This window comes from Kiloniella sp. EL199 (genome assembly GCF_900313065.1).
Classification (GTDB): Bacteria; Pseudomonadota; Alphaproteobacteria; order Kiloniellales; family Kiloniellaceae; genus Kiloniella.
Window position 1 is genome coordinate 230,686 of the sequence record NZ_OMPU01000010.1, and the last position, 230,686, is coordinate 461,371.

General features: G+C 45.6%; 202 protein-coding genes (2 of these 202 running past the window's edge). 111 read left to right on the forward strand and 91 right to left on the reverse strand.

Annotation, left to right across the window (positions count from 1 at the left end; all coding sequences use genetic code 11):
* Window positions 1-494 carry the 3' portion of a sarcosine oxidase subunit gamma gene (locus D9A03_RS09570; protein ID WP_162938067.1) on the forward strand. It extends 103 nt beyond the left edge of the window, so the window shows 494 of its 597 coding nt (coding positions 104-597); the start codon falls outside the window, past its left edge; it ends in the stop codon at window positions 492-494.
* Between the two features lie 132 nt (window positions 495-626).
* Here D9A03_RS09570 and D9A03_RS09575 read toward each other — a convergent pair whose 3' ends face one another.
* Both D9A03_RS09575 and D9A03_RS09580 read right to left on the reverse strand, forming a co-directional pair.
* Window positions 627-3,833 (reverse strand): efflux RND transporter permease subunit, encoded by a 3,207-nt coding sequence (locus D9A03_RS09575; RefSeq protein ID WP_120496972.1) that lies wholly within the window; start codon window positions 3,831-3,833, stop codon window positions 627-629.
* A complete protein-coding gene (locus D9A03_RS09580) occupies window positions 3,833-5,020 on the reverse strand; it encodes an efflux RND transporter periplasmic adaptor subunit (RefSeq protein WP_120496973.1) in 1,188 nt (395 codons plus the stop codon). The genes D9A03_RS09575 and D9A03_RS09580 overlap by 1 nt, the downstream gene beginning before the upstream one ends.
* A 390-nt stretch (window positions 5,021-5,410) precedes the next feature.
* On the opposite strand from D9A03_RS09580, the gene D9A03_RS09585 reads away from it, so the two are divergent.
* The 7 genes from D9A03_RS09585 to D9A03_RS09615 all read left to right on the forward strand — a co-directional run bounded on the left by D9A03_RS09585 (window position 5,411) and on the right by D9A03_RS09615 (window position 13,966).
* Window positions 5,411-6,346: a histone deacetylase family protein gene (locus tag D9A03_RS09585; protein WP_120496974.1), complete on the forward strand. Its 936-nt coding sequence runs from the start codon at window positions 5,411-5,413 to the stop codon at window positions 6,344-6,346.
* Between the two features lie 122 nt (window positions 6,347-6,468).
* Window positions 6,469-6,744: an exodeoxyribonuclease VII small subunit gene (locus D9A03_RS09590; protein ID WP_254055014.1), complete on the forward strand. Its 276-nt coding sequence runs from the start codon at window positions 6,469-6,471 to the stop codon at window positions 6,742-6,744.
* A 51-nt stretch (window positions 6,745-6,795) separates the two neighbouring features.
* A complete protein-coding gene (locus D9A03_RS09595; RefSeq protein WP_120496975.1) occupies window positions 6,796-7,683 on the forward strand; it encodes a polyprenyl synthetase family protein in 888 nt (295 codons plus the stop codon).
* A 130-nt stretch (window positions 7,684-7,813) separates the two neighbouring features.
* Window positions 7,814-9,763, forward strand: coding sequence for a 1-deoxy-D-xylulose-5-phosphate synthase (gene dxs, locus D9A03_RS09600; RefSeq protein ID WP_120496976.1), 1,950 nt, complete (start codon window positions 7,814-7,816; stop codon window positions 9,761-9,763).
* Between the two features lie 188 nt (window positions 9,764-9,951).
* Entirely contained in the window at window positions 9,952-11,385 is a 1,434-nt protein-coding gene (locus D9A03_RS09605) for an MATE family efflux transporter (RefSeq protein WP_120496977.1), read from the forward strand.
* Entirely contained in the window at window positions 11,378-12,127 is a 750-nt protein-coding gene (locus D9A03_RS09610) for a TlyA family RNA methyltransferase (RefSeq protein ID WP_120496978.1), read from the forward strand. Before D9A03_RS09605 ends, D9A03_RS09610 begins: the two co-directional genes overlap by 8 nt.
* A 393-nt stretch (window positions 12,128-12,520) precedes the next feature.
* Complete coding sequence (locus D9A03_RS09615; protein ID WP_120496979.1) at window positions 12,521-13,966, forward strand: ATP-binding protein; 1,446 nt, start codon at window positions 12,521-12,523, stop codon at window positions 13,964-13,966.
* 2 nt (window positions 13,967-13,968) lie between these two features.
* On the opposite strand, the gene sppA is transcribed toward D9A03_RS09615, so the two are convergent.
* Window positions 13,969-15,777, reverse strand: a complete 1,809-nt coding sequence (sppA, locus tag D9A03_RS09620) for a signal peptide peptidase SppA (protein ID WP_162938068.1) — start codon at window positions 15,775-15,777, stop codon at window positions 13,969-13,971.
* A gap of 245 nt (window positions 15,778-16,022) precedes the next feature.
* Here sppA and D9A03_RS09625 point away from each other — a divergent pair, with 245 nt between their 5' ends.
* Both D9A03_RS09625 and hemH read left to right on the forward strand, forming a co-directional pair.
* A complete protein-coding gene (locus D9A03_RS09625) occupies window positions 16,023-17,354 on the forward strand; it encodes a class I SAM-dependent RNA methyltransferase (RefSeq protein ID WP_162938069.1) in 1,332 nt (443 codons plus the stop codon).
* Window positions 17,355-17,544: 190 nt separating this feature from the next.
* A complete protein-coding gene (gene hemH / locus D9A03_RS09630; RefSeq protein ID WP_120496982.1) occupies window positions 17,545-18,576 on the forward strand; it encodes a ferrochelatase in 1,032 nt (343 codons plus the stop codon).
* A gap of 9 nt (window positions 18,577-18,585) precedes the next feature.
* Here the strand turns inward: hemH and D9A03_RS09635 are convergent, their stop codons facing one another.
* The 3 genes from D9A03_RS09635 to fabI form a co-directional block, all read right to left on the reverse strand.
* A complete protein-coding gene (locus D9A03_RS09635; RefSeq protein ID WP_120496983.1) occupies window positions 18,586-20,877 on the reverse strand; it encodes a spermidine synthase in 2,292 nt (763 codons plus the stop codon).
* Between the two features lie 106 nt (window positions 20,878-20,983).
* Window positions 20,984-22,066 carry a chorismate synthase gene (aroC, locus tag D9A03_RS09640; RefSeq protein ID WP_120496984.1) on the reverse strand — a complete coding sequence of 361 codons (1,083 nt, stop codon included), beginning with the start codon at window positions 22,064-22,066 and terminating at the stop codon, window positions 20,984-20,986.
* 91 nt (window positions 22,067-22,157) lie between these two features.
* Window positions 22,158-22,997 (reverse strand): enoyl-ACP reductase FabI, encoded by an 840-nt coding sequence (gene fabI / locus D9A03_RS09645; protein ID WP_120496985.1) that lies wholly within the window; start codon window positions 22,995-22,997, stop codon window positions 22,158-22,160.
* A 184-nt stretch (window positions 22,998-23,181) separates the two neighbouring features.
* Between fabI and D9A03_RS09650 the strand changes: the two genes are divergently transcribed.
* Complete coding sequence (locus tag D9A03_RS09650; RefSeq protein ID WP_120496986.1) at window positions 23,182-24,501, forward strand: YihY family inner membrane protein; 1,320 nt, start codon at window positions 23,182-23,184, stop codon at window positions 24,499-24,501.
* A gap of 106 nt (window positions 24,502-24,607) precedes the next feature.
* On the opposite strand, the gene D9A03_RS09655 is transcribed toward D9A03_RS09650, so the two are convergent.
* The 3 genes from D9A03_RS09655 to D9A03_RS09665 form a co-directional block, all read right to left on the reverse strand.
* Entirely contained in the window at window positions 24,608-24,931 is a 324-nt protein-coding gene (locus D9A03_RS09655) for a hypothetical protein (protein ID WP_120496987.1), read from the reverse strand.
* 119 nt (window positions 24,932-25,050) lie between these two features.
* Window positions 25,051-26,007, reverse strand: coding sequence for a DnaJ C-terminal domain-containing protein (locus D9A03_RS09660; protein WP_120497654.1), 957 nt, complete (start codon window positions 26,005-26,007; stop codon window positions 25,051-25,053).
* Between the two features lie 245 nt (window positions 26,008-26,252).
* Window positions 26,253-26,720, reverse strand: a complete 468-nt coding sequence (locus tag D9A03_RS09665) for an RT0821/Lpp0805 family surface protein (RefSeq protein WP_120496988.1) — start codon at window positions 26,718-26,720, stop codon at window positions 26,253-26,255.
* 375 nt (window positions 26,721-27,095) lie between these two features.
* Between D9A03_RS09665 and pdxH the strand changes: the two genes are divergently transcribed.
* The 6 genes from pdxH (at window position 27,096) to modC (ending at window position 32,239) form a co-directional block, all read left to right on the forward strand.
* A complete protein-coding gene (gene pdxH, locus D9A03_RS09670) occupies window positions 27,096-27,701 on the forward strand; it encodes a pyridoxamine 5'-phosphate oxidase (RefSeq protein WP_120496989.1) in 606 nt (201 codons plus the stop codon).
* Between the two features lie 20 nt (window positions 27,702-27,721).
* Window positions 27,722-28,729, forward strand: coding sequence for a cation diffusion facilitator family transporter (locus tag D9A03_RS09675; RefSeq protein WP_254055015.1), 1,008 nt, complete (start codon window positions 27,722-27,724; stop codon window positions 28,727-28,729).
* A 75-nt stretch (window positions 28,730-28,804) separates the two neighbouring features.
* The gene (locus D9A03_RS09680; protein ID WP_120497656.1) at window positions 28,805-29,542 is read left to right on the forward strand and encodes an SDR family NAD(P)-dependent oxidoreductase; all 738 of its coding nucleotides are present in this window, start codon (window positions 28,805-28,807) and stop codon (window positions 29,540-29,542) included.
* A 55-nt stretch (window positions 29,543-29,597) separates the two neighbouring features.
* Complete coding sequence (modA, locus tag D9A03_RS09685; RefSeq protein ID WP_216825437.1) at window positions 29,598-30,413, forward strand: molybdate ABC transporter substrate-binding protein; 816 nt, start codon at window positions 29,598-29,600, stop codon at window positions 30,411-30,413.
* Between the two features lie 42 nt (window positions 30,414-30,455).
* Window positions 30,456-31,121 (forward strand): molybdate ABC transporter permease subunit, encoded by a 666-nt coding sequence (modB, locus tag D9A03_RS09690; protein ID WP_120496990.1) that lies wholly within the window; start codon window positions 30,456-30,458, stop codon window positions 31,119-31,121.
* Window positions 31,118-32,239, forward strand: coding sequence for a molybdenum ABC transporter ATP-binding protein (modC, locus tag D9A03_RS09695; RefSeq protein ID WP_120496991.1), 1,122 nt, complete (start codon window positions 31,118-31,120; stop codon window positions 32,237-32,239). The genes modB and modC overlap by 4 nt, the downstream gene beginning before the upstream one ends.
* 82 nt (window positions 32,240-32,321) lie before the next feature.
* Here the strand turns inward: modC and D9A03_RS09700 are convergent, their stop codons facing one another.
* Entirely contained in the window at window positions 32,322-33,365 is a 1,044-nt protein-coding gene (locus D9A03_RS09700; RefSeq protein ID WP_120496992.1) for a methyl-accepting chemotaxis protein, read from the reverse strand.
* Window positions 33,295-34,083, reverse strand: a complete 789-nt coding sequence (locus D9A03_RS09705) for a Tar ligand binding domain-containing protein (RefSeq protein WP_120496993.1) — start codon at window positions 34,081-34,083, stop codon at window positions 33,295-33,297. Before D9A03_RS09705 ends, D9A03_RS09700 begins: the two co-directional genes overlap by 71 nt.
* A 354-nt stretch (window positions 34,084-34,437) precedes the next feature.
* Here D9A03_RS09705 and D9A03_RS09710 point away from each other — a divergent pair, with 354 nt between their 5' ends.
* Window positions 34,438-36,609: a CHASE3 domain-containing protein gene (locus tag D9A03_RS09710; protein WP_120496994.1), complete on the forward strand. Its 2,172-nt coding sequence runs from the start codon at window positions 34,438-34,440 to the stop codon at window positions 36,607-36,609.
* A 208-nt stretch (window positions 36,610-36,817) separates the two neighbouring features.
* Here the strand turns inward: D9A03_RS09710 and D9A03_RS09715 are convergent, their stop codons facing one another.
* The 3 genes from D9A03_RS09715 to D9A03_RS09725 form a co-directional block, all read right to left on the reverse strand.
* Complete coding sequence (locus D9A03_RS09715; RefSeq protein ID WP_120496995.1) at window positions 36,818-37,366, reverse strand: hypothetical protein; 549 nt, start codon at window positions 37,364-37,366, stop codon at window positions 36,818-36,820.
* Window positions 37,367-37,483: 117 nt separating this feature from the next.
* Window positions 37,484-38,695 (reverse strand): 5-aminolevulinate synthase, encoded by a 1,212-nt coding sequence (gene hemA / locus D9A03_RS09720; RefSeq protein WP_120496996.1) that lies wholly within the window; start codon window positions 38,693-38,695, stop codon window positions 37,484-37,486.
* A 371-nt stretch (window positions 38,696-39,066) separates the two neighbouring features.
* Window positions 39,067-40,464: an aspartate aminotransferase family protein gene (locus D9A03_RS09725; RefSeq protein WP_120496997.1), complete on the reverse strand. Its 1,398-nt coding sequence runs from the start codon at window positions 40,462-40,464 to the stop codon at window positions 39,067-39,069.
* 237 nt (window positions 40,465-40,701) lie between these two features.
* On the opposite strand from D9A03_RS09725, the gene D9A03_RS09730 reads away from it, so the two are divergent.
* From D9A03_RS09730 to D9A03_RS09750, 5 genes are all read left to right on the forward strand, one after another.
* Entirely contained in the window at window positions 40,702-41,913 is a 1,212-nt protein-coding gene (locus D9A03_RS09730; protein WP_120496998.1) for a response regulator, read from the forward strand.
* A gap of 132 nt (window positions 41,914-42,045) precedes the next feature.
* On the forward strand, window positions 42,046-42,531 hold the full coding sequence (locus tag D9A03_RS09735; RefSeq protein WP_216825438.1) for a hypothetical protein: 486 nt from the start codon (window positions 42,046-42,048) through the stop codon (window positions 42,529-42,531).
* A gap of 4 nt (window positions 42,532-42,535) precedes the next feature.
* Complete coding sequence (locus D9A03_RS09740; RefSeq protein WP_120496999.1) at window positions 42,536-43,063, forward strand: hypothetical protein; 528 nt, start codon at window positions 42,536-42,538, stop codon at window positions 43,061-43,063.
* A gap of 3 nt (window positions 43,064-43,066) precedes the next feature.
* A complete protein-coding gene (locus D9A03_RS09745) occupies window positions 43,067-43,798 on the forward strand; it encodes an SCO family protein (protein WP_120497000.1) in 732 nt (243 codons plus the stop codon).
* Window positions 43,799-43,917: 119 nt separating this feature from the next.
* Entirely contained in the window at window positions 43,918-44,871 is a 954-nt protein-coding gene (locus tag D9A03_RS09750) for an AEC family transporter (RefSeq protein ID WP_120497001.1), read from the forward strand.
* Here D9A03_RS09750 and D9A03_RS20270 read toward each other — a convergent pair.
* The 3 genes from D9A03_RS20270 to D9A03_RS09760 form a co-directional block, all read right to left on the reverse strand.
* Window positions 44,853-45,080 (reverse strand): DUF2867 domain-containing protein, encoded by a 228-nt coding sequence (locus D9A03_RS20270; protein ID WP_216825471.1) that lies wholly within the window; start codon window positions 45,078-45,080, stop codon window positions 44,853-44,855. The genes D9A03_RS09750 and D9A03_RS20270 overlap by 19 nt on opposite strands.
* Complete coding sequence (locus tag D9A03_RS20275; RefSeq protein ID WP_216825472.1) at window positions 45,062-45,325, reverse strand: DUF2867 domain-containing protein; 264 nt, start codon at window positions 45,323-45,325, stop codon at window positions 45,062-45,064. Before D9A03_RS20275 ends, D9A03_RS20270 begins: the two co-directional genes overlap by 19 nt.
* A 192-nt stretch (window positions 45,326-45,517) precedes the next feature.
* Window positions 45,518-46,324: a helix-turn-helix domain-containing protein gene (locus tag D9A03_RS09760; RefSeq protein ID WP_120497002.1), complete on the reverse strand. Its 807-nt coding sequence runs from the start codon at window positions 46,322-46,324 to the stop codon at window positions 45,518-45,520.
* 107 nt (window positions 46,325-46,431) lie between these two features.
* Here D9A03_RS09760 and D9A03_RS09765 point away from each other — a divergent pair, with 107 nt between their 5' ends.
* Entirely contained in the window at window positions 46,432-46,845 is a 414-nt protein-coding gene (locus tag D9A03_RS09765) for a hypothetical protein (protein ID WP_120497003.1), read from the forward strand.
* 49 nt (window positions 46,846-46,894) lie between these two features.
* Here D9A03_RS09765 and D9A03_RS09770 read toward each other — a convergent pair whose 3' ends face one another.
* The 8 genes from D9A03_RS09770 to D9A03_RS09805 all read right to left on the reverse strand — a co-directional run bounded on the left by D9A03_RS09770 (window position 46,895) and on the right by D9A03_RS09805 (window position 53,560).
* Window positions 46,895-47,251 carry a nitrile hydratase accessory protein gene (locus D9A03_RS09770; RefSeq protein ID WP_120497004.1) on the reverse strand — a complete coding sequence of 119 codons (357 nt, stop codon included), beginning with the start codon at window positions 47,249-47,251 and terminating at the stop codon, window positions 46,895-46,897.
* Entirely contained in the window at window positions 47,248-47,910 is a 663-nt protein-coding gene (nthB, locus tag D9A03_RS09775) for a nitrile hydratase subunit beta (RefSeq protein ID WP_120497005.1), read from the reverse strand. Before nthB ends, D9A03_RS09770 begins: the two co-directional genes overlap by 4 nt.
* Window positions 47,911-47,974: 64 nt before the next feature.
* Complete coding sequence (gene nthA / locus D9A03_RS09780; RefSeq protein WP_120497006.1) at window positions 47,975-48,619, reverse strand: nitrile hydratase subunit alpha; 645 nt, start codon at window positions 48,617-48,619, stop codon at window positions 47,975-47,977.
* Window positions 48,620-48,852: 233 nt separating this feature from the next.
* Entirely contained in the window at window positions 48,853-50,202 is a 1,350-nt protein-coding gene (chrA, locus tag D9A03_RS09785) for a chromate efflux transporter (protein WP_254055016.1), read from the reverse strand.
* 3 nt (window positions 50,203-50,205) lie between these two features.
* Window positions 50,206-51,039, reverse strand: coding sequence for a sulfurtransferase/chromate resistance protein (locus D9A03_RS09790; protein ID WP_120497007.1), 834 nt, complete (start codon window positions 51,037-51,039; stop codon window positions 50,206-50,208).
* Window positions 51,040-51,235: 196 nt separating this feature from the next.
* Window positions 51,236-52,270: a permease gene (locus tag D9A03_RS09795; protein WP_120497008.1), complete on the reverse strand. Its 1,035-nt coding sequence runs from the start codon at window positions 52,268-52,270 to the stop codon at window positions 51,236-51,238.
* A gap of 109 nt (window positions 52,271-52,379) precedes the next feature.
* Complete coding sequence (locus D9A03_RS09800) at window positions 52,380-52,676, reverse strand: helix-turn-helix transcriptional regulator (protein WP_120497009.1); 297 nt, start codon at window positions 52,674-52,676, stop codon at window positions 52,380-52,382.
* A 167-nt stretch (window positions 52,677-52,843) separates the two neighbouring features.
* A complete protein-coding gene (locus tag D9A03_RS09805) occupies window positions 52,844-53,560 on the reverse strand; it encodes an orotate phosphoribosyltransferase (RefSeq protein WP_371682951.1) in 717 nt (238 codons plus the stop codon).
* 174 nt (window positions 53,561-53,734) lie between these two features.
* Between D9A03_RS09805 and D9A03_RS09810 the strand changes: the two genes are divergently transcribed.
* Both D9A03_RS09810 and D9A03_RS09815 read left to right on the forward strand, forming a co-directional pair.
* Window positions 53,735-54,550: an enoyl-CoA hydratase/isomerase family protein gene (locus tag D9A03_RS09810; RefSeq protein WP_120497011.1), complete on the forward strand. Its 816-nt coding sequence runs from the start codon at window positions 53,735-53,737 to the stop codon at window positions 54,548-54,550.
* A gap of 67 nt (window positions 54,551-54,617) precedes the next feature.
* Complete coding sequence (locus D9A03_RS09815; protein ID WP_120497012.1) at window positions 54,618-55,166, forward strand: hypothetical protein; 549 nt, start codon at window positions 54,618-54,620, stop codon at window positions 55,164-55,166.
* 39 nt (window positions 55,167-55,205) lie between these two features.
* Here D9A03_RS09815 and D9A03_RS09820 read toward each other — a convergent pair whose 3' ends face one another.
* Both D9A03_RS09820 and D9A03_RS09825 read right to left on the reverse strand, forming a co-directional pair.
* Entirely contained in the window at window positions 55,206-55,604 is a 399-nt protein-coding gene (locus D9A03_RS09820) for a PaaI family thioesterase (protein ID WP_120497013.1), read from the reverse strand.
* Window positions 55,605-55,647: 43 nt separating this feature from the next.
* Entirely contained in the window at window positions 55,648-56,127 is a 480-nt protein-coding gene (locus D9A03_RS09825) for an Lrp/AsnC ligand binding domain-containing protein (RefSeq protein WP_120497014.1), read from the reverse strand.
* A 151-nt stretch (window positions 56,128-56,278) separates the two neighbouring features.
* On the opposite strand from D9A03_RS09825, the gene putA reads away from it, so the two are divergent.
* Together putA and D9A03_RS09835 are read left to right on the forward strand one after the other, a co-directional pair.
* A complete protein-coding gene (gene putA / locus D9A03_RS09830; protein WP_120497015.1) occupies window positions 56,279-59,416 on the forward strand; it encodes a bifunctional proline dehydrogenase/L-glutamate gamma-semialdehyde dehydrogenase PutA in 3,138 nt (1,045 codons plus the stop codon).
* A 145-nt stretch (window positions 59,417-59,561) separates the two neighbouring features.
* Entirely contained in the window at window positions 59,562-60,068 is a 507-nt protein-coding gene (locus tag D9A03_RS09835) for a hypothetical protein (RefSeq protein ID WP_120497016.1), read from the forward strand.
* A gap of 59 nt (window positions 60,069-60,127) precedes the next feature.
* On the opposite strand, the gene D9A03_RS09840 is transcribed toward D9A03_RS09835, so the two are convergent.
* The 3 genes from D9A03_RS09840 to D9A03_RS09850 form a co-directional block, all read right to left on the reverse strand.
* The gene (locus D9A03_RS09840; protein ID WP_162938070.1) at window positions 60,128-60,457 is read right to left on the reverse strand and encodes a PH domain-containing protein; all 330 of its coding nucleotides are present in this window, start codon (window positions 60,455-60,457) and stop codon (window positions 60,128-60,130) included.
* A complete protein-coding gene (locus D9A03_RS09845; protein ID WP_162938071.1) occupies window positions 60,423-60,707 on the reverse strand; it encodes a hypothetical protein in 285 nt (94 codons plus the stop codon). Before D9A03_RS09845 ends, D9A03_RS09840 begins: the two co-directional genes overlap by 35 nt.
* Before the next feature lie 185 nt (window positions 60,708-60,892).
* Window positions 60,893-62,284, reverse strand: coding sequence for an aldehyde dehydrogenase family protein (locus tag D9A03_RS09850; protein ID WP_120497019.1), 1,392 nt, complete (start codon window positions 62,282-62,284; stop codon window positions 60,893-60,895).
* Window positions 62,285-62,736: 452 nt separating this feature from the next.
* Between D9A03_RS09850 and D9A03_RS09855 the strand changes: the two genes are divergently transcribed.
* Window positions 62,737-63,744 carry a hypothetical protein gene (locus D9A03_RS09855; protein ID WP_120497020.1) on the forward strand — a complete coding sequence of 336 codons (1,008 nt, stop codon included), beginning with the start codon at window positions 62,737-62,739 and terminating at the stop codon, window positions 63,742-63,744.
* A gap of 115 nt (window positions 63,745-63,859) precedes the next feature.
* On the opposite strand, the gene D9A03_RS09860 is transcribed toward D9A03_RS09855, so the two are convergent.
* The 4 genes from D9A03_RS09860 to nth form a co-directional block, all read right to left on the reverse strand.
* Complete coding sequence (locus tag D9A03_RS09860) at window positions 63,860-64,615, reverse strand: SDR family NAD(P)-dependent oxidoreductase (protein WP_120497021.1); 756 nt, start codon at window positions 64,613-64,615, stop codon at window positions 63,860-63,862.
* A 97-nt stretch (window positions 64,616-64,712) separates the two neighbouring features.
* Window positions 64,713-65,654 carry a M48 family metallopeptidase gene (locus D9A03_RS09865; RefSeq protein ID WP_120497022.1) on the reverse strand — a complete coding sequence of 314 codons (942 nt, stop codon included), beginning with the start codon at window positions 65,652-65,654 and terminating at the stop codon, window positions 64,713-64,715.
* Window positions 65,655-65,802: 148 nt separating this feature from the next.
* A complete protein-coding gene (locus tag D9A03_RS09870; RefSeq protein ID WP_120497023.1) occupies window positions 65,803-66,363 on the reverse strand; it encodes a LemA family protein in 561 nt (186 codons plus the stop codon).
* Window positions 66,364-66,510: 147 nt separating this feature from the next.
* Complete coding sequence (gene nth / locus D9A03_RS09875) at window positions 66,511-67,164, reverse strand: endonuclease III (RefSeq protein ID WP_120497024.1); 654 nt, start codon at window positions 67,162-67,164, stop codon at window positions 66,511-66,513.
* Window positions 67,165-67,311: 147 nt separating this feature from the next.
* On the opposite strand from nth, the gene D9A03_RS20085 reads away from it, so the two are divergent.
* Window positions 67,312-69,594 (forward strand): methyl-accepting chemotaxis protein, encoded by a 2,283-nt coding sequence (locus D9A03_RS20085; protein ID WP_120497025.1) that lies wholly within the window; start codon window positions 67,312-67,314, stop codon window positions 69,592-69,594.
* 73 nt (window positions 69,595-69,667) lie between these two features.
* Here the strand turns inward: D9A03_RS20085 and D9A03_RS09885 are convergent, their stop codons facing one another.
* A complete protein-coding gene (locus D9A03_RS09885) occupies window positions 69,668-70,570 on the reverse strand; it encodes a DMT family transporter (protein WP_120497026.1) in 903 nt (300 codons plus the stop codon).
* 209 nt (window positions 70,571-70,779) lie between these two features.
* Here D9A03_RS09885 and D9A03_RS09890 point away from each other — a divergent pair, with 209 nt between their 5' ends.
* The 6 genes from D9A03_RS09890 (at window position 70,780) to pgmG (ending at window position 76,937) form a co-directional block, all read left to right on the forward strand.
* A complete protein-coding gene (locus D9A03_RS09890) occupies window positions 70,780-71,616 on the forward strand; it encodes a division plane positioning ATPase MipZ (RefSeq protein WP_120497027.1) in 837 nt (278 codons plus the stop codon).
* Window positions 71,617-71,710: 94 nt separating this feature from the next.
* Complete coding sequence (locus D9A03_RS09895; protein WP_254055017.1) at window positions 71,711-72,439, forward strand: VWA domain-containing protein; 729 nt, start codon at window positions 71,711-71,713, stop codon at window positions 72,437-72,439.
* Between the two features lie 67 nt (window positions 72,440-72,506).
* Window positions 72,507-73,229 carry a molecular chaperone DnaJ gene (locus D9A03_RS09900; RefSeq protein ID WP_120497028.1) on the forward strand — a complete coding sequence of 241 codons (723 nt, stop codon included), beginning with the start codon at window positions 72,507-72,509 and terminating at the stop codon, window positions 73,227-73,229.
* A gap of 62 nt (window positions 73,230-73,291) precedes the next feature.
* A complete protein-coding gene (gene galU, locus D9A03_RS09905) occupies window positions 73,292-74,164 on the forward strand; it encodes a UTP--glucose-1-phosphate uridylyltransferase GalU (protein WP_120497029.1) in 873 nt (290 codons plus the stop codon).
* 43 nt (window positions 74,165-74,207) lie between these two features.
* Window positions 74,208-75,533 carry a UDP-glucose/GDP-mannose dehydrogenase family protein gene (locus D9A03_RS09910; protein WP_120497030.1) on the forward strand — a complete coding sequence of 442 codons (1,326 nt, stop codon included), beginning with the start codon at window positions 74,208-74,210 and terminating at the stop codon, window positions 75,531-75,533.
* A gap of 24 nt (window positions 75,534-75,557) precedes the next feature.
* Window positions 75,558-76,937: a phosphoglucomutase/phosphomannomutase PgmG gene (gene pgmG / locus D9A03_RS09915; protein ID WP_371682959.1), complete on the forward strand. Its 1,380-nt coding sequence runs from the start codon at window positions 75,558-75,560 to the stop codon at window positions 76,935-76,937.
* A gap of 128 nt (window positions 76,938-77,065) precedes the next feature.
* Here the strand turns inward: pgmG and D9A03_RS09920 are convergent, their stop codons facing one another.
* Entirely contained in the window at window positions 77,066-78,292 is a 1,227-nt protein-coding gene (locus D9A03_RS09920; RefSeq protein WP_120497032.1) for a D-alanyl-D-alanine carboxypeptidase, read from the reverse strand.
* Between the two features lie 235 nt (window positions 78,293-78,527).
* On the opposite strand from D9A03_RS09920, the gene D9A03_RS09925 reads away from it, so the two are divergent.
* On the forward strand, window positions 78,528-79,217 hold the full coding sequence (locus D9A03_RS09925) for a hypothetical protein (RefSeq protein WP_162938072.1): 690 nt from the start codon (window positions 78,528-78,530) through the stop codon (window positions 79,215-79,217).
* Window positions 79,218-79,337: 120 nt separating this feature from the next.
* On the opposite strand, the gene D9A03_RS09930 is transcribed toward D9A03_RS09925, so the two are convergent.
* Window positions 79,338-83,231: an Ig-like domain-containing protein gene (locus tag D9A03_RS09930; RefSeq protein WP_120497034.1), complete on the reverse strand. Its 3,894-nt coding sequence runs from the start codon at window positions 83,229-83,231 to the stop codon at window positions 79,338-79,340.
* Between the two features lie 510 nt (window positions 83,232-83,741).
* Between D9A03_RS09930 and D9A03_RS09935 the strand changes: the two genes are divergently transcribed.
* The 3 genes from D9A03_RS09935 (at window position 83,742) to clpA (ending at window position 87,656) form a co-directional block, all read left to right on the forward strand.
* Complete coding sequence (locus D9A03_RS09935) at window positions 83,742-84,305, forward strand: phasin family protein (RefSeq protein WP_120497035.1); 564 nt, start codon at window positions 83,742-83,744, stop codon at window positions 84,303-84,305.
* Window positions 84,306-84,623: 318 nt separating this feature from the next.
* Window positions 84,624-84,950: an ATP-dependent Clp protease adapter ClpS gene (clpS, locus tag D9A03_RS09940; protein ID WP_120497036.1), complete on the forward strand. Its 327-nt coding sequence runs from the start codon at window positions 84,624-84,626 to the stop codon at window positions 84,948-84,950.
* Window positions 84,951-85,355: 405 nt separating this feature from the next.
* A complete protein-coding gene (clpA, locus tag D9A03_RS09945) occupies window positions 85,356-87,656 on the forward strand; it encodes an ATP-dependent Clp protease ATP-binding subunit ClpA (RefSeq protein ID WP_120497661.1) in 2,301 nt (766 codons plus the stop codon).
* 561 nt (window positions 87,657-88,217) lie between these two features.
* On the opposite strand, the gene D9A03_RS09955 is transcribed toward clpA, so the two are convergent.
* Both D9A03_RS09955 and creD read right to left on the reverse strand, forming a co-directional pair.
* Window positions 88,218-90,737: a bifunctional diguanylate cyclase/phosphodiesterase gene (locus D9A03_RS09955; protein WP_120497038.1), complete on the reverse strand. Its 2,520-nt coding sequence runs from the start codon at window positions 90,735-90,737 to the stop codon at window positions 88,218-88,220.
* Window positions 90,738-90,951: 214 nt separating this feature from the next.
* Complete coding sequence (gene creD, locus D9A03_RS09960) at window positions 90,952-92,436, reverse strand: cell envelope integrity protein CreD (RefSeq protein WP_120497039.1); 1,485 nt, start codon at window positions 92,434-92,436, stop codon at window positions 90,952-90,954.
* A gap of 237 nt (window positions 92,437-92,673) precedes the next feature.
* Between creD and D9A03_RS09970 the strand changes: the two genes are divergently transcribed.
* Window positions 92,674-93,276 (forward strand): DUF1287 domain-containing protein, encoded by a 603-nt coding sequence (locus D9A03_RS09970; RefSeq protein WP_120497041.1) that lies wholly within the window; start codon window positions 92,674-92,676, stop codon window positions 93,274-93,276.
* A 5-nt stretch (window positions 93,277-93,281) separates the two neighbouring features.
* On the opposite strand, the gene D9A03_RS09975 is transcribed toward D9A03_RS09970, so the two are convergent.
* The 4 genes from D9A03_RS09975 to D9A03_RS09995 all read right to left on the reverse strand — a co-directional run bounded on the left by D9A03_RS09975 (window position 93,282) and on the right by D9A03_RS09995 (window position 101,160).
* The gene (locus tag D9A03_RS09975; RefSeq protein WP_120497042.1) at window positions 93,282-94,454 is read right to left on the reverse strand and encodes a GNAT family N-acetyltransferase; all 1,173 of its coding nucleotides are present in this window, start codon (window positions 94,452-94,454) and stop codon (window positions 93,282-93,284) included.
* 225 nt (window positions 94,455-94,679) lie between these two features.
* The gene (locus D9A03_RS09980; protein ID WP_120497043.1) at window positions 94,680-95,147 is read right to left on the reverse strand and encodes a RidA family protein; all 468 of its coding nucleotides are present in this window, start codon (window positions 95,145-95,147) and stop codon (window positions 94,680-94,682) included.
* 828 nt (window positions 95,148-95,975) lie between these two features.
* Window positions 95,976-99,638: a vitamin B12-dependent ribonucleotide reductase gene (locus tag D9A03_RS09990; RefSeq protein ID WP_120497045.1), complete on the reverse strand. Its 3,663-nt coding sequence runs from the start codon at window positions 99,636-99,638 to the stop codon at window positions 95,976-95,978.
* Window positions 99,639-100,254: 616 nt separating this feature from the next.
* Window positions 100,255-101,160, reverse strand: a complete 906-nt coding sequence (locus tag D9A03_RS09995) for a DMT family transporter (protein ID WP_120497046.1) — start codon at window positions 101,158-101,160, stop codon at window positions 100,255-100,257.
* Between the two features lie 348 nt (window positions 101,161-101,508).
* Between D9A03_RS09995 and D9A03_RS10000 the strand changes: the two genes are divergently transcribed.
* The 5 genes from D9A03_RS10000 (at window position 101,509) to D9A03_RS10020 (ending at window position 104,290) form a co-directional block, all read left to right on the forward strand.
* Window positions 101,509-102,363 (forward strand): hypothetical protein, encoded by an 855-nt coding sequence (locus D9A03_RS10000; protein WP_120497047.1) that lies wholly within the window; start codon window positions 101,509-101,511, stop codon window positions 102,361-102,363.
* 199 nt (window positions 102,364-102,562) lie between these two features.
* Complete coding sequence (locus tag D9A03_RS10005; RefSeq protein ID WP_120497048.1) at window positions 102,563-102,943, forward strand: NADH:ubiquinone oxidoreductase subunit NDUFA12; 381 nt, start codon at window positions 102,563-102,565, stop codon at window positions 102,941-102,943.
* 85 nt (window positions 102,944-103,028) lie between these two features.
* On the forward strand, window positions 103,029-103,478 hold the full coding sequence (gene mlaD, locus D9A03_RS10010; RefSeq protein ID WP_120497049.1) for an outer membrane lipid asymmetry maintenance protein MlaD: 450 nt from the start codon (window positions 103,029-103,031) through the stop codon (window positions 103,476-103,478).
* Between the two features lie 39 nt (window positions 103,479-103,517).
* Window positions 103,518-103,748, forward strand: coding sequence for a hypothetical protein (locus D9A03_RS10015; protein ID WP_120497050.1), 231 nt, complete (start codon window positions 103,518-103,520; stop codon window positions 103,746-103,748).
* Window positions 103,749-103,861: 113 nt separating this feature from the next.
* Window positions 103,862-104,290, forward strand: a complete 429-nt coding sequence (locus D9A03_RS10020) for a DUF2155 domain-containing protein (RefSeq protein ID WP_120497051.1) — start codon at window positions 103,862-103,864, stop codon at window positions 104,288-104,290.
* A gap of 63 nt (window positions 104,291-104,353) precedes the next feature.
* Here the strand turns inward: D9A03_RS10020 and aat are convergent, their stop codons facing one another.
* The 6 genes from aat to D9A03_RS10050 form a co-directional block, all read right to left on the reverse strand.
* Window positions 104,354-105,022 carry a leucyl/phenylalanyl-tRNA--protein transferase gene (gene aat, locus D9A03_RS10025; RefSeq protein WP_120497052.1) on the reverse strand — a complete coding sequence of 223 codons (669 nt, stop codon included), beginning with the start codon at window positions 105,020-105,022 and terminating at the stop codon, window positions 104,354-104,356.
* A 64-nt stretch (window positions 105,023-105,086) separates the two neighbouring features.
* Window positions 105,087-106,436 (reverse strand): acetyl-CoA carboxylase biotin carboxylase subunit, encoded by a 1,350-nt coding sequence (gene accC / locus D9A03_RS10030; protein ID WP_120497053.1) that lies wholly within the window; start codon window positions 106,434-106,436, stop codon window positions 105,087-105,089.
* A 21-nt stretch (window positions 106,437-106,457) separates the two neighbouring features.
* Window positions 106,458-106,904: an acetyl-CoA carboxylase biotin carboxyl carrier protein gene (gene accB, locus D9A03_RS10035; protein ID WP_120497054.1), complete on the reverse strand. Its 447-nt coding sequence runs from the start codon at window positions 106,902-106,904 to the stop codon at window positions 106,458-106,460.
* Window positions 106,904-107,359: a type II 3-dehydroquinate dehydratase gene (gene aroQ / locus D9A03_RS10040; RefSeq protein WP_120497055.1), complete on the reverse strand. Its 456-nt coding sequence runs from the start codon at window positions 107,357-107,359 to the stop codon at window positions 106,904-106,906. The genes accB and aroQ overlap by 1 nt, the downstream gene beginning before the upstream one ends.
* A 155-nt stretch (window positions 107,360-107,514) precedes the next feature.
* Entirely contained in the window at window positions 107,515-108,339 is an 825-nt protein-coding gene (locus D9A03_RS10045) for a DsbA family protein (RefSeq protein ID WP_120497056.1), read from the reverse strand.
* 124 nt (window positions 108,340-108,463) lie between these two features.
* On the reverse strand, window positions 108,464-109,828 hold the full coding sequence (locus tag D9A03_RS10050) for a M48 family metalloprotease (protein WP_120497057.1): 1,365 nt from the start codon (window positions 109,826-109,828) through the stop codon (window positions 108,464-108,466).
* A gap of 61 nt (window positions 109,829-109,889) precedes the next feature.
* Here D9A03_RS10050 and D9A03_RS10055 point away from each other — a divergent pair, with 61 nt between their 5' ends.
* Both D9A03_RS10055 and D9A03_RS10060 read left to right on the forward strand, forming a co-directional pair.
* A complete protein-coding gene (locus tag D9A03_RS10055) occupies window positions 109,890-111,497 on the forward strand; it encodes a gamma-glutamyltransferase (protein WP_120497058.1) in 1,608 nt (535 codons plus the stop codon).
* Between the two features lie 8 nt (window positions 111,498-111,505).
* Window positions 111,506-112,648 (forward strand): pyridoxal phosphate-dependent aminotransferase, encoded by a 1,143-nt coding sequence (locus tag D9A03_RS10060; RefSeq protein WP_120497059.1) that lies wholly within the window; start codon window positions 111,506-111,508, stop codon window positions 112,646-112,648.
* Window positions 112,649-112,719: 71 nt separating this feature from the next.
* Here the strand turns inward: D9A03_RS10060 and D9A03_RS10065 are convergent, their stop codons facing one another.
* Entirely contained in the window at window positions 112,720-115,593 is a 2,874-nt protein-coding gene (locus D9A03_RS10065; RefSeq protein WP_120497060.1) for an Rne/Rng family ribonuclease, read from the reverse strand.
* Window positions 115,594-116,150: 557 nt separating this feature from the next.
* Between D9A03_RS10065 and D9A03_RS10070 the strand changes: the two genes are divergently transcribed.
* The 3 genes from D9A03_RS10070 to prfB all read left to right on the forward strand — a co-directional run bounded on the left by D9A03_RS10070 (window position 116,151) and on the right by prfB (window position 121,212).
* Window positions 116,151-117,395: an N-acetylmuramoyl-L-alanine amidase gene (locus D9A03_RS10070; RefSeq protein WP_120497061.1), complete on the forward strand. Its 1,245-nt coding sequence runs from the start codon at window positions 116,151-116,153 to the stop codon at window positions 117,393-117,395.
* A gap of 169 nt (window positions 117,396-117,564) precedes the next feature.
* Window positions 117,565-120,003 (forward strand): penicillin-binding protein 1A, encoded by a 2,439-nt coding sequence (locus tag D9A03_RS10075; protein WP_120497062.1) that lies wholly within the window; start codon window positions 117,565-117,567, stop codon window positions 120,001-120,003.
* Between the two features lie 71 nt (window positions 120,004-120,074).
* Window positions 120,075-121,212 (forward strand): peptide chain release factor 2 gene (gene prfB / locus D9A03_RS10080; RefSeq protein ID WP_120497063.1). Its coding sequence is split into 2 segments (ribosomal slippage): window positions 120,075-120,143 and window positions 120,145-121,212, totalling 1,137 coding nucleotides; the frame shifts between segments, so codons are not numbered across the junction.
* A 190-nt stretch (window positions 121,213-121,402) separates the two neighbouring features.
* Here the strand turns inward: prfB and D9A03_RS10085 are convergent.
* The gene (locus D9A03_RS10085; RefSeq protein ID WP_162938073.1) at window positions 121,403-121,708 is read right to left on the reverse strand and encodes a DUF1127 domain-containing protein; all 306 of its coding nucleotides are present in this window, start codon (window positions 121,706-121,708) and stop codon (window positions 121,403-121,405) included.
* 165 nt (window positions 121,709-121,873) lie between these two features.
* Here D9A03_RS10085 and D9A03_RS10090 point away from each other — a divergent pair, with 165 nt between their 5' ends.
* The 3 genes from D9A03_RS10090 to D9A03_RS10100 all read left to right on the forward strand — a co-directional run bounded on the left by D9A03_RS10090 (window position 121,874) and on the right by D9A03_RS10100 (window position 124,627).
* On the forward strand, window positions 121,874-122,740 hold the full coding sequence (locus tag D9A03_RS10090; RefSeq protein WP_120497065.1) for a LysR family transcriptional regulator: 867 nt from the start codon (window positions 121,874-121,876) through the stop codon (window positions 122,738-122,740).
* Window positions 122,741-122,978: 238 nt separating this feature from the next.
* Entirely contained in the window at window positions 122,979-123,947 is a 969-nt protein-coding gene (locus D9A03_RS10095) for a PIN domain-containing protein (protein ID WP_120497066.1), read from the forward strand.
* Window positions 123,948-124,015: 68 nt separating this feature from the next.
* On the forward strand, window positions 124,016-124,627 hold the full coding sequence (locus D9A03_RS10100; RefSeq protein WP_120497067.1) for a GIY-YIG nuclease family protein: 612 nt from the start codon (window positions 124,016-124,018) through the stop codon (window positions 124,625-124,627).
* A gap of 183 nt (window positions 124,628-124,810) precedes the next feature.
* Here D9A03_RS10100 and D9A03_RS10105 read toward each other — a convergent pair whose 3' ends face one another.
* The 9 genes from D9A03_RS10105 to D9A03_RS10145 all read right to left on the reverse strand — a co-directional run bounded on the left by D9A03_RS10105 (window position 124,811) and on the right by D9A03_RS10145 (window position 140,237).
* Window positions 124,811-126,322 carry an MATE family efflux transporter gene (locus tag D9A03_RS10105; protein WP_120497068.1) on the reverse strand — a complete coding sequence of 504 codons (1,512 nt, stop codon included), beginning with the start codon at window positions 126,320-126,322 and terminating at the stop codon, window positions 124,811-124,813.
* Window positions 126,323-126,399: 77 nt separating this feature from the next.
* A complete protein-coding gene (locus tag D9A03_RS10110) occupies window positions 126,400-128,910 on the reverse strand; it encodes a cation:proton antiporter (protein WP_120497069.1) in 2,511 nt (836 codons plus the stop codon).
* A 128-nt stretch (window positions 128,911-129,038) separates the two neighbouring features.
* Complete coding sequence (locus tag D9A03_RS10115; RefSeq protein ID WP_162938075.1) at window positions 129,039-130,580, reverse strand: PAS domain-containing sensor histidine kinase; 1,542 nt, start codon at window positions 130,578-130,580, stop codon at window positions 129,039-129,041.
* Window positions 130,581-130,742: 162 nt separating this feature from the next.
* Window positions 130,743-132,164 carry an MATE family efflux transporter gene (locus D9A03_RS10120; RefSeq protein ID WP_254055018.1) on the reverse strand — a complete coding sequence of 474 codons (1,422 nt, stop codon included), beginning with the start codon at window positions 132,162-132,164 and terminating at the stop codon, window positions 130,743-130,745.
* Window positions 132,165-132,402: 238 nt separating this feature from the next.
* On the reverse strand, window positions 132,403-133,212 hold the full coding sequence (locus D9A03_RS10125) for a ferritin-like domain-containing protein (protein ID WP_120497663.1): 810 nt from the start codon (window positions 133,210-133,212) through the stop codon (window positions 132,403-132,405).
* A 49-nt stretch (window positions 133,213-133,261) separates the two neighbouring features.
* On the reverse strand, window positions 133,262-134,332 hold the full coding sequence (locus D9A03_RS10130) for a hypothetical protein (protein ID WP_120497071.1): 1,071 nt from the start codon (window positions 134,330-134,332) through the stop codon (window positions 133,262-133,264).
* A gap of 161 nt (window positions 134,333-134,493) precedes the next feature.
* Window positions 134,494-134,958 (reverse strand): thioredoxin-dependent thiol peroxidase, encoded by a 465-nt coding sequence (bcp, locus tag D9A03_RS10135; protein ID WP_120497072.1) that lies wholly within the window; start codon window positions 134,956-134,958, stop codon window positions 134,494-134,496.
* Between the two features lie 199 nt (window positions 134,959-135,157).
* Window positions 135,158-137,158: a methyl-accepting chemotaxis protein gene (locus tag D9A03_RS20090; RefSeq protein ID WP_120497073.1), complete on the reverse strand. Its 2,001-nt coding sequence runs from the start codon at window positions 137,156-137,158 to the stop codon at window positions 135,158-135,160.
* Between the two features lie 124 nt (window positions 137,159-137,282).
* A complete protein-coding gene (locus D9A03_RS10145) occupies window positions 137,283-140,237 on the reverse strand; it encodes a bifunctional [glutamine synthetase] adenylyltransferase/[glutamine synthetase]-adenylyl-L-tyrosine phosphorylase (RefSeq protein ID WP_120497074.1) in 2,955 nt (984 codons plus the stop codon).
* 129 nt (window positions 140,238-140,366) lie between these two features.
* On the opposite strand from D9A03_RS10145, the gene D9A03_RS10150 reads away from it, so the two are divergent.
* On the forward strand, window positions 140,367-143,678 hold the full coding sequence (locus tag D9A03_RS10150) for an AsmA-like C-terminal domain-containing protein (protein ID WP_120497075.1): 3,312 nt from the start codon (window positions 140,367-140,369) through the stop codon (window positions 143,676-143,678).
* 110 nt (window positions 143,679-143,788) lie between these two features.
* On the opposite strand, the gene tyrS is transcribed toward D9A03_RS10150, so the two are convergent.
* Window positions 143,789-145,057, reverse strand: a complete 1,269-nt coding sequence (tyrS, locus tag D9A03_RS10155) for a tyrosine--tRNA ligase (protein WP_120497076.1) — start codon at window positions 145,055-145,057, stop codon at window positions 143,789-143,791.
* A 200-nt stretch (window positions 145,058-145,257) separates the two neighbouring features.
* Here tyrS and D9A03_RS10160 point away from each other — a divergent pair, with 200 nt between their 5' ends.
* Window positions 145,258-146,328 carry an anhydro-N-acetylmuramic acid kinase gene (locus D9A03_RS10160; RefSeq protein ID WP_120497077.1) on the forward strand — a complete coding sequence of 357 codons (1,071 nt, stop codon included), beginning with the start codon at window positions 145,258-145,260 and terminating at the stop codon, window positions 146,326-146,328.
* A 101-nt stretch (window positions 146,329-146,429) separates the two neighbouring features.
* On the opposite strand, the gene D9A03_RS10165 is transcribed toward D9A03_RS10160, so the two are convergent.
* Window positions 146,430-147,083 (reverse strand): alpha/beta hydrolase, encoded by a 654-nt coding sequence (locus tag D9A03_RS10165; protein WP_046502762.1) that lies wholly within the window; start codon window positions 147,081-147,083, stop codon window positions 146,430-146,432.
* 245 nt (window positions 147,084-147,328) lie between these two features.
* Between D9A03_RS10165 and cysE the strand changes: the two genes are divergently transcribed.
* The 4 genes from cysE to D9A03_RS10185 all read left to right on the forward strand — a co-directional run bounded on the left by cysE (window position 147,329) and on the right by D9A03_RS10185 (window position 151,180).
* Entirely contained in the window at window positions 147,329-148,108 is a 780-nt protein-coding gene (gene cysE, locus D9A03_RS10170; protein ID WP_120497078.1) for a serine O-acetyltransferase, read from the forward strand.
* A 78-nt stretch (window positions 148,109-148,186) separates the two neighbouring features.
* Window positions 148,187-148,657: an Rrf2 family transcriptional regulator gene (locus tag D9A03_RS10175; RefSeq protein ID WP_120497079.1), complete on the forward strand. Its 471-nt coding sequence runs from the start codon at window positions 148,187-148,189 to the stop codon at window positions 148,655-148,657.
* 145 nt (window positions 148,658-148,802) lie between these two features.
* Window positions 148,803-149,915: a cysteine desulfurase family protein gene (locus D9A03_RS10180; protein WP_120497080.1), complete on the forward strand. Its 1,113-nt coding sequence runs from the start codon at window positions 148,803-148,805 to the stop codon at window positions 149,913-149,915.
* A gap of 71 nt (window positions 149,916-149,986) precedes the next feature.
* Window positions 149,987-151,180: an aminotransferase class V-fold PLP-dependent enzyme gene (locus D9A03_RS10185; protein WP_120497081.1), complete on the forward strand. Its 1,194-nt coding sequence runs from the start codon at window positions 149,987-149,989 to the stop codon at window positions 151,178-151,180.
* Window positions 151,181-151,213: 33 nt separating this feature from the next.
* On the opposite strand, the gene D9A03_RS10190 is transcribed toward D9A03_RS10185, so the two are convergent.
* Window positions 151,214-153,256, reverse strand: a complete 2,043-nt coding sequence (locus D9A03_RS10190; protein ID WP_120497082.1) for a TRAP transporter permease — start codon at window positions 153,254-153,256, stop codon at window positions 151,214-151,216.
* Window positions 153,257-153,420: 164 nt separating this feature from the next.
* A complete protein-coding gene (locus tag D9A03_RS10195; RefSeq protein ID WP_174233646.1) occupies window positions 153,421-154,434 on the reverse strand; it encodes a TAXI family TRAP transporter solute-binding subunit in 1,014 nt (337 codons plus the stop codon).
* A gap of 419 nt (window positions 154,435-154,853) precedes the next feature.
* On the opposite strand from D9A03_RS10195, the gene D9A03_RS10205 reads away from it, so the two are divergent.
* Entirely contained in the window at window positions 154,854-155,168 is a 315-nt protein-coding gene (locus D9A03_RS10205; RefSeq protein ID WP_120497084.1) for a ferredoxin family 2Fe-2S iron-sulfur cluster binding protein, read from the forward strand.
* Window positions 155,169-155,247: 79 nt separating this feature from the next.
* Window positions 155,248-155,928: a thiaminase II gene (gene tenA, locus D9A03_RS10210; RefSeq protein ID WP_120497085.1), complete on the forward strand. Its 681-nt coding sequence runs from the start codon at window positions 155,248-155,250 to the stop codon at window positions 155,926-155,928.
* A gap of 104 nt (window positions 155,929-156,032) precedes the next feature.
* Here tenA and D9A03_RS10215 read toward each other — a convergent pair whose 3' ends face one another.
* Complete coding sequence (locus D9A03_RS10215; RefSeq protein ID WP_120497086.1) at window positions 156,033-157,289, reverse strand: sodium:proton antiporter; 1,257 nt, start codon at window positions 157,287-157,289, stop codon at window positions 156,033-156,035.
* A 301-nt stretch (window positions 157,290-157,590) separates the two neighbouring features.
* Here D9A03_RS10215 and D9A03_RS10220 point away from each other — a divergent pair, with 301 nt between their 5' ends.
* The 3 genes from D9A03_RS10220 (at window position 157,591) to D9A03_RS10230 (ending at window position 160,235) form a co-directional block, all read left to right on the forward strand.
* Window positions 157,591-158,160, forward strand: coding sequence for a hypothetical protein (locus D9A03_RS10220; RefSeq protein WP_120497087.1), 570 nt, complete (start codon window positions 157,591-157,593; stop codon window positions 158,158-158,160).
* A gap of 259 nt (window positions 158,161-158,419) precedes the next feature.
* Window positions 158,420-159,322, forward strand: coding sequence for a LysR family transcriptional regulator (locus D9A03_RS10225; protein ID WP_120497088.1), 903 nt, complete (start codon window positions 158,420-158,422; stop codon window positions 159,320-159,322).
* Between the two features lie 130 nt (window positions 159,323-159,452).
* Window positions 159,453-160,235: an ABC transporter substrate-binding protein gene (locus D9A03_RS10230; RefSeq protein ID WP_254055019.1), complete on the forward strand. Its 783-nt coding sequence runs from the start codon at window positions 159,453-159,455 to the stop codon at window positions 160,233-160,235.
* A 50-nt stretch (window positions 160,236-160,285) separates the two neighbouring features.
* On the opposite strand, the gene D9A03_RS10235 is transcribed toward D9A03_RS10230, so the two are convergent.
* Window positions 160,286-161,155 (reverse strand): LysR family transcriptional regulator, encoded by an 870-nt coding sequence (locus tag D9A03_RS10235; RefSeq protein WP_120497089.1) that lies wholly within the window; start codon window positions 161,153-161,155, stop codon window positions 160,286-160,288.
* Between the two features lie 74 nt (window positions 161,156-161,229).
* Here D9A03_RS10235 and D9A03_RS10240 point away from each other — a divergent pair, with 74 nt between their 5' ends.
* The 4 genes from D9A03_RS10240 to D9A03_RS10255 all read left to right on the forward strand — a co-directional run bounded on the left by D9A03_RS10240 (window position 161,230) and on the right by D9A03_RS10255 (window position 165,075).
* Complete coding sequence (locus tag D9A03_RS10240; RefSeq protein WP_120497090.1) at window positions 161,230-162,306, forward strand: four-carbon acid sugar kinase family protein; 1,077 nt, start codon at window positions 161,230-161,232, stop codon at window positions 162,304-162,306.
* Window positions 162,306-163,310 (forward strand): 4-hydroxythreonine-4-phosphate dehydrogenase PdxA, encoded by a 1,005-nt coding sequence (gene pdxA / locus D9A03_RS10245; RefSeq protein WP_120497091.1) that lies wholly within the window; start codon window positions 162,306-162,308, stop codon window positions 163,308-163,310. The genes D9A03_RS10240 and pdxA overlap by 1 nt, the downstream gene beginning before the upstream one ends.
* Window positions 163,310-164,365, forward strand: a complete 1,056-nt coding sequence (locus tag D9A03_RS10250) for a cupin domain-containing protein (RefSeq protein ID WP_120497092.1) — start codon at window positions 163,310-163,312, stop codon at window positions 164,363-164,365. The genes pdxA and D9A03_RS10250 overlap by 1 nt, the downstream gene beginning before the upstream one ends.
* Window positions 164,366-164,493: 128 nt before the next feature.
* The gene (locus D9A03_RS10255) at window positions 164,494-165,075 is read left to right on the forward strand and encodes a GNAT family N-acetyltransferase (protein WP_254055020.1); all 582 of its coding nucleotides are present in this window, start codon (window positions 164,494-164,496) and stop codon (window positions 165,073-165,075) included.
* A gap of 30 nt (window positions 165,076-165,105) precedes the next feature.
* On the opposite strand, the gene D9A03_RS10260 is transcribed toward D9A03_RS10255, so the two are convergent.
* The 3 genes from D9A03_RS10260 to D9A03_RS10270 are packed head-to-tail and all read right to left on the reverse strand — an operon-like array spanning window position 165,106 to window position 166,017.
* The gene (locus D9A03_RS10260; RefSeq protein ID WP_120497094.1) at window positions 165,106-165,480 is read right to left on the reverse strand and encodes a RidA family protein; all 375 of its coding nucleotides are present in this window, start codon (window positions 165,478-165,480) and stop codon (window positions 165,106-165,108) included.
* Window positions 165,481-165,499: 19 nt separating this feature from the next.
* On the reverse strand, window positions 165,500-165,718 hold the full coding sequence (locus tag D9A03_RS10265) for a DUF2798 domain-containing protein (protein ID WP_120497095.1): 219 nt from the start codon (window positions 165,716-165,718) through the stop codon (window positions 165,500-165,502).
* Between the two features lie 5 nt (window positions 165,719-165,723).
* Complete coding sequence (locus D9A03_RS10270) at window positions 165,724-166,017, reverse strand: putative quinol monooxygenase (protein ID WP_120497096.1); 294 nt, start codon at window positions 166,015-166,017, stop codon at window positions 165,724-165,726.
* Window positions 166,018-166,122: 105 nt separating this feature from the next.
* Here D9A03_RS10270 and D9A03_RS10275 point away from each other — a divergent pair, with 105 nt between their 5' ends.
* The 5 genes from D9A03_RS10275 to D9A03_RS10295 all read left to right on the forward strand — a co-directional run bounded on the left by D9A03_RS10275 (window position 166,123) and on the right by D9A03_RS10295 (window position 169,847).
* Complete coding sequence (locus D9A03_RS10275; RefSeq protein ID WP_120497097.1) at window positions 166,123-167,046, forward strand: LysR family transcriptional regulator; 924 nt, start codon at window positions 166,123-166,125, stop codon at window positions 167,044-167,046.
* Window positions 167,047-167,258: 212 nt separating this feature from the next.
* Window positions 167,259-167,702, forward strand: coding sequence for an organic hydroperoxide resistance protein (locus tag D9A03_RS10280; protein ID WP_120497098.1), 444 nt, complete (start codon window positions 167,259-167,261; stop codon window positions 167,700-167,702).
* A gap of 230 nt (window positions 167,703-167,932) precedes the next feature.
* A complete protein-coding gene (locus tag D9A03_RS10285; RefSeq protein ID WP_254055021.1) occupies window positions 167,933-168,385 on the forward strand; it encodes a MarR family winged helix-turn-helix transcriptional regulator in 453 nt (150 codons plus the stop codon).
* Window positions 168,386-168,621: 236 nt separating this feature from the next.
* Window positions 168,622-169,092, forward strand: coding sequence for an RNA polymerase sigma factor (locus D9A03_RS10290; protein ID WP_371682960.1), 471 nt, complete (start codon window positions 168,622-168,624; stop codon window positions 169,090-169,092).
* Between the two features lie 5 nt (window positions 169,093-169,097).
* Window positions 169,098-169,847 (forward strand): anti-sigma factor, encoded by a 750-nt coding sequence (locus D9A03_RS10295; RefSeq protein ID WP_162938076.1) that lies wholly within the window; start codon window positions 169,098-169,100, stop codon window positions 169,845-169,847.
* Window positions 169,848-169,884: 37 nt separating this feature from the next.
* Here D9A03_RS10295 and D9A03_RS10300 read toward each other — a convergent pair whose 3' ends face one another.
* Window positions 169,885-170,421, reverse strand: a complete 537-nt coding sequence (locus D9A03_RS10300; protein ID WP_120497101.1) for a response regulator — start codon at window positions 170,419-170,421, stop codon at window positions 169,885-169,887.
* 340 nt (window positions 170,422-170,761) lie between these two features.
* Here D9A03_RS10300 and D9A03_RS19755 point away from each other — a divergent pair, with 340 nt between their 5' ends.
* On the forward strand, window positions 170,762-170,923 hold the full coding sequence (locus tag D9A03_RS19755; RefSeq protein WP_162938077.1) for a hypothetical protein: 162 nt from the start codon (window positions 170,762-170,764) through the stop codon (window positions 170,921-170,923).
* Between the two features lie 98 nt (window positions 170,924-171,021).
* On the opposite strand, the gene D9A03_RS10305 is transcribed toward D9A03_RS19755, so the two are convergent.
* Both D9A03_RS10305 and D9A03_RS10310 read right to left on the reverse strand, forming a co-directional pair.
* Window positions 171,022-171,744, reverse strand: a complete 723-nt coding sequence (locus D9A03_RS10305) for a DDE-type integrase/transposase/recombinase (protein WP_120497102.1) — start codon at window positions 171,742-171,744, stop codon at window positions 171,022-171,024.
* On the reverse strand, window positions 171,741-172,013 hold the full coding sequence (locus D9A03_RS10310; protein ID WP_120497103.1) for a transposase: 273 nt from the start codon (window positions 172,011-172,013) through the stop codon (window positions 171,741-171,743). Before D9A03_RS10310 ends, D9A03_RS10305 begins: the two co-directional genes overlap by 4 nt.
* A 183-nt stretch (window positions 172,014-172,196) precedes the next feature.
* Here D9A03_RS10310 and D9A03_RS10315 point away from each other — a divergent pair, with 183 nt between their 5' ends.
* The 5 genes from D9A03_RS10315 (at window position 172,197) to D9A03_RS20200 (ending at window position 174,268) form a co-directional block, all read left to right on the forward strand.
* Complete coding sequence (locus tag D9A03_RS10315) at window positions 172,197-172,910, forward strand: autoinducer binding domain-containing protein (protein WP_120497104.1); 714 nt, start codon at window positions 172,197-172,199, stop codon at window positions 172,908-172,910.
* A 168-nt stretch (window positions 172,911-173,078) separates the two neighbouring features.
* A complete protein-coding gene (locus tag D9A03_RS10320; protein WP_120497105.1) occupies window positions 173,079-173,279 on the forward strand; it encodes a hypothetical protein in 201 nt (66 codons plus the stop codon).
* A gap of 153 nt (window positions 173,280-173,432) precedes the next feature.
* Window positions 173,433-173,666, forward strand: coding sequence for a type II toxin-antitoxin system ParD family antitoxin (locus D9A03_RS10325; RefSeq protein ID WP_120497106.1), 234 nt, complete (start codon window positions 173,433-173,435; stop codon window positions 173,664-173,666).
* Between the two features lie 21 nt (window positions 173,667-173,687).
* Window positions 173,688-173,969: a type II toxin-antitoxin system RelE/ParE family toxin gene (locus D9A03_RS20280; protein WP_120497107.1), complete on the forward strand. Its 282-nt coding sequence runs from the start codon at window positions 173,688-173,690 to the stop codon at window positions 173,967-173,969.
* Between the two features lie 173 nt (window positions 173,970-174,142).
* Window positions 174,143-174,268, forward strand: a complete 126-nt coding sequence (locus tag D9A03_RS20200; protein WP_256386292.1) for a hypothetical protein — start codon at window positions 174,143-174,145, stop codon at window positions 174,266-174,268.
* Here D9A03_RS20200 and D9A03_RS10335 read toward each other — a convergent pair.
* The 6 genes from D9A03_RS10335 to D9A03_RS10360 form a co-directional block, all read right to left on the reverse strand.
* On the reverse strand, window positions 174,252-176,738 hold the full coding sequence (locus tag D9A03_RS10335) for an FAD-dependent oxidoreductase (protein ID WP_120497108.1): 2,487 nt from the start codon (window positions 176,736-176,738) through the stop codon (window positions 174,252-174,254). The genes D9A03_RS20200 and D9A03_RS10335 overlap by 17 nt on opposite strands.
* Before the next feature lie 117 nt (window positions 176,739-176,855).
* A complete protein-coding gene (locus tag D9A03_RS10340; RefSeq protein ID WP_120497109.1) occupies window positions 176,856-177,455 on the reverse strand; it encodes a helix-turn-helix domain-containing protein in 600 nt (199 codons plus the stop codon).
* Window positions 177,456-177,805: 350 nt separating this feature from the next.
* Window positions 177,806-178,603, reverse strand: a complete 798-nt coding sequence (locus D9A03_RS10345) for an aspartate/glutamate racemase family protein (RefSeq protein ID WP_120497110.1) — start codon at window positions 178,601-178,603, stop codon at window positions 177,806-177,808.
* A 45-nt stretch (window positions 178,604-178,648) separates the two neighbouring features.
* Complete coding sequence (locus D9A03_RS10350; RefSeq protein ID WP_120497111.1) at window positions 178,649-179,890, reverse strand: FAD-binding oxidoreductase; 1,242 nt, start codon at window positions 179,888-179,890, stop codon at window positions 178,649-178,651.
* Between the two features lie 52 nt (window positions 179,891-179,942).
* Window positions 179,943-182,165 carry a TRAP transporter permease gene (locus D9A03_RS10355; RefSeq protein ID WP_120497112.1) on the reverse strand — a complete coding sequence of 741 codons (2,223 nt, stop codon included), beginning with the start codon at window positions 182,163-182,165 and terminating at the stop codon, window positions 179,943-179,945.
* Between the two features lie 109 nt (window positions 182,166-182,274).
* Window positions 182,275-183,285, reverse strand: a complete 1,011-nt coding sequence (locus D9A03_RS10360; protein WP_047765878.1) for a TAXI family TRAP transporter solute-binding subunit — start codon at window positions 183,283-183,285, stop codon at window positions 182,275-182,277.
* 151 nt (window positions 183,286-183,436) lie between these two features.
* Between D9A03_RS10360 and D9A03_RS10365 the strand changes: the two genes are divergently transcribed.
* Window positions 183,437-184,069, forward strand: a complete 633-nt coding sequence (locus D9A03_RS10365) for a LysR family transcriptional regulator (protein WP_120497667.1) — start codon at window positions 183,437-183,439, stop codon at window positions 184,067-184,069.
* A 24-nt stretch (window positions 184,070-184,093) separates the two neighbouring features.
* Here D9A03_RS10365 and aqpZ read toward each other — a convergent pair whose 3' ends face one another.
* Window positions 184,094-184,780 (reverse strand): aquaporin Z, encoded by a 687-nt coding sequence (aqpZ, locus tag D9A03_RS10370; protein ID WP_162938078.1) that lies wholly within the window; start codon window positions 184,778-184,780, stop codon window positions 184,094-184,096.
* A gap of 296 nt (window positions 184,781-185,076) precedes the next feature.
* Here aqpZ and D9A03_RS10375 point away from each other — a divergent pair, with 296 nt between their 5' ends.
* Window positions 185,077-187,086, forward strand: a complete 2,010-nt coding sequence (locus tag D9A03_RS10375) for a bifunctional UDP-sugar hydrolase/5'-nucleotidase (protein WP_216825441.1) — start codon at window positions 185,077-185,079, stop codon at window positions 187,084-187,086.
* 231 nt (window positions 187,087-187,317) lie between these two features.
* On the opposite strand, the gene D9A03_RS10380 is transcribed toward D9A03_RS10375, so the two are convergent.
* Complete coding sequence (locus tag D9A03_RS10380; protein ID WP_120497114.1) at window positions 187,318-187,824, reverse strand: MarR family winged helix-turn-helix transcriptional regulator; 507 nt, start codon at window positions 187,822-187,824, stop codon at window positions 187,318-187,320.
* A gap of 38 nt (window positions 187,825-187,862) precedes the next feature.
* On the opposite strand from D9A03_RS10380, the gene D9A03_RS10385 reads away from it, so the two are divergent.
* The 4 genes from D9A03_RS10385 to D9A03_RS10405 all read left to right on the forward strand — a co-directional run bounded on the left by D9A03_RS10385 (window position 187,863) and on the right by D9A03_RS10405 (window position 192,450).
* Window positions 187,863-188,282, forward strand: coding sequence for a DoxX family protein (locus D9A03_RS10385; protein ID WP_120497115.1), 420 nt, complete (start codon window positions 187,863-187,865; stop codon window positions 188,280-188,282).
* A 464-nt stretch (window positions 188,283-188,746) separates the two neighbouring features.
* The gene (gene ada, locus D9A03_RS10395; RefSeq protein ID WP_120497117.1) at window positions 188,747-189,826 is read left to right on the forward strand and encodes a bifunctional DNA-binding transcriptional regulator/O6-methylguanine-DNA methyltransferase Ada; all 1,080 of its coding nucleotides are present in this window, start codon (window positions 188,747-188,749) and stop codon (window positions 189,824-189,826) included.
* Window positions 189,823-190,578 carry a 2OG-Fe(II) oxygenase gene (locus D9A03_RS10400; RefSeq protein ID WP_254055022.1) on the forward strand — a complete coding sequence of 252 codons (756 nt, stop codon included), beginning with the start codon at window positions 189,823-189,825 and terminating at the stop codon, window positions 190,576-190,578. Before ada ends, D9A03_RS10400 begins: the two co-directional genes overlap by 4 nt.
* A 162-nt stretch (window positions 190,579-190,740) precedes the next feature.
* Window positions 190,741-192,450 (forward strand): methyl-accepting chemotaxis protein, encoded by a 1,710-nt coding sequence (locus D9A03_RS10405; RefSeq protein ID WP_120497118.1) that lies wholly within the window; start codon window positions 190,741-190,743, stop codon window positions 192,448-192,450.
* Window positions 192,451-192,480: 30 nt separating this feature from the next.
* On the opposite strand, the gene murI is transcribed toward D9A03_RS10405, so the two are convergent.
* Both murI and D9A03_RS10415 read right to left on the reverse strand, forming a co-directional pair.
* Window positions 192,481-193,425, reverse strand: a complete 945-nt coding sequence (gene murI, locus D9A03_RS10410) for a glutamate racemase (RefSeq protein WP_120497119.1) — start codon at window positions 193,423-193,425, stop codon at window positions 192,481-192,483.
* Entirely contained in the window at window positions 193,412-193,813 is a 402-nt protein-coding gene (locus D9A03_RS10415) for a hypothetical protein (RefSeq protein ID WP_120497120.1), read from the reverse strand. Before D9A03_RS10415 ends, murI begins: the two co-directional genes overlap by 14 nt.
* A 211-nt stretch (window positions 193,814-194,024) precedes the next feature.
* Here D9A03_RS10415 and D9A03_RS10420 point away from each other — a divergent pair, with 211 nt between their 5' ends.
* The 3 genes from D9A03_RS10420 (at window position 194,025) to D9A03_RS10430 (ending at window position 196,740) form a co-directional block, all read left to right on the forward strand.
* Window positions 194,025-195,095 carry an ankyrin repeat domain-containing protein gene (locus D9A03_RS10420; RefSeq protein WP_162938079.1) on the forward strand — a complete coding sequence of 357 codons (1,071 nt, stop codon included), beginning with the start codon at window positions 194,025-194,027 and terminating at the stop codon, window positions 195,093-195,095.
* Between the two features lie 363 nt (window positions 195,096-195,458).
* Entirely contained in the window at window positions 195,459-196,166 is a 708-nt protein-coding gene (locus D9A03_RS10425; RefSeq protein ID WP_120497122.1) for a GcrA family cell cycle regulator, read from the forward strand.
* 238 nt (window positions 196,167-196,404) lie between these two features.
* Window positions 196,405-196,740, forward strand: coding sequence for a hypothetical protein (locus tag D9A03_RS10430; RefSeq protein WP_120497123.1), 336 nt, complete (start codon window positions 196,405-196,407; stop codon window positions 196,738-196,740).
* An 8-nt stretch (window positions 196,741-196,748) separates the two neighbouring features.
* Here the strand turns inward: D9A03_RS10430 and D9A03_RS10435 are convergent, their stop codons facing one another.
* A complete protein-coding gene (locus tag D9A03_RS10435; protein ID WP_120497124.1) occupies window positions 196,749-197,636 on the reverse strand; it encodes a LysR substrate-binding domain-containing protein in 888 nt (295 codons plus the stop codon).
* A 174-nt stretch (window positions 197,637-197,810) separates the two neighbouring features.
* Between D9A03_RS10435 and D9A03_RS10440 the strand changes: the two genes are divergently transcribed.
* From D9A03_RS10440 to D9A03_RS10450, 3 genes are all read left to right on the forward strand, one after another.
* Window positions 197,811-198,929, forward strand: a complete 1,119-nt coding sequence (locus D9A03_RS10440) for an S-(hydroxymethyl)glutathione dehydrogenase/class III alcohol dehydrogenase (RefSeq protein WP_371682961.1) — start codon at window positions 197,811-197,813, stop codon at window positions 198,927-198,929.
* A gap of 134 nt (window positions 198,930-199,063) precedes the next feature.
* Window positions 199,064-200,308: an amidase gene (locus D9A03_RS10445; RefSeq protein ID WP_162938080.1), complete on the forward strand. Its 1,245-nt coding sequence runs from the start codon at window positions 199,064-199,066 to the stop codon at window positions 200,306-200,308.
* A 54-nt stretch (window positions 200,309-200,362) separates the two neighbouring features.
* Window positions 200,363-200,914, forward strand: coding sequence for an MOSC domain-containing protein (locus D9A03_RS10450; protein WP_254055023.1), 552 nt, complete (start codon window positions 200,363-200,365; stop codon window positions 200,912-200,914).
* Between the two features lie 30 nt (window positions 200,915-200,944).
* Here D9A03_RS10450 and D9A03_RS10455 read toward each other — a convergent pair whose 3' ends face one another.
* Window positions 200,945-201,463, reverse strand: a complete 519-nt coding sequence (locus D9A03_RS10455; protein ID WP_120497671.1) for an adenine phosphoribosyltransferase — start codon at window positions 201,461-201,463, stop codon at window positions 200,945-200,947.
* A 391-nt stretch (window positions 201,464-201,854) separates the two neighbouring features.
* Here D9A03_RS10455 and D9A03_RS10460 point away from each other — a divergent pair, with 391 nt between their 5' ends.
* The 6 genes from D9A03_RS10460 (at window position 201,855) to D9A03_RS10485 (ending at window position 207,891) form a co-directional block, all read left to right on the forward strand.
* Window positions 201,855-202,376 carry a DUF302 domain-containing protein gene (locus tag D9A03_RS10460; protein WP_216825442.1) on the forward strand — a complete coding sequence of 174 codons (522 nt, stop codon included), beginning with the start codon at window positions 201,855-201,857 and terminating at the stop codon, window positions 202,374-202,376.
* A 203-nt stretch (window positions 202,377-202,579) separates the two neighbouring features.
* The gene (locus D9A03_RS10465) at window positions 202,580-203,224 is read left to right on the forward strand and encodes a class I SAM-dependent methyltransferase (RefSeq protein WP_120497127.1); all 645 of its coding nucleotides are present in this window, start codon (window positions 202,580-202,582) and stop codon (window positions 203,222-203,224) included.
* 278 nt (window positions 203,225-203,502) lie between these two features.
* Complete coding sequence (locus D9A03_RS10470; protein WP_120497128.1) at window positions 203,503-204,345, forward strand: ABC transporter substrate-binding protein; 843 nt, start codon at window positions 203,503-203,505, stop codon at window positions 204,343-204,345.
* A 225-nt stretch (window positions 204,346-204,570) separates the two neighbouring features.
* Window positions 204,571-206,127: a Na+/H+ antiporter NhaC gene (gene nhaC, locus D9A03_RS10475; protein ID WP_216825443.1), complete on the forward strand. Its 1,557-nt coding sequence runs from the start codon at window positions 204,571-204,573 to the stop codon at window positions 206,125-206,127.
* Between the two features lie 232 nt (window positions 206,128-206,359).
* The gene (locus tag D9A03_RS10480; RefSeq protein ID WP_162938081.1) at window positions 206,360-207,469 is read left to right on the forward strand and encodes a DUF2336 domain-containing protein; all 1,110 of its coding nucleotides are present in this window, start codon (window positions 206,360-206,362) and stop codon (window positions 207,467-207,469) included.
* Between the two features lie 179 nt (window positions 207,470-207,648).
* The gene (locus tag D9A03_RS10485) at window positions 207,649-207,891 is read left to right on the forward strand and encodes a hypothetical protein (protein ID WP_120497131.1); all 243 of its coding nucleotides are present in this window, start codon (window positions 207,649-207,651) and stop codon (window positions 207,889-207,891) included.
* A 96-nt stretch (window positions 207,892-207,987) separates the two neighbouring features.
* On the opposite strand, the gene D9A03_RS10490 is transcribed toward D9A03_RS10485, so the two are convergent.
* The 6 genes from D9A03_RS10490 to D9A03_RS10515 form a co-directional block, all read right to left on the reverse strand.
* Window positions 207,988-209,682 (reverse strand): methyl-accepting chemotaxis protein, encoded by a 1,695-nt coding sequence (locus tag D9A03_RS10490; RefSeq protein ID WP_216825444.1) that lies wholly within the window; start codon window positions 209,680-209,682, stop codon window positions 207,988-207,990.
* 118 nt (window positions 209,683-209,800) lie between these two features.
* Entirely contained in the window at window positions 209,801-210,694 is an 894-nt protein-coding gene (locus D9A03_RS10495) for a DMT family transporter (RefSeq protein ID WP_120497133.1), read from the reverse strand.
* Window positions 210,695-210,904: 210 nt separating this feature from the next.
* A complete protein-coding gene (locus tag D9A03_RS10500) occupies window positions 210,905-211,570 on the reverse strand; it encodes a hypothetical protein (protein WP_120497134.1) in 666 nt (221 codons plus the stop codon).
* 157 nt (window positions 211,571-211,727) lie between these two features.
* On the reverse strand, window positions 211,728-212,345 hold the full coding sequence (locus tag D9A03_RS10505; protein WP_120497135.1) for a LysE family translocator: 618 nt from the start codon (window positions 212,343-212,345) through the stop codon (window positions 211,728-211,730).
* Window positions 212,346-212,565: 220 nt separating this feature from the next.
* Window positions 212,566-213,549, reverse strand: coding sequence for a polyprenyl synthetase family protein (locus tag D9A03_RS10510; protein WP_254055044.1), 984 nt, complete (start codon window positions 213,547-213,549; stop codon window positions 212,566-212,568).
* A gap of 364 nt (window positions 213,550-213,913) precedes the next feature.
* Complete coding sequence (locus D9A03_RS10515; protein ID WP_120497136.1) at window positions 213,914-214,705, reverse strand: glutathione S-transferase family protein; 792 nt, start codon at window positions 214,703-214,705, stop codon at window positions 213,914-213,916.
* Window positions 214,706-214,833: 128 nt separating this feature from the next.
* Here D9A03_RS10515 and D9A03_RS10520 point away from each other — a divergent pair, with 128 nt between their 5' ends.
* The 11 genes from D9A03_RS10520 to D9A03_RS10575 all read left to right on the forward strand — a co-directional run bounded on the left by D9A03_RS10520 (window position 214,834) and on the right by D9A03_RS10575 (window position 227,889).
* Window positions 214,834-215,775, forward strand: a complete 942-nt coding sequence (locus D9A03_RS10520; RefSeq protein ID WP_120497137.1) for a LysR family transcriptional regulator — start codon at window positions 214,834-214,836, stop codon at window positions 215,773-215,775.
* An 82-nt stretch (window positions 215,776-215,857) separates the two neighbouring features.
* On the forward strand, window positions 215,858-216,148 hold the full coding sequence (locus tag D9A03_RS10525) for a DUF2007 domain-containing protein (protein ID WP_371682953.1): 291 nt from the start codon (window positions 215,858-215,860) through the stop codon (window positions 216,146-216,148).
* Complete coding sequence (locus tag D9A03_RS10530) at window positions 216,141-216,926, forward strand: tRNA1(Val) (adenine(37)-N6)-methyltransferase (RefSeq protein ID WP_120497138.1); 786 nt, start codon at window positions 216,141-216,143, stop codon at window positions 216,924-216,926. Before D9A03_RS10525 ends, D9A03_RS10530 begins: the two co-directional genes overlap by 8 nt.
* Window positions 216,927-217,034: 108 nt before the next feature.
* Window positions 217,035-217,931 carry a S49 family peptidase gene (locus D9A03_RS10535; protein WP_120497139.1) on the forward strand — a complete coding sequence of 299 codons (897 nt, stop codon included), beginning with the start codon at window positions 217,035-217,037 and terminating at the stop codon, window positions 217,929-217,931.
* Between the two features lie 108 nt (window positions 217,932-218,039).
* Window positions 218,040-218,303, forward strand: coding sequence for a hypothetical protein (locus D9A03_RS10540; RefSeq protein ID WP_162938082.1), 264 nt, complete (start codon window positions 218,040-218,042; stop codon window positions 218,301-218,303).
* Between the two features lie 164 nt (window positions 218,304-218,467).
* Entirely contained in the window at window positions 218,468-219,421 is a 954-nt protein-coding gene (locus D9A03_RS10545; protein ID WP_120497141.1) for a glycine--tRNA ligase subunit alpha, read from the forward strand.
* A 4-nt stretch (window positions 219,422-219,425) separates the two neighbouring features.
* The gene (gene glyS, locus D9A03_RS10550) at window positions 219,426-221,507 is read left to right on the forward strand and encodes a glycine--tRNA ligase subunit beta (protein ID WP_120497142.1); all 2,082 of its coding nucleotides are present in this window, start codon (window positions 219,426-219,428) and stop codon (window positions 221,505-221,507) included.
* A gap of 8 nt (window positions 221,508-221,515) precedes the next feature.
* The gene (gene ppdK, locus D9A03_RS10555) at window positions 221,516-224,176 is read left to right on the forward strand and encodes a pyruvate, phosphate dikinase (protein ID WP_120497143.1); all 2,661 of its coding nucleotides are present in this window, start codon (window positions 221,516-221,518) and stop codon (window positions 224,174-224,176) included.
* A 411-nt stretch (window positions 224,177-224,587) separates the two neighbouring features.
* Window positions 224,588-225,001 carry a rhodanese-like domain-containing protein gene (locus D9A03_RS10565; protein ID WP_120497145.1) on the forward strand — a complete coding sequence of 138 codons (414 nt, stop codon included), beginning with the start codon at window positions 224,588-224,590 and terminating at the stop codon, window positions 224,999-225,001.
* Between the two features lie 76 nt (window positions 225,002-225,077).
* Window positions 225,078-227,018 (forward strand): methyl-accepting chemotaxis protein, encoded by a 1,941-nt coding sequence (locus D9A03_RS10570; RefSeq protein ID WP_120497146.1) that lies wholly within the window; start codon window positions 225,078-225,080, stop codon window positions 227,016-227,018.
* 124 nt (window positions 227,019-227,142) lie between these two features.
* Window positions 227,143-227,889: an ABC transporter substrate-binding protein gene (locus tag D9A03_RS10575; RefSeq protein ID WP_120497147.1), complete on the forward strand. Its 747-nt coding sequence runs from the start codon at window positions 227,143-227,145 to the stop codon at window positions 227,887-227,889.
* Window positions 227,890-227,893: 4 nt separating this feature from the next.
* Here the strand turns inward: D9A03_RS10575 and D9A03_RS10580 are convergent, their stop codons facing one another.
* Window positions 227,894-228,778: a DMT family transporter gene (locus tag D9A03_RS10580; RefSeq protein WP_120497148.1), complete on the reverse strand. Its 885-nt coding sequence runs from the start codon at window positions 228,776-228,778 to the stop codon at window positions 227,894-227,896.
* 265 nt (window positions 228,779-229,043) lie between these two features.
* On the opposite strand from D9A03_RS10580, the gene D9A03_RS10585 reads away from it, so the two are divergent.
* Window positions 229,044-230,210 carry an ABC transporter substrate-binding protein gene (locus tag D9A03_RS10585; RefSeq protein WP_120497675.1) on the forward strand — a complete coding sequence of 389 codons (1,167 nt, stop codon included), beginning with the start codon at window positions 229,044-229,046 and terminating at the stop codon, window positions 230,208-230,210.
* Between the two features lie 161 nt (window positions 230,211-230,371).
* Window positions 230,372-230,686, forward strand: the 5' portion of a protein-coding gene (locus D9A03_RS10590; protein ID WP_120497149.1) for an iron ABC transporter permease. It continues 795 nt past the right edge of the window; only the first 315 of its 1,110 coding nucleotides appear in the window; the start codon lies at window positions 230,372-230,374; the stop codon falls past the right edge of the window.

The window sequence follows — 230,686 nt, forward strand, 5'->3', positions numbered from 1 at the left end:
TTTTGGCCCAAGTAAATATCCGTGGTAATGCCGAAGATAAAAAGTTCGTTTCTGCGGTGAAGAAGGTGGTTGGTGTTGCTGTGCCAACTGATCCAAACACATATGTCATCAAGGATGACTTTACTGTTTTCTGGCTTGGGCCGGACGAATGGCAGGTTGTTGGTCCGGTTGATGGGCAAGATGATCTTGTTAAAAAGCTTCGTGATGCTCTGGGTGAATTGCATGTTGCTGTTATCGATGTTTCCGGTAACCGTACAGCACTTGATTTGACAGGTGCTCAGGCACGTAACGTGATGAAGAAAAGCTGCCGTCTGGACATGGATGCTCAATCTTTTGCACCGGGACAGGCCGTTCAAACGCGTGTTGGGAAAGCACCGGTACTTTTGCAAATGCTGGATGATAAACCGACTTACAGAATGTTTGTTCGTCCGTCATTTGCTGAGTATCTGGTTGACTGGCTTTTGGATGCGATGGGTGAATATCATCATCTCTAATAGGATGATATTTAGCTTATCTAAATAAAAGTATCCTTTAAAAAAATCCAGCTGTAACTTTGTACAGCTGGATTTTTTTTACTTTGAGTAATGGATTTCTAGATATTCAGTTAATTATGGTAAATCCAAGTTTTATTCGGCTGCTTCTGCCAGTCCCGGGCGGGATTTCAGCTCCTGATTATGCAGGCGATCTTTTTCAAGAGTACGCTCCATCAAGGAGAGCATTGGCGGAATGATCAGCAGGGTTAAGACCGCTGATAGCGAGAGTCCACCGACCACAACAGATCCCAAGCCACGATAAAGTTCTGAGCCTGCGCCTGGGACCAGAACCAGAGGCAACATGCCGACAACCGAGGTCAGTGTTGACATGAAGATCGGGCGAATACGATTTCTGGTGGCCTCAAGAATAGCCTGTTGTGCGGGCATGTTCTCGACCCTTAAGTGATGAAGGGTTTGATGGACGACCAGAATAGCATTGTTCACGACGATCCCGACGAGAATAACAAAGCCGAGAAGCGTCAACATATCCAGAGGCTGGAAGACAAAACTGTTGAGGAATACCAATCCTGCGACACCACCGGCTGTGGCCAAAGGAACCGCCAGTAAGATAATCAGAGGATAGAAGAAGCTTTCAAAAAGAACTGCCATGACAAGATAGACGATGACGATAGCCAACAACAAGTTAACTACCATGGCATCCCAGGTTTGGGCCAGATTATCGGCTGTCCCACTCAGGCTCATCTTTACATCGTTTGGCAATCCGGCTTCTTCCATTGGTCCGATGACTTCTGCCTGTAAGGTTTCCAATGCAGCTTCAAGGGGCACACCTGCAGAGGGACGTAGTTCCAGTGTAATTGTCCGTAAACGTTCACGGTGACGAATTTCGGTCGGTCCTGCTGTTAGAATAATGTCAGCCAAGCTGGACGCTGGAACAATTGTGCCATCAGACGTCACAACAGGCAGGCTTGAGATGCCCTGAGTTTGAGTAACGCCTTTGTTGGGGCCCTTAAGGGTTAGATCAAGGCGCTTGTTCCCAACAGTTACTTCCTCCACTCTCAGGCCATCATTAAAGACGTCAATGGATGTGCCAAGATCGTTAACGGACAGCCCGTTATCTGCCAGACGTATTCTATCGGGTAAAACGCGAACTTCCGGCGCGCCAAGTTCAAGACCCGGTTTGGGACGGAACTGATTGCCTTCACTGGCTGGGAAACCCGCAAGCATCTTTCCTGTTGCCTGCCCGGCGATCGCCAGAATCTCGTTGAGATTAGATCCGGAGATGTCGAGGTCAATTTTACGCCCGCCACCGATACCACGCCCGAAAAGAGAAGGCTGGTAGATAAAGCCAAAGGTTCCGGGCTCTTTGAAAACAGGTTTTTGAAGGACGGGTATGAGTTCCGCGACACGTTGCCCATCAACAGAAATAGCCCCAAGGAAGGTGTTGGATCTTGTCGCGACAAAGAAAAACCGTTCCATCTTTGGCGGTTGATCTAGTTCAGAATCTGGCCCTGTTTCGCTTGCCCATAAGTGACGAATAGAGTTTTCTACTTCTACAGCAATGGATGTCATTGTATCAAGATTATAACCAGGGGGAGGAATAATAATTCCAAAGACCAGATTTTGGTTACCTTCTGGCAAATACTCAAGCTTAGGGAGGAATTTCCATGTGCCGAGGGATGCAACAGCGGTAATGGCGCTGACCAAAGCTATGGCAACGATTTTTCGCTGAACAACAATGGCCTGAAACCCCATGACAAATTTAACAAATCCAGAGCCAAATTGGTCGATACCGGGTAACGGGATACGTTTTACCGTGTCGCTGCCATCGGCGTCATGATCACGTAAAAAACGTCGGGATAGGGCAGGAATAACCGTGATGGAAACAACAAGTGACAGAGTAACTGATACAGATATAGCGACCGCAATATCCCGGAATAGCTGGCCGACTTCGAGTTCCATAATCATGATCGGAATAAAGACCATAACCGTGGTTAGGGCTGAAACAAGAATGGCTCCCCAAACTTGCTGCGCACCTTCATAAGCGGCGACAGCAGGTGATTTTCCTTCTTCCTTCAGGCGGAAGATATTTTCCAGAACAACAATGGCGGCATCAACCACCATCCCGACGGCAAAGGCCAATCCTGCCAGTGAAATCACATTGATCGATCTGCCGAGGGCGGCCATGGCAACAAAGGATCCGACCACAGAGACCGGGATAGCCATGGAAATAATAACGGTGGCACGAACAGACCTTAAAAAGGTCAAGAGAATAATCGCAGCGAGGATACCACCAAACCATATATTTTGTCGGACAAGGTCAATTGCAGAGTTGATATAAACAGTCTCGTCGTAAACCTGTTCCAGTTTCAGGCCCGCTTCGGGGATTGCCCGGGCATTAAGCTCTTCTACTGCTTCGTAGATACCATCCATCGTTTCGATGACATTGGCACCAGTTTCTCGCGTGGCATTAAAGGCGATCGCGGCATTGCCTAACACACGAATTTTTGCACCGGGGTCTTTATAGTTAAAGTTTACACGCGCAATATCGCCCACGGTCACGCGCGCTACACCACCAGTAAAGTCATCTCTTGTGCTCCGTAAGACAACTTTTTTAACTGCTTCAAGCGTGTTTAAATCACCTTCAGTTCTGACGATGTAACGCCTTTTTCCTTCTTCGACGTCACCTGCTGAAATAGATGAGCTCGCTGCTCTGAGAGTGTTGACTACGGAACTGGCGGTTAAGCCGTAGCGGGCGAGTAATCTGGGTTGGATAACGATTTCGATTTCGCGTTCGCTACCACCATAGATATTGACACCGCTTACCCCTTGAACGCGTTCAATTCTGTCTTTGACAATGTCCTCGACAAAATCCCCGTAGGTATGGATTGGGGCCGTGTTGCCATCTTCACGAGTGAGCACGAACCAGGCAATGGGGCTGTCTTCGGCACCTGCAGTATCAAGGGTTGGTTCATCGGCTTCGTCTGGGTAACCGCTGACACGGTCCAGTCGATTGGCGGTGAGTAGAAGGGCTTTGCCCATGTCCGTGCCGACGTTGAATTCCAGGGTAATCTGACCAGACCCATAGGATGAGTTACTGGTCATGCTATGAAGGTTCTCCAAGCCCTTAAGCTTTTCTTCCTGCTCGGTAATGATTTGTCGTTCGACTTCAGCGGGGGCTGCGCCACCCCAGTTGGTTCTTATAGTGATAACTGGTCGGTTCACATCAGGTGTTAACTGGATAGGGATGAGCTGTAAGGCCACGGCCCCGAACAGGACGACCATGATCACGGCTGAAATGATTGCGATTGGCCGTTCAATGGAAATTTTGATCAGATTCATTACGAGGCTCCCTCGCTTTTATCTGCATCTTCTTTAGTGGCTTTTTTCGCAGTATTGTCCTCTTTTTTGTCTGGTTCAGCTGGTGATGTTGCTCCATTGATCTGAAGGGGAACACCGGGGAACAGTCTTTCGTTGCCACGGATTACGACTTCATCATCTGCCTGCAGGCCGTATATGACTTCGATACGCTCACCAACCTGTTGCCCTAACTGAACAGGGCGCGGTTGCGCATGCCCTTCAGTATTGAGGAAAACCATTGGCCCATTGGGGCTTTGAATGATTGCATCCTTGTGGACTGTTGCCACTTCTCTTTTTGGTCCAGCAGGAACCAGAAGGGTAATGCTCTGGTTATTCGCCAGGGTGTCCTGATTGGGTAGTTTTGCGGTTAATCTGACGGGGCGTGTCCGCGTCAGAGGATTTTCGTGTGGTAAAATTGCTCTGATTTTTGCGACCAGTGGCGTATCATCTGCCAGACTTAGGGTGAATTCCATGCCTGCTTTTATGCCGGCAAGACGACGTGCTGGTACATCGACTTCAATCTCGAGACTTTCACGTGAAAGCAATGTAACTACGGCATCACCAGTAGCTACATAGGCACCTGTTTCTGTTTCTTTTGCCATAATGACACCGTCATAAGGTGCTTTGATTTCTGTGTAGGCAAGGTTTATCTCTGCCCGGCGGAGGCGGGCTTGGGCTGTGTTAATATCAGCACGCGCCTGAGAAACTTCGGCTTTGGCAATTGAGCTGTTCTGGACGGCATCTTCATAGCGCGACTTGTTGAATGCGGCTGACTTTTTCAGTTTTCCCATACGCTGAAGTTCTTGACTGGCGAGCTTCAATCTTGCCTGAAAGGTACCTTGTTTGCTTCTTGCTGCGGCAACTTCGCTGGCTGCGAGATCTCGCTCGGCTTTCAGGGTTGCTGCATTCAGACGTGCTATGACTTGTCCTTTACTGACCTTGTCCCCGACTTCAACCAGAATGTCATCGACCGGGCCAGCTATTCTGGCCGAGACACTTCCTGTTTGTCTGGCAACTAAACGGCCAATAACGGGAACTGTCTGGCTCATGGACTCGATGCGTACTTTGTCAACACCAACCAGTGAAGGCTGTTGCGCTGACGCAGCCAAGGGAACAATCATCAAGCTAGCGGCTATCAGAAGATAAGAAGTGACAAACAGCTGGCGCAAACCGGCCTCCTGACATGAAGTCAGACATAGGTGTCTGATCGATATTTAAAACGATTTAATCCTGTGGTTGCTATGAAGGTATTCAGCACCACTGGCGATGTTATAGGAAAGTAGGCAGTATTGCACTAAAATGTGCTACCGTTCTCTTTTTGTACTGTAGATGATTGTCTCTGGATCTGTAAAGGATTAGTCATGGTATTAAATCGTTCAATTACATTTTGTGTGTCTTAAGCGGATGATTACGTTCTGCTTGTTTAAACGAATGGAATGGATTTTCCCGTCGTTCTGACTCAAATAGTGTTATATAGATAAAAATAACGAGTTGATCCCCATTAAGTTTCTGTGATGCCCACTTATTCTTAATCATGCCATTTCTATGAGGAGACATTTATGACGACGGCGTTTTTTTATCATCCTGTCAGTCTTTTACATGATACGGGTATTCATCACCCGGAATCATCTCGTAGAATTGAAGACGTCTTGAACGTTTTGTCGGATGCTGACTTTGATATGCTGGATCGCTGCGAAGCACCTGTTGTTGATAATGCAAAGTTATTATGGGCACACACAGAAGAACATGTTGTCAGAGTTTTTGAAGCGATCCCGGATACAGGGTATGTCGCTGTAGACGGTGATACTGTTATCTGCAAGGATTCAGGTGAAGCAGCGTTACGGGCTGCGGGCGGTATTTGCGCTGCAGTTGATGCGGTTATAACAGGTGAGGCCGATAACGCTTTTTGCCTGAGCCGTCCCCCCGGACATCATGCAGAACGTGATCGAGCTATGGGGTTTTGTCTCTTTTGTAACCCGGCTATTGGCGCGTATCAGGCACGAAATAAACATGGGTTCAAAAAAATCGCAGTGATTGATTTTGACGTTCACCACGGTAATGGCACGCAGGATGTTTTTTGGAATGACCCGGACATGTTTTATGCCTCGACGCACGAATCACCTCTTTTTCCTGGTACAGGGAGTGAAGGGGAAATCGGTGTCGCAGGAAATATTATGAATTGTCCATTGCCCAGTGGTGCCGGGTCTTTTGAATTTCGTAAGGCTATGGAAGACAAAATCTTTCCGGCAGTTCAGGGTTTTGGACCGGAATTGATTATTGTGTCGGCTGGCTTTGATGCGCACCGTGAAGATCCCTTGGCATCCTTGAATTTGGAGGATGAAGATTTTGGGTGGGTAAGCAAACGTATAGTTGAGTTGTCCCAAGATCTATGTGATGGACGGTTGGTCTCGGTTCTGGAAGGTGGGTATAACACTGATGCTCTTGCGAGATCTGTCGCGTTACATGTAAAGGCATTGATGAATGCGACAGAATAGTCGAGGGTCATTTTTCACTGTAAAATATGCTTATAAAGTCATGACTTGTCCTTGTTTGGTTCTTGTTTGCGGGGGGATGAAGACGTAGAGTGCAGGAGAATATGTAATTTGAGGTTTCTCCTATGAATGATACACAATCCGGTGGTAGCTTGGCTGGTGACAGCATGGCCGATATCAACACCATGAGTTTCGAGGTTGCTCTTGCCGAATTGAAAACAATTGTTGAACGTCTTGAACAGGGCGAGGGCAAGCTTGATGAAGCAATTGATGCTTATGATCGTGGTGCCAAGCTGAAAGCACATTGTGAAACAAAACTTCGCGAAGCTCAGGAAAAGATTGAAAAGATTGCTATGGGGCCTGACGGGCAACCACGTGCAGAACCTTTTGATGTTTCGTGACATCGTTTGTTCCGAGTTAAACATTTTGGGCTATAACGGATAAACATCTATATGTCTGATATTTCCCTTGCTTTGGCCGACTGCGCGCAGGCAGTAGAAGAAAAGCTGGATGAGCTTTTACCGACAGTTCAAACGCCAGAGGGCGAAGTTGTTGAAGCCATGCGCTATAGCGCATTGGGCAGTGGTAAACGATTGCGTCCCTTTCTGGTTATGGAAACAGCCAAGCTTTTTGATGTTGATCAAACCAATGCCCTTCAGGTCGCAGCTGCCCTCGAAATGGTTCATTGCTATAGTCTGGTGCACGATGATCTGCCCGCGATGGACGATAGTGATCTTCGGCGTGGTCGGGTGTCGGTTCATAAAAAGTGGGATGATGCGACAGCAATCCTTGCGGGAGATGGGCTTTTAACCGAAGCTTTCGCCGTTTTGGCGGATCAGATGACGCATCCAGACATGGGAGTTCGGTTAAAACTCGTATCCGGATTGGCGGTTGCAGCTGGTGCCAAAGGGATGGTTGGAGGACAAATGATTGATCTGTCTCCATCTCGGGCAAGTTTGAATTTAGAAGGTATTACACGCTTACAAGCGCTTAAAACAGGGGCTTTAATTCGTTATGCCTGTGAAGCCGGGGCGATACTGGGGAATGCCAGATCAGAGGAATATCAGGCACTTAGCCTTTATGCGGAAGATATTGGACTGGCCTTTCAGATTGTAGATGACTTGCTTGATTATGAAGGCACACCCGAAGAAACCGGGAAGCCCACAGGCGTTGATAGTGATGCTGGTAAAGCGACATTTGTCGGTCAGCTTGGGCTGGAAAATGCCCGTCGAAAAGCTAATGAATTAATTGATTCTGCAAAATCTAGACTTGATATTTTCGCAGGAAAGGCGCAGTTACTTCGCGATACAGCCACATTTATTGTTGAACGTAGGTCTTGAAGTTAAAACATTAAGTCCTGATTTGTTCCTATGGAATTGTTAACCCAAAAAGAATTATACTTTAGGGCTGGCTGTCAAGGGATATGAAATTATCTCAAGCCTTTGTTGAAGGTTATTGAGAAAAGATGTGATGGAGATAAGGGTGAGTCAATTCGGGCACAATCGTCAGACCCCGTTGTTGGACACAATTCATAATCCGGCTGATTTACGCAAGCTGGATGAAAGCCAACTTCCACAGTTGGCAGAAGAAGTGCGTCTGGATATGGTCAACGCTGTCTCTCGTACCGGCGGACACTTGGGGGCTGGATTGGGTGTTGTCGAACTCACCGTTGCCATCCATCATGTTTTTAATACCCCGGATGATAAACTTATCTGGGATGTTGGACATCAGTGCTATCCACATAAAATTTTGACAGAGCGTCGCGACCAGTTGAGCACGATCAGGCAGGGTGGTGGACTATCCGGTTTCACGACACGCAAGGAATCAATATATGATCCTTTTGGCGCGGCGCATAGTTCAACTTCTATTTCTGCCGGACTTGGCTATGCCGTAGCTCGTGATCTCGCAGGAAAAACGAACAATGTTATATCGGTCATTGGCGACGGTTCCATGACCGCCGGCATGGCTTATGAAGCTATGAATAATGCAGGTGCGATGAATTCACGTTTAGTCGTAATCTTAAATGATAATGATATGTCGATTGCGCCACCTGTCGGTGCTTTGAGTGCATATCTGTCGCGTTTGATTTCTGCCAAACCCTATCAATCCATGCGCCATCTTGCGAAAGAAATTATTAGCAAATTTCCGCCACGCCTTGAAACGGCAGCTAAACGTGCGGAAGAGTATGCGCGTGGATTTTTTACTGGTGGGACCTTGTTCGAAGAACTTGGTTTTTTCTACATAGGCCCTGTTGACGGGCATGATTTTTCTCACCTTTTACCTGTTTTGAAAAATGTTCGTGATTGTGGCTTTGATGGCCCGGTCCTTATCCACGCTGTTACGCAAAAAGGTAAAGGTTATGAGCCTGCCGAACAGGCTGCGGATAAATATCATGGCGTTTCTAAATTTGATGTGGTGAGTGGCAAGCAGGAAAAAATGCCCCCTAAAGCTCCATTGTATCAGAATGTTTTTGCCAAGGCGCTGATTGCCGAAGCCAAACGTGATGACAAGATTGTTGCTATGACAGCAGCGATGCCGTCAGGTACGGGATTAAACGTGTTTCAGGAAGAATTTCCTGATCGTACCTTTGATGTTGGGATTGCCGAGCAGCACGGGGTAACTTTTTGCGCAGGGATGGCCTGTGATGGTTACAAACCTTACGCAACGATTTATTCAACCTTTTTACAGCGTGCTTATGATCAGGTGGTTCATGATGTGGCCATTCAAAGTCTGCCTGTTCGTTTCATTATTGATCGTGCAGGCATGGTTGGTGCTGATGGCGTTACGCACCAGGGAAGTTACGACCTTGCTTATCTTGGTTGTATTCCGGATATGATTATTATGGCGCCTTCAGATGAACTTGAACTGATGAATATGGTGGCAACTTCTGCCACCATTGATGATAAGCCAAGTGCCATTAGATTCCCCCGTGGCGAAGCAACGGGCAAAGTCTCATTGCCAGAACGAGGTTCTGTTATTGAAATTGGCAAAGGTCGGGTTATTCGCGAAGGAAAGCATGTTGCTATACTGGCTTTGGGGACACGTCTTGCTGATTGTCTGGAAGCGGCTGACAAGCTTGCTGCTCACGGGTTTAGTGCGACAGTCGCGGATGCGCGTTTTGTCAAACCACTGGATGCTGAGTTGGTGAAAAATCTGGCGTCCAATCATGAAGTCTTCCTGACGGTCGAAGAAGGATCTATTGGTGGTTTTTCCTCACTTGTATCCAATCTGTTGGCAAATGAGGGATTATTCGATAATGGACTGAAATTCCGCCCTGTCTGTATGCCAGATGCTTTTATTGACCATGACAGCCCTGCAAAACAGCTGGAACAGGCTGGTTTGGATGTGAATGGAATTTTTGCCAAGGCTATGAGCGCGTTGGGACAGGAAGTGGCTAAATCCTCTTCTTCGATAGCATAAAATAGTATCGGTAACGCCGGCGGCTTTAGATCGCGACTTTGAGTAACTCTACAAAAGCTCTATACAACTTGTTTGCAAGTCGCTAGGGTATTCTTCTTCGTATTAAGTTTGCCTCACCCAAAGGGACGACGAACAACCGTATAATCGGCTGCGTGCGTTGGCAAATTTCAGTTTTTGGGATCCGTATAATGTCAACCGGACTGTTTGCAGGCAGAGCCTCTGAGGCTTCTGGCCAGCCATTGCCGCCTTCTATCGGGTGGACTGATGAAGTCAAAGCAAGCTTTCACCTTGCTTGGCCGCTTGTGGTCGCGCAGGTGGCGCAAATGGCTCTCTTCACGACTGATGTTATTATGATGGGATGGTTGGGTCCCAAGTTTCTGGCGGCAGGGACGCTCGCGACCAGTTTGATGAGTCCTTTTCTTCTCTTTGGTATCGGTCTTATCACGGCAGTTGCGCCAATGATGGCGCAGGCGATTGGTGCGCGTGATTTTAAATCAGTTCGTCGAACTACGCGTCAGGGGTTTTGGGCCTCTGTTGTTGTTGCTGCTGTTCTTATTGCATTGATATGGAACGCTGAAGTGTTTTTCCTCTTGCTTGGTCAGACCGAGGAGAACGCAGCTTTGGCACAGGGATATATTCGCTTTGCTGTATGGAACTTCTTTCCATCGTTTTTGTTTCTTGTCTTACGTTGCTTGTTGTCTGCCCACGGAAAAACAACGGTGGTTTTGAACATTACGATTGTTGGCATTGTCGTAAATGCAATTTGTAACTACGCCCTGATGTTTGGTAACTGGGGCTTTCCAAGGCTGGAGTTGGCCGGGGCAGGGATCAGCACGACCTTTGTTAACTTGGTGATGTTCTTGCTGATACTTGGCTATATCATGACCCACAAGCGTTACAAGCGATACGCTGTGCTTGTGCGCTTATGGAAATCTGACTGGGCGCGCTTTAAAGAGATTTTTCGTATCGGATTGCCAATTGGGTGTACTCTAACGGCAGAAACGGGTCTGTTTGCTGCTGCTACCATTTTAATGGGATGGCTTGGGACAAATGAGCTTGCTGCGCATGCGATTGCCCTACAGTGTGCTTCAGTTGCGTTTATGGTGCCATTAGGGATCAGTCAGGCAGCGACAATCCGGGTTGGGCTTGCTTTGGGTAAAAATGATCCTGAAGGTATAAAGAAAGCAGGGTGGGTTTCTATCATCATGGGAACTGGTTTCATGATTACGACCTGTCTGGCTTTCTGGTTGATACCCAAATTCTTTATTGGGTTTTATCTGGATCTTGATGTGCCTGAAAATCAGATTTCTTTCGGACTTGCCGTTTCGTATCTGGCGGTTGCTGCACTTTTTCAGTTGGTTGATGGGTGTCAGGTCGTAGCGGCCGGGGCCTTGAGAGGGCTGAGTGACACGAAGGTTCCAATGATACTCGCTATTATGGGCTATTGGATATTTGGCTTACCAATCTCTTATTATGGTGGTTTTATTCTTGGTGGTGGCGGTACGGGCATCTGGTTAGGTCTTGCAGCTGGGCTTGCTTTTGTGGCAGTGGTGTTTGTAATACGCTTTGCATGGCGTGAACGCCTGGGATTAATGAATTACAAGAGCATGGAACGTGGCTAAAGTCGGGAAAAGAAGGGCTGATCAGTTACTGGTTGATCGGGGACTGGTTGAAAGCAAGACCAAGGCGCAGGCCCGGATTATGGCCGGGCAAGTCTATACAGAAACCAAGCGAGTTGATAAGCCAGGCCAACCTTTGGCAGAGGACGCGCCACTGACTGTAAAGGGTGAGGATCATCCCTGGGTTAGTCGAGGCGGTCTCAAGCTTGAAAAAGGACTCAAGGAATTTGATATTGATCCAACAGGCAAGATTTGTATCGACGTTGGAGCATCGACAGGTGGTTTTACTGACGTTCTGCTGACCAATGGTGCAGAAAAAGTCTATGCTGTTGATGTTGGTCATGGTCAGCTTGCCTGGAAGATTCGTAAAGACGAGCGCGTTGTTGTGATGGAGCGCACAAATGCTCGACATCTGACGTCGGAGCAGATTGCGGAAGCTCTTGATATGATTGTCTGTGACGCCAGCTTTATCGGGTTAGAGACTATTTTGCCAGCTGCAATGGCTTTGGCTGGACCCGGTGCACTTATGATTGCGTTAATAAAACCTCAGTTCGAAGTTGGTAAAGGGCGTGTTGGCAAGGGGGGAGTTGTGCGCGAGCCTGAACTGCATCTGGAAGTTTGTGATCGTATTGAAACCTGGTTGAACGAGGAAACCGATTGGGCTGTTCTGGGCTTAACACAAAGCCCTATAAAGGGGCCGGAAGGTAATATTGAGTTTTTGATTGCGGCCCGTAAGTTTATATAGTGGCTGTTCTTTAAAAAGATGGTTAATTGATCTCTTCTCATGATCGATTTAAATAAGCTCCTCCTGATGAATACTAATTCTTTTAAGGTTAACATCTTTATTCCCTGTTAACCGTCTCGGGGTATCCTGTTTGTATAACAAAGATAAAAGAATCGTCGGGTAGGTTGTGGTTTAGGGAGGTTTTGTCACCTGTCAGAATAAGGGGTGACAGAGTGTCTGAATTCTCCTGATACCGTTGCCGTTTGTTTGATGGCGTACCCGGCAAGCATTGGATGATTGCTTTGGGGGCAGCTTTTAATGGCAAACAGGGGCATGAATATAAAAAAGACAATAATTGCAGGCTTATGTCGATTCAATAGTCGTGAAACCGGGAACCGTAGGCGCTAGATCGATATGGCTTTTAAATCTGTCCGTACGAAACTGCTTGTGATTTGTACTCTGTGTGTTTTGGTCACAGGGCTAGTGCCATTCCTTTTCTTTGAAGTCCGTTTTTTCCGATTGGAAGAAGAACGTATCGCCCAACGTGCACGCGATGTGGCGACCAAGGTGTCAATTCCCTTAACCAGATCTCTGTGGGATTATGACGAAAGCACAGTAATACTCGTACTCGAAACGTTGATGAGAGATCCGGATCTTGTGCGGGTGAGGATTATTTTGCCTGATGGTGCCGGAGAATTTTATCCAGCCGAAGACCCAAATTTATCCGATGTTGAGCTTTCCGAAGTCGATTTTATTCGTATCCCGCTTGTTTATTCTGCCTTTGGTAATAAAGAAGTGTTGGGGCATCTGGAGGTGGGGTATACGACGAATCGTGCCTATGCGGACGTATGGACCCGTGTTTTTGTTGATGCCTTTATCTTTTTGTTGATCTTGACCACGCTTGGTGGCGGAGCTGCAATTGCGATCAATCGTGCTGTCGGTCGCCCTTTGAAGCTGTTATCTACATCTATCGATGAAATGGCCTATCAGAAAAAACCGGTATTGGTGCAATGGCGATCTGATGACGAGCTGGGGCAAACTGTAGAGGCTTATAACAATATGCTGATCACAATTGACCAGCATGACAGAGTTTTGACAGAAGCTAAGGAAACAGCAGAGATTGCGAACCGTGCGAAAACCTCTTTTCTGGCTAATATGAGCCACGAATTAAGAACTCCACTGAATGCAATTATTGGCTTCTCTGAGATTTTAATGAAAGAGGATGACTACAAGGTCGATCAGAAGCGCCGGGAAGAATATTTGGGATATATTTTTGAAGCTGGGTCAAGCCTGATGACGATGGTGACTGACATTCAACAAATATCAAGGCTGGAGTCAGCGGAGGCCGGGTTACAGGATGAAGAGCTTGACGTTAGTGATGAAGTTTTGAGCTGTGTTCGTGCCTTGGAGTTACGGGCATCAGATAAAGGTGTTCTTGTTGAGTGTTCCATTCAGGATGACTTGCCTTATTTGAGAACAAATGCTCAGAGTTTCAAACAAGTTGTTATTAATCTGTTGAGTAATGCTGTCCATTTTACCCCCCGTGATGGAAGAGTGGATATCTCAGCGCTTTATGACCCTTATTCGGGCCTTAGCGTTCGGTTTTCTGATACAGGTACGGGAATTCAAAAAGAAGACTTGCCTTTTGTTACAGATCCGTTCTGGAAGTCGGATGAAGAGGCCGAAGAAAGAAGTGGTTTGGGCTTGAGTATTGTGAAGGCCATCATTGAACGCAATCAAGGCTCACTCTCTATAGAGAGTGAGCCTGATAAAGGAACTTCAGTAACAATTAATTTCCCGCTTGATCGTTTGATTGATCGAGCATCTTTACTTCAACAAACAGCTTCGGGATCATCCTGATTTTATTGTTGTCCTATAGGCGTGACGTGAGAGTTCAGAACATCGGTTCTGGGGTCTTGAACAGTTTGCTCAAAGGTTCTTAAAACCGGTGAAGTTATTTTTACCAGTGTGCTTAATGATTTAACAACAGCAGGGTCCGTTAGAATCATTTGCCCGCCCATCGCATTTTCCAGAAGCTCTTCGAGTGGATCTTTGGGTTCAGGGAAATAAACGAGTTGATGATCAAACTCTTCGCTGATCATTGCTGCTTCGCGGGCTACTTGAATAGCTTCTCTAAAGCCGCCTAACTCATCAACCAATCCATTGTCTTTTGCCTGAGCACCACTCCAGATTTGTCCCTTGGCAATTGTATGGATTTCTTGCTGGCTTTTACCGCGGCCTTCGCCAACCTTAACTGTGAAGTCCTCGTAAATGCGGTCAAGGGACCCCTGCAAACGGGCCCAACCTTCATTGGTGAATGCTTTGTTTGCACTGTAAAGGTCGGCGTTTTCCCCGGCTTTTACACCATCCCATTTTACGCCGACTTTATTCCAGAGATCCGTGAGAACCATTTTGCCGCCAGCAACGCCGATTGACCCGGTGATTGTAACTGGATTGGCCAGGATTTTATGGGCAGGTGCAGATACAAAATAACCGCCAGATGCTGCAACATCGCCCATGGAAATAATCACAGGCTTATCAGCTTCCTTGGCTCGTACAACTTCACGCCACATGACGTCTGACGCGACATAAGATCCCCCGGGGCTATCTATTCGTAGAATAATTGCTTCGATTGAGTCATCATCAATGGCATCGGAAATTGCTTGTGCAATCGTATCTGACCCCATAGTCATTCCACCGCCAAAGAAGGGATCGCCCTGGCTCTGCCCAAGATGAATTTCGCCAATGCCATAGATCACAGCAATTCTGGATGCTCCTTCTGAAATCTCTGGCGTTGTGCTCATGGCATAATCAGCAAGGTGTATAAATTCACGATCGCCTGTGAGTGCTTCATCAGTAATTTCATCCCAATAGCCAACACGGTCAACGAGATCGGCATCAATAGCTTCAACAGCGCTGAGTGGTGAGTTGTTCATAAGTGTTCCGATTTCACCCGGCTTTTCTCTGCTGATGGAGATTTCTTTTTCAATAACATCAAAGATTGAGTTCAAAACACTTTGTGTGTTTTGCTTCACAGGGGTAGGCATATGGTCATCTGTGAACATATTCATCACGCCCTTGTATTCATACCGTTGGCTGAATTGAGGAAGAATTCCTAGTTCGTCCAATACTGGGCGTAGATAGGGGCTTTCCATGCTAAAGCCGGAAATATCCAGATCTCCAGAAGGTTGAACCCAAACAGCATCTGCTGCGCTGGCCAGATAGTAATGCAAGGTACCATGCCCAGCTTCACCGTAGGTTTCTGCGAATGAAGCAGTCCATTTACCTGTTTTGGTAAAGGCGCGGATTGCTTTCCTGAGTTCTTGCGCCTGAGCAAGTTGAATAGGTCCTTGACCTGCACGTATCAAAAGCCCTTTGACGCGATTGTCGTCTTGGGCGCGATACAGTGCGTCAATAGCATCATGCAAAGGCAATCCCGGTTGGAATGAGTTGCTGAAATAAGATGCTTTTGTTGGGCCTTCGAACAGGCCTTCCGACAGATCTATTGTCAGGATCATTTCTTGTGGCAGGTTTTGGTTATCCACTGCCTTGCCAATATCTTCAACATTGTTGAGGGAGACGCCAATTAATACGCCCAGGAGAATGACAAGGAGACCAAGGGCCGCAAAAAGCCCGACGACCCCCTTGAAGATAAATTTAAGAAAAGACATGAATTTAAGAACCTGAAATTTTAAGAGTGATATAGTTGTTGATAAAGATGATAGGCCAACAACATTTTTGCAAGCTTCGGATGCGGAGAGCTCAGGATTTAACCCCAGTGTCATCCAGATTTCTGCAAACTTGTTTGTAAAAGATTATGCTTGCGATTGCGGCTTGCAAAAAAACTGTTAGATTGGCGAAAAATGATCCTGCGGTTAGAGCAGTAAAAATCAATCAAAATCAGGTGTCAGGAAGAATGAGACGTAAAGCGCGCCGTGGCGGCGGAAAGCAGATAGAGATAACGATCGATACGCTCGGTGCGCGTGGGGATGGAGTTGCTGATCATGAGGGGCGGCCAGTTTATGTGCCAATGACAATGCCCGGTGATCAGCTTCGGGTAAAGCTTGTTGGTGAACGATCAGGTGGCTTTAAGGCCGAAATTCTGGAGCTTCAGGAGTTGGGTGCGAACCATGTCGACCCGCCGTGCGAACATTTTGGCCCCTGTGGTGGCTGTACGGTACAGCACGTTGCCTCTGATTTTTACAGAACATGGAAAAGAGATGCGGTTGTTCAAGCTCTAACCCGTAAAGGGTTTAGTGGTGGCGAAGTTGCAGACCTTATCCAAATTGAAGTAGGCACCAGACGTCGCGCTGTTTTTGCCGCAGCGGCACGGGGCAAGAAAATTGACCTTGGATTTCATGAACGTGAAAGCCATAAGGTTGTTAATGTTATTGACTGCAAATTACTTGCACCAGAATTAAGTCGGCTGGTTGATCCCTTGCGAGAGCTTTTGAAAGTTTTGCTGGGACCGGAACAGGCTAAAGCCGATATTACAATTATTGGATCTTCGGCAGGGCCGGATATTTTGATTGTGACTGATGCCAAACTGGTTTTGGAAGGTCGTGAAGCAATTACAGCTTTTGCTGAGAAGTATTCTGTTGCGCGCTTTGCCTGGGGGCGCCCAAAACAGGAGCCGGAACCTGTCGCGATCAGGGATAATCCTTATCAGAAATTTGGCGATATTCAGGTTTTGCCACCTGAAGGTGCCTTCTTGCAACCAAGTCAGGAAGGGCAGAATGCTCTGACCGATTTAGTGCTCGGCTATTTACCGGAAGAGCTGGAAACGGTCGCGGATCTGTTTTCCGGGTGCGGAACCTTCACTTTTCCACTATCAAAACGTGCACAGGTACACGCTGTTGAAGGGGATGAGCGGGCGATTACAGCACTTACGTCAACTGCGCGCCGCAATGATACACTGCACCGTATCACCTCTGACTGTCGTGACCTTGTGAAAGATCCTGTAACCGCTGATGAGCTTCAGGGGGGAGATTGTGTTGTCCTAGACCCACCAAGAACAGGTGCAAAAGAACAGTGTTATGAATTGGCACAGTCAGATATCAGAACAATTATCTATGTTTCATGTAATCCCAATACCTTTGCCCGTGATGCGAGGATATTGGTCGAAGGGGGGTATGCCCTTAAAGAAGTTACACCTGTCGATCAATTTATCTGGAGCGGTCATCTCGAAGTCGTGGGGTGTTTTGAACTGGACGATTTTGACGATGATGAACTTGAAATCGACGGATAAGGGCTTGTAGGATCAAGCCCCGTTCCTAAATTATGAATTAGTTTTTGCATGAGGCATTATGGCGCGATTGCTGAAAGCAATAAATCCGCGCTTTGCAGGTTTGTCATTTACTTATATGGTTTTGAAAACTGTTATTTAATTAGATGAGCTGCAGAGCTCCCTTCTAGAATTTTCAGGCCTTTGATATTTTATGACCATGCAAGTTATCCCCGAAAATCACCCACAAATACCATCTGAAAAAGTCGGTGTTCTTTTAATGAATTTGGGAACGCCAGACGGCACAGACTATTGGTCTATGCGCCGCTATCTTAGTGAGTTTTTGAGCGATCCCAGGGTGATTGAAGCGCCAAAATGGCTTTGGCAAATAATATTGCAGGGCATTATTCTGACGACCCGCCCGAATAAAAGTGGGGAGGCTTATAAAGAAATCTGGAATAAGGAAAAAGACGAATCTCCTCTGCGTACCATTACACGGGATCAGGCGGAAAAGTTACAGACCGCACTCTCAGAAGATCATCCCAATGTGATCGTTGATTGGGGATGGCGCTATGGAAATCCAGCGGTTAAAGAGCGGATAGAAGATTTTCAGAAGCAAGGATGCAACCGTATTCTTCTTTTTGCCCTCTATCCGCAGTATTCTGCAACGACGACAGCCACGGCCTATGACAAGTGTTTTGATGCGCTGAAAACCATGCGTTGGCAGCCGGCTGTTCGCTGTGTTCCGGCGTATCATGACACGCCTGTTTATATTAATGCTCTGGCGGAATCAGTTGAAGAGGGCATTGAGAAATTACCTTGGAAACCTGATATAACCATTGCTTCTTTTCATGGCCTTCCAGTGGAGTACCACGAAAAGGGAGATCCTTATTATTGTCATTGTGCCAAGACAGCGCGCCTGTTACGTGAAAGATTAGGTTGGTCGGAAGATGAGTTGAAACTGTGTTTTCAATCGTTGTTTGGACCCAAGGAATGGCTTAAACCCTATACGCAGCCAACTGTGGAAGAAATGGCCCGTAATGGTGTGAAAAATCTTGTTATCCTGACACCCGGCTTTTCTGTTGATTGTGTAGAAACTCTCGAAGAAATTGATATAGGTGTACGCGAAGCTTTCCTGGAGAATGGCGGTGAAAACTTTGCCTTTATCCCGTGCCTGAATGATAGTGTTGGTGGCATGGATGTCATTAAAGAAATCACCTTACGTGAACTTCAGGGCTGGATCTAGTCGTTCACCTTATCTGAAAGCTGAAAGTACGTTGGAATAGTCATCCGTCCAGGGTTGATCCGTCTTTTGATATACAAGCTCTCTCCAGACGTTGTGTTTTTCATCGCTGGGGTTTTTTGAAAGTGGTATGTGCCGGTCTAAGTGGTGAGGAGCCTTTGCGAGAGCAACCCAAGTTGATGCAAAGCGATTTGGATGTTTTTCGTTTTCCTTCTCATTTTTTGTATAGCTATATATTCTGGAATGAAGTCCGGATGCATTAGATGTTACAGCAATGATTGGTTCCAGATCAAAATAACGATTGGATATATGTAAGATTATGATGCCATTATCTTTTATTTTGTTCTTATAAATATCAAAGGCCTCTTTTGTTAAGAGGTGTGCAGGTATTGAATCTGATGAAAAAGCATCTGCGATTAAAAGATCATAAGATTGGTTTTGGATCTTTTTTAATGACAAGCGTGCATCGCCAATTATCACATCAGTCTCTTTTCCACATTCATTCATGTAGGTAAAAAGCTCAGGATCTCTTGCCATGACTTCGACGAGGGGATCAATCTCAAAGAAAACCCAGTTTTGCTCTGGACGGCTGTAACATATGGCAGTACCTGCGCCCAAACCTATTGCGGCTACTGTTTTAATTGCCTTGTTTTGTCGTTGATCGGCTTTTAAGAGCTGTCCCAGACCCGTATCATGATGGTAGTAGCTCAAAGGCTCAAGGGATCCCTTGTTTTGAATTCCATGTATTGTTGTTCCGTGGGTGGCAATATGAACAGTTTGGTCATTGTTATTAGCTTTCCGCACTGTATAGACGCCAAAGAAACTACGTTCTTGAAAAATGAGCTGACCTGACGAACCACTGATAAGGGGAACGACCAAGAGGCTAATGCCTATGCTTAAAGCTAGACGAAGGGGACGTCCTGTACCTTCTACCAACAAGAGCAGGATTAGAGTTAGCGGAATAATCTTCAGAAGTTTAAAAATTAAATCATCTGATTGTATTTGCTGTATTAATAAAATTAATCCGAGCAAGATGATAGAAAAGATAATATCTGCAAAATAGCTGTAGGCTTTCTGGCCTACTCTACGATTGATAATTGCTATGATTGTTTGGGTTTTAATGGGCATCAAAAGAGCCACAAGCATTAACAGTAAAACATATTCATATATGTTTGAGAAAATAACAGGCGCGATAATACCCACAAATATGCCACCTAAAACGCCACCAAAGGACATCGCAATATAAAAGTTCGTCAAATGGGTTGCTGGCGGCCGGGCTAAAGCCAAGCGTCCATGACAGTATAGTGCAAGGACAAAGAAACTGATTAAGCTGCCAATGACATAGGGAATAATTGTACCTGCGTGTGTCGTGGACATATTGAAAACAGCCGTTGCAATCAGGCAATAGGGAGCAATGATCGCTATAAATTTATGGGGAATAATCGGCCTCTGAGAAAAGACAATAACAAAGGTCAGTAAATAGAGACCTAGGGGAATGACCCATAACAGCGGAGTGGCAAGAAGATCAGTTGTGATTTTATTGGTAGTGCTTAGTAGTAATGCAGAAGGTACAAATGCAAGAAGAATCCAATTGAGATAAGCCTTTAAGTCTGGAGCATGTTCCGCAACATTATCTTCGTTATTTTTTGCCAAAGAAGAATTGTCAGGCATTTTGTTTCTAAGCAAAATCCCGCATAGAAAAATTAAAAAAAGTAAGAATAGAAAGCCATAAGACCAGAGAAAGGTCTGTGTTTTTAATCCAAATTGTATTTCAATGAATAGTGGGTAGGCCGCCAAAGCTGCAATACTGCCTATGTTGCTGGCTGCATAGAGAAAGTAAGGATCATGTGCGTCTTTGTCTTGGGAAGATCGAAACCAGTCTTGTAATAGTGGAGCATTAGCTGAAATGATGAAAAAAGGCAGGCCAATAGCAATTGTAAACAATCCCAGTAACCATATAGTTGGCCAACTTTCTGATGGTGCTTCATAGCCAGTGGGGATTGCGATTGGTAAAAATAGAATCGCCGCTGCCATAAGAACCAAATGAATAACAATCTGCTTTTTCAACGTGAATGCTGATGACAGAAAATGTGCGTAGAGATATCCGGCTAATAATATTGATTGAAAGAATATCATTGCCGTATTCCACACAGCTGGCGCGCCCCCAAGTAATGGAAGCACCAGCTTTGTGAACATTGGCTGGATCAGAAATAATAAAAATGCGCTAGAGCATAGGGTTAAAATAAAAAGATAGCGTACAAGCGTGTCCGATTTTGTATTTGTCGTTTTGGTATTGCTATTCATCGCGATCAAAACTACCCCTCTATGACAGAGTAGTGGATAGTATTGATGACACGTTAAAACAGATTTAATTCATTCGACCACAGTGCATTAAATCTGTTTTAACAAATTATCCGTTTTGTGCTTTGTGTCTTAGCCAGTGATCGGCAAGTGTCAGAGCCATCATTGCTTCCCCAACCGGCACGCCACGAATACCGACGCAGGGATCATGACGTCCTTTGGTAAAGATGTCGGTTTCTTCGCCGTCTGTCGTTACCGTTTTGCGTGGTGTCAGGATTGAGCTAGTTGGCTTGATAGCGAAACGAACAACCACATCCTGACCCGTGGAAATTCCACCTAATATGCCTCCAGCATGATTGGTGGTAAAATGTGGCTTGCCATCAACCATGCGAATTTCATCAGCATTTTCTTCGCCGCTGTAAGCCGCCGTTTCAAAGCCGTCTCCAATTTCAACGCCTTTGACGGCATTGATTGACATCATGGCTTTTGCCAGATCTGAATCCAGCTTATCGTAGACGGGGTCACCCAATCCGACAGGTACATTAGAGGCGACAACCTCAATGACTGCGCCTAGCGAAGAGCCTGCTTTTCTGGCTGAATCCAAATAGGTTTCCCATTCTTTTGCAGCAACAGGGTCGGGGCACCAGAAAGGATTATTGGAAACTTCATTCCAGTCCCACCGTGCACGATCAATCTTGTGAGGGCCCATTTGAACCAGTGCGCCACGGATTTGCACACCACCTTCAATCTGGGTGTTCAGTACTTTGCGAGCGATTGCGCCTGCGGCAACGCGCATGGCTGTTTCTCTGGCCGAAGATCGGCCCCCGCCGCGATAGTCACGGATGCCGTATTTTTCCCAATAGGTGAAGTCGGCATGGCCCGGGCGGAATTTTTTGGCGATGTCGCCATAATCCTTGGAGCGTTGATCTGTGTTTTCGATAATCAGGCCGATTGGCGTGCCTGTCGTTTTTCCTTCGAAAACACCGGAAACTATTTTAACACTATCCGGTTCTTTCCGCTGTGTTGTAAAACGATTTTGGCCGGGCTTTCGGGCATCCAGATACACCTGAATTTCTTCTTCGGATATATCAATGAGTGGCGGTGTTCCATCAACGACACAACCAATCGACGGACCGTGACTTTCGCCCCAGGTTGTAAAACGGAAAATTTCACCAAAAGTATTACCAGCCATGATGCTCTCGTAGCGTTAGATCGTTCGAATTAAAAAGGGAGCGGCAGCTCAGCCGCGCTCCCTTATAAATATATTACGTTTCAGCAGGGATTTAAGATTGCGGGTTAAAATTACCCAGCAATTCTGAAAGTTCCTGAGCTTTGTCCACATTCATCATACCGACGACGTGATAGCCAGAATCAACGTGGTGAATTTCACCTGTTACGCCACCTGACATATCGGACAGAAGGTAAAGACCTGCGCCACCGACTTGCTCAATGCTTACATTGCGTTGCATCGGTGAATTTAGCTCATTCCATTTCAGGATATGACGGAAATCACCAATACCGGAAGCCGCAAGCGTTTTGATTGGACCAGCAGAGATGGCGTTAACACGAATATTATCCGGGCCAAGGTCGTCAGCCAGATAACGCACAGATGCTTCAAGCGCAGCCTTGGCAACACCCATAACATTGTAATGTGGCATAACCTGCTCGGCACCATAATAGGTCAAGGTGACCATGCTGCCGCCTTCTGTCATCAATGGTGCAGCGTGCTGAGCGATTGATGTAAAAGAGTAGCAAGAGATATCCATACTTTGAAGAAAGTTCTCACGGCTGGTATTGAGGTACTTGCCTTTGAGTTCTTCTTTGTCAGCATAGGCAATAGCATGGATTAGGAAATCCAGTTTACCCCATTTTTCTTCAATTTCTTTAAAAACGGCTTTGACGCTGGCGTCATCGGTAACGTCACATTGCAAAAGAATGTCTGAGTTAACTGATTCTGCGAGCGGTGCAACGCGTTTTTTCAAGGCATCGCCCTGATAGGTGAAAGCCAGTTCTGCGCCTTGGTCTGCAACCGCCTTGGCGATCCCCCAGGCGATAGAGCGGTCATTGGCAACGCCCATTACTAGGCCGCGTTTACCAGCCATCAACGGTTGTGGGTTGGACATCGGGTTCCTCACTGTGAGATTGTCCTGAAAACTAAAGTGCAGCATCCTACAACATTGCCGGGATTGGTCAAAGATTTGGCGACAAATAGAACGCTTTTTCTGACTTTTAGCTGGGAATTTCGCTTTCTGCCAGCGATAGTTAACAAGAAATGTCAAAATGGTTGAATTTTGAGGGCAACTTTAGATGATAGATTCGAAAACCCGACGTTTGTTACTAACTCTGGGCTCGGTATTTAAAAAAGAGAATCTGGATGATGCTGTTCTTTTTCTTGGCTATGTCTTTAAACGCTTTGCTAAAGATAAAGGGACACGGGTGGCTGCATCGTTAAGTTATTCATCCCTTTTGGCAATTGTACCGATGATGACGATTGCCTTGGCCCTTCTTTCTGCCTTTCCGGGCTTCGAGGATTCCAGAGGCGAATTACAAGCGACACTTTTTAATAACCTTTTGCCATCTGCCGAACTTCAAATCAGCGAACAGTTAAATGCCTTTGTGGATAACGCAAAGAACATGACAACAATAGGGGTTCTTGCGCTGGCAGTGACGGCGATAATGCTGCTCTACACGATCTCTAATTCTTTTAACAGTATTTGGCGTGTTCAAGAACGTCGCCCCATTTTCAATCTGATTTTGGTTTATTGGGCACTTTTGACGCTTGGTCCTCTGATGTTAGGGGCATCCTTAACGGTATCCAGTTATGGTTTTGCGATTACCGAACTTGCAGATCAATCCGGGCGTACGAGTTCGCTGGTAACTTTACTTGCACCAATCTTTCTGGGGTGTACTGCCTTTACGGTACTCTTCCTTGTGGTGCCTAACCGCCCCGTTCTCTTTACGCACGCTCTAATTGGTGGCGTTGTTTCGACAACGTTGTTTGAACTGTTAAAACGGGGATTTGGGCTTTATTTACAATATTTCCCCTCTTATCAGGCTATTTACGGAGCATTGGCGACAATTCCGATTTTTCTGATCTGGATGTATCTTTCATGGGTTGTTATTTTATTAGGAGCCGAAATCACAGCTGCTTTGCCGGAAAGGCGGGCGGCATTACGTAAAGATATCAAACGGGAAGGGATTGGGGATCGTCTGGCTTTGACAATTGCTTTGCTTCAGAAACTGGAAGGTGCTGGAAGAGTTGGTGCAACCTTGAAAGAAACTGTGATGATGCGAGGGCTTCCAGCCGATTTAAAATCAACAGCAGAGGTTTTATCTGATTTGAAAGACATGCATATTGCTGAACGTACAGGCCGTGGACGCTGGGTGCTTTGTCGAGATCTTGAAACGATTACTCTGGGGGATCTGCTTCAGGAAATGGACCTGAATTATGATCCCAAACGTAATTGGCCCGAAGGGGTCAAGGATGTAGTTGATATCCTTGAAGAAAACCCCAAAGATGTTCGATGTAAAAGCCTTAAGGAAATACTACAGCGGGACGCTTTCGCAACAGATAGTCATGATATTAAACTCGCTTATAGGTCCTCAGAGAAACACGATCAACTATAGTGACGTGCGTATCTGGATGATGCATTTCGTCGACTTATACAATAGCCAGAAGGCATCTTGTCTGTGGTACTTTTACGTAATCTGTCAGGAATGTTGAGGTTTATATCTACAGGCCCTGATTTCGAATAATATCTTCCAGATCCTGACGCGCATCTGCGGGAAGTTCCTGAATTGCAGAGGCCAGAGCACTCAGCAGTTTTCGCAGGTTATAAACCTGGTCCATACTGCGAAGAATGACGGGCATGGACTCATAGTTGGCCCCGATTTCGTGGATAAGCTCCCGCAAGAGTTTTACACGGGCTTCATCATCATCTGTGAAAATGAGTGTCCCGTCTTCCTGGGTTGGCATAACCCAGTTGCTTTCGATCCAGTTGGATAATTCTGAACCACTTACGTCCTGATCAATGACGATTTCATCAAAAGTTTTCATGCTTCTTGGGTCCTTTATCCAAAGCTGTAATAAGCCTTATACCGCTGGCTTAATTAATAACAGCGGCACTATTTAGGCGGTATGTGTATTGAATGCAAGCTGTGTATTCACTGCTTTGGTTAATCAAAAATACCGGTATCTTTGCGGGGGTCATAGTCTTTGGATCTGGACCAGTTACGCAAGAAGTCCCGAAGTTCTTTGTCTGTTTCATTGGGCAGCGTGACCAAAAGGCGAATGAGTTGATCGCCTCGATTATGTCCTTTGATGTCGTCAACACCTTTGCCTTTGAGGCGTAAAGTAGTACCCGTATTAGAATCTGCGGGAACTTTCACTTTTACTTTGCCTGTTACGGTTGGCACGGTAAGGGTTGTTCCTTCGACGGCTTCCATAAGTGTTATGGGGACATCGAGATGAACATCATAGCCCTTTCGTGTGAACATGGGATGGGCTTCGATTTTAACCTCTACCAATGCATCACCGTTTGGCGCGCCGCCTTTACCGGGTAATCCCTGATTTTTCAAGCGTAGAACTTGTTTGTTATCAGTTCCGGGGGGGATGGTTACATTCAGTGTTTTCCCGTCGGCAAGGTTAATGCGTTTTTTTGCGCCAGCAGCAGCTTCGACAAAATTGACGGTGCATTCGTATTTTACATCACTGCCTTTACGCTTGGGGACGCCGCCACCTCTGGCACCGGCACCTCTTGGTCCTTGTCTCCGTCCGCCGAACAGGTCGGAAAAGATATCTCCGATGTCCATTTCCTGTCCAAAATCAAAACCTCCGCCAGCACCGTGGCCTGCGGCTCCGCTGCGTGGACGCCCTTGATGTGTGTAACCAGAATGGAACGGGTTTTTTTGTTGGCCCGAGGCATCAATTTCGCCCCGGTCATATTGCTGTTTTTTCTTGGCATCGCCGAGAATGCCGTATGCCTGAGATACCTCTTTAAATTTTTGCTCAATAGCCTTGTCATCCGGATTAAGGTCAGGATGGTATTTTTTGGCGAGCTTACGGTATGCAGATTTAATTTCCGCATCAGAAGCGGTCCTGCTCGTGCCGAGGATTTGATAGAGGTCTTTCATTGTCGTGGATGAAACCATTCAAACGTTATAAAGGTAATACATATGCCGTGATATACACGTTTGTGCAAAGCTAATGTAATAAATTAAACATAAGTTTAAAAGGGGCAGAAAGAAATCCCTCTAACTTTGGTGGTTGAGTTGTATTGCTTGGAACCTGAATCTCAAATTTTTTATTGTATCCAGATAGACAAAAGCCCCGCATAGAGCAGGGCTTCTGAGCTAAAATTTGTTTTTCAGGTGAGTGTTTACTGAATTTCCCAGGATCCGTCTTCCTGACGGCAAGCTGTTCCATAGGCTTCTTCCGTTTTCCCACCAACCACAACAGTCTGTTGATATTCGCGACAATATTTGCCTTCGGAAGAGGTACCATCACGAACAGGTGTTACTGTACCGGAGTTCCCTGAATCAGGGTTATTCCAGGCGATGGTTTGGCCGACGGGGGCCGTCTGAGCCTGATTGTAAGCTGTATCAGCTTTGCGTTTATCTTCGTCATCCATATAGCGCCCGACTTCACTGCCCAGGAAACCACCAATAACGGCACCTGCCGCTGCAGCTACGATTTGGCCAGAGCCTTTACCAAATTGAGCGCCAAGAAGGCCGCCAGCCAAGGCACCACCTAAACCACCTACGGTTTGTTTGATTCCAGTATCGTTTGAGCAGGCTGTCGTCGACAAGGCTATCAACAGGGCTGCTATACTCGCTTTGACTTTCATCGTCTTGCTCTCTTGTAATTATTTGTCTGCATTAGTAAGTGAAGGATCCGCTCAGCCTCTTGTTTTTTTCTGGGCATCTTGTTCTTTCGCACACAGTTGCTTAAGTCTCAACATATCAGATAAAAGGTAATTGAGGCACTATTATGGCTTCAAGATTTTTTCTGTGACATATCTGTGTTACTGGCTGCATTTTATAGGGGGCTGTATTTTGCCATGATTACTTTGCCTCGTTTATATGACTTATTAAAACGGGGTTTTACTGCAAGATTTCACCAAGATGTCGCACTTGAGAATGTTGTGGCCTGGACCTAGTTCTGATAAAGCATTCTAATACTATTCTTGCGTATGGCTTCTCGCTAAAAGGCTGTTTTTATTATGATCCGCGATAATACTCCTTCTGATCCCTATGATATTTTCGATGCCTGGTTAAAAGAGGCAGAAGAAAAGGAACCGAATGATCCAACGGCGATGAGCTTATCAACGGTTGATGAAACCGGAATGCCGTCTTCAAGGATGGTTTTGCTCAAGGATTGGGATCAACAGGGTTTTGTGTTTTACACAAACTATGAAAGCCGCAAAGGCGAACAGCTTATCGCGCACCCCAAGGCGGCTTTGATGTTTCATTGGAAATCTGTTCGTCGCTCTGTCCGCATCGAAGGGCTTGTTGAACAAGTAGCACCGGAAGAAGCTGATGAATATTTTGCCAGCCGTCCCAAGCAAAGCCAGATAGGTGCCTGGGCCAGTGACCAGTCCCGTCCCCTCGAAGGGCGTTTTGAGCTGGAAAAAAGAGTGGCAAAGTACGCAGCCAAATATGGATTGGGTAAAGTTCCTCGTCCGCCGCATTGGTCTGGCTTTCGCGTTTGCCCAACACGTATAGAATTCTGGCAGGATGGTCCCTTTAGATTACATGATCGGCTGGTGTATTCGACCGAGGATGTTAAGCAAAGTGGGCAGTGGAACACCGAACGACTTTTCCCTTAAACAGGAAGAGTGATCATTACATGGCCGATAATGCTCAAAACCCCAAAGCGCAAAACTCTGGAATGCGTAATTCCCGAATAGGAAACCAAAGGGAACGAACCGCACAATTAATGCAGCGTGCTGGCTATGCTGCAGTTACTGCTGCTTTGATTTTGATCGCTGCAAAGCTTTCGGCCTGGGCCTATACGGGATCTGTGTCTGTCTTGACGACGTTGGTTGATTCTTTACTGGATGCGGGAGCTTCCCTTTTAAACCTTTTGGCGATCAGGCACGCTTTGACCCCGGCAGACAACGAGCATCGTTTTGGGCATGGAAAAGCCGAAGGCTTGGCTGCGCTGGCTCAGGCAGCTTTTATTTCAGGTTCAGCTATTTTCTTGATCTTGCAGGCGGGGGAAAGATTTTCAAATCATCATGTTGTTGAGAACAGCAGTGTCGGGATCGGGGTTATGGTTTTCTCTATTCTGACCACTTTTGTTCTGACCAGATATCAACACTATGTTGTCAAGGAAACGGGATCAGTAGCGATTCAGGCTGATGCTCTGCATTATGTTGGTGATATGATCGTGAACGGCGTTGTGATCCTGGCATTGGTACTGGGATTTTATTTTGATCTTCCCTGGATTGATCCTGTTTTTGCCTTGGTGATTTCCCTGTACATTCTTACCTATGCATGGGGTGTTTTGAAAAAGGCACTGGATATGCTGATGGATCGGGAACTGAATGATGAAGAACGGGCGCGAATTGAAGGTCTGATACTGGCACATGATGAAGTTCTGGGAGTACATGACATCAGAACCCGGATATCCGGGCCAGATCTTTTTATTCAGTTTCACATGGAATTGGACGGTGCCATCAGCTTGGCGCAATCTTATGATATTGCCGAAGAAGTAGATCGTGAAATTTGTCAAATATATCCGCACGCAGAAATTATTGTGTTACAGGAACCCTATGGTATCGAAGTGCAGAAAAACATGCTGAAGAAACAGAACGGCGACAAATCAGGTGAAGCAATCACGGATGCAGGGTGAAGGAAATCGTAAATGATAAATACTTCCAATGAGAACACTGGTGCCAATAGTGCTGATACCAACGATACAAATAGTATGAATGAACGTAAAACCTTGATCTTGACGGGTGCCAGCCGGGGAATAGGTCATGCAACTGTTCAGTATTTTAGCCAGAGAAACTGGAAAGTTATTACCTGTTCCCGCGAGGATGTGCCCGAACATTGTAAACGTGACCCTAATTGGGCGGATCACATTGTCACCGATTTAAATGACACCGCCAGTACGCAGAGCTTTATTGATCGTGCGAATGAAATTCTGGATGGTGAGCCAATTCATGCCTTGGTCAATAACGCAGCTGTCTCTCCTAAAACTTCCTATAAAGAGCGGTTGGGGTGTTTGAATGGCGATGTTGATACATGGCGGGAAGTTTTTGAGCTGAATTTCTTTGCGCCCCTGATGTTATGCCGAGGTTTTGCATCTGCCCTTGGCAAGGGAGAAGGGGCCGTTGTCAATATTACGTCGATTGCCGGGCATGGGGTCCATCCCTTTGCTGGTTCTGCCTATTCTACTTCCAAGTCAGCACTTTCAGCTCTTACACGCGAACTCGCCGTTGAATTTGCCCAGTTTGGGGTGCGGGTTAATGCCGTGGCACCGGGCGAAATTGAAACAGCGATGATAGGGGAAGAATACGAAGCTTTGATCCCCCGAATTCCCATGAATAGAATGGGTGAACCAAGTGAAGTTGCTTCAGCTGTTTATCAACTGTGTACGCCAAACTTTGGTTACGTTACGGGCACTGAAATCTTCGTCACAGGTGGGCAACATTTATTTTAATTTTACACTCCAGTGAGTTATGCGACGGGAATGATCATTCAGGACGAAGGAGGAAATGCAAATTTTTCAAAGAATGATTTATAAATATCTCTCTTTTTTGTTTGTCTTTTGGCTTTTTGTCTCTGGTATGACGTTCATGGTTTCTTCTGTTCGGGCTGAAAAAGTAAATATTGCTGTCGCTGCCAACTTTACTGCTTCAGCAAAAAGGCTTGCGACAGACTTCAATGAAAGAACGGGTTACAGAGCGGTCTTATCTTTTGGGTCGACGGGGAAACTCTATGCGCAGATCGTGAATGGCGCTCCTTTTGATGTCTTTCTTTCTGCAGATCGTAGACGGCCTCAGCAGTTGGAAGGACTTGGTTATGGCGTTTTATTTTCCCGCTTTACCTATGCATACGGACAGATCGCTCTTTGGTCGCGGAATGCTGAGCTTCTTACTGATACAAATCTGGATGATGAAGAGATAGCGCGATTGCTGACAGGAAACAGAGTGACCCGCGTTGCGATAGCTAACCATAAAACAGCGCCTTATGGAGTTGCTGCGCTGGAATATCTCTCAAAACTTGGTGTTTATAATGAAATTAGGAAGAAGCTGGTTTATGGTGAGAATATAGCCCAAACCTACCAGTTCGCTTATACAGGGAATGCAGATTTGGCAATTGTTGCCTATACACAAGTTTTGGATAACCCTATCGGTAAAGGTTGGCTTATTCCAAAAGAAAAACATAAACACAGCCCTTTGGTGCAGGATGCGATTTTACTTAAAAAAGGACAATCCAACAAAGCTGCCTTTGCTTTCATCGATTATCTGAAAAGTAGAGATGCAGCTGTTATCATGACAAAATTCGGATACGCTCTTGGATCAGAGTAAAATATAAAATCGGCAAAGAAGCTTTTCAGGGAGAGTTTATATATGTGGGATCCTATCTGGATCACTGTAAAGCTGGCTTTTGTTACAACAGTTATTTTACTGGCGTTGGGGACGCCTGTCGGATGGTGGCTGGCCCGATCCAAAGCATGGTGGAAAGAAGCTATTGCTGCAATTGTTGCGCTGCCGATTGTATTACCGCCGACAGTGATGGGGTTTTATCTTCTTATTGCCCTTGGACCGGACAGTCCGATTGGACAAATCTCGACAGAAATCTTTGGCAGAGCCTTGCCTTTTACCTTTGCGGGATTGGTTGTCGGGTCCGTTATCTATTCCATGCCTTTTGTTATACAGCCTATCCGCAATGCTTTTGAGGCAATTGGCGATCGCCCGCTAGAGGTCGCCGCGACATTACGGGCATCACGGCTGGACAGTTTTTTCTCTGTAGCGTTACCAATGGCCAGACCGGGGTTGTTGACTGGTGCAGTTCTAGGCTTTGCGCACACGGTTGGTGAGTTCGGGGTTATATTGATGATTGGGGGTAATATTCCGGGAGAGACCAGGGTGCTCTCAGTTGCCATCTATGACCATGTGGAAGCATTGGAATGGGGGCAAGCACATATTCTTTCCGCCGGACTTCTTGTGTTTTCTTTTGTTGTCATCCTGAGCATGATGATGCTGGAGAAAAAGTTAGGGCGGCGATTGCGATGAAAGATACGCAGGGTAAAGAGATTGTCGCAACGTTTTCTGGCTCATTGGATCAGTTTGATCTTACTGTGAATTTCACTTTGCCAGCGCAGGGTGTAACAGCACTCTTTGGGCGTTCGGGTTGCGGGAAAACAACGGTTTTGCGTTGTTTGGCTGGATTGTCACGGACAAAAACCGGATATCTGTCGGTCAAGGGACAGATTTGGCAGGATAAAGATCGTTTTCTGCCAACTTACAAAAGACCTGTTGGTTTTGTCTTTCAGGAAGCAAGTTTGTTTCCACATCTTTCCGTTGGCGAAAATCTGGTTTTTGGACAAAAAAGAGCTAGCGAGCAGGCCAGACAACGGACCAACATTATTTCCAAAGATAATCTTGTGGAACTGTTGGGGCTTGGGGATTTACTGAATCGTTCTACCCATCATTTGTCTGGTGGCGAGCGCCAAAGGGTTGCCATTGGGCGTGCCTTGTTATCTGGCCCGGAATTATTGTTGATGGATGAACCTTTGGCAGCGCTGGACAGGTTTAGCAAAGATGAAATCATTCCCTATCTGGATCGTTTGTTTAAGACACTTGATATCCCCATGATATTTGTCAGCCACGATACCGAAGAGGTTGAAAGGCTGGCAGACCATATGATTTTGATGGATCGGGGAAAGGTTGTTTCAACAGGGTCGTTAAGTGAGGTACTTTCCGATCCTGCTTTGTTTATTGCTGAGGGGCCAAAAACATCATCTGTGATTGCGGTTGAGGTCATGTCCTTTTCAGAAGCTGATCGCATTACAGAAGTCCGGACCGAAGGTGGTTCACTTCAAATCCCCGGACGACAGGGGGAAATTGGCAGCAAACACCGGATATCTATCGCGGCAAACGATGTCAGTCTGGCAAGGGAACAGCCTTCTGAAACGACAATTTTAAATATTTTGCCTGCACGTATTCTGGATATTCATTTGCTGGATGGTGCCCGATGTAATTTGCTGCTGTCCATAGGTCATGAGGACGAGAATGGGGCAAGGTTTTTGGCACGTATTACACAGCGATCCTTGCGAAAGTTTGATTTTGCTATTGGACAAAATATTTATGCACAGGTGAAATCTGTTTCAATGGTCGGTGCCAAAAGCTGAAGTTTCAGCCGAAATTAAATGAGAGCAAAAAAACAGATGACCTTCGAAAGAAAGCCATCTGAAACTGGTTTATGTTTAAACCTCAAGCAGACCGTACTGTTTCAAGAAATTTCCCAATTTCTGTACTCAACACGTCTGTTTGCAAGGAAAGCTCACCAGTTGCAGATAAAACTTCCTGGGCGTTGGTCTCTGTCTGAGAGGCACCGTTCTTGACTTCGGATATACTGCTGGAAACCTCTTGTGTGCCTTGCGAAGCCTGTTGAATGTTGCGGGAAATTTCCTGTGTAGCTGCTTCCTGTTCCTGTGCAACCCCGGCAATTTGCTTGGTAATATCATTCACCTTGTTGATGGTACTGCTGATATTACTAATAGCTTCAGCAGTATTACCCGCCACATTCTGCATTTCTGCAATCTGTTCTGAAATTTCCTGTGTGGCCTTTGCTGTTTGGTTGGCTAGATTTTTAACCTCGCTGGCAACAACGGCAAAGCCTTTACCGGCTTCGCCTGCACGTGCAGCCTCAATTGTTGCGTTCAATGCCAAAAGATTGGTTTGCTCCGCAATATCATTAATAAGGCTGACAACGGAACCGATTTTATCTGCCATTTCTGCCATGCCCTGCACTGTGCTGTTGGCACTTTCGCCTTCGGTTACAGCCTTGGCAGTGATATCAGATGATTCCTTAACCTGCCGGGTGATTTCCTGTACGGAATAAGAAAGTTCCTCGGTCGCCGATGCGACAGTTTGCACATTGTGTGAGGCTTGATCTGATGCTGATGAGACTGAAAGAGCCTGTATATCAGTTTCTTTTGCGATGGACGTCAAGGCTTCAGCAGAGGCATGCATTTCAGTAGCTGTGGCTGCAACGGACTGGATAACGCCACCAACGGTATCTTCTAGGTTTTGCGCCATATCAAGGCGTGCTTGTTCTGCTGCTTTTGCTGCACGCTCTTTCAAGGCGGCCGCTTCTGCCTGAAGTTCATTGTTTTCCTGAAGTTTCTCTCGAAAGATATTGAGGGCACTTGCAACTCTGCCAATTTCATCATTGCTTTGGATATCAACAGACGTCGTAGTATCGCCGGATAACAGGCGACCCAATGAGACAACGATTTTTGCAAGTGGGGTCATAATCGATTTTTTGATAATGATAAAGGAGATAAGGGGGTGCCAGAATCAGAACAACAATAGTCAGGATAATCAATACACGCAGTGCAAAGATTTCATGGTGTTCTGCTGCCAGTGCTGCATTGGCGGTAAATTCTTCAACTTCAAACAGAATTTCTTCAAGCTCATGTATTAACTGTTCTGCTTCGGCTTCAAACTTTTCTTCCGCGGCGAAGGCTTCTTTGAGCTTACCCGCTTCTAACAGGTTAAATATTTCATTGGCATGCTTGTCATAGTCGTGATGTTCTTTCTCAACTTTTTTCAAGACTTCCAGAACATGAGTGAATTCTTTAAATTCGGCCTCGTTATGAGCACGAGATATCGCATCTGCGGCAATTTCCTCGCCTTTGAGTATTTCTTCATCAACAAGAATGGTTAGATCTTGAAAGGATTTCTTAGCTTTGTCGTACAGTTCACCAAAATGAGCATCATCAGTGCGATGTTCGCCGTATTTTGCTGCACGTTCATAGCTGATGGCTTGTTCAAGTTGGTGTGTGGTGATTTTTGTCAGAATATTTGTGAGAGGAATATTCTGTTCTGCTATTCCTTCCAGTTCTTCACCGATTTGTTGCATTTGGTAGATTGAAAAGCCAGACACACTCATAAGCGAGAGCATGCACAATGCAATGACGCCCAGGATTTTTGCGCTCACAGATGTCATTTTATTTTTTATATTCTGCACTATGTATAACTCCTACCCAGATATGCCCCTAAGATACTAAAATGTAACTATATATTTATTTTTAAACATACTGTTGTATGCAACAGATTAAGCTAGTTCAGTTAACAGGTTCCTAATGTTCGTTGTCCCCTAGAATAGCGGGAAAAGATTTATGAAGTGTGACCTGAAACAATATCAAATGCATTAAGAGTTGTTTGTTGAATTTCATTGGAAAACACTCTGCGTTCTGTGATGCAGATTATATGATGAAAAATGACAAAGTGTTGAGGTTTAGCCAATAAATAGAATTAATATCTTGGTAATTATGATTCGTTATGGTTTAGAAAAAACGATAACATTCCAGGTAGTTGTCTTATGAAGTGGTCATCTCTTAAAACTATGCCAAAGATTTTAATTGGCATAGCTATTCCTCTGGCTTTGCTTGTTGTAATCAGTTTGGTGAGCTTTACATCAATAGGCAATATATCGACTGCAACCAAAAATGTTGAAGATGCCCATGAAACACTTTCGGAAATGACAGATGCCATTGCGTCTGCAGTTGATATGCAGACATCAATGCGGGGGTATCTTTTGGCGGGTCAGGCCAGTTTTCTCACTCCTTATGAACAAGGACAGGAAGAAACTTATACTAAGATCGCAAAGCTGAAGGATTATGTGAGCGACAATCCGGAACAACTGGCGCTTTTGAACGAGGCCGAGACGATCTTGCGGGAATGGCAGGATGTTGTTACAGGGCCGTCGATAGAATTACGTCGGCAAATCGGTGATGCCGAAACCATGAATGATATGGCACGTTTGGTTGCCGAGAACAAAGGCAAGGTTTATTTTGAAAAAGTCCAAGCCCAAATAGAAAGTCTTATCAAACAGGTTGTGACGCAAAGGGCAGAACGGCAAAAGAAAATTGACGCTGTTTTGATGTTTACAAAACTGGATGCTGACTCCGTCGGTAAAATGCTGAAGGAAGTTAATGACACAAACAGCATCATCATCCAGGCAAATGCAGTTTTCAAGGCTGCAGTTGACATGGAAACCGGTATGCGCGGCTATCTTTTGGCCGGGCAGGAAGACTTCCTTAAACCCTATACGGACGGCAGTGTTGAGTTATTTAAACTCTCAGCTGATCTCAAGACAGCTCTCAAGGACAACAAAGAACAGGTCGAGCTGCTCAATCAATTGGATGAAACTGTCAAGGAATGGCAGTCAAAGGTTGTTGAGCCGCTCATTACCCTGCGCCGGAAAATCGGATCGGCAAAAACAATGGATGACATGGCTGATTTGGTTGGGGAGGCCAAAGGCGAAGAATATTTCACAGCTTTCAGATCTTCCATGGTCGCCTTTGGAAAAAACGAGTTGTCAAAGCTGGAAAGTCTAAAGGTTGAAACTGATGGCACGGTGACCACAACAAATACTGTGATCATTGGGGCAACTGTTATTGCTATTCTCTTGGGCGGTGGTTTGGGTATGTTGGTTGGTCGTGGTATTGCGCAACCGATCAAACAAATGACTGGGGTGATGGGACGATTGGCCGGGGGAGAGAAAAACGTTGATATTCCCGGGTTGGGGCGTGAAGACGAAGTTGGCGAAATGGCCACTGCTGTTCAGGTCTTCAAAGATAATATGATCAAAACCGACGAGCTTGCGAAAGAGCAGGCGGAAGTCCAGCAACTGCGTGAAGAACGCACGAACAAGATTTCGTCTCTGACACAAGATTTTGACAGCGGTGTTTCCGTGCTATTGGAATCGGTTGGCGCCGCGATTTCAGAAATGAGGGGTACTGCAGTTTCCATGTCTGACATTGCGCAACAGACCAAGGAACGAGCAACCGTCGTATCCGGTGCGGCACAGGAAGCTTCGGTCAATGTTCAATCGGTTGCCAGTGCGACAGAAGAATTATCCTATTCTATTAAAGAGATTGGTCAGCAGGTAAACCAGTCTTCTGAAATTACCAGCAAGGCGGTTGCTGAAGCTGGTAAAACCGATCAGCAAATCCAGGGCCTGGCCAATACAGCAGACCAGATCGGGGATGTTGTCAGTCTTATTTCCGATATTGCGGAACAGACCAATCTTTTGGCATTGAATGCAACAATTGAGGCGGCGCGGGCTGGTGAAGCAGGCAAGGGTTTTGCCGTTGTTGCCAGTGAGGTGAAGAACCTTGCCAGCCAGACAGCAAAGGCAACAGAGCAGATATCATCACAAATTGATGCTGTTCAGGCTGATACCAAAAGTGCGGTAACAGCAATTCAGTCTATTACGTCCACCATTAATGAAATGAATCAGATTGCCTCGGCCATTGCTTCGGCTGTTGAAGAACAGGGCGCTGCAACATCTGAAATTTCAAGAAACATTGAGTTGGCTGCGAACGGTGCCGGTGAAGTTACAAACAATATTGAATCTGTTAGCCTTGCTGCAAATGACGCTGGAACCACATCCGAGCAGGTTTCTACTGCAACACAGGAACTTAACACCAAAGCAGATAATTTACGCGGGGAAGTCGAGAACTTCCTGAGTGCGATACGCGCTGTATAACGACATGGAAATACTGGAAAAAAGAGAACTCTGGTCTCTTCTCAGATTAACGACAGACTCTGTGGTTTTCCAAAGATTCTGACCATGTCTATTTTTGTTGGTGCTGGTTTTCAAATGGTTGCTGTCATACTGAAAATAAAAACAAAGAGATACCAGTCCGGTGCTTCGCGCTTTATTATAAAGCGGCGTAGAAGCTGTGTGCCTGTTATTATTTAGGCAACACTTTTGCCATATCTTCAGCTATATTTTCGTAGGTTTTAAGCTGTTCGGTTGTGTGTTTGATATCAAGATCAAGCCAGCTATCAAATTGACCTTCTGTGGTGGAATAGCCCTGCTTTAGTTCCAAAAGACGATTGAGTTGTCTTTCATAGATATCGACCAGCAAGTTTACCTGCATCGTCTGTGTTGTCTGATCAGCGAGGTGAAGCAAACGCATTTTAATTGCAATGATCAGTTTACTCATGTCAGTAACGGGTGCGCGAAGGTTCGATCCCATTAGATAGGAAAATTCTTCTTGCCCGGCATCTGTCAAAGACAGTGTTTCTGTATCAGAAGCATCATTCACACTCACAAGGCCTTCGACTTTCAAAACTTCCAGCGGTGTGCCGATAAGATCAAGAGAAGGGCCAACCACAAGGCTGGTGAAACCGCGAACAGTCTGGGCCAACATGGCATAGCTCATGGGATTTTCCATCAGCAGGCCAAGTGCGAGAAGGCGCGTGGCTTCTGCGGGGACCAATGTGTTGTCGCGGTACATAGAGTTCTCTCTCCGGGATAGAAGGTGTCACTGACAAGATATCAAACTAGGAGTAAAATATCCCGAAGTTTTTCACCTGTCCAGTTAAATGAGAACTATTCGCAATTAAGGTAATTTTCAGGCAGCAATTTTAAGCTCCAGTTCCTGCCAGATTTCCTTGAGTGCTTTTACCAGATAATCAATATCATCATCACTATGAACCGGTGAGGGAGTTAGCCGTAATCGTTCTGTTCCCCTCGGTACCGTCGGATAGTTAATCGGTTGAACATAGATACCATAGCGAGACATCAGGGTGTCTGTTATCTGGCGGCAAACTTTCGGATCTCCAACCATGACCGGTACGATATGCGTTTCCGAATCGAGAACAGGCAGACCAGCCTTCTTAAGGCGCTTGCGGGTTTCCTGTGCGCGATCCTGATGACGGCTCCGTTCAAAAGCGCTTTCTTTCAGATGCTTGATTGAAGTCAATGCACCTGCAGCGACAGCCGGGGGGAGTGAGGTCGTAAAGATAAACCCGGATGCGTAACTACGGATGAAATCAACCAGGCTTGCTGATGCTGTAATATATCCGCCGACAACACCTACGGCTTTGCCCAGTGTGCCTTCGATGACATCCAAACGGTGTGTCAGGTTATCCCTGTCGGTGATACCGCCGCCACGTGATCCATAAAGACCGACAGCATGGACTTCATCCAGATAGGTCAGGGCATTATATTTGTCGGCCAGATCACAGAATGCCTCAATAGGGGCAACATCGCCATCCATTGAATAGACGGATTCAAACGCGATGATCTTTGGGCGAGATGGATCGATTTCTTTTAACTTGGCTTCCAGATCTTCGGGATTGTTATGCTCAAAGATAACTCTGTCCGCTTTACTGTGGCGAATGCCTTCAATCATAGAGGCATGGTTCATGGAATCAGACAGAACAACACAGTTCGGCAGTTTTGATGCCAAGGTGCTCAAGGCAGCCCAGTTAGATACATAGCCCGAAGTAAAGAGCAGCGCAGATTCCTTGTGATGCCAGTCTGCCAACTCTTGTTCAAGAAGAACGTGGTAATGATTGTTGCCGGAAATGTTACGGGTACCACCAGCGCCAGCACCGCATTTATCCAACGCCTCGTGCATTGCGGCAATTACCTTGGGGTTTTGGCCCATACCAAGGTAGTCATTGGAACACCATACCGTTACCGGATGGGTACCGTTGGCGCTATAATGTGTCGCATTGGGAAACTTACCAGCCTTACGCTCCAAGTCAGCAAAAACACGATAACGACCTTCTTCTCTCAGGTTTTCTATCGCCGTACTGAAATACTCTTCGTAGTTCATATTGCTCTTCTCGCCTAACGTGAGCCGTTTTACCCGGCTTGTTTTTACTTGTGTACAGGCTTTCCTGAAACAAGCTTATCAGCTGTTGAATTAATGAATAGTTTAACTGAATTCAACAACAATTCGCACTCTAATGCGCCGTTATTATAACACCAACGCGACTGAACGACGCATAAAGATTCATATTCCTTATACACAACAGTGTTATCGCAGTTTGAACGGGGCGTAATTGATCGATGTCAATTAGGGGAATTGTATTCGGAATTCTTTTGATCGTGTTTTGATGCCGATTGCGCCACAGTTCTGCAGTTTCATAATTGACCTCAGTAACATGTGGCGCATTTTTTCGGTGCTTTTTTTTCGATAGAGAGTTAAATCAAATCTTCTGCTTTAACCCAGTCCAGAGTTTTGTCCAAAGCTGTCCTGAAACGATGAATGATATGATCAATTTCATCTGTTGTGATGATCAGGGGAGGACAGAAGGCAATTGAGTCACCCATATTTCTGATAATCAATCCTTCTTCAATTGCGCGTTCATTCAAATAGGTTCCAACTTTCCCAACGGGATCAAAGCTAGCTTTTGTGTCTTTGTTTTGAACAAGCTCTACAGCGGCAATTAGGCCAATACCCCGGACTTCTCCAACCAGCGGGTGATCTTTGAACTGCGCGAGCTCTGCTTGAAGATGTTCACCCACACGGGCGGCTTCATCGAAAAGATTTCGCTCTTCATAGATCTTGAGTGTTTCCAAGGCGACCGCGGCACAAACAGGATGCCCTGAATAGGTGTAGCCATGACCCAGTACGCCTATTTTGGCAGAGTTATCTGCGATACCTTGGTACAACTCGTCTGTAATCATGACTGCTGAGATCGGCAGATAAGAAGAACTCAGGGCTTTGGCAACGGAAATAATATCTGGTTTCATGCCAAAGGTTTCACAGCCAAAGGCATTGCCCGTACGGCCAAAACCGCAAATGACTTCATCAGCAATCAATAGAACGTCATACTTTTTCAAAACAGCCTGAATTTTCTCCCAATAATCTTTTGGGGGAACAATAACACCGCCAGCACCCATAACGGGTTCACCAATAAAGGCGGCGATGGTCTCTGGACCTTCGTCCAGAATCATTTTCTCCAGATCATCCGCCATACGGTTTGAGAAATCTTCTTCACTTTCTCCTTCCTGTCCAAAACGCCAGTAATGAGGGCAGGAGGTATGAAGAATATTGGTAATTGGAAGATCAAAATCAGTATGGTTTGCAGGCAGGCCGGTCATACTGGCACTGGCAACCGTCACACCATGGTATCCTTTGATACGGCTGATGATTTTTTTCTTATCCGGGCGTCCGACTGCGTTGTTGTAGTACCAGATCAGTTTGACGACCGTGTCATTGGCCTCTGATCCGGAATTGGCGAAGAAGACTTTCGACATGGGAACAGGTGCCATGGAAAGAAGCTTTTCTGATAATTCAATCGGGGGGATCGGTGTTTTATGTGTAAAGCTGTGATAATAAGGCAGCTCTTTCATCTGTTTGTTTGCCGCTTCAATTAAGCGCTCTTCTCCAAAACCAAGCGAGGTCGACCAAAGACCTGCCATGGCTTCGATATAAGAGTTTCCCTGATCGTCGAATACATTGACGCCTTGGCCATGCGTAATAACCAATGGTCCTTTTTCTTCATGCGCCCGGGCATTTGTATAGGGATGAAGACAATAGGCAACATCACGACCTGCAGTGGAATTGGGGGCAATAGCGCTTGGCGTGTTACTCATCTGGCAATCCTGTTCAGAGATATTTTGTATTATTTTTTGATTACAGCCGAGACAAGAGCGGACTTCAAGCAGAGAAATGCATAAGATTATGTTTTTATTTGCACACGTTTTTGTGGAATAACCTTTATGCGAAAAAAGAAATACCTTAGCTTATAACTCTGGTAATACTTTTTGTATTAGATTGAAGCATAAAAATAAAACCTGACTTAACCAGTGATTCGAAAGTTAAAGATATCAATGGCTTTTAAAAATGTGGACGAGGGGTTCCAAGGGTTAAGAATAGAGTTTGCTGACCAATGCCGCGTTGTGACGGATGAACTGGAAGGTCTGTTAAATCAGGTCTATGACGGCAGACATGATGTTGGTACTGCTATCCAGCTTATTCGTCGCGAAATGCACAACCTTAAAGGACAAGGAAGTGTCTTCGGATATCCCGTAATATCCATGATTGCGCATCGCCTGGAAGATTATCTTGCGAAAGAAAATGCGCTTGAGATTACAAATATCAACGAAGTTAATATCTATCTGGATCATATCAGAGGGATAATTAACAGCGCGAAGCTGCCAACTGAGGCAGAGACAACCGAGCTTCTAAGATCTCTTCCTCAATCGGGTTTTTCAAATCATAGCGATGTTGAAATCGAAGCGATTTCGGAAGAAGTCGAAATCATGACTGTTACCTCTAGCAAGTTACACCGTCATCGATTGGAAAATGCAGTAAACAAGCCTGGTTGGCGACTGATTTCTTTTAACAGTACGCTGAATCTTTTGGAAAACGCGTTGGCAAGTCCTCCAAATGGTGTGATTGTTTCTGGTGAGTTACCCTCAATTTCCGGTATTGAACTCGCAACTGTTTTTCAGGCGTTATCAAAACTGAAAGATGTTCCGTTTGCCATCTTAACAAGCCGTCCCAAAACAGATAGCCATTTTAAAAGTTTGCCGGATACAGTTGAGTATATTTCAACCGGGCAGGGATTTGCCGAGGATGTTAAACGCATGATCGAGGCATTCTCGCCGCAGACAAATGCTGTTACCTCTCTGAAAAGCACCCCGCCCAGCACTTCGAAATCATCATCCAGGCAGCTTGAAGTTCTTTTTGCTGAAGACAATAGAATTAATCAAATTCTTGTTCAGCGGTTCCTGGATGAACACTCCTTTAATGTGATGTTGGTTGAGAATGGTGTTGATGCAGTAGAAGCCTGTAAAAATAAGAAATTCGACATCGTATTGATGGATGTGATGATGCCGAAAATGGGCGGTGTCGAAGCCACCGAAACTATTCGCAAGCTTAATAAGCCTTGGGTAAAGGATATGCCTATTATCGCGTTGACAGCAGACTATTCTGCCGAACATCAAAAGAATTATAAAAAAGCAGGAATGAATGATTGTATTGGCAAGCCAATCGAACCAGACAACCTCACGCGTATGATTAATGATTTAACGCAATAGTTTTTGCTCATGTAAAGTGTTCTGACAAGAACACAGAAACTTTATAGGACGTGATAAATAATTTGATACGTTAAGTAGTAGAGTAACGACATAGAATTTTGTGTGTGGCCTCCTTTTTAAAAAGGTGATTTGATGATTAGCACTTTTTCAGATGTTTTCCGCTCATCAATCAGGAAGTTGAAACTGTTACCTGTCGGACTTGTTGTTACAACGGGTGTCTTTTCTTCTTATTGGACGGCTGCTTTGGCCGCTACTTCTCCTCAGCGTGTACAAATCGAAGGCGAAATTATTGATACCTGGTGTTATGTCACCGAAATTATGGGGGATGCACAAGGAACAGCACATCATTTGTGTGCTGTTTGGTGTGCGATTGGTGGCATTCCTGTCAGTATTCTGGGCGAAGACGGGCAGGTATATATGGTTTTAAGGGTTGAGAACGAAGACACGAATGTTGCGAACCCTACCATTGTAAATATCCAGACACATAAGGTAACTGTGGATGGAGATCTCTATGAACGTGATGGTGTGAAGTATCTCTTTGTTGATCAGGTCGCTGATGACAAAGGTGTGGTGAACTTGAACCACGAAGATTATGGCATCATCCCTTTCGGAGAATAGAGATATGAGAACCTTTCCAAAACTACTATTAACATCAATTTTCTCTCTTTCTGTTGCTCTTGGAACTGCGCAGGCTGCGAATGAATGGGGCATAGAACACGAAGAAGCCAAGGAACTTGATGGCAAAGTTGTTGATCTGGCTTGTGAGTTATCTGGTAATTGCCCGGCTAATTGTGGCGATGGTAAAAGGCAACTTGGCCTGCTGCTGGATGATGGAACGCTTTACCCTGTCGTCAAAGGCGGCACAAACTTTGCCGGTGGAACAGATGATCTCATCGGTCAGTGTGGCAAGACGGTGCATGTGGATGGCCTTTTGATCAAAGATCCTTTGATGACCATTTATTTCGTTCAGCGTATCAAATCTGAAGAGACAGGTGAGTGGTCGAAAGCCAATCAATGGGGCAAGAACTGGAAAGCGGCCAACCCCGGTAAAAAGCTTGGTCGCTGGTTCCGCGAAGATCCCCGGGTTGCAAAGATTGTCGAGAAAAGTGGAAAGCTTGGTATTCCCGGCTTGGTGTATGTGGAAGAATAATTGATGAAACTTTGTTTTGTATCGGGATACTCCGGTTTTAAGTATTCTGTTGTCTCAATATTTTCAGTATTGGTTATGGCTACAGGTGTTACTTTTGCTGCCGAAACCAGCGTGACCCATGAGAGCCATTCAACAACCCATGAAAAGCCAGTAATAGATGACAAGAAAGTCCCGAAGGGGCCTGCAGCCCTGGACGCTTTGTTTGGTGGTCCTTTTGAGCTTGAAGATCACACAGGGAAAACGAGGCGTGATAGCGATTGGGACGGGCAGTTTAAGTTAATATTCTTTGGCTATACAAACTGTCCGGCGATATGCCCGACAACGTTGAGTGATATTACCGATGCTCTGGATTTATTGGGTGAGTCTGCCAAGGATATTCAGCCGATTTTTATTACGATTGATCCTGAACGAGATACTCAGGAAGTTCTTGCGGATTATGTTACTGCTTTTCATCCAAGTTTAATCGGTTTGACTGGTAGTGAAGAAAAGATCAGTAAGGCTGCTAAAAGCTATCGAGTACAGCGTCATAAAATCTTGTTGTCTGAAGAAGATCATACTAATCACGGAGCCAATCATGGATCTGGGCATGGTGCTGAAGTTAATTACGACGCTGCGCACAGTACGCTCACATACTTGATGGATCGGAATGGCAAGTTCCTGACGCTTTTCCCTTATGACACCAGAGGTGATGTTATGGCTGAGCGCCTAAGGGGGTATCTGTCGGGTAGTTCTTAACGCCAGCGTGTTTTCTTAACACGGGAATACTCTGGAAGTGGTTGAAGTGGAAATGAAAAGCTGATCTAAGGATAGAGGCGTTTCTTTTCGATTTCTGCACTATCCAGGCCCTTTATCCCATGCTAGTTGTTTTCGAGAGTATTTTCCCGATCTTTGCAATTATTCTGCTTGGATTTGGCCTACGCAAAAGCAACTTTGTTCCCAAAGAGCACTGGCGGGTTCTCGAAGAGCTTTGTTTCTGGATATTTTTCCCCTGTATTCTGGCAACAACGCTGATCAAAGCGGACCTTTCTGCGATTGAACTCGGACCGTATGTTTTTACGGCACTTGCCATGATGCTGAGCCTTGGCCTTTTCACTCTGGCTCTATGGCCTTTACTGCAAAAAATATGGGGAACACGTCGGGGGCAATTTTCCACGGTCTATCAGACGGTAACTCGTTGGCACGGTTTCATAGCCTTGGCAATTGTCCTGAAACTGTACGGACAAGATGGTGGAGCTTTGATTGCGCTGGCGATGGCGGTCATGGTGCCATTTCTGCAAATCACCAATATTTTTGTTCTGGCAACATTTTCAGATTCAGACGACCAATCAGGGCCGTCTCTTTCAAAGATTACAAGGACCATTGTCATTAATCCTATTCTATGGGGTGTTTTGACCGGTCTAGTTCTTAACCTACTTGATGTAACGGTCTGGGAACCTGCGATGACAATGGCGGACCTTCTGGGGCGCGCAGCCTTGAGCATGTCGCTATTGGCACTAGGGGCCGGGTTAAGTCTAAAAGCCGCTCTCAAGCCATCAAGGGAGTTACTGGTGGGATTGATTGGCAAGTTGTTTATCACGCCGGCCGTTATGGCTGGTTGGGCTTTGTGGTTCGGTATCTCTGGTCTGTCGTTCTCCGTTCTTATGGTCTGCGCATCAGTACCAACAGCCATGAACGGCTATTTGCTAGCCAAGAAAATGGGGGGTGATGCAGATCTCTATGCGGCGACGTCAACGGTACAGACTGTCGTGTCCTTCTTTAGCATTCCTCTGGTTTTATGGTTGGCTAAAACCTATGCCAGCGGGCTTTGATTTTTAATCATTTTATGTTTTAGACGCTTTAAATCTGACGGGACAATTAATCTGTGAGCAATAGAGACCGGTAGCATATAGATACGCCCAAACAGGTTATGAGTTTTAACAGATGATGTAATGGTTAATTTGGTTCCATCTGTCGTGATACAGGTCATCACATCCAGATGTTTGTCTCTTACGGTTAGTGTCAGAACATTTGGCGAGATGTGCCGACCAGAAAGAAGTCGAGTTGTTCACCGACTTGTAAGTTATCCGGCCATTGACCTGAAAAACCTTTGATTGGTTTGACGCCAAAACAGGACGATATTCTGTCACGAATTTGAAAGGCGAGTTTCATTATCGGGAGAGGATTTGAGACAATCATCCGCCATGCATCTGACGCCGTAATTTCCTCGGGCAGAACGACAGATTGTGCATCATAAAAATTGAGTTGCTCTCGTGGGGCCAGCAGTTAAATATTTGAGCTCTCGGAAAGAAAAACGTGATTTATTATCAAAAAATTAGCTGTAGGTATGAGGGTTGAAATCTATATCTATGCCTGCCGTTCAAAATTTCAATGATCTTTTGTCTCTGAAATCAATGTCTGCTCTGGATAGATTTAGCTATTCCCATTAGTTAAATGTAGTGTTGAAAGTATTGTGCTTTATAAATGCGGTGCGATGTTGTGTTGAAACCACTGTTCCGTTGGCTTATCTGCAGGGAAAAAGGTCTCCATTCGAATATCCTCTAACGTGGCATCGTTTGACAGGCCGACGGTGGTAATCATTGAAAATAACGTGATGTCGTTCTCCCCAAGTTTAAATTGCATGGTCAGCAGGGGCGGAGGATCTTCTTTGGTCTTTAGATCCAAAGCGACATTGACATCAGGAAGGTTCTTTAGTTCCTGAAGAAGTTCGAAAGCTTCGTGGTCATTTGGGCGGCGAGCTACTTCCAGTTCAAACAAGCGCATCAGGCTTTGTATCTTTTCCGCCCAGTTATTCATACTGTCGCGCACCTTTCCCGGTTTTAGAAGTGCCCTTAGCATATTGGGGTCGCCATCATGGCCAAGCATCTGAAAGAAAACACCTGCTGCAGAGTTTGCTTTTTGCAGGTTCCATATCCGGTCAACGGCAACAGCCGGGTAGGGGTTATGGCTTGCCAGAATATGATCGATAGATGAATTGATAGCGGTACGTGTTGCCTCTGACCAATTGCGGTTGTTTGTGCGTGTGGCAAACCCAGCTGTAAGCATTAGAACATCAATTTCAGAAGCGGGTAAGTTCATCGCCTGTCCAAGCTGTTGGATTGAATAGCGACTTGGTTTTGATCTTCCTGTTTCCAGAAAACTGACATGCCTTTGTGAAAGGCCGGCTTCTAATGCCAGATCCAGTTGGCTGAACCGGCTTTTCTTGCGCCAGTTTTTTAATAGCTCGGGGAAAGCTTGTGATCTATGGGGGGCTTGATGACTCATGAAGACATTATTTCTGGATAATAGGTCAGAGTCTATTACTTCCGAGGTAATTGAATCTCATTTTTACATCATGGATGGTTGGCAGAAATAAATTTAGGAGAAGGCAAATGCAAAACCATGTCCCAAGTTTCTTCTGGGCCCGCGTTTTTCTTGGGCTGAACGCCGGGTTCTCTATTGTTACAGGATCTGCATTGATTTTCTTTCCGGATGTCATTGCCGAGATAATGATGGCAAAAGAAATGCCCTGGATTTCCGGCGCTTTTATAGGGTTAGGAGTATTGCTTTTGGCTTTCGCGATTAATCTTATTGTTCTGGTTCGGGATCACTATCTGTCCAAACCAAAGATCATGTCTATTTCTGCTGCTGATGTTGGGTGGGTGGTAAGTAGCTTTATTGTCGTTTTGTTGTTTACTGACTTTCTGACAGCCAGAGGCGTCGCTATTGTCATTGGCATAAGCGCCTTTGTTGCTGTTTTTGCGATCGGACAGTTTGTGGGGGCACGGGGCACTATTGCGGTATGATATACTTGGATCATCATCCGTCGAGTTTTTTGATGAATAGTTAAAAGATTTACAACTCAACAGGCTGTCCATGAGGAGTGCGCAGATAGGCGCTGCGCCACTCTTCCTTACGCGCGATCATTTCCTCAGATTTGATTGCTTGTTTCTGAGTGACGATTTTCTCAAGTACATTGAGCCAATGATTGTAATAGGTATTACCTAGATCGGGATCACCATTTACTTGTGCAAGTTTGATTTCCTGACTGAACATATCGACCCATTCCGACCATGTGAAATGACCTTCATCACAAAGGTGGACAGCCAGGGCAAAGGCCTGTGCCTGCCATGGTTCGGCAAAAACAGGTCCTTCTGCGTCGGTTGGGATTTGAGGAAGGCTATTACAAAAATGCTGGGTGGTCTTACTCATGCTGGTTCCATGTAACTTTGCCAGAGATCAACGTGTATCGTTGTATCGTTGTCGTCGCCCCACAATTGATTTCCATCAAAAGAAACATTGTACAGGTGCTGCCCGATTTTATTTCCCTGCGCATTTTCATCAGGTAAAATAAAACTACCGTAATAATCACTAATTATTCCTTCGTGACCTCTAACATATCTTGGGGCGCGCGTGTGTCCTATGGGATTGAATTGAATAACTTTAATCTTGTCGCCTATCTGGAATGTTTGCGGGATATCGGTTTCCAAATCACATGGCCCGCCAGACGAGAGAATACCTTGAACGGCTGAAGCCGGGGCACATTTTTCTGTAAGCTCATCAGGTGTTGGATCAATCGCTTTTCCCTGCGCCAGTTCTTCGGGCGAGATAACTCCGCGTTCCACCAGAAGCGTTTCCAGACCAGCCAACCAGTTTTCATAATAGCTGTTAGAAAGATAAGCTACGGGGTGTTGGCGTTCACGAGCAAAGCGAGAAATGTCGATGTTCCACTGCCCAAGCCATCCCGCGGTTAAGGTTAAACCCAGAGCACGTTTTTCCCACTCAGCATGAAAAGTTAGCTCTTCCTGTTCCGGTTCAGGATTGATCGGCCCTAATCCGTGCATTCCACCCAAATCGTGTGCGCCGTTCATAAAATCTCTCCTGTCATAAAAGTCTTTGATCTATGAATAGTTAGTAATTCGGGAATATTTATGGTCAAGGCTTTTCGTTTGCTTCTATAATTTGCAGTTTTTCAGGCGTTAACGCTTGCTCGACACCGATCATGGAATTACGGGTAACAAGCTTTTCAAGCTCTGTTGCAGTCCAATCATCGGTGCCTTCGGGGCGCAGGGGAAGAACAAGGAAACGCATTTCTGACGTTGAATCCCATACGGAAATTTTCACATCTTTGGGGAGCGTTGTACCAAACTCTGCCAAAACGCCTTTGGGGTCGGATACGGCTCGGGCCCGATAGGGAGCAGACTTGTACCAGACAGGGGGGAGTCCAAGAACAGTCCAAGGGTAGCAGGAACAAAGGGTGCAAACGACAAGATTATGTCGGATTGCTGTATTCTCGACCACTTTCATGTGTTCACCCTGACGTCCTGTATAGCCCATGGAATGAATAGCTTTGTTGGCATCCAAGAGTAACAGGGATTTAAAATCAGGGTCTGTCCAGGCTCTGGCTACAACCTTTGCACCATTTCTCGGGCCAACTTTGGTCTCATAGGTTTCGATAATTTCATCGATGGCGGCGGGATCAACTAACCCTTTTTCCACAAGTAAGGATTCAAGGGCTTTGACCCTGAGCGCTGGATCAGAAGGCGGATCTGTATGGTCGTGTGAATGATCGTGTCCCATGATGCATCCTGTTTGGTCATTTGGATTGTTATATTTCAGATATGTAGCAACTAGAAGTATGGAATAGGGATTATCAGGAACACAACAGTTATGATAAATTTCATTTATCAAATGTAGTTTACCGATTGTTTATTGGGCTTCGGTTTTGAGTTTATTTTGAAGTTTAGGAAAGTCACTTAAAGGCCGATATTCTTGTGTCATTGAACACCGGCCCTGATTGAATAAAGTGTTTGTTACAAGCCCACCCAAACCAATCCGGCTCCGCTGAGCGCAGAGATCAATAAAACACGCGTGAGGCTCCAATGACATTTCAGGATTAGCAAGCTACACACTGACGAGAGTAAAATAACTCGCCAGTCCAGTGAACTTAAATCAGGTATCCAGACAGTAAATGGACCGAAAGCTTCAGCTTCTACTTTGGCAAAGAAAACGTGTAATCCAAACCAGATAGACAGATTTAAGATCACGCCGACAACCGCGGCGGCAATGCCGCTCAGGGCACTCCGTAATCTTGGTTGACCTCCAATCCAGTCGATGTAAGGAGCACCAACAAAGATCCAAAGAAAACAGGGGGCAAATGTCACCCACAGTGTTACCAGAGCACCGAGCAGACCAAGGCTTAGGCCGCCTTCGCGGAAAGCAGCTATAAATCCGACAAACTCTGTTACCAAAATCAAGGGGCCGGGGGTGGTTTCTGCCAGTCCCAATCCATCCATCATTTCTCCGGCTGTTAACCAGCCAAAATGAATAACAACGTCCTGTGACATATAGGCAAGAACAGCATAAGCGCCGCCGAATGTAACCACAGCGAGTTTGGAAAAGAAGATCCCGATGTCATTGAGGATAGACTGTGGTGCGAAGACGTCTAGCAGGACAAGCGGGGTCGCCCATATGACAAGCCATAGCGCAATGGTGCCAAGAGTTTGCTTGAAATTACGGGTACGCTTCTTGACTTCATCGGTGGCGGTTGTATCGGCGTTGTTACGTAGAAAGCCAAACAAGGCAGCAACAAAAATGATCATGGGGAAGGGAAGATTTAAAAAGAAAATACCGATAAATGCCAATCCGGCAATAATCCAATGTTCAGGTAAACGCAGGACTTTCTTGGCGACGCGATGAAGAGCCTCAATAACAATAATCAAGACACAGGCTTTCACGCCAAGGAAAAGAGCATTTACAAGGGGGACATCTCCAAAGAGGGCATAGATTGTGGCGAAGGTCAGTACGACCAAGGCACCAGGGATAACAAAAAGTAACCCTGACAATAAGCCCCCAAGAAAACCGTGCAATCGCCACCCTGTATAGGTAGCAAGTTGCATGGCCTCAGGTCCGGGCAGCAACATGCAAAAACTGAGGGCGTTGAGGTATTGCCGTTCGCTTAACCAAGGCCGTTCTTCGACAATCATGCGATGCATTAAGGCTATTTGAGCTGTTGGGCCGCCGAATGAAAGCAGTCCAATTTTAAGCCAGACATGAAACAACTCGCCCATAGATGGGTGAGCAGAGGCAGTTTCTGCTGTCTCTTGGGATGTAATCTCTGATGATTTACTATTCTTTGACATATTGTTTTCTATCGAAGACATGACCTAATTCCCTTTTGAGGGGCGTTGGGAATTGGGGGCTGGCCAATCATGACTTTCACTGGTGGCATCTCGTGCCCAGCGGTAAAAGGCATCATAGAGCGCTATGCCTGCATCTAGTTGTTGCAGATCGTCACGATACATGCGTGATAACCCCAAGGATGCGGCGAGAAGCCCGGCAGCTTCCGGTGCCAAATCATGTCGGTTGGTATCTGCGCCGCGAACGATTGTTGCAAGTCGTTTAAGCGGTTCTGTTTCAAGGCAGAATTCTTCAATCATCGTATCGAATGTGCACTTCTCGCCGCGGTGGCTCCAGTAAACATCTTCAACATCAAAGGGTGTGGCATTGAATTTCTCTGCGACATCCATGACTTCAGGTGCTGTTACATAAAGAATTTGAGCATTGCGGTCGATAAAACGGCGGATTAACCAGGGACAAGCCAAGCGATCAATCTTTGGGCGTAATCTGGTCACCCATACTGTTCGCGCATCGATGTTTCTATCAGGGATTTTATCGACAGGAACCAGCGGATTGCCTGCTTCTTTCCAGCCAAGAAATCCTCCTTCCAGACTTTCAGTTCGCACGCCATGGTCACGCAAGATAGCAGCCGTTCCCTGGCTGATTTTTTTTCCTTTGTGACAGCTAACGACCACATGCTGGTTTTGCAGGGATGGTGCCAAGGCAGCAATGTTCTGAAAAGGATAGCGAAAGGACTGGGGAATAAGTTCTGGATCTTCTGCAAAGTCTTCATCAATTCGCAGGTCGATAATAACCGGAGAGTCCGGTGTGCCGACGAGACGGGACAATTGAGATACTTTAATTTCATTAGGTGATGGCATAGCGCATCCTCTCACACTTTAGGTGTTGAATTAGGATGCGAAACTTAGGCTGTCGCCTCACGGGGTGTTCGCAACCCCATGTCATAATTCTACTCGGTTATTTCCAGAGGTCAATCGAGCTTTGATGAAATTTTAAGTTTGGAAATTGAATAAGGGCCTTAGCTGGAACTAAGGCCCTTGTTTCTGTTCGGAAACCCTAGAGGGTTACCCAAGCCGTAAAAGCATACCCCGATAGGATTGCCCCAAAAAGGCCGAGCAGAAGATACAGGATGAAGACTGGCTTTTTGACCAGTGCGTATACCCCCATCGCGGCCGGAATTGAGGAGACTGAACCTGCAAGCATAAAGGTCATTCCTGTACCTGCGCCCATACCAAGTTCGATCAAACTATTGATGGTGGGAATGGCGGCATAGCCGTTCAGATAGGCTGGAATACCGATAAGCGCCCCAAGCGGAATTGACCACCACTGTTCATCTCCGAAGAGCAAGGCAACCTTATCAACAGGCAGATAGGCGACCATCAAGCTTTCGAACAGGAACGCAAGTGCCAGCCATTTGAAAAGGAACCAGCCATTGGTCATGGCCTCTGTCTTAAAGGTCTCTGTTCGCTTGGGATCGTGCCAGAACTTCCAATAGATTGTTGTATCCGGTTTCTGATTAGTGGCACAAGACGATCCGCAGCCCCCTGATGTTTGTGGACGCATGATTTCCTGAAAATAACCCGCGCGAACCATCAGATAAGCAATAATACCGCCCGTTGTTCCCATCAGAAAAGCTGCAATCGTTTTGAAGGTCGTGAATTCCAGGCCAAAAACGGCGCTGGTTAGAATAAACATTTCGGGGTCCATCAGGGGAGAGGAGATCCAGAATGCCATAACCGGGGCGAGGGGAACGCCCGCACGGAGCAAGCCAGCGATTAAAGGAATGACACCACAGGAACAGAAGGGGGATAGCGTGCCAAACAAGGCAGCTATGCCAATACTGACAATGGGGTTTCCAGATGTCGTTGTATTGATTTTGCTGTCGAGATTACTCACCTTTGTATAGGCCGCAACACCAATAGAGAGAGCAATAAAGGGAAGGATGGCAACAATGTTCTTTACTGCAAAAACGATCGAAGGCCATAGCTGGTTTTGATCAAGAATGGCAATTAATACGAGGGTGAGCAAAAATGCGAGGATAACCTTGTCCAGTCGCAAACTGTTCCATTTTGTTATTTCAAGGAAAGACATATCATTACCTTGTTTCTAGAATTATCAAAATATTTGAGTGAACTTTTTTCATTATGGCTCTCTTACTTTTAATTTACGATTTAGTTTGTCCCGAGTTTAATCTCTGTTGTTAAGCTTCCTGAAGTCCTTTACAGCAGTCTTCCATCAGATAATCCAACAGACTGTTTGTCAGTTTGTAATCCAGTCGGCAACGTAGAACTCGACCTTCACGTGACTGGATCAAAAGCCCTGATGCCATCATATGCGAGATATGATGTGAGAGTGTGGAATGAGGCATATCCAGTTCTTTTTGAATGTCACCTACAGCAAGTCCTTCGTCCCCGGCTTTAACCAACAGGCGGAACATTGCGAGACGTGCCGGGTTCCCCAGTTTTGAAAGGCAGATTGCTGCTTTATCCAGATCCATAGTATCCTCAGATATAATTTCTATATTTATCGAAATAATATCTGAGGAGTGTTTTGTCAAGTTATTGTATTTTCACAATGAGAGTTTTGTTCATCACCAAAGATAGTACACGCAAAAGGACGGTAGATAACCGCCCTTTGAACACAATTGTCTGATTCAAGAAAGAGCTAGTCGGCTTTGCCGCTGCGCTCTTTTGACCATTCGTTGGGATTACTCAGGAAGGATCTGACAGTCACAAGGTTATCGTTTTGAAGATAGCCCTTTTCTTCGGCAACTTTGAGGGCGTCCCACCAAGTGGCGAGGGCATGTAGTGTCACGCCTTCCTTGGCCAAATCGCTCACGGATTGTGGGAAAATGCCGTAGTGGAAGAAAACAAAGGTGTGGTCACATTTGCCACCAGCTTTGCGGATGGCTTCAACAAAGTTAAGTTTTGATCCGCCGTCTGTTGCCAGATCTTCAACCAGAAGAACGCGACTGCCTTCAGCCATATAGCCTTCTATCTGTGCATCGCGTCCAAAACCTTTTGGTTTTTTACGAACATACAACATGGGCAGGCCCATACGTTCTGCAATCATCGCGGCAAAGGGAATACCGGCTGTTTCTCCGCCAGCAATGGCATCAATGGATTCATATCCAATATTGCGCTGGATAAGCTCAACAGCCATGTCCATGAGCCTGGCCCGGGCGCGGGGGAAGGAAATAATTTTCCGGCAGTCAACATAAACGGGACTGATACGGCCAGATGTAAAGGTAAAGGGATCTTCCGGGCGGAAGAGAACCGCTTCGATTTCCATTAGAATTGAGGCTGTTGTTCTGGCAGTTTCGGTGATTTTGCTCATCGCGTGTCCGGTCCTTGGGTCTGTTGCCAATAGCTTTTGGTTCATCGCTACTCAAATAATTTGGATCTGTTTACCTCTTGCTTTGCTTCGCTGCAATATTTTTCCCGTTTGGAGGGGGGTGGTCAAAAAACATTCATGTTAGTGATAGCGTCATATGATGGGGGTGGTTATTTTATTGCGAAGCCCTGCTTGTCAAAATAGCTCTTTTCGTGAGGAAGAATGTCTAAAAATTCCCAAAAAAATAATAAGAAAAACAATCAAGACACTGTCTTGGTTTGGCGCGAAGGAAATGTGGCGACGGTTGTGTTGAACCGCCCGGAGAAGCTTAATGCTTTTAATCTGGCTATGTGGCAGGATCTTGGGACTGTCATGCTTAAGCTTGGGAAGGATGATACCTTGCGCTGTGTTGTTATTCGCGGTGCTGGCGGTCAAGCTTTTGCGGCGGGTGCAGATATTGCAGAGTTTCAGAAAGTCCGCTTTTCATCACTGCAAGCTGCTAACTATGCCAAGCCAATGGATCGGGCGGCTGTTGCTATTCGCCAATGCCCGCATCCAACGCTAGCTTTTGTTGAGGGGGCGTGCATGGGTGGAGGGTTGGAAATTGCAACTCAGTGTGATCTTAGGATAGCCAATCAATCAGCCAGATTTGGTATTCCGATTAATAAAATCGGTAATGTATTGCCATATCCGGCGATGATTGCCTTGGTCGATCTGGTAGGGCGCAGTGTGGCGATGGAACTCCTTCTGGAAGGGCGCATTTTCTCAGCAGAAGAAGCCTGTGTAAAAGGACTCGTTGGCAGAGTTGTTGAAGATAATATCGCAGAAGCAGAAGCATATAATTCTGCGCGGCGGATTGCAGAGGGCGCGCCGTTGGCTGCACGGTGGCATAAGAAACATGCGACAAGGGCACAAAACCCGGAACCTTTGACCACGGCAGAATTGGCGCAGCCATTTCTTTGCTGTGATACCGCGGACTATAAAGAGGGAATTGCTGCTTTCCTTGAAAAGCGAAAGCCTCACTTTGAGGGTAAGTAACAGTCCATCAACAGGAATTACATTTTTTAGTCTCTATCTTTATATCAAGAAAAGTGTATATACTTGAATGACTTGGTCGGAAGTCGTTGTTTTCCTGTTTTTTATTTTGAATTGGCTGGTGTGTATGTATCAAGTTCTGGATCTGGATGAGATCCCGGATAATTCCCCGGTATCCTATATGGCTTCTTATTATGACGGCTTGCCTAAATTGCAGCTAACAAATTCTGATCAAGCTCCTTTGCCCCAATGGTCCGATTTTAACCCGCTTGAGGTGCGAAAAATATTGCCTTGGATCATGGTGATCCAGCGAAATGGCTCTAATCCATCCGGCCATATCATTAAACTTGAGGGTGAAAAAGTAATCGAAGCCTCCGGTGTCAATTCTATGGGGCAAAGTCTGGCTGAAGCTTTTGATTCCGATGTGGCTGAAATTAAATGGCGGGAAATGGAAAATGTAGCTCAACAACGATGTGCATCTTTCACGTTAAGCCCTGTCCCGAGATCAGACCGATCCTTTATTGACCTCTACCGCGGATGCTTTCCCTTTTGTGATGAGCAGGGAGAAGTGTGTCGTTTGGTGATTACCGTTGCTCCGGTAAAAGACGTTGTTCGTTAGTTAAACAAGAAAATATTACATATCTCTAGCCAAGATTTTTTAGAATATTTTCATGACGGCTTCGCCATGACCAACTAGCTGTCCATTTTGATTTTTAACATCACATGATAAAAACTTGATGTGCTTGCCACCACCTTTCAGCGTGCCTGTTGCGAGTAACTTGTCACCAACTTGGGCGGCAGCTGTAAATTGTGTGTTGAGAGAAAGTGTTACTGCCCGCCGACGCTTTGCGGGATCCGGGTTGTGGATGAGTGTATAACCGCAGGCTGTATCGATCAGGGTCGCAAGGACACCACCATGCATAATACCGGCACTGTTCAGGTGACAATCTGCTATGGCCAGCGCAATGCTGGCTGATTTTTCAGTCCACTCTGCAAGGCGGTACCCCATGTGTTGCCCAAAATTACTGATGCTTTCTTGCGGATCCGATGTGCTCATAACAGTCTCTTTGTGAAAGGTATTCTGAATGGAATTATAGTAGCTAAAAATTATCTTTTACCGGAAGGATGTTGGTGTTTTTAACTTCTTCCATAACAACGTAACTGTGGGTTTGGGACACCCAGGGTGTTGCAGCCAGTTTATCCCCCAAAATGCCTCGGTATTCAACCATATCAGCTGCGCGGACTTTTATCAGATAATCAAACCCGCCGGAAACCATATGGCACTCCAGAACTTCAGGAATCTCCATCATGGATTTTTTGAATTCTTCAAAGGCAGCAGAGGTTGTTCTTTCTAGGGTGATTTGGACATAAACCAAAAGGCTTGCGTTAATCTTAACGGGGTTAAGTGTCGCCATATAGCCTTTAATATAGTTACTTTGCTCTAGCCTTTTGACCCTTTCCAAACAGGGTGTTGGACTCAAATTCACACGTCGGGCAAGTTCAACGTTTGAGACGCGCCCGTCTTCTTGCAAAACACGAAGGATGTTTCTGTCTATTCGATCCAGCTTTTTCTCACTCATGTAGATTATATATCTGGGAAAAGTAAAATTTTCTAGAGAAAATATCGTATATTATGTTAAAATGGCAGCATATATCGCTGCATTTGATGTAAATTAATCCCGGATATGAATATGAAATACGCGCCTGAACGCGATATCTGGGATTTATGAAATGATTATCAATAAAGAACTGGCAAACGCCACGCCTTTAATGACGACTCTACGACTTGCTTACCGTATGGATGAAACGCAGGCCGTAAACGATTTGGTCAATGGATTGGATTTGTCGAGTGATGCGCTTGATAGAATTTCAGCAAGGGCCCGTGATCTTGTGAAGGAGGTTCGAAAATCACGCGTGGGGCAGGGCGGTATTGATGCTTTCATGCATGAATTTGAACTGTCCTCTAAAGAAGGCGTTGTTCTTATGTGCTTGGCCGAAGCATTGTTGCGGGTTCCAGATAGCGAAACTATCGATAAACTAATTCGCGACAAGCTTTCTTCTGCAGATTGGGAAGCCCATCTTGGTCACAGTGATTCCTTGTTTGTGAATGCATCAACATGGGCATTGATGCTGACAGGACGTGTCGTGAACATCAAGAAGGAAGAAAGTAGCGATTTTTCCGGCCTCTTCCAAAGAATGGTTCAAAAAAGTGGTGAGCCTGTCATTCGGAAGGCTGTGCGTCAGGCAATGAAGATTTTGGGCCGTCAGTTTGTCATGGGGCGCAGTATTAACGAAGCGTTGGATCGCGCTGTTGAAGACGAAAAGAAGGGCTATCGTTATTCTTACGACATGCTTGGGGAAGGCGCCCGTACGATGCCTGATGCTGACCGATACTTTGAAGCTTACCGCACGGCTATTGCTGAAATTGGAAAAGCAGCAGCTGGGCGTGGTGTGATTGATTCACCGGGCATTTCTATCAAGTTATCGGCGATACATCCTCGGTACGAGTTTACGCATCGTGCACGGGTAATGAGTGAGGTCGTATCACGTTTGAAAGAGCTGGCTCTGGATGCGAAACGATATGACATTGGTTTAACTGTCGATGCTGAAGAAGCGGATCGGTTAGAGATCTCGTTAGATGTTCTGGAAGCCGTTTCCGGTGATCCGGAACTTAAAGGCTGGAACGGTCTTGGTCTCGCTGTGCAGGCTTATCAAAAGCGTTCACCTTTTGTGATCGATTGGTTAGCTGATATGGCCCATCGCCACGGACGACGCTTGATGGTTCGACTGGTAAAGGGAGCTTATTGGGACACGGAAATTAAACTTGCTCAGGAAGAGGGGCAAGAGGGCTATCCTGTCTATACCCGTAAAGTATCCACCGATGTGTCCTATTTGGCATGTGCACGTAAAATGCTGGCAGACCCGGAAGCTTTTTACCCGCAGTTTGCGTCACATAATGCGCATACCGTTGCTTCCATTATGGAAATGGCTGGACCTGAGCAGGATTTCGAGTTTCAGCGTTTGCATGGCATGGGCGAGGCTCTTTATGATCAAGTTGTTGGTAAAGCGGGAAAGGGCTATCCAGTTCGAATTTACGCCCCTGTTGGTAGCCATGAAGATCTGTTAGCATATCTTGTCAGACGCCTGCTGGAGAATGGTGCAAATTCATCGTTTGTGAATAGAATTCAGGATGAAAAACTCCCCATCGATGAAATTATTGCTGATCCAATTCTGAAGGCCCGTAGCCTGTTTAATATTCCGCATCCGCAAATCCCTCTGCCCTTGCATCTTTTTGGCACTGAGCGTTTGAATTCAAAAGGGTTGGATCTCTCCGATGCTGTGCAGCTATCCCAAATTGGCAAAGATGTTCACAAGTTCTCAAACGAAGGATGGCACGGTGGACCGATCATTGGAGGTGTCGAACAGGCAGGTGTAAATCACTCTGTTACATCGCCAAGTGATCGTCGCAATAAAGTCGGTGAGATTGCCTGGGCTTCTGCTGAACAGGCCGAAAATGCATTGGCACGGGCAGATCGTGCCTGGTGGGAATGGGATCAAACCCCTGCCAGCGTTCGTGGTGATTGTTTGGAGCGGATGGCAGATTTGCTTGAAGAAAATACCGCAGAGTTTATGGCTTTATGTATGCGCGAAGCTGGTAAAACCACGGCCGATGCCATTGCCGAAATCCGTGAAGCTGTTGATTTTTGCCGCTATTATGCGGTGAAATGCCGTCAGGATTTTGGTGATCCTCTTGTGATGCCTGGCCCAACAGGAGAGCGCAATGAACTATCTATGCACGGACGGGGTGTTTTCTTGTGCATTAGCCCTTGGAATTTCCCGCTGGCAATCTTTCTGGGACAGGTATCTGCCGCATTGGCGGCCGGCAATGCAGTTATTGCCAAACCTGCTGAACAAACCGGATTGGTAGCAACAAGAGCTATCAAGCTCTTTCATCAAGCAGGGATCCCGGGTGATGTTCTTCATTTGCTACCGGGGGATGGCCCGACGGTTGCCGGTCCACTTTTATCTGATGATCGTATCAAAGGTGTTGCCTTTACCGGGTCGACTGAAACCGCGAAGCTCATTCAACGGGCCTTGGCGGCACGTGATGGCGAAATTGTGCCTCTTATTGCTGAAACGGGCGGCCAGAATGCCATGATCGTGGATTCAACGGCACTGCCGGAACAGATTGTACGCGATGTTTTGGCATCTTCTTTCCAATCGGCGGGGCAACGTTGCTCTGCTTTACGCGTGCTCTTTTTACAGGATGATGTTGCCGATAAAATTCTGACTATGCTTGCCGGGGCAATGGACCAATTGACCGTGGGTGATTCATCACTACTTTCGACTGATGTAGGGCCTGTGATCGACGAAGATGCCTTGGCAATGCTCAACAAACATGTTGCCCAGATGAAAACAGAAGCAAAGATCATTCGCGAGCTACCTTTGCCGCAGAGTACCTCGAACGGGACATTTATCGCGCCTGTTGCTTTTGAAATAGCAGGGCTTCATCAGCTTAAGAAAGAGGTTTTTGGTCCGGTCTTGCATGTGATCCGTTACAAAGCGTCTGAACTGGATAGCATTATTGATCAGATTAATAATTCCGGCTTTGGTCTGACGCTGGGTATTCACAGTCGCATTGATGAGACGGTGAACTACATTGCACGTCGTGTTCGGGTCGGGAACGCCTATGTGAACCGAAATCAGATCGGTGCAATTGTCGGGGTGCAACCTTTCGGGGGAATGGGCTTGTCTGGTACAGGTCCAAAAGCTGGTGGGCCTCGTTATCTTCATCGCTTTGCGACAGAGCATTCAATTTCTATTGATACAACAGCCGCGGGTGGAAATACGTCTCTTATGACACTCTGATTTCTATGTTCTAGTTTTCTCTCCATAAAGATAGAAAGCCCGGTTTGATCTCTTCGAGATTGTAGCCGGGTTTTTTATTGCCTTCGTGTTGTGATGAATTATTTTAATCTCTTGTTTTTCAAGAAGGCTATAAGAGAAATTTGATTTGCACGAAGATGATCTGAAAGAATTTGTACAAGCAGGTATTCGTGCTGACGAAGAACCGTTATGGTATGCGCAGCCCAAGTTTTCCAGAATTTGGCAACGGGAAACAACATCCCCGGTGACAAAAATTTTCCTTCTTGGTGGAATTCTTGCCGTTCTGTTGAATATTACCGCACTTATATTTTTCAGTTTATCGACGACTTTAAATATCGTTCTTATTGTCACTATTGGTAGTGTGATTCTAAGATTCTGTTGGATCTATTATTTAGGGCGACGCTTGGTTTATGTACTGACATCAAAGCGTTTGGTGTTTTTTTTGGAATCGGCAAAACCGATTAAGTACAAATCCTTTCCACTGGATAAGCTTGGTAAACCCACATTAACTAGTGGAATTGACGGGTATGATGATGTCGCTTTCGCTGGTTTAAAAGATGGTCTCTGGGGGATATTTGAGGGCGATAAGGTTGTGGCTTTACTTCTTTCAGGAAACACATCCAAAGGGCTTTAATGCTGATGAAGATTACTTGTCGAAAAGTTTAATCATAGAATATATCTCACTAATTAAGATCAGGACGACATCATGCGCTTAGTTATTTCAGCCTTAACATTTGCTGAGTCGTATATTCCCTTGAAACCTTTTTTGACTTCATGAGTCGTGCTTCGACTAGACGAATTGTCGTCGCGATCATTGCTCGAAGTACTAGTCATGAGTGTCTTGGTGAAATAGATATCCCCAGTACCGTCCTTGTTTTCTGAGTGCTCCAGAAATTCAATTTTATCCAGGTCATAGCTTTCAACGGATTTTCTTTTGTAATCGTCAATGATCAATAAACGTTTGTCAGTGATTGCATAACAGGTTTGTTCAGCGCGCTTTCTGGCTTCGTTTGGTTTGTTCAATAGCTTTCGGACAATAAATAGAAGTGGTAAAGCAAAAATGATCAGAGAGAGCAATCATGTTGCCACTGGAAAAACTGGTATAGGTTACGCCGAGTACCCATAAAATAATAAAGCCAATTATAACTTTTCCAGCGATTGCTGCTTTGATTTTCTTTCTGTAAAAACGCTCGCTGACGGGGCGATCTGCCCAAATCAACTGTTCATTTCCGATAAGCTCTGATCGTACGCGTTCCAAAGGATTATTATTCAATCTGATAAACCTGCTATGACAATATTTCCCCCTTTGATCATATTCAATTGCTGTAATAGCAGAGAAAAGTGTGATCAATTTATCTGTCAGATCAAAATACATACTTTAGATAATGGTTACTATCTAAATAAGGATCTCAAAATAGAAAAGGCCCGAACTCTTTGTTCGGGCCCTTGGTGAAAATCTTAGATTTTCGTCCGCAGATGGAAAGATTTTGGACGGGTCAGGTGTTCGTATGCGACTTTTGACAAGCTGCAACCGCGACCCGAATTTTTCACACCTGTCCAGGCTAGGGCTGGATCAAGATAATCACAGCGGTTCATAAACCATGTACCTGTGTTGATGTCGTCACCGATTGCCAGTGCTGCGTCTGCATCTTCTGTCCAGATTGAGGCGGTCAAACCGAACACGCTGTCATTCATCAGTTTGATGGCTTCTTCATCGGAAGAAACTTTCATCACGCCAACAACCGGGCCAAAACTCTCTTCGTTCATCACACGCATGGAATGATCAACCCCTACAACAAGCTGAGGTGCAAGATATGAAGTACCTTCTTTGTCAGCAGCGAAGAAGCCGGGATCAATCAGCGCTTCTGCACCTGATTTAACAGCTTCAGCAACTTGTCCACGTACAAACTCGGCAGCGCTGGCTTTAACTACAGGGCCCAGATTGGTGTTTGTATCTGTTGGGTTGCCAAGTTTGTATTGTTTTAGAAGGTCAACGGCACCAGATACGAAGTCATCATATACGCTTTCGTGTACATAAATGCGTTCGATACCACAACAGGATTGGCCAGAGTTGAACATGGCACCATCAACAAGGCTTTCGATCGCATAGGCTATATTTGCATCCGCACGCACATAGCCGGGATCTTTACCGCCTAGCTCAAGACCAGTCGCAATAAAACGTCCGGAAGCGGCTTTTTGAATGGCGTGTCCTGCCGGAACAGATCCCGTGAAGTTGACAAAGTCAACACCATCAGAACCGATTAATTTAGCGGCACTGTCGTGACTCATATGAAGATGCTGGAAGACACCGTCTGGCAGACCAGCAGCTTTGAAGGCTTCGCTAAAACGTTCCGCGCAAAGTGGTGTTTGGGCTGCGTGTTTTAGAAGGACTGTGTTCCCGGCCAACAGAGCTGGAACAATACAGTTAACTGCTGTCATCAATGGGAAGTTCCATGGCGCAACAACAAAAACAACGCCGAGAGCTTCTTTGCGAATAAAGCGGGTGAAACCTTCCTTATCACCAACATTCTGGTCTGCCAGTGATTCCGGGGCAATGTCGATCATATAACGCGCACGCTCTTCGAAACCACCAATCTCGCCGGGTGATTGAGAAATTGGACGACCAATTTGCCATGTAATTTCTGCGGCAATCGCATCTTTGTTGGCAACAAAGTAATCAACAGCTTTGCGTAAGAGGGCTTGTTTTTCGCTGATCGGTACTTTGCGCCAGCTTTTTTGGGCTGTCACCGCTTTATCCAGGGCCGTCTGGATATCGCTATCATTTGATAGCGGGCGTTCAACGTAAACGGATCCGTCTACGGGTGAGATACATTTTAACAATTGGCTCATGGAAGGGGCTCTCCTTGGTGTTGTGGAGTATTTTGTGAAACCTTCTTAAAGGGAAGTAAAGCCTGCGACAAGATGTGCCAGAGGAAGCCCAGATATGCGTTTTACACATGGCTATACGCGAAAAATGCATGGCTGAGCGAATGTTCAGTTTGGGTTATTTGAAAAAATATTGTTCAACACCCTTACATATGAAGAGACATTGCGCAGAATGACATCAAAAATTGGTGGTCGCTTTGGAACATAAATTTTTTTTAAGTAACAGGAAATTAGGAGCATGTATGAAAAGCTCTATTTGTTTGATATCACTCAAGCTCTGTAATGCAGAGGTAAATTAACGAATCGTTAATGATAAAAAATTATCTTAAAGGGTGAAAAATATTGTCGGAGCATGTAGCTCGATTTCTGTTCTTGACTAAAGTAATTCAAGAACAGGGCGACCTCAGGAGGAGAAAATGGCTCTTTCCACACTAGGTTTATTACAACAAGGTATTGATACCCTTCGTGGTCTTCGAGGGCAGGAACTCGGTGACCGGAACGGGGCTAAAGGCGCAAACACTGAAAATGCTGCCGAGCAGTCATCACGCCCGGTGATTGATGATCAAGTTGATGTGCCGCAAAATCTTTTGAGAGACAGAGACCAAGGTAATGATACCGAATCAGGCGCTTTGCCTCCCTCGGAAGCTGTTCAGCGTACTTTAGGCGCAGCACTTGATTCCATCGTGGGAACACTTGCCGAAGTGTTTGAGCGCCTAGGTAATACAAAAGAAGCAGCTTTGGAGTTTGCCCAAAATCTCGTGAACTCAATTAAAGAATCAGCGAAAAACTCGGATGAGTTCAATTATTCTTTCAGGCAGTCCGTTGCTTCAAGTTCAAAAACTGCAATTTCTTATGCGGGTGCGGATGGAATTGCTTCTGGTACAAGAGAACAAAGCTATCTAGCTGTCCAGTCTCTGGATATTTATGTCAACAACACAACAGGTGAGTTATCGTTTAACTTCGCATCTGTTCAAGCAGAAATTACGCGTACAACGGCAGTTGCACAATCTGGGTCCGTAACCGGGGCAAACGCACTTTTAGGAAAAGTTATGAACGGGCTTGAGGAGGGCAACCTTCTTGACGCTGGAGATAATCTGCTGCTTGATAAACAAGGACAGGGGCTTGGTGAGTTGATCAGTAAACTGGTAACGCCACCGCAAAAGGACAAAGAACAAGAGAATAAAAATGTGCTTGAACCTCTCTTTAGAGATGGTCCGTTATTAGCTATTCGTGACCGGGAGGAGATTCCGGCAAAAGAAGCCGAGGGGGATGCTGTAACACGCTTGAAAGTGGATTTACTGGTCCCGATCGGTCAACTTTTTAACGGACCCCATGGCCCTGAATTTGAAGGAAAAGAGGGTGTTCGGCAACTCCTTGCTGGAATCTTTGGGGATGACAAAAACAGAACAGACATTAATGCTTGAATAAAAAAGTTTCGGGACGAATCCCGGGAAGCTGAGTGCATGTATTGTGCACCTATGGGCAAATCAAGGGGCTGTTTGTTTCAGTCCCTTGATTTATAAGGGAATGGTTTTTTGCTCAGGGACGAGCTAACAATCCCCCGTCTACAACCAGTTCAGTGCCCGTGATATAGCTGGCTTTGTCTGATAGAAGAAAGAGGGTAGCATCAGCGATATCTTGGGTTGTTCCTGTACGTCCAAGCGGAATAACACTTTCAGTCGCGCGCTGGAGTTTGGGGTTTTTAACCCACCTTTCCTGCATTGGTGATACTGTGGGGCCAGGCAGGATGGAATTTGATCTTATGCCATTTTTAGCTCCTTCCAGAGCAACTGTTTTCGAGAGGGAAATGATTCCGGCTTTTGAAGCTTGGTAGGCAACTTGCGGTTTATCATCCCCGCGTATGGCTTGGACAGATGCGATATGCACCATGGCTCCTGATCCTGTTTCGCGCATATAGGGAAGGACATGACGACAGGTAATGATCATGGATTTAAGGTTTATTTCCATGATGCGATCCCAGGCATCCAGATCTACATCTTCTGTCGAGCGATCTTTGTCGAACCATAAAACCCCGGCTGCATTCACCAGATAATCGATACGCCCGGTCCTCGTGTGCGTTCTCTTCGTAATGTCTTTAATAAAATCGGAATTAGTTACATCTCCTTGCTCAAAGACAACTCTATTTTTGTTGATATGTGATTCAAGATCAATCGTGGCAGGTTTAATATCTATGAGAACAACATGTGTGCCCTCATCTGCGAGATTGAGGGCGATGTTAAGCCCCATGCCCCCCGCAGCACCTGTGACAATGGCTGTTTTTCCTGAAAAGCTCATAGAGACCTCGTTGAATTGTGGTTGAGTTTGGAAAGCTTTTGCTTTTTGACGGATATGAGTTTTTGGAAAGGATGTAAAGTTTTCAGATCAACTGAATTTATTTTAGGTTCATCAAACGCTCAATGCGTAGAGATGTTGCCGGATGTGTTGATGTCAGATCACTGGCGAACTCGCTGAAAGATCTGTTCGGATTGATGATAAAAAGGTGCTCGGTTGCTGCGTTCTTTTCCTTTAAACGGGCATGCCCTTCAATTTTACGCAAGGCAGAGGCCAATCCCTTTGGATTTCTTGTTAATTGTGCTGCTGTTGCATCGGCGAGGTATTCTCGCTCTCTTGATATTGCCATTCTGACAAGATAGGCGACAAGAGGGGCAAGAATAGCGGCAAGTAGCCAGATCACACCTACGACCACCAAGAGCATGCCGCGGCCGCCTTTTTTATTTTTACTTGAATTTGAAGAGCCGGAATAAAAGAAAAGCCTGCTGATTCTTAGCATAATTTCGGCAAAAACAGCAATTAATCCTGCCCCGACAGCGACAAGGGTTGCATATTGTACATCGCGATTAAGGATATGGGCCATTTCATGTGCTATGACGCCTTGAAGTTCATCACGAGACATTTTGTCATAAAGACCGGTTGTGATCGTTACAGAGGCCTTGTCGGGTCGCAACCCGGTTGCGAAAGCATTTATACCCGAGTCGCCTATTATATAGACCGCTGGCTTTGGCAGGCCAGAAGCAATCGCCATTTCCTCAACCACATTGTGCAAATCTTCATAAGCTCTTGTGTCTGCTTCTATTGCCCCATTCATACTGAGCAAAGTTTGGTCGGCTGCGTAGTAGGTCCAGATCAAGGCCAGAATAGAGAAAACAATCATCCCTGCTGTGGCAGAGATTCCCCAATCACTTATTGCGGTCGATTTTAGTAACTCAAGAAGGTCAGCATCATAAGGTGCCGTATTTAACGCAGGATGTGTATTGGTAAAAATTTCAGCAGCCCAACCGGATACATAACCAAGCAAAGCGGCTGTAAAGATCATGATCAGACAAAGGAAAAACGAGTTACGTTTATTTCGTGCTTGCGCAGATTTTTACGTTTATTTCGTGCTTGCGCAGATTTAAAGTCAGTTGAGATCAGTGCAAGGTTGTCTGATGGCATCAATCTTAACCTTGAAGAAAAGTTGTACTTTAGAACGACACTTTAGGTGGTTCCTGAGCGGCCTCGCGGGTGGCTTCGTCAAGCTCCCAAAGGTCTTCAAGCTCGAACTTGAAAAACGAGGCAAAAATGTTGGAAGGGAACTGTTGTACTCGGTTGTTTTGAGCTGTTGTAATGTCATTGTAGTGCTGGCGAGCAAAAGCAACCTTGTTTTCGGTCGTTGTTAACTCTTCGGTCAGGTCGCTCACGCTTTCCTGTGATTTGATGTCAGGATAGTTTTCCATGACCGCAAGTAAATTTGCCGTAGCATTAGAGAGCAAATTATTGCTTTCGATCGCCTCGCTTTTTGAATCCGCATTGTAAGCGCGGGTTCTGGCTTCGGTTACCTGTCTAAGGACCTCTTTTTCGTGAGCCATAAAGCCTTTAACGGTTTCAAGAAGGTTGGGGATTAGGTCCAGACGGCGTTTGAGTTGTACGTCGATTTGTTTCCAGGCATTTTCGACAGAGTTTCGGCCAGCCACGAGTGCATTATAAACCGTAATGGCGTAAAATCCTGCGACAACAATAATACCAAGAACAATGTATTCAGTCATAACTCCCCCTGTGGATAAAACGCCTTCATAATTAAGAGACGGTAATCGATTGTCCCAGATTTGTGCATTTCCTTCAGAAAATCAAGCGATAGAAGATTATAGCCGGGAAGTCCAATGGTGCGTTTTCTGTTATGTTGTATGCCTGGGTTATGATTTTTTTGTTTTCACTGGTTTGGTTCTGTCAGGGTAGCAAGTTGTGCAAATTTCGCATTTGGTGCCATCACAACCGCGCGCGGAACAGTATTCTCTGCCATAATAGATGATTTCCAGATGCAGGTCGTTCCAACGATCTTTTGGGAAGAGACGTTTCAAATCTTTTTCTGTTTGTTCGACATTTTTACCGTTGGTCAACCCCCAGCGCTGGGCAAGGCGATGGATGTGTGTGTCTACTGGAAAAGAAGGAACACCAAAAGCTTGCGACATAACGACACCAGCTGTTTTGTGCCCAACGCCAGGTAATTCCTCTAGGGCTTCCATCGATTGAGGCACTTCACCGTTGTATTTTTCAATCAGGATTTTTGAAAGTTCTGAAATTGCTCTGGACTTCCGGGGGGATAAACCGCAGGGGCGGATGATCTCTCTTATTTCTTCAGTAGGCACTTTTGCCATATCAAAGGGATTATCCGCGCGAGAAAAGAGGGCAGGGGTGATTTTATTAACGCGCTCATCTGTGCATTGAGCTGAAAGCAGGACCGCGACCAATAAAGTGTAGGGATCTGTGTGATCGAGTGGAATTGGTAAGGTTGGATAGATCTCTTTCAAGCGCTTATTTATGTATATAACGCGATTTTTTTTTAACATTTTGTAACTTATCTCGCAGATTCAGGAATTGTTAGCTTTTGGTATACTTTATGTTAACGCTCACCACGAATAATCATCTTGGTTGCCATAAAAGCAATAATATTATTCTCTCGTAAAGAGACTTGTATGTAAGGTCGGGGTCAAGTCGTGTCAGAAGAACAAAACAAAAATACAGATGAAAGCCAAGAAGACGCTATCATCGATGAAGCCAATCCAAATACTCTCCAAGCAGAAGAAAATTCTGAAGAAGGTGTTGAAAAAATAGAAACACAAGAATATGCCGATGAGAATGATGGATCAGGAAATCCAGAGTTTGAAACAGAGCTAGAGGAAGCCCCAAGGACGACGTTTCTCGGAAATTTTTCTCTAACCACGCGCATATCAGCATTAATGTCATTGGGTATTGTTGCCCTAGGGGTTATTTGTGCGATTTATTTTGTGGGTGATGTTTTGTTGTCCCAAAGTCGCAATCAGTTGGCGCAAAACCAGGTAAAGTTAACACAAAGTCAGGAGCTGCTGGCTGAAGATCAGGCCTTATTGAAAAAATCTCAATACGTGCAGAAGCTGGTAGATGAGATTGAAGTTACGATCAATCACCTGGCTTTGAATGAAAAAGATTTCCTTTTGAAAAGTGATCTCGAGTTTGAAGATCTTTTCTTTAAAGAGATGGATATTGTAAATGCCAAGCTAGAAGAGTTGAAAAAGCACGCCACCAATGAAGAAATCAAGGCGGCTGCTCAGGATTTGGAAGATAAACTCAGGGCATACGAAGATGGATTTGGTGTTGTTGTTCAGGACAAGTCAACGCTTGGTATGACTAAGAATGCAGGTCTAAAGGGGAAGCTTAATAATTCAGCCTTTGCAATCGAAGATAGTCTGAAAGCGCCATATCTGGTGAAGCTTGCTGGTGAAATGACTGCGATTAGAACTGTAGAGAAAACATTTATTATTACGCATGAGCAGGACGACATGAAAGCCGTCCTTAAGAAAGGGAAAAAATTCCTGCGTAATGTTAAGTATGCTTTGCTATCGAAAAAAGAGAAGAAAAAAATTCAGGAAATGGTTCAAATTTACCTGACTGATTTCGAAAATTTTGCCAAGACAACCCTTAGTTTTGACGGTGGTACAGTTAGTTTGGTGGAAGCTTTTGGCAAGTTGAAGCCACCAATCCAGAAAATGGCTGACCTAAGTAAATCAGAATTGGCCGTAATTGCTGAACGTGTAGCTGCCGTATCTGCCGATGTTGAAGTTGTTTCTGCCGATGTTAAGAAGGTTTCTTTGGAAGCCGATGAGAATGCATCTTCTATTCGGAACCTTATTATAGGTGCAGCTATTGTTATTTTTATTTTGATGGTTGCAATCGGAGTCGTTGTTTTACGTAGCCTGACGGGTCCTATTCGTTTGATTACCAATGTCACAACGCGATTGTCAGAGGGGGATAAAGAAGTTGATATTCCTGCTGTGGATAACCGTGATGAAGTTGGTGAGATGGCACGGTCTCTTTTGGTTTTCAAAGAAAACTTGATCGAAAACGAACGGAATGAGGCAGAGCGTCGCGAGCAGCGACAAGAACGCGAAGCTCGTGCGAAACGTCTTGAAGAACTGGCTGAACGTTTTGATGATGAAGTAAGGGAAGTTCTTTCCGGTCTTCAGAGTTCAACAGGTCGCATGGGTGACACAGCTTCAACAATGTCAACGATTGCCGATGAAACAAAAGCACAGTCATCGGCGGTTTCTTCTGCATCTGACTTGGCATCGACAAATGTTCAGACCGTGGCTTCAGCTGCGGAAGAACTGTCTGCATCAATCAATGAGATTAGTCGTCAGGTTATGGAATCTGCCGATGTGACCAATCGCGCTGTTAATGAGGCGACCAAAACAAGTCAGACGGTTCAGGAGCTATCGGATGCAGCGCAGAAGATTGGTGAGGTTGTTCACCTGATCAATGATATTGCCGAACAGACTAACTTGCTTGCGTTGAATGCGACTATTGAGGCCGCGCGTGCAGGGGAGGCTGGTAAAGGTTTTGCCGTTGTTGCTTCGGAAGTTAAATCACTTGCTAATCAGACGGGTAAAGCAACCGAAGAAATTTCTGAACAAATTGCAACAATGCAACGCCAGACTGGTTCTGCGGTTAGTGATATTGAGGGTATTAGCAAGATCATTAATCAGGTCAACGAGATTGCATCGGGAATTTCTGCTGCGGTGGAAGAACAGGGTGCGGCTACACAGGAGATCGCGCGTAATACGCAGGAAGCTGCAAGAGGTACCCAGGAAGTTTCCGCGAATATTTCTGGTGTGAGTCAGGCCGCTGAGAAGTCTGGTCAGGCTTCGGATCAGGTTATGACTGCAGTTGATGAGTTGAAAACACAAGGCGATAATTTGAATTCTCAAGTGCAGAACTTCTTGCGTGAGATTCAAAGCGCTTAAGTATCAAGACAAAACTTTGGCTTATAAATGCCGGGAACCTTTGGTTTTCCGGCATTTTTTGTAAGCATTTTTTTTATGAACTGGAAGCTGACTTCCTAAGTTTTATTCTGCTAACAGCAATACCGGATAAAATGAGGAACAAGCCTATCATGGTTGTTGAAGGTAATCGTTCACTCAGAAACAATGCCCCCCATAAAACGCCAAAAAACGGGACGAGATATCCGACATAGGATGCAAAGGTTACTCCAACTTCGCGGATGAGATAAAACCTAAGAATAAAAGCAAGCGCCGTTGGTATTAACCCAAGATATAGAAGGGCGAGAATGGAATTGGCTTCGCTTGTTACAATTGCAGTCCATGGCGTTTCCAAAATCAAACTAACAGGCAATATCAAGATGGTTGCCGAGATTAGGATAGAAGCCGTGATAACGGTATTGGATTTTTCTTTTACCTGCCGTACCAAGATTCCAGAACAGGCATAACACATTGCGGCAAGCATTGTGATGATCTGTGCATAGAAATTATCCCCGATGCTTGAGAATGTTTCTAATCCAAGAACGACGACAACCCCGGAAAATCCAACAAGAACACCTAAAAGTTTAAACAACGTAAAGCGATCATCTGTACTGAAAAAATGAGAAAGAATGAGTGCAATAAGAGGGCCTGTTGCCATTAAGATCGCTGTCAGGCCAGAGCTAATAAACTGTTCGGCCCAACTAATCATTGCAAAGGGGGCTGCCATACTGAAAAAGCTAATCAGGATCATTTGGCGCCAGAAGCTTTTATCTCTTGGCAAGTTAAGTGATCTGGAACGCATATAAATATAAATGACAATACTTGCAATCAATAGACGTCCGGCTGCAATGGTGGCCGGGGGAATATCTTCAACGGTAATTTTAATAGCCAAAAATGCGGATCCCCAAATGGCTGCCAGTGATGTCAGCAGGATAAAATCCCATAAGGTTGGTGCGCGCATAGTAATCCCAGCTAAAGCTTTAGTTGAATGACACCATTCGTCTTTCAGTTAGAAAACAGCAAGGAAAAAATTTAAAATTGTAAGATTGCTGTGAGAAAATGTGGGCAGTAAAGTACAGAAATATGCTGAATTTGTTTTATTCGTTATGGCCTTGTTAATGCTTAGAGGGCATATAGGTTTTTAGTATTATTATTTTGAAGCAGATCTTTATGACTGAGCAGAACAAGCCGCATCGGCCCCGTATTGTCGTTGTCGGTAATGAAAAAGGTGGGTCAGGTAAATCCACCACGACAATGCATCTTGTTGTTTCTTTACTCAAAGAAGGCTATCGGGTTGGGACGATTGATCTGGATGCAAGACAGGGTACCCTATCTCGTTATCTTGAGAACAGAGCGAGTTTTGCGAATGGATCAATTGGTTCTATTCTTATGCCCGAGCACAGGCGTGTGTATCGCTCTCAAGCCGTGACAACACAAGAAAGTGAAGCTGAAGACAAAAAAAACCTTGAGCAAGCAATGACTGAACTTTGGGATCGGGATTTCATTGTCTTTGATACCCCCGGAAGCGATAATTACCTTTCCCGCCTTGGCCATAGCTATGCAGATATTCTGGTTACCCCTCTTAATGACAGTTTTCTGGATATGGATATGCTGGCGAAGGTTGAAGTTCAAAACGATGAATTGAAACTGACACCAAGTACTTATAGCCAAATGGTTTGGGAACAGCGCCAACAACGCGCTATTCAACGGAAGAAGCCAATCGATTGGGTCGTGATGAGAAACCGACTATCCCATATTGATGCCAAGAATAAAAGAGATATGGGTGTGTTGCTCGAACACTTGGCCAAACGTCTGCAATTTAGATTGGCATCAGGTTTTGGTGAACGTGTTATTTTCAGAGAACTCTTTCCAAAAGGACTGACCTTGCTTGATCTGGATGAAAAGGGAACTGGTGTGACAATGAGTATGAGTCATGTTGCTGCTCGTCAGGAAGTGAGATCGCTCTTGAATGTGATTGGCCTTAACAAGGAAGATGTACCTAATTGACCTCCTGTAGGACTATGCTTCTATACGTGAATACCTATATAGTAGTGTTGTGTGAAACTGTATTTTACTGATCGGCATAGCAAAGGAGCTTTCTGTGCCCGAGAAGAAATCCGTCATAAAAAAAGAAAAAGTTGCTTCGCCAATCAAAAGATCTACGGATAAAGAGGTTGATCTGTTTTTGGGTAAACTTTCGCAAATACCAAGAGGAACGCAGGCAAAAGGGCGTTTGATCTTTGCGCTGGATGCAACAGCAAGTCGACAGATGACCTGGGATCATGCATGTCACATTCAGGCCATGATGTTTGAAGAAGCGGGGAATGTTGGCGGGTTGGAAATTCAGTTGATTTTCTATCGTGGATTTCGCGAATGCAAAGCATCAAGCTGGGTCGAGGATACAGACCGCTTGTCCCGGTTGATGACATCCGTCAGTTGTCTGGCGGGGAATACCCAGATTGAAAAAGTGTTTAAGCGAGCTATCAGCGAAACGAACGAGAACAAGGTCAATGCTGTAGTATTTGTCGGCGATGCAATGGAAGAAGATATTGATACTCTTGGCCACCTAGCAGGGCAACTCGGTTTACATGGTGTTCCTTGTTTTATGTTTCACGAAGGTAGTGATCAGATTGCCACAACTGCTTTCAAGCAATTTGCGAGATTATCTGGCGGCGCATACTGTTCTTTCGATGAGGGAGCAGCGCAACAGTTGAAAGATTTATTAACAGCAGTTGCTGTTTTTGCTGCGGGAGGTCGAAAAGCTCTTGCTGATTATTCTCAAAAAAATAAAGGTAAAGTGGCGAAATTACTCTCACAAATCCCACAATAATGAGTGATGTGAATCTTCTGCCTGATTATGCTTATTAATTTTTTTGCTGGATGGAGGTATTTTTAGCGTGATTGCCTATTTTATACTCGGCGTTGGTTTGTTTTTTGGGGCTCTTTTTCTTGCCCAATGGTATAGCCGAGCTAATCCGGTAATGGTGTTAAAAACCGCAAAAATTATCGCTGCCATAATTGGCCTCTTTGTTGCCCTATTCTTGCTATTCACCGGGTGGATATTTCTGGTGCTTGCTGCAATACCCTTTTTACTTCCGCTTATCTTGCGTTCACGGGCTTTACTTTCTCGTCTCAAGGCTGCTTCTGGTGGAACATCAGGTCAAAGTTCGGAAGTTGTCACCAGGTTCTTGAAGATGAAACTGGATCATGATAGCGGAGATATGGATGGTTTGGTTTTAACAGGAGAACGGGAAGGGCAATGGTTGTCTGAACTGGATCTTGCGGCGATTGAGCAGTTGTACCGTATCTATTTGGTTGAAGAAAACAAGTCAGCTGAATTGCTAACTGCTTATGCTTCAAGGCGCTTTGGGAACGCGTGGAATGATGAAGCCGAAGCGGGTTTTAAAGGGGATGATGAATATGAACAAAGTTTTGATGGTCAGATGGACCGTAAGAGGGCATTGGAAATTCTAGGATTAACCGGAACACCATCTGATGACGAAATACGAAGTGCTCACCGGAGGTTGATGCAAAAATTACATCCGGATCATGGGGGAAATACCTACCTTGCAACCCAGGTAAATCAAGCCAAGGATACTCTTTTAAATCGCTCTGGTTGAGTTTCCATCTATACTGTGGCAAAGACATAACTGATTTTAATTTAATGAGGAGTGCGGCTTCTATGCGCCGACCCGTTCGTAAAGCGATCTTCCCAGTTGGGGGACTTGGAACCCGATTTTTACCCGCAACCAAGGCAATGCCGAAAGAGATGTTGCCAGTGGTTGATAAGCCCTTGATTCAATATGCTGTTGAAGAGGCAAAAGCTGCTGGAATTGAGGAATTTATTTTTGTTACCGGGCGTGGAAAAACAGCAATTGAAAATCATTTCGATCGTGAATACGAACTGGAAGCTGTATTGGAAAGTCGCGGAAAAGAAAAAGAGTTAAAAGATTTGGCAAGTTTGCTTCTTGAAGCAGGAAGTGTGACTTATATGCGCCAGCAGGAACCATTGGGATTGGGGCATGCTGTCTGGTGCGCCAGAAATGCAATTGGTAATGAGCCTTTTGCTGTCTTGCTTGCGGATGATCTTATTCAGGCGGGGACGCCTTGTCTTAAGCAAATGATTGATAGTTATCAGGACACAGGTGGTCATTTAGTCGCGGTTATGGACGTTCCAAGAGAACAGACAAATCGCTATGGTATTTTGGATGTCGTTTCTGAGAGTGGGCCATTGGCAAAGGCTAAAAGCCTGATAGAAAAACCTGCACCGGAAGTTGCACCATCAACACTTTCTATTATTGGACGTTATGTTTTGGATCCATCTGTTTTCACTGAACTGGATAAAAAAGAGCGTGGAGCGGGAGGGGAAATTCAACTTACTGATGCATTGGCCGCGACTTTGGATAACGTTGATTTCCATGGATTAAGATTTAACGGAACAAGGTTTGATTGCGGTAGCAAGGCCGGGTTTCTGGAAGCAACGATCGCCTTCGCTTTAGAACGTGAAGACCTTGGAGGTCGGATGCGCGATATTTTGACCAAGTATATCAGATAAAAGATACATAATGCCTGTTATTGGGCATTCTAAGGAGTAGTAAATGCGTATTGCAATGATCGGTACAGGCTATGTTGGTCTGGTATCCGGGACCTGTTTTTCCGAGTTTGGAACTGACGTTGTTTGTGTCGATAAGGATTTGAAGAAAATCGAAGGTCTTAAGAAAGGTGTGATCCCGATTTTCGAACCGGGTTTGGATGCGCTTGTCAAAAATAACTCTGAAGCGGGGCGTTTGACCTTTTCCACTGATCTTGCAGCTGCGGCAAAAGATGCTGATGCTATCTTTATTGCGGTTGGAACTCCTCCTGGTGAAAATGATGGCCAGGCTGATCTTTCCTATGTTTATCAAGCGGCGAAAGAAATTGCTGACGTGATTGATGGCTATAAAGTCATTATAACAAAATCGACTGTGCCTGTTGGTACGGGGCGTGCCGTTGAACGTATTATTCGGGAAGCGAGACCTGATGCTGAATTTGATGTGGTTTCCAATCCTGAGTTTTTACGTGAGGGGGCTGCGATTAATGACTTCATGCGCCCTGATCGAGTTGTGATTGGTGCAGAAACCAAACGAGCGCAAGATGTTATGGCAGAACTTTATCGTCCTTTATACTTGATTGAAACGCCTATCCTGTTCACAAAACTGGAGACATCGGAACTCATTAAATATGCAGGTAATGCCTTCCTTGCGACAAAGATCTCTTTCATAAATCAAATGGCAGATCTTTGTGAAAAAGTAGGGGCTGATGTCCATCAAGTTGCCAAAGGGATTGGCCTTGATGGTCGTATTGGACGCAAATTTCTTCACGCAGGTCCGGGTTATGGCGGGTCCTGTTTTCCAAAGGATACTCAGGCCCTTGCCTATACAGCACGAGAATATGATGCCCCTGTAAGTCTTGTTGAAGATGTTATTTCTTATAACAGTGCACGAAAGCGCCAGATGGCCGAGAAGGTTGTTGCTCAGTGCGGTGGTTCTGTTGCAGACAAGAAGATCGCAATACTAGGGCTTACTTTTAAGCCAAATACAGATGACATGCGGGACTCTCCAAGCCTAGATATTATACCTTTCCTCCAGGCAGAAGGTGCGCAAATAACCGCATATGACCCTGAGGGTATGACAGAGGCACAGGAACTTTTATCCAATGTGTCTTACGGTGAGAATGCGTACGAAATTATGAATGACGCAGATGCTCTTGTTATTATTACCGAATGGAATGAGTTCCGTCGTCTTGATCTTGAGCGTGTAAAAGGATTGCTGAAATCCCCTGTAATGATCGACCTTCGAAATATCTATAATCCGGATGAAATGAAAGAAGCGGGGTTTGACTACCTTTGTGTTGGCCGTCCGTTGTCTGCATTTCTTGCCGAATAAAATTTAAACTCCAAGCTAAACGAGATCGCTTTGTATAATTTTGATCCGACAATTATTCGTGAGTATGACATCCGGGGTATAATCGGAGAAACTCTTTCTTCTGCTGATGCCACAGCTATTGGACGTGCTTTTGGTACGATTATACGCCGTGCTGGCGGCAATAAGGTTGCTGTGGGGTATGATGGACGGACGTCGTCTCCTGATTTGGCTGATGCTCTCTCTCAAGGGTTGAGAGCGTCCGGTGTTACTGTCTATGGAGTTGGTCGCGGTCCTACACCAATGCTGTACTTTGCGGCTTATACATTGCCTGTAGATGGCGGGATTATGATCACAGGATCTCATAACCCGGGCAACCATAATGGTTTTAAGCTGGTTCAGAACAAACAGGCTTTTTTCGGAGAGCAAATCAAGGAAATCGACAGGATTGCCAAGTCAGGTGATTTTGAACAAGGTGAGGGTGATTATATCGAACATCCTATCTTTGATGCTTATATTGCGCGGCTTCTGGAAGAAGTTCAATTTAATCAAAGCGGATTAAAGGTAATTTGGGATGCAGGTAACGGGGCGGCTGGAGAAGCGATGTCGTCTCTTACTGCGAAGTTACCGGGACAACATGAACTGTTGTTTGCGGATATTGATGGAACGTTTCCAAATCACCATCCGGATCCAACTGTCCCGGAGAACCTTGCGGATTTGCAAAGAGCTATTTACGAAAATAAGGCTGATCTGGGGATTGCTTTTGATGGTGATGGAGACCGTATCGGACTGGTTGATGCCGAAGGTGAGATCTTGTGGGGAGATCAAATTATGCTCTTCCTTGCCAAAGGTGTACTCAAAGACCTGCCCGGAGCCACCATTATTGCTGATGTGAAAGCTAGTCAGGTGCTTTTCAATGAGGTTGAAAAGTCAGGTGGTAAGCCGGTTATGTGGAAAACAGGACATTCACATATCAAGTCTAAAATGATTGAATTGAATGCACCCTTTGCTGGTGAAATGTCGGCGCATCTTTTCTTTGCGGATCGTTATTATGGCTATGACGATGCTCTTTATGCAGCGGTTCGTGTTTTGAATATCATCGAAAATGAAGAACTATCACTGGCCGAGTTCAGGAAATCTTTACCAAAGGCTGTGAATACACCCGAGATGCGATTTGAGTGTGCAGATACTCGCAAATTTAGCGTGGTGGAAGAAGTTGCTGCACGCCTAGCCGAAGAAAAAGCTGATGTCGTATCTGTTGATGGCGTTCGTGTGAACACTGAAGATGGTTGGTGGCTGTTACGGGCATCAAACACTCAGGCTGTTCTGGTCGCCCGCTGTGAAGCATCTAGCGAGGATGGTTTGAAACGGCTCCAGAAGCAACTTGCAGATCAGCTTCTCAAAAGCGATGTCGCTATTCCAAATTAAATTTGGAAACCAAACCTTAAAAGAAGAAAGCCGACACAAAATAGTTTGTGTCGGCTTTTTTGTGTCCGGGAAAAGAAACTAAGGCGGTTAAAGTTTTTCGGCTTTTGACGTCTTTAAACGCAGTCTCTTTAAAATAGTCCAGGGGGAACGGCAACACACGACATACGTTGTTGCTTAAGCTCACGACAAGCATTGCGCGCAGCGACTTCATCAAGGCCTTTCAGGCGAGCGCGATAGAGAGAGCCATCTGCTTTGTTTACTTGCTGAATATGGACCTGTGTTCCTGTCGGTGTTGATTTAATCTGAGCCAAAGCCTGATCTGCGGCCATTTTTGCCGGTTCGTATTTTCTAAAAGCGCCGACCTGAATACCCCAATCAGAGATTGGTTGAACTGCGGCGCTGCTATCCGGCTGAATAGCTGCAATCTGACCTGGTAGGGAGAGGTCGGTTGACGCTGTCAGGGTTGGGCGTGATTTTGGCAGTGGTGGTGCGGATACAAAAACGCTTTCCCGACGAGGGTTTCGTTTTGGAGCAACCGGTAATTTCGCAACCTGTGTAATACCAACACGTTTGAAGCTTTTGTCCAATATTTCTTTCATGTGTCGATCACGGGAGCGGCCTGTTTTACCACCAAACACAACGCCAATCAGGCGGCGATTATTACGAACAACCGAGGCAACCAGATTAAACCCGGATGCACGGGTGTAGCCTGTTTTTATGCCATCTGTTCCCTGATAGCTGGCCAGCAGCTTGTTATGATTTCTATAGGATCTGTTTTTATACTTGTAACTTTGTGTTGAGAACAGGTGATAGTACTGCGGAAAATCACGTTTCAGCGCAATTGCCAGCTTTGACATGTCACGGGCTGTGCTCAATTGACCGCGGTTCGGTAAGCCAGAAGCATTGCGGAATGTTGTCCTCGTCATGCCAAGAGAATGTGCTTTTTTTGTCATCATCTTGGCAAAAGTTGTTTCTTTTCCACCGATAGCTTCGGCCATAACAACAGCGGCATCATTGGCTGATTTTGTAACCAAAGCCATAACAACGTCTTTGGTAGAAATTGTGCTTTTATATCTTAACCCAAGCTTTGATGGTGCCATTCCGGCGGCCCGTTTTGATACAGGCAGCTTTTGTTTCATGGTTAACTTGCCCTTTTCCAAGGCATCAAATGCCATGTAGAGGGTCATCATTTTTGTCAAAGAGGCGGGATAGTTACGCGTATCAGCGTTTCTACTGTAAAGAACTTCGCCAGTATGTGCATCAATCACTAGGGATGCATACTTGGCCTGTGCCGGTGCCATAAGCACGAACAGGGTCAGAAGCATAGTGGTAATGAGCTTCAGTCCTAGGTTCATTAATTCCCCCCTTTAAATGGGTTTGTAGATAAATCTTAGGCGATTTATCGAATGTTATAACTCAAATACATCTGCTAACCATTTAAAACAGAAGGATTCTACATAAAATCGATTCTTCTGTCCAGCTGCCATTAGGATGACATATTTATCTTGAGAATGTGTAAAGATACAATGCCAATGTTAATAAATGGCAAAAATGGCGGAAAATTGGTTAATTTTATACATTGAGGATAAAATGCGTTTAGCTCAATTTGTACCTTTAGTACTTTCGCCGCTTCTAATTGCTGCGGGGTGTACATACCAAGGGAATATCGACAAACCCTATACCCAAAAAGCAACCTGGTTCAGCTATGTTGGCGGAGATGACATCCGTGCGCGCTGTGCACCAGGGCTTACGGAATATCGGTTAATATATAATGCCGTGTATGACGAGCAGATTCGCAGCTATGAGATCAAAGGAAAGCCAGGTGAAGCCGCTGAAATGATTTCCCGTGTTCAGGAAGGTCATGGGCTTGATGTGACAGAAGTCTCTTTGTCTGATCCTTTGGCGCAATTTGGTTGGGAAAAATCGACAACTATTCTTTCTGTTTCAGAAATGGACGAACTGGAATCTCTATTGAAGGTATCTGGTGCCGGAGAACCAATAACAAAAGGAGCACGTTTGCGATCAGACGATTTCTATTGGGTCTCAGCACTCTGCTATGATGGGGCCTTTGTTTATAATGGTTGGAGAAAAACACCAGAAGGTTTTGAGCATCTGGCCTTTATGCCTTTCCTTTTGAAGCATGATGGAACCGGTGTTGCGGTTAATCCTTTTCGAGATGTCGGTGGTAAACATATTGCGCGACTGCATCAATCCAGGGCGGAAAAACGCAAACACTTTGACCTTGAAGTGGGGAACAATGGTCTTGTAACAGGCTTTTGATAAAGGAGAAAAAACAAAAACAGGCGGGCTAGTTGTCCCGCCTGTTTTACTGAGCTATTAAGTGAAATGATTTCTGTCAGCATAATCGATCATCAGGTCTTTTTTTCTTGATTAAAACCATTAGGTGGTTATGAGAATAACTTCATTTTGAGCCAGGTCATCAAGACTACCTAATTCGGTTATACCTTCTAACCGGGCAATAGCCTGATATTCAGCTTGTTGATTACCAGTACTATTGACCATTAACACTGTATCGCCCTCGACTTCATCCAATCTGATATAGTTTTCCAGGATGATATTATCTTGTCCATCAAAGGAGAGCAGATCAGAGATATCAAGGATATCCCCTTCGGCAAGATTAAAATCTCTGACCACATCCTGGCCATGATCTAAAGAGTCAAAGACAAAACGATCCGCACCACTGCCTCCAAGAACAGTATCTGAACCATTACCACTGATCAGGATGTCGTTGCCATCTCCGCCGTGTAAACCATCATTACCTGCACCACCCAGTAAAATATCGTTACCGTCGCCTGCGATTAAGAAGTCTTCTTCGACTGTGCCTGTCAGTGTCTCGGCCGCTTCTATGCCAAAGATTCGTACTCCCTGATCAAAGGTTCCTTCTGGTCTTTGCGCCCAGTCCGGGGCTTCTTCGTTAAACTCCTTCAAGGCATCCCAGCGCGGGGAATTATCAAGAAGATCCTGTAATGCAGAGAAACTTCCCCAATTACTGTGTACGCCGACTTCCTGAAACTGATTGAAAAGAGTTGTGCCCTCAATGTCCAGCCACCCTTCGTAAACTTGGGCATAGAGATCCCCCATTCTTGGGTCCACATGTAATTCTTGGAAAAACTCTGATAGAGCATCCATAACATCCAATGTTGTGCCGACCATGTGTGAGCCGCCTTCATAGGAATTCACGGTCCAGCCATATTGTTGGGCAAATTCGGCCTGTACGCGAATGTAATCCAAAGCTGTTTGTATAGTTGGCGGGGAAGCCCAGTCAGGTTGTCCGGTCATGTCCACATGTTGTGCTGTTCCGGAAAGCTGTTCAAATATCATGTCTTTGGCGCGTGTTTCGCCGAATGCGGCAATCCAATCTATGACCTGTTCGGCGAAACCGCCGTGAGCGGCGGGTGACCCGAAGCCTCCACCAAAATACCAGGTTGTCGAAATTTCATCGAAAAGTTCAGATACAGATTTGCCAACAGATTCAGCGTAAACTTCTGCGCCGCGTACAGCTGTGTACAGAGGCCAGTCGTCATTACGGGTTTGCGTTGCGAGAACGCTGATCAACTGTTCATCAGCTGTATCGCCAAAAGCATCGCGGAAAATATCCTGAACCTGTGCAGATCTGTATCCATAATATTCTCGGTGCGGATGGTCACCGAATGTTGTTCCGAAAAGTTCACGGCCAAGAACGTTCGCATCCTCGGTTTGAGAGAAGCCGTAGCCGTAATTCCATACTTCGTTGGAATATTCCACATAGGCTTTTAAAGAAGGGTCCAGATTTTCTTTTACATAAGCTGCAAACTCTCGGATGTATTCATCTGTGGCGTGGAACGGGATTGTGAACCATGGATCTGTCCCGGTTTGGTTGGCAAGTTCGACCATCACTTCCAGTGGTACACCGGCATCGCGGTTCCAGGCAAGGTCATCGACTTGAGGTTGGTCTGACAGCTCTTTGACCGCAGACCCGTTGGTATTCATCCATTCCATAAAGCGAAGGACACGGAAGTCTTCAACCAGATCCAGCCATTGCGGATTGAAAATTTCTCCAGTTTCGTACAGCTCCAGATAGTCACTTTTTACGACCGAAATGTTTTTGATGTAATCACCGGTTTGATTGGAATCTGTCCCATCTACGTGGACGGTAATTGAATGCTGATCTCCGGAAAGTTCAAAGGTGATTTCCCCGTCCTGCCGGGATAGAACGGTTAAACCATGACCCTGAAGATTGATTTCTCCTTCCCCTTCGTAGCGTAGAGTGTATTCACCTGCTGTAACTTCCGGATTGTGTTCTGATGCCTTTACATCCATGACAATTGACGTCAGGCGCCAGGCACCATCAGGCATTTCGGTTATCCAGCCATGAGTGTCTTCCAGACCGGCATCCCGTACTTCCTGCATATCTATGCCGCCCCACCAGCTACCTTCTTCGGTAACAACCCACTCTCTTGCCTGTTTCATTAAATCTAGGAAGGGAAGGTTAGACCCCCAATCCCGAACAGCAGACAAGTTCAGGGCTACAGAGGGGTGTTGCAGTCCTTCAGCAAGATCTGGATCCGGGTCAGGATCGACAGGATCTTCTGTAACATCAAATTCGACAGAGGTTGTGATATGTGCACCGCTATTGTCTGTTGCCGTGATAACGATGTCATGCTGGCCTTCCTGTCCCTGTGCGGGGGAGAGACGCAAGTTCGAGCCTTCTATGGAGGCAAAATCAGCGCCTACAACGTTAAAGGTCAGGATATCGCCATCCGGGTCTGTGAAACTGGACGAAAGATCAATTAGAATATCGTTGCCAGCTCCAAGGCTTGGAATATGGATAATGTCTGTAAGTACTGGTGCGTCATTGACAGGAGTAACGGTCAGGGAAACATCCTGTTCGAGTATGTTGCCATCTTCGTCCTGCACTTGATAGCGAAAGGTATCAACACCGTTAAAGTTATCGTCTGGTGTATAGGTAACCGTTCCATCCGGGTTGATAGAAACGGTCCCGTTCTCTGCAGGAAAAACCTGTATGAGAGAGAGCGTATCGCCGTCGGCATCACTGTCGTTAGCCATTGGATCAATGATAACAGAGGTATCTTCTATGACTTCTGCGTGGTCAGGAATTAGTACCGGAACTGTATCTTCGGCCGTTTGTGGTGTTACATGAAAAGTTACGTTGGTTTCTGCTATCTCGCCACTTGGGTCACGTGCTTGAATGGTAATTGTGTAATCACCTTTGTGTCCTTTGTTAGGGGTGAGACGAAGAATATTTCCTTCGATATTTGCAAAAGAAGCACCTGTAACTGTAAAGCCTAGCTGATCGCCATCTTTATCGGTAAAATAGCTTGCCAGATTAATTTCAAGATTCTGACCTTCTACCAGTTCACCTACGGAGATTTCAGCCGAAAGCTCGGGCGTATCATTCACAGGAGTAACGTTTACAGTGACATTTTGGCGGATGAAATTACCGTCTTCATCAGCGACCTTGTAACGAAATGTATCCTGGCCATTAAAGTCGGCATTGGGCCTGTACGTTATTGTTCCATCGCTATTTGCTGTAACCTCGCCGTGTTCAGCTTGATAGGCGTAAGAAAGATAGAGTTGATCACCATCAGCATCATAATCATTGGACAGGACATCAATGATAACGCTGCCATCTTCATTAACCGTGGCTGTATCGGCGGCGAGTACCGGTATGGTATCAGGCACTTTTGTCAGGTAGGAACGCCCCTGTTCATCTGTTTTTTCTTCCAGATTTTCATCACCGAAATACTGTTCGGGGACTTTGTAAAAAGCACTGCCATCAAAAATGTTGTCAGCTGATCCATCTTTTTGGGCATCTATTTGTAACAAGCTACCACCACGGTTGTCGAAGTAGGTGATTTCTATTTCATAGAGGCCGCTTTCAAAGCGACCCTGTCCTTCGCTTCGCCCAGGTGCACGAAGGTCTTCAAAGGAAGTGATAACCTGCCCGCCAATTTTTAACTCAAAGCCATCATCTGTGTATGCTGAAAAATTGTAACTGCCAGCATCAAGGTAAACGTATCCGGTCAGGGATACCATAAAATGATCAAGGTTTTGATTGGGGACCCAGGTGGAGAGGTTGTCGATATCATTGCCAAGAAAGTCACTAAATGATGTTGGTTCCCAGCCAGTGCCTTCGCCATAATTCAGGGATCTTGCCGTAAAGGTTGCTTCCACATATCCCTGTTCATCGCGTAATTTCTTGGCTTCGGAAAGGGAATATATGTCCCTTTCAAAAAAGTAAAATTGTCCTTCGAGTCCTTTTGGCGCACCCATCTTGCTTCCTCTCTATTTTCCCAATTAACTCAAAAACCACACACAAAAATTCAGGGCTTCATGAGTAAAGCCTGGAAATTATATGAAGAAGGGATAGGGAAGGTCATACGCCATTCGGGGTATGATTGCGGGTCGAACAGGGATGTCATAACAATGCCACAAGCTGAATAATCTTGATAACTTCTTGTAGTTATGGCCGTTGTTGCCCCTGCAGTGACACGAATACAGCTATAGAGATTAGTGGTTTGGCGTTGCTTTCGCTTTAGTTGCTATGTGTCAGTTTGGTTGCAATAGCGTTATGTGTTTATTGCATTGCAGCATTGTCCTTGAAATTCTAAATTATATGTGTATGTTAATATCAATGTTGCGTTGCAGCATGAGTGAGTTGTCAGTTGGGGAGGATGAACGTTCCGCCCTGAATTAAGAGCGAAGGCAGCCTTAAATCTTTGCCTCGGAAAGAGGTAATACAGGTGGAACGCTGTGAAGACGAACTGATCCTAGGAGACTAAGGTGACAACAACCAAGAAAAAGTTGGCAGATACGACTGAGAGTAAAGCGAAGGCTACACAAGCTAACGCAAAGAATACTGGTAAAGATACTGTTATTAACGGAACTGATACCGTGGAGAATATAATGAAATCAAGTATGGACGCTGCTGCTAAAGGTTATGAGCAGGCTTTTTCTTTTTCTCAAGCTCAGGCAGAAAAAGTTATGGATACTCTATACAAACAGTGTGAAAGTGCAGCTGAATTAAGTAGAGAAAATGTTGAACTGGCTGCTAAGTCAGGCAACAGTATTTCCGAAGGTTATCAAAAGCTGAACTCAATGTTCATGGGCATGGCACAGGATGCTATGAAAAAGAACTTTGCTGTTGCAGAAGCTTTTCTTGGCGCAAAAGATTTTAACGAAGTAACAGACATTCAGTCTAATTTTGCACGCGAATCTTTTGATGCTATGGTTAAAAATGGTAATGAGTTGACAACATTTACAACCAAGCTGACAACCGAAGCTGTTGAGCCGGTTCGCAAGCAGGTTACTGAAGCTGTTGAGAAAATGACAAAAGCCGCTGCTTAAAGTTAAAAGCACGTTTTTAGGTAACGCCGGAAGCCCTGTATTTTGCAGGGCTTTTTGTGTGAAAATAACTCTTCATCATAGCTCTCTATCTTGAAGAGAGAATGCGGGCACCTTATACTATAATGCTGTTGGTGGCAGGGTATCATGTGCCATGTGCAGACTTGGCGGTTTTTCGGGGGGTGCTTAAGTTTGCGAGTTATTGAATTTTGTTGCCTGTTTACCAATACATAATAAAACTGTAGATCTTTTAACGCGATTATTGAGATATCGCTGAAAAGATTATCGTTAAAAGATCAGGAATGATTAGGTAGTTTCTCTATGAGTGGAAAAGAGCGTGATGATGATTTTGGCACGTCGGATGACATTCTCGTAAAACCACGCGAGAAAACCAAACGTCCGTCGATGTACAAAGTTTTATTGTTGAATGATGATTACACGCCAATGGAATTTGTCATTCATGTTCTGACACAGTTTTTTGGCAAAGATCATGATGATGCAACGCGTATCATGCTTCAGGTACACCAAAAAGGTGTCGGGATCTGTGGCGTTTTCAGCTATGATGTTGCAGAAACAAAAGCAACACAGGTTGTCGATTTTGCCCGAAAAAATCAGCACCCGTTGCAATGTACTATTGAAAAAGAATAAAGCTACTGGTTGATATTTAACATGGGGGCTGTTTGTCCCCATCTATCTAAAATTTGAAAAAATTCAAATTTCTCTCGATATTTTTACCCTTTCTTCTTTTTTTTATCTCTACAATAATTTTGTACGATTTAGGTAACGCCCTGATAAAATATGTGATTTCGGGGAAACGTACCTATTTTGGCCATGATTACAGGCGATAAAGGAATTGTTATTTATCCAACGCCTTGTTGAGCGAACATACTCTCCCTAGGTATAGTTTGTAACAATGATCAAAGAGATTGGGTTGATATTAGGGTATTGGGACCTCGGTATTCGTAAATGTATGATGTTTACATATTGAAGTGCTGATAAGTCAGCTCAAACGATCAGATCACGATGATTGTGAAGGGAAGTTAATTTATGGCAATGCTATCAAACAATCTGGAACAGACACTGCACAGAGCCTTGGCCTATGCCAATGAACGTCGGCACGAATACGCCACGCTAGAGCACCTGTTGCTGTCGCTTACAGAAGATCAGGATGGCATTTCAGTCTTTAGAGCTTGCGGTGTGGAAATTGAAACACTACGCGAAGATCTGCTGGATTACATCGATAACGATCTTTCCAATCTGACCACCATTCACCTGGGTGATGCAAAGCCGACAGCAGGTTTTCAGCGCGTTTTGCAACGTGCAGCAATACATGTGCAATCATCCGGCCGTGAAGAAGTTACTGGTGCCAATGTTTTGGTTGCCATGTTCTCTGAACGGGAAAGTCACGCAGTCTTTTTCTTGCAAGAACAGGAAATGAGTAGACTGGACGCGGTGAACTATATCAGCCATGGCATCACAAAGGTCGAAGGGTTGGAAGAAACCCGGACTATTCACGGAGCAGACGACCTGATGGAAGATGGCGAGAGCCAGGCAACCAAAGGACGTGAAGCTATCGATGCCTATTGTGTTGATCTGAACCAGAAGGCGAAAGACGGGAAAATCGATCTGCTGGTAGGACGCGAGCAGGAACTGGAACGCACAATTCAGGTTCTGTGTCGTCGGACAAAAAACAATCCTTTGTATGTTGGAGATCCTGGTGTTGGTAAAACAGCCATTGCGGAAGGTTTAGCCAAAAAGATTGTGGATGGTGAAGTTCCTGAAGTTCTGAAAGAAACTAAAATCTTTGCTCTCGATATGGGATCTCTTCTCGCTGGAACACGTTATCGTGGTGATTTTGAAGAGCGTTTAAAAGGCGTCGTCAAAGAAATCGAGGCTATGGAAGGTGCGGTTCTCTTTATTGACGAGATCCACACCGTCATTGGTGCCGGGGCGACTTCTGGTGGTTCTATGGATGCTTCAAACTTGTTGAAACCTGCCCTGCAGAATGGTGAACTTAGCTGCATTGGATCGACAACCTATAAAGAATATCGCAACCATTTTGAAAAAGACCGGGCGTTGGTGCGTCGCTTCCAAAAAATTGATGTGGCAGAACCTTCCATCGAAGATGCGGTCAAGATTTTGCGAGGCCTGAAGCCTTATTACGAAGAGCATCACGCGGTGAAATATTCTAGCGAAGCCTTACGTACGGCTGTAGAGCTTTCCGCACGTTATATTGGTGACCGGAAACTACCGGACAAAGCGATTGATGTGATTGATGAGGTTGGCGCATCACAGATGCTTTTGCCTGAAGATAAACGCAAAAAATCGCTGGGCGTGAAAGACGTTGAAGCTGTCGTTGCCAAGATCGCCCGCATCCCGCCGAAATCAGTTTCCAAGGATGACAAGTCTGTGCTCAAAAATCTTGAGCGCGATTTGAAAACCATGGTTTACGGACAGGATCAGGTAATCACCTCGCTTGCGTCCGCGATCAAACTAGCCCGTGCCGGCTTGCGGACACCGGAAAAACCAATCGGCTGTTACCTCTTCACTGGTCCAACTGGTGTCGGTAAGACAGAGGTCGCCAAGCAGTTGTCTCATTCATTGGGTGTTGAACTCACCCGTTTTGATATGTCCGAGTATATGGAACGTCACGCGGTCTCTCGTTTGATCGGTGCGCCGCCGGGCTATGTCGGATTTGATCAGGGCGGCCTGTTGACTGACGCCATTGATAAGACACCACATTGCATTTTGTTGTTGGATGAAATTGAAAAGGCGCACCCGGATATCTTTAATATCCTGTTACAGGTTATGGATAATGGCCGCTTGACCGATAATAATGGCAAGACCATTGATTTTCGGAACGTGATCCTGATCATGACTTCCAACGCTGGTGCTGCGGATATGGCGAAACCTGCAATTGGGTTTGGGCGCGAAGTACGGATCGGTGATGATGAAGAGGCTGTGAACAAGATCTTCACACCAGAATTCAGAAACCGTCTGGATGCGATCATTCCCTTTAAGAACCTGTCGCCGGTCGTTATGGCCAAGGTGGTCGACAAGTTCATTATGGAACTGGAAACTCAACTTGCTGACCGTCAGGTTACCTTTGAGTTATCACCAAAGGCCAAGAAGTGGCTGGCAACGGAAGGTTATGATCCGCTCTATGGGGCACGACCGTTGGCCCGTGTGATCCAGAACGAGATCAAAAAGCCACTGGCTGAAGAACTCTTATTTGGCAAGCTGACCCGTGGTGGTGTTGTTCGTATTGATATTAAGGACAACAAGCCTAGTTTCAGCTTTCCGGATGAAAAGAAATCCGGACCCAAAAAATCAAGGCGGAAAGAAAAAGCCTGATAGGCTGCTTACTTAATTAAAGGCCTCGCAAAATGCGGGGCCTTTTCTTTTGAGAGAAATGTAAAGAGTCATTGGTAAGATAAACTCTCGAATTATTATGCTGTCATAGCCATTCAATTTTGGGGATATTTGATCTAATTTCTATTTCTCCTCAATCACCAGTAAGGTAATATTTTTTCGAGGATATGGTGAAGGTATCTATGTTTCCAATATCTTGACTTCCATCAATATCTGTAGTGTAGATCATGTTTTTCTTATGCCAAACTACAGATTGTAAATTCTTGAAAGTGATTTTCCCTATCCTATAACAATACTGTTCATTCACGTTTGGCGGTTGGTAAGCAGGATGTTCTTCCTGCAAAGCTATTTCGGCAATAAATGATATTTCTGTTTTGGTCTCCTTAATGTTTAGGAGCCAGCTGTCTTCGAGATAAATATTCTCAAAGCCGGGTATATGAAAGTATTGCTGCAATGTTTAAGTGGCCTAAGTATGTGCGTTTTTAGAGGAGTTAGCGAAATATTTTTGCAGTGATAATTTGTACGTTTTATGTGTGAGTATTCTCAAACATCAACGACTTGTTCTATATCGGGAATGGCTTGGTTATCGTTTTGCGAAATGCGGTTTAAAAAGTCGGAATACTGTTCCGGTTGTAGGGGCTTGGCGTAGAGATATCCCTGGAATTGATCGTACCCGAGTGACTTGAGATAGTTTGCCTGTTCCTTGGTTTCCACGCCCTCTGCAATAATGGTTAGGTTGAGAGCATGCCCCAGACCTGAAATTGCTTTGGCGATTGCCAAAGCATCACTTTCTGGTAAGTCTTTCACAAAAGATCTGTCCAGCTTGAGATGTGTTACCGGTAGTTCTTTGAGGTAGCTTAGGGAAGAATAGCCCGTGCCAAAGTCATCAATGGCAATGGTTGCTCCTGCCTCCCTCAATTTGGCAAGCATTGGGGTGATCAGCTCTAACTGCTGAAGAGTGGTACTTTCTGTGATTTCGATCTGGACATCGCCAGGATTGAGGCTATAGCGTTCAACGATATCCTGGTAATCCCCATAGACATCGCCATGGAGTAACTGAACGGCAGAAACGTTGATTGCAACGTGCCCGGGGGTAAAGTGCTGGTCTCGCCATTTAGCAATCTGTTCACCGGCGAGATGCATGATTTTTGTCCCGAGCGGGATAATCTGTCTGCTTTCTTCGGCAATGGGAATGAATTGATCCGGGTAAATAGGCCCCTGTGGAGTTTGCCATCTGACAAGGGCTTCACAGCCAACTGGTTGCTCGCTGTCGGCATCAACTTTTGGCTGATAGAGGAGGAAAAATTCGTTGTTTTCGATACCCGAAGATATTTGCTTCTCCATTTGAATGTTTTCAAGCAGTTTCTTGTCGAGTTCGGGATCAAAAACTTCAATACCAGTCAGTTTTTCTTGTTTCGCATGTTTGTTGAGCTGCTCACATTTGCTCAGGAGTATTTCGGCATCTTGGCCATCTTTTGGATAAACACAGGCTGAAAATGTTGCTTCCAAATCCAGATTATAAGTGGTTTTTTCCTGCGGTGAGTCCGGGTGACTGGCTGTGTGTTTGAATTTCAAGGTTTCAAGAATTTCATCGCGCAGGAAATTCAGTTGTCGATGAGACAGGTTTGGGGGGGAGAGTAGAATAAAGTGCCCGCCACCAAGGTGGCCAAGTGTGCAATCCTCGCCCAACAGTTTTTGCAGTCTCTGGCTAATTTCAATTAATATTTCATCACCAACCTCTCGACTTAGGAGTTCGTTGATTTTGTGGAAAGATGAGATATCAAAATAAAGGATATAAAAGTTGTGTTTATGAGAAATTCTGGCCTTTTGTGTGATGTGCTCAATAATTAGTGTTCTATTGGGCAATCCGGTTAAAGTATCTCGTGTTGCCAGAGACCTCAATTCTTTTTCGGCTTGTATCTGGTAACTGACGTCGAGCATAACAGCTTGCTTTTTCAACGAGCCATGCCATTCAATTGTATTGATGTTGGTATCCAGAAATATTGGCGTACCATCATGGCGCAGACGTTTTTCGGCAGCAAAGTGTATATGGCCTTCCTTTGGCATTTTATTGAGTGATATCAGATCGTTTGGATCGACAAAGGTTTTTGCATAATCGCCAAGATTGATGAAATCTTCAGCAGTATCATATCCAAAAATTTTGGCGGCAGCAGTATTGGAATAGACAATTTTATTATCCTCATCTGTGACGACAAAACCCTGTAGCGAATTCTCCAGGAGGTCTTTAAATCTCTGTTCTGAAGACTTGATCTGTTTATTGCTACTGACCAGGCGGCGGACAAACATTTTTAGTGTTTTGGCAATATGTGCGATTTCATCTCTTTTATTAAAACGGCTGACTTTTACGGGTTCGTATTGCGATGGTGTATCAGGATCAAGCGCAAGAATATTTTTGCTGATTAGTGACAAAGGCTTTGTGACATATAGGTAAGTAACAAGAAGCGTGGTGAAGAAGATGATCGCACTGATTGTAAAAATTGATTGAGCGAGATAACTTACAAGGACGGTTATATCTTCGATCTGGTATTCTATCGAACCATCAACGATTAGCATTCCAACAGGTTCTTTGGAAAAGCCGTCAATTGTTTGTGTTTTATAGAAAAGATCAATGGATATTTGTTCCAAGTGTTTGTATGTAAAGCTAACAATTGTATCTCTGATAAGTTTGTCAAAAAGAGATTCAGTATGTTGTGATACTTCTGGCGCTGATTTGTGCGCAATGACTTCTTTGTCTTCGTTGAGGATTGTCACAGCTTGAACAGCGGGATCTTCTATCAGGCCGGTAACCAAGGAATTTATTGCATCTTCGTCAAAGTTCCATAAAGCAACCGAGGCACTGAAAGAAGCGAGTTCTGCTTTGTTGTTCAGTCTTTCTTGCTGTTCTTTCAGCGCAAGTTTGGTCAGGCTTTGCCCCATGTACCAACAGACAATGCTGCCAACTATGAAGCAGATGCAGAGGGATATTAAAGCTATTTTCAGGCCGAGACTTTGGTTCTTCTCTTCGACAAAATCAAACTTTTTCTTAAACAAGGAAAAGCTCATGAGATTAATCCCTCACACGAATGACTTTAAGTTATGTTTTGATTCTTAAGATTCTGTCATCAGTGTAGGCATGATTTGTAAAAATAGTATGAAGCACTACTTTGGGGGATTTTTAGGAAGGGTTGAGTGCAAAAGTTGTTCGCATTTTTGCACAATATGTTTTCGGACAGAAGAGGTGCAGAAGAAAGTACTTCTTCTGCCCGAAAATAATAACTTATGTTTCTAATACCTCTTGATCTAACTCTTTTGTTCTTGGCTTTTCAATTGAGTCTTTGTTCAGATTTCTGGTCATGTACATCATTACCAACAAGACCAATAACAATAGGCTGCTGCCCATGGTCAGGGCATAGTCTTCCATCTGCAAAATAGAGTAGAGAAAGCCATAAAGAACCGTGAGCAGACTGCCAATTGCCAAACCATTGGTACGGTTTTTTGTTGCAGCGGTAATATAGCTGGATATGGAAAGAACAGTGACAAGCGCTGCCAGAGTGTAGGAGATATAGAAACTGATGTGCTCGGACAGTGTTAGCAGCAGCAGGTAAAAGATGGACAGGGATACACCGACCAGTAAGTACTGTACCAGATGTAATCGTATGCCCCGGGTAAATTCAAAGGCCAGTAACATCAGGTAGGTCAGGGCGACAAACATGATGCCGTACTTTGCTGCACGAATGGATGTACCGTAGTGCGAGACGGGTTCAAAAAGCTGAGCTTCGGCAATGATTTCGCCAAGATTCAAATCGTCTGAATCTCGAAAAATTTGGGGGTAATTACGGGATAGATGACTGACCTCCCATGCGGCACGAAAGCTCTCATTTGTGATATCCCGATTTTTGGGAAGGAACTGTCGGAAGCTTGGGTGGGGCCAGTCTGCTGATATTTCAATATGGGTGTTCATACCCAAAGGAATGGCACTGATGTTCCTGCTACCTCGCAAGGTGGTATCAAACTGAATGGAAAAGTTGGAAAAGTCCTGTGAAGGGTCAAGCTTTGCGGAAAAACCACTACCCAGATAAGCGGTGCGTAAACCTGTACCAGGCATGAGTTCCAGCTTTTTTCCATCCAGTCGAACTGCCGGGGAAGAGCCAATACCGCTGTTGTCGGTCAGGGCGATGGCAACATAGGCCTGATCGTAATGGATTTTTTGCAGGTTTTTGATCGGGGGAGGGTCCAGACGAAAGTTGGCAGAGCCTTTTATATCAGCAGTGTAAACCAGACTTTTATAGATAGAACGCTCTCTGAAATCATGGGCAAGATCACTGTTTAGTTTGAGTTGGTCGGGCAGGACAACGAGCTTGTCTTGCCCCACAACAATCCGATCTTTGCCGTCACTGTCGGTAATACGCGTTTCTGTCGTGTAGGGAACAACAAGTACGGGCGCGGCGAGGGTTTGTTGTTGTCCCCATTCCTGATCAGTCTCATGTATGACCGAGCGATAGAGGTTGTGCCTTTCCTGCATCAGATCGTGAACCAGAGCGGTAGGAATAAGCATCATCAATGTCAGGAAACCAATGATAACTGCTTTAATCATTAGTGGATTGCTATTGGCAATTTTTCCACCCAGATCCCCCGTTAATCCGGAAGCCTGTTGCGCATAGCGGCCATAGAGCCAGCGCAGGCAGACAAGCCCGACAATGGCGCAAACGCCTAAAAACAGGACGACGGCCAGAATGACCAGTACGGTCGTAAAGTCGATCATTTTTCCTCCCCCTTAAAGGAAATGTATAATTGGGCGCTTGAAGAAAGCGCGTTGGTCATGAATGCAAAAGAAATAACGTTAATGGTACACGAAGGTAGAAAAGGTTTGAGCAGATTTTTTGAACTGATTGGGGCAATCCAGGGAAAAATGGCACAAACTTGCCACAGTTTAAGCAAACCTTTCTGCAAAGTTTGTTTCCATGGATATTGATCGTATACGAACCTGTAGGGGGATTTGATGGTGAAAAGGCCTATTCTTTCAACTGTCTGTATCGGAACATTTCTGGCTTTTTCCAGCTCTGTCTGGGCCGAAAGTTTCACTGGACAAAGTCTTGCCGAGGCCGCCCTGGAGCGCACAACTCAGAATGTTATTTATGATGGCAGTTATTATTCGATTGCTTATCCCGGTGGTGACGTACCTGCGAATATTGGTGTTTGCACGGATGTGGTTATCCGAAGTTATCGGGCGCTGGGGATTGACCTGCAAAAGCTGGTGCACGAAGACATGCGGGCCAATTTTGCCAGCTATCCAAAGATATGGGGATTGAAGTCAACGGATCGAAACATTGATCATCGCCGTGTTCCGAATTTGCGGGTTTTCTTTACCCGTCATGGTCAATCGTTACCTTTATCCAAGGATGCCGCTGACTATCTGCCGGGCGATCTGGTGACATGGAACTTGAACGAGAGCGGATCATTGCCGCATATAGGTATCATCAGTAATCAAAAATCATCCAGCGGCGTGCCATTGGTCGTTCACAATATTGGTTTCGGACCGCAGCTCGAAAATATGCTGTTTGATTATAAAATGACCGGGCATTACCGATATATAGAACGGTAACGAAGTTACTTTTTGAAAGGGCGGAGTTCGCAGAGCATTTCGATCTCACGATCAACTGCAGGGTTTTCGCTTTGTAAAAAGCGGGCAATGGCATCGCGGAAATTGGGATCGGATATACCATGGAGACTGTAAGTTCTATTTGGTAGATAGCCGCGCTGAATTTTATGTTCTCCCTGCGCTCCGGCTTCTACACGCTTGAGGCCATGGGTGATGGCATAGTCTATAGCCTGATAGTAACATAGCTCAAAGTGCAGGTTTGGATAATGGCCGTGGGAACCCCAGTTGCGGCCATAGAGTGTATCGCCGCCGAGCAGATTAAGCGCGCCGGCCACCATCACTGGACTGGCGTATGAATAATCCCACGCGGTGCTCAGGATAACTTTTTTGCCGAGCTTTGATCCCAAAAGCTGAAAGAAATCACGATTGAGATAATCGTGCGCGTATTTCTTATCGACTGTGCTGAGGTAGAGTTGATAGAACTGATCGCAGATTTCAGAGGTCAGATCGCTACCTGTTAAGGTTTTTATTTCCAGACCATGGCTGTGTGCGTCGCGGCGTTCTTTTTTAATGGCTTTGCGTTTGCGCGAAGACAGGGCGGCAAGAAAATCGTCAAAGTTTTGATAGTTGTTATTTTCCCAGTGGTACTGCATCCCGGTGCGGGCCAACAATCCGGCGGCTTTAAGTTCGTGCCATTCCTGTTCAGTGGTAAAGGTCAGGTGCAGGGATGAAGCTTCGTACTGTTGCAGGATTTGCAGCATGGCATTGATGAGGGCCAGACGTAGCTCTTTTGTTTGTTCCGGTGTGGTCGGAGCGATGAGCAGGCGTTTGCCTGTCACCGGGCTAAAGGGAACTGCGGACTGCAGTTTGGGGTAATAGGCACGTCCCGCTCGCTCGTAAGCGTTTGCCCAGCTCCAGTCAAAGACGTACTCACCGTAGGAATGGCTTTTTAGATAGAGTGGCGCACAGGCAATTATATTGCCGTTATCGCCCATGATCGTCAGGTGTTGAGGTTGCCACCCCGTTTCTGCGCTGACGGAGCCGCTTTCTTCCAGTACTGATAAAAAGGCATGGGAAATAAAGGGATTATTATCTAGCGCATCGTTCTGGGCACAGCGATCCCAAGCTTCTGAAGGAATGCTGTTTATGCCGGGGTGAACTTCAACGCGCAATTGGCTCATTCAAGACCTGATTAATCAAAGCGGGGTAGGAATGCTGTTTGCTAAAAATAGGAAGATAGGCTTGTGGATACAAGGTTTAGAGAGAGTATGAGGTTACTTTTGAATAAGATCTTGATTTTCCTCGTTTTTAAAAAAGCAAAAAGGCAGGTTGTCGCGCCTGCCTTTTGTTGTATTCGCTTCTTCTGTTTTGATTTTTGCGAGGATTCCTACCCGAAGAAAAATATCTTAGTCAATCTCAGCAACACAATCGACTTCAACCGCAATGCCAAGTGGCAGGCTAGGCGCAGAAACGGCTGCACGGGCATGCACGCCTTTGTCACCAAAAACTTCAACCATCAGGTCAGAAACACCATTAATGACTTTTGGTTGATCAACAAAGTCAGGTGTAGAATTTACAAAACCGCCAAGTTTGACGATGCGCTTCACGCGATCAAGATTACCATCTGTTGCTGCATTAAGTTGTGCAATGATGTTGATGCCGCAAAGACGGGCCGCTTCCTGACCTTCTTCAACAGACATGTTGTCACCAAGCTTGCCTTTGTAGAGGACTTCACCATCTTTGATCGTGATCTGGCCAGATATAAAAACGGTATTGCCGGATGTTACGTAACCAACATAGTTTGCAACTGCTTTTGCAGGCTGAGGGACTTCAATTCCAAGTTCTTTCAAACGGGCATCAACTGTACCAGTCATGACTCTATCCTTATTCGTTTTATAACGTTACCTTTTAAGAACGCGTCCCTTTTCACAGGGATCTCGTTTAGTGTTCCGGGGACGTGTTCTCAAGCTTGTACAAGAACAAACAACTCTATGATTTTGCATAGATGATTTTATGTTTTGCTCTTCTCAACTTAAAAAACTGCGCGAATTTTATCTCTCCTGCTTGCAGACGCAAGCAAAGTTCGCAAAAGAGCAGGAAAAAACAGGATTTTTAAACCCTGCTATCGCATTTGAGGAACATTGTGTCGTTTATGTTCTACTGATCTTTGCGGTGAGGCTTCTCACACCTTTTTAAGAAATCGATTCTATAGTGAGGTTAGGAGGGGGAGGTAATGAATATCAAAATGTCTTTGTGACTGAAGTTATTTTTATACAATTTACTGCCCTATCTTATATGGGGAAGCTGTTTAGCAGTCCCATCTGTGATTCAATATTATGAGATAATGTCAGCAGGAAGGCTTAACTTTGTCTTTTACGCTTACTTTTTCTTGATTCCTGCAGTGTTTTTAATGAATTTTTTCTTATTCAAAAGGCAGAAACTACAGATTAAATCGGTAGCTTATTCTCTTTTGTTATCTTGTTTATATGCCTTAGTTGGGCATCCGATGATATTCATTTATCCTATTGTGAGACTTGAATTAGGCTTGGGGATATAGTCATACAAAAAGGGTGGCCGGGGCCACCCTTTTTGCTGCGAAGAAGCGGGAAGCGACAAGAGAGATCTGGATCCTGTCGCGCTCACCGCTGCTCTATCAGTCATCCCTCACGGTGTTTTACCACGATGACTGAAAAACTGCTCTCTTAGGAGCAACCTGTTGTCCCGCCGCAGGTATCGCATTTCAGGCAGGTACCGTTACGGACAAGGGTAAAATTTCCACACTCGGGGCAAGAGTCGCCTTCATAGCCTTTCATACGGGCTTCGCGAACTTTTTCCATGCGTGGGTTTGCTGCTTTTGTTGTGGTTGTTTCCACAACAGTTTCCGTTGTTGTCGGGGCCGGAGTTGCAATTTCCTGAGTTGCTTCGGCTGTTGCCGCAGAAGCCACGATTTCTTCAGTTGGGCGTCCACCGTTTACAACCATCAATTTGTTGCGGACGTAACCTGTGGACGCAACACGACGTACTGTTTCTGCTACAGCATCTTCAGGCTTTGGCGGTGTGCTTTCGCCAGTGCCTTTACCCAGCGTGTCTGGCGTGATGTCTGCGGGTTCCACGTGGGCGAGATCATTACGACCAAGGTAGGAAACAGCCAATTCACGGAAGAGGTAATCAAGGATGGATGTTGCCATCTTGATGACATCGTTCCCTTCGACCATGCCTGACGGTTCAAAGCGGGTGAAGGTATAGGCCTCGACGTACTCTTCCAATGGAACACCGTATTGCAGACCGATGGAAATTGCGATGGCGAAGTTGTTCATCAGGCTGCGGAAGGCGGCACCTTCTTTGTGCATATCGACAAAGATTTCACCCAGGGCACCATCTTCGTACTCACCCGTACGCAGATAAACCTTGTGACCCCCAACGATGGCTTTTTGTGTATAGCCTTTACGACGAGATGGAAGCTTCTTACGCTCGGTAACTGTTTTTTCGATAACGCGTTCAATGATACGTTCGGCAACAATTTCGACACGTTTTGAAGAGGATGCTTCTTCCATTGCCTCTTGTTCGTCTTCGTCGAGTTCAAGAAGAACACCGGAAGAAAGAGGCTGTGACAGTTTGGAGCCGTCACGGTACAGCGCATTCGCTTTCAAGCCGAGTTTCCATGACAGCATGTAAGCATCTTTACAATCGTCGATAATCGCATTTGCCGGCATGTTGATTGTTTTGGAAATCGCACCGGAAATAAACGGCTGGGATGCGGCCATCATACGAATGTGGCTTTCGGCAGAAAGGAAACGTTTGCCGGTTTTACCGCATGGGTTCGCACAATCGAAGATTGGTAAATGTTCGTCCTTAAGGTGCGGTGCACCTTCGAGGGTCATGGAGCCTGTGCAATAGATGTTTGCGGCATCAATGTCTTTACGGTTGAAACCCAGTTCAACAAGCATGTCAAAGTTCATGTCGTTGAGTTGTTCATCCTTGAAGCCCAGTACATTTTTGCACAGATCGTCACCAAGGGTCCATTTATTGAAAATGAACTTGATGTCAAAGGCACTGCCAAGACCAGCTTCGACCGCTTCGACCGCTTCGTCTGTAAAGCCCTTGGCTTTCAGGGCTTCGTGGTTGATGCCTGGCGCATTCTTCAACGTGCCATGACCAACTGCAAACTTGATGATATCGTTAATCTGGTCTTCGCTGTAGCCAAGATTACCGAGAGCACCGGGAACAGTACGATTGATGATCTTGAAGTAGCCACCGCCAGCAAGTTTTTTGAATTTCACAAGCGCGAAGTCAGGCTCGATACCTGTGGTATCACAATCCATAACAAGGCCGATTGTTCCTGTCGGGGCAATCACAGTGGTCTGTGCGTTACGATAGCCGTGCTTTTCACCAAGCTCTAGCGCCTGATCCCAAGCGGCTTTGGCTGCTTCGACCATTTTCTGATCCGGGCAGTCTTTGGCGACGATTGGCACAGGAAGAACTTCGAGTTCTTCATAGCCAGCTTCTTCGCCATAGGCAGCGCGACGGTGGTTACGCATCACGCGCAGCATGTCTTTTTTGTTGAGGTCGTAGCGTTTGAACGCGCCGAGTTCACCCGCCATTTCAGCAGATGTGGCATAGGCTGTACCGGTCATGATCGCGCTTAGGGTCGCACAGATTGCACGGCCTTCGTCTGAATCATAAGAAACGCCAGTGGACATTAACATGCCGCCGATGTTGGCAAAACCGAGACCTAGTGTACGGAACTCATAAGAATACTGAGCGATGGATTTTGACGGGAACTGTGCCATCAAAACGGAAATTTCCAACGCAATAGTCCACAGACGTGTTGTGTGGATGTAAGCTTCGATATCAAAGCTGCCGTCTTCGCGCAGGAAGGTCATCAGGTTCATGGATGCCAAGTTACAGGCTGTATCATCCAGGAACATGTACTCAGAACAAGGGTTAGAGCCGTTAATGCGACCGGACTTAGGGCAGGTATGCCACTCGTTAATCGTGGTGTCATACTGGATGCCGGGGTCAGCACAGGCCCAGGCTGCGTGTGAGATCTGGTCCCAAAGATCACGCGCCTTGACCGTTTTATGCACTTTCCCATCTGAACGACGGATTAAATCCCAGTCGCCATCTTCTTCAAGTGTCTGGAAGAAACCGTTGGCAACACGCACAGAGTTATTGGAATTCTGGCCGGATACTGTCAGATAGGCATCTGAATCCCAGTCCGTGTTGTAGGTTTCAAACTCAATGTTTGTGAAACCCTGTTCTGCGAATTGAAGAACGCGCTGAACGTAGCTCATGGGAACTTCGTGACTGCGCGCAGATTTGATGGCTGCTTTCAATGTGGTGTTCTTGCGCGGATCAACCCGGTCTTTGCCCGAGAGCTGATCTGTATTACACGCTGCCATAATTTTGGTCAGATGTGTCTGGCAGATTTTTGAGCCGGCTACAAGGGCGGCAACTTTCTGTTCTTCGACAACTTTCCAGTTGATGTATTCCTCGATATCCGGGTGATCCAGATCCACGGTTACCATCTTGGCTGCCCGTCGTGTTGTTCCACCGGATTTGATTGCCCCGGCGGCACGGTCACCAATTTTGAGGAAGCTCATCAGGCCGGAAGATTTCCCGCCACCTGAAAGAGGTTCTGCAGCACCACGAACACGAGAGAAGTTTGTACCTGTACCTGAACCATATTTAAACAGACGCGCTTCACGAACCCAAAGATCCATGATGCCGTTTTCATTTACAAGATCGTCATCAACGGACTGGATGAAACAGGCATGGGGCTGTGGATGCTCATAAGATGATTTTGATTTGGTGAGCTTGCCGGTTTTGTAATCGACATAATGGTGTCCCTGTCCGGGGCCATCAATACCATAGGCCCAGTGCAGGCCGGTGTTGAACCACTGTGGAGAATTTGGCGCCGTCATCTGATTGGTGAGCATATAGCGCATTTCGTCAAAATAGGTACGGGCGTCTTCTTCACTATCGAAGTAGCCGCCTTTCCAGCCCCAGTATGTCCAGGTACCTGCCAGACGGTCAAAAACCTGTTTGGCAGAAGTTTCACCAATGATGCGTTCGTCTTCGGGGATGTCAGACATTGCGTCATGATCTGGTTCTGAGCGCCACAACCATGACGGGACAGAGTTTTCTTCTACTCGTTTAAGTTTTTGCGGGATACCGCGTTTTCGGAAGTATTTTTGCGCGATAATATCGCATGCCACCTGGCTCCAGTTAGCTGGAACTTCAATGTCCTTAGCCTGGAAGACTATAGAGCCATCCGGATTTTTGATTTCACTGGTTGTGAAGCGAAACTCAATTGCGTCGTAGACATCTTTCCCGGTTTCCGTAAAGCGACGTGCGATGCGCATGCCGTATCCCCTTTAAATATAACAAGACTCATTAATAGAGCTCTGGAAAAAAGGTGTTGATATCCTGTCCCAGAACTCACTCGTATCACTCAGCCCACAAGTTCAGAACTCTGCGGGTTTCTGCGAGTAGAAGCACATTTTGTTGATCTGAATTGATTTAACCACAATATTTGGTTGTCGTCATCACTATTTTGCGTATTGACACACTATTTTGTATGTACCCGGTTTTGAATAAGCCTGTGGATAAATCTGTTGATGAGAAGAGGACGAAATCTATTGTGTTTGAAAAGTGGCGGAAAAATCAAACTCTTTAACAGATATATAAAATGCGATTTTATTTATTTAAAAACGTGAAAAAAATATCTCAAAGAATTTCGAATCTGATCGGAATATCCCAGTGTGAATTTTGCCGGGTTTTCATTACCGATTCGTGTCAGTAAAAAGAAAATTAAACAATTACATTTCACGATGAATTCCTGATTATGAGATCGTATTACCATAAATATCTGAAAAATATAGGCTTAACCAATAAGTTGTAATAACAGAAAAAAATCGTGAAATAATTTGCCATGATGAGAGTGCAAGGTTGCGGAGACACGAGGGTTGGTTCTCTGGATTAGGGTGCTGCTACTCTAACCGGTCGATAGCAGGAAATAACAACGGCACTTAAAACAAAAATTGATCCGATTATCTGGGGCTGATTTAAGGTCTCGTGCAACACAATGACGGCTGTTATGATTGTAATCACTGGCTCTATGTTAAAGAGCATGGCTGTTCTGGAAGGGCCAATAAAATTGACAGTTGCGATTTGCCCCAAAGTTGCCAGCAGGTAAAGTAGGGCAATTGTTATCGAAAGAACCCAGCCAAACCATTGATTTGACCATTCGTTCGGCAAACTGACATTGCCATCGAAAAGAAGATACAGGCAAGTCAAGGCCGTTGCGACAATGTTCACATAAAATACAATTGTCAGGTTGGGGACATGGCTTACCACTGATCTGCTGACAATTAGCGTGCCGGATATGGAAAAGGCAGCCCCCATAACAAACAGAACACCCCGCCAATCCAGCTCTTCTATATTTGTACCCAGGGCAATCGTGATGCCTGTAAACGCGAGAATGGAAAGACCGAGTTGGATAAGGCTTGGTAAACGTCTTTGCAGTAGTGGATCGATTACAGTGACAATAACAGGGTAGGTGTAGAATAAAATGGCACCGAGGCTAACAGGAATGTAGGTAACGGCGGATAGATAACAGACCGTGACACCGAAAATAAGTAATCCCATGCTACAAAGAGGCAGGATTTTATTTTTAGGTACGGTCAATGTGCTTTTGGTGACAAGAATTATGGCAGCCATAATCAGGCTGCCAATGATAAAGCGTATGATCGTTGCGCTACTGGCTGTAACCCCAAGGCTATGAGCAAAGGGGAAGACTGGTGTGATTAGCCCAAAGGCAGTACCTCCTGCAAGACCTGTGACAATACCAGCGAGTGGCGGCTTTTTTGTTTGTGCATTGTTCACTGGGACGTTCTTTGGGATGTTCTTTGGCCTCTCGCTAATATTCTATAAAAAAGTGCAGGAATCAGTAGTGCTTTGAGAACGGATACCTTTATTTATACAGTGCTGTCTGGCTACCAGTTGATATTATTTGATGATGACTAAAGCTTTTTTTGCTGAGTGCTGCAAGGAAAAGCATTTACGATATGTATCTATGAGCTAACGAAATTTAATGAATTTTCCGGGGTGTGACTTTTGGCCTGCAATCAAAGAGGCATCAGAGCGTGTATCATCCGGTTGTCTATGTTATTTAAGTTCCAGATTAATACGGCGTAATTAGAAGATCAAAAAGACCGGAGTGAGAACGGCTCTATGAGAGTTTCCCTATTAGATTTCCGCGACAGGCTTGAAGATTGCCTTGAGGCAAGAGGAGCACAGGAAATTACCCTTGATCGGGCTTCATCCATGATACAATGGGCTGAACGCCTTCATCGTTGTGGTATTCGTTTTTTGGCTAAGAATAATGATGCCTATAGCCGAACGGATATGACCAGGATTGAAGAGGTAACTGAAAAGGGGAATGCCGTATTCCTGAATGCGAATGGGCAATCATTGGCAGTTGCCGGCATTCAGGCACTGGAAAAAGCCAGCGTTAGTGCAAAAGAGCAAGGTATGGGGCTTGCCGTTATTTCCGGCGTTTGTGATTTGGTTGGCTTGGGACAACTTGTTGAGGAAACTGTGCAGGACGGTTTGGCTTGTTTTGCGACCTTTATGGTTGATCCTGTTTCTGAAGAGGGGCAGATCCTGACAGAGCTTTATGGCAATAGCCGTGGTATTGTTGGTGTACCGGGGGATGACGAAGATCTTTATATAGAACTGTATGGCCTCCCCGTTAGTCATGATGTTTTTATGCAGGGTATCACACCAAGCAATATCGGGGAATTGGTTGTAAGCGCCCTGACTAAATCAGATCAGGCAAAATCGGATAAGCAGGTATCAGGCTGTACGATTTTGGTTTTGGATCTTCCCCAGCTGTATCTGGATATGATTAAGGGGCTTGAAGCCGGTGTTTCCTCTGCGCCTGCGCGTTTATTTAATCCGGCAGATCAGATTGCCAGAAATCAGGATATTGCAGAACAAGGTTACCAGATTGAGGAAGGAGATTGGGAGATGATCTGTGCACAGGAAGGGCTGGCAAGCGTGTCTAAAGAGGGTACAGAGGCATAGCTGGGTAAAAATTGCGTCATTTTTGCGCCCTTTAGGCTGGACTGAAAGAGGTTGCAGTGTAATATTCAGCGCAGAACGACAAGTAGCGTTTCGCGAACGATGCTTAGTATTTATTAAAAAGAGCGGTTACTTTAAGTAGCTGTTCATAAGACAGATATATAAGAATAGGGTTAGAACCCAATTCAATTAAGGAAGAGATATGGCTGGAACTCCTCTTGGAACTCGTCTGTTTACATGGCTCAAAGGTGAGTTGGTTGGACAAGATCAGGACGGTAACAAGTTCTATCGCACAAAGGGCGGCAGTGAAGTACATAAGAATAGCCTGCGGTCCGAACGTCGTTGGGTTATTTATAACGGTGAACCTGAAGCAAGTCGTGTTTCTGCTGACTGGCATGCCTGGATCCATCATACAACGGATGAATTACCACCAGAAGGTGGGTATGCCAAACATGATTGGCAGCAAGAACATCAGCCAAATAAAACAGGTACAGCCGAAGCATACCGTCCACAGGGAAGTATGTTAAAAGCAGGCGAACGCCCACGTGTTTCTGGCGATTATGATGCCTGGCAACCTGAATAAATTTTATTATTAGAGGCTGAGGTTGGTTTTTCTGAGCTTCTGCCTTTATTTTATTAATTAATTTGTCTTATCACAGGTGAACTTGATGAATAGAAGTATTGTTGAAACAATTATTGGCGGCTTTGTTTTGCTTGTTGCTGTTTCCTTTGGCTTCTATGCCTTTAGTAACAATTCGGGTGGATCTTCTGCGGGATATGAAGTTGTTGCCGAGTTTGATAATGCAAGTGGTTTGGTTTCAGGCACAGATGTTGAAATCGCTGGGGTAAAGGTTGGAACTGTTCTTCGTCAGGAACTTGACAAAGATACCTATTTTGCTGTTGTCACACTTTTGATTGATGAGGATGTCAAGCTCCCCAAAGGAACTTCGGCACGCATTCTTTCTGATAGTTTGCTGGGCGGCAATTTCGTTAGTCTTGAACCTGGTGGAGAAGACGAGTACATCGAAGCCGGTGGATCAATTGATGATACCCAGGGTTTTGTAAATCTAATGGACCTTCTTGGTCGTTTTGTCTTCTCTTCCGCTGATAGCGATTGATCATAGATTTCAAAAGAGAATCTTAAGGGTGGCGTAATCATGACAGATAAGTCGAAATCATTAACTGTCTGGCGCCAACCTGATGGAGAACCTCTTTCCTGCCTTGAAAAGATCAAAGTCTTGAATGAAAATCTGGAAGAAATAAGAGAACTCTCGCAAGACGCACTGGAAGATGCTGTCCTTATGGGGGGGGACGAAGGTCAGCTAAGAGAAGTTTTGAAGACTATTGTTGATGATCTGGTGAATCCCTACGCGTCAAAAAAACACTGATAGGCCCTGACAACTGATAGGCCCTGACAACTGATAGGCCCAGACAAAGGAACATTGTTAACTTGTTACAGGTTGTGAATAAAATTACTCCTAAGCGAGGCAGTTCACCGTCGATGACGGCTTTAATTGTCGGGGTTTTCATGGGTAGCTTTGTCGGAACGGTTTCTCAATCTGCCAAGGCCGAGATGATTTCTTATGAGGTTGCTGTTTTACAGGGGTTGAACAAGATAACGGCGCGTGTATCAGAACTGCGAGTACCCGTAAATCAACCAGTTCGTTTTGGTTCGCTTGAGATTATCGCGAGAGAGTGTCGTAAAAGTCGCCCGGAAGAAATGCCTGAGTCTGCTTCCTTTCTCGAAATTGATGACTATAAAGAAAACATTGAGGCAACGCAGATGTTTGCTGGCTGGATGTTTGCTTCTTCCCCTGCCGTGTCGGCGATGGAGCATCCTGTCTATGATATCTGGGTGGTGAATTGTATTTCCCGGGATGAGGCGCAAGCTTTATCCGAGCAAACTGAAAAAGAAACAAAGGCAGAGTAAGAATAATCGCACTTCCATGAGATTTCTCTAAGTGGAAGATGCTTTCAATTACGACTCATAAAATCAATCTCCTGTGTATAGAGTGGGGCGATTGCCTTTACAGCTTTCAATGAAATCTGATAGTTCGTTTTCTGATAGTTCTATTGGGAAACGGGCAGGGGCCTGCATCGCTTCGAACAGACATTTCTTGTATATCTCACGATCTACTTCAATTGCGCCAAACTGGCTTAGGTGTTCTGTGGTAAACTGTGTGTCCAGTAGGCTGTAGCTCCCTTTCACAAGGCGAGCGGCGAGATGGATAAGAGCCACTTTGCTTGCATTACTACGACGCGAAAACATGCTTTCGCCAAAGAAAGCTCCGCCCAAAGAGACTCCATAAAGACCGCCAACGAGTTTACCATCAAGCCAACACTCTACGGAATGAGCAAAACCTCTCTTGTGAAGCTGGGTGTATATTTTTTTTATAAGTGGATTAATCCAGGTATCCGGGCGTTGCGATGTTGCTGCTGCACACATTTCCAACACGTTAGGAAAGGCGGTATTACAGCGGATTTCGAAAGGTTTTTTTCGTAGCGTTTTGCCTAAAGACCGAGAGATATGGATCTTATCCAGAGGAAGTATGCCGCGATTCTCTGGATCTATCCAATGGAGATCCAGAGAATCATGACTTTCAGCCATTGGAAAAACGCCAATGGTATATGCTTTTAAGAGTAGATCTGCAGTGATCTCCATGAACACCTATGCCCTGAAAAATTATGCTTAAACACTTAATTCGGGGAATGCTTGTCCAGTTTTTTTACCCTTTATTCAAGCTATCAACAAACTTTTCCAGCCAGTGGATGTCATAGACACCTGATTGGAATTGTTCATTATTTACCAACTCCATGTGTAGTGGAATTGATGTGTTCACACCATCAATAACGTACTCTTGCAAAGCACGTCTCGTTTTCATGATGCAATCTGCACGATCATCGCCATGAACAATCAACTTGGCAATCATGCTATCATAAGTTGGTGGAACTTTGTATCCCGCATAGATCGCCGCATCAACACGAACACCAAGTCCGCCAGGTGCATGATAGCCTTTGATTTGGCCGGGAGAAGGCATAAAGTTGAAGGGATGCTCGGCATTGATGCGACACTCAATAGCGTGACCATTTAGAACAACTTCGTCCTGCGTGTGGCTTAGCTTTTCACCTGCGGCAACGCGAATCATTTCTCGCATGAGATCAATGCCACTGATGGCTTCGGAAATCGTGTGCTCAACCTGAATACGAGTGTTCATTTCAATGAAATAGAATTCACCGTTTTCATAGAGATATTCGATCGTGCCTGCACTTTTGTATCCAAAGCCAAGCATGGCATCGGCAGAAATTTTACCAATACGGTTACGTTCTTCTTCGGTGAGCATCGGCGATGGTGCTTCTTCAAGTACCTTTTGGTGACGCCGTTGAAGCGAGCAATCGCGCTCACCCACGTGGATTGCGCCACCTTGTCCATCGCCTAGCAGCTGGATTTCAATATGCCGGGGCGTGCCCAGATATTTTTCCATATAGACAACATCATCACCAAACGCTGCTTTTGCTTCATTACGGGCCAGTCGGAAACCGTCACGAAGTTCGTCATCGTTGTTGGCCACTTTCATGCCGCGGCCACCACCACCCGAGCGTGCCTTGATCAGAACTGGGTAGCCAATTTCCTTGGCAATTCTGATGCCATCTTCGGCACTTTCCAGTGCTCCGTCAGACCCGGGAACAACCGGAATGCCAAGTTTGATGGCCGTTTCTTTGGCTGCTACTTTATCCCCCATAATCCGAATGTGTTCAGGAGAGGGGCCAATAAAGGTAAAGCCATGCTCTTCAACCATTTCTGCAAAGTCAGCATTTTCTGAAAGAAAACCAACGCCGGGGTGAATTGCATCAGCGCCCGTCATTGTCGCTGCCGAGAGGATGGCTGGTATGTTAAGGTAACTGTCTTTACTTGGTGCAGGGCCAATACAAACGGACTCATCGGCAAGGCGAACGTGCATTGCATCGGAATCTATTGTGGAATGAACTGCAACGGTTTCGATGCCCATATCGCGACAGGCTCGAAGAATTCTAAGCGCTATTTCGCCGCGATTGGCAATGAGGATCTTTTTGAACATGAAGCCTTCTTGTGTCAGCTATTATTCAATAACCATCAGTGGTTCGCCAAACTCGATTGGCTGACCGTCACTGACGAGGATCTGTTTTACAACGCCTGATTTCGGGCTAGGCAGCGGGTTCATGACTTTCATTGCTTCGAGAATAAGAAGCGTCTGTCCCTCTGATACAGTGTCGCCTACTTTCACAAAAGTTGGCGCTCCTGGTTCTCCGGCGAGGTAGGCTGTGCCAACCATTGGTGAGGTAATGGCGTTTGCAGGTGCGCCGCCAGTGTCATCAACTGCGGGTGCCGCGGCAGGAACCGCAGCGGGTGCAATGGCTGCTGGTGCCGCAGCATGGACAACGGTTCCGCCCCGGACCAGACGGATACGGTGACCATCTGCTTCGTATTCAATTTCGCTCAGGTCCGTTTCATCCAGCAAGCCGGCGAGGGTACGGATAACCTTCTCATTTACTTCAAGTTTGGACATTATAAATCTTGTTCGCTGTTCAAAACGTTAGCTATCGCATCTATCGCCAAGAGGTAGCCCTGACGTCCCAAACCACAAATAACCCCGAGAGCAGCTTGTGATACATAGGATTGATGTCGAAAGCTTTCGCGACGATGGATGTTGGATATATGTACTTCAATAACAGGTAAATCAACACCTTTCAAAGCATCGAGCAACCCGATTGATGTATGGGTAAGTGCACCCGGATTGATGATGATACCTTCATGTACACCGCGTGCGTTGTGGATCCAGTCAATAAGTTGACCTTCCCAGTTGGATTGCTGACACACTAAAGAAACCCCCAGAGCTTTGGCACGTTTGTGACAAAGCATATTAAGGTCTTCTAGGGTTTCCGGACCATATATTTCCGGTTCACGGCTACCCAGTAAATTTAAATTGGGTCCGTTTAAAAGCAATACTGACGGCAAAGGTATGCACCATTCATTTCAGTTAAATGAATTGATTAGGCGTAACATAGCAGTGCTGATCGTGCAATCAATTGCGACGAAAGTTGTTGCTTTTTTCTATCTCCCAGTCGCAGGGAACCATTGATGACTTCACAAGGAATAAAAGAATGTAACAACTTTACTTAACTGGCTTTTTCTGCACGTATATTTTCAATCAATGCTTTGAATTGCTCGTAAGTTGTGTTGGGGGGCACACTTGTTGTCCCGACAATAAAGGCGGGGGTACCATTGGCTCCAATTCTTTGCGCCAGAGTGCGGGTGTTGAGAATTTCCTGTCCGGTTTCAGGCGATTTCATGTCATCCTTAAATTGGTCAATGTCCAGATCCAGCTCTTCTGCCAGGTTAAAAAGCCTGTCTTGGGAAAGATCAGAAGCATTGTCCATCAAGGCGAAGTGATACTCGTTGTATTTTCCTTGTTTCATTGCTGCCAGTGCTGCACGGGCTGCGATCATGGATTCAGGACTGAGGATTGGAAACTCTTTCATGACAACTTTGAGATTTGGATCATCTTGAACAAGCTGTTTCACGACAGAAGCGGCTCTGTGGCAATAGGGACAGCGATAATCAAAGAATTCAACCAGAACGACGTCACCATCCGGGTTTCCCAAATAGGGCGATGTTGCTGAATTATGGAGCTCTTCTGCGTTACTGATAATGGCAAGTTGTTTTTGTTCTTCTTCACGTTGCGCTTGAAGTTCCTGATATCTGGTGAGGGAATCTATAATAACTTCAGGATTTTGTATAAGATACTCTTTGACTGCTTCTTCGAAAGCTTTTGTCTGTTCTGCTGTCTTAAGAGGAAAGAGTGATGAGTTGTCTTTGGCGTCTTGCGCGTGGCCAACTGTTCCCAAAGCAATTGTGGTGGAAAGAGCAATGGCACCAGCGAAAGTCGGCTTGCAGAGTGTTGTCCAGTTTTGGACGGTGTAATTTTTTTTGTGAAGGAACATAGGAATAAGCTTTTTCTTAATGACAAATAATCAAAGAGATAATGATGAAATCCTTACAAATATGCAAAGAACTTTCCCGTGAACAGAAATGTTCTTTAAGGTTGTTTTTCGACAACTTTGTGTACTAGTTGTTTTTGCGCTTTTTATCTTTCCGATCTGCAGCACTGTTGAGATCAGAAGCCCGTAACCATGCAGGAGATCCCTTGGGCAAGAGTTCTCGTGCGCGTTCGGACTGAATTACGGCTTCGGTATATTTTCCCCGGCCATATGCCGCCTCGGCAAGTGCCAATGATGTCATTCCCTTATCGCCACGACGGCCATAGACGATAGCAGCTTGGCGCCAAACGCCAGGATTGTTAGGCTCTTGAGCCAGGATACTTTGAATGTGTTCTAAAGCTATTGAGTCCTTTTCCGGGTTGTTTTCTTCGATAAGGACCCGAACGTATAAGGTTTTTATCGGTGCTGCATCAGGGGCTAACTCAACAGCTTTTTGAAGATAGGGAGCGGCTTCTTTCCCACGGGCAAATTCAAAAAGGATTTGTCCTTTAAGTTCCAGAAAATACGGATCATTAGGATAGTCATCTAACAAGCTCTCCAGTTCACGCAAGGCGTTATCAATATCTGTTGATCTGTAATAGGAGATAGCACGAGCGTATCTTCCTTCTTGTGACATATCTTCAGGGGGGTACTTTCTTAGAACTTTTGCAGAAGATTCCAGAAAGCCGATGAGTTTGGCGACGATACGTTTGTGAAGCTGTACTACCTCTGGCGAATCGGGTTTGCCAGAATAGGGAGATTTAAGCACTTCATTCTCAAGGAAGTTATATCTCTGTTGGGATAGGGGATGACTTCGTAAATACGGGTCCTGATTTTGGCTAAGAAGTACCTCTTGTCCTCTGAGTACTCCCATAAAATCCCTGAGACCTTCTGCTGTTTGCCCTGTTGCACGCAAGTACTTAACTGCGGCTTGGTCAGCGGCAGATTCTTGCTGGCGGGTGTAACTCAGGAAATTTCGTAAGGCCAAAGATTGTCCGGCACCGATAATAACACCAGCGGCCTCTCCTTTACCTGTTGCGATGGCAGCGCCAATTCCCAATAAATAGCTGGCAATGTTTGTTACAATGGCCTTGTCGGCACTATCGCCTCGAAAGGCGACATGACCACCTGCCAGATGCCCTGTTTCGTGGGCTATAACGCCGATAACCTCTGAAGGAGTCTTTGCAGTTGTCAAAAGCCCGGTGTTAATAAACATCCGATTTCCTGCGGTGACAAAGGCGTTAAGGCTTTTGTCATTTACGATGAAAATCCTTACACTCTGCGGGCTTATTCCTGCTGCCTGGAAAATAGGGGTAGAATAAATTCTGAGGGCGTGTTCAGTTTCAGCGTCACGAATCAGCTTCAATCCCTGAGCTTTTACTGGAAAGGTAAAAGTAACAGTGGCAATAAGTGCAATGATGCGTAAAATCAGGCGGGCTGGTCGTTCATTCAACGGACAGTTCTCACAGGTTTAAAAGATTTCGTTATAGTCAATTGGGGGCAAAGCGTCAGTAATGCAAGACACCTTTTTCGGTAAAACAAAACTTCATTCCGCTATCTTAACAGCATGTTTGGGGGGAATGCTACTCTCAGCTTGTGAAACTGCGGATGAAGCTGCAAAAGGAAACCTTCAAGTTGTCGAAGGTTTTGCTGGCGTTGTATCGGCTGATGAGCCAAGAGCTGCCCAGGTTGGGCGGGAGCTTCTGGGGAATGGCGCGACTGCAGCGGACACAGCTGTTGCAATGTATTTCACCATGGTGGTAACGATGCCTTCACGAGTCAGTCTTGCTGGTGGTGGGGTGTGTTCTTATTATGACAAGGAAGAAAACAAAGCCGTTGCGATGAATTTTCTTCCAAAGTCCTCTCCTTCAGGTGGTGTTATCCCCAAAGCACCCCGAGTGATGGCGGCAATGCATGCGAGATTTGGCGCTGTACGTTGGCAACAGCTGGTCGCATATGGCGAGAATCTGGCACGTTTCGGGAACCCGGTCAGCCGCTCTTTTGCTTACGACCTTGCCCTTGCAAATAAACGTTTGGGCGTCAATGCTGAACTCTTGAGCAAATTTACGCGCGAGGATGGAAAGCTACCACGCGAAGGCGATAAACTTGTACAACCTGAATTATCGGGAGTTCTTGGTGGATTGAGAGCTCAAGGTGCTGGCTATTTGTACGCAGGCCCTTTAACGCGGCGCTATGCCGAAGCATCTACAAATGCTGGTTTCCCATTGACTGGTGATGACATTCGTAATTATCTCCCTGCCTTTGATGAGCCTTTGGATGTTCAGGTTAAGGACGATGTGGCTCATTTTTCGGGTGACGTATCGGGAAGCGCGTTAATAGCCGCAAATGCGTTGGGGCAGTTAAGTGTTAATGGCGATTATGAAGGTGCATCCCTGGAAGAGCGTTCGCATATGTTTGTCGAAGCACTTAAGCGTGCACAGGTTGTTAGGGCCGGGGTTGCTTCCGGACAGGTTGCTGCAGAGGCAACATTGACAGAAGAAGTTCTCGAGAATGTCTCTGAAAGCTATAATTCCGGTGCTGCAACACCCATGTCAAACCTTCCTTATCAGGCTTTACCTGCATCGGGGAACCCCTATGCAGCGGGTTTTTCGGTTATTGATAAGTACAATAATTCTGTTGCCTGTAGCTTTACGCTGAACGGTTTGTTCGGTTCTGGTCGTATGTTACAGGATATGGGCATAGTTTTACCTGCGCCACCTCGTTCAGCCGCAGATGGTTTGGATACGCTTGTGAGTGTTGTTGTTGCGAATGAACCCACGGCTTTTTCTCGTTATGCCGGGACATCTGCTGGTGGAGCTGTAAGTGCGTCAGCTTTGGGTAAAGTAATGGCGGATACGTTGTTGGCAGGGGTGACGTTGAAGGATGCAGAAGTTTCTGCGCGACTACACCACAGTGGTAAGCCTGATGTGGTTTTTTATGAACAAAATAGTCCAAGTGACATTGTGGAAAGCTTGAAGAGTAAAGGTCATGACGCAAGGCCTGCTCCAGAGTTTGGGCGTGTTAATTCCAGTCATTGTGCAAAAAGTTTAAAGTTTAACCCTGAAACCTGTAGTTCTGCTGCGGATACACGTGGTTATGGTTTGAGCCGCTTGGCGCGTTAGGACATAGAATGCCTTTGAAGCTTTCAAACAGGGGGGATATTCCCCCCTTTATCGTAATGGATGTTTTGCGTGCAGCAAATGAGCGTGCAGCTGCTGGCGAAAACATTCTTCATCTTTCTCTGGGGCAACCTGCAACGCCTGCACCTGATCATGTCTTGGAGACGGTAAAATCAGCCCTAGACACCGAAATGATTGGCTATACCGATGCCATGGGGATCTCAGAGCTGCGACAGGGGATAGCGGATCATTACAAGCATATGTACCAGCTAGAAGTTGATCCCAGGCGTGTCATGGTGACGACGGGGTCATCTGCGGGTTTTCTGTTATCTTTCCTTGCTGCTTTTAATCCGGGGGATCGTGTTGCTTTGGCGGCACCGGGATATCCGGCATACAGGAATATTCTTGTTACGCTGGATATTGAACCTGTACTGATTGAGGTTGGTCCTGTTGAACGTTTCCAGCCAACAGCTGAGTTATTGGCGGCAGAAGGCGAATTGGACGGTGTTATTATTGCCAGCCCTTCTAATCCAGCGGGAACAATGTTGAGTGACGAGGCGTTCAAGGGGATTATTGATTACTGTACTTTGCATGATATCAGATTGATTTCAGACGAGATTTATCATGGCATTACTTATGAATCAGAAGCCTCAACGGCTTTGAAATACACCGAAAATGCTTTCATCATAAACTCTTTCTCCAAGTATTTTTCTATGACGGGGTGGAGATTGGGATGGATGATCTTGCCTGAAGACATGTTACGGGCAGAAGAGTGTCTTGCTCAGAATCTCTTTATTTCCCCGCCGGCTTTGTCTCAAATAGCCGGCGCTGCGGTTTTTAACTGTTATGATGTTCTTGAGGGCTATGTTGCACAATATGCGCGTAACCGAGAGATATTGCTCAATGAATTACCTAAAGTCGGTTTTGATAATCTTGCCCCAGCTGATGGTGGGTTCTACATCTATGCGGATATCAGTCAACGGACCAATGATAGCCAGTCTTTTTGTTCACGCCTTTTAAGCGAGACAGGTATTGCTGCGACGCCAGGTGTTGATTTTGACCCCTTCCACGGCAATCATTTTATGCGATTTTCTTTTGCAGGATCAGAGCAGACAATCCTGGAAGCTGTCAAACGCCTCAAGGATTGGCGATAAACGTATAATTGCTTAGACAAGCAAAAAGCCCCGGGCGATGAGTCCGGGGCTTTTTGCTGTCGTGAAAATGGTTAGTTACCGGTTATCCTGCTCCACCAACCTTTTTTCTTTGGTCCAGAAGGCTGCGCTGGTTTTGGTGCTTCAGTTTGAACTGATGCACTTTCAGTAGCGACAGCAACAGGTTTGGGCTCAGGTTTACTCTCTGTTTTGATCTTGGCAACAGGAGTTTCAATCGGAATATTCTTCACTTCTGCAGAAGGTGTTGAAGTCTTCTCAGCAGCAGGTGTCGCTGTTTTCCGCGGCCTTCCAACAGGGCGGCCCGTTTTGGTCGCAGCTTTTGCACGAGTTCTGGTTCTTGGCTTGGCTTTGGGGGCACTATCTGATGAAGTTTCGGTTTCAGATGCCGGGGTGGCAGCTTCTACTTTCTCTTCTACTGTGTCAGCTGATGGAGCCACTGTTGTTTTTGTAGTTTTTTCTACGGCTTCATCCCCAGCTTTCTTACGCGGACGCCGTGTTGTCGTTGCCCTTTTACGAGGGGCACGAGAAGATTTCTTCGGCTTGTCTTCATCATCAGAGGATTGAGCTTCTGTTGAAGGCACGCTTTCGCTGGCACTGTCTGCATCTGAAGTTGTAGCAGTCGATGCTGTAGGTTCTACGGCTACCGTATCCTGAGTAGGTGTTTCTTCAGCAGATACGTCTGATGTAGTAGCTTTTCTACGACGAGGACCACGGCGACGCTTGGGCTTTTCTTCATCAGGCGCTTTGTCTTCAGAGGACGCAGAAGTTTCTTGTGTTATTTCGGAAGTCGCATCTGTTTTTTGTGCTGTTGCGTCACTATTATCAGCTTCGGATGCACTCTGATTTTCAGGGCTGTCCAACTGTTCTTCTTCGCCCTCAGGACGTCTGGTTCTTCTTCGTCCACCACGCTTGCCACGACGGCGACGTTTGCGGGGGCGTCCATCATCATCAAATCCGTCCTCGGAACGAGATGCATCCTGATCATTGTCGCTGGATTGGTTTTCATCCAGAGATGAAGTTACATTTTCATCACTATCCGTATCAGAAAATTCTGAGCGGTCTTTACGGCGACGGCGACGGCGACGGCGTTTTGGATCTCCGTCCTGACGATCATTATGCTCTGAGCGCTCAGGCCGTTCTTCATTCAGGTTTCGTGTTGATTTGACCTGTGCTGATTTCACAGATTCAAGTGGCATTATCTCATCGACAGGACCGTCGTTGTTTGCGATCAAACGTTCCAGCCGGAAGTTTGGAATAACGATGCTGTTATCAGCATTGATATCAACAGTAAAGTTGTAGCGCTGTTCTATTTCGATAAGGCGAGAACGTTTCTGATTAAGGATATAGAGAGCAACTTCGGTAGGCACGAAAAGGGCAACCTTGCCGCTTCCTTTACGGATACCGTCTTCTTCCAGCGCACGAAGGGCGTGGAGTGCAGCAGACTCTGTTGTTCTTACTGTTCCTATTCCATCGCAGTGCGGGCAAGTCAGTGTTGAGTTTTCAACAATACTCGGGCGCAATCGCTGGCGAGACATTTCCAGTAAGCCAAAGGGGCTAATCCGTCCCAACTGGATACGTGCTCGGTCCGCCTGCATGGCGTCTTTAAGGCGACGTTCAACTTCGCGGTTATGTTTGGGATCATCCATATCGATGAAGTCAATGACCAATAATCCTGCCAAATCACGCAGGCGTACTTGCCGTGCAACTTCATCAGCAGCTTCCTGATTGGTCTTGAAAGCTGTTTCTTCGATATGACGCTCTTTGGTGGCACGACCAGAGTTAACATCTACAGCCACCAAGGCCTCTGTTGGGTTAATGACCAGATATCCACCTGATTTAAGTTGCACAATCGGATTGTGCATTGCATCGATTTGTGTTTCCACCTGGAATCGGTGATACAATGGAACCTGCATGCCCTTGTAGTGTTTAACTTTTTTAGCATGGCTTGGCATTAGGGAACGCATGCAGCTTTTGGCCATCTTGTATCCGCGTTCGCCTTCAACCAAAATCTCTTCCATGTCACTGGTGTAGAGATCACGCATTGCCCGCTTGATCAGATTTGCCTCTTCATAAATCAGGTTGGGTGCTTCGGATTTTAGCGTATTCTCGCGAATTTCGTTCCAGAGACGAATAAGATACTCGTAATCACGCTTGATTTCCATTTTCGTACGCTGGCTACCAGCTGTACGAACGATCACAGCAATTCCTTCGGGAATCTTCAGTTCGGATAGAATATCCTTTAGGCGTTTACGATCATTTGGATTACTGATTTTACGACTAATCCCGCCACCTTTATTGGTGTTGGGCATTAGAACGGAATAGCGACCTGCAAGGGAAAGGTAGGTTGTTAAGGCAGCCCCTTTGTTGCCGCGCTCTTCTTTCGCCACTTGAACAAGAATAACCTGACGACGCTTGATGACCTCTTGAATTTTGTAACGTTTCATGAGGTTCACGCGAGACTTTGTTTTTGTTTCAAAGTCTGATTCGTCTTCATTGATGCTATCAACAGAGGTTTCCCCGGCGATTTCCTCAATGGTATCGTCTTGCTGTTTTTCTACACTTTCAAGGGAATCTGAAGAAACATCGGGTGTATCTTCCTCTGCCTGCGATGCGTTGTTTTCTTCCTCTTCCTGAGGTTCAACAACAGCTTCTTCTTCCATAATACTATCGCGATCCGCAACCGGAACACGGTAGTAATCCGGATGGATTTCGCTAAAAGGAAGGAAGCCGTGTCTGTTCCCGCCGTATTCTACGAATGCAGCTTGGAGAGAAGGTTCAACACGGGTTACACGAGCGAGGTAGATATTTCCTTTTAGTTGTTTCTTGGATTGGGTTTCAAAATCGAAATCTTCAAGTTTGTTTTCGTTGTGCACCACAACCCGGACTTCTTCCGGGTGGGTGGCATCGATTAGCATACGTTTTGCCATACGTGAGTAACTCCAGCGTGCGGCCAGCGCCTTTGGTAAGCCATAACAAAGGCGGCGCACGGAACATCATTGTCGATGAATTTATATGATCAAGAGCGTTCATTACCGTTTCTTTAATCCTGCGTATCCGTAGTTTCGAACGGGAACGCTCTCGCCTGAGAATCACCTCAAAATAGAGATGATTCGACTAAGTTAAAAATGTTGAGGGGGTAGTTGTTTTTGTGAAACCTTGCCCCATCAGTTTGGCTTGTTGTACTTGCTTCTCAGGGCGTCTTTTGTATAAAGACCGAAATCTGCAGCTTCTGGCTAACAGAGCCTCCTGAGGCATCAGTACACGCTTCTAGCCGGATTCATTGTTCCGCTGTCAGCGTAGAATTTTCTGCCTGTAGATTAACAGGAGCTCTCCCTCTGTGCTAGAAGGTAATTTCACTTTTTTGGATTCATTTTAAAAATACGTGATAATAGGGTTGCCTTACAGGGATGTTTTTTGGGTAACATATTTAGATTAAACCGAAAATAGCTTGGTATTAAACAGTGATATTTGAGATAAAGAGCGCATGAACGTTAGGTTTTTTAGCTGTACCAGATTGGCGGGACTTCTCCTGACCCTGGTAGCTCTTTTGGGAACAGCAGGTGCACAGAGTTCTGATCTGGATGCCATTCGAATCGGAAAACATCCGGACAAAACCCGCTTCGTTATGGAATTATCTGAAGAGCCTGCCTATCGAATCTTCACGCTTCCTGATCCCTATCGCATTGTCATTGATCTGCCCAAGTTGAACTGGAAGGTGCCCAAGAACAAGGTTCCAAGAGCGACAGGTGCTGTTCAGGCTCTCCGTTTTGGTCTGTTTGAACCAAACATCAGTCGTGTGGTTTTGGATGCACGATATCCGGTTTCTATCTCATCGGCTTTTTTGTTGCCCCCGAAAGAAGGACATAAACATCGTCTGGTTGTTGATATCAAAAGGGTTTCTGCTGCAACTTACAAGTCATCTGGTGAACAGAAACGACAACTCACTTCGGTGAAGCCCTTGAAAGAAGAAACACAGGTTGCTGCCACACCTGTTGTTCCCACCTTGATTGCACCAAAGACAACAAAGAAGAAATCCAAAAAGGTTATCGTAATTGACCCCGGGCATGGTGGTGTTGACCCGGGGGCAATTGGTGTATCCGGTATTCAGGAAAAAAACCTGGCACTGAGTTATGCAAAGAGCCTAAAGGCCGTTTTGGAGAAATCCGGGCGCTATAAAGTCGTTATGACAAGGAACTCTGACACCTCATTGGCACTTCGACAAAGGGTTGGTATTGCCCAAAAGGCGGATGGTGATCTGTTTATTTCTCTACATGCGAATAAACATCCCTCTAGCAGGGTTCGGGGATTTTCTGTTTACAGTTTGTCTGAAAAGGGATCGGATAAAGAAGCCGAAGCACTCGCCGCAAAAGAGAACAAGGCCGATATTATTATTGGCTTTGATTTGAGTGAGCAGTCCGCTGATGTCAGTAAAATTTTGATCGATCTTGCACAACGCGAGACTAATAATCAGGGCAAGCAGTTTGCGAATGTACTGGTTGGTGAAATGAAGCGTGAGGCAAAGTTGTTGGGGCGCCCGCATCGTTCTGCCGGTTTTGCTGTGTTGAAATCACCGGTAATTCCGTCTGTTTTGGTAGAGCTTGGGTATATGTCAAATAGACAGGAAGAGCGGTTACTCAGAAGTGACAAGCACAGGGAAAGATTGGTGACTGCGATAAGTCGCGCTGTCGATCAATATTTCGGGAAGTTGGAAAGTTACAATACGCAATAACTGGTTTCTTGAGGCTTTCTGGTATAATAACAGGGAAAATTACCTCAAGCCGCGCTTTTGGGCGTGATGGGGAGTGATAAACAGGTGATTGCCTGTTTTGCCATATGGCTGTCATAGTTTTGAGGCAGATTTGCGGATTATAGCGTTGATGCTGGTTAGGATTTAAGGCGTGAAGTTTCTTAAGATATTGGGCTATTTGTTTGGTCTGGGAATTGTGATGGCAATTGCTGGCGGAGGCGTAGTTCTCTACGCTTTTTATGAATATGGCAAAGGCCTGCCGGAACATACTGATCTTAAGGATTATGACCCGCCGACTGTAACGCGGGTACATGCGGGTGACGGACGCTTGATGGAAGAATACGCAAAGGAGAAGCGTATTTACGTGCCAATAACGGCAATACCAACTCGTGTTAAAGATGCTTTCCTTGCTGCAGAGGATAAAGATTTCTATACCCATGGTGGTTTGAATTATCTCTCTCTTGCCCGTGCGATGATGACCAATATCAAGAACATTGGATCTGGCAAGCGGCTGGTTGGGGCATCGACGATTACCCAACAGGTGGCAAAGAACTTTTTGCTTACCAACGAAGTGTCCTATGAGCGTAAGATTAAAGAAGCCATTTTGACGTTCCGCATTGAAAATGCCTTTGAAAAAGAACGTATTCTGGATCTGTATCTGAACGAAATATTTCTGGGCTATCGATCCTACGGTGTGGCGGCAGCTTCATTGAACTACTTCAACAAATCACTCGATGAACTTACAATTGCCGAAGCAGCTTACCTGGCTGCCTTGCCAAAAGCACCGTCCAACTATCACCCTGTTCGTCGCCATGCTCCGGCGCTTGCGCGGCGTAACTGGGTTATTGGCCGAATGTTGGAAAATGGAAAGATTACCAAAGCAGAGGCTGAAACGGCCTGGCAGTCACCGTTAGAAGTTATCAAACGGGATCAAACTGAAATTGTTGATGCCCCTTACTTTGCAGAAGAAGTTCGCCGTGAGCTAATTGATCTTTACGGGGAAGATGGGCTGTATGAGGGGGGATTGTCTGTTCGTACGACTTTACAGCCGAGATTGCAGAAAATTGCGCAAAAGAGCTTGCGAGATGGTTTGATCGCATATGATCGCCGCCATGGCTGGCGGGGCCCAGTCGCTACCTATGATCCGGAGTCACCGGATGGGTGGAAGAGGCAGTTGGAAGCAATCCCTACGCCCAAAGGTGCCGAACCCTGGAAACTTGCGGCTGTTCTGGAAGTCGGTGAAAAGTCTGTTGCTATCGGTCTTGCAGATGGGACACGCGGCACTATTCCCATGACTGAGATGAAATGGGCGCGAAAGTGGCTTAAAAATCAACGCTTTGGTGGGGTGCCAAGTACACCGGGGCACGTATTGTCAGTGGGCGACGTTGTTCTTGTCGAAGGTGTTGTGAAGACTCCAAAGGGGAATGACTACCCTAAAAACACCTTTGCTTTACGGCAGATTCCGGATGTGAACGGTGGTCTTATTGCTATTGATCCTCATACGGGTAGGGTTTTGGCTATGTCAGGTGGTTTTTCTTTTGCCCGTAGCTCATTTAATCGCGCGACACAGGCGATACGGCAACCGGGGTCAGCAATCAAACCGTTCATTTATCTGAGTGGCCTTGATAATGGTTATACACCTGCAACACTTATACAGGATGCACCCTTCTCTTTGGATCAGGGAGCTGGCCTTGGTAAATGGAAACCGGGTAACTATACCAAAAAGTTCTATGGACCGACACGTATGCGGGTTGGTTTGGAAAAGTCCCGTAATCTCATGACAGTTCGCCTTGCCCAGAATGTGGGAATGGACAAAGTCGTCGAGTACGTAAAACGCTTTGGTATTGATAACAACATGAAACCTGTGTTGTCGATGTCGCTGGGGGCGGGTGAAACATCCCTGCTGCAGATGACGACTGCTTATGCAATGTTGGTAAATGGCGGGAAGCGTATTGAACCGTCACTTGTTGATCGAATTCAGGATCGACGGGGACGGACTGTTTTCAGGCATGATTCGCGCAACTGTTTGCCATGCGTTAGCGATGGTGCATGGAACAATCAGCCGGTGCCAACCCTGCCGGATACCAGAGAGCAGATTGTTGACCCTGCGTCAGCTTATCAGATGGTGTCCATGCTGGAAGGTGTCGTGCAACGGGGGACGGGGCGCAGGATCAAATCTATTGGTAAGCCGCTTGGCGGGAAAACGGGCACAACCAATAAAAGCTTTGATGCCTGGTTCCTCGGCTTCTCTCCGGATTTGGCTGTTGGTGCCTATGTTGGCTTTGATAACCCGAGAACCTTGGGGGCAAAGGAGCAGGGCGCAAGTGCTGCTGCTCCAATCTTCAAATCTTTCATGGAAGAAGCCTTGAAAGATGCACCTGCTACACCTTTCCGTGTTCCGGCAGGCATTCGACTTGTCCGTATTAATGCTGAAACGGGCCGCTTGGCCGGGGCCAATGATGACAATGTTATTGTCGAAGCCTTCAAGCCACAAAACGTTCCATCACCGAATTTTTCAGGTGTTGGGGAAGAGAATGACAATCCTCTTTTATCTGTGACCGATGGATTGACAACCGAGGGGTTGTATTAACCCACCCTAAGCAGGTAGAAGAAGCCGAATTATTTATTTTTAAATCTAGCTGACGAGGAGGCCGTATAAGCATGCGCGCCGAGATCGAAGCAGCGGTTGGCGATATTGAACAGTCGCTGATCCTGCTGAGGAGGCATCTTTGACTGGGATGCCGCACTTAGACGACTGGACGAACTGAACGTTCGAGCCGAAGACCCGGAACTCTGGAATGATCAACAGCTTGCCCAGACGCTGATGAAAGAGCGTACCCATCTGGAGCAGTCGATTGCGGCTGTTCGCAAGATCGAGAGCGACGTGGAAGAAGCCACCTTGCTGATCGAGATGGGCGAGGACGAAGGTGATCAGGAGTCTGTGGACGAGGGGGAAAACCAGATTTTCGCCCTGAAGGAACTGGCGGATAAAAAGCAGTTGGAAAGCCTGTTGTCTGGTGAAGCCGATGCAAATGACTGTTACCTGCAGGTCAATGCCGGGGCTGGCGGGACAGAGGCACAGGACTGGGCCGAAATGCTGTTGCGTATGTACACGCGCTGGGCAGAACAGCATGGCTATAAAGTTGAGTGGCTGGAAGAAAGCAGCGGTGAAGAAGCTGGTTTGAAATCGGCCACGGTCATTATCAAGGGTCATAATGCCTATGGTTGGCTGAAAACCGAAGCTGGTGTTCACCGCCTTGTGCGTATTTCGCCCTATGATTCACAGGCCCGTCGTCATACATCCTTTAGCTCTGCGTGGGTGTATCCGGTTATTGATGACAGCTTTGATATTGAGATTCTCGACAAGGATATCCGCGTTGATACTTTCCGTGCTTCCGGCGCGGGGGGGCAGCACGTGAACACAACAGATTCAGCGATCCGTATTGTCCACGAACCCACAGGTATCGTTGTGCAGTGTCAGAATGACCGTTCGCAGCATAAAAACCGCGCGACCGCGATGAACATGTTGAAATCACGCTTGTTCGAACACGAAATGCAAAAGCGGGAAGAAGCTGCACAGGCTGAAGCCGATTCAAAAACCGAGATCGGGTGGGGACGACAGATCAGATCTTACGTCTTGCAACCCTATCAGATGGTGAAGGATCTCCGCACAGGGGCAGAGACCAGCAACTCGGGCGCTGTGCTGAACGGGGATATTGATATGTTCCTCGAGGCATCACTGGCGTCCAAGCTCAAGGGCGGTACGAGTGAAGACGAAGAAGTCGAAGAGCTTCTGTAATCAAATTCTTTGATCGTTAAATATAAGGGGCTAGGGCTAATGCGCTGATCCTGTAAATAGTGATTAAGAAAAACCCGATAGGATGGATAGTCCTATCGGGTTTAGTTTTAGCATAATCAAACAGCAGGTTTGTCAGCTAAAGAACAGGAATAGGTGCGAGCAGGTGCCAGATTAAGCCAACCGATTTTATCTACTGGGATTGTCCAAGACGATCAGTTGGTAAATCCCAATAAGCGCGAAGACTTTCTTGACGAACCTGTTCTTGATTGACGCCAATATCTTCCAACTGCTGAGGCGTGAGGCCAGCCAATGAGCGGCGTTCTTCGCGAATTTCAAAGGCTTTTACAATTAAGCCCAAGACGCGGGAAAAGAATGTTGTTGCTTCTTTTGTCGAGGAAGCAAAAATTTTGTGATCCCGAGAAAAAGAAGCCCCGCAAGTGCCGTTCGTGCCCACAGTGTGACATGCGTTCAAGGTATGACATGGTTGTTTTAGCATTTCATCCTCCATTGCATAATGTGATGGTTTCGATCGTTGCGATCAATGTTATTGATATATTGGCATGGATTTATTATTATGGAAGTGAATAGTTTTGATGAATGTCATCACAAAAATTGATAGTTCTGTTTTTAGACGCAGGACTAATAGAAGAAAGTCAGTAGATTGAGAAATTTTGACCTCGGAACATTACGCAGTTTTATCACGGTCAGTGAAACCGGTGGTATGACCGCTGCGGCAAACAAACTTCACATGACCCAGTCAACAATCAGCATGCAGATCAAGCGCCTGGAAGAAAGTGTTGGTCTGCCGCTACTGGACCGTAATAACGGGCGCGGTATCCGGCCAACTGCAGAGGGCGATCAGCTGCTTGGTTATGCAAGGTCAATGCTGGATTTGAACGATGAAATTTGGGGCAGGTTAACAGCCCCGAAATATGAGGGAAGCATCTGCCTTGGCGTGCCCGGCGATGTGATCAGGCCCCATATTCCACATGTCCTCAAACAGTTCAACCGTGACTTCCCCCGTGTGCAGGTTAAGCTGAAAACCGCGGGATCAATCGATCTGGCTGCCGAAATAGAACACGGCCAACAGGATTTGATCCTGACGACAGAGGTATATAACAAGGATCAAAAATTGCCCGAAAATGCCGAACTTCTGGCCGTGCAGCCTCTGTTATGGACGGGCGCTGTAAATGGTCACGCGTGGATGGCGCGTCCTTTACCTGTCGCAATGGTACGCGGCTGTGCGTTTCGGCGGTCCATGATTGATGCCTTGGAGCAGGCGAATATTCCCTGGCTGGACGCGGTCGATACGGACAGCGAAGATTCTACTTCAGTGGCCGTCGCCGCAGACTTCGCGGTTCGTCCTGAACTGCCAACCTTCACCGACCCCGGCATCGAAGAAATCGACCATCGCGGCGAGCTACCAACTCTCCCCCGATGTAGCATAAACATGTACCTCGCCGACGGCCCGAATAAGGCCTTGGCAGAAGAGTTGGCGATCTATATCCGAGGTGCTTTTCGGGGGTAGGGGAAACGGGCATCAAGCTGTTATCACGAGATAAAAATTTGCCTATTAAATTAAAAAATAACACTAAAGGTTGTGCATTGAATTGTTTTATATGATGTTTAATTCTTCCTTCTGACCCAAAGCGGACATACGGATAAATGGACTGAAATAATATAATTGTGAATTTTGACAAAAAACTAAGTGCATTAGCAAAAATTAATTTAGGGAATATGTGTTGTAAGACATGTAATATGTAAACATGCATGTGTTTATTGATACGAATATCATACTGAGCTTTCTTCATTTTTCTAAAGATGATCTGGATGCTCTTCAAAATGTTTTTGCTTCCCATACGCATGGTTCGGCAAGCATTCATCTAACTCAGCAGGTGTGTGACGAATTCAAAAGAAATAGAGAAAATCGAATAAAAGACGCTTTAAAGCGATTTAAAGACAATAAGTTTTCAGCACAATTACCATCGTTTATGAAGCCTTATAGTGAGTATGATGAAATTAGAGAACTCAGCTCTAAATTGCAAAAAAAGCAAAAAGATATTTTGGTTAAAGTTGATCAAGAAGTTACCGAACAAAATTTGCTTGCGGATAAGCTAATCAAAGAGATTTTTGATAAGTCAGACATAATTGAAACTTCACGCGAAATTTATGACCTTGCATCAATGCGTATGTCTATAGGTAATCCGCCAGGTAAAAATAGTTCAATTGGAGATGCTATAAATTGGATTATTTTGTTAGACGTTGTTCCTAATGGTGAAAACCTCCATGTCATTAGCGAGGATGGTGATTTTTATTCCTCAATAAATGAAATTTCTCCCCACCCATTTTTACAAGAGGAATGGAGTGAAAAAAAAGGTTCAGAATTAGTTGTGTATAGGAAACTGTCTGAATTTATGAAGGAACACTTTGATGGAGTTGCCTTTTCATTCGATAAAAATAAAGAGGCACTTTTTGATGAGCTAATGAACGCAGGTTCGTTTTCGAGAACACATGGGATCATTTCAAGATTAGAAGAATATTCGTATTTTTCACTCAAGGAAGTCTGTAAAATATTAGATGGGGCTTCAGAGAATGACCAATTTGGCTCCATAATTACTGACTATGATGTGTCTGATTTTCTTAATCGAATAGCCGTTCCTCGTCTTGGAGAACTTATTTCTGACAAGCACAAACAAATTGTCCAATATGTTATTGATGAGCAGAAGGAGCGTTAAAAGTAGAATGCGTTCTTTTTCAAAAGTAATATTTTTTACCAGTTTTGATAAATTAACGGCTGAACAAAATGGCACAGGGAATCTTATACTTTTTGGTAAATGAAGCAATGCCGGGACTGGTTAAAATCGGTCATACAACTGCTAGTCTAGAAGAACGGTTAGGACAATTATCCTCCACTGGTGTGCCGAAACGATTTGGAGTAGTTGCTAGTTTTTATGTTAGTAACTCAATGCAATGTGAGAAGGATGTTCATCTTAAGTTGAAGTCTTATAGGGCAAATCCGAAACGAGAGTTCTTTGTGGGATCTCCTGTGAAACTGATCGAAGAGTCCATTTTTGTAATTGGGAAATATTTAGCGTCAGATGAAAACATAAAATTTCAAGGATCTCTACCAAAGTACCAAGTTGATGAAGATGATATCTATTTCTTGCTTTATTTGCTGCACGACTGCTACCCAGTGGGCGGATCTTATTCGAGTGCTGAGCTAATAGAGCACCACAACGCTTATGATCCTGTCACCTTAGATGTGAAATTAATGAATTTAGAAAAGTATGGTTATGTTAAGAGAATTAATCCACCGCACGAAGGCATAGGCCGGTGGTGTATCATGCCAGAAGGTGTGAAATTGATGCTTGATGGGAACCATCATGACCAATCATTACTTGATGAGTTGCGCTAGAATACCGTTCTATGATGCTTGCTACGATGCACAGTAGCTAACAAATACCCACTTCTAGCGTTAAGCGACGAAGGCTGTGATCGATTAAATTCACTGATAAAGTTTGTTTCAAAACCTGGGTAACTATAGTCTGTTATTGAGTTACCTATATGTGTAAATGCTTAAATCAAACTCCAAATTTCTCTACCCCTTATACGTCCTCAATATTCCCGGCCCGCCCAATCCTTGCATGCTTTCTCTCGCAACGATTATCAGAATAATCATCGAGAGCAGAAGGCCGCTCCAGACGGCTGTGAAGACAGCGGTCCAGACGCCCCATTCGTTCCAGTTCAGGACATAGATGAAAAGGGCGGCAAAGCCTGCCGAGGCGAAGATTTGTCGGTAGATCCCGATCCATACGGTCCAGATCGGGCGCTTGATGCCTTGGAAAAAGGACATCATGGCAAAGAGGGTGAGGTAGGCTGGCAGCATGGGGGCTGCGAGTAGCAGATAATCAAACCCGACGGAAATGACATCTGGATCCTGAGTAAAAAGGCCTAGCAAGAACTTACCACCGAGTAGGAGCAGAAGCGCGCCAATGAGCATCATGCCGATGCCTGTCAGCACACACCACCAAAAGGCATAGCGCACTCTGTCGAGTGCTTTGGCCCCGTGATTTTGCGCAATTATTGGCAAGAGAACGATTGTCAGCCCCAAGCCGGGCAGCAGGACAAGCTGTTCAATGCGCAGGGCAATGCCATAGGCCGCGACCGCGGTTGCGCCAAAGGGTTGCAGGAAATACTGGATGACAAAAACACCCACAGTGATGGTCAGGAAATTCAGGCTTGCCGGGGCACCCTGATCCACGATGTCCTTGATGATCTTTAGATGGGGGATGAAGCAAGACAGCTTTGTCTGTGCCATTGCTCGCGATTTCAGGGCGTGGGACAAAAGGTAGAAGGCCACGAACCATTCGATGATAACGGTGGATATGGCGAGGCCGTCAAAGCCAAGCCCCGGAATGCCAAAGGCTCCGAAAATGAATAGCGGGTTCAAGAGGCAATTGGCGAGAAATCCCCCGATCAGGGCATTGCGGTTTGTGACAGTATCGCCCTGGGCACTCAGAATGCCGTTGGCAGCGAAAGCGATCATGAAGGCGGGTGCAGCAAAGAGAATAAGTATCAGATAATCGTGGGCTAATGTTCTGTAGCCGTTATAAACCCCGAGTAAATCCAGCAGGTGAGGGATAGCGTAGTAGCCCGCCACACAAAGGAGGAAAGAGAAGAGAGTGGCAAAGCTGAGGCCCTGAGCAGATATATCCTTGGGAGCAGCGATATCAATATCTTTTGAAGTCTGTTCCTCTGCATCACTGGTTGCGTCTGTAGTTGTAGCCGTATTCGTACTCTCATTTGAATTTGTCTGAGTGCTGGCTCCAATGGCTGTACCAACCAGGGCTGAAATTCCCTGTCCAAATCCGATACCAAAAGCGATGAGAATGAAGAATACGGTAAAGGAAACTGAAAGCCCGGCCTGGGCATCCGTCGAGATCATCCCGGCAAAGAAGGTATCGACGACATTGTAGAGCGTGTTAAACAGCATCCCTATTCCAGCGGGTATTGCCAAAGCCCTGAAGTGTTCGGGAAGGCTACCTTTAACGAGATCTCTTTCACGGGTTTTTGTAGCTTTGGCTTTTTTGATTTTTCCGTTTTGAACCACGCGGCGGCTTTCTGTTTGAAATCTGGGCTATATGAAACTCTGGTTTTCGCAGAGTTTGGTTTTAAAAACGTTTGTCTTCAAGAAATTGGGGATGAAATGCTTTTGTTTTCATCGTTCATGCTTTTTCGTTTGGTGGCAATGTCAGACAGGGCGCTTCGCCAACTGGGATGGGAACGAGCTAACTCCTGAAAAGTTTCTTTTTCTAGGAGCAAAAGGTGCGAGTAACTTATGGATTTTACATCTGCGCTTCTATGCGCTTCGTCCAGAAGTGCCATTTCCCCGAAGAAATCGCCATGACCAAGGCGATGTAGCTCGTCCCCAACACGAATTTCCACGGCACCACTTTCAATGAAATAGAGGCCGTCAGCACTGTCGCCTTTGCGAAACACATAAGCGCCATCGGCAAGCACGCGAGGTTGCAGCTTTTTCGCAATCTCTTTCAGTTCAGGGTGAGAAAGATTGGAAAACACAGGGAAGGCGGACAGAAGTTCTGCGGTTGTTGCTTTGATATCAACGCGAATTTTGGAGCGGTTGGTTACGTGGATTGAATTCGTTTCATTCTTCAGGCTGCGTGACAGATCATCACTGATGATGCCTGACTCTCTCAAGGTTTCAATTTGCTCTATTTCATCCTGGTAGGCAAAGCGTTCCAGAATTCGCTGATCAAGTGTGCGCGCAAATTTAGGATACTGAAGTCTTAATGCTGCCAAATGTCTTTCGATACTTTCCAGTCTTTGGTTCAGTATTTCATGGAGTACTTCGACCGGGCGAGGTCCCAGAAGATCACAAAGTCTGTTATCTAGAAAACCTTCCAGTTCCATGACCAGTATGCGGCTGATCAGAAGAAACTGGAAATGCTTTCCCAGATGTGATGCGAGTGGACGGTTAAGCCCAAGATGAGTTTGACACCAGCCCAACATCAAAAAATTAGGTGTGTGTCGATAAGGTTTTTTTGCTGCATTCAGATAGCCCAAACGTCCGTCTTCACGCGCACTGTCAATCATGTTTTCTACGACCAGAAGATACTGATCAACCAATTCATGACGCAAAACACCGCTTAATCTCTGTTCAAATAAAAGAGTCTTTTCCTGATTTGCCAAGGCGACAAGGCCAATGACCAAGCGATCTTTATCGCTAATTTCCTCTTCGTAGGATTTGTCTTCTGTAACTGTCGACAGCCGGTTGCTGTAGGGTTTTATCGTCAATTCAACCAGTTTGGGATCCAGTTCAAAGCGATTGGCAAAGCTGGTCAGGCTGGATTTTACCGTTGAAAGTGATTGCGATAATACCTGTGTTCTGAAAGCACGTTCAATGGGGGATAGTTGATCCAGTTTTAACCACTTCATTAATGGTGTCAGGCTTGGTCCCTGAATGAGAAGAGTGAAGAGCGCAAAACCTGTGGCTTGAATAGCAATGAAGCGTTGGGTTTCATTGTCGATAAGGGGGTTTTCCGTTACAGAAAGCGCCAAAGCAAGCGTAACCGCACCGCGCAGCCCGCCCCATATAATAACTGTCTTCGTCGGGTTATTAACCCGTTGGGTTATTTTCACCAGGGTTAATAGAGGGAATATACCAAAAAGAATGGCTGCTCTTGCGAACAAGGCAGCGACGACAGCAACCAATATCACGATCAGATCTGAAAAGGCGAAATCGGATAATAAATCGGGAACCATAAGTGCGGCGAGTACAAAAACCAGCCCACCGGCCCACCAAGCCAGTTGATCTAGGGTCTCAAGGAAAAAAGTGAAGGTTTCAGATTGAAAACGAGACCGTGCCATCGCACTGAGAACGAGACCACTGGTTACGACAGCGATAACGCCGGAAATATGAATGTAGTTGTTGGCCAGGGTATATACGATAAAAGGCAAAGCCACAGTGATGGTAAGCTGTGCAGCCCGAAAAGAGCCTAACCAGGATATAAGAGCGATTGCCAAGCGTCCAAAAATAGCGCCTGTAATAATCCCGCCGAGGAAAGATACCCCAAACTCTTTTACAAGAAGACCGGGCTCGTAACCGCCCCCCGATATAATCAGCGTTAGAAACGCGCTGAAAGCAGCAATGGCGGTTGCATCGTTAAGCAGGCTTTCTCCTTCGACCAGACGGGTGAGACGTGCTGGTGCCCCTAAGTCTCTAAAAAGTGCAATGACGGCACTGGGGTCTGTGGTTGCGACGATGGCACCAAATAAAAGACAAACGATCAAAGGCGCGCTGGATACAAGTGATACAGCACCGCCGATAAGACCGATGGCAACAAAGACACCTAAAACGGCTAGAAAGATGATCGGGATAATATCTTTAGCCAGACGTCTGACATCAATGGTAATTGCACCTTGAAACAACAAGATAGGAAGTAAAATATCCAAAAATGTCGAGGATGATATCGGGATGTTAACGACAAGTGCTGCAACATCGTTAAATTGGTCTGTCAGGCGAGTATGCAGAAGCCAGTTTGCACCAGACGCAATGAGAACACCAATAAACCCCAAGACTACGGTAAAAGGTAAACCGCTACGCCTTGCAAGCGGTTGTGTGCACGCGATTATAATAAGCAACGCTGAAATTGTAAGAACAATGTCTGAAACTGGCACGCTGAATGTCCATCAAGTTAGTGCACAAAATTACTTGCGATGACTATATAGATAATTTTTCAGTGTACCCTAGGATAATCGGTATAAATTTCTGAAAATTTCCAAGAAATATCTATAAACAGTGATGATCAGATCATTGAGGGATCAACGTATCTCATTGCCGGGAAATCCAGAACAACTTTCGTTCCGTTATTGACTTCACTTGTCAAACTTAATGTGCCGTCATGAAGTTCTGTGAGCATCTTGCTTAGGGATAGGCCCAATCCTGTTCCCTCGTGAGCAGTGCGCGCATTGATGCGCGCCTGTCCAAATGGAGCAAGAACAATGGGAATATCATTCTCTTCAATGCCGCAGCCCGTATCACTGATTGTTATGCGGATGTTTTTCTGATCATCTCTTTGCAATTCAAGGAGTATTTTTCCATCAACTGGCGTGAACTTTATGGCATTGGAGAGCAGGTTCAGGATAATCTGACGCATAATGCGTTCGTCACCCTGAAAGTAAATCTTCTCTTTTGCTGTTTTTACTTCGATATCAAGTGTTGTTGCATCTGGTCGCCCCCGAATGATTTGCATACAGGCAGCAATCGTATCCTTTAGATCGAGAATGTCTTCGTTTAATTCGAACTTTCCGGCTTCTACTTTGGATATATCCAGTACGTCATTGATTAGATTGAGAAGGTGTTCACCGGAATGATGGACATCGTTGATGTATTCTCTATATCTTGGGTGCCCTAAATCGCCGAGTAATTCGTCGCGCATAACCTGTGTGAAGCCAAGGATTGAGTTCAAAGGTGTACGCAATTCATGGCTCATATGTGCCAGAAATTCTGACTTGGTGTTATTGGCGATATCGGCCTCATCCCTTGCCCGCATCAGTGCGAATTCGGCTTCTTTGATATCTGTAATGTCTTTTTGAATACTGACCATATAGCGATCTTCAGTGACACGATCGCTGAGGAGAAGATATCGACCATCACTGAGTTGCACAATTGTTGACTGTGGCGGGCCTTTGTCCAGATCTTGCCGTCGATTGATGTAATTTTGGTTATCTCCATCCAGTACAACAACAGTTCCTCGTTCTATGTCAAGCTTACCGAGTTCATACTCGATGACACCGGGTTTGGCTTCATCATCGCTATAGTTATAAAACTCTTTGAAATTATTGTTGCATATTACCAGTCGCCCGTCCGGATCATAGAGGACAAATCCTTCGCTCATGGCTTCTAGTGCATCAACTAACATTTTTCGCGAAGATACAGCTGAATTTTTAACTTTTAGCTCTTCAGTAATGTCGTATCCACAAAATAAAAGATAGTTTTTTTGTTTTAAAACAATTGATTGTATTGTGATTGAAAAATCGTGGAGAGATCCGTCTTTGCCTCTTAGACAAGCATGAAATCGATTAACAATATTGTCAGTTTTTATGCGTCGGATCATGTCCGCACGCTTTTTAGGACTTAGCCAGATATTAAGTTCCTGTGATGAATGACCGACAACTTCTTCTTTTTTATAGCGCAGTGTTTTAAGCCACGCGTCACTGATCGCATGGATTAAACCCGTTTGAGGATCCGTAATAACAAAATAGGTGCCTGAAGCGGCAAAAATAGCTTCCAGAAGTTCCGCTGAATCAAGGCTGAAGTCTGTGAATAAGGGTTCCGGCGCAGGCAATTCTCGTCCTCTTATAGCAACAAACCTTGTTCTCCAAAATTTTATCTGTAGAGGAGTAAAGACCAAGGATTCTGGAAAGTAAGAGAACAGAAACTAACAGAAGTCATGGGGGGAAGGCAAATAATTGCAGTTCCTCTAGAAGACAAAAAGATGAAATTCAACCTAGGGAGTTGTCGTTTCTTGTTTGAATAGGCCTAACTTGTATCCGGTTCTATTGGCATTGTGAGATAGTATGAACAGGGTCAACAAGATCATTAAAATTTCTGTCAAAGGTCCGCTATACCAGATCCCGATCTCGCCGAAATAAAGCGGCAGAATAAAGGTAAGCGGGATTGAAAAGATGTAAGTTCTCGTCAAGCTAATAAGCGCAGATCTTTTTGCGTCGCCAATGGCTTGGAAAAAACCAGATAGAATTAAGCTGGGGCCAAACGCGAAATAAAGTAAGGTAATCAGGGGCAGTATCCGTGCCGTTTCCGAGATGATTTTGGGGTCATCAACAAAGATGGATCCCAGGCTATCAGCCATAAAATCAAAGATCAGCTGTAAGGCAAGGCAGTAGCTGAAAGCAGCTAATATAGCGATCCTTAAACTGCTGTTGACGCGGGAGAAAATTTGAGCGCCCTGGTTGTTGCCTGCGATCGTTTGAAAGCCGAGATTCAGGCCCAGTAATGGCAGGAAGCTGAAGGTCAGTATACGCGTTGTTATGCCGTAAGCTGTAACTGTGGCCTCGTAATCATTCCCTCCCCACTTCTGAAGCGAATAAAAAACAGCACCGGAAGATAAGGAAATTCCCAAATATGAAAGGCTTTGTGGGGCACCCAGTGCAAGAAAATTGCGCCAGAAAATAGTGACTTTCTTTCTTGGCGATAAAGTAAAGGAAATGGTCGAAGATGTGTTGTAGCGATAAATAATGATTGCAATCAGCGAAAGTGTTTGCGCAAGCAAAGTGCCATATGCGGAACCTGCAACCCCCTGATCCATTTGCACGATCAGGATGTAATTAAAGAGTACATTCAAAAGAGTAGACAGGACCGAGATAAAGGTCATGAAGCCCAGTTTACCTTCGCATCTGAGCGCATCAACACTAATGGTCAGAATAAAGATGAGGGGGGATCCGTAAATCAGGATAGAAATATAGGTGTACCCCATCGCGCCTAATATCTCTGAGCCTTTGGTAACCCAGTTTATCATTTGATCGCCGCCTAAACTGAAAATGGCGATGAGCATTAGACAGATAACCCCGGAAAGAGCAAAAGCACTTGTGAAGGCGGCACTGGCTTTACCAAATTCTCTCGCCCCAAGAAGGCGGGCCAGGACAGATGAAAACCCGCCGGATACCCATGTTGAGAGAGCCACAATGAGCATAAATACGGGGAACATCATTGTTACAGCTGTCAGGGCATCAGCACTGACAAATTCACCAAGAAAGTAAGCATCAACAAGGGTGAAAAGACCATTTACCAACATGACCAGAATAATCGGTGTGGCTGTTTTAACGAATAAAAGCGGGAGTGACCCGAAGAGGAAGAAATTTTGTCCAGTGCTGTTAGGGGAGTTTTTGAGGGGGTGGGAAGTATTGCTCACAAGGAAATCCTTTGAGTTTCAATAGGAATATAAGTCAAAAATTCTGGTGTGCGCGAGAGGAACATAACGAAAGATGCAGGTGAAAGTATCTTATCGACGGGCAATCGTTTTGATCAGGATTGCCCTAACAGTCAATATTCATAACCCAATTGGTTTTTACAGTTAAACTGGACCGGGCCGCAACCGTAATATCCTGATGACTGTTTATTGTATGTTCAAGCAGGATAATGGGCCTGTTTTACAGATCAGCAATCGGGTCGTAAAAATCAATCGGGAAATCCGCCTGGTTGCGTCCATCAATATTAAAGGGTGATTTTACACGACCTTTAAAGAGGGTGAGGATAATGTTCTGCCAGCTTTCAACGGGGTCTTCATTGTCCTGTTGGCAAAGATATTCGAACCAACGCTTTCCTTTGGCAACATGAGTAATTTCATCGTCATATATGATCTGTAAACGACGTGCACTTTCATAATCTTTGGCGAGTTTGAGCTTGTCGATCATGCCAGGTGTTACATCAATACCACGAGCCTCGAGCACCATAGGGACAACAGCCAGCCGTGCTTTGAGATTATGTTCGGTGACTTCTGCGCCTTGCCATAATCCTGCATGAGCAGGCAAAGCCCCATAATGTGAACCCAGTTGTGCCAACCTTTCACAGAGCAGCAAGTGGTGATGTGCTTCATCATCAGCGACTGAAACCCAGTCATCGTAAAAGCCTTTGGGCATTTCGGTTGCTGCAAAGCGAACAATGATATCCCAACACAGGTTTATTGCATGAAGCTCAATATGGGTGAGCGCATGGAGAAGGGCAATTCGTCCTTCAACTTCCGGGGTGATTTTTCTGCGTGGAACTTTTCTGGGCAGAACGAGTTCCGGTTTGTCTTCGCGTGCTGGTTCTTTTGGTATTTCAGCTATGCCAATGTCTTGAATGTCGTCTTGTTGCCACGCTCTGGCAAAGACTCTGCTCAGTTCAGCTTTTTCTATGGAATTGGCTGTGATCAGTGCAATGCGGGCAGCTTCTGACAGGGTGGAGGGTATCTTTGCCATTTTGGTGCCTGCAAGAAGACGTTGTACAAAATTGGGTTGCCTTTTGTGTTTAGGTGAAAAAATCAGCCAAATCAATATCGCCGTGTTTTTGGTAAAAATCATGCGGCAAGTCAAATGACATGCCGATGATTGTCTCCTGATACATGAAATAATTCACGGAAATGATCTCGGTGGCTTTACTGTCATCATCAAAAGATATTTCTTCCTCGACAGTGACAATTTCGATATCTTCTTCCAGAACATCTTCTTTTTTGAGCACAAAATACTCTTGCCCCGGGCGGAGGCTCCCCCAACTGTTATTCAAAGTGTTATTCTCGAAGAGATTCAAAGTCTCGTTATTAACAATAAAGAAATTGAAACCGTCGCCCCCAAAAACAGCGAGCTCTTCGGTGGCAAAAAGAAGTGCGTCGTCATCCAGTTCAATAAGAATGTAGTTGTCTTCCTCAATAATGTCGAATTCATTTTCCTTGTTGAATTCTTGCAGACTGACGGTTTTGGATTTGTCCAGCTCTTTCAATTTGATCGGGCTGAAATTACTGTAGGTTGCAACATCTTCCAACAGGTGATCCAGCCGAATATCTTTTGGTTGGAACTCGGTTGACGTACCCAAATGATTCTGGCTATCCACAAAGTCATCAATTCTTAAAGTCAGTGATTTTAAAGTACCGGTTTCCCGAGACCAGTCTGTGTTTGCAGAAGAGAGTAATGCCTCATCCGGCGTATGTGTATCATCAGCAAGAGCAAGCGCACCGGGAACAGAGGTTTGTTGTTTGTCTTCTGCATTTGCAGCATTCATTTGAACAAGGGCTAGAAACAGAGCCTCTAGATAAAGGGCATTGTACAGCCGCTTGAAGAAAGGGGTTGGCTTTTCGTTTTTTTCCTTTGCGGCACGTGAAAAGTGATTTGCTGCAAGAGGAGCATTGTTTTGCTGTATTGTAGATGGGGAATGAGTATTTCGATGTTGATTGTTGTCTTGATGTTTTGGCGTTTCAGATTGATTGGTTTTTTCTGGTAATGATAAGGGAGATGCTGGCACGTCAAAAGGTTCGGCATCTCCCTTGTTACCAAACTTTTTGCCAGCTTTGAGTGTTTTATAAATTCTCTTTAGTTCTTTGAACATCGTCTTTGCTGCAGAAACGTATCAGGTAAAGTCGTGCAAGCTTACCGACGGGGCAAGCTAACATAATCATTATGTCAAAAGGATGACAACTGAGAACTCTTGGAAAATGACTCCATAATAACAGAATCCTGATTGAGGAGGGGCTTGTACAAACAATTGTTTTAGAGTGTTTCTAGCGCCGCTTTGACTTCTGTCACATGGTTTTTTACCTTCACTTTACGCCAGATTTTTTGCACGATCCCCTGTGGGTCAATTAAAAAGGTAGCGCGTTCAATGCCCATGTATTCCCGGCCGTAGAGTTTCTTTAAAACCCAGACACCATACGCCTCGCAAATTTTTCCATCCAGATCAGCAACAAGATCAAAGTTCAGGGTATTCTTGGCAATGAAATTGTCATGACGTTTTACACTGTCTTTTGAAACACCGACGACCTTTGCATTTAATTTGGCGAAACCCGGCTGCGCATCCCGAAAATCACAAGCCTCGGTCGTACAGCCCGGCGTAGAATCTTTTGGATAAAAATAAAGAACAACGGCTTGACCTTTAAGTGAGCCAAGGGATAGTTCTCCGTCGTCTTGGATAGGTGCAGTAAAATCCGGGGCAATGTCGCCAATTTCGAGTGCCATGAGTTTATGTCCTTATGAAAGTCTTGCAGGCGTTTTATTATGCAATGCCTTTCAAGGCAACAAATGGTATAAAAATCGCTGATGATTATTTATAAGAAGACAGCTTTGTAATTCGAGTTAAAGTCTGAAATATGGAAATGAACTATAAGCAAGAGCAATGCATACGAAGCACCATTTTGTATGCATTGCTCTTCTGATATTAGGCTTTCCGTACATCTGCCAGGAAGAATTCGACTTCTTCGTTCAGAAGCTCGGCCTGTTTTGATAATTCGTTTGATGATGCCAGGAACTGCGTTGCGCTTTGACTGTTGCTGGTTGCTGTTTCAGTTACACCGCCAATGTTGGATGTAACGTTCCGAGTGCCGGTATGGGCTTGTTGAACATTACTGGAAATTTCATCTGTCGCAGCACTTTGCTCTTCAACGGCTGCCGCGATGGCTGTTGCAATTTCATTAATTTGCCCGATAGTGCCGGATATACTGCCAATGGCTCCGACTGCTTCGTGTGTTGCTGATTGAATACCAGAGATCTGTGTGGATATTTGTTCTGTCGCCGTTGCGGTTTGGTTTGCAAGATTCTTCACTTCAGACGCAACAACAGCAAACCCTTTTCCTGCCTCTCCCGCCCGGGCCGCTTCAATGGTTGCGTTCAAAGCAAGAAGATTGGTTTGCTCTGCGATATCCGAAATCAGGTTGATAACTTCGCCTATTTTATCAGCGGCATCCGCTAATCCTCTGATCTGCTCTGTCGTTTTCTCTGCTTCATTCACGGCGCTGCTTGCTACTTCTGATGATTGTGTGACTTGTTGGGAGATTTTTGAAATTGAATTCGATAACTCTTCAGCAGCTGTTGCGACTGTTTGCACATTTGACGATGCAAGTTCTGCAGCATTTGCGACGATTCCGGCCATTTCAGTTGTTTTAGCAGAGCTTTGGTTCATGTGTTCGGCATTGGTTTTCATGCCGTCGGCTGCCGAAGAAACTGTTTGTACGATAGAGCCAATTTTTGCTTCAAACTTGTCCGCCATACCAAGCCTTTCGCTCAATCGTTGCTGATTCAAATCTTCTTCAGACTGTTTTTGTTCGATGCGTTGCTTTTCGGCTTCTATTTGATTCTCTTTGAAGATAAGGAGGGCTCGAGCCATGGCGCCGACTTCATCCTTGTTGTCGGTAGCAGGAACGTCAACATTCATGTTACCTGCGGCAAGATCAGATGTGGCATCAGTGAGTACACGGATAGGACGGGTTAAAGAGCGCATGACCAGCAGCCCCAACAGCAGAAGTATTCCCCCGGCCAAGATCGATGTTATTCTAAGTATTTGTTCTGTTGATTCTGTTGCTATCAGAGCTTCTGATTTGGCATTTGCCAAATTGCTTGTGGTAAATTCATGCAGTACTGATAGTGGTTCAGACATTTCTTTGTAGATTGAACTTAATCGTTTTACTTCTGGCACCAAAGCAACCGACTTCAAGCCAAAAGATTTCATTTCAGATTGATAACTATCCATGAGGGAGGAAATAAGTGTTTTGTCTTTGTTGTTAAGGGGAGATTCAGCAAGGAGCAGATCAAATTCTGCCCGACGTTTTTCTATTCGTGTGAGGTATTTATCCGCACCGCGGAGCATAAAGTCTTTTTCATGACGTCTCATCATGAGCATTTTGATTATAAGGTTGTCTTGCTTCGCCGTCTTTAATTTCTCTTCTACTGCATGCACAGCTTTGCGCAGACTGCCTTGAAGGCCTTCTTTTTCACTAAGTCCAAGTTCATTTGCGATATCGACAGTTTTTTTGAACTGTTTTTTATGTTCTTCGAGCTTGGTAATGATTGCATCGATTCTGTCTATTACGGGTGCAGCGTCTGGAATAACTTTGATATTTTCGAGTAAGGCTATCGTTTTCGCATGATCCCCTTGGTACTTAGACCAGTATTTCATGTCTTTTCGGATCAGGAAATCCTTCTCGCGCCTTCGAAGCATGAGTGCACCAGCATCGGTTTTTAAAACAATACGTTCTATTTCTGCAAAAGATTTTTCTTTTTCAACGCTAACAGCAAGGTGGCGGCTGCCAATTTCAGAGATCACTTCGGTAGCAAGAAGGGTAACAAGTCCAAGGATTATAAGGAAACTGATACGCCATGATATGGCAATATCCCCCATGAAAGTTTTCTTTTTCATAGAAGGGGCAGGTGTTGTATCAGTCACGGCAGTACGCTCCTAAATTATCATTACATACAAGGGTATGTAGAGTGTGCTGGATTTATATTACTATTATGTTAATTGTACAGTTGAATATTAATATAGCTAATCTGGTTTTTAGATATTACAGTTAGTTATTTAGCGTATTTTCTATTAATTTCTTATATATCTTTGATACATGGTTTTTTGTTATTCTGTATCTTTCTTTTAATTCTGGGAATCCTGTCTCATTACAGGCCTTTGCCAGGCGAGCTAAAACTTCGGATGATGTCCTGTTTTCGTCAAGGGCTTCACCGATCGTCAAGCGAAAGAGATTTTGCAATTGATGGAATAGATCAAAAGCATCAATTAGATCGGATGTGTCAACTGATGAAACAAATCCGGCTTTTCCCAGTTGTTTGAAAGCTTGTTTCGTGTTTGGGTGCAAGATTGATGGATCTGAGTATCCATGCCTGAGTTGCAGATATTGGCTTAAAAATTCCAGATCTATCAGTCCGCCTTCAACCAGTTTGATATCCCATTCGCTCTGTGCCGGCTTTTCCCGGGCAATTCGTTGTCTCATGTCAGCGATATCGCCAACAAGTTTTTGTGGGTCTCTTTCTATGCAGAGTATTGATTTGATCGTGTTATTGATTTGATCGCAAAATATCTGGTTTCCTGCGATAGCTCTGGCGCGTGTTAAGGCCATATGCTCCCATGTCCAGGCTTCATTGCGCTGGTATTTTTCAAAGGCTTGTAAAGATAAAGCCAAGGGTCCGGACCCGCCAGAGGGACGCAAGCGCATATCAATTTCGTAGAGACGTCCTTCGGGTGTCATGACGTTCAAGGCATTGGTGAAGCGTTGGGTTAGCCGTGCAAAATATTGTGTCGGATCCAGTGGACGATTGCCGTCAGAATATACATCAATTTCCTGAAGATCATAAAGGCTGATCAGGTCAAGGTCTGATGTAACGGTCATTTCTTGTGATCCAAGCTTTCCCATTGCTAGAATAGCAAAATTGCTTTTAGGAATTTCACCATGCTTTTTCTTCAACTCGTCTTTTACGTGGGGAAGTAAAGAGTTGATACTACATTCTGCGATATTGGAAAGATCTTTACTGGAACGTTCGATCGAACAGGTTGTTCTCAGAATTTGCAGGCCGATACGAAACTTTTGATCGTTTGCCCACCGTCTGGTGTCATCCAGTACATCCTGAAAATCTTTGGCTTCTTCAAGAATGTGTTCCAGCTGGTTCTGCAAAGTGCCCAATTGAGGTAAGGCTGTAAAAAAATCTTCGCTTAGAACAGCTTCCAATAACCCGGGTGCGTGGCTTAAACGGTCTGCCAGAGCAGGGGCAGAGCCCATGATTTCAGCCAAAAGATCCAAAAGATTGGGATTGGTTTGCAACATAGAAAATAACTGTACACCTGTTGGCAAACCCGAGAGAAAATCATCAAATTTATTCAAGGCTGTATCAGGTGCTGTGGATTTACTGAATGCTTCCAGCAGAATGGGAACAATCTCGGTAATTAATCGTCTGGAGCGATCAGATCGAACTGCTCGATATTTTCCCTGTTTCCATTTTGTTATAATCTGAAAAACACGAGAGCCGTCCTGAAAGCCAATCTTTTCAAGTTCTTCGACGAGTTCTGGTGTCGCCTCGTGGCCCGTGAAAATCAGGTTCTTTGTCGTACTCGGTTGGGTACATTCTTCTTCAAAAAGTGCAGCGTAGTGGTTTTCAACGATGTGCAAATGGTTTGAAAGCTCTTCGCTGAACTCATCAACATGATCGTAACCGAGAAAGGCAGAAATATCAGCAAGATCTTCGTCGGTATCTGGTAGAAACTGTGTCTGTTGATCATCCACCATTTGTAGCCGATTTTCGACACGGCGAAGAAACCAGTATGCTTCGGTCATATCATGGAGGGCTTTTGGGGATATCAGATGTGCTTTGTGAAGCTGTTCCAGAGCAAAGATCGTTGAGTTACTCCGTAGATCGTGATTACGTCCACCCCAAATGAGTTGTTGAGTTTGTGCGAAAAACTCTATTTCACGGATGCCACCCCGACCAAGTTTTATATTATGCCCTTTGATGGCGATCTTGCTGCCGCCTTTATGGGCATAGATCTGGCGTTTTATAGCATGAATGTCGTTGATTGCTGCAAAGTCAAGGTGCTTGCGCCAGACAAAGGGCTTGATTTCGTTGATAAAACGCTGACCAAGTTCTTCGTCTCCGGCAATGGGGTTCGCCTTGATCATGGCGCAGCGTTCCCAATTCAGGCCAGTGGTCTCATAATAGGTCATGGCTGCATTAAACGAAAGGGCAAGGGGGGTGGCACCGGGGTCTGGTCTAAGACGTAGGTCGGTTCTGAATACATAGCCGTCCTTTGTTCTGTCATCGAGACAACGTACCAAATCCCTCGTCAGTCTGACCATGCCTTCCTGAACACCGCGGTCATGCAAGTAAGTTATTTTTTCCGGATCATAGAGAATGATGAGATCAATATCTGATGAATAGTTCAGCTCCCAGGCACCAAGTTTTCCCATGGCCATGACAACATAGCCACAATCTTCTTCTGGGATTTCAGGATTTTTTAATTCAATTTGCCCGCGTTTTTGCAATTCAAGTAACAGATGAGAAACCACTGTTGATATGGCTGTAGAGGCAAAACCTGTGAGCTCTTCGACAACGCGACGATCTGTCCATTGGCCTGTGATATCAGCAAATCCAATCGCAAGTGATGCTCTTTTTTTTACTCGGCGGAGTTCGCTCATAACCCTTTGGCGATCCGTAGAAATTGCGACGTCCTGTAAAAGATGATGATGGATTGTTGTCAGACTTTTTTCAGGTCCCTGCTTTAAAAGTTGGCAAAGGAATTCCATATCTCCCAAAAGGCAATCTGAAAGATAGGGGCTGTTTGAGAAGACGGCTGCAAGCAGCGATTTCACTTTCGGAATCTCTTGGAAATGGATAAGATCCTGCTTTAAATCAGAATTTTCAATACGCTCGATACGTTCGTTCCAGTTAGAAAAGCCGAGTTCGGCCCTGTTGGAGCTGGATATTTTGGGTAATGTTTCTTCGGAATAGGAAAATGAAAGTATCATGAGCGCCGCTAGCTTGTTTCGAGTACAGTGCAAAGGCTGTAGAAAATGGTCAAGAGTAACCGTTCGTAAATATATGCCCTATTCTAATCGCCTGACAACTGTTGTGCTTGCGCGGAGCTCATTCGATCTATGATTCGTAAAACATCTGTGGTTATTCTGGAAGTTATTGCGGCCCTGTTGGTGCTGTCTGCCGTGCTGGCGGGGATCGCTATTTGGCGTCTTTCTTCCGGGCCTGTTCAACTTGATTTCCTGACCCCCTATGTGGAAGAGGCTTTTGCAGATCCTGACCGGGAAATACAGCTGGATGTGGATACAACGGTCCTGGTCTGGTTGCCAAAAGAACGCGCGATTGCGATCCAGGTCGCGAATGTGCGCCTGCTTGATAGTACGGATCGTGTGATTGCTGCTATTCCCTTGATGGGGGTGGATCTTGATGCCGGGGCGCTTGTTCGCGGAAATGTTGTCCCCACGGGTGTGGATATTATAGGCCCAGAACTAAAGCTTGTTCGGGCGGCTGACGGCCATTTCGAAATTGATGATGCGCTGGACAGCAGCGATGATGAAAATGGCCAAAGCTTTGGCGAAGCACTGCCGGAAATTCTTGATAATCTTATGGCAGAACGGGAAGCCGGTCATCCACTTGCCTATTTTAACCAGCTGCAAATTGTTGGCGCCAGGATGCAGATTGATGATCGCAAATTGGGAATGGTCTTTGACGTTCCCTATGCGGATATCAGCATTCGTCGCGATAAACTCGGTTTACAGGGCGATATTGATTTAACCGTTGATATTGCAAGTGACGAAGCGATTTTAAATGGTGCCTTTGTTTATGACAGTGAGCTTCAGGTGGTTGATCTTGCCTTCCAGCTTTCGGGAATAAACCCGCCAACACTGGCACAGCTGGACCCGGCTTTGTCGGTGCTGGAGACTTTTGAGATACCGCTTGCAGCCTCTGTGGCGACCTCTGTGAATGTTCAGGGTGAGTTTGGCCGGAGCCGATTTGAAGTTTCCGGTGGCAGTGGCACGATTGAAATTCCAGACCTGAAGGTGCCGCAGCTGCCTGTGCAGGGACTTTTTCTGAAAGGCAGCTATAGCAGAAGTAATCAAAAGATCACGGTGGATAATGCCGCTATCAACTTTGGCCTCGAAGGTGAACAGGGGCCACAACTTTCAGTCGCAGGTTCTGTTTCCGGTCTGGATGGGGATATGCAGGTTCTGGCCGGGGTAAAGGCTGTGCAGGTTCCCGTAGATGATCTGGCTTTGTATTGGCCGGAACCCATGGCGACGGATGCGCGGGCATGGGTTACGGAAAATATTAAAACGGGCATTGCTGAAGAGGCGGTGGTCAAGGCTGTACTGGATATTCCGGCTGGCGATTTTGAACAGGCCAAACTGGTGTCTTTGGACGGCAGTATGAAGTATCGGGATCTGGATGTGCATTATCTCCGGCCCTTACCCCCGGTAAAAGGTGTTGCGGGGACAGCCAAGGTGCGTGCTGATGGGCTTTCCCTGTTCACGGAAGGTGGAAGGCTGGAAGATATGTCGGTCCTGCCTTCTACCATTGAAATAACCGGGTTGGACATTGAAGAAGAGCATATCGCTATTCAAACTGCTGTTGAGGGGCCGGTCAACACGGCTCTGTCCATTCTGAATAGTGAGAACCTGCGGCTGATTGATGAACTGGGGATCAAGCCGGAAGAAACCAGTGGAAACGCAGCGGTTGCTGTTGATTTTGCATTTTTGCTGTTAAAGGACCTCAAATTCAAGGACATGTCCATCGATGCTTCGGCAGAGATAAAAGAAGCCCGGATTGGCAAGATCTATAACGGACATGATGCGACGGACGGGGATCTGAAACTCAATGTCACCCGGGAAGGAATGCACGTCACGGGACCGCTTTTGCTGGCTGATATTCCCCTGTCGGTCGATTGGAAAGAACAGTTTGGCAGCGAGGTGACGGTTCGAACCAATCTGAAAGCCGATATTCCGCGTATTGAACCGGATGGGCTATCTAAACTGGGGATTCCGGTATCCGATTATCTGGAAGGTCCTGTTTCCCTTGCTTTGGCATTGGAAAACAAGGTCGATGATACCGGTGTTGTGCAGATTGCTGCAAACCTACAGGACGCCCTGCTGAAGATTGAAGATCTTAAGTATTTCAAGCAACCAAAAGATCCCGGCCAGATACAGGCAATAGTCTCTTTGGTTGATGGCGAAGCCGTGCACATCAACAGTTTTAATCTGGAGGCAAATGACTTTGCCGCCAGTGGGGAGCTGTCTCTGACTGAAGGCAAAATATCGACGGCAAATCTTGATCAGTTTCAGCTTGGAAAATCGTTGTTGACTGGCGTGGAGGCTGATTTCTCTACTGATAAACCGTCAATTGTTATCGGTGGCGGTGTTCTTGATGCTGAATGGTTTGTGGGGGACGCACCTGATGAAAGCATTAATGCTGAAACAAGCCAGCCTCAAGATAAACCTGATGTCACAGGCACAGGACAGGATAACGATGCGATCAAGGCGGAGGATGAGAAGAGTTTAGGGGCAAACCAGACAGCGCCGATCAGCGTTATTGCTGAAAACCTGGATGCCATATATATGGCCGAAGGCCGTTTCTTCCGCAAGGCATCACTGTGGCTGGACAAGGAACCTGAAGGCTGGAAACGGATGCAGTTTTCCGGCGAAATTCCAAAAGAACTCTGGTATGCCGAGGGGGCAAAAGCCACCCCGGAAACAGAGAACGTTAAACGTACCTTCTCTATGGCCTATCAACCACTGGAAGATGGGCGTCAGGGGCTGAATATTACAGCAAATGATTTCGGGGCCATGTTACGGGCGCTTGATGTGCTGGATACGGTGCAGGGCGGTTCGCTTCAGATCTCTGGAATTGCCGAGAATTATTATAGCGAAAGCCTGTTAAAGGGAAATATTGAAGCTCGGGGCTTGCGATTGGTCAAGGCGCCAACGCTTGCCAAGATGCTGGCCTTTGCTTCATTGACCGGGCCTGTAACAACATTAACCACCGAGGGTATCGCCTTTAATGAACTCAAAGGCGATTTTACGCTTCAGAACGGTTTGCTGCGCAGTGATCTTATCAAGCTCTATTCTTCTTCTATTGGCCTGACGGCCAAGGGGGAAGTCGATACCAACAGAAAGCTGGTCGCGGCCAAGGGAACAATTGTACCAGCCTATACGATAAATCGTATTCTTGGCGGTATTCCCATACTGGGTGATATCCTGACCGGTGGTGATGGACAGGGGATTGTTGCCTTTAATTATAGCTTGAACGGGGATTTGGAAGAGCCAGAGGTTTCGATCAACCCGCTTTCAGGTCTGGCCCCCGGATTTTTACGGAATATCTTTGGCAACGCGACCCCGACAACAGAAAAAAAGATTGAAGAGAAAGAAGAAACTCCGGATGAGACAAAGCCTGAAAAATAAGCTGTTTCAGGAGGGAAAGTCGAGTTTGTGTTCTTGAACACAGATCTTCTTAACAACAAAGGGGCTGCGATGTTCGCAGCCCCTTTCGTTTTTTGTTCTCAAAGACAGGATTAAACAGGTTTTACCAGAATGTGCCTTTTCTTGCCTGCGGAGATCTTGATTGATCCTTCGTCAGTCAGGTCTGACAGAGAGATCGAAAGACTGTCATCTTTGATCTGCGTGTCATTCAGACGACCTCCACCACCTTTGATCAGCTTGCGGGCTTCGCTATTACTGCTTGCGAGGCCGATTTCCTTGAAGAGCAGGAATGCCGGAATGCCTTCTTCCAAGCGCGATTTTTCAATGTCGTGGCTTGGCAGGTCGGCACTCATGCTGCGTTCTTCAAAGGCTTTGCGTGCGGTTTCAGCGGCGGCTTCAGCGGCTTCAAGACCGTGGCACAGTCGGGTCGCTTCTGTTGCCAGAACCTTTTTGGCTTCGTTGATATCTGCACCCTGCATCGTTTCCAGCTTTTGAATCTCTTCTTCGGGAAGTTCCGTGAACAGGCGGAGGAAGCGACCAACATCGGCATCTTCGGTGTTGCGCCAGTATTGCCAGAAGTCATAAACGGACAGACGTTCTTCGTTGAGCCATACCGCCCCGCCAACGGTTTTACCCATTTTTACACCGGAAGATGTGGTCAATAGTGGAGAGGTCAGGCCGTAAACTTCGTTTTGGCTGATACGACGGGTCAAATCCACACCGTTGACAATGTTGCCCCATTGGTCCGAGCCACCCATTTGCAACAGACAGTCCCGACGCTTGTTTAGTTCCATGAAGTCATAAGCTTGCAGGATCATGTAGTTGAATTCCAGGAACGACAGGGATTGTTCACGGTCGAGACGCAGTTTTACTGAATCAAAACTCAGCATCCGGTTGACCGAAAAGTGAACGCCGTAATCACGCAAAAATTCAAGGTAGTTAATATTGTCGAGCCAGTCGGCATTGTTGAGCATAACCGCATCAGTCGGCCCATCACCAAAGGTCAGGTATTTTGAAAATACCTTTTTAATGCCATCCATATTGTGTTGGATTTCTGCGTCAGTGATCAGCTTGCGGGCTTCGTCCTTGAAGGAGGGATCGCCAACTTTACTGGTGCCGCCGCCCATCAGAACAATCGGCTTGTGGCCTGTTTTCTGGAGCCAGCGCAACAGCATGATCTGAACAAGACTGCCCACATGCAGGGAATCTGCTGTGCAGTCAAAGCCGATATAGGCTGCCACAGGACCTTTTTCGAGTTTTGCATCCAGGGCGTCCATATCCGTACATTGATGGATATAACCGCGTGCGCTCAGTTCACGAAGGAATTCTGAACGGAAATCGGTTTTTTGTGGCGCAGTCATTGTAACTCTCGCTTGTTTCGAAAAAGGTCATAAAAATGGGCGCAAAAGGCAACCTGCCTCTTGCCGTAGCCGCTGGGATTTACCACAATCATTTCCCATAAACAATGGGGGAAACAATTGGCCAAACAATGGTGATTAAAGCAGTTGGGATGAAACAATGGGCAGAAAGCCCGTCAAAGAACAGGGATTAGAGCGGACAGATGGGTAACGACAAGTGGCTTCTGGGATTGATGAGCGGGACGTCCATGGATGGGATTGATGCGGCCCTGATTAAAAGTGATGGATACCATGTGACAGAAACCGGCGCGACACTGAGTTATAGCTACAGCCCGGAACAGCGTTCTTTACTTCAAAGTGTTATGGGCGAGGGAAAGGACGTGCGGGTTGCCGAAGAACAGATGACCCGGTGGCACCATGACGCTGTGACGGCGTTACTGAATAAAGCTAATCTGACTTCTGAGGATGTTGAGCTTATCGGCTTCCACGGCCAAACGACCTTTCATGATCCATCCCGACGCATCACTGTCCAGATTGGGGATGGCGACCTGCTTGCCAAACTGTCCGGTATCCCTGTGGTGAATGATTTCCGCAAAGCCGATGTTGCTGCGGGGGGCGAAGGTGCGCCCTTTGCACCGCTTTATCATCAGGCATTGGCAAAGGATCTGGAAAAACCGCTTGTGGTGCTCAACATTGGCGGGGTTTCCAATATTACCTATCTTGACCCGGATGGAGCAGTGCTGGCCTGTGATACTGGCCCGGGAAACGGTTTGATTGATGACTGGGTGGAAAAGCATTTCGGGCAAGCAATGGATGAAGGGGGAAAGATTGCAGGCAAAGGAACGGTGAATACAGCAGCTTTGGACGTCATGCTCGACAATCCGTTCTTTGATCAGGCCCCGCCAAAGTCACTGGATCGATATGATTTTAATCTGGATGCGGTGCAGAACCTTAACCCGAAAGATGGTGCCGCAACCCTGACGGCTTTCACGGCGGCGGTAAATGCAAAGATTGTCGGCTTCCTGCCGAAAAGGCCTGAACGCTGGATCGTCACAGGCGGCGGACGGCATAATCCGGTTTTGATGGAGGCTTTGCGATCTGCTTTGGGTGTAACAGTTGACCCGGTAGAACGCGTTGGATGGGACGGGGATGCATTGGAAGCACAAGCCTTTGCCTTCCTTGCCAAACGCAGCCAGTTGAAGTTACCGCTGTCTTTGCCAACCACAACCAAGGTTCCAGAACCCTGCCTCGGCGGTGTGTTGCACGCGGCATAAGAAGAAAGGCCGCTCAAGAACATCAATCTTAAGCGGCCTTTTCTATACTTGGTTAGAGGAATATATCTCAGATTTATCCTGCAACCTTTATTCTCAAGCTCTTACTCTTCAACCGGAGCAACCAGGCGCTGGCTGACGTAATCCTGAATATGGCTGTCGATGATTTCCATCTCGTTTTCGAAATAGTGTCCGGCGGTTGGCTCAACGCGGTAATCAATTGCGATACCTTTTTGGGCGTTTAGCTTGTCAACCAGTTTGGCCGTTGCAGATTCCGGCACAACATCATCACGCTCGCCCTGAACAATCAGACCGGATGACGGACAAGGGGCGAGGAAGCTGAAATCAAACATGTTTGCCGGGGGCGCGATAGAGATAAAGCCGTCAATTTCCGGGCGGCGCATCAAAAGCTGCATGCTGATCCAGGCCCCGAACGAGAAGCCGGAAACCCAGCACTGGCTTGCATTGGCGTTGACAGACTGAAGCCAGTCCAGTGCGGATGCGGCATCAGACAGTTCGCCTTCACCTTCGTCGAAAGTTCCTTGTGAACGACCAACGCCACGGAAGTTGAAACGCAGAACGGAAAAGCCCTGTGCCTTGAATGAATTGAACATCGTGTAAACGATTTTGTTGTTCATCGTGCCGCCGTGCTGTGGATGCGGGTGAAGCATCAAGGCAATGGGCGCATTTGGTGTTGGATTGTGAAAATAGCGTCCTTCGAGACGTCCTTCCGGACCGTTCAAAATAATATCAGGCATGCAGTCACAGTTCCCCTTCGTCGAATTTCGAGGCTTTATTTCAGCCGTGCACCTGTTTAGACTGACCCGGACTTAGCCAAGGTGGTCGGTCCAAACACTATAGTTACACTTGACCCTGACGATCTTGATAATTATATCGCAGACAATGTGCAATGTGTTTTCAATGCATTGTATATAAGCCAGTGCTTGCCCTGAGCCAAATACCTTTTTCAATAAAGTAAAAAGGTTCACAAGGAAACGAACCCATGTTCGACAGAATTAAGGCCGAAATTGATGCAACCATGTCCCGTGATCCGGCTGCGCGATCACGTATGGAAGTGGTTTTGTGTTATCCCGGTTTTCAGGCCGTTACGCTCCATCGTTTGTCGAACAAGCTCTGGCGAAGTAACTGGCGCTTGCTGGCCCGCAGTCTGTCCCATATCGGGCGGGTTATCACGGGAATAGAGATTCACCCCGGTGCGACAATCGGTAAAGGCTTTTTTATTGATCACGGCATGGGGGTTGTTATTGGCGAGACCTCTATCATTGGCGACAATGTGACGCTTTATCATGGCGTGACTTTGGGCGGTGTTGCCCCTAGTGTCGATTCTGACAGTCAGCGGGGAACAAAAAGACATCCGACGCTGGAATGTGGGGTGATCGTTGGATCGGGTGCACAGGTGTTGGGGCCTATTACAATATCCAGATGCGCGCGTATCGGGGCCAATGCTGTGGTGACCAAAGATATTCCAAAGTGTGCAACAGTGGTAGGTATTCCGGGCAAGGTTGTGAATACCAAATCTGATCGACTTTCTGCACCGACGCTGCCTGTTATCGAAGATCAGCCCTTTGTTGCCTATGGAACCCCGACCGGTGATGTTCCCGATCCGGTGGCAAAGACGCTGGAAGGTCTGTTGAACGAGGTTCAGTCATTGCGAAGTCGGTTGAATGCACTGGAAGGTCAGGAAGATTATCAAAAAAATCTGCTGACAAAGTCAGTTGAGAATGACAAAAATGATGACGTTGGAGATAAAACTCCTTCGTAAAGAGAATGGTAGCATCATTTCCGGATAGATGTAGTTATGATGCGGGAAAACCATTTATAAAGTTAGGAGAGTAAGGCCGTGAAACTGAGCACAAAAGGTCGTTATGCCGTTATGGCAATGGTTGATCTGGCTCTTTATGCCAATGAGCGCCCCGTGTCTCTTGCTGAGATAGCGGACCGGCAGGAAATCTCGCTTTCTTATCTTGAGCAGTTGTTCGCAAAACTTCGGCGCGAAAAACTCGTAATGTCCATTCGCGGCCCTGGCGGGGGGTATCGCATGGCTAAAGAGGCAAAAGATACTGATATTGCCGAGATTTGCAAAGCCGTTGAAGAACCGATAAAGGCAACGGCTTGTAATCCCATGTCACCCCACGGCTGCCGCAGTGACAAAAGCAGATGCGTTACCCATGATTTATGGCAAGGTCTGTCCAATCACATCTATCGTTACCTTCATGGCGTATCAATAGCAGATGTGATCGAACGGCGTGTTGATCCTGGGTCGGACATGTTTATTTCTCCTGAACCTAATGACGGTGTTGCCGCTCAATAATGAATGCTTGGAGCCAGAGAACCGTTGTAACATAACGTTATGTTTGTTCATGGGGTAATCTGAAACGGGTTGACCTGATTTGGTTCAGATTATCTATTTAAGCCAGTTTATTTAAGCCCAATTTTAAAGAATGTGATAGCCCTTTATGAACCGCACGATTTATCTGGATTATAATGCAACCGCGCCTGTTCGCCCCGAAGCGATTGATGCTGTTACGGCTGCGATGAAACAAACGGGTAATCCATCGTCTATTCATGCCTATGGCCGGGCCGCACGACGACTGGTGGAAGATGCTCGGGCTGAAATTGCATCTTTAATGGGGACAAAACCAGCCCGGATCGTTTTTACATCTGGAGGAACGGAAGCAAATAATCTGGCGTTGCGCGGGGCAGAAAGATCCCGTGTTTTAATCTCATCCATTGAACACGATTCTGTTTTACAGGTTCGTGAAAATGCAATCAGGATCCCAGTGGATCAGCATGGTCGAATTGATCTAAGCGCGCTTGAAGAACTATTAGCTGTTGATCCTGAAAACACACTGGTTTCAGTTATGATGGCAAATAATGAAACGGGTGTCTTGCAGCCCGTAAAAGAGATTATTTCCCTCGCACATGCAAAGGGCGCTCTAGTTCATTGCGATGCTGTTCAGGCCGCGGGAAAGACGGATATTAACTGCGAAGAGTTGAACATCGATTTTACAACAATTTCCTCGCACAAGATGGGTGGCCCACAAGGTGTGGGGGCTCTTATTCTTGGCAAGGGGTTGGAAATAAAATCCCAGCAACTCGGCGGGGGGCAGGAACGTCGCCGCCGGGGTGGAACGGAAAATGTGCCGGGTATCGCAGGTTTCGGAGTGGCGGCCAAATTTTCTCGTGAAGGTTTGGCTGAGATGCAGAAAAAATCATACCTTCGAAACGAGATGGAAGAAAAGATGCTGACTGCCGCACCGGGGGCGCGTGTCTTTGGGGCAGAGGTGGAACGAGTGCCAAATACAACAACGATAACAATGCCCGGAGTGCCATCAGATACACAGCTTATGGTACTGGATCTGGAAGGATATGCGGTTTCATCCGGCTCGGCCTGTTCTTCGGGCAAGGTTCAGACTTCCCACGTGCTTCAGGCAATGGGGGCGGATGAAAAAGCGGCTGGAGAAGCAATCCGTATTTCTACGGGGTGGGCCAGTGCGGACAACGATCTGGATCTGTTTGCGGATGCCTGGATTGCGTTGTTCAAGCGCAAGGGCGAACGCCCAGATTAAGAGCACTATCCAATTGATAAAGTAAAGTATCGATGCCCTGATCAATAGCTAAAAACGAATAACCAGAAACAATGCCACAGTTAAAAGCAAACAGATCTGAAAAGCCTATTTATCTTGACTATCAGGCAACAACCCCGACAGATCCCCGGGTTGTAAAGGACATGATGCCTTATTTTACCGAGAGCTTTGGCAATCCTCACTCGGTCGATCATGCTTATGGTTGGGAAGCGGAAGAGGTTGTGGACAAGGCCCGAGAACAGATTGCCGATGCTATTGGGGCGGACCCAAGGGAAATAGTTTTTACGTCTGGTGCGACGGAATCAAATAATCTGGCGATTAAGGGCACGGCGCGTTTTATTCAGGATCATCCAAAAGGGACACCGCGTGATCAGGTCGTAACGGCAGTCACAGAGCATAAATGTGTTCTGGAATCTGTTGCCCGTCTGGAGCGTGAAGGCTTTGACGTCGTGCGGTTATCTGTTGATGACGGTGGTTTGATTGACCTGAACCAGTTGGAAGATACTGTTTCCGAAAAAACGGCTCTTGTTTCGTTGATGGCCGTTAATAACGAGATCGGTGTTATTCAAAACCTCACCCGGATTGGTGAGATTTGCAAAGAGGTTGGCGCAAAGTTCCATAGCGATGCTGCACAGGCGATTGGCAAAATTCCGCTGGATGTAAACCGGATGCAAATTGATTTAATGAGCATCTCTGGACATAAAATTTATGGCCCTAAAGGCATAGGGGCACTTTATGTGCGCAGGCGTCCCCGGGTGCGTTTAGAACCCTTGATGGATGGTGGCGGTCAGGAACGCGGCTTTCGCTCGGGGACATTGGCAACACCGCTTTGTGTCGGGCTGGGGGCTGCCGCTCAATACGCCAACGAGGCTTTATTTACGGAATATGATCGCTTGTCTTCGTTGAGTGTGCAGTTTCGAGATGCCCTTGAAACCAAGGTTGATGGCTTGAGATTTAATGGCGATGAAGACCAACGCATTCCGGGTAACCTTAATATAACCTTCGAAGGTGTTTCCGGGGCAGATATTATGAAAGCGGCACCAAAACTGGCGCTGTCTATGGGATCAGCATGCACATCTGCTGATCTGGATCCATCCTATGTTTTGAAAGCATTGGGACACAGCGATGATCAAGCTCTGGCTTCGTTACGTATCGGCTTTGGGCGTTTCACAACAGAAGAAGAGGTGGACGAGGCCGTAGAGATTTTAGCTGTAACCGTAAAGAAACTAAGATTATCTATAGAATAATTTTCTGACTTTTCATACTTTCTCTGTCACTGATTATTCTTGTCTCTGAATGATTTCTGGTACGTGGTTTTGGCGTTGTTTTATCTGCACTAGAAGAATGGGGGCAAAAAGTAAAATACCAATGCCCATTGTCTCTAAGCCTGGTGCGATAAATAGTAGAGACACCAAACCAACCCACCAGCGTTGTAATGTGTTGAGAGGGGCAAGAAAATATCCGGCAAAGGCTATTCCAATCAAACTGATCCCCATCATGGCACCGGTAAGAGTGATTGTAAAAGCAGTCCAGGTAAATCCATCTGCGACAAGCAGTAGGGCAGGCGAATAAACAAAAACAAACGGCACGAGTGCTTTTGCAATGCCTAACCTGAAAGCTGTATTTCCGGTTTTAAAGGGATTGGACCCTGCTATTCCGGCGGCGGCATAAGCTGCGAGGGCAACCGGGGGAGTGATGTCTGCCAAAACCCCATAATAAAAGACAAAAAAGTGGGAAACTAGCGGCTGTATTTGCAACTGAGCAAGGGCCGGGGCCGCGACAGCAACCAGAATAATATAGGTGGCTGTGGTGGGAATTCCTGCCCCCATAATGATACAGGATAGGGCAATAAGGATAAGAGTGAAAAACAGTGCCCACTGTTCAATCGCAAAGTAAGACAGGGGCCATATATTACCGATAAGATTACCAAGATCTGTCGCTGTTTGTATGACGACATATCCCAGACGAAAGCCAACACCCGTTAATGTGACAACTCCGACTATGATCCCGACACAGGCAGCGGCGGCCCCTACGGCAAGTGTGTTTTTTGCACCAAGAGAAAGAGCGTTCCATAGGTCTGTCAGGGTCAGTCGATTGACGGGATTTAAAAAACCGACCATAACACAAGCAATAATCCCGTAGACGGCTGCAAAATCTGGTGTTTTTCCACTTAGTATTAAATAAACAAGGATTGCCAGTGGTATGATTGATAGCCAGTGCTGTTTCAAAACGAGAGCGGTCTTGGGCAGTTCATCTTTTGATAGTCCTTTGAGGCCAAGTTTTCTGGCTTCTAGGTGAACCATGATAAATATACCAAAGTAGTGTAACAGGGCGGGGAATAGAGCCGCAGCCAGAATATCGCGAAGTGGTATTTCCAGATACTCGACCATAATAAAAGCTGCTGCGCCAAGTATGGGCGGGGTTATTTGTCCGCCTGTTGATGCGGTTGCTTCAACAGCCCCTGAAAAATGTGAGGGATAACCGACCCTTTTCATTGCAGGAATGGTCAGAGCGCCCGTTGTGACTGTGTTGGCGATGGAGGATCCGGAAATGGTTCCCATAAAAGCTGATGAAAAAATAGCGACCTTTGCGGGGCCACCGGAATAGCGTCCGGCGATGACCATTGCGAGATCGATAAAGAGTTGCCCCAAGCCGATACGTGTTGCCAGAACACCGAACAGAATGAAAAGAAAAACATATTGGGCCATGACACCGATGGCGATACCATAAATCCCTTGATTGGTCAGATAGAGATGATTAACCAAACCGACCCAACTGGTGCCGCCGTGTTTCAGAGCACCGGGGGCCAAGGGACCAAACAGAGCAAAAAGAATAAATATCAAACCAATAATAGGGAGCGTAGGGCCAACAGAGCGCCTTGCGGCTTCCAGTGTGAGAACCAAGAGTGTTGTCCCCATCAAGATATCATTTTGCGATGGGTTCCCTACTCTGATAGCAAGCTGCTCAGGTGGAAGAAGTGGTAGGTAAAGGGCGGTGACCACCGCAAGAATAGCAAAAATTAAATCGAGAAATGAAATGCCGTTAAAATAAAAGAAACCTGTTTGTAGAGTTTTAGTGATCTTTTTTCGGAAACCAAAAAGTAAAAATACCAGACTTAAGACAAAAGAAAGATGGATACCCCGGTGTAGAACTTCGCGGATAAGAGCAAAGCCAGAGGCGTAAAAATGGTAAAGTGACATGGAAACCAACAACAGAGTCACCAAGAGCGTGATTATATGGCCCGTTGGGCGAAACGCCGTTTCAGGGTCGTATTTCTCTTCTATTGCTGCCAGTTGTTCGGCTGTTAAATTTTCGCCACTCATACTTTGGTTTCCTGACTTGCCCAGGCTTGTTACGGGGACTTTATAATAAGGTTTATGACCGGGATTAGTTCCCGTTTTATTTAACCAGGGTCCCAAAGTTATCTTTAATAATCTTGGGACTCTGGGTTGTTTTCTCTAACGCTTTCTAACGGAAAGAAGTTGGATTATTTGATGAGACCAACTTCTTTGTAATAACGCTCTGCACCCGGGTGAACGGGCACACCGATACCTGAAAGCGCAGTTTCAAGGGTGATTGTTTTGCCTTTGGCGTGACCAACATCCAATAATTTACGTGACTTGTCATTCCAAAGTGCTTTGGTGATTTGATAAATTAGTTCTTCGTCTTGATCTGCTGATGTATACCACTGGGCCCCAACAGCGACCGTTGGTGTTTCTTCGACACCTTCATAAGCTCCAGCTGGAATAACGCTCTGTGAAAAGAAGCCGTATTTCTCTGCCAATGCCTTTGCTCCTTTACCGTCGATTGGAACAAGCTTGATATCATCGGCTGAGGCCAATTCAACTAAAGATCCCGTTGGATAACCTGCAACGACAAAAAAGGCGTCAATCTTACCATTTCTCAAGGCTTCTGCTGCAGCGTTTCCTTTTAAGGCTTCTGCGGTTACATCATCCAGTGCCAAGCCGTTGGCTTCGAGAATAAGGCCTGCATCGACGTAGGTTCCAGAACCTGGTTCGTCCAACGAAACGCGTTTACCCTTTAGGTCCGCAACAGAGTTGATGCCGCTTTTATCAAGAGTAACCAGATGGATATGCTCTTCAAATAAAGCCGCGATGGAACGCAATTTTGTTGCTGGCTCCTTGCCTTTCATCGTGCCTGTTCCTGTGTAGGCCCAATAGGCAACATCAGACTGGGCAAAACCAGAGTTTCTGAGGCCTGAAAGAATAGCATTGATGTTATCAACGGAGCCGCGTGATGATACGGCAGAGGCAATCAACCCATCAACACCACAGCTACCACCTTCTTCACAGGGCCGAGATCCTGGCGGTTTGGAAATAGCATTGGCGATGACACCACCAACTGGATAATAGGTGTAGGCAGTACCACCAGTACCGATGGTAAAAAAGTTTATGTCCTGTGCCTGAGCAGAGATAGCGCTCAGGGTCAAAGTGGTTGCAGTCAGTATCCCTGCAGCCATTTTTTTTGCTATAAATTTCATTGTTGATTTCCTCCTAAAATGGACCACGTATTGACGCCATTAATGATATCGGATTGCCGAATAGTATTACTGGCAGCGTTAATTTTTATATTGTGGAATTAAACGGTTGGATTGGTTTTGAGAGATAGTTACTTTTAATTGCCATATCAGGGTAGTTTTTGTCTTCCAAATGCACAACAAAAGATTTTAAATTACCCAGGGAAATTTTATGGCCATAAATAAAGCCCATATAAATCAAGTGGTCTGCAGATGAATTTAAGTCTTGAAATGCTTGTAAGTGAATGAAGGGGTCGTTATTCCGCAAGCAGGTAACGAAAATAGCTTCCCAAAATGGTCTTTGGCAGCGTATATAAGCTGCAATATTCAGGTTATCGCATTAAAATGATGGCAGAGCGATGCTATGTTAGGAGAGTTGGCAGATGCCAAAAATGACTTTTGTCGAAAATAACGGAACTGAAAAAGAAGTGGATGCACCACTGGGTCTTTCTGTCCTCGAAATTGCTCAACGTAATGATATTGATATCGAAGGTGCTTGCGAAGGATCACTCGCCTGTGCAACTTGTCATGTGGTCATTGATCCCAGTTGGTATGGCAAGTTGGAAGAAGTCTCTGAAGACGAAGAAGATATGCTTGATCTTGCCTTTAATCTGACTGAGACATCGCGTTTGGGGTGCCAGTTGATTATCACCGAAGAACTGGATGGTCTTAAAGTAAAGCTTCCAGACGCACTTTGAGTAACAACATCTAGCTGGCGGTTTGGTTCCCGAACCGCTTTTTTCTTGTTTGAAACCCAACAATTGAAATCAACAAGCCATGTCTTTCTACGAAGATCTAAAAGCACAGTGTCCTGACGATTGGACGTCATATGTCTATCATCCCTTTGTTCAGGGGATGGGTGAAGGTACTTTGCCAAAAGATGCTTTTAAGCATTATCTGATTCAGGATTATCTCTTTCTGATTAATTTTGGTCGTGCCTATGCGCTTGCTGTTTTCAAAAGCGATAACCTTGACGATATGCGCCAAGCTGCGGCGACGATGAATGCGCTGTTGAACGATGAGATGCAGTTGCATATCAGCTACTGTGCAGAGTGGGGAATTGCAAAAGATGTCCTGGAAGCGGAGCAAGAAGCATCTGCAAACCTGGCTTATACACGTTATGTGATGGAACGCGGGCTTTCAGGTGATATTCTGGATCTGTTGGTTGCTTTGGCCCCTTGTGTCATGGGATATGCCGAGATTGGGTCTCGCTTGGCCGAAGAGCATATGGCAGACATGGAAAACAATCCCTATCGCCCCTGGATTGAAATGTATGCTTCCAGCGATTATCAGCAAGCAGCTGCGGGTGCTTATGGTCAGCTGGAGCGGGTCGCCATGTCTCGGCTGGGTGAAGACTATCAGAATTCAGGGCGTTGGAAAGATCTCTGCAATACCTTTGCAACGGCAACCAGACTTGAAGCAGGTTTCTGGGAAATGGGTATGACTGGATCTATGTAACGTTAATTGAGTTTCTGGCATATGTATAAAGGCAGAGAATATTTTCTCACTGCCTTTTCTGTATCCAGTTTTGTCTATGTTCAGAGTTTATGTTCCGGGCTTGTTTATTTCACGAAGCGTTCAACGACTTTTTTGACTGTTAGGCCCTGAATGATGATCGAGAAAATAACAACACCATAGGTAATTGCGAGCAAACTTTCTTTTTCTGGAATGTTGGGAAGAGAGAGTACCAATGCAACAGATATGCCGCCGCGAAGACCGCCCCATGTGAGTACGGCAATGGCACCGGGTGTGTATTTTGCTTTCAAACTGAGTAAGCTGATGGGAAGACCGACAGCAATAAAACGCGCCAAAAGAACAACAGGAATCATGAGCAAAGTTGCAACAAGATTTGTTGCTGTTTCTGTAATTGCCAAGATCTCAAACCCGATGATCAGGAAAAGGGCCGCATTCAGGATTTCATCAAGCAAGGTCCAGAATTTGTGCACATGGTCGCGTGTGCTATCTGACATAGCAAAGCGCATACCTCTATTCCCTATGAGAAGTCCGGCAATCACAACGGCAATGGGGCCGGAAAAGTGTAGGGCATAAGCCAGGCTGTAACTCATCATGACCAGCGCAAGTGTAATGAGAACTTCGATCGTGTATTCATCAATACTTTTAAGGGCCAGATAGGCAATATACCCGGTAGCAAGACCCAGAACGGCACCTCCACCAGCTTCTAGCAAAAAGAGACGGGTGATTTCATAAGCACCAATGGCGTCATCTGATGGGGTTTGGGTTGCAATAGCGACCAGAATGGTAAAGACGACAACACCGACACCATCATTGAACAGACTTTCCCCGGCTATTTTAGCTTTGAGAGAGGAAGGTACTTTAACTGTCTTGAGAATACCCAGCACCGCAACGGGATCGGTTGGGGCAATAAGGCTGCCAAAAACCAGACAGTAAATCAGCGGGATTTCAAGATTGATAAGGCCCGTCAGATAAAACATGGCAAAGCCGATCAGGAAGGTGGATATCAACACACCAAAGGTTGCCATAAGAGTGATAGCATACTTGCGATGTAACAGATCTTCTATGTCAACGTGCAGGGCGCCGGCAAAGAGAAGAAAAGACAACATCCCTTTCATCAGGGTTTCATGGAAATCAATTTGAGCAAGGGAAAGCCTTACAGCGTTCTGAATACCTAGTTCGGGTAAGATAATATCTGCCAACATTACAAAAAACGAAGCGACTAGGGCAATGATGACCAGTCCGATAGAAATCGGCATTCGAAGCCAGCGATGATTAATGTACCCGAAACAGGCGGCGAGTGTGATGGTAATGGCGGCAATATTAAAGAGGGAAAGAGTTGGCATGAATAAATCGCTAATTTCAAAAATGCAGGTACGCCAGCTTATCGTCCAAAACTGTGAGTTCAACAAGGGAAAGTGTCAGGTTTAAATATTTCAGGTGATTGAAGTGAAATATAGATACCCGTCAGGTTTCTGTAAGGAACACATTTTATATCTAATTTTATATCTAGCAGGCTAAAAGCCTTATGATTTGGCACAGGTTATTTCTTTTATAGATGGAATTTATGAAAATTGATGCGAATCAAGGCTTTGAAAATATTCTTGTGACAATTTCAGTTAAAGACAAAAAAGTTTTGGTGTGTAAATGCAGGACCTGAATTTAGATATTTTTACGATGATCAATGCGACTTCAGATGCAGCGTTATGGCTAATTGACTGGGGGAGGTTTTTATCATGGTGGCCGCAGCTAATTGCTGTTTCGGGGCTGTTAATCCTCGTCCTGAGCAAAAATGACGATATCATTGAAGGAATTTTACCCGTAATTTCGACCATTGTTGTGGCTACAGGTATTAACCACTTGGTTGCATGGGCTTATCCGCTTGTAACGCCTGGCGATATTAGTGTCGGATATTCCTGGATGAGAGGAACTTCGTTAGGGCAGTGGATGGGACCTTATCCGATCTTTCTATTCACGCTTATACTGGCGTGTATGATATGGTTCAGACGATTTGTGTTCTGCAGCACCCTTTTCTGCCTTGGTATTGCAAATGCGTGGGGCACCATCTTGGTCGGAAATTATTTTCCGTTTCAAATTTTAATGGGAATGGTTATTGGTGTGTTTAGTTCTCTTTTGGTTGTTTTGTTCGTTCGGGGCCAGAAAAGATTACGATACTATTTCACATCTAATCAGGAAAACCTAAAGACGATGACCTGATTGGGTTTCCAACTTTATGTTATCTTAAAAGGGTTAATGGTTTGGTGATAGATAAGGCCATCTATCGCTTTTCTTTTTGATCTTTGTTGTGATGATTTTTCTGAGTACTTAATTACTCGACCAATTCGTTTTTACAGTATCCGTATTCACTTATATCTTGATGGTTGGTAAAAACTTGAAAAGCCTGTCAGTTGTAGTTTTCTCATTATTATATGATAGTATAAATTAATTAGTTGTCACTGTTTGAAAATATTCCCTAATGATTGATGAGTTGCGTGCTATGGCGGTGTTCGCCAAGACTGTTGAAACCGGGTCTTTTCGGGCTGCATCACGCGAGTTGGCACTGTCGCCTTCTGTGATCAGCCATCATGTTTCTCAACTGGAAGACAAGCTTGGGGTCGCACTGTTATATCGTTCAACCCGCCGCCTGTCATTGACCAACGATGGAGAGAAACTTTTTGGTTATGCAAAGGAAATGCTGGCGCTGGCAGAAAGCGGTTTTGATGCTATTGCTCAAAGAGCAGCCGAACCTGCGGGTAAGTTAAACATTACTCTGCCAGCCGGATTTATTCACGGACCGTTGGTCAATGATCTGGCCGCTTTTGCACAGGCTTTCCCCAGAATAAACCTTTCTGTTAATTTCAGTGATCATCAACAGGATATTATTCGTGACAGTATTGATCTGGCTATCCGTGTAGGAACAGTGCAAGACAGCACTTTGAAATCGAAGAAGTTGACTGACCTCAAGCGTAAGCTTGTTGTCTCGCCGGACTATTACAAAAAACATCCGGAACCTCGTAAAATTCAGGATCTGTCGAACTGGAATTTCATTGGTCTTAAAATGAGACCAAATGACAAACTGTTAACAAATCAATCAGGCAAATCCATATGCCTAACCTATGAACCGCAAATTGTGTTGGATAGCATTCATGCTGTTGTACAGATGGCTCGCGCCGGGGCAGGTATCATTACACCGCCAGATTTTCTGGTTGCTGAGGATATCAAGCAGGGGCGTATGATTGAGCTTTTCCCCGAATGGACAGTTGAAAGTTTACCTGTTTATACCATTTGGCCACCGAATGCCCCCCGCGAAGGTTTGACGCGTCGGCTCATTGATTACCTTGAAGTCTGTGAAAAGAAACACAGATCATTAGTAGAATAGGGTTTTTCCGGTTTCTGTTGAAAAGACGAAATAACAAGAGGCATGGAGTTAAGGAAATTATTAATGTTTGTTACTATCTTTTTGGATATGTAAGGTTGGTATACTAGGTTTCTCTGACGGGAGCACAGAATTGGCATCACGATTGCTGATTGTTCTATTCAAGCACTTGCAGCTTTTTTGTCTTGGCCTGTTTTTCTTTTCATCACAGGTCTCAGGTAAAGAAGTCACTATTGGTATGGGTAATTTCGAACCCTATTATATTGCCGAAGGTGAAACAGGTATTTTCACAGATATTATTACAGCGGTTTTCCAAAAGATTCCCGATCACGAACCTGTTTTTGTCTTCGGGCGTCCGAACAACAGGTTATGGCAGGATTTCAACCGTCGCAAGGTTGATGCTGTTTCCAATTTATTTGACAGTGTTGAAATTCAGGGATGTCGGTCTGATCCTGTTTTCAGGTTTCGTGATGTTGCGATAACCCGGGCAGAAGAAAATCACTCGCTTGAAAAAATAGGGGATCTTAGAGGGCTTAATATTATTGCCTTTCAAGGGGCAAAAGAGTTTTTTGGCCCAGAGTTCTCTGCAATGATTGATGATAGTACCTTTGCTGTTGCTTCAGAGCCTGGTGTACAAGCTCAGGCCTTGTGGGATGGGCGCGTTGATGTGAGCGTGGGCGATCTTTTTATTTTCCTGCACAGTTTGGAAAAAGTAAGTGGGAATGGTGCGTTGGCTAGTAAGTTCACGGTGCATGATATACTTCCCGTTGCTTATAGCCGTATGGGGTTCTGGGATGATCATCTTTGTGCAGAATTCAACCGGGCTTTGCAGAAGATAAAAGACAATGGTGAGTACGAGAAAATATATGACCGCTATTTCCATCTCCTCGGAGTAGAAGTCAACTCGGGTAACTAAAGTTATGCTTTCTTTTCTCTTAAAGATAGGTTCGTACTATGGCTGTTCTGCTAAACACTACTGGCAATCTCTTTCAGCCATGTTTTAACAAGATCAATCTGTTGTGTAACGCGAATATCTTTAGGGTAAATTAAGCCGTATTGGCTGCCGTCTTCTTTGAAGCCCAGGGGGGCGATTAAGCGCCCTTTTTCCAAATCATCCCTAGCTAGAATATAGGGGCAAAGTGCAACGCCAAGACCATTCACGGCTGCTTCAATCATCAAAAAGTGATGGTCCAGTGTGCGGATTTCTCTCGGGGTAGGTGGGCCGTTTTGTCGAAATAACCATTCTTGCCAAGCTTTGGGGCGGGTTTTTGATGCCAGGCCGATGTAGTTATGATTATCGAAATGCACACGCATACCGGGTTGCATCACAGGCCCTGTTTTTTCTTGTGAGAGGACATTTATTTCCCAATCCGGGTTTAGCGGAAAATCCAGCCTGCGAATAGCCAGCGTTATTCTGTCACGTTTAAAATCCAGAGTACCACCGCCCACGGACAGGTGGAGTTCGACATCTGGATAACGATCCTGAAAATCACTTAATCTTGGAATAAGCCAGCGCATTGCGACTGATCTTTCGCAGGAAAGAACAATAGGACTATTGTTTGTATCATGCTTGATTGTTGCAACAGCTGTAATCAACTCATCCAATGCGTTACGTGCAGCTTTGTTTAGGATCTCTCCTTCTCTGGTTATGCGAATACCTCGACCTTCGGGTTCTGATAATTTGATACCAATGTCTCGGGATAGCTTGGTGATGCGCCTGCTGACCGCGCCATGAGTCAGGGCAAGTTCTTCTGATGCTGCCTTAACAGAACCCAGCCGGGCAACGGCTTCAAAGGCGCGTATATCATCTAAAGAGGGAATGTCGGACCGTTTCATTCGTGATTATATATCACGAGTATTGGTTATTTCATATAGATATTCATTGTTTATTTGTTTGATATTATCACGGTATGAAAAATGCAAATTCAAAATATCCAACGGTTGTTGTTATTGCAGATGACCTGACGAGTGCGGCGGATGGGGCAGGTCCATTTCTGGAAAGAGGACTTAAAGTCACAGTTTGCAGGCCGACATCAGATAATTATTCAAATGCATTGGCAGACGTTATTTCGATTAATTGTCGTAGCCGGTCGTTAAGTGAAACCCAAGCCGCTTGTGCTGTAAGGCAGGCGATGAAGCAGGTACCTGATTGCGCGATTCTTTTTAAGACTGTTGATTCTACTTTACGGGGTCATATCAAAGCAGAATTGGAAGCTGTTTATGAAGTCTCTGGCCGTAAGAAGGTTGTTATCGCACCGGCATTTCCTGATGCAGGAAGAACAACACGAAATGGTCGGCAATTTGTTCATGATATCCCTGTTTCTCAATCTTCCTATGCAAATGATCCTGTTCATCCTGCTAAAACAGCTTTGATCAGAGATTTGATTCCTTCAGCAATCAAGAACGTCGTTATCCTTGATGCTGATACGCAAAAGGATCTTAATAAGCAGGTACGCGCTTTTGATCGCCCAGAGGAAATATTGTGGATTGGGTCTCCGGGGTTGGCAATTGCGTTGGCTGCGACACAATTTGACAAAAAAGTTTGCAATCAACCGATACCTCATCGCGAAAATCCTTTGATTGTGGTGGGAAGTGCTAATGCAGTGAGTAAAGCTCAGGTTAAAAATGCACAAAAAGTTAAAAGTCTTACCTGCCTTACGACCCCGGAAGAGAGAACAAGAAATCCAGATGCGGTTTTATCCGAGCTTATTTTAAAGGCAAGTGAGCTTGCGAAAAGTGGTTGCTATGGTGCTTTAATCGCAACTGGCGGTGATACAATGGAAGCACTGCTCGACAGGTTACATATTTACGAGTTTTTGCTTCTTGGTGAATTCGAGCCGGGATTTCCATTTGGTGTCGCTCTACTAGAGAATGGAGAGAATATTGTTATTGCGATGAAAGCTGGTGGATTTGGCTCTGAAAACACGCTCACTCAAGCCGTTGAACAGCTTCTGTCTTCCAATTTCGAACTCGCAAAGGTGATGTAATGAATAATGCCCCGAAGCCTTTAGCAATTACCATGGGAGATCCTGCGGGGATTGGTCCCGAGATTGTTGTAGCTAGTCTTAAGAAGCAACCTGATAGCGCGAAAAATATTGTATTCGGGTGCCCCAATGTCATGAAGCGTGCTGTCGAAGCCTTAAAAGCTGATATGACCGTCTCTATACTGGATCGAATAGATGATGCGCGTTTTGAACCAGATGTTATTGAGGTCATCTCTACAAGCTGTTTCACGTCCTTGCCACCCTATGGAAAAGTTGCTGCAGAGTGCGGAAATGCGGCTTATGATGCCGTCGTTCGAAGCATTAGAAGTGCTGTAGATGGAAAAGTAAGCGGTATTGTGACAGCACCAATTCACAAAGAAGCTCTTTCTATTGCGGGTATTGAGTATCCGGGTCACACTGAAATTTTAGCAGACTTTGGCGGTGCTGAACGCGTTGCCATGTTATTGGGTAATGATGAAATTCGCACTGTCTTGGTAACTGTCCACTGTTCGTTGTCTGAGGCTATTAAACGTGCAGATTATGACGCACAGTTGTCGGCTATTCGATTGGCTCATGAAGGAGCAACAGCTCTTGGTTTTGAAAATCCAAAAGTTGCCGTTGCAGGCCTAAATCCCCATGCTGGTGAAAGCGGCCTGTTTGGTCGTGAAGAAATTGAAATTATTTCCCCTGCGATTAAAGCTGCACAAAAAGAAGATATTCATGTGTCCGGTCCATGGCCGGGGGATACGGTATTTATGCAAGCACGCAAAGGGAAATTTGATATTGTTGTGGCTCAATATCACGATCAAGGACTGATACCTGTAAAATATATGGGACTTGAAAACGGTGTTAATATTACTCTTGGCTTGCCCTTTGTTCGAACAAGTCCTGATCACGGGACTGCATTTGATATTGCGGGCCGGGGAGTTGCTGATGCCGCAAGCTTTGAAACTGCAATAAATTATGCACAACAATTGGTTAAAGTTCAAATGAAGGACTTCGCGTAATGGGATTACGATTTATCTTTATGCTGACACGGAATGATAAAACCGTTGATGATGCAGAGAAGCATTTACAAACTGCACTTGCTGCTGGTGTCCATCATATTGGTTTCAAGGATGTTGGCCTTCCTTTTGAGCGTTTGAAAAAGTTAAATCAGTCAATCAAAAAAGGGGGAGCAACGAGTTACCTTGAGGTGGTTTCCTTGGATCGGGATAGCGAAGTTGCTTCGGCGCAGGCCGCGGTGGAAATCGGGGTTGATATCTTGCTCGGCGGCACCAATGTTGACGCGGTATTACCTATTATAAAAGGTGCTGGCATCCAGTATTACCCCTTCCCGGGCAAAATTGTGGGGCATCCGAGTACCCTTGAGGGGACTATTGAGGAAATTGCGGCCAGTGCAAAGGATCTGTCATCACGTGAAGGGGTGGATGGTTTGGATCTTCTTGCCTATAGGTCACGGGAAGACGTTGGCAAACTAATGGCGGCCGTGTGTGCCGTTACGGATAAACCTGTGATCATGGCGGGATCAATTGACACCAAAGCACGCATAGCTGATGTCAAAAGTTCGGGGGCGGGCGGTTTTACAATCGGCACAGCTGCTTTGGATGGAATATATCCCGCACAAGGAAATGATCTGGATGCACAGCTCCGTTCTATTTTGAAAGATGTCGCGGATGTAAACGATCATGTTTCAAGATTTTCAACAAAAAATCTGGATGAGTCTTTCAGTAAGTTTACGGAAACCTGGAGCCCGCGGATTGCAGGACAGGTAAACAATATGATGATCAAGCTTGCCAAGTTTGAAGGCGAGTTTGTGTGGCATCATCATGCCGTTGAAGATGAATTGTTTCTTGTTCACAAGGGGAGCCTGATGATGAAGTTTCGTGATCGGGATGAAATGGTTCATGAAGGGGAATTCATCATTGTCCCCCACGGTGTTGAACATTGTCCGGTTGCAATGTCTGATATTTGCGAGGTTATTCTTCTGGAACCTGCGACGACCGTTAACACAGGAAACACCGAGGATGATCGACGGGTTACAAATTTGGCTGAAGTATAAATGTTGCCTTAGATAAGGTTGTTCTTTTCAATGGCTGTATTCTTGCGCAGCTATTTGATGACCATACTTGTTGATGACCATACTTGTTGATGACCATACTTGGCTCTTGCAAGAATCTGGTTATAACAATGATAGTAAATGGCATTGTTTCCAGAAATCAGATCATCATGAGTAACTTACCTAAAGATCAAATAACATTCCGAAATGTTGACGACGACGATATACCCTTTATTCAGGAAATTTATGCTGATGAAGTATTGCACGGGGTGTCGAGTTGGGAAGAAACGCCACCAGATCACGTTGAAATGTTAAAGCGAAAAAATGGTGTCGTTGAGGGGGGGTATCCCTATCGGGTTGCGGTAAGGAACAAACAGGTCGTTGGCTACGCTTATGCGTCGGCCTATCGTCCCCGCCCAGGCTATCGTTATACGGTGGAAAATTCGATTTATGTTCACAAAGATGCCCGTGGCACAGGGCTTGGTCGTCTGCTGTTGAATGACCTGATTGTTGAATGCGAGACCCGCGGTTATCGCCAGATGATCGCTGTCATTGGTGATTCTGAAAACCTGCCTTCTATTGCGTTTCATCAAAAAATGGGGTTCGAGTTATCTGGAACAATCAGGTCTATAGGTTTTAAATTTGGCCGCTGGATGGATAGCGTTCTCATGCAGCGGCCTCTTAATGATGGAAGCAACAGTCTTCCCGAATAGTTTGCACCTGAATTTTATCATGTTCAGGAGTTAAAGCGCGAATATTGCTTCAATTTCAATCTTTAATTCTGGTGCAAAAAGGGCGTCGATTTTGATCAAAGAACTCGCTGGGGTGTGATCGCCATAGATTTGTGTAAGTGCCACTCGAAGAGCGTCAATATCTGACATATCTGTCACAAAAATTGTAACTTTAACAAGATTTTGTAAGGATATGTGCTGAGCTTTGGCAATGATTTCCAATTGAGCGAAAATTGCTTTTGCCTGCTCTGCTATCGAAGCACTTTGCTCTGGTGTCCCAAAGGCTGTGAAGCCTGATGTGTAAAGAGTATTCCCTTGAATAACGGCATGGCTATAAGGTCCAACCGGTAACCCAAGTTCTGGATAGTTGATCCGTTCAAGTGACATGTTTTTCTACCTGTATTAATTAAGAAATTTTACGAACGATCTGGTGACTTGTTAATTGGATGAAAGGCCCTAAGGCAAAGGCTATTATGGCAGCTGCTGGCCAAGCCAACCGAAAGGCGATGAACCACTTTGCTATGAAGTCTGGCCCCCATCCCAAATTTATCCAGGTAACCCAACAGGTCATCAAAAGGGAAAGAATAAGGGACATCAGGATTGAAAAGACAATGCGGTGTTTCATTTTGTCTAGGCCGCAGTATTCATCTGCAGGCGTTCGATATAACTGACCTTGGTGTAGTTGTTTTCCAGATAAGCTTTGGTGTGTGGAGCTTCGAAATGGGCTGTTAAGGCATCGTCGTTCACCCAACATTCCCAAAGTGTGAAGCATTCAGGTTTGTCCTGCTGTTGTAAGATTTCGAATGTGATGCAGCCGGGTTCTTTGATTGTATCTTCAACCAGCTGGCAGAGGGCTTTTTTTGTTGCCTTTAAATCGGCGCCATCCTGAAGTTCGATGCCTGCACTAATCCAGAGTTTGCTCATTTGTATCTCCGTTAAAAAGGGGTGTGTTACAGGAGATATCTTTATATGTTTTCATAATCAGGATATATATCTAATAATGAGTTTTTAAATTCCATATATGAAACTATGTTTGACGATATTTCCCTTTTTGTTCGCATTGTAGAAAATCGCAGTCTCTCTGCTGCGGGGCAAGATTTGAACCTGCCTGCGGCAACGGTCTCGCGCCGATTACAAAAGCTGGAAGAGAAACTGGGGTGTCAGCTTGTTCATCGTTCTGCACGCAAGTTCAATTTGACTGCAGAAGGAGAGGTTTATTATCAGGCCTATGCAGACCTGGTGCAGCAATTTGAAGCGACAAGCAGGAATTTAAGTGCTGATGTGCATCAATTAAACGGTAAACTGACAGTACTGGCACCCACAAATGCATCTGTCGGAATTCTGCAGCCGATGTGGTCGGAATTCATCCGGCTCTACCCGGAAATACAACTCAACCTTTTCCTGAGTAATCAGACCAAGGATATTCATCAAGGTCAGGTTGATATGGCTTTGCGAATTGGCCCGCAGGAAGATTCTCAACTTTTCCAGAGGAAATTGGGCAGTGTTGCGACGATTCTGGTTGCCTCGCCTGACTATCTTGCCCGTAAAGGTGAACCAGATGATCTTGACATCTTTCATGAGCACAGAATTCTTCTTGTAAACACAATGCCATTATGGAGGCTGCAGTATTGCCCGGAAGGTTTTGTGAATAAAAATCGTTGGGAGGAAATGCGCCCCCGGGCAACAACCGTTATTGATGATATTGCACTGGCAAGACAATTGGCCCGGGACGGGCATGGTATCGTCCTGTTGCCTGTCAGTGAAATTGAGACAGAATTGAGTGAGGGGACGCTGGCACGTGTGTTACCGGAATGGCAAGGAGCGCCACGGGAAATTTTTGCTGTGTGGCCTACGGGGCGTTTGTTGAGTACCCGGGCGAAATGTTTACGGGATTTTATGCAAGATTTCATTGCGCGGAATCCGATTTTGCAAGGAGAAATACCGCCAAGATAAAAAGATAAAAAGATAAAAAGATAAAAAGATAAAAAGATAATATGTATTCCGTTTTCATTTAACCCGGAGTTGTTGAAGTTTTAGCTTCAAATATCTCTTTCCCTTTAATCAGAATTCGAGTTTCAGGAGATAATTGTTAAATATGCCTTGAATAATTTAAGTTGTGTACAATATAATGCCTCACAATTTAAATTTTACTTGGAGTAAATATTATGAGTCAAGCAGCACAGAAGTTAGAGAAAGTTGTTTATACCGCATATGCAGAAGCCACAGGTGGCCGCGAAGGAACGGTTAAATCAAATGACGGGGCACTGGATATTGTTCTGACAACTCCGAAGGAGCTTGGGGGCGCAGGCACGTTGGGCGTGAACCCTGAACAGATGTTTGCGGGGGGTTATGCCGCTTGTTTCATTGGCGCGCTCAAGGTCGTTGCTGGTCATGAAAAGGTGACGCTCCCGGATGACGCAAAAATCGCGGGCGAGGTTGGTATCGGACCCATCCCCGGCGGCTATAACATTGCTGTCGTTTTGAACATCAGTCTTCCGGGAATAGAAGCATCGGTTGCAAATGACCTTATTGAAAAAGCGCACAAGGTATGCCCCTATTCAAACGCAATACGTGGTAACGTGGATGTTGAACTCAAGCTTGCTTCGTAATACTGCGGCAGCTGAAAAGCGATAGCTGGATTAGAGCGTGCTACCTCTGTTTATGTCAAAGACAAAGGTAGTACGCTTTAACGTTCCTGAACAGTTTTCCCGTTGCAAAGATCATGCGGTAAGGTACTCTTGGGAAATTCAGGAATACAGAACAAGCCCGCCCGGACTAAATGATGAACAGCGCGCATAAAAAACCTTCCGGGATCAAGCCTTCGGCAAAGATATCCGATGTGTCAAAGAAATCCCGCTTGTCAAAAGTTTCACAGTTGGAAGAACAGCTTTGTTTTGCGCTTTATCGCAATTCACAGGCGATTATCAAAAAATACCAACCTTATCTGAAAGCACTAAACCTGACCTATCCGCAGTATCTGGTGTATCTGGCGCTGGAACCAGGGGGGGAGACCACGGTGAATGCATTGGGGAAGGATCTCGGTCTTGATTCCGGTACGTTATCTCCTTTGTTGAAACGAATGGAGCTGGCCGGGTTCGTCAGCCGCAATCGCTCTGCCGAGGATGAGCGCAAAGTGATGATCAAACTTACGGCGAAGGGGCGATCGCTTGAGGAGGGGGTTGCGAAGATGCAGCATGCCGTTTCTTGCTCTGTAGGTATTTCAATGGGTGAATTTCAAGATCTTCTCGGGCGGCTCAATCATATGGCCAAGGCTATGGGGGCGAAAACGTAATGAATTCAAATTGCGTCAGTTGGATTTGTACCCGATAAGACTATAGAGAGCTTTGTCTGGAAACATAAGAACGTGATATCCGGGTAGTTGTTGTACTGATTTTTTGTGACAGTCAGGTGATTTGATAACGCTGGGGTACAGACTGTTTTGTTTAAATAAATTGCTGAAAGGCCGGAACTATTCGGATCTTTGATCAAAAGAAATCAAGAGAGAGTGTCCGGCGGGGATTAGCTGAAATTTTTCCCCGTCTGTGGCGCTATTGTCTGGTTTTGACGCGAAACAGGGATAGTGCGAACGATCTGGCACAGGCTGCTTGTGAACGGGCGCTGGAAAAGGCCGACAGGTTTGAAACCGGTACGCATCTGGATCGTTGGATATTCCGAATTGCACAACGGATCTGGCTAAACGAATTACGATCCCAGGCTGTTCGTCGTGGTGGTGGGCTGGTTTCCGTTAACGATATTGATCTGCCGGATACAAAGGCGGATACAGAAACGAATATATACGCTTCTCAAGTGTTAAAAGAGGTGTATCTCTTGCCCGAAGCACAGCGTGTGACCGTTCTGCTGGTTTATGTCGAAGGCTTTAGCTACAAGGATGCGGCTGAGGTGCTGGATATACCCATTGGCACAGTGATGAGCCGGCTGGCGGCGGCACGTGGACGGATTGCGCAAAGAATGGACAAAGAAAAGACAGGTACGGAATGAGCCGGATGACACAGTTCACAGACGAAAATCTGACGGCTTTTCTTGATGGGGAAGCGACTGATGATCTGGCCTATCAAATAGAGCGCGCTCTTGAGGTTGATGCTGTTTTAAAAACGCGCCTCGAAGATCTTTCTTTACCTGTAGATGAGCTAAAAAAAGCAATGCAGCAGGTTAGGGATCAGGCACCTGATTTACCCTCTGTTTTGACAGAGGATGCGACTGTATCAAACAGGCGTTCCGGTAACTGGGCTTATGCAGGATCTTTGGCGGCATCTGTTTTAATTAGCCTTATTATTGGCGGCCTGTTTGCAAGGACGTACCTTGCGCCAGACGAAGCCCGGGGGTGGAAGAGTTATGTGGCTGCATATCAATCGCTTTATGTTGGCCAGACACTGGATACCATTGAATTAACGCCGGAACAGATACAGAAGAACCTTGATAACCTGTCTGTTGAAATGGGCATTGATCTGGCCAAAATGACATCTGGTTCCGAATTGATTTTTAAACGGGCACAGTTATTGGGATTCAAAGGAAAGCCTTTGGTCCAGTTGGCTTATCTCTCGCCTGAAGGGCAGCCCGTTGCGCTTTGCATTATTCGAACGGATAAAGGTGACACAGAAGCAATCGGTATGGATGAGCTAGAGGGAATGGCTGCTGCCAGCTGGCGCAAGGATGGTTACGCATATCTCTTCATCGGTGGGCAGGATGAAGCTGTTATTCGTGAGGGCGCGGCGCGTCTCAAGGCATTGTTATAGAGTTTTTCGAAATCCCCGGTCATGGATGCCTTGGTTTTTAAATGTTCCTGTTCCAGGGAAATGTGTCCTCTGGAATAAAGCTCACGTCATCCTCTTCACGCTGATCATCTTTGGAATTATCATGTTTACGCCGTCGACAGGGACCGACATAGCTTTCAATACGGACAAAGGGGCGTGGATGTTTAATGATACGCTCAATGGCTTTGTACAACATCATTGGTGACAGGGGTTTGAGAATGAATTCGTTCATACCCTTGTCACGTGCTGTTGTGACATCTGTTTTTTCTGCAAGCGCGGTTAGAACAATAATTTGAATATAGGGTGTCGGGCTACTGTCTTCTGTGCGAAGCTGACGGATAAGGTCATTGCCATTCACTGGCGCCATATCCAGGTCAATAATGGCAATGTCCGCTGGCATGGTCCGCAGTGCCTGAATGGCTTCTTCCGCCGAAGAGGCGACCCGTGGATTGCTGACCTCAAAGGCGCGCAGGATTGTTTTCACAATACGCTGCATCACAGGATTGTCGTCAACAATCAGAAATTCAATGTTCTTAAGATCACAGGCAGCGGTCAATTTTACATCACTCTAGAACAAACTGTTTGAAACTCTAAAAAGAATATACTTCAAAGAATATGACCAGAAGGACTATTCATAGAGTGTCATATAATCAAAGAGATAGATATGACGCCATCCTGGTTTATTTTTCGTTAAATCTTTAGTTTGTTGTTTTTCTGGTGTCTTTTATAACCAGTTCTTTTCTGTTTTTGAGCTTGAACATTCGCTTGCTATGAATAATCACACATTTATATACTTCGTATAATTGAGTATATACTTCGTGTAATTGAGAAAAGTATCCTAAACTCAGGCATGAATTGCATTACAGTTTCTCTCCCTCAAATCAATGGAGAGAAACATGTTTGTGCAAATAGATCCCAATCACTACGAGTATTTTCAACCACAGATCAGATCCATGTTTGAATTGCGCTATCGCGTTTTTTGCGAACGTCTGGGCTGGGTTCCTGGTGAAAATCTGATGGAACGGGATTTGCCTGTGTCCGTTTATTTCGATGATTGAGTTTAGATAAGCAAGGGATTGTAGTGCCCCCATTTTAGCAAGCCCGTTTTAAGATAGTTTTGGTGTGCAGTTTTTGGTTAAACTCACTCTCAAATTTTTCAGGCAGCATGTAGCCGAGCGTTGAGTGCAAATAGCTGCTGTTTATAGTGCTCAATCCATTTGTTTAAAGCTTCAAAAAATACGGTTGGGCTTGTCCATTCATTGATCCAGACAAGCTCTTCTTTCAGGGTCCGCATAAAACGTTCGGTATCAGCATTGCCCTTTGGATTGTTGTAAGAGGTAAAGGCCTGCTTTATGCCCATTGCGTTGCAGGCTTTCATAAAAGAAGTTGCTGTTGGCTGGCAGCCATTATCTGACATCAGTTTCAGATCGTGTTCTCTGACGCCACCAGGAAACTGTCGGTTAACACCGATATTAAGAGCCACCAGCCAGTGCCAGGCTTTGGATTGCAGGCCAGCATGATGACCAACAATCTTCTTGGTATGCCAGTCGATAACAATCGTAACATAAACCCAACCATAACCTTCGATCATAACCTTGGTCATATCAATGCCCCACCACTGGTTTGGACGATCTGGTTTTGGCTTTTTGGTATTTGCCCGGCGAATAGCCTTAAGCTTCATGTTTTTTGTCACCAAAAGATTGTGCTCCTTCATCAAGCGGTGCACACGGTTCTTGCTGAGATTGATATTATCCACATACCTCAAGTGTGCCCATGTCCTGCGATAACCCCAGAAAGGATGGTCTGATTTAATCTCCCCTATACGTCTGACAAGAGGCGCATTTTTAACAGCGACTGCTGCATAAGAACCCCGCTTCATAACCACGGCTCGCTTTTTTTTAATTCAAGCGTTAGTTCTCCAACCAGTCCTTTGAGTTTCTGGTTCTCAATTTCAAGCCGAGCCTGCTTCTTGCCAACCTTCTCACTATCAAATGCCCTCGAAGCATTCGACAAAAACTGGTCTCGCCACTGATAATATTGTGCCTGACTGATGCCATGCTCAGTACAAATATCGCTGACGGATTGTCCCTGCAAGCCTGACAATACAATCAGGCTCTTCATCTCACTCGTCCATTTACGTCTTTTCATACATCGGTCTCCCGGTATCAAACTGCAAAAAGACTATCTTACTTTAAGCTAATTTTAAATCGGGGGCAGGATACTGTTTGCTGTAAGGGTTGCTAGCTAATCCCCTAAATCGGATATATTTTATTGGACGTTTCACCCTGAATTGCTAGGGTGAAACGTTCTTTTCGTTGATTGGATAGGGCCATGAAATACTCTGAGTTAGTGTTGTCATTGAAAGAAATAAAACAATGCGAAACAACTGATGATTTGCAGAGTGTTCTTACTAAAGTTATTCACAGATTAGATTTTCAGCAGTTTGTTTATGTCCTCTTTACCAAGAATTGTGTGGCGATTGAGGTATCGATCTATACCTATAGTGAAGAATGGAAAGCTATTTATTTTGAAAAAAGATACGATCAAATAGATCCCGTTTTTGTCGAAGCATTCAATAGAAATGCTACTTTTTTCTGGTCAGCTTGCATGCCAGAGTTTACGGGGAAGTATCAGGATTTTTTTGATGAAGCGACAAAATATGGTGTTTTTAACGGAATAACAGTTCCTCTCAAATCGGTTGCAAAAGCAAAGGCGATTTTGACAATGGCTGCAGCAAAAACAGATGAAAATAAAAATGTCAGGGAAGCATCGCCAGAAAAAATCGCTTGTGCGACAGCTATTGCTGAATGTTTTCACCAAGTAGCGATACATGTTTCCAAAGAGGGAAATCTGACATTAAAGCTTCGGCAAAAACAAGCTTTGACGCTTGCCTCCTATGGAATGTCATCAAAGGAGATTGCTGCAACGTTGGATAAATCTGAAGCCTATATCAATGAATTGATTACAGGTGTTTTGCATAAGTTAGGTACTCAATCACGGACAGCTGCTGTTCGAAGAGCACTAGAACTTGGTTTGCTCGATTGATAATTAGTTCACCCTTAATTCCTAGGGTTTATCTGATTTTCACTTTCTATAGTATGTACACTTATTGGTTGTTAGTTATAAGTATGAACTTCGCAGGGGTGTATTGGTAACATGGCAACTTTAGTATTTAGAGAAACCCCGATACGACTTAAGTGAAAGTGCGTACAAATGGTCACAAAGCTAAAGTGTAGTCGAGCATTGTTACAGGCTCTTGATGCTGTAACCGCTATGGAGCAAGCGGGGCAGCAAGCCAAGCGCAGTAGTTCACACAAAAATTCTGGTAATGTTATTGGCTCGCATAACAATAAAGAATTGAGACATAACGAATTTTTTGATCTACCAGTGATTAATTCGAAAAAGTTACAATAGACTTATTTAGCTATTATTTTCCTCACTTCTTATTATGTTCCTCAGTATCTGGATCGTCGTTTAAGTAAAAAACTATGGATCGTTAATCATTGTTGAAATTGACAAATGACAAAGATTGCCATTAAATAATGTTTCTTTTAGAGGAGTTTTGGTATGGCGACGATGAATGTGTCCCTTCCGGATCAGATGAAGAGCTGGGTTGAGGATAATGTGCAATCCGGGCGCTATGCTAATGCGTCTGATTATGTGCGAGATCTTATTCGGCAAGATCATTTGCGATTGGAAAAGCTTCGTGAAGCCTTAATCGAAGGTGAGAAATCGGGGGCTTCTTCCGCCTTGGATTTAGAAGCATTTCTGGTCGATAAAAATAAATCACTGACACTATGAAGGGGGCATTCGCCCTTACAGATTGTATTCACACCGCTTGCAAAAAGAGACCTCAGTGATATTTGGAATTACACCAACAATCAATGGGGAGCCAAGCAGGCTGATAACTATGTCAGAGAACTTTATGCTGCGATAGAAAGGCACAGAGAAGAGCCTTTCTTGGCTAAGGATATTTCTGATGTCCGTAGTGGCTATCGGAAATTTTTATCTGGATCTCACGTAACTTTCTTTCAACAAGATAAGAGGGTTATCAACGTTATCCGGATACTGCATAAGTCGATGGATTTTGACCGACATTTGTAAATTGAGCGCTATCCGAACGATTAACTGCGGATGATCCTCTGTATATCCATTATTCAAAAAATACCGCAACACTCTATGAAGAATGCTGCGGTAGAGTTGGTTCCTTATTTGACAGAACCGGGTTAATCCACAGTGTACGGTCTAATGGCTTGGGAGAGCTTGAGGGGCGTACAGTGGTTTTATACGGGCTTGTGTGTGCCCGCTTGGCAGGTGGTGTCGAGCGGGGAAGGCCCGCAGCCGATGACTGGCTGGTACAATCGGCTGGAGCTTATTCCCGGACCTTCACCCGTCTGCTTTAGGCCGTTCTGACTTCGGGTCGTAAAGTGGCTTCAGGGACAAGGTGGCTTCAAAGCGTTCACAAGCGATTTCGACCGAGAAATTATCTTCTTTTACCCAGTCAACTGTGACGCCGTTTTCATCGTGGACATAACCAAGACCGATCGTACAGCCCAGCGTATGACTGTAACGACCAGATGTAATCTTGCCGACAATCCTGTCACCTTTGTAGATCGGTTCGTTGTGGTACATCATCGGCGGTTCACCATTCGCGGTTTTGGCATCCTTGAGCTGGAGGGCAACCATCCGTTTGGTAAGTGGTCTTCCCTTCTGTTCCAGCAAAGCTTCGCGGCCAATGAAGCCATCTGGCTTGTCCCAGGCAAGCGCAAAGCCAAGACCTGCTTCCAACGGGGTATCCTCGTCAGAAATTTCGTGGCTCCAGTGACGGAAGCCTTTTTCCAAGCGCAAGGTATCCACCGCGTGCATGCCGCCAAGGGTGAGGTCCATATCCTTGCCTGCTTCCATCAGAGTATCAAAGACATGAACGGCATATTCGGATGGCACATAAAGTTCCCACCCCAATTCACCCACATAGGTGATGCGTCCGGCTTTGATCTTGGCATAGCCCATCTCGATTTCCTGACAGGTGCCAAAGGGGAAGGCTGCGTTGGAAAGGTCGGCAGGGGTTACCTTTTTCAATAGCTCACGGCTGTTTGGCCCCATAACAGCAAAGAGCGCATAGCCGGATGTGACATCTGTTGCAAAGCAATGGTCATCTTCTGAAATATGGCTGTTGAGGAAATGGAAATCACGGGTCTGTGTGCCGCCTGATGACAGCACCATAAAGCTGTTTTCTGCCAGACGGGTTACGGTCAGATCTGCTTCGATGCCACCGCGTTTGTTCAACCATTGCGTATAGACCATCTTGCCAACCGGGACGTCAATGTTGGCCCCTGAAATCCGGTTGAGGATTTTCACAGCGTCCTTACCCTGCACCATGTATTTCCCGAAAGAGCTCATATCAAAAAGAGCAACGTTTTCACGGGCCGCTTTACATTCTGCGCCGCAGTAATCATGCCAGTTCTGCGGCCCATAGGAGTATTCATATTTTGGTTCAACACCTTCGGGGGCAAACCAGTTTGCGCGTTCCCAGCCAGCCATCTGCCCAAAACAGGCGTTGGCTTTTTCAAGGCGATCATGAATGGGGGAACGTTTGATATCGCGACAGGTAACGGGTTGTTTTTCCGGCCAATGCATTTCATAGAGCAGGCCAAGAGCCTCTGTTGTGCGATCAAAAAGATATTTGTCACCACCCTGGAAGGGCTGAACACGGCGGATATCAACATCCCACAGATCAACCGGACAATGGCCTTTGGCAATCCAGTTGGCGAGCATCATGCCTGCGCCACCGGCGGATTGGATACCCGTCGAGTTAAAACCAGCAGCAACGTAGAAATTTTTCATCTCGGGTGCTTCGCCAAGGTAGAAACGGTTGTCGGGTGTAAAGCTTTCCGGACCGTTAAAGAAGGTATGAATGCCAGCACTTTCCAACAGAGGAATACGCGCCATGGCATTTTCCAGTGCCGGGGTGAACTGATCCCAGTTTTCAGGCAATTCATCAAAACAGAAATTATCAGGAATACCTTTGTGGCCCCATGGCACTGCATTTGGCTCAAAGCAACCTATCAGCAGCTTGCCCGCATCTTCCTTGTAGTAATTATAGCCATCCGGATCGCGGAGTGTGGGTAGTTTTGGCAGGCCTTCGATGGCCTCGGTCACGATGTAATAGTGTTCGGCTGCATGAAGGGGGACATTCACACCGACTTTTTTCGCCACTTCGCGCGCCCACATACCGCCGCAGTTCACAACGATTTCAGCACGAACGTCACCCTGATCGGTGAGAACGCCTGTCACTTTACCTCCATCCGGGCCGGGTTCTGTTATGATGTCTTCGACCTTGATGCCTTCGATAATCGTGGCACCACCCTGGCGAGCACCCTTTGCGAGGGCCTGTGTTGTATCAATCGGGTTTGTCTGTCCATCCCCCGGAAGATAAACACCACCGACAAGGTTACTGACATCAGCAATAGGATAGTGTTCCAGAATTTGTTCCGGTGTGATGACATCAACTTCCAGACCAAAGTTGCGGGCCATAGATGCGCCACGTTTGAGTTCTTCAAATCGACCTTCGGTCTGGGCAACAGAGACTGAGCCAGTGTGAACCAGCCCGGTTTCCTGTCCGGTTTCTGCTGCAAGGTTCTTGTATAGATCAGCAGTGTATTTTGCCATTTTGGTCAGGTTTTCCGTTGCACGGAGTTGACCAACCAAACCCGCAGCATGCCAGGTCGTACCACAGGTAAGTTGTTTTCTTTCCAGCAGCAGAACATCTTTCCATCCGAGTTTGGTCAAATGATAGGCCACTGAGCAGCCGATTACACCGCCGCCAATAATTACAACCTGTGCCTGTTCGGGAAGAGCTTTTTTATTCGCCATCTTACTAATTCCATACAAGAGGGGGCTCAGTACAAGAGGAGTGGGCCCCGGGGCATTGTTTTATTTTGTTGGGGGTAGTCTTGAACGTAGCCCCCAACGAGTATCGATCACAGATCGTTAGTAGTGGGGCGGAGAGAGTATCCAGAGGACTTCTGCCTCTTCCGCGCCATTGTTATAGGTTTTGTGCGGATCTCCGGGATTGATGCGAAAGCTGTCACCAACACCGAGTTCATAGGTGTCTTCCCCGATTTCAACCGCGATGGTTCCTTTTATGACGTGTCCGGAAACTTCAACCTTTTCCCGGGTAATCTGTTCTTCACCTGTTGCTGATCCCGGCTCAAAACGCCCCATAATCAATTCGACGTCACCGCTAAGATCGGGGGACATCAGCTCTTCGACCATGCCGGATCCGGTAAAGCTGAGGCGACGACGACTGCCTGCACGCACAACATGAGCCTTCTCGGTTGGATCTGCGTCATTTTCACCGTGGAAAAACCATGAATTTGAGATTTCAAGTGCTGCAGAGATTTTGTTGAGAATGGGAATGGAAACCGCAGAGATACCGCGCTCGATCTGACTGACGTAGCCAACAGATTTACCGATTTTTTCAGCCAGTGTTGTCACCGACATGCGTTTGGCCTTGCGCAGATCCCGGATCTGCCCACCAACGGTGACTGACTCTTCTTCCAACTCGTTCTCTACTTTGGGTCGCGCCATAACTTACCAAACTCTTCTAACCTGTTTGCATAATAGAGGCAGAATTAAATGAAAAAAGATAGCAAAAATTTCATTTTAATGAAAAAAATATGTGAATTTCATATGATTTCATAATGGTGTTTTAAGTTTTATTCTTTTGAAAATATTACATAAAATTATGTTTTTGGCTTTTTATGCGAAATGAAAAAAAAGCCCGAAAGACATGAAAATCCTTCGGGCCGTGAAAATGCTTTGGAGTCAGCGCACAGCGTTTTAATCCTGTTTTGATTCTGGCAAGTAGGCATGTCAGGTGAAAACAGATGCTCCAAAGCGGGGAAGAGGTTTGTTCGGGAACCTCTTCAAACTCGAGATCAATTTGAAAAACGATCCTTGTAGCGTAGAGGCGTTGTGGCATTGTGCGCCATGGTCGCAAGGGTTGTCAGGTCGAATACGGGCAATCCCGTTTCCCTTTGAATTCGATGGGCGTAAGGCGGCATATCAGTACATTCCAGAACCAGTGACTTGGTATCGGGCGCCCGTGCCAGCAGTTTTCGGGCAGCATCGAGAACTTCATCTTCTATTCTTTGCAGATCCATATCAGTACGTTGGTTTTTTAGAATGACAGTCGAGAATTCAGGTTGATCCTCCATACCCTGTATTTCCACAGGAATATCGGCAGCTCCTACCGCCGCAAAGTGGGCAGGGGTAAGTCCCTTACTATTGGCGGTGAGCACACCCACCGGGGCTTTGCAGCCTGTCATATTCCAAACCAATGGGATCTGGATCAGGCTGGAAGCAAAGACCGGTACATCCACTGCTGCGGCGAGTTCTTTTTGATAGAGCGCTGAAAAACCGCAGCTACTCGTAATGGCCCGCGCGCCTTCGCGTACCAAATCCTTAGCCGCCGTAATAAAGCGATCTCGTAAGGCAGCATCCGGAGCATTAATAAGTTTTTGCACCGTGGCGCCTTTAATCGTGTGATAGAGCACAGGGAAGGATAAGCCTGCCGGATTTTTGATATGGCCAGATGGCTTGGGGAAATAACTTTCAAGGCAGATAACCCCGATGGAAACACCATAGATATTCCGATCACCACGTGTTCTATTACCTAAAGTTGGATGCCCGATATTATTGGCCTTTTGTCTCGTGTTTTTTGGTATCTGTGGCATGTTAATTCACTATTCAAATTTTGTGTTTACTTATTTTATTATGCTTTATTTTCTGGTGAAACGTTCAGGCTTAAAGGCAGACAAGTCTGTGTTGATTGGATTGTTCATAACGATATCAGCGACAAGTGCGCCAGTTTTGGGGGCCATCATTAATCCGTAATGACTGTGCCCAAATGCGGCGTATAGATTTTTGGAACCAGAAAATTCTCCGATACAGGGCAAGCTATCAGGCAAAGAAGGGCGGGTTCCCATCCACGTTTCCGGGGGTGTTTCAGGCAAATTCGGAACCATCTGTCTCGCTAAATTTCCCATACGATTCGCACGGAATTTTGTGGGTGGTTTTTCCAAATCAGCGAATTCAGCCTGTCCGGCGACACGCAAACCATCATTCATTGAAGAGGCCACGCATTTGTAATCTACATCCATGATAGAGTGCGTCAGGGCTACACCCGGATCTTTGAACATGGCGTGATATCCACGTTCATACTGCAAAGGAATGTCGTACCCAAGAGGCTTTAGTAATTCTGTCGACCATGCTCCGGCAGCAATGACAACATTGTCCGTAACAATCTGTTCCTCTGTTGTTTTCACGCGCCACTGATCACCTGTTTGTCGGAGGTCAAGCACATTTGATCTTGTGATCGCCCCCCCCATAGAGAGAAATTTATTGGCAAGGATTTCGCCAATTAAGCCGGGTGAAGTTGCTCTTGCCTGTCCTTTTATCAGGATTGCAGCTTTGTAATTATGGGTAAGAGCAGGTTCCAGTTTTTGTAATGCTGAGGCATCAACTCGCTCAAGATCAGCCCCTTTTTCTTGCCTGATTTTATATTCCAAACTGGAAAGATCTGCGGCGTTGGCATTGCGATAGGCGTGGACATAGTAACTATCTTGAATGAGATGTTCGTATCCTGTGTCTTTGAGGTGTGTGCGATAACGCTGGATATTGTCTTGATTAAGAAGTTCCATCGCCTCGACGGCGGCATGAACATGTGGTGGCTTGGCTTGGGAAAGAAATTTTAATGCCCAAGGAATGAGCTTGGGTAGATGCGAGAAGTCAACTGATACAGGGCCATTGGGATCCAATAGCCATTTGGGTATGTTTTTCCAAACGCCCGGCATTGATTGTGGGATGATAGACCAGGGCGAGATAACTCCCGCATTTCCGTATGAGGTTCCTTGTCCCGGGGCATCACGATCAATCAGTTGTACCTTGGCCCCGGCTTCGATCAGGGACAAGCTGGTACATATGCCGACAATGCCGGCACCTATAACTGTTATTTCTTTCATCTTTTACGATCTTTACTTAGGCCAGATATCTATGATCAAAAGCTTATTGATTTTAGGCATTTACTAACGGGCTTTGCTCTCGTTGATTCCATTGCTGAATGAGCACTGGAATAACAATGACGAGAGACAAAAGATCACTATTTAAACTAGGTGCAACCATCAACAACCCGGCAACCGCCATCAGGAGACGCCAAATTCCTGTGAGGTGGGTAAGGAAGTAACCAGAAACGGATGTGGCTATGGCAAAAATACCCATAGCACAGGTTATTGTGACCTGAAGGAATGATGACAGACTATAATACTCTGGCAGGACAATCAGCATCGTCGGTGCATAGACAAAGACCATCGGGACCATAAGCTTGCCAAGACCAAGGGTGAAAGCACTGATGCCAGTTCTAAAGGGGTTTGCCCCTGCAATACCCGCCGCCGCATAGGCAGAAGCGCAAACAGGTGGCGTAATTTCAGAGATCACCCCGTAATAAAGCACGAACATATGTGTGGCGAGAGGTGGCACACCCAATTGAGAGAGAGCAGGCTGTGCCACTGAAACGAGCATGATGTAGAGGGCTGTTGTCGGTAATCCTGCACCCATCAGAATGCAGGCAATAGCAATAAGAACAAGCGACAAGAATTGTTGTATGGATGCTTGAGTAAAGGCATCGACAGGAATCCAACCCAGAATGGCATGGAGGGTTTCAGCCATTTCTGCAGCACCACCGGTAACCATAAAGCCTAATCTAAACCCAACCCCGGTTGTGTTTATGACCCCGACAACAATACCAACGGCTGCTGAAGCAGCACCCACTGCCAAGGCGTATTGAACGCCAACATGAAGACTGTCAAAAAGTGACCTGAAGCTATGACGTTCTCCTTTGTGGATCATCCCGATAATAATACAGGCAGCTAAAACACCAGCCATAACAGGTGAGAAACCTTCTCCACTGAGGGCAGACGCTTTCCAGAACACAAAGGCAAGCAAAGCCAGTGGCAAAATCAGGGTGAGAGGTTTTCTAAAGCTTGAAAAGCCGACTGTAATACAAAGACTAAGGCCAATAAATGCGGCCATATTCGGGGAGTAACCGGAAAAAAGAACAACCAAAAGAGCAATAAGGGGGATGATTGTATGCCAGCCTTCTTTCCAAACTCTTATGAGAATAGGGAGTTCCTCTTTGGTGTAGGTCTTGAGGTTGAGCTTTTTAGCGGTGAAATGGACAATAGACATCACGCCGATATAGTGCATCAGGGCCGGAATAATGGCGGCAATAACGATCGTCGTGTAGGGAACTTCCAGATATTCAGCCATCAAGAAACTTGCTGCGCCCATAATCGGGGGCGTTATCTGTCCACCCGCACTGGCTGCTGCCTCAACACCACCAGCAAAATGGCCCGGATAGCCCATCTTTTTCATGTTGGGAATTGTGAGAGAACCCGTGGAGACAGTATTGGCAATGGAAGAGCCGGATATCGTGCCAAAAAAGGCAGATGAAACGACGGAAACTTTCGCAGGGCCACCCGTGTAGCGACCAGCAGCGATCATGGCATTATCGACAAAGAATTGACCAAGTCCCATCCGTTGGGCAACGACACCAAATAACACGAAGTGAAATACGACAGTTGAAACGACCCAGAGCGTAACCCCGAAAATACCTTCGAATGGGAAGTACATGTTGTTTACGAACTGATACCAGTCCACACCGGGGTGTTGTAATATTTGTACAGGCATTTGAGGGCCAAAAATCGCGTAGATCATAAAGATCATAATAATAAGAGGCAGAACAAAACCGATTGTTCTTCGAGCGATTTCAAGAACGGCTAGGATAAGTACCGAGCCAAAGAAAACATCAAGTCCAGTGGGGTTTCCCTGACGTAACATCTGGCTGGGAACTTCATACCCGATGAGTGAAACACCTTGCCAGCTCACCCACAAAAATAGTGATGCGGCAATCGCGAGTATCATGAAGATCCAGTCATAGAGAGGAACGTTGGCAGGTTTAATGAAACCTATCGGATTGTATTCTAGTCGTGTTTGATTTTTGATGATTGGAAAACCAATGAAAATAAACAGAAACAAACCCGATAGATGCAGACCCATATGAACATAATCCACAGGCGTTCCAAAACCAGCTGTCCATAAATGATAAAGGGCAAAGGCAACTGTCGCCCAATAGATGCATTTTGTTAAAAGCGGCCCGTTTTCTCTGGTGTTGAGAGAAGTATCATATTTTCTCTCAATGGCATCCAGAGCTTTCTGGTCGAGTTCGGATTGTAACGACATGTTTCACCCAAGTCTTCTACAGCAGAGATTTGTTTATGTTTATTTATTGAAATTGGTCGTTAAACAGGGAGCAAGGTTGTTTGCTCCCTGTTACAAGATCAGTTTGATTTTACTTGATCATACCGACTTCTTTATAGAAACGTTCCGCGCCGGGGTGCAGAGGCACACCGATACCTTCGACACCATCGAGTGCCGTTTCAAGGGTAATGGCTTTACCTTTGGCGTGACCGTTGTCCAAAAGTTTGCGGGCAGTATCTGACCACATTGCTTTTGTGATCTGATAGATCAGTTCTTCATCCTGATTGGCGTTGGTTACAAGAATACCTGATACAGCAACAGTATTTACGTCATAGGTAACGCCGGGGTAGGTACCCGCAGGGATTTTTGACGGAATGTAATAAGGCACTGTTTTGTTCGCCTGTTTTACTTCTTCGTCAGTGAAGGAATAAAGCTCCATCCCTTTGGTGTTATCCAGCTGGATCATTGCAGCAACCGGCGTTCCTGCAGCGTAGAAATAAGCATCTAGCTGCCCATCAGCAACACGTTCTGCACTTTGAGAATTGTTAAGCTCTGCTTCTTCGATATTATCGCGATTAACGCCATAATCCCCGATAATCAGTTCAACCGCGATCTGTGTGCCTGATCCTGCCTGTGCAATACCAACGCGTTTACCTTTTAGATCTCCGATACCATCAAGTGATCCGCCTTTGGGCATCACAAGGTGAAGATCTTCGGGGTAAAGATTGGCAATGATACGAAGGTCCGGTTTGGCGTTTCCTTCGTATTTGCCAATACCTTTATAGGCAAAGTGCAGGGTTGCCGCGCCGGAAAGACCGGCTTCCATCTGTCCGGCCTGAATAGCGTTTACGTTATGAGCCGATGCATTTGTTGATTGAGCCATGGCGACAAGGCCCGGAACGCCACAGTTACCGCCTTCGCCGCAAGCACGTGAACCTGGTGGGTTGGATATGGCGTTGGCAATGATGCCTCCAATTGGGAAGTAGGTCCCACCAGCACCGCCGGTCCCAATTCTAAAGAACTTCATTTCTTGCGCGGATGCAGCACCTGCGAGCATAGAACAGGCAAGAAGAGCACCTGTAATCTTGGTTAAACGTTTCATTGTATTTCTCCACTGTTGTCATCAGTTCGATTGAATCGAAGCTTGTTTTTATGTGTTTTGGAAATAACGAGAATCACAGTGACAAGAATTATTCATAAATACAAATTTGAAATATCTTGGTTTTGATAAAAATAATTTATATATATTTCATATGAATTTAAAAAACCTGGCTATTTTCCGCGAAGTAATGCGGACGGGATCTGTTTCTCAGGCGGCCCGTAATCTGAATAGAACCCAACCAGCTTTGAGCGCGGGTTTGAAAGCGCTGGAGGATGAGTTGGGAATTTCCTTGTTCGAACGTCGGAGCCGTCGACTTATTCCTGTTCCCGAAGCGCATTATTTAATGTCTGAAGCGACTGATATTTTGTCCCGGTTACAGACAACTGAACAAAATATGCGCTCTATTCGTGATTTTGAAAAAGGCGTTCTTAGAATTGTAGCGATGCCGGGGCCGTCAGCGTTTTTACTTCCCAAAGTTATCAGTCAGTTCACAGGGGAGCAGGAAAATATCAGAGTGACCCTGACAACAAGGAGTTCACCACAAGTTCACAAGATGGTCGCAACGCAGAGTTTTGATCTGGGTATTGCTGATATCAGTGGCACAGATCACGAGGATGACTTGTTGAACGGTGGTGTCATGAAGGGAAACTGTTTGTGTGCTTTGCACAGGGATGATGATCTTGCAAAGGCCTTCATGTCCAAGTGGAATGATGAAGTTCACAGGATTATTAATTACTTCGAAACCTCGAATATTGATAAGACTGATAATACAGAAAGGCCCTAGAGCCATTCTGTACCTCGCAATATTTTAAGATTTGAACCAGCGATAGCTGAAACCAGCGACGAGTGCGCCAAGAAGTGGGGCAATCCAGAATAGCCAAAGCTGTTCAAGTGCCCATCCGCCAACAAAAAGAGCAGGGCCTGTGCTACGGGCAGGATTTACCGAGGTGTTCGTGACAGGGATAGAGATCAGGTGAATGAGGACAAGCGCGAGGCCAATAGCCAAGGGTGCAAAGCCCGCTGGTGCCTTTTCATCGGTGACACCCAAAATGATGAAGAGAAAGAAGAAGGTTAGAAGGACTTCAATAAGGAGGCCACTCATCATAGAATATCCCATCGGCGAATGTTCCCCGTATCCATTCGAGGCAAAGCCACCAGTTACAGAAAAATCCGGGACACTGCTTGCAATCACATAGAGTAATCCGGCTGCAATAAAGGCACCAGCGAGTTGGGCAATCCAATAGGGAATGATTTGTCCTGCAGCGAATTTGCCCCCCGCCCACAGGCCAAGAGTAACAGCAGGATTAAAATGCCCGCCGGATATATGGCCAACAGCATAAGCCATTGTAACAACGGTAAGACCAAAGGCGAGAGAAACACCGACAAAACCAATGCCAAGATCAGGAATACCTGCCGCGAGGACAGCCGATCCACAGCCACCGAAAACCAACCAGAAGGTGCCAAGGAACTCGGCACTATATGCTTTTATACTCATTTTGAAACCTTTCCCGTTCAGCAGGCCAAATTGATGTCATACGTGCCCGGAGTTTTGAGCATCATATCCAGCCTCTGAAGTTTATGTGTCGATGACGCACCAAATAATATCACGCCTCTGATGAAAAGATGCTGCGTAATGATACTTAGTCTTCATCAGGGGAGGGGTGAAAGTTGTTTTGAAAGATTACTTTCACTGAGAAATCACGGCAGGGTCATATCTTGGTAATAGGCAGGGAGCAGGATGATGAGATCCTATCTTCTTATTCTTCTTCTTGGCGAAAGTGATTTTTTGTTATGAGTAATGTTAAATTGGGGATGACCCGCCGTCGGTTGCTTCTTGGGGGTGTGGTTGCGGCATCTGCTGTTGGTTTTTCTCCCTTTTTAACGATGCGTAGTAATGCGTCACCACTGGCTGGGGAACTGCAATTGGTTCCTGCTACACCCAATCCTTTGGGATCGATAGAAAAACTGTTTTTGCTCAAGGGAGACCCATTGAGCGGTGCAATTAAACAGATTGTCACTGAAGAAGGTAGCCCGGTTCCATCACCAACACTTACTGCTGGTGAACGGCGGGTTCTACGAATTCTTCATTTTAATGACATGCATAATCATATTACCGAAATGCATGGGAAAAAAGGAGATACCTATCGTTTTTCCCAGATTGTAAAGCGGGTAAAGGCTGCACGTGCGTCGGCTGCTGAAAACGAGGCCGTGCTTTTTGTATCTGCCGGGGATGACCACACGGGATCAATCTTTGATGAACTTATGGGGTGGAACGTAGATGAGTTCGTCGCTGATGCAGGCTATAGAACCTATTCTGCAGCAGGTCTGGACATTGCGGCCATTGGTAATCACGAATTTGATCGCGGTGCGGAACTTTTGAAAAAAGCGGTACAAACCGATGCACGTTTTCCATTGTTATCCGCGAATGTGCATTCTTCTCAACATTTAAAGCGAGATGAAGATTATGTCGCGGCGGTGATTGCCGAAATCAAAGGCCTGCGGGTTGGCTTGGTTGGACTGACAACCAACATCGATACTCGTGTTGGACAACCGGATGACAAAACGCTGGCCGTCGATCGTCCTTTGAAGGCGATCGAGAACATTTTGCCTGCAGTTGCTGAAATTTCTGATGTTGTCGTGATTCTTTCACACTGTGGCTATGGGGTTGGTAAACATACATCCGGGAAGGCTGCGACAGTACGTGATGTTGGAGAGGGGGATTTTGCAATCGCCGGACTTGCCAGCAAGTTGACAGACAAGCCCGTTGTCGTCGTCGGGGGACATACGCACACGCGTCTTAATGAAGAGAAGATGGATGAAAACAATCTAATTGACGGTGTATTGATTACGCAGGCAGAAGCACATGGCAAGTATCTGGGGGATATTGCCATGTCTATTGCGGCAGAGAACGGTCGCAAAGACTGGTATAGCTCGGTTTCTCTACATCCGATTAAACCCGGGGATAAACGTGTTGCTGTTGATGATCCAAAATTTCCGTCACTGCAAAACGAAGACGACTATGATGCAGAGTTTGAAAAGCAGCATATAACACCGCTAATCAAGGCGCTGGATAGTAAACTAGCAGAAGTAATTGGTAGAGTTGAAAGTACTGATCTGATACGTAAGGAGATGATTGCATCGCGCTATGTCGGGGAAAATAAGCTTGCGAACTATATGAATGATGCTGTGCTGGCAAGATCTGAAAGCTTCGCCGGGGGGCAGGTTGACTTTGCACAATTTAACGCAACAGGTATTTCAACGGGTGTAGAACACGGTCCCCTCAGCTTCAAGAACTGGTATGATGTTATGCCCTACGCGGATGCCATTCACATCGCCAGCCTTAACGGACAACAGATAAATGAGATGCTGCAATCTAATGCCAAAAGGTTATTGCGTCAGGAAGAAGTTGAAAACACCAATCTTGATGGATTTGTATCGCGTGGTTTTCTGCATTTTTCTTCCGGCATTCGTTATGAAATTGATCCCGGAGCATCAGCACGTGATGCGAGGGCTGTGAACATCACCTTGAAAGGCGAGCCTATCGAGAAGTGCTTGGAAAAAAGCTATACGATGGTCGTGAATACCTATCTTGCACTCGGAGGCTTTGGTGAAAATTGGAACGGTAAGACAATTGGCGGTGGCGTTCCTGAGGGAATTCCAAGTTTTGATATGCGCAAACTGGACTACGACCACACAGGATTGATCTATCGAAATGAAGTTATTGCTCACATTCGCAACAGTCAGATTATTTCACCTGAAACAGGTGCCAGACTGGACGGGCGGCTTGTTGTTTTGGGGTAGGATACTATTGGCTACCTGGCTCAATTCTTTCCTGCGTTTTCCCAAAAATGTACTATCGCCTATGCAGAGAAATATACATTTCCTTTAGCCTTTAGCAAAAATCAAGTTAAACACCTATATCGGTTCAATTTGATTTTTGATGCTGTGTGTTTCAGAGCAAGGTCACCTAACGGGCTGGCCTTGCTGCTGGCTTGAAAAGTGTGATCAAGTTAACGCGCTTTTTGCCTGTGACTAGTGGTCGGGTACATTGATCTTGATTAGAAGTTTTGAAAGCGTTCCAAGATCATTTTCTGACAGTCCGGAACCTATAATATCTTGGATTGCTTTTGCGTAGATTGGCCACATCCTTAATCTTGTATCTCGTCCCTTTTTTGTGATGACTATCCGATGTCCCCGACCATCTTCTTCACAGGGTATACGTTGTAGATAGCCATTTTTTTCGATGCGATCCAACAAGCGAGACAATCCATACTGCGGAAGCAGCAGGTTACGTTCAATTTCGAAAGGACGGAGGCCATTGTTACCAGCTTTATCCAGCTCTAACAGGATATCATACCATGAAAGTCGGGGAAGCTGTTCGGCCTTGAGTGCATTTTCTGTATAGGCCAAAGCTTTTTTCTGGATGCGGAATATTCGCCCCCAGATTTTCATGATTTCTTGTGTTGGTATATGCGTCATCTGACAACAATGACAGGTAGCTGCAATTGCATCAAGTTTGACATATATATGCATTTGCATTAATGTACATGCAAATGCATATATGTGGAGGTATCGCAATGACTCAGGATAATTTGACGGAACTTACTACTTTTGTACTTCGAGTAGCGCTTGGCATCATGTATTTAGCGCATGGCGTTGTTTTGAAGTTTTACATTTTCGGATTGGCAGCAGCGGCTGATTTTTTTGAAACAATTGGTTTTCCCGGCTGGACTGTCTACGCCGTTTTCACTGCTGAATTAATCGGTGGTCTTATGCTGGTGTTGGGAATTCAGGCGCGATGGGTTGCACTGGCCTTGCTTCCCATTCTTCTTGGGGCAACATGGGTACATGCTGGTAATGGATGGGTTTTCTCTTATCCTAATGGTGGTTGGGAATATCCAGTTTATTTAATTTTGCTGTCTTTCGCACAGTTCACACTTGGTGACGGTCGTTTTGCGTTAAGCAAATCCAAAGTTCTACCAAACATGATTTCGTAATTATAGAACCCTTAAGACTATGTTTTGTTAATGCAGGCGCTGTCTTGAATCAACAGGTTGTACTAGTTACAAAATTTGCGTCATTTGAAGCCGGAAATAATGTTACGCTTGCTATTCTTTCGCGGTGTGCCGCAGGTCTGTTGCTATGGTTTGTAACGAACCCTTCCTTTGTTGGAAGCAATAGAACGTTCCATGAGTATCTGCGCCACCGGGGAGAATACTGTTTACCCACAAATCCTTCGGAGCCGTATTTTGTTGCGAGACGTTCATCACGCCATTGATTCCGGATTTTAGAGCTGCATAGGGTGCCATATCCAGCATATCAATGGTGTGCTCGACAAAAGTGGAGGTGAAAAAACAAAAATTCAAAAGCAAGAACCAGAGTTTGGATAGATGATCTTTGAGATAGCTTTTAGAAACTGACGAAATGTTGTGTTACAAGTTGGATGACAGGAGCAAAAGAGATGGCAAATGTTATGGGTGCCTCACCAGAATTTTTAACGGATGATGAGCGTTATCAGGCGATTGTAGATCGTAATACTGCGGCTGATGATGTTTTTTATTATGCTGTCTTGACGACAGGAGTTTACTGCCGTCCTTCCTGTGCTGCGCGTTTGGCATTGCGAGAAAATGTCAGCTTTCACAGCAGCTGTGAAGAGGCTGAAAAAGCAGGATATCGTGCTTGTAAACGGTGCCGTCCCAATGAAATGAAAAAGGAAGAACGTCAGGCTCTTGCAATTGAAAAAGCCTGCCGCCTGATCGAAGAAGCCGAGGACGCACCGGATCTTGATACCTTGGCAGAAGCTGTTGGCATGAGCCGTTTTTATTTCCACCGTACCTTTAAGGCGATCACAGGCGTCACACCAAAAGCCTACAGCAATGCACATCGGGATGATCGGGTACGTAAAGGGTTGAACAAAAGCGAGACGGTGACAGAAGCCATTTATAATGCCGGCTTTAATTCCAATGGTCGCTTCTATGCCAACACTGAAAAGTTGTTGGGGATGAAGCCAACGAGCTATCGCAAAGGGGGCAAGGATACTGAAATTCATTTTGCCCTTGGGGAATGTTCGCTGGGATCAATCCTTGTTGCTGCAAGTGAAAAGGGAATTTGTTCCATTATTCTTGGCGATGATCCCGAGATCATGTTGCAGGATCTGCAAGATCGTTTTTCCAATGCAATCCTGAAGGGTGGTGACACGGAATTTGAAAAATGGGTGGCACAGGTGGTCGGGTTTGTCGATGACCCCGCAATTGGTCTTGATCTGCCGTTGGATATTCGGGGCACAGCCTTTCAACAGCGCGTCTGGAAAGCTTTGGTTGATATTCCGGTGGGAAGCCGATTGAGCTATGCGGAAGTGGCAGAGAAAATTGGCTCACCTAAGGCGGTTCGGGCTGTGGCCTCGGCTTGTGCGGCAAACCATATTGCCGTTGCCATTCCTTGTCATCGCGTTGTCCGTAGTGATGGTGCTTTGTCCGGCTATCGCTGGGGCGTAGAACGCAAGCAAAAGTTATTGGATTGTGAAGCGGTTGCAGCCCAATGAAAATTCTTGAAAATATGGATGTGGCAGAGAGCTTCAGTGATCAATTTTTGGGTTATCGGGGGTTCTGTGCGATATCTGAGGTCAAGATGGCGCAAGACTTGGATAAAAAAGGTTACGCCATCCTCAAGGGAGCAATTTCTGAGCGCGATTGTCATGTTCTGGCTGCCGGTTATGACGCAGAAGATCCTTATCGCTCTCGGGTGGTTATGTCCCGACATGGTTTTGGACAGGGAGAATATAAATATTTTGATTATCCTCTCCCGGATCTCATTGCTCGTTTGCGAAGGGAATTTTATGAGCCCTTGGCTAAAATTGGAAACAGGTGGAATGGGTTGATGAAAATAGATCAACGCTTTCCCGGAACGCATCAAGAGTATCTCGATATTTGCCACGACGCAGGACAAAGCAAGGCTACGCCTTTGTTATTGCAATACGGAGTTGGGGATTATAACTGTCTGCATCAGGACGTATACGGTGAGTTCATCTTTCCCTTGCAAGTTGCTTGCCTGCTTTCCAAGCCCGAACAGGATTTTACCGGGGGTGAGTTTGTTCTCACAGAACAGCGACCCCGTATGCAGTCGCGTGTAGAGGTTGTTCCTCTTGATCAAGGTGATGCCGTTATTTTTCCTGTTCGTCATCGCCCTAAACATGGAACACGTGGAACTTATCGGGTGAATATACGACATGGTGTTAGTGAAATCAGGTCCGGCAAGCGCCACACCCTCGGTCTGATTTTCCACGATGCGCAATAATATTTGCGATAGCTATTTAAGCCAAAGGTCTAAGGCTTTGATAGGAAAATTTATCCTCGGCAAACGTTTTATTAACTTAAATACGGGACCTTATTATCTGCGATTTTGAGAAGTACAGGCATTACAGGATGCCTTAAAAAAAACAGGGGGTGTTATCGCCGAATGGAGAAAATTGCGACTAGTGAGAACACGGATAATTTAACGCTGGCTGAACGGCGGGCTTATGCTGCCCGTCGCGATCTTCATACACTTGGAGATGCTCTGCAGGGAGAGTTTGAAGGAACAATGTCCCAGGTCAAATTGGCGGGGGACGCGATGCAGGATGCAAGTATGGCAACGCGGAATGCGTTGGATAGTGTCAGTACCCAGGCTAGCCAACTGGAAAATGACGCTAATACCGCAACACAAAATGTTGATGCTGTTGCAGCTGCAACGGAAGAAATGAATGCTTCTGTTGCGTTGGTGGGCGAACATGTAGCCAAAACTGCGGAAAGTGCGAAGGGTGCTGCAAAAGAAGCCAAAGGAGCAACTGATACTATCCAGATCCTTGCGCAGGCTTCCGAACGGATTGGGGATGTTGTCAAACTGATTGAAGGTATAGCCGGGCAAACCAATCTTTTAGCTCTGAATGCGACAATCGAAGCTGCCCGGGCAGGGGATGCCGGGAAAGGATTTGCCGTTGTTGCCAGTGAAGTGAAAAGCCTTGCGCAACAAACTGCGGAAGCAACAAAAGACATAACTGATCAGATTAGTGAAATTCAGTCGGTGACAGGGCAAGTGGTCGAGGTGATTTCGAACATTTCTTCTGTTATCAATTCTGTCGAAGATTTTTCTTCGGAAGTATCTGATCGTGTTCAGGAACAAGTCTCTGCAATTAATGAAATCGGCAAGAATGCACAGCAAGCTGCCGTTAGCACGCGCCAGGTAACAGATTCTATGTCGAAAGTTGTTGCAGAAGTGAACGATGTTTGCAGTTTGACAGGAACGCAGGAAAGCAGTGCAAATCAGATGCGGGATCTTCTTGAGGCGCTTAATCTTCGTTTAGAGACTGCAGTTAAGGAAACACACTCGGATGGCGGAGAACAACTCGAACGTATCCCGTATGATCTATATGGTATTGTGGCTTATGAAGGAACCCGTCAGCCCGTAACATTGCGAGATTTTACAACAGAAGGTGTTTTATTATGCAGACTCGATATGATTTTGGAAGAGGGGAATTCTGTTGATATTGAGTTACGCCCCTATGGAATGCTTCATGGTGTTGTGCAGGACGCTCATGTTTCAGGAATTAAAGTCTCTTTTAATCAAGAGTCTAGTGAAATCGCGAAAACATGTTTGGAAGGGGTGATTGCAATTGACCAGCCCTTTATTGCAAAGGGAATAAGTGTAGCGGAAGATATTGGCCGACGCTTTGAAAAGGGGGTCGATGCGGGTGAAATATCATTGGATGATTTGTTTGACCGAGACTATCAAGCTGTTGAAAACAGCAATCCACAACAACACACGACAAGGTATCTGGACTTCACTGATCGCGTCTTGCCCGAAGCTCAAGAACCTGTTCTTGATTTTCATGAGAAGGTTGCTTTTTGTGCGGCAGTTGATGTTAACGGATATCTGCCAACCCATAACTTGATTTATAATAATCCGCAAAGACCAGATGATCCTGTCTGGAATGCGGGTAATTGTCGAAATCGGCGAATTTTCACAGATAGGACAGGGGCGTCTGCCGGAGCGAATGTACTCGAATACCTGTTGCAAAGTTATTTACGGGATATGGGCGGAGGGAACTTTGTTTTAATGAAAGATCTAAGTACCCCAATCATGGTTAAAGGAAAGCAGTGGGGTAATTTGCGCATGGGCTATGCACCCTGAATAATCAAGCCTTATTCCGCTATCATTTATTTACAAGGCTTTTATCCATTGGGCCTCATGGTTGGTAGCTGCCGATGTTTGTGATCGGAAAATAGCGGTTGTCTTTTTGACATACTCTGGGTCCCCGGAAGTGAAGTATTGCGTTTTGCCTTGTTGTTTTGTTGTTTTGTTTGTCAGCTTGGGGTGTCTTTTTAGGTAATCTGCTAGACTGTCAGCACAGATAGAGGGTTGGCAGAGAATGGGAACACCTTGGCCCATGATATTGCCGATGATTTTGTCAGCAGCCTTCTCAAACGCTTTTTTAAGCAAGGGATAGTGCGTACAACCCAGCATGATCCAGTTGGGGATTTTATTGTTTTCCTCAACCAGTTGGCTTACATAATCTTCGACTAATGCATCTGTTATTGCTGAGTCTATTTTCGTTTCCAGCGCAGGAACCAGTTCCGGACAGGCTTGTTGGATGACGTTAAGCTGTGGCGCACGTTTGCCAATTTCAACAAGATAGGTCTTGCTTTTCACCGTAGCTTCGGTAGCAAAGATACCCACAGTTCCCTGTAGATATTGTTGGGGGTGTTGTTCCCACTTAATCCAGGGGCGGTCCGTGATAGTTTCAACCATGGGAACAAGCACGCCGAGGATACGTTTGTTGGGGGCATAGGAAGGCAACCATTCCTGTTGCAACTTTCGCAGGGCAATGGCTGATGCTGTGTTGCAGGCCAGAATGACAAGGTTGCATCCCTGATCGAACAGGAATCGAACTGCTTGTCGGGTCATTTCATAAACTTCCGGCCCGGTTTTCTCACCGTAAGGTGCCCGCTGATGATCCCCGAAATAGAGGAAATCATGCATTGGTAAAGTGGTTTGTAGCGCCTGTAATATGGTAAGGCCTCCCGACCCGGAATCAAAAACGCCGATAGAACCAGATAGATTTATTGTATCGAATTGTTTTGGTATGGATGTGTCAGCTTTGAGCATTTTTACAGCTATAAACACCACTTATGGCAGCAATTTGACGATGATGGTAGCTCAGTTGAAATTCTGCATCCGGTACTATTTCCACAGGGCTTTTCGCAGCTTCCTGAAGCAAAAGAGCACAGAAGCTTTTCAGGTTTCCGTCCAGAGTCTCTTGTGAGAGAGCATTGTCGTCAGAAGCGCCAGTGATGAGAAAGCGTACTTCGCGATCTGAAAGGATTTCAACCTGTCCAATCCCTTTGTCTTTAAGCGATCCGTAATTGCTTACCGCAGCACGGATAAACTGCCGCTGATCAGGAGCAGTTTTTTCTTCGGGTAATATATAAAATAATGAGAGCGATAGAAGAGCAATAACTGCTAAGCTGCTGATGATCCACTTGTTTGTTCGCATGGTTGCTTTGCACTCAATTCCTGTGTAAAAAAATAGAAGTATTTGGTTATGTACTTTTTATGTACTGCCGTACTATATAGGCCCGATTATCCCGCGGGTCATCTAAATTTGTAGGAATTGATTTCGGGGTAGAGTGCGACCTGAGTTGGGGGATCCCGGTAACACCCCTGTTACAGGGATGTTGTTTGCGAAATATATCACGGTGTTGTTAATGCGAAAGCCAATTTTCGGCCTGTTGCCGTTTGTCGGTACTATTGCCCTTATGGTTCTCTTTGTACTTGTCCTGGGGGGGATAAATCCTAGAGTTGCCTTTGCTGATTTTACAGAGGGAAAAAAGGCGTTTGATGCTGAAGACTATTCAACTGCTTTTCGCTATTGGCACACCAGTGCGGATCAAGGTGAAGCGAAGTCGCAATTGGAGTTAGCGCGCCTTTATCGTGATGGCAAAGGTACAAATGAAGACAAGATTGTTGCCTCGCTTTATTTTACCTTGGCTGCCCAACAGCAAATAAAAGTCGCAGCCAAAGAACAACAGGATCTCGTCGAGGGACTATCGGAAGAAGAACTGGTCCTGGCGCAGAAGCTTGTTGCGAGTTGGGAGCCGGTTGATGCGAAATCCAGCCCTGAAAAAACTGAACTGAATAGCCAGGAAAAGGAAGCGTTACGCTGGTTTAAAGCGGCAGAAAAAGGAACCGTCAAAACAATTAAAGAAATGATCTCGGGCGGGATTGATCTCAATAAAAGAGATAAAGACGGCTGGACGGCCCTTATGTTGGCTGCTCTTAACAATCATAAAGTGACATCCAAGATTTTGATTGAGGCAGGCGCTGACCTTAATATTGCTGATCCTTTGGGGATGACGGCATTGATGGCTGCGTCTGTGGCCGGAAACAAACTGCTGGTCGAGTTTATGGTTAAATCCGGTGCCGATATCGAACAGGAAGATACGGTCGGTGAAACGGCTGAATATATGGCTGAACAGGCCGGGCACGTGACGATCGCTCGCTACTTCTCGACACTGGAATTACCTGAAGAGCAGATTAAAGAGGCACAAGAACTTTTGATTGCTCTTGGTTATTTAGAGGGAAGTGCTGATGGCAAGACAGGGCCAAAAACGTCTGAAGCCATAAAGAAATTTCAAAAGTCCAGTGGACAGAAACAAACCGGGCTTGTTCGTAAGCTGTTATTAGAAACTCTTGAAGATAAAGTAACAAATAGGCCATTGCTTCCGGTTGAGAAAACAGAAAGCCCGTTTGAGGCCGCTTCAGTAACGGCGGAGTGATAAATCGTACTGCCAAGGAAATTTGCTTTTTTCATAATGAGAGAGTACTTCTGGTCTGGCCTGTATCGCTGAACAGTTAAAGGATCCAACTCTTTTATTGACAAGAGTGGCTTAGATGTTTAGCTCCTCACAGCGTTTGAAGCGGGAAGATATCTCATCGTCAAAAAATGTGGGAAGTTTGGGAACTTTTGCCAGATTTTTGGTGTTATTGGTGATGTATCGAAAGATATTTCAAATCAGAGACTCGACTCGAGTTACCTAAATCTATAAGGTAGCCCGTCATTCGCGGTAGCTGGGTATCTTGATAGGTGTTTTGGTTTTCGCTTCATATTTGATTTTAATTTACACTTTAAGGCAGTCTAGATGAACTGGACGGAAGAGCGTATTGAGCTTCTGAAAAAACTATGGGCAGAAGGCCATAGTGCTTCACAAATAGGAAAAATGCTGGGCGTTTCTAAAAACGCTGTGGTTGGTAAAGCGCACCGGATGAAACTGGCGGCGAGACCTTCACCTATTAAACGAAGTGCGAAAAGTGACGGTACGAAAAAAGATGCTCCGGCTAAAAAAGCAGCTCCTAAAGCTGCTAAGCCAGCAGCACCTGCGGCACCAAAACCAGCAGCCAAACCTGCTGCTGCGCCTGTCGCAGCGAAGCCAGTTGCTGCACATGTTCCGCCGAAACCAAAAGCGCCAGTGGCACCGGCTGCTCGTGTTGCTACACCGAGGCCTGTGACGCCTGCAGCTCAACCGACGCCTGAGGAAATTAAAGCTGCTTCACTGCCTGCAAAAGCACGTCGTAAAGCCAGCATGGATGCAGCTGATCGCAAACTTTTCAGTGGTGCAATGGAAAAGCGCAGAGGGCCAAAGTGTCTTTGGCCTCATGGTGATCCCGGGGATGCGGATTTCCATTTCTGTGGTGCACCGGCGGTTCCGGGGAAACCATATTGCGCTGAACATTGTGCTCGTGCTTACATTACCAAGAGCAGCCGTAACAGCAGTAATTCAGGTAACGAGCAGGAAAGCAGTGAAAGTGAGGCAGTCAAGCCAGGCGAAGCGGGTAGCAAACAAGCTTAAGTCGTATTTTTACATGTAATGCAAAGGGTGCCTTTGGTGCCCTTTTTGTTTGTGCTTGTATGCCTGAGAGCCAGCTTAATATAGCTATCGTGAACACGTGGCTTGTTAGCAGTACGTAAAAATCCCAATACTGCCAGACTTTCGCCAGAATTATATGTTTATATAGGTGATATAAAGGTCTGTGAGTTTATTCTCGCTTTGTTGTGCAGGTCTTGATCAAAGATAAGAGGACGGTCTTGTGACAAAGAGTATTCAAAAGTTGAACGCTGACTTTAAGTTGAAACTTAAGAAGTTTTCTCTGTGTTTTGCCGTTTTAAGCGGTCTTGTTCTTTCATTTGCATTGCCTCAACACAGCTGGGCACAGGAAGAAGAAAATCCGGGCGAACTCGCGCGTGAAAGCCTGGAGCTTATGATGAAGTCTCTCAGTCTTGTCATTGATTCCATCCCGCAATACGAAATGCCTGTTATTACTGAAAACGGTGATATTATTATCCGCCGCAAACAAAAAGATGACTGGGAAGATCTGGACGAAACCCCGGCACCTGAGGAAAACGAAGATTCCAAACAGATATAAATTTTTGCCTATTTTATAGGGGCTCTTTTTGCTAAACCTTCTTTCAAGTGCTCAATGAGTAGACGTACTTTGGAAGAGAGCTGACGGTTATGTGGATAAATTGCCCAGATGCCTTCGTCTGAAGAGCGAAAATGATCCAATATAGGGACTAATTTACCTGTTTCTATGTACAATTGGACATAATAATCAGGCAATTGGATAAGGCCGATGCCTTTGAGTGCAGCATCCACAAGTGACCAACCGCTATTGCATTGCAAGTTTCCCTTTACGCGAATTTGTCGTGTTTTTCCATTCTCTTCAAAACGCCATGTGTCCAGAGTTCCTCTCAAGCAATTATGTTGATCTAACTCTGTCAGATTTCGTGGTTTGGAGTTTTCTTTTAAGTATTCTGGTGATGCACAAATGTAATTTGTTCTTGATGAAAGCCGCTTTGCAATCATTGTACTGTCTTCAAGTTGACCTAGGCGGATTGCCAGATCGTAACTTTCGGCAACAAGATCTAGCTTGTGATTTGTAAGTGCTAAACTAATTCTCAGATCAGGATACTGTTTTGAGAAATCATTTATGAGAGGGGCGATAACATTTTCTCCATAGGTCACTGGGGCAGTCAGGTTCAATCTTCCTTGTGGTGATTGATTTAGATCGGTTACGACCCGTTCTGCTTCTTCCAAGCTATCAAGTATCTGCCTACAGTGATTATAATAAATTTGGCCCGTTTCTGTTATGCTTACCTTTCTGGTTGTACGATAAAATAATTTAACGTTTAGTCGGCCTTCCAATACGTTAATTTGGCGACTTACTTGGGCTGTTGATATTCCCAAATGCCTAGATGCATCTGTAAAGCTCTTGCGTTCTGCGACGGCTACAAACTCTGTAACGCCTTCCCAATTATGCAATTTTTTCTCCTTTGCCAGATCATTATTGGTATATTCTAACTATTACTATATGGTAATAATGTTTTGCAAATAACGGTAATTGTATCGTATGTGAAATAGTTTAAGTCATAGCTAACAACGGACGACTAAATGTCGGAAGTTTTATTATGATGGAGAAACTTACATATGACTGAAATCCTTAAATCCCGAGCTGCTATAGCCTGGGGATCAAAGCAACCTTTATCAATCGAAGAAATTGATGTTTTACCTCCTAAGAAGGGTGAGGTCCGGATACGTATTATTGCAACTGGTGTCTGTCATACTGATGCCTTTACTTTATCAGGCGATGATCCCGAAGGCATTTTCCCTGTCGTTTTGGGGCATGAAGGGGGCGGAATTGTTGAATCCGTTGGTGAGGGAGTAACTGGCCTTGCTGTTGGGGATCACGTGATTCCGCTGTACACACCAGAATGTGGTGAGTGTAAATTCTGCACATCCGGTAAAACAAACCTGTGTCAGAAAATCCGGGATACGCAAGGTAAGGGATTGATGCCTGACGGGACCACTCGTTTTTATAAAGATGGCAAACCTCTTTTCCATTATATGGGGTGTTCGACATTTTCTGAATACACAGTGCTGCCTGAAATATCGCTGGCAAAGGTAAATCCGGCTGCTCCATTGGAAGAAATCTGTTTGCTTGGATGTGGTGTTACAACCGGTATGGGCGCGGTCATGAATACAGCAAAGGTTGAAAAGGATTCAACTGTCGCAATTTTCGGGATGGGGGGGATCGGTCTTTCTGCTGTTATCGGTGCAACAATGGCTAAAGCAAGTCGAATTATTGTAATTGACATTAATGAAAGTAAGTTTGACTTGGCTCGTAAGCTTGGTGCGACAGATTTCATCAACCCCAAAGATTACGACAAGCCAATTCAAGATGTGATTGTTGAGTTGACAGAGGGTGGTGTTGATTACTCATTTGAATGCATTGGTAATGTTGACGTGATGCGCTCTGCACTGGAATGTTGCCATAAAGGATGGGGAGAATCTATTGTCATCGGCGTTGCGGGTGCTGGACAGGAAATATCTACTCGGCCTTTTCAGCTTGTGACAGGTCGTGTTTGGCGTGGTTCTGCTTTTGGTGGCGTTAAAGGACGCTCTGAATTACCAGATTATGTTGAGCGTTATCTGCAAGGTGAGTTTGAGTTAAATAACTTTATTACGCATACGATGGGAATTGATGACATCAATGAAGCATTTGAGTTGATGCATAGAGGAGAAAGCATTCGAACTGTTATTCACTTCGAAAAGTAATATTGAAAATAAAGAGTATCTGGACGAAGTCGCATCGTTATGTGCGGCTTCGCTTTTATTATTGTGTGCTTGCAGTATTGATCTTTCAAAGGTACCTCATTTAAGCAGAGATGAGTGAAAAAGGAACGGTTGGAATGTTTGATAGCCTTGGTGCTTTTGTTCCCGGTGGTAATATGACTTTTGAAGGGACCGAGAAAGGACCTTTGAAAGGCTTTGGCTTTGCAGTCAAGGATATCTATGACCTCAAAGGTTATGTGACGGGCTATGGCAACCCTGACTGGCAGAGCCGCCGCCGCCCTTCGAAAAAGCATGCTGCTGTTGTACAAAAGCTGCTGGATGCTGGGGCTATGGTCATTGGCAAGACGATCACTGACGAATTTGCCAGCAGTCTCGATGGGCAGAATTATCATTACGGTACACCGGCAAATCCCGAAGCTCCCGGTCGCATTCCCGGTGGTTCATCCAGTGGTTCAGCCTCTGCTGTGGCTGGCGGATTGGTTGATTTTGCTTTGGGGTCCGATACGGGGGGATCTATCCGTATACCGGGTAGCTATTGTGGTTTATTTGGTCTGCGACCTACCCATGACCGAATAACGAAAGAAGGTGTTCTTCCCCTTGCAGACAGCTTTGACACCGTTGGCTGGTTCACTCGCGATGCCTGGTTACTTAATCTGGTTGGTGAAGTCCTGATGGAAGCCAAAGCGGATCAAGGGGCAATGCCAGAAAAGCTTTTGGTGGCAGTGGATGCCTTTGATGTGCTGGATGAAAAATCGCGGGCTGCGCTAAAACCACATCTGGACCGTTTGGAGCAGCGTTTGGGAAAGGCAGAATATGTTTCTCTGAACCCTGATAATCTGCACGTAATTGGTTTCGATGAGTCGCTTTCACAAGGGCTACAGGGGTTGGCAACTCTTTTCCAGGTTGCTCAAGGGCGTGAAGTTATTGAAACTCATGGCGCATGGTTTGACCGTGTAAAACCAAAAATGGGGCCGGAAATTCAACAGCGCATGGATTGGCGAAAAACAATCACCGATGAACAGGTAAGTGAGGCTCTTGAAAAAAGATCTCTGTTCAAAGCACGGATGAAAGCCCTGATCCCAAGTAAGAGCGTTGTGTGTTTACCCTCTGCCCCGGGCATTGCCCCAAGAATTAATGAAGACCCTGATGTTTTGAACGCACACAGATCGAAAATCCTGTCTCTGACTTCTGCGTCTGGTTTAGCAGGAAACCCCCAGATTACCATGCCACTGGCAACTGTTGACGGATGCCCGCTTGGTCTCTCTTTAATCGGACCTCATGGATCCGATCTGGAGCTTTTGGCCTTTGCGGAAAGCTTTTGTTCCATGGAAGATGAACAGCAAAGCCTTTCTCCTTTTTGATCAACTAAAGCTGGATGTGGTAATTTGATATCGCCTGAATGAAAGAGAATAATCATGTCCTTTCGTAACCCAATGGTTATCGCAACAAGTTTGTGCCCAGAGCATAGCTTCTCCAAACCAACTGTTGATGCTTTGGAATTGATAACAGGGCAAGGGATAAAAGGCGATGCTCATTGTGGAGTGACAGTCAAACATCGTTCTCGTGTCGCCAAGGGGCCAAGCACGCCAAACTTACGGCAGGTACATTTGATTCATTCAGAACTTCATGCAGAATTGCTTGCAGCTGGCTTCAAGGTAGGTCCGGGTATTATGGGGGAGAACATCACGACACAGGGTGTTGACCTGCTCAAATTACCAGTCGGAACGATTCTACGTTTGGGGGCAGAGGCCGTGATTTGGATTACGGGCTTAAGAAACCCCTGCAAACAGTTGGATGAATATCAACAAGGTTTGACGCAGGCTGTATTAGGGCGTGATGAACACAATAATCTTGTACGCAAAGCCGGGGTAATGGCAATGGTTCTCGAAGGCGGTATCGTGCAAGCCGGGGACAGAATTATTATTGAACTGCCCCCGCTACCACATAGGCCATTGGAAAAAATCTAAAAGCCTAGAGTTCTGGTGACCAGATAATCTTTAATCGTCGTATTGAATGAGTGACGTGACGGGCAGTCCACCAAGTTTGTCCCGGCCTTTCAGGAAGTTCAGTTCAATAATACAGGCAATTCTTCTGACATCGGCACCAGCCTGTTTCATAAGTGCGACAGCGGCTTCCATAGTTCCCCCTGTTGCCAAGAGATCATCAAGCATGACGATGCGCTGGCCGGGTTTGATTGCATCTTCCTGAATTTCGATGGTGTCGGTGCCGTATTCCAGATCATAAGTATAGGGAATGGTTTTTCCCGGTAATTTGCCTTTTTTACGGATCATCATAAAGCCCATACCCAAACGCATTGCCAGCGGTGCAGCCAAAAGAAAACCACGGGATTCAATACCGGCGAGAACATCGGGCTTTTCTTGTTCAATAACAGTGGCCAATTGTTCAATGGTTTCATGCCAGGCTTCTGCATGTGCCAGAAGGGTAGAGATATCATAGAAAAGAATACCGGGTTTGGGATAGTCTGGAACTTCCCGGATGTGATCTTTCAGATTGATGTTCATGGTCTCTATGATCCCTTATTCGCTGGTATTATTTAGACTTGGGTGGAAGGCTTTAGTTTCTGCCCTATAAATGACACTGATGTTTATGCAGAACTTGCGCTCGACTTGCAATGATTCGGCCACAAGACTTTGAAAGAGAAATATAGAGAAACAGCCAATTTCGCAGAACAAAGCAGCAATATAGATATCCTATCAGATACGATGAGAGAAGCTATCACGAAGTGGTGAGGTCTGTTGCCATGGCATAAAGCTTATGGTGCTATCCAATAGATATTTCGGGAAGCAAAAATCTTGTGGTGGCAAGTGTTGCTTCCTATGTGAAGTATTCAAATTTTTCAGTTTGTTGTTTTCCAACTATACGATTTTTCAGGGCAGGAGAAGTCACATGATCAGGCGTCGTTACGGTTTAATAGGATTTATTTTGAAATCATTACCTCTGTTAACAATGGTTCTGTTCGGGAGTGTTGTGTCGCCGTCTTTATTCATGTCAGGGGCACAGGCGGATCAGGGATATCCCTATGAAGGGATGGTTGTTATGAAAACAGAGAAATCCTTTAAAACACTTGTCGATGACCTGAAATCTTCTATCAAAACAAACAAAATGGGGCTTGTTACACGTGCGAGTGCTTCTGGTGGTGCGGCTAAGGCGGGGATCACGATACCGGGGAACATGGTTGTCGGTGTTTATCGTAATGATTTTGCCCGGCGTATGCTGGCTGCATCCGTTCCAGCTGGCATTGAAGCGCCGATACGGTTTTATTTGACTGAAAGCAGTGACGGTACTTCTGTTTTGGCATACCGGAAACCAACTGCGGTTTTTGCGCCTTATGATTCTGCTGATCTGAATGTTATGGCAAAAGAACTAGATGATATTTTTGAAGCCATTGCCAAGGGGGCGATAAAATAAGTCTCATTTCAAGGTGGTTTTCCTCATTTTAAGGTGATTTTCTAGGCATGTTATTTGTCTGGAATTGAGAACACGTAGTTATTGTAACCTCATGTCTTTGATGATGATGTGACCTTTTGTTATGGCTTTACCCTTTTGAGGTGATCGTTTAGAGAGGTATCTTTGATAAGCTTCGATACTGAGCTAATTCGAGAAGGCCACGAATGAAACGGCGCGTTAAAGACCCCTTATCGGAAGCAAATAGTGATGAGCTTGCAGAAGGTCATTTGTTTTGTGACTTTGCAGGTGGTGCGGTTGGTCATCGATTAAAATTTGGGGGGGGCAGAGGGCAAGCTCTGCCAAAAGCTGCGGGCTTTACCAAGGGGCGGACGCCGACGGTTATAGACGCAACAGCAGGGTTTGGTCGGGATGCGTTTCTTCTGGCATCCCTGGGGGCCGAAGTTGTCTTGATCGAACGGTCTCCTGATGTACATGCAATGTTGGAAGAAGGGTTGGAAAGAGCACGCGTAGCCGATCCACAAATTGCGGCGATAGTTGCTAGAATGAAACTTCTCTTCGGTGATGCCAAAGAGCTTATCCCTGATTTGTCAGCAGATGTTATTGTGGTGGATCCGATGCATCCGCCACGGAAGACCAAGGCATTGGTGAAAAAAGAGATGAGAATTCTTCGAAGCTACGTTGGGTCAGACCCTGACGCCGAAGAGTTGGTGAAGGTGGCATTAAAAGTGGCAAAAAAACGTGTCGTTTTGAAGTGGCCTGCCAAGGGCGACCCTTTACCCAATATTAGAAAACCATCTCACCAACTGATGGGAAAGTCGACCCGTTACGATGTTTTTATGACTGAGTAGATTGCCATAAGTACTTGGGGAGCCTTTTGAAGTAATTTCCTAAAATTGTTTTTATCTGTTATTATTTCATAATGACGGGGATGTGGTTTTTGTTTTTTTATTCTCCTACAGTTGGTTGAAATCGTCGTAATTCATACGGCAAGAAAATATGATACGTGCGGCACGCACTCATTATTCACGAAGCCGGCTTTAAGTTGATCTTATCTGAAATCTACTGGCTTAAGTCGGTAGTGATTTAGTGCCGAAATGTCCTTATCTCCTTGTTGAGGTGTTTGCTGATGTCGGCTAAATGGATTTTCAAGTGCATATTGTTTTCTCTTTTCATTACCTTGCCTCTGGCCATTGCTCTTCTTTTGGCAATTTCTTCTGCCAAAGCTCAAAGTCTGGTTGAAATTCAAAAGAGAAAACTGCTTGTTGCCTCTATTGACTGGTGTCCTCAGTTATGCCCAAAGGCGAAGCAGGAAGGGTATATTATGGATACTGTGAAAGAGATTTTTGCCGAAAGTCCTTATGAACTGGAAATTGTGACCTATCCCTGGTCTCGATCAATATATATGACACGAATGGGTGAAGTGCATGCCCTGTTATCGCCTGCTCGTGCTGAAGCGCCGGATCTCTTGTATCCAAAGGAAGAGGTCGGAGCTCAGAAAATGTGCTTCTTTGCGTCGCGCGGATCAGCGTGGACTTACCAGGGAGAAGCATCTTTAAAAGGACAGATGATTGGTATCGCCCACGACACGTCTATTGAAGAACTCAATGATTATATCGCAGAAAACAAAGAAGGATTTCACTTTCTGACTTATGGTCCCCGTTATCTCCCACTGAGCTTTCGCATGGTTGATGGCAGGCGATTGAACAGTTTTCTTTTTACTTATAATTCAACGGTTTACGCGCTTAAGAAAGAGGGTTATGCCGATAAAATTGTATCTGCAGGCTGTGTGTCCAAAGCAAACGTCTATATGGCTTTTACGCCAGATTTGAATAAAAGGGCTTTTGTTCTGGAGGCAATGGAATATTTTGACCAGAAAATGAAAGCTCTGGTGCAAGCTGGGCGTGTCCCGGAGATTATGAAAGCTTATGGGTTACCAGATTGGAAAGGGGCATTACCGTCTGTTTTTTAGAAGTTTATATCAGTTTTGTGTCATGAAGCTCCTGATACTCTTTGGTCAGGGGTTTTGTCTTTCTGCGTATACCAGCCACATAACTGTGAAACTACGCTTCTAACGATTAGATCTGATCGATTAAGAGGCGCTTTCACACTAGTAAACAGACGCTCATATACATTTGTGTCGTCGTAATCCTTCTATGTCAAAGAGAGCCTTGCCAGTAAGTTGGGTCATCAAAAAATGACCACCATCAGAGAGGGGCAACTGCTTTTCCATATTGATGATGGTCGATATAGGAAAAATAAGATGTCTAATCTGGATAATTACTCTCACGGGGCCGTTCTTGATGAAACAAAGCAACCTTCGTTATTTGTTGCTTTGCTCCCGGTTTTAATGACACTGGCTGTCCTCGGTGTTCAGTTGTTTTATTTTGAGGATTTTACGCCACATATTCCATTGGCGATTGGCATTGCTATTACGGCAACAATTGGCCTTACTCTAGGGCATAAGTGGTCAAGTACTGAAAAAGGTATTTTTCATGTAATTAATGTGTCGTTACCATCTGTTTCCATTCTGGTTACAGTAGGGATGATTATTGGTGTATGGATTGCCAGTGGCACAGTACCTACGCTGATTTATTATGGGCTTGTTCTGTTGTCTCCAGAGATTTTCCTGGCAGCTGGTATGATTTTGTGTTCAATCGTTTCTGTATCTCTTGGTACATCATGGGGGACTGTTGGAACAGTAGGACTTGCTTTGATGGGGATTGGGGCAGGTTTTGATATTCCTGTCTACTGGACGGCGGGTGCTGTTGTTTCCGGCGCCTTTTTTGGCGATAAGATTTCACCCTTGTCTGATACAACAAATTTGGCTCCGGCTGTTACGGGTACCAAGTTGTTTGACCATATCCGTAACATGATGCCAACAACTGTGCCAGCGATGCTCATTGCATTGGTTATCTATACTTTCGTAGGTTTTACGCTGATTGATGGGGATGGTGCATCGTTTGATCGGATCGAAATGATCACGACAGCTTTGCAAGATAGCTTCGTTATTTCTCCTGTTCTGTTACTACCTGCTGTGCTTGTTATTGTTTTGGCAGTTGCGAAACAGCCCCCAATTCCTTCTTTGTTTGCTGGTGTTGTTGCCGGTGGTTTTATGGCTATATTCGTACAAGACCAGGGATTACATGATGTCTTCTCTTATGCAAACTCCGGCTATAAAATTGATACTGGGGTGTCCGAGATCGACAGTTTGTTGAATCGTGGCGGTATTCAATCAATGATGTGGACTATTTCTTTGGTTCTTCTGGCGCTGGGGTTTGGCGGCGCACTTGAGCGCACTGGCTGTTTGCAGACGATTATTATGAAGATTCTGCAACAGGTTAGAACTTTTGCAGGTATTCAGACTTCTGCTACTTGCACATCAATTGCAACCAATCTGGTTGCTGGTGACCCTTATTTATCAATTGCATTGCCGGGCCGCATGTATGCTCCTGTTTATCGAGGGATGGGATATTCTACATTAAATTTGTCTCGCGCCATTGAAGAAGGTGGGACACTGATTTCTCCATTAATTCCATGGAATGCAGGTGGGGCCTTTGTTATTAGCGCTTTGGCTCTTGGTATCGGAGATGGCAGTTTTGAAAATTTACTGTATATCCCCCTTGCTTTTGCTTGCTGGATTTCACCGCTTTTAGGTGTGATTTATGCAACAACCGGACTGTTTTCACCCAAAGCTTCTGACTCAGAAAAAGAAGAATGGGCAAAAAATGATGAGGATATTCAGAATATCTAGGTTTTGAAAGACCTGTTAAAAGGATGTTTGGTCTTGTGATCAAGTATCCTTTTTTGTTTTGTGCTGTGCTCGATATTGGATTTTGTCTCTCATGGGATATAATTAAAGAATCTGATGTATTTTATTTTTTTATTAAGCATGAATTAACTGGCTATACTCATAATGTTTCGTGGAAATGTCACTAATCCATGCCGGATGTGTGATCAACGGGTTTGGAAGAAGCTGGAGAACCATGAGTCTTACGCAGCAAGATGTAGCGAAATTATTGGCAGATTCTTCACCAGAGGTGAGGGCCGAGACCACAATCAAAGTTGCTTCTCATTTTGAAGCTAAAGAGTTTACTGACGAAGAGAAAGCAGTCGCGGAAGATATTTTTCGCGCTTTGGTCAAAGATGCCGAGATCGTTGTCAGGGAAGCCTTGGCAAATTCGCTGAAGGTTGCCGAGGATCTTCCAAAAGATGTCGCTTTGGCCATGGCTGCAGATGTTGAATCTGTCTCTTTGCCTGTACTGAAGTTCTCTGATGTTTTCTCGGATGAAGACCTGATTAACATTCTGAAATCAGAAGGCGCGGCGAAACAGGAAGCAATTGCGCTTCGCCCTAATGTATCTGAAGCTGTATCTGATGCGGTGATTGATACTGGTAACGAAAATGCTGTTGCCAAGTTGGTGGCAAATGAAGGTGCAGCAATAACCGAGCAAGGTTATGGACGTGTGATGACAGAATATAAGGAGAGTGAGATCGTCGCAGGCTCTCTCTCCAGAAGACCTTCTTTACCAGCTTCGGTCTCTGAGCGTTTGATGAATTCGTTATCAGATCGTTTGCGTCATTATATCGTAAGTAAGCATGAACTCGATTATGATCAAGCGTCTAACCTTATCCTTCAAGTTCGTGAGCGAGCGACTGTTTCCCTCTTAAAAGAAGGTAACAGTCAGGACGAATTGGTGAAGCTTGTAAAACAATTACATAAAGGTGGAAAATTAACCCCTTCACTGGTTTTAAGAGCTTTGTGTTCAGGCGATATGATGTTTTTTGAAACAGCAATGGCTGAATTGGCTGGTATTAAGTTGAATAATGCTCAGGCGCTTATTCATGATGAAGGACAACTTGGTCTGAAATCTCTTTATAACAAAGCAGGAATGCTGATGGCTTACTTCCCGTTTGTAAAAGAGGCAATTAAGGTTTACCGGGAAATGAATTATAACGGGGAAGGCAATGATCGGGAAATCTTCGCAAGTCGATTGCTCGAGCGGGTTTTGACCGTATTCGAAGTTCCAGATGAGGAACTTAGCCCTAATGAAATTGAGTATTTGATAAACAAACTTCAGCAATATTCTGCTTGATTATTTCGTTACAGATTATGACAGAAAATAAAGCGGTCTAGTTTATAGGCCGCTTTATTTTTTATGTTCTGTTTTAAGCTTATGAGCTATTAGCCCTTGTAAAAGAGTATAGGGAAGAATACATCGAAAAGGACTTATAAAAACGCTTTCCCTTAAAAGTACCCTCCCAAGATGAGAAGATGCCCGGACCTGATTTAACAACAACCCTCGCGATAATGTTTTCAGGGCTCGGAGTGATCCTTCTTGCCGGCTGGTGGGCCAAAAGACCAAGAATTCCCGGTACAATACGTTGGATTTCTCCGACTGCGATTCAGTTCCTGGCTTTGATTGTTATTGTTTTAATGGTGCCTCATCTTGTCGGGTTACTTGGGGGACAAGATTTTGTTGCTCATATGTCTTCGAACAGGTCAATGGGGCGTTAATGCATGCTGTTGTTTCGTTGGTTTCAGATAAAGAACAGGCCCCGGTGGGGGGATGTACCGGGGCCTGTTCATCAAACAAAAGTCAGGGGGTGGAGATCAAGCGACCCTAACCTTGCTTAAAAAGGCTTCCACTTCTTTACCTAACTGGTCTGCATTGTCAGTCATCTGGGTTATCATCTTTTCAACAGCCTGAGCCGCTGCATTTGCATTTTCGGCCGTGCTGCGAACACGGTCAACAGTATCTGTAACCTGGCCTGTACTGTATGACGCTTCCTGCACATTCTGCGCAATATCTTGCGTTGCCTGATTTTGACGCTCCACGGCTTCTGATATTGTACCAGAAATCTCATCGATTTGTGTAATAATATCTTGAATACCTTTGATCGCACCTACAGCAGTCCCTGTTGCTGATTGCATTGATGTGATTTGCTCGGAAATTTCCTCGGTTGCTTTGGCTGTCTGTGTTGCCAGAGATTTGACCTCGGAAGCAACAACGGCAAAACCTTTACCTGCTTCACCTGCACGGGCTGCTTCGATGGTGGCGTTCAATGCCAACAGGTTGGTCTGTTCGGCAATATCTGAAATCAAACCGACGACATCACCAATTTTACGGGCGGCTTCGGAAAGGCCTTCAACCTCTTCGTTTGTCTTTTTGATTTGACTAACCGCTTCGGTCGCAACAGAAGAGGATTCATGTACTCGTGTATCAATTTCTTCGATTGAGTTGGTCAACAGTTGGGACGCATTGGTAACGGCATTTACGCTTTTGGACGCCACATGACAGACTTCAACAATTGCGCTGGCTTCGCTGCTGGTTTCCCCGGCAATGGCGGCCATTTCCTGTGCACCGGTGCTGGATTGAACGGCGCCGTTTGCCACCTGTTGTGTCAGGGCTCCAACAGACTGTTCAAAGTTACTGGCAAGTTCAGCCAACATCGCCTGTTTTTCTTCATTGGCGCGACGTTGCTGCTCTTCCTGTTCTCCCTGCAGGCGTTCACGTTCAACTGCATTTGCATGGAAGACTTCCATTGCTGCGGCCATGTCTTTTATCTCATCATTGAATTTGGGTTGTGGAACTTCCGCATCGGTTTTTCCATGGGCCAAGTTCATCATTGCCTGTGTCATTTTACTCAGGGGAGAGGTAATGCTGCGGGTCACGGCTATGGAAATAATGATGGTGATGACCAACACAGTCAGCATAATGCCGATAAGAAGCTGTATGCGCTCTAACAGAGCAGCATCAAAATCATCCATGTAAACACCGGTGCCGATAATCCAGCCCCAGTTTTTGTACTTTTGAACATATGAAAGTTTCTCGACAGGATCTTCCGATCCGGGCTTGGGCCATAGATAGTCAACATAACCTCCACCAGTAGAAGAAGTATTTACAACGTTGACAAAGGCTGGGAAGATCAGCTTTCCATTTTTATCTTCCAATTTGCTGAGATCTTTTCCGTCCAGTGCCGGTTTGATCGGATGCATGATCATGACCGAGTTACTGTCGTTGACCCAAAGATAATCGCCATTGCCATATCGAATGCCATTGATAGCTGAAAGAGCAGCTTTTTGTGCTTCTTCTTCGGACATTTCACCGTCCTGTGTACGTTTGTAATACCTGTCAGACAAACTTATGGCGGATTCAATAATATGTTTCAGCTCGGTTTGCTTTTGCTGGAACAGGTCACTTCTCAAACTGTTAAGAGAAACTCCGCCGACGATGAGTAGGCCCAATGAAGCAAAGACAATCAATGCGATTAATCTGTGCCCAATACGGAATCCTGTATTTTTCATTATATTCATTTGTCTTCCCGGTTCATATGACGTCAGGAATACAAGGATATGACGAAAAGATTAAAAATATCTTTTCCGGTGATTTTGATTGTTTTTGTCTGCTTTATCGAGGATTCGGCTATCCCATAAAAATCAAGCCAGTTCCGATAACAACAATCATTGCCCCGATCCAAGCGCCAATTGCCGGGCGTTCTCTGGTTCTAAACCACATCAAGGGGAGCATGATAACGGGTGTCGTTGCGGACAGGGTGGCAACAACACCGACATCGCCTTTTGCCAACGCATACAGGATCAGTGTCATACCAACGAACATGCCGAGAAAACCGGAGACGACAATATGAGTGATTATTTGAGTATTAAGCTTTGTCTTTAGCTTAAAGACCTGCACGGGTGCTGAGCACAAAATAATCAAACCAAGGGCCGTGATACCGACACGCATTGCCGAAACAGCAAAGGGATCTGCCCCGGAAGCCATTACAGGTTTGGCTATCAGTGCACCAACAGACTGTCCCAAAGCAGCAATCAGTCCAATACCAACGCCAACAATTAACGGGCCTTTTACAGCTTCCCATTTGTGGAGTTGGTCACGACGTTTGCCGTAAACAATAGCAAGAATAACCCCAATAATTACCAGAATGGTTCCAAGCAATGCCATTGGTGGCAAAGCTTCACCCAGAAATATCCAGCCCAAAAGCGTACTCATGGGAGCATTGGTGGAGAACAGAATGGCTGTCCGACGGGGACCCAGTCGGTTCATCGTTGCAAAAAGAGCTGTGTCCCCAAGCAGGATACCAATAAAGCCGGATAGCATTATTTCAGCGATTTGATCATTCTGGATTGTTTCCCAGCCGCCAAAAATCGTGACGTAACTGCCAAGCATGGCAAAAACGATGATCATACGAATACGATTAAATCCTATGGTTCCTAGACGCTCTACAGGCATTACCGAGACAATGCTTCCAATAGCCCAGCAGGTCGCGGCAGAAAGGGCCGCAATTTCAACGAGAAACATAGGGGGGTCCTGTTATTGAGAAAGTTTAGTTGTTTTGTCTTTGATTATGACTTCTTGGGACTTTAGCGGGATTGTTATATCTGACAAGTCGATAAAACTGTATTCAAAGATTAGTTTTTCTAATCTGAGGGTGATCTTATTGTTACAATGGAATATTTGGATGATGTATTTTGGCCAAGTCTCTTGTTATCAGGACGGTAAGAGTTCCCCTTAATCTGACTGATCTTGTGTTGTATTGTCTGTATTTTTAGGGTCCCAAATACGCCAAAGACTAATAATGGCCCACAATCCGGGGATCGGGGCAAGCAGAGTCAACCATTCATCATCAAAGAGATTGTTGATCAGCCCAAAAATAACTGCGAAGGCAATAATAACCATGATGGTTTTCGTGGTTTTTGACGGCGGAGCCAGAACGCGCTTTTGTTTGACTTTCTGACCCGCATCTTGCGTTGAAGACAGGGCAATATGCGGATCTATCGTTGCTTTGGCCCAGTTGGGTTCGGCTTTGGTTGCCATGTCCCCGTTTTTCCAAACACCGTCGGATGTTTCTTCATCAACAATTTCTGCATCAATGATATTGCTGTTTTGAGAATTGGAAGCATCTTCCTCTTTGGTGTTCTTTCTATTGCCCAAAGCCTTTGAAAGAATGTTGTCTAACCAATCGCCCAGAATAGTTGCAAGTAAGGCCGTAATGCGAACGGCAATCCATACGGCTATGGCAATGGCAAGCATAATGCCGCCGAATTTTATAATTTCAAAGCCAGCAGGGATTTTCTGGTTCTTCAGCATGACAATACCGATGAATACCAAGGGTACTAGTATTGCTAGTATAATGCTGAGGCGATTAACTGCCTTTGTGGTCTTGAATTTATTCATGCCATACCGTACTAGGTTTTCCCCTTGGCTCAACTTTAGTTCGCCGAACTCTCAATGAACGGCAGCATAAATCATCCTGATTGATAGAGGGTTAACAGATGTTAACCTTTCAGTTCGAACTCATATTATTTTCTTCAAGAAGCGATATGGGGCGAGTTTAATTATTGTCGCTAAAGGCCAGTCTGAAGCCAAATCCGGCAAAGGCTGCGGCTGTTGTTCTTCTAAACCAACGCATAAAACGTTCGCTTTTTAAGGCGAAGTTCCCAATGAAAGCTGCGAAAATCCCATAGCCGATGAAGACGATAAAAGTCATAGCCATGAATGTTAGGCCTAATATGAAAGTATCTAGCATCCATGTAGCTGATTTGCTTTCGACAAACTGGGGCAAAAAAGCAAGAAAGAAAATAGATAGCTTTGGGTTCAATACATTAATGAGAGCACCGGTGGAGACAATTTTCTTCGTACTTACAGGTAATCTGTCTTGTTGTTCCAGCGAAACGGGACCGTTATCTTTGAATGTTTGGTATGCGAGATAAAGCAGATAGGCTACGCCGGCAAATTTAACAGCCTGGAATAAGAGTGCGCTTGTGTGGAGAATGGCAGCGAGTCCAAAAACAGCGGCTGCAAGCGCGGGGACAATACCCAGTGTACAGCCAAAAGCAGCCGCAATACTGGCGGTTCGCCCTGCGGCGAGGCCTGTAGCAATGGTGTATAAAACGCCTGTGCCCGGAATTAAAATGATCACAATAGAGGTTAATAAAAACTCAATCGTCATAAATTCTATCCCTATGTGAATTTTAAAAACATTTCCAATAACGACCTATTGTCGATCCGCGAATAAATTTGCAAGATTCCGAGTTTTTTGAGAAGAAGAGGGAGATTATCGGCTATGGTTTTGCATGGCAATAGAGAAGCGTAACCAAAGAGTGGTTATCTACTGGGGTAGCAATGTTTATCGTATGAGAGGGGGAAAATTCTCTCTCAAAACTTGTTTCTTAGAATTCTCGGGCGACTGAAAACTCTACAGCGCCAATGAGGGCAGACTTCTCCTGGCTATCCGGGAATATATCCAGCTCAGCGATAGCCTTTTGAACATAGTTCCGAGCTGTTGCCATACTATCTTCAAGTGCATTGTATTTATTCAGTAAGGCAATAGCTGTGTCCAGATCATCGTCATCTTGCTCAAGTTTTTCAATGACACGTTTCCAAAAAGCCTTTTCTTCATCATCTGCCCGTTCGTATGCAAGAATGATCGGGAGGGTCATTTTTCCTTCGCGGAAATCATCCCCGACAGTTTTCCCCAACGCAGCCTGTTTGGCAGAATAATCAAGAATGTCATCGACGAGTTGGAAAGCAATGCCAAGATATTGCCCATAATTTTCCAAAGCCTGTTCTTCTGCTGTCGGGCGTTCAGCAACCACGGCACCTAGCTGACACGATGCAGCAAAAAGAACGGCGGTTTTGCCACTGATGACTTCCAGATAGGCCTCGCGATCTGTTTCCAAATCGTTTGTTGTCATCAACTGTTGAACTTCACCTTCGGCAATTATGGCAGAGGCATCAGACAGAATACGAATCACTTTGAGAGAACTGTCACGTGACATGAGCTGGAAAGCTCTGCTGAAAAGAAAATCACCAACGAGAACGCTAGGCTTGTTACCAAAAATGGCGTTTGCTGTATCCTGTCCTCTGCGCAGGTTACTTTCATCAACGACATCGTCGTGTAAAAGTGTTGCCGTGTGGATGAACTCTATACAGGCGGCCAGGCCATAATGACGCTCACCCTGATAGCCACACAACCTTGAAGAAGCCAAGGTTAATAAAGGGCGCAACCTCTTGCCACCGGCGGCAATCAAGTGACCCGCCAGTTGCGGGATGAGAACCACATCGGATTGCATATGTTTCATGATCAGAGCGTTCACAGCTTGCAAGTCGTCAGATACGAGATCCATAAGGACGTCCATGCCATTCTTGGGCATATCGTTCTTTTGCGTGCTGTTTTGAGAGACGCTATTTTGAGATTCCATGGTCGAGGTGACGCCAGGATCTTGTTGATCAGAATTTACATCCGCAGCAATGGCCACGTTCTTCCCCTAATAATTACCAAGGTCCATGAACAGCAGAAGGAACCTTCTTCTTTGATCGCTCTTCATCGATCATTAAATTCCTTGTTGGCAGCCCCGGGACCATTATTCCCGATAGGTCGTTCTTATAGGAAGGTGTTGGGGGAGTAAACCGGATAACGGCATTTTTATAAAACTGTGATTACAAGAAGCGTCAAAGAAGCCAACATCCATGTTACCTAAATGTTTGATTGCTTGCACTGTCATAGGTATTGAACACTTATGTTGAGATTGATAATGCCTCAAGTTGTTTTTGGCTGATCAATTGAGAGAGGTAGGAATCCTTTTTAAGGAGGAAGCTGATCAATCTACTTTGATAATCTTCTGTGACAGCTTGAATGACTGAAGTACGTTTGGACAGTTTTGTCCGATACTTTTTTACGCGTGGTGTGTTTTGGAAAAAATTGTCAGAGATGAAAAGCTCTAGAGTGTCAAAATAACGGAATATAGGGCCATATACAGCGTCAATAAATTGGAAATTATCTGCTGCAAAGTAGCTCGTCTCTCCTAACTGTGCTTCCAGCTGTTCAAATTTAGTAACAATAACATGGTGTTTTTGCTGAAAGGTTTCGTGGTCTGGTGCACTGTAAAGTCCTGCGATTGCAGCCAGAATCGTTGAGCCGAATTCTATCCAGGATCGGTGACGGGCTTTTTCAAAAGGGTCTGCAGGGTGGAGTGTGCCTGTTGTTATTTCGTCCAGATATTCGCCAATGACAGCAGATTCAAACAAAACGCCCTGCTCTGTCTGTAACAGAGGAACTTTACCTAGCGGAGAGATTTTTTTGAACCATTCCGGCTTGTTTGATAAATCAATATATGTCCGAATATGTGGGATTTCTTTCTCGTCCAAAATAATCACGGCTCTTTGTACATAAGGACAGAGAACAAAGCTCACAAGCTCTATTCTGCTGTCTGCTGTGATGTGTTTTCCATTGTGCGTGATGTTATCTTCCCGTATTGACGGGGATTTGGTATTTGCTTCAGTTTTGTCTGATGAAAGATCATTTGTCATCTGTCTCTCCTGTCAGTAGCTTGGTAACAGTGCAAGGTATCTCTACAAGGTGATTGCCCTTCTTGAGTTAATGACTTAATTTGTACATATACGCATATCAATTGCCATAAAATGAAAATTATATTTGCATGAATGAACAGGGTGAGTATTGGCGGGATTTAAGAACAGTGCTGGCAGTTGCCAGATCGGGTTCTTTATCCGGTGCTGCGCGACAATTGGGGATAAGTCATGCGACTGTCTTTCGACATATAAACCACATCGAAGAAAAGCTGGAAGTCAAGCTCTTTGAGCGTAACAGGGGCGGTTATTGCCTTACAACAGCGGGTGAATCTGTAACCGGATTGGCTGAAAAATTTGATCAGGATCTGATGGTTTTAGAACGTCAGATTCTGGGGGAAGAACTACAACCTCGTGGTCTGGTCCGGATTACAACAACGGATACGCTGTTAATTAATTTTCTGTCGCCAATTTTTGCCGATTTGCAAAAAACCTACCCTGAAATAGAATTGGAAATAGGTTGTTCCAATGAGTTGGTTAACCTGAACAAGCGAGAAGCCGAGATTGCGATCCGTCCCAGTAAAATCAGCCCGGATAATATGGTAGGCAGAAAGATGGCGGATATCCATGTCGGCGTATACGGCAGGGTGCAGGATCATCAATATCTATTGGAAAATAATCGTAAGGTTGAAAGCCTGAATAAGCTAACGGGACTGAACTGGATTGGTCCGGATGAAAGCCTGGCCCATTTACGGATCTACAAATGGCTTCAGGATAATAACCTCTACGCACAGGTGAAAACCAGATATAACAGCCTGCTTGCAGTTGCGGATGCTGTACGCAATGGTGGGGGTATTGCTATCCTCCCCTGTTTTATGGCTGCAATTGATCCTACTTTATTGGCACTTAAGGCGCCGCTGGAAGAATTTGATAATGAACTCTGGCTTTTAACGCATCCTGATTTGCGCAAGGTTGGGCGTATTCGGGCCTGTATGGATTTTCTAGGTACGGCAATTGATAAAAAAAGACACCTCTTTGAGGGGCAATCCGAAACTGTCAGGGATAAGCTGTGATCTTCCCTTGCCGCGCGCCTGTTCGGACGATAGTTTCCTGTGGTGAACAATGAGTCACAATTTTCACTGTTAAGTATATTTTGTGAAAAGCGTTCCGGGTTTAGTAAGTTCCGGGTTTAGTAAACTGGATCTAAGCGGGCTGGCAGATGTGATCGAAATTTATCGTACCAATGATATCGTCAAACTATCCTGGCTTCAGGCTTTGTTGTCTGATGCGGGAATAGAATGCGTGGTGCTTGACCAACATGCTTCTATTATCGAAGGATCAATTGGGGCAATCCAACGAAGAGTTATGGTTCTGAAAGAAGATGCCACGCGTGCACGTCGTGTACTGGGTGATGCGGGTGAGATAGAGGAAAGTACTGATGTCTGACCTTTCCAAGAACCTTCTAAAAAAGGATCTTCTCAAAGATTTTGACCTGACGGAAGATGAATTTATTGGCGGTAAAATAACGGTTTTCCAGCCTGCCAAGGGATATCGCGCAGGTATTGATGCGGTACTTCTGGCGGCAACTGTCGTTGCAAACCCCGGAGAGAGAATTCTGGATTTGGGCAGTGGTGTTGGAACCGCAGGCCTTTGTTTGATGGGCCGTGAACCAGAAGCAAAAGTAACGGGACTGGAATTACAAGCTGTTCTGTTTCAAATTGCACAAAAAAACAAAGAAACAAACCAACTGGAAGATCGCTGGTCCCTGGTTAATGGAGATCTTTTACAATTACCTGATGATTTGCCTCTGGGATCTTTTGATCAAATTATTTGCAATCCACCCTTTATGCCAAAAGGGACTTCGCACGGATCCCCGGATCCGATTAAGTTGCTTGCCAATCATGAAGGTGAAGCCACCTTACGTGACTGGTTGTTGGCATCATTGAAGCTGGTTAAACCTAAAGGTGCTGTTACCATTATTCATCGAGCTGACCGTCTGGATGAAATTCTGTCTGTCTTTAGAGAGAAAAAAGCCGGGGCAATTGAAGTATGCCCCTTGTGGCCTTATGACGGACAGCCAGCCAAGCGGGTCATTGTACGTGCCCGCCGAGGGATATCAAAGCCTATGATTATAACAGCCGGGCATAAACTGCATGAAACTGATGGCTCCTATACGGATATTATTGACGGGGCTTTGAGAAGGGGACAGGCACTCCCACTTTAGGAAGCAAAAAGATTTTTTGCGTTTGGTCCATAAAGTAAGGTTGTTCATGGTTGTGGGATTTCTTTTCAACAGTTACAAGTTTTGGGAACAATTTTAATAAGGCACATTATGAAGCTGAAAAAGCTGTTAGCTAAACTACCTGTCGAACGTTTTCGTAATCCACCTGCAAAGGTTGCTGTGGTCGCGCTTAATGGCGTGATAGGTGCCGCAGGGCCAATGCGATCCGGTCTTACTCTTGCCTCTGTCGAAGATCAGTTGACTGAAGCTTTTAAAATGGATGGCATCAAGGCTGTGGCCCTGTCGATCAATTCCCCGGGCGGATCACCTGTTCAATCTGACTTGATTGGACGCTTGATTCGTGATCTGGCCGATAAACATGAGCTTAAGGTCTATGCTTTCTGCGAAGACGTTGCTGCCTCAGGTGGTTATTGGCTGGCTTGTGCTGCGGATGAAATCTATGCCATGGAATCATCTGTGATTGGATCAATTGGTGTGATTTCATCTGGCTTCGGTTTTCCAGAATTGATTAAAAAGTACGGTATCGAACGTCGTGTTCGTACGGCAGGTGATTTGAAATCAACACTTGATCCCTTTGAAAAAGAAAATCCCAAAGACGTAAAGCGCCTCAAGGGTATTTTGACACAAATCCATGAAAACTTTATGGATTGGGTTCGTGGACGTCGCACAGGCAAGCTCAAAGTCGATGAAAAAGAGATTTTTTCCGGTGAGTTCTGGACAGGTGTTACAGCCAAAGAATACGGTCTGATTGATGGTCTGGGTTCAATGCATCAGATCATGCGCTTTGAATATGGCGAGAAAGTAAAGCTCATCAAGGTTGAGGGTAAACGCAGTTGGCTCAAGACAAAATTGGGCCTTGGCGGTGGTGATGCTCTTCTGAAAAATGCCGGATTAGCTGGTTTGGGCGGAGTGAATGCCGCTGCTATTGCTGGCGGTATGATGGCGGCTGTTGAAGAGCGCGCTCACTGGGATCGTTACGGCCTTTAAGCTGTCGGGGCTTTATATCGCCCAAAGCAAAGAGTGGAATTCGGGATAGTATGGTCCCGGATTCCCTTTAAATAAAAAGACCGCAATACGCGGTATGGTTAGGATAGTATGTTCGGAATACCCTCTATAGGTAAGTTATTGATACTCGGATTGGTTATTGCCGGGGTTTACCTGTTTTTCAAAGCTGCGGGACGACGTGAGCAATCTCGTGGTAATGGCGGCCAGAAAAATATGGGGGAAAACACTGGGCGTACGCCAAGCCAAAACCAAGGAAATCAAGATGATAACGGATCACTGGATATGGTTCAGTGTCCGGCTTGCAAAGCCTATATCCCTGCGAAGAGTAAATGCTCTTGCGGTGGCAACGGCTAGAAGCGTCAAAAAATATCTCGACTCCGGCATTGTGGCTGTTGATTCCAAATGCTGGTCATTATAAGTTCATTCAAATTTCGCACTGCAGCAAAATGACCCATAACGATATGTCCCAGTCCGACGTTAAAAAGTCCGACACCTTTAAAAGCCCGGCTCTAGCTACTATGGAAGCCAAGGCGAAGACGAAGGTCATTGTTGACCCTGAACGGTGTGTGCAACGCCTTATTCTCAAGCTTCAGGATTATTGGGCACGTCAAGGGTGCGTTATTCTACAGCCCTATGACATGGAGGTCGGGGCAGGGACGTTCCATCCTGCGACAACGCTTCGGTCTTTGGGGCCAGATACGTGGCGCGCTGCCTATGTGCAACCGTGTCGCCGTCCAGCTGATGGTCGGTATGGGGATAACCCGAACCGTTTGCAGCACTATTACCAGTTTCAGGTTATCATGAAGCCATCCCCTGCGAATTCGCAGGAGCTTTATCTGGGGTCGCTGGATGCCATTGGCATTGATTCATCCAAGCACGATCTTCGTTTTGTCGAAGATGACTGGGAAAGCCCGACACTGGGGGCCTGGGGCCTTGGTTGGGAAGTCTGGTGTGATGGCATGGAAGTCAGCCAGTTTACCTATTTTCAACAGGTTGGCGGTATCGAATGTAATCCGGTTCCTTTGGAACTGACCTATGGTCTTGAACGTCTCTTTATGTATGTTCAAGGTGTTGAAAACGTTTACGATCTTGATTGGGATGGAGTTTCTGCCGAAGAAGGCGGGAAAACCTATGGCGATGTATTCCATCAAAACGAAGTAGAGTTCTCTACCTTCAACTTTGAAATTGCTTCGACCGACGAATTGTTCAGGCATTTTGAGGATGCCGAAGCCGAATGTGCGCGGATCTTGAAGTTCGGCGAAGCCAATGCCGAGAAGAACGGTAAGGCAAAAGGTAATCTCTTGCCTCTACCTGCCTATGATCAGTGTATGAAAGCCAGTCATCTCTTTAACTTGCTCGATGCCCGCGGTGTGATCTCCGTGACGGAACGTCAGGCCTATATTGGTCGCGTACGTGAGTTGGCAAAAGCATGTTGCGAAGCCTGGAATAAAACCCAGTTGGAAGAGGCCTAAGGGTATGTCTGAATTTCTACTTGAACTTCACTCGGAAGAAATCCCGGCACGCATGCAGGCGAAGGCTGCGGCCGATCTTAAGAAAATTGTATGTGATCAGTTAAAAACGGCTGGTCTTGCCTATGTTGATGCACGTTCATTTGTGACACCACGCCGTTTGGCACTGGTCGTTGATGGCTTGCCTGAAAAGCAACCTGATGTCAGTGAAGAAAAAAAAGGCCCGAAAGTCGGTGCGCATGAAAAGGCACTCGAAGGCTTTATGAAGGCCAACAGCCTGACGTCTATTGATCAGGCTGAAGTCAGGAATACACCCAAAGGTGATTTCTATTTTGTGGTCAATGAAATCAAAGGACGTGACACCACGGAAGTTCTCTCTGAGATTATTGTTGAAACACTAAAGAGCTTTCCATGGCCGAAATCCATGAAGTGGTCGAGAAACTCTTTCCGCTGGGTACGTCCGCTGCATTCCATTCTTGCTATTTTCAAAGGCGAAACTCTCAAAGGCTTGTTCGATTTCGGAAATCAGACGCTGGATTTCGGTAACCAGACCCGTGGTCACCGCTTTTTGGCACCGGATTGGTTCGAAGTTAAAAATCTGGATGATTATTTGCACAAACTTCGTCTCGCCAAAGTTCTTGTGGACGAGAACGAGCGCCGCGATCTAATCGAAACTCAAGCCAAAGAGTTGTGTATTGCAGAGGGGTTGAGCTTAAAAGATGATCAGGGACTTCTGAATGAAGTGGCTGGTTTGGTGGAATGGCCTGTTCTGTTGATGGGCCAAATAGCAGACCGCTTTATGTCTGTGCCTCATGAAGTGCTGTCCACATCAATGAAAGAGCATCAGAAGTATTTCTCTGTTCTTGATGGTGACGGTAAACTGGCGAACCGCTTTGTTTTTGCGGCGAACACAGAAACCGTTGATGGCGGTCAAACAATCATCTCTGGTAACGAGCGCGTTCTGGCATCTCGCCTTTCCGATGCAGAATTCTTCTGGGATCAGGATAAAAAAGACAAACTGGACAGTCGTGTAGAAGCTCTCTCTTCTATTGTGTTTCAAGCCAAACTGGGGACGCTGGCCGAAAAGATTTCCCGCGTACAGGATTTGGCAGAAGCTTTATCAGAACAGGTGGGCTGTGGTGCCAAACAGGCGCGTAGAGCCGCTGAACTGGCCAAGGCAGATTTGACGACGGGAATGGTGTATGAGTTCCCCGAGTTACAGGGCGTTATGGGCCGCTATTACGCACTTCACGACGGGGAAAACTCGGAAGTAGCAGAGGCAATCGCCGAACACTATTCGCCACTTGGTCCGTCTGACCGCTGTCCGTCTGCACCAATTTCGGTTGCGGTAGCGCTGGCAGACAAGATTGATACATTGGTGGGTTTCTTCGGTATTGATGAACTGCCAACGGGCTCAAAAGACCCCTTTGCGTTACGTCGTGCTGCACTTAGCATTATTCGCCTGATTACAGAAAATAACTTGCAGATTAATTTGCGCAAAGCATTCGCTGCAAGCTTCTCGGCCTATACAGGCCAGTTGACGCAACCTGAAGATAAAACCATTGATGGTTTGATGTCCTTTATTGCTGATCGCCTCAAGGTCGCCTTGAAGGATAAAGGGGTGCGTCATGATCTGATTACGGCTGTCTTCGCCCTCGGGGACGAAGATGATCTGGTTCGTTTGCTGGCTCGTGTTGATGCACTTGCCGGATTGCTGAAAACCGATGACGGGGCCAACCTTCTGGCCGCTTATCGTCGGGCCGCGAACATTGTACGGATCGAAGAGAAAAAAGATAAAACGGTATTCGATGCGACAGTCGATACCGTGTTGTTGCAACAGTCTGAAGAACAGGCGTTGCACGAGGCTCTGGAAGGAGCTTCCCAGGAAGCCACAAAGGCACTGGAACGTGAAGATTTCACCGGGGCGATGGCGGCTTTGGCCGGACTTCGTCCTCCGATGGACGCGTTTTTTGATAAGGTAACGGTGAACGATGATGATCCGGCCTTACGAAAAAACCGTCTGTGCTTGTTATCTCGGATTGGTGTGATCCTGGGGCAGGTTGCAGACTTCTCACGAATAGAAGGATAGATGAGAACATGACCAAATGGGTCTACAGTTTCGGTAATGGCAAGGCTGACGGCAAAGCCGACATGAAGGAACTACTCGGCGGCAAGGGCGCTAACCTTGCCGAGATGTCATCGCTGGGGCTTCCGGTCCCGCCCGGTTTTACCATCTCCACCGAAGTCTGTACGGCCTATTATGATAATGATCGAAACTATCCGGATGATCTCTCTGGTCAGGTTGATGAAGCCCTCGGCCAGATAGAAGATATTGTTGGTGTAAAATTCGGAGACAACGCGAACCCTCTGCTTGTCTCTGTCCGTTCTGGCGCACGTGCTTCTATGCCCGGTATGATGGATACAGTCCTCAATCTTGGCCTTAACGATATTACCGTCGAAGGTCTGGCCAAGGTATCTGGTGATGAACGTTTCGCCTATGACAGCTATCGTCGCTTTATCCAGATGTATAGTGATGTTGTTCTTGAAGTTGATCACCACTTCTTCGAAGAAATACTTGAGCTACACAAAGAAGATAATGGCCTGATCCTTGATACGGAGCTTTCCGCTGAAGACTGGAAGGGTATTATTGTCCAGTACAAGAAGATTGTTGAAGAAGAATACGGCAAGCCTTTCCCGCAGGACCCGAAAGAACAGCTTTGGGGCGCGGTATCTGCTGTATTTGGTTCCTGGATGAATGCCCGTGCAACAACCTATCGTAAATTGAATGATATCCCTGCAGCGTGGGGTACGGCGGTTAACGTGCAGGCCATGGTTTTTGGTAATATGGGCGATGACTGCTCGACAGGGGTTGCCTTTACCCGTAATCCATCCACAGGTGAAAATGCTTTTTATGGTGAGTACCTGATCAATGCGCAGGGCGAAGATGTGGTTGCGGGTATCCGTACGCCGCAAAATCTGACGATCAAAGGCAAAGAAGAACAGAATTCTGACCTTCCATCTATGGAAGAGACAATGCCAGAGGTGTTCAAACAGCTTGATGAAACTCGTCATATTCTTGAAAAGCACTATCGCGATATGCAGGACATCGAATTCACGGTTCAGTCCAATAAGCTTTTCATGCTGCAAACACGTGCCGGTAAACGTACAACGGCTGCGGCCCTTCAGATCGCCGTTGATATGGTTGACCAAGGTCTTATCACAAAAGAAGAAGCTGTTGGCCGTGTTGAACCGGCAGCACTTGATCAGCTGTTGCACCCAACACTTGATCCTGACGCGGAACGTAATGTCATAGGGCACGGTTTGCCGGCTTCACCTGGCGCGGCATCCGGACAGATTGTTTTTTCTGCCGATGAAGCTGAAAAGATGGCCCAGTCTGGTAAAGATGTAGTTCTTTGCCGCACAGAAACTTCGCCTGAAGATATTCATGGTATGCACGCTGCCAAAGGTATTCTGACTTCTCGTGGGGGCATGACGTCACATGCGGCTGTTGTGGCTCGCGGAATGGGACGCCCTTGTGTATCCGGTGCGGGTGATCTGCGTATGGATTACAAAAACGAGACTATGATTGTCCGCGGCGAAGAACTGAAGGCTGGTGATATCATTACCATCGACGGCAGTAACGGTGAGGTTATGTTGGGGGAAATCCCTACAATTCAGCCGGAAATGTCTGGTAACTTCTCCACGCTTATGGAATGGGCAGATAGCATCCGGACAATGAAGGTACGTACCAATGCCGAGACGCCTAATGATTGCCGCACAGCGCGCAGTTTTGGAGCAGAGGGCATCGGACTTTGTCGTACCGAGCATATGTTCTTTGATGCAGATCGTATTGTCGCCGTTCGTGAAATGATCTTGTCTGATGATGAAGCTGGACGTCGTAAAGCTCTGGATAAAATTCTGCCGATGCAGCGTGAAGATTTTGTTGAAATCTTCAAAATTATGGCGGGCTTGCCCGTTACAATCCGTTTGCTAGATCCGCCACTGCATGAATTTCTGCCACACGGCACGGAAGAGATGCAGGATGTTGCTGATGCTGCGGGTGTACCGATTGAAAAGCTTCATGCGCGTGCAGCAAAGATGTCGGAAACAAACCCGATGCTTGGACATCGCGGATGTCGTTTGGGAATTTCCTATCCGGAAATCTATGAAATGCAGGCTCGAGCAATATTTGAAGCGGCAGCGCAGGTTTCAAAGTCCGAAGGTCAGACGGTTGAACCAGAAGTGATGATCCCGTTGGTTGGTATGAAAAAAGAGCTAGAGATCCTCAAGGCTCTTGTCGACCGTGTTGCCAAAGAAGTGATGGCTGCCGAAGGTGTGCAGATGAAATACCTTGTGGGGACGATGATCGAACTACCGCGTGCGGCTCTGCGTGCTGCGGATATTGCGGAAGAGGCTGAGTTTTTCTCATTCGGTACCAACGACCTGACACAGACGACCTTTGGTTTGTCTCGTGATGATGCGGGTAATTTCCTTGGTGCTTACGAGCGTAACGGTATCATCGAGCAGGATCCTTTTATCTCTCTTGATCAGGAAGGTGTTGGTGAACTCGTTGAAATTGCTGCGGAGCGTGGACGTAAAACCCGGAACGGTATCAAACTTGGTATCTGTGGTGAACATGGTGGTGATCCGGCGTCGATCAATTTCTGTCAGAAGATCGGTTTGAACTACGTTTCCTGTTCTCCGTTCCGTGTGCCAATCGCTCGCCTTGCCGCAGCGCAAGCCGCTATTAAAAAGTAGTACTGTCCAAAAAATAAGTGACCGTTTTGAAAGGGTAGCTTTGTCTACCCTTTTTTGTTTAGAATTAAATATGCATATAAAATGCACCATTAACTTGTTTGAAAGAAATACTACTTATAATACCCTTTGATTCAGGTTCTGGATTGGGGGAAAATACAATATTATGCTTTGTGAAAGCAGGATAAATGGGGCGGAAAAATAACTTGTAAAGAGCATCAAATGAATGATGCCATTGGTTTTGTTTTGCTTGCACAGTGTTATGAATAAATGAACAATTTCCTCACATTCGAGCAGAAAGCTATCGAACAAAAGGTTTTCTCTAACAGGTAATCTGGATATGTCCAAGTACGTTTGGTGTGCTTGTTTAGATGTTTGTGTTTAATTAAGTGTGTGATGATTGTGGAGAGTAAAATGAAATCTTTTTTTCGTGTTTTAACTGTTATTTTTCCTATGTTTTTAATAGCAAATGTACAGGCGGATGAAATATCACCACTGGAGGTTTCTGGTGCAAAAACAGTAGATGTTACAGAGGCAAAGGCTCTTTTTGATGAGGGTGTATATTTTGTTGATGTACGAAAAGATTCTGATTGGGAAGCCGGTCGGGTACCTGATGCGATTCATATTGAGTTAAAAAAAATATACAGTGAGCAAACTTTAAGCGAAGAAGTTGAGAAGGATGCCAAAGTTGTTATCTACTGTAATGGTGAAAAATGTCTGCGTTCAGCGAAAGCAGTAACACAAGCCGTTGAATGGGGATTTGCCAATGTTTTCTATTTCCGTGATGGTTTCCCCGCATGGAAGACAGCCGGTTATCCTGTTGAATAGGTGTTAGAGAAATACAAGAGGTGGGCAGGTGCTCATCTCTTGTACATGTACACGGGTCGTTTTGGGGGAAAAGAAAATGTTGTTGCGTGTCAGAGTTTTGATCGCTGCTCTTGGTGCTATGCTATCTGTTGTCCTTGTAATGTTAGGGGCGGGTTACATTGCTCTTTCAGCTTCGGAAGAGAGATACGATGATACTGCTATGTCTTCCCAGAATTTGTTGTTTAATAAAACGGTCGCAGTACGACAACAGGCAATGACTGAAGCATTGCCAAAGCTTGCTCGAAACAAAGAACTTAAAAAGGCTTTATCAAAGAAAAAGTGGGATAAAGTATCAGAATCGGTGGTTACCACCTTTACTGCCTTTAGCGCAGGAGGATTAGTGGATGGTTTGCAAGTTGCCGATATGGAAGGAATTCTCAGATTTTCGCCTGAAGGTGAAAACATTGTCGGGCAACAAACAGCTTCCTTACTTGTCAATGAAGCTATAGAAACTGGCAAGATTGTAAGTGGGATAGATAAAGATAAATCGGGTCATATTTATATTTCTGTTGCAAGTGGAATCAATTTGCGGGGGAAACCTATCGGTATCGGTATTTTACAAAAAGATATAAATAGTGCCTTTATCGAATTGAAGTCTGACACATCAATTGACAGTGTTTTTCTTAGGCCTGATGGATCTCTATATAGCGAAACAACGGAAAATATATGGGCTGATTTTGGTCCAAAATTTTCTATTCAAAATCAATCTGGAACAGAGGTTATTTCTTTTGATGATCTTACTTATGAAGTTATATACAGGCCATTAAACTTTGTTGATGGCTCATTGGCGGGTACTTGGGTTACCTTTTTTGATGTTACTGAAGTGTATGCAGAAACCTTAATTATTCGCCAGATCACAATTGCTGTCCTTGTTATTACGTTGCTGGTGCTGGTGTCCGGTATTTATTGGTATCTTCGAAAATCCCTGCGTCCATTGACAGCAATTGTGAAAATCATGCATCGCCTTATGCAGGGGGAACGTGAATTCGAGATTCCTGAAGCTGTTCGTAAAGACGAGATAGGTAATATTACAGAGGCTGTTGTATTGTTCCGTGAAAATATGATTAGGTCAGAACAACTAACTGCGGCGGAAAATAATCGACAAGCGAGACAAATTGAACTGGCGGCAAAGAATGATGAGTTGATCAAGACTTTTGATGAGGTCATTGGTATCGCAATAAAGTCAATGGGAACTGAAATTGAAGACATGCGTATAACTGCTGATAGTCTGGGACAACTATCGGATGAGACCGGGCGTTTTGCAAAATCCGTTGCGACCTCTGCGGATGATGCATTATCCAACGTATCTACTGTATCGGCTGCAGCCGAAGAGTTAAATGCATCGATTGGGGAGATTAATCGGCAGGTTCAAGGATCAGTCGAAATTGCTGATGACGCATCTATCAAAGCCAATAAAACCGAAGAAAACATAAAACAGCTTGCGGTTGCCACAGAAGAGATTAGCAAAATCATTGATTTGATTACCTCTATTGCTGAGCAGACAAATTTGCTAGCCTTAAATGCGACGATTGAAGCAGCACGAGCTGGCGAAGCAGGGAAAGGATTTGCCGTTGTCGCCGGAGAAGTAAAAAGCCTTGCATCACAAACAGCAAAGGCAACAGACCAAATTACAAATCAGATTGCTTCTATCCAAGAGGCTTCTGCGACGGCAGTTACCGGTATTAGTGAAATAGCGGTGACGGTCAGTGACGTTAAGAATGTTGCGACTGCGATTGCTTCCGCCGTTGAAGAACAAGGTGTTGCCACGCAGGAAATCGCCCGAAATATCGAACAGGCTTCTGGTGGTACGTCTGAAGTCAACAGTAATATACAACAGGTCAGTTCTGCTGCAAATCAAACGAGAAAAGAAGCGGGAAAGGTTGTGACGGCTGTTAATGTTGTTTCTGACAATACCAAAACGGTCCAACAGGCTGTTGAAAAATTTTTAAGGGATGTAAGACAGGCTCAGTCAGCGTAGCGATAAACTTTACCATTTTTGATTTGTTAAACAGGCTTCAGGTAAATGTATATAGTGGTTATCATAGTACAAAAGTGCGTGTGGTTTTGGTTGTAATGCTGCATAAGAGTATAAAAAGATACCGATGAAACTGTTGTGGATTTCTGTGTTTAGCGTTTGTTTCTATGTGAAAGCGCTGTGTGTAGCTGAGGTAGCAACAGCCTCGGGAAAAGAACTGGTTATTTCACGACTTAATAGTACAGATGGCGATATTGTCATTTCCTACGTTTTAGAGAAAATCTATAGCCGTATAGGATATAATGTTTCTTTTGCCGATTATCCTGGGCGCGAGTCTTTGGAAAACGCCAATGCTGGAATAACAGACGGCGAAAACATGCGCCGGGCCGGTTTAGAGTCGGAGTATCCAAATTTGATCCAGCTAGCTTACCCGCATGTAGATCTTAGTTTTCGGATCTATACCAATCGTGAAAAAGGGTTTTTAACTACGGTTGATAGCTGGAAAAACAAAAGAATTGGTATTGAAGAAGGCGTGCTCATTTCCGAAGAAGTTACAAAAGGTTTAAATCCGTCGCTTTATAGTTCAGTGGGGGACATGTTCAAGCAACTGGATGCGGGAAATGTTGATGTAGTTATTGCAACCGATTTGATCGGTGGTCTTGAAGTTCTCAAAAATTTTAAAGGGAAAAATATAAGAACGCATGGTCCGGCCCTGAAAGTCGTATCCTTGTTTCACTATCTTCATAAACGTCATGCAGATCTGGTTCCTGTCCTTAACAAGGAAATAGAACTTCTGCGCAAGAATGGAGAGTTAGACAAGCTTTACCTTGATGCGTTTAAAGCCGTTCGTGAAAAGACAGGTGAAGCCCAATAGAAGACTAAACAACTCGATTTCTCGAGACGATCAAGACGCCGATAGCTGCAACAGTCATCCCACCCCAAGCGAGCAGGGGCATTTCTTCGCCCAGAAGTAACCATCCGAACAAAGCTGCAAGTGGAGGCACGAGAAACATTAGGGACGAAACGCTTGACACTTCTCCGGCCCTGATCATGGCAAGAAGCAAGCTCATGGCCAGAATTGAATTGCCAATTGCCAAATAACCAAGGGCGGCAACGAATTCAACAGTCCAGTTGATCTGCATGGTTTCGAAGGTCAGGGCAATGGGGGCTACAACCGCAAAACCAGCGGCATATTGAACCATATTGGCAACAATCGGATGGTAGCCGCCGCCAAAGCGTTTTGCATAGATTACACCACTGGTGATCCCCAATAACCCCAATACACTAAAGCTGACACCGATCAGAGTTGGGGGTTCGATGTCTGATCTGGCGATGATGACAATCAGAACTCCTGTGAGTCCCAGTATTAGCCCGAGCCAGCGGAACCAGCTAACTTTTTCTTTTGCAAGCCTTGGGGCCAAAATGGCAACGAAGATGGGTTGCAAAGACATGAAAATAGCCAAAACACCAGCCGATACGCCAGATCTGAACGCCCACCAGCAAAATCCAAAATATACGGCTTGTACCAGAATCCCTACGACAACCAGATGAACCCAGTCAGCAATCCGTTGAGGCAGGGATGGCTTGAAAAAGAGATAAAAAGGAACCAGTAAAATCACGACAAATGAAAACCGCATGGAAAGTAACGTCATCGGTTCCGCATATTGTAGTCCTACCTTGGCAACGCCGTATCCCCCTGCCCATAAAAATGTAAAGGCAACAGGTGCGAGTATTAACCAAAGAGGTTTTTTGCTTATCGTCATGGTGGGAGGATCCAGAAAAGGGGTGTATTCATCACACTATCAAGCAAAAAAGCTGATGGATATAGCCAATGTGAATTTATTGATAGGGACAGATTGGCGTTATAGCATGTTTGATAAGAAATTTTTATTGCGAATCATTTGCATTCTCATTTATTTTAAGTATCCTGCCTCCGTTCTATGTTTCTGGTCGATGCTCTGGGTTAAAATAGCTCTTATTTTTTCCTGCAAGCTGAATGCGGGACTTGACCCCGTTGGAGGAAATCAAATGAAAATCACGAAATTAAAAGCTGCTGCTACCGGTTTTGCGGCGACTTTGGCAATGACTGTTGGTCTTGCTGCTGTATCATCAAGTGCGGCCTTGGCCGACAAAGTAACGATTACAGATATTGCCGGGCGTACTGTAGAAGTGGAAAAAAACCCGGAGAAGATTGTTCTGGGTGAAGGGCGTATGATCTATTCCATCGCTGTTCTCGATAGAGAAAATCCCTTCAAGCGGGTTGTTGGATGGAAAGATGATTTGATTAATTATGATCCCGATGCCTATCGCAAGTATATGGCACGCTTTCCGGAGGTAGCAAACATTGAGAACCTTGGTAGTCCCTATGCTGCTGAATATAGCCTGGAGACAGTGATTTCGCTGGATACAGATGTTGTCTTTCTCAATCTTGGTAATCTGTTAAAGGCGCAGGAAAGTGGCCTTCTGGACAAGTTGGATAAAGCTGGTATCCCTGTGGTTTTCCTGGATTTCCGTCAACGTCCAACTCAACATACTGTTCCAAGTTTGCAAATTTTAGGGCGTGTCTTTGACGAGCGCGATAACGCAGACGAGTTTGTTGATTACTATCAGAAAAACATGATGACAGTGTTTTCACGCGTCGCAGAAATCAAAGACGAAGACAAACCAGTTGTCTTTATCGAAAATGCGGCGGGATACAATCCAGACAAGTGTTGCACCACTTACGGCAGTGCTAACCTGGGGCGTCTTGTTGATCTGGCCGGGGGATTGAACTGGGGAACGAAAAAATTCCCCGGACTAAAGGGAAAAGTGAACCCGGAAGTGATCTTTACAGACGATCCGGACATCATCATGGGAACAGGTGCAAACTGGTCAGAAGCTCAGCCCGGTACGATGGCGGTTTTGTTTGGCTATGAAGCAAGTGAAGATCTGGTGAATCAAAGATTGGCAGCCTTGGCGGGTCGCAAAGGGTGGAGCGAGCTAAAGGCTGTGAAATCAGGACGTTTTCATTCTATCTATCACCAATTCTATAACAGCCCTTATCATTTCGTGGCGTTACAGACTTTCGCTAAATGGTTCTATCCAGAGAAGTTTGCCGACCTCGATCCGGAAGCGACCTTTGTTGAGTTACATGACAAATTCCTCCCGATTGACTATAGCGGTGTGTTCTGGGGATCTTTGCCAGCAACACAGTAACTCCTGAAATGAAGCCTGCGAGATTTGTGATACTCCTTTAATTTTCAGGGGGCACTATATCTCGCAGGTCTTTTGCTCTTTGGTGTTGAACATATAACGGGGCATTTTTAGCTCTGTGCCCAGTGTTTATTTTTTAGAGTATGTATTCAGAAAGAACGGTAATGTCTTTTAGCCCTGAAAAGTTTGGCAGTGCAGACGAGGTGGATGCTGCTATCAGTACTTATGAAAGCACAACTGTTCAGATAGGGTATCGCCGACAGTTGAGGCATCGTTATATAATCTTGTTGGGCGTTACACTTTTACTGTGTGCCTCTTTTGTTTTTGATGTGGCTAATGGCCCTGGAAACTTTCCGCTTTCTGTTGTTTTTGAAACACTGCTAAACCCTCAAGCACATGGAATAAAGCTAGAGGTTATTATCTGGGATTATCGTTTGCCCATTGCGATTACCGCTGTATTGGTCGGTGCCATTCTGGCG

Coding starts and splice junctions, on each gene's coding strand:
- D9A03_RS09575 (WP_120496972.1), bottom strand. CDS start 3,833: ATGAATCTGATCAAAATTTCCATTGAACGGCCAATCGCAATCATTTCA.
- D9A03_RS09585 (WP_120496974.1), top strand. CDS start 5,411: ATGACGACGGCGTTTTTTTATCATCCTGTCAGTCTTTTACATGATACG.
- D9A03_RS09590 (WP_254055014.1), top strand. CDS start 6,469: ATGAATGATACACAATCCGGTGGTAGCTTGGCTGGTGACAGCATGGCC.
- D9A03_RS09595 (WP_120496975.1), top strand. CDS start 6,796: ATGTCTGATATTTCCCTTGCTTTGGCCGACTGCGCGCAGGCAGTAGAA.
- dxs (WP_120496976.1), top strand. CDS start 7,814: ATGGAGATAAGGGTGAGTCAATTCGGGCACAATCGTCAGACCCCGTTG.
- D9A03_RS09605 (WP_120496977.1), top strand. CDS start 9,952: ATGTCAACCGGACTGTTTGCAGGCAGAGCCTCTGAGGCTTCTGGCCAG.
- D9A03_RS09615 (WP_120496979.1), top strand. CDS start 12,521: ATGGCTTTTAAATCTGTCCGTACGAAACTGCTTGTGATTTGTACTCTG.
- sppA (WP_162938068.1), bottom strand. CDS start 15,777: ATGTCTTTTCTTAAATTTATCTTCAAGGGGGTCGTCGGGCTTTTTGCG.
- D9A03_RS09625 (WP_162938069.1), top strand. CDS start 16,023: ATGAGACGTAAAGCGCGCCGTGGCGGCGGAAAGCAGATAGAGATAACG.
- hemH (WP_120496982.1), top strand. CDS start 17,545: ATGACCATGCAAGTTATCCCCGAAAATCACCCACAAATACCATCTGAA.
- D9A03_RS09635 (WP_120496983.1), bottom strand. CDS start 20,877: ATGAATAGCAATACCAAAACGACAAATACAAAATCGGACACGCTTGTA.
- aroC (WP_120496984.1), bottom strand. CDS start 22,066: ATGGCTGGTAATACTTTTGGTGAAATTTTCCGTTTTACAACCTGGGGC.
- fabI (WP_120496985.1), bottom strand. CDS start 22,997: ATGTCCAACCCACAACCGTTGATGGCTGGTAAACGCGGCCTAGTAATG.
- D9A03_RS09650 (WP_120496986.1), top strand. CDS start 23,182: ATGATAGATTCGAAAACCCGACGTTTGTTACTAACTCTGGGCTCGGTA.
- D9A03_RS09655 (WP_120496987.1), bottom strand. CDS start 24,931: ATGAAAACTTTTGATGAAATCGTCATTGATCAGGACGTAAGTGGTTCA.
- D9A03_RS09660 (WP_120497654.1), bottom strand. CDS start 26,007: ATGAAAGACCTCTATCAAATCCTCGGCACGAGCAGGACCGCTTCTGAT.
- D9A03_RS09665 (WP_120496988.1), bottom strand. CDS start 26,720: ATGAAAGTCAAAGCGAGTATAGCAGCCCTGTTGATAGCCTTGTCGACG.
- pdxH (WP_120496989.1), top strand. CDS start 27,096: ATGATCCGCGATAATACTCCTTCTGATCCCTATGATATTTTCGATGCC.
- D9A03_RS09675 (WP_254055015.1), top strand. CDS start 27,722: ATGGCCGATAATGCTCAAAACCCCAAAGCGCAAAACTCTGGAATGCGT.
- D9A03_RS09680 (WP_120497656.1), top strand. CDS start 28,805: ATGAATGAACGTAAAACCTTGATCTTGACGGGTGCCAGCCGGGGAATA.
- modA (WP_216825437.1), top strand. CDS start 29,598: ATGCAAATTTTTCAAAGAATGATTTATAAATATCTCTCTTTTTTGTTT.
- modB (WP_120496990.1), top strand. CDS start 30,456: ATGTGGGATCCTATCTGGATCACTGTAAAGCTGGCTTTTGTTACAACA.
- modC (WP_120496991.1), top strand. CDS start 31,118: ATGAAAGATACGCAGGGTAAAGAGATTGTCGCAACGTTTTCTGGCTCA.
- D9A03_RS09700 (WP_120496992.1), bottom strand. CDS start 33,365: ATGACCCCACTTGCAAAAATCGTTGTCTCATTGGGTCGCCTGTTATCC.
- D9A03_RS09710 (WP_120496994.1), top strand. CDS start 34,438: ATGAAGTGGTCATCTCTTAAAACTATGCCAAAGATTTTAATTGGCATA.
- D9A03_RS09715 (WP_120496995.1), bottom strand. CDS start 37,366: ATGTACCGCGACAACACATTGGTCCCCGCAGAAGCCACGCGCCTTCTC.
- hemA (WP_120496996.1), bottom strand. CDS start 38,695: ATGAACTACGAAGAGTATTTCAGTACGGCGATAGAAAACCTGAGAGAA.
- D9A03_RS09725 (WP_120496997.1), bottom strand. CDS start 40,464: ATGAGTAACACGCCAAGCGCTATTGCCCCCAATTCCACTGCAGGTCGT.
- D9A03_RS09730 (WP_120496998.1), top strand. CDS start 40,702: ATGGCTTTTAAAAATGTGGACGAGGGGTTCCAAGGGTTAAGAATAGAG.
- D9A03_RS09735 (WP_216825438.1), top strand. CDS start 42,046: ATGATTAGCACTTTTTCAGATGTTTTCCGCTCATCAATCAGGAAGTTG.
- D9A03_RS09740 (WP_120496999.1), top strand. CDS start 42,536: ATGAGAACCTTTCCAAAACTACTATTAACATCAATTTTCTCTCTTTCT.
- D9A03_RS09745 (WP_120497000.1), top strand. CDS start 43,067: ATGAAACTTTGTTTTGTATCGGGATACTCCGGTTTTAAGTATTCTGTT.
- D9A03_RS09750 (WP_120497001.1), top strand. CDS start 43,918: ATGCTAGTTGTTTTCGAGAGTATTTTCCCGATCTTTGCAATTATTCTG.
- D9A03_RS09760 (WP_120497002.1), bottom strand. CDS start 46,324: ATGAGTCATCAAGCCCCCCATAGATCACAAGCTTTCCCCGAGCTATTA.
- D9A03_RS09765 (WP_120497003.1), top strand. CDS start 46,432: ATGCAAAACCATGTCCCAAGTTTCTTCTGGGCCCGCGTTTTTCTTGGG.
- D9A03_RS09770 (WP_120497004.1), bottom strand. CDS start 47,251: ATGAGTAAGACCACCCAGCATTTTTGTAATAGCCTTCCTCAAATCCCA.
- nthB (WP_120497005.1), bottom strand. CDS start 47,910: ATGAACGGCGCACACGATTTGGGTGGAATGCACGGATTAGGGCCGATC.
- nthA (WP_120497006.1), bottom strand. CDS start 48,619: ATGGGACACGATCATTCACACGACCATACAGATCCGCCTTCTGATCCA.
- chrA (WP_254055016.1), bottom strand. CDS start 50,202: ATGTCTTCGATAGAAAACAATATGTCAAAGAATAGTAAATCATCAGAG.
- D9A03_RS09790 (WP_120497007.1), bottom strand. CDS start 51,039: ATGCCATCACCTAATGAAATTAAAGTATCTCAATTGTCCCGTCTCGTC.
- D9A03_RS09795 (WP_120497008.1), bottom strand. CDS start 52,270: ATGTCTTTCCTTGAAATAACAAAATGGAACAGTTTGCGACTGGACAAG.
- D9A03_RS09800 (WP_120497009.1), bottom strand. CDS start 52,676: ATGGATCTGGATAAAGCAGCAATCTGCCTTTCAAAACTGGGGAACCCG.
- D9A03_RS09805 (WP_371682951.1), bottom strand. CDS start 53,560: ATGAACCAAAAGCTATTGGCAACAGACCCAAGGACCGGACACGCGATG.
- D9A03_RS09810 (WP_120497011.1), top strand. CDS start 53,735: ATGTCTAAAAATTCCCAAAAAAATAATAAGAAAAACAATCAAGACACT.
- D9A03_RS09815 (WP_120497012.1), top strand. CDS start 54,618: ATGACTTGGTCGGAAGTCGTTGTTTTCCTGTTTTTTATTTTGAATTGG.
- D9A03_RS09820 (WP_120497013.1), bottom strand. CDS start 55,604: ATGAGCACATCGGATCCGCAAGAAAGCATCAGTAATTTTGGGCAACAC.
- D9A03_RS09825 (WP_120497014.1), bottom strand. CDS start 56,127: ATGAGTGAGAAAAAGCTGGATCGAATAGACAGAAACATCCTTCGTGTT.
- putA (WP_120497015.1), top strand. CDS start 56,279: ATGATTATCAATAAAGAACTGGCAAACGCCACGCCTTTAATGACGACT.
- D9A03_RS09850 (WP_120497019.1), bottom strand. CDS start 62,284: ATGAGCCAATTGTTAAAATGTATCTCACCCGTAGACGGATCCGTTTAC.
- D9A03_RS09855 (WP_120497020.1), top strand. CDS start 62,737: ATGGCTCTTTCCACACTAGGTTTATTACAACAAGGTATTGATACCCTT.
- D9A03_RS09860 (WP_120497021.1), bottom strand. CDS start 64,615: ATGAGCTTTTCAGGAAAAACAGCCATTGTCACAGGTGCTGCGGGGGGC.
- D9A03_RS09865 (WP_120497022.1), bottom strand. CDS start 65,654: ATGATCTTTACAGCCGCTTTGCTTGGTTATGTATCCGGTTGGGCTGCT.
- D9A03_RS09870 (WP_120497023.1), bottom strand. CDS start 66,363: ATGACTGAATACATTGTTCTTGGTATTATTGTTGTCGCAGGATTTTAC.
- nth (WP_120497024.1), bottom strand. CDS start 67,164: ATGTTAAAAAAAAATCGCGTTATATACATAAATAAGCGCTTGAAAGAG.
- D9A03_RS09885 (WP_120497026.1), bottom strand. CDS start 70,570: ATGCGCGCACCAACCTTATGGGATTTTATCCTGCTGACATCACTGGCA.
- D9A03_RS09890 (WP_120497027.1), top strand. CDS start 70,780: ATGACTGAGCAGAACAAGCCGCATCGGCCCCGTATTGTCGTTGTCGGT.
- galU (WP_120497029.1), top strand. CDS start 73,292: ATGCGCCGACCCGTTCGTAAAGCGATCTTCCCAGTTGGGGGACTTGGA.
- D9A03_RS09910 (WP_120497030.1), top strand. CDS start 74,208: ATGCGTATTGCAATGATCGGTACAGGCTATGTTGGTCTGGTATCCGGG.
- D9A03_RS09920 (WP_120497032.1), bottom strand. CDS start 78,292: ATGAACCTAGGACTGAAGCTCATTACCACTATGCTTCTGACCCTGTTC.
- D9A03_RS09925 (WP_162938072.1), top strand. CDS start 78,528: ATGCGTTTAGCTCAATTTGTACCTTTAGTACTTTCGCCGCTTCTAATT.
- D9A03_RS09930 (WP_120497034.1), bottom strand. CDS start 83,231: ATGGGTGCGCCAAAAGGACTCGAAGGACAATTTTACTTTTTTGAAAGG.
- clpS (WP_120497036.1), top strand. CDS start 84,624: ATGAGTGGAAAAGAGCGTGATGATGATTTTGGCACGTCGGATGACATT.
- clpA (WP_120497661.1), top strand. CDS start 85,356: ATGCTATCAAACAATCTGGAACAGACACTGCACAGAGCCTTGGCCTAT.
- D9A03_RS09955 (WP_120497038.1), bottom strand. CDS start 90,737: ATGAGCTTTTCCTTGTTTAAGAAAAAGTTTGATTTTGTCGAAGAGAAG.
- creD (WP_120497039.1), bottom strand. CDS start 92,436: ATGATCGACTTTACGACCGTACTGGTCATTCTGGCCGTCGTCCTGTTT.
- D9A03_RS09970 (WP_120497041.1), top strand. CDS start 92,674: ATGGTGAAAAGGCCTATTCTTTCAACTGTCTGTATCGGAACATTTCTG.
- D9A03_RS09975 (WP_120497042.1), bottom strand. CDS start 94,454: ATGAGCCAATTGCGCGTTGAAGTTCACCCCGGCATAAACAGCATTCCT.
- D9A03_RS09980 (WP_120497043.1), bottom strand. CDS start 95,147: ATGACTGGTACAGTTGATGCCCGTTTGAAAGAACTTGGAATTGAAGTC.
- D9A03_RS09990 (WP_120497045.1), bottom strand. CDS start 99,638: ATGCGCATCGCACGTCGCTTTACGGAAACCGGGAAAGATGTCTACGAC.
- D9A03_RS10000 (WP_120497047.1), top strand. CDS start 101,509: ATGAGAGTTTCCCTATTAGATTTCCGCGACAGGCTTGAAGATTGCCTT.
- D9A03_RS10005 (WP_120497048.1), top strand. CDS start 102,563: ATGGCTGGAACTCCTCTTGGAACTCGTCTGTTTACATGGCTCAAAGGT.
- mlaD (WP_120497049.1), top strand. CDS start 103,029: ATGAATAGAAGTATTGTTGAAACAATTATTGGCGGCTTTGTTTTGCTT.
- D9A03_RS10015 (WP_120497050.1), top strand. CDS start 103,518: ATGACAGATAAGTCGAAATCATTAACTGTCTGGCGCCAACCTGATGGA.
- D9A03_RS10020 (WP_120497051.1), top strand. CDS start 103,862: ATGACGGCTTTAATTGTCGGGGTTTTCATGGGTAGCTTTGTCGGAACG.
- aat (WP_120497052.1), bottom strand. CDS start 105,022: ATGGAGATCACTGCAGATCTACTCTTAAAAGCATATACCATTGGCGTT.
- accC (WP_120497053.1), bottom strand. CDS start 106,436: ATGTTCAAAAAGATCCTCATTGCCAATCGCGGCGAAATAGCGCTTAGA.
- accB (WP_120497054.1), bottom strand. CDS start 106,904: ATGTCCAAACTTGAAGTAAATGAGAAGGTTATCCGTACCCTCGCCGGC.
- D9A03_RS10045 (WP_120497056.1), bottom strand. CDS start 108,339: ATGTTCCTTCACAAAAAAAATTACACCGTCCAAAACTGGACAACACTC.
- D9A03_RS10055 (WP_120497058.1), top strand. CDS start 109,890: ATGCAAGACACCTTTTTCGGTAAAACAAAACTTCATTCCGCTATCTTA.
- D9A03_RS10060 (WP_120497059.1), top strand. CDS start 111,506: ATGCCTTTGAAGCTTTCAAACAGGGGGGATATTCCCCCCTTTATCGTA.
- D9A03_RS10065 (WP_120497060.1), bottom strand. CDS start 115,593: ATGGCAAAACGTATGCTAATCGATGCCACCCACCCGGAAGAAGTCCGG.
- D9A03_RS10070 (WP_120497061.1), top strand. CDS start 116,151: ATGAACGTTAGGTTTTTTAGCTGTACCAGATTGGCGGGACTTCTCCTG.
- D9A03_RS10085 (WP_162938073.1), bottom strand. CDS start 121,708: ATGCTAAAACAACCATGTCATACCTTGAACGCATGTCACACTGTGGGC.
- D9A03_RS10095 (WP_120497066.1), top strand. CDS start 122,979: ATGCATGTGTTTATTGATACGAATATCATACTGAGCTTTCTTCATTTT.
- D9A03_RS10100 (WP_120497067.1), top strand. CDS start 124,016: ATGGCACAGGGAATCTTATACTTTTTGGTAAATGAAGCAATGCCGGGA.
- D9A03_RS10125 (WP_120497663.1), bottom strand. CDS start 133,212: ATGGCAAAGATACCCTCCACCCTGTCAGAAGCTGCCCGCATTGCACTG.
- D9A03_RS10130 (WP_120497071.1), bottom strand. CDS start 134,332: ATGTTCAAAGAACTAAAGAGAATTTATAAAACACTCAAAGCTGGCAAA.
- bcp (WP_120497072.1), bottom strand. CDS start 134,958: ATGGCACTCGAAATTGGCGACATTGCCCCGGATTTTACTGCACCTATC.
- D9A03_RS10145 (WP_120497074.1), bottom strand. CDS start 140,237: ATGATACTTTCATTTTCCTATTCCGAAGAAACATTACCCAAAATATCC.
- D9A03_RS10150 (WP_120497075.1), top strand. CDS start 140,367: ATGATTCGTAAAACATCTGTGGTTATTCTGGAAGTTATTGCGGCCCTG.
- tyrS (WP_120497076.1), bottom strand. CDS start 145,057: ATGACTGCGCCACAAAAAACCGATTTCCGTTCAGAATTCCTTCGTGAA.
- D9A03_RS10160 (WP_120497077.1), top strand. CDS start 145,258: ATGGGTAACGACAAGTGGCTTCTGGGATTGATGAGCGGGACGTCCATG.
- D9A03_RS10165 (WP_046502762.1), bottom strand. CDS start 147,083: ATGCCTGATATTATTTTGAACGGTCCGGAAGGACGTCTCGAAGGACGC.
- cysE (WP_120497078.1), top strand. CDS start 147,329: ATGTTCGACAGAATTAAGGCCGAAATTGATGCAACCATGTCCCGTGAT.
- D9A03_RS10180 (WP_120497080.1), top strand. CDS start 148,803: ATGAACCGCACGATTTATCTGGATTATAATGCAACCGCGCCTGTTCGC.
- D9A03_RS10185 (WP_120497081.1), top strand. CDS start 149,987: ATGCCACAGTTAAAAGCAAACAGATCTGAAAAGCCTATTTATCTTGAC.
- D9A03_RS10190 (WP_120497082.1), bottom strand. CDS start 153,256: ATGAGTGGCGAAAATTTAACAGCCGAACAACTGGCAGCAATAGAAGAG.
- D9A03_RS10195 (WP_174233646.1), bottom strand. CDS start 154,434: ATGAAATTTATAGCAAAAAAAATGGCTGCAGGGATACTGACTGCAACC.
- D9A03_RS10205 (WP_120497084.1), top strand. CDS start 154,854: ATGCCAAAAATGACTTTTGTCGAAAATAACGGAACTGAAAAAGAAGTG.
- tenA (WP_120497085.1), top strand. CDS start 155,248: ATGTCTTTCTACGAAGATCTAAAAGCACAGTGTCCTGACGATTGGACG.
- D9A03_RS10215 (WP_120497086.1), bottom strand. CDS start 157,289: ATGCCAACTCTTTCCCTCTTTAATATTGCCGCCATTACCATCACACTC.
- D9A03_RS10220 (WP_120497087.1), top strand. CDS start 157,591: ATGCAGGACCTGAATTTAGATATTTTTACGATGATCAATGCGACTTCA.
- D9A03_RS10225 (WP_120497088.1), top strand. CDS start 158,420: ATGATTGATGAGTTGCGTGCTATGGCGGTGTTCGCCAAGACTGTTGAA.
- D9A03_RS10235 (WP_120497089.1), bottom strand. CDS start 161,155: ATGAAACGGTCCGACATTCCCTCTTTAGATGATATACGCGCCTTTGAA.
- D9A03_RS10240 (WP_120497090.1), top strand. CDS start 161,230: ATGAAAAATGCAAATTCAAAATATCCAACGGTTGTTGTTATTGCAGAT.
- pdxA (WP_120497091.1), top strand. CDS start 162,306: ATGAATAATGCCCCGAAGCCTTTAGCAATTACCATGGGAGATCCTGCG.
- D9A03_RS10250 (WP_120497092.1), top strand. CDS start 163,310: ATGGGATTACGATTTATCTTTATGCTGACACGGAATGATAAAACCGTT.
- D9A03_RS10255 (WP_254055020.1), top strand. CDS start 164,494: ATGATAGTAAATGGCATTGTTTCCAGAAATCAGATCATCATGAGTAAC.
- D9A03_RS10260 (WP_120497094.1), bottom strand. CDS start 165,480: ATGTCACTTGAACGGATCAACTATCCAGAACTTGGGTTACCGGTTGGA.
- D9A03_RS10265 (WP_120497095.1), bottom strand. CDS start 165,718: ATGAAACACCGCATTGTCTTTTCAATCCTGATGTCCCTTATTCTTTCC.
- D9A03_RS10270 (WP_120497096.1), bottom strand. CDS start 166,017: ATGAGCAAACTCTGGATTAGTGCAGGCATCGAACTTCAGGATGGCGCC.
- D9A03_RS10275 (WP_120497097.1), top strand. CDS start 166,123: ATGTTTGACGATATTTCCCTTTTTGTTCGCATTGTAGAAAATCGCAGT.
- D9A03_RS10280 (WP_120497098.1), top strand. CDS start 167,259: ATGAGTCAAGCAGCACAGAAGTTAGAGAAAGTTGTTTATACCGCATAT.
- D9A03_RS10295 (WP_162938076.1), top strand. CDS start 169,098: ATGACACAGTTCACAGACGAAAATCTGACGGCTTTTCTTGATGGGGAA.
- D9A03_RS19755 (WP_162938077.1), top strand. CDS start 170,762: ATGTTTGTGCAAATAGATCCCAATCACTACGAGTATTTTCAACCACAG.
- D9A03_RS10305 (WP_120497102.1), bottom strand. CDS start 171,744: ATGAAGCGGGGTTCTTATGCAGCAGTCGCTGTTAAAAATGCGCCTCTT.
- D9A03_RS10310 (WP_120497103.1), bottom strand. CDS start 172,013: ATGAAAAGACGTAAATGGACGAGTGAGATGAAGAGCCTGATTGTATTG.
- D9A03_RS10315 (WP_120497104.1), top strand. CDS start 172,197: ATGAAATACTCTGAGTTAGTGTTGTCATTGAAAGAAATAAAACAATGC.
- D9A03_RS10320 (WP_120497105.1), top strand. CDS start 173,079: ATGGTCACAAAGCTAAAGTGTAGTCGAGCATTGTTACAGGCTCTTGAT.
- D9A03_RS10325 (WP_120497106.1), top strand. CDS start 173,433: ATGGCGACGATGAATGTGTCCCTTCCGGATCAGATGAAGAGCTGGGTT.
- D9A03_RS10335 (WP_120497108.1), bottom strand. CDS start 176,738: ATGGCGAATAAAAAAGCTCTTCCCGAACAGGCACAGGTTGTAATTATT.
- D9A03_RS10340 (WP_120497109.1), bottom strand. CDS start 177,455: ATGGCGCGACCCAAAGTAGAGAACGAGTTGGAAGAAGAGTCAGTCACC.
- D9A03_RS10345 (WP_120497110.1), bottom strand. CDS start 178,603: ATGCCACAGATACCAAAAAACACGAGACAAAAGGCCAATAATATCGGG.
- D9A03_RS10350 (WP_120497111.1), bottom strand. CDS start 179,890: ATGAAAGAAATAACAGTTATAGGTGCCGGCATTGTCGGCATATGTACC.
- D9A03_RS10355 (WP_120497112.1), bottom strand. CDS start 182,165: ATGTCGTTACAATCCGAACTCGACCAGAAAGCTCTGGATGCCATTGAG.
- D9A03_RS10360 (WP_047765878.1), bottom strand. CDS start 183,285: ATGAAACGTTTAACCAAGATTACAGGTGCTCTTCTTGCCTGTTCTATG.
- D9A03_RS10365 (WP_120497667.1), top strand. CDS start 183,437: ATGAATTTAAAAAACCTGGCTATTTTCCGCGAAGTAATGCGGACGGGA.
- aqpZ (WP_162938078.1), bottom strand. CDS start 184,780: ATGAGTATAAAAGCATATAGTGCCGAGTTCCTTGGCACCTTCTGGTTG.
- D9A03_RS10375 (WP_216825441.1), top strand. CDS start 185,077: ATGAGTAATGTTAAATTGGGGATGACCCGCCGTCGGTTGCTTCTTGGG.
- D9A03_RS10380 (WP_120497114.1), bottom strand. CDS start 187,824: ATGCAAATGCATATATATGTCAAACTTGATGCAATTGCAGCTACCTGT.
- D9A03_RS10385 (WP_120497115.1), top strand. CDS start 187,863: ATGACTCAGGATAATTTGACGGAACTTACTACTTTTGTACTTCGAGTA.
- ada (WP_120497117.1), top strand. CDS start 188,747: ATGGCAAATGTTATGGGTGCCTCACCAGAATTTTTAACGGATGATGAG.
- D9A03_RS10400 (WP_254055022.1), top strand. CDS start 189,823: ATGAAAATTCTTGAAAATATGGATGTGGCAGAGAGCTTCAGTGATCAA.
- D9A03_RS10405 (WP_120497118.1), top strand. CDS start 190,741: ATGGAGAAAATTGCGACTAGTGAGAACACGGATAATTTAACGCTGGCT.
- murI (WP_120497119.1), bottom strand. CDS start 193,425: ATGCTCAAAGCTGACACATCCATACCAAAACAATTCGATACAATAAAT.
- D9A03_RS10415 (WP_120497120.1), bottom strand. CDS start 193,813: ATGCGAACAAACAAGTGGATCATCAGCAGCTTAGCAGTTATTGCTCTT.
- D9A03_RS10420 (WP_162938079.1), top strand. CDS start 194,025: ATGCGAAAGCCAATTTTCGGCCTGTTGCCGTTTGTCGGTACTATTGCC.
- D9A03_RS10425 (WP_120497122.1), top strand. CDS start 195,459: ATGAACTGGACGGAAGAGCGTATTGAGCTTCTGAAAAAACTATGGGCA.
- D9A03_RS10445 (WP_162938080.1), top strand. CDS start 199,064: ATGTTTGATAGCCTTGGTGCTTTTGTTCCCGGTGGTAATATGACTTTT.
- D9A03_RS10450 (WP_254055023.1), top strand. CDS start 200,363: ATGTCCTTTCGTAACCCAATGGTTATCGCAACAAGTTTGTGCCCAGAG.
- D9A03_RS10460 (WP_216825442.1), top strand. CDS start 201,855: ATGATCAGGCGTCGTTACGGTTTAATAGGATTTATTTTGAAATCATTA.
- D9A03_RS10465 (WP_120497127.1), top strand. CDS start 202,580: ATGAAACGGCGCGTTAAAGACCCCTTATCGGAAGCAAATAGTGATGAG.
- D9A03_RS10470 (WP_120497128.1), top strand. CDS start 203,503: ATGTCGGCTAAATGGATTTTCAAGTGCATATTGTTTTCTCTTTTCATT.
- nhaC (WP_216825443.1), top strand. CDS start 204,571: ATGACCACCATCAGAGAGGGGCAACTGCTTTTCCATATTGATGATGGT.
- D9A03_RS10480 (WP_162938081.1), top strand. CDS start 206,360: ATGAGTCTTACGCAGCAAGATGTAGCGAAATTATTGGCAGATTCTTCA.
- D9A03_RS10485 (WP_120497131.1), top strand. CDS start 207,649: ATGCCCGGACCTGATTTAACAACAACCCTCGCGATAATGTTTTCAGGG.
- D9A03_RS10490 (WP_216825444.1), bottom strand. CDS start 209,682: ATGAAAAATACAGGATTCCGTATTGGGCACAGATTAATCGCATTGATT.
- D9A03_RS10495 (WP_120497133.1), bottom strand. CDS start 210,694: ATGTTTCTCGTTGAAATTGCGGCCCTTTCTGCCGCGACCTGCTGGGCT.
- D9A03_RS10500 (WP_120497134.1), bottom strand. CDS start 211,570: ATGAATAAATTCAAGACCACAAAGGCAGTTAATCGCCTCAGCATTATA.
- D9A03_RS10505 (WP_120497135.1), bottom strand. CDS start 212,345: ATGACGATTGAGTTTTTATTAACCTCTATTGTGATCATTTTAATTCCG.
- D9A03_RS10510 (WP_254055044.1), bottom strand. CDS start 213,549: ATGCCCAAGAATGGCATGGACGTCCTTATGGATCTCGTATCTGACGAC.
- D9A03_RS10515 (WP_120497136.1), bottom strand. CDS start 214,705: ATGACAAATGATCTTTCATCAGACAAAACTGAAGCAAATACCAAATCC.
- D9A03_RS10520 (WP_120497137.1), top strand. CDS start 214,834: ATGAATGAACAGGGTGAGTATTGGCGGGATTTAAGAACAGTGCTGGCA.
- D9A03_RS10530 (WP_120497138.1), top strand. CDS start 216,141: ATGTCTGACCTTTCCAAGAACCTTCTAAAAAAGGATCTTCTCAAAGAT.
- D9A03_RS10535 (WP_120497139.1), top strand. CDS start 217,035: ATGAAGCTGAAAAAGCTGTTAGCTAAACTACCTGTCGAACGTTTTCGT.
- D9A03_RS10540 (WP_162938082.1), top strand. CDS start 218,040: ATGTTCGGAATACCCTCTATAGGTAAGTTATTGATACTCGGATTGGTT.
- D9A03_RS10545 (WP_120497141.1), top strand. CDS start 218,468: ATGGAAGCCAAGGCGAAGACGAAGGTCATTGTTGACCCTGAACGGTGT.
- glyS (WP_120497142.1), top strand. CDS start 219,426: ATGTCTGAATTTCTACTTGAACTTCACTCGGAAGAAATCCCGGCACGC.
- ppdK (WP_120497143.1), top strand. CDS start 221,516: ATGACCAAATGGGTCTACAGTTTCGGTAATGGCAAGGCTGACGGCAAA.
- D9A03_RS10565 (WP_120497145.1), top strand. CDS start 224,588: ATGAAATCTTTTTTTCGTGTTTTAACTGTTATTTTTCCTATGTTTTTA.
- D9A03_RS10570 (WP_120497146.1), top strand. CDS start 225,078: ATGTTGTTGCGTGTCAGAGTTTTGATCGCTGCTCTTGGTGCTATGCTA.
- D9A03_RS10575 (WP_120497147.1), top strand. CDS start 227,143: ATGAAACTGTTGTGGATTTCTGTGTTTAGCGTTTGTTTCTATGTGAAA.
- D9A03_RS10580 (WP_120497148.1), bottom strand. CDS start 228,778: ATGACGATAAGCAAAAAACCTCTTTGGTTAATACTCGCACCTGTTGCC.
- D9A03_RS10585 (WP_120497675.1), top strand. CDS start 229,044: ATGAAAATCACGAAATTAAAAGCTGCTGCTACCGGTTTTGCGGCGACT.